Origin of the sequence: Allobosea spartocytisi (assembly GCF_014764685.1) — a bacterium.
Lineage (GTDB): Bacteria > Pseudomonadota > Alphaproteobacteria > Rhizobiales > Beijerinckiaceae > Allobosea > Allobosea spartocytisi.
Map to the genome: position 1 here is coordinate 1 of NZ_JACXWY010000007.1, position 225900 is coordinate 225900.

The 225900-nt window shown below is 67.5% G+C and carries 204 protein-coding genes and 1 tRNA gene (1 of these 205 only partly in view); 100 read left to right on the top strand and 105 right to left on the bottom strand.

Going from position 1 to position 225900, the window contains the following annotated elements:
• From IED13_RS12935 to IED13_RS12960, 6 genes are all read left to right on the top strand, one after another.
• A partial coding sequence (locus IED13_RS12935) for a DUF983 domain-containing protein (protein WP_191124408.1) occupies positions 1-347 on the top strand: 347 nt, incomplete at its 5' end.
• Complete coding sequence (locus IED13_RS12940; protein WP_191124409.1) at positions 344-1108, top strand: SURF1 family protein; 765 nt, start codon at positions 344-346, stop codon at positions 1106-1108. The genes IED13_RS12935 and IED13_RS12940, both read left to right, overlap by 4 nt.
• An 85-nt stretch (positions 1109-1193) precedes the next feature.
• The gene (thrC, locus tag IED13_RS12945; protein WP_191124410.1) at positions 1194-2609 is read left to right on the top strand and encodes a threonine synthase; all 1416 of its coding nucleotides are present in this window, start codon (positions 1194-1196) and stop codon (positions 2607-2609) included.
• Positions 2610-2641: 32 nt separating this feature from the next.
• Complete coding sequence (locus tag IED13_RS12950) at positions 2642-3946, top strand: M16 family metallopeptidase (RefSeq protein WP_038362286.1); 1305 nt, start codon at positions 2642-2644, stop codon at positions 3944-3946.
• A 6-nt stretch (positions 3947-3952) separates the two neighbouring features.
• The gene (locus tag IED13_RS12955) at positions 3953-4552 is read left to right on the top strand and encodes a GNAT family N-acetyltransferase (RefSeq protein WP_038360913.1); all 600 of its coding nucleotides are present in this window, start codon (positions 3953-3955) and stop codon (positions 4550-4552) included.
• Between the two features lie 116 nt (positions 4553-4668).
• Positions 4669-7569: an EAL domain-containing protein gene (locus IED13_RS12960; protein WP_038362283.1), complete on the top strand. Its 2901-nt coding sequence runs from the start codon at positions 4669-4671 to the stop codon at positions 7567-7569.
• A 195-nt stretch (positions 7570-7764) separates the two neighbouring features.
• Here the strand turns inward: IED13_RS12960 and IED13_RS12965 are convergent, their stop codons facing one another.
• Positions 7765-8376 carry a YqgE/AlgH family protein gene (locus tag IED13_RS12965; protein WP_191124411.1) on the bottom strand — a complete coding sequence of 204 codons (612 nt, stop codon included), beginning with the start codon at positions 8374-8376 and terminating at the stop codon, positions 7765-7767.
• A 174-nt stretch (positions 8377-8550) separates the two neighbouring features.
• Between IED13_RS12965 and IED13_RS12970 the strand changes: the two genes are divergently transcribed.
• On the top strand, positions 8551-9414 hold the full coding sequence (locus tag IED13_RS12970) for a protein-disulfide reductase DsbD domain-containing protein (protein ID WP_191124412.1): 864 nt from the start codon (positions 8551-8553) through the stop codon (positions 9412-9414).
• Between the two features lie 50 nt (positions 9415-9464).
• On the top strand, positions 9465-9950 hold the full coding sequence (locus tag IED13_RS12975; RefSeq protein ID WP_038360910.1) for a peroxiredoxin: 486 nt from the start codon (positions 9465-9467) through the stop codon (positions 9948-9950).
• A gap of 202 nt (positions 9951-10152) precedes the next feature.
• Here IED13_RS12975 and IED13_RS28550 read toward each other — a convergent pair whose 3' ends face one another.
• Positions 10153-10440: a hypothetical protein gene (locus IED13_RS28550; protein ID WP_210323606.1), complete on the bottom strand. Its 288-nt coding sequence runs from the start codon at positions 10438-10440 to the stop codon at positions 10153-10155.
• 115 nt (positions 10441-10555) lie between these two features.
• Here IED13_RS28550 and IED13_RS12985 point away from each other — a divergent pair, with 115 nt between their 5' ends.
• Together IED13_RS12985 and IED13_RS12990 are read left to right on the top strand one after the other, a co-directional pair.
• Positions 10556-11005 carry a GNAT family N-acetyltransferase gene (locus tag IED13_RS12985; protein ID WP_210323607.1) on the top strand — a complete coding sequence of 150 codons (450 nt, stop codon included), beginning with the start codon at positions 10556-10558 and terminating at the stop codon, positions 11003-11005.
• 195 nt (positions 11006-11200) lie between these two features.
• A complete protein-coding gene (locus tag IED13_RS12990; RefSeq protein WP_133562249.1) occupies positions 11201-12223 on the top strand; it encodes an LLM class flavin-dependent oxidoreductase in 1023 nt (340 codons plus the stop codon).
• A gap of 565 nt (positions 12224-12788) precedes the next feature.
• Here the strand turns inward: IED13_RS12990 and IED13_RS12995 are convergent.
• The 5 genes from IED13_RS12995 to psrA form a co-directional block, all read right to left on the bottom strand.
• Entirely contained in the window at positions 12789-13724 is a 936-nt protein-coding gene (locus tag IED13_RS12995) for a hypothetical protein (protein ID WP_191124414.1), read from the bottom strand.
• 707 nt (positions 13725-14431) lie between these two features.
• Positions 14432-15235, bottom strand: a complete 804-nt coding sequence (gene phnE / locus IED13_RS13000; protein WP_112762912.1) for a phosphonate ABC transporter, permease protein PhnE — start codon at positions 15233-15235, stop codon at positions 14432-14434.
• A gap of 15 nt (positions 15236-15250) precedes the next feature.
• Entirely contained in the window at positions 15251-16060 is an 810-nt protein-coding gene (phnC, locus tag IED13_RS13005; protein WP_112762913.1) for a phosphonate ABC transporter ATP-binding protein, read from the bottom strand.
• Positions 16061-16089: 29 nt separating this feature from the next.
• Positions 16090-16965, bottom strand: coding sequence for a phosphonate ABC transporter substrate-binding protein (phnD, locus tag IED13_RS13010; RefSeq protein ID WP_191124415.1), 876 nt, complete (start codon positions 16963-16965; stop codon positions 16090-16092).
• 78 nt (positions 16966-17043) lie between these two features.
• Entirely contained in the window at positions 17044-18132 is a 1089-nt protein-coding gene (gene psrA / locus IED13_RS13015; RefSeq protein WP_191124416.1) for an iron-containing alcohol dehydrogenase PsrA, read from the bottom strand.
• A gap of 108 nt (positions 18133-18240) precedes the next feature.
• Here psrA and IED13_RS13020 point away from each other — a divergent pair, with 108 nt between their 5' ends.
• Complete coding sequence (locus IED13_RS13020; RefSeq protein WP_191124417.1) at positions 18241-19134, top strand: LysR substrate-binding domain-containing protein; 894 nt, start codon at positions 18241-18243, stop codon at positions 19132-19134.
• A gap of 168 nt (positions 19135-19302) precedes the next feature.
• Here the strand turns inward: IED13_RS13020 and IED13_RS13025 are convergent, their stop codons facing one another.
• The 6 genes from IED13_RS13025 to ispH form a co-directional block, all read right to left on the bottom strand.
• On the bottom strand, positions 19303-22191 hold the full coding sequence (locus IED13_RS13025; protein ID WP_248312570.1) for an autotransporter family protein: 2889 nt from the start codon (positions 22189-22191) through the stop codon (positions 19303-19305).
• A 208-nt stretch (positions 22192-22399) separates the two neighbouring features.
• Positions 22400-23173 carry an SDR family oxidoreductase gene (locus IED13_RS13030; RefSeq protein WP_038360892.1) on the bottom strand — a complete coding sequence of 258 codons (774 nt, stop codon included), beginning with the start codon at positions 23171-23173 and terminating at the stop codon, positions 22400-22402.
• Between the two features lie 169 nt (positions 23174-23342).
• Complete coding sequence (locus tag IED13_RS13035) at positions 23343-24992, bottom strand: tetratricopeptide repeat protein (RefSeq protein ID WP_191124418.1); 1650 nt, start codon at positions 24990-24992, stop codon at positions 23343-23345.
• A 242-nt stretch (positions 24993-25234) separates the two neighbouring features.
• Positions 25235-25684, bottom strand: coding sequence for a ribonuclease HI (rnhA, locus tag IED13_RS13040; protein WP_142020139.1), 450 nt, complete (start codon positions 25682-25684; stop codon positions 25235-25237).
• Positions 25685-25793: 109 nt separating this feature from the next.
• Positions 25794-26759, bottom strand: a complete 966-nt coding sequence (locus tag IED13_RS13045) for a homoserine kinase (protein ID WP_191124419.1) — start codon at positions 26757-26759, stop codon at positions 25794-25796.
• A gap of 23 nt (positions 26760-26782) precedes the next feature.
• The gene (ispH, locus tag IED13_RS13050; protein ID WP_404801888.1) at positions 26783-27814 is read right to left on the bottom strand and encodes a 4-hydroxy-3-methylbut-2-enyl diphosphate reductase; all 1032 of its coding nucleotides are present in this window, start codon (positions 27812-27814) and stop codon (positions 26783-26785) included.
• A 208-nt stretch (positions 27815-28022) separates the two neighbouring features.
• Between ispH and IED13_RS13055 the strand changes: the two genes are divergently transcribed.
• The 3 genes from IED13_RS13055 to IED13_RS13065 all read left to right on the top strand — a co-directional run bounded on the left by IED13_RS13055 (position 28023) and on the right by IED13_RS13065 (position 31794).
• Positions 28023-28673: a glutathione S-transferase family protein gene (locus IED13_RS13055; RefSeq protein ID WP_191124420.1), complete on the top strand. Its 651-nt coding sequence runs from the start codon at positions 28023-28025 to the stop codon at positions 28671-28673.
• A gap of 121 nt (positions 28674-28794) precedes the next feature.
• The gene (locus IED13_RS13060; RefSeq protein ID WP_038360875.1) at positions 28795-30657 is read left to right on the top strand and encodes a monovalent cation:proton antiporter-2 (CPA2) family protein; all 1863 of its coding nucleotides are present in this window, start codon (positions 28795-28797) and stop codon (positions 30655-30657) included.
• Between the two features lie 216 nt (positions 30658-30873).
• Complete coding sequence (locus tag IED13_RS13065) at positions 30874-31794, top strand: DUF937 domain-containing protein (protein ID WP_191124421.1); 921 nt, start codon at positions 30874-30876, stop codon at positions 31792-31794.
• Between the two features lie 81 nt (positions 31795-31875).
• Here IED13_RS13065 and IED13_RS13070 read toward each other — a convergent pair whose 3' ends face one another.
• Together IED13_RS13070 and IED13_RS13075 are read right to left on the bottom strand one after the other, a co-directional pair.
• Positions 31876-33771, bottom strand: coding sequence for a methyl-accepting chemotaxis protein (locus IED13_RS13070; RefSeq protein WP_191124422.1), 1896 nt, complete (start codon positions 33769-33771; stop codon positions 31876-31878).
• 160 nt (positions 33772-33931) lie between these two features.
• A complete protein-coding gene (locus tag IED13_RS13075; RefSeq protein ID WP_133562269.1) occupies positions 33932-34306 on the bottom strand; it encodes a DUF1127 domain-containing protein in 375 nt (124 codons plus the stop codon).
• A 175-nt stretch (positions 34307-34481) separates the two neighbouring features.
• On the opposite strand from IED13_RS13075, the gene IED13_RS13080 reads away from it, so the two are divergent.
• Positions 34482-35363 (top strand): LysR substrate-binding domain-containing protein, encoded by an 882-nt coding sequence (locus IED13_RS13080; RefSeq protein WP_038360870.1) that lies wholly within the window; start codon positions 34482-34484, stop codon positions 35361-35363.
• Between the two features lie 106 nt (positions 35364-35469).
• On the opposite strand, the gene IED13_RS13085 is transcribed toward IED13_RS13080, so the two are convergent.
• From IED13_RS13085 to IED13_RS13095, 3 genes are all read right to left on the bottom strand, one after another.
• Positions 35470-35649 (bottom strand): Flp family type IVb pilin, encoded by a 180-nt coding sequence (locus IED13_RS13085; protein ID WP_113253969.1) that lies wholly within the window; start codon positions 35647-35649, stop codon positions 35470-35472.
• An 89-nt stretch (positions 35650-35738) separates the two neighbouring features.
• Positions 35739-37118 (bottom strand): glutamate--cysteine ligase, encoded by a 1380-nt coding sequence (locus IED13_RS13090; RefSeq protein ID WP_191124423.1) that lies wholly within the window; start codon positions 37116-37118, stop codon positions 35739-35741.
• Positions 37119-37290: 172 nt separating this feature from the next.
• Entirely contained in the window at positions 37291-38040 is a 750-nt protein-coding gene (locus tag IED13_RS13095; RefSeq protein WP_113253967.1) for a 16S rRNA (uracil(1498)-N(3))-methyltransferase, read from the bottom strand.
• A 191-nt stretch (positions 38041-38231) separates the two neighbouring features.
• Here IED13_RS13095 and IED13_RS13100 point away from each other — a divergent pair, with 191 nt between their 5' ends.
• Positions 38232-38711 (top strand): hypothetical protein, encoded by a 480-nt coding sequence (locus tag IED13_RS13100; protein WP_133562277.1) that lies wholly within the window; start codon positions 38232-38234, stop codon positions 38709-38711.
• A gap of 19 nt (positions 38712-38730) precedes the next feature.
• Positions 38731-39729 carry a 4-hydroxybenzoate octaprenyltransferase gene (ubiA, locus tag IED13_RS13105; RefSeq protein WP_191124424.1) on the top strand — a complete coding sequence of 333 codons (999 nt, stop codon included), beginning with the start codon at positions 38731-38733 and terminating at the stop codon, positions 39727-39729.
• On the opposite strand, the gene IED13_RS13110 is transcribed toward ubiA, so the two are convergent.
• Positions 39726-40247, bottom strand: a complete 522-nt coding sequence (locus tag IED13_RS13110; protein WP_112762929.1) for a DUF6101 family protein — start codon at positions 40245-40247, stop codon at positions 39726-39728. The genes ubiA and IED13_RS13110 overlap by 4 nt on opposite strands.
• 248 nt (positions 40248-40495) lie before the next feature.
• Here IED13_RS13110 and IED13_RS13115 point away from each other — a divergent pair, with 248 nt between their 5' ends.
• The 5 genes from IED13_RS13115 (at position 40496) to lpxK (ending at position 44862) form a co-directional block, all read left to right on the top strand.
• Entirely contained in the window at positions 40496-41320 is an 825-nt protein-coding gene (locus IED13_RS13115; protein WP_112762930.1) for a 3'(2'),5'-bisphosphate nucleotidase CysQ, read from the top strand.
• Positions 41321-41408: 88 nt separating this feature from the next.
• Positions 41409-41651 (top strand): DUF4170 domain-containing protein, encoded by a 243-nt coding sequence (locus IED13_RS13120; RefSeq protein ID WP_038360861.1) that lies wholly within the window; start codon positions 41409-41411, stop codon positions 41649-41651.
• Between the two features lie 81 nt (positions 41652-41732).
• The gene (locus tag IED13_RS13125; protein WP_191124425.1) at positions 41733-42485 is read left to right on the top strand and encodes a lysophospholipid acyltransferase family protein; all 753 of its coding nucleotides are present in this window, start codon (positions 41733-41735) and stop codon (positions 42483-42485) included.
• Positions 42482-43786, top strand: coding sequence for a 3-deoxy-D-manno-octulosonic acid transferase (locus IED13_RS13130; RefSeq protein WP_112762932.1), 1305 nt, complete (start codon positions 42482-42484; stop codon positions 43784-43786). The genes IED13_RS13125 and IED13_RS13130 overlap by 4 nt, the downstream gene beginning before the upstream one ends.
• Positions 43786-44862: a tetraacyldisaccharide 4'-kinase gene (gene lpxK / locus IED13_RS13135; protein ID WP_191124426.1), complete on the top strand. Its 1077-nt coding sequence runs from the start codon at positions 43786-43788 to the stop codon at positions 44860-44862. The genes IED13_RS13130 and lpxK overlap by 1 nt, the downstream gene beginning before the upstream one ends.
• Here the strand turns inward: lpxK and IED13_RS13140 are convergent.
• Positions 44833-45054 (bottom strand): DUF2093 domain-containing protein, encoded by a 222-nt coding sequence (locus tag IED13_RS13140; RefSeq protein WP_038360852.1) that lies wholly within the window; start codon positions 45052-45054, stop codon positions 44833-44835. The genes lpxK and IED13_RS13140 overlap by 30 nt on opposite strands.
• A 76-nt stretch (positions 45055-45130) precedes the next feature.
• On the opposite strand from IED13_RS13140, the gene IED13_RS13145 reads away from it, so the two are divergent.
• Entirely contained in the window at positions 45131-45976 is an 846-nt protein-coding gene (locus tag IED13_RS13145) for a dienelactone hydrolase family protein (protein WP_191124427.1), read from the top strand.
• 162 nt (positions 45977-46138) lie between these two features.
• Here the strand turns inward: IED13_RS13145 and xseA are convergent, their stop codons facing one another.
• The gene (xseA, locus tag IED13_RS13150) at positions 46139-47746 is read right to left on the bottom strand and encodes an exodeoxyribonuclease VII large subunit (protein WP_142020129.1); all 1608 of its coding nucleotides are present in this window, start codon (positions 47744-47746) and stop codon (positions 46139-46141) included.
• Between the two features lie 231 nt (positions 47747-47977).
• On the opposite strand from xseA, the gene purD reads away from it, so the two are divergent.
• The 3 genes from purD (at position 47978) to IED13_RS13165 (ending at position 51217) form a co-directional block, all read left to right on the top strand.
• Positions 47978-49255 (top strand): phosphoribosylamine--glycine ligase, encoded by a 1278-nt coding sequence (gene purD / locus IED13_RS13155; protein WP_191124428.1) that lies wholly within the window; start codon positions 47978-47980, stop codon positions 49253-49255.
• A gap of 144 nt (positions 49256-49399) precedes the next feature.
• Positions 49400-50314, top strand: coding sequence for an alpha/beta fold hydrolase (locus IED13_RS13160; protein WP_191124429.1), 915 nt, complete (start codon positions 49400-49402; stop codon positions 50312-50314).
• A 27-nt stretch (positions 50315-50341) separates the two neighbouring features.
• Positions 50342-51217, top strand: coding sequence for a patatin-like phospholipase family protein (locus IED13_RS13165; RefSeq protein WP_191124430.1), 876 nt, complete (start codon positions 50342-50344; stop codon positions 51215-51217).
• Here IED13_RS13165 and IED13_RS13170 read toward each other — a convergent pair.
• Positions 51177-51926, bottom strand: coding sequence for an ArsR/SmtB family transcription factor (locus tag IED13_RS13170; RefSeq protein ID WP_191124431.1), 750 nt, complete (start codon positions 51924-51926; stop codon positions 51177-51179). The two genes, IED13_RS13165 and IED13_RS13170, sit on opposite strands and share 41 nt — an antisense overlap.
• 105 nt (positions 51927-52031) lie before the next feature.
• On the opposite strand from IED13_RS13170, the gene IED13_RS13175 reads away from it, so the two are divergent.
• Complete coding sequence (locus IED13_RS13175; RefSeq protein WP_191124432.1) at positions 52032-52775, top strand: sulfite exporter TauE/SafE family protein; 744 nt, start codon at positions 52032-52034, stop codon at positions 52773-52775.
• A 105-nt stretch (positions 52776-52880) separates the two neighbouring features.
• Positions 52881-53132, top strand: coding sequence for a hypothetical protein (locus tag IED13_RS13180; RefSeq protein WP_038360843.1), 252 nt, complete (start codon positions 52881-52883; stop codon positions 53130-53132).
• Positions 53133-53261: 129 nt separating this feature from the next.
• Here IED13_RS13180 and IED13_RS13185 read toward each other — a convergent pair whose 3' ends face one another.
• Positions 53262-53690 carry a nucleoside deaminase gene (locus IED13_RS13185; RefSeq protein ID WP_191124558.1) on the bottom strand — a complete coding sequence of 143 codons (429 nt, stop codon included), beginning with the start codon at positions 53688-53690 and terminating at the stop codon, positions 53262-53264.
• 162 nt (positions 53691-53852) lie between these two features.
• On the opposite strand from IED13_RS13185, the gene IED13_RS13190 reads away from it, so the two are divergent.
• The 3 genes from IED13_RS13190 to IED13_RS13200 all read left to right on the top strand — a co-directional run bounded on the left by IED13_RS13190 (position 53853) and on the right by IED13_RS13200 (position 57821).
• The gene (locus tag IED13_RS13190) at positions 53853-56048 is read left to right on the top strand and encodes a pseudouridine synthase (RefSeq protein ID WP_191124433.1); all 2196 of its coding nucleotides are present in this window, start codon (positions 53853-53855) and stop codon (positions 56046-56048) included.
• Positions 56049-56051: 3 nt separating this feature from the next.
• Positions 56052-56612, top strand: coding sequence for a 16S rRNA (guanine(966)-N(2))-methyltransferase RsmD (gene rsmD / locus IED13_RS13195; protein ID WP_191124434.1), 561 nt, complete (start codon positions 56052-56054; stop codon positions 56610-56612).
• A gap of 834 nt (positions 56613-57446) precedes the next feature.
• Positions 57447-57821, top strand: coding sequence for a DUF2019 domain-containing protein (locus IED13_RS13200; RefSeq protein WP_191124435.1), 375 nt, complete (start codon positions 57447-57449; stop codon positions 57819-57821).
• 3 nt (positions 57822-57824) lie between these two features.
• Here IED13_RS13200 and IED13_RS13205 read toward each other — a convergent pair whose 3' ends face one another.
• From IED13_RS13205 to IED13_RS13245, 9 genes are all read right to left on the bottom strand, one after another.
• A complete protein-coding gene (locus IED13_RS13205) occupies positions 57825-58304 on the bottom strand; it encodes a VOC family protein (RefSeq protein WP_038360837.1) in 480 nt (159 codons plus the stop codon).
• Between the two features lie 148 nt (positions 58305-58452).
• A complete protein-coding gene (mutL, locus tag IED13_RS13210; protein WP_191124436.1) occupies positions 58453-60258 on the bottom strand; it encodes a DNA mismatch repair endonuclease MutL in 1806 nt (601 codons plus the stop codon).
• Between the two features lie 50 nt (positions 60259-60308).
• The gene (locus tag IED13_RS13215; RefSeq protein WP_038360835.1) at positions 60309-61604 is read right to left on the bottom strand and encodes a M16 family metallopeptidase; all 1296 of its coding nucleotides are present in this window, start codon (positions 61602-61604) and stop codon (positions 60309-60311) included.
• A 58-nt stretch (positions 61605-61662) separates the two neighbouring features.
• Entirely contained in the window at positions 61663-62952 is a 1290-nt protein-coding gene (locus IED13_RS13220; RefSeq protein WP_260368422.1) for a M16 family metallopeptidase, read from the bottom strand.
• A 118-nt stretch (positions 62953-63070) separates the two neighbouring features.
• Positions 63071-63733 (bottom strand): hypothetical protein, encoded by a 663-nt coding sequence (locus tag IED13_RS13225; RefSeq protein ID WP_038360834.1) that lies wholly within the window; start codon positions 63731-63733, stop codon positions 63071-63073.
• 74 nt (positions 63734-63807) lie between these two features.
• Positions 63808-64290: a signal peptidase II gene (gene lspA / locus IED13_RS13230; RefSeq protein WP_038360833.1), complete on the bottom strand. Its 483-nt coding sequence runs from the start codon at positions 64288-64290 to the stop codon at positions 63808-63810.
• Complete coding sequence (ileS, locus tag IED13_RS13235; protein ID WP_191124437.1) at positions 64290-67292, bottom strand: isoleucine--tRNA ligase; 3003 nt, start codon at positions 67290-67292, stop codon at positions 64290-64292. The genes lspA and ileS overlap by 1 nt, the downstream gene beginning before the upstream one ends.
• Before the next feature lie 208 nt (positions 67293-67500).
• Complete coding sequence (locus IED13_RS13240; protein ID WP_191124438.1) at positions 67501-68484, bottom strand: bifunctional riboflavin kinase/FAD synthetase; 984 nt, start codon at positions 68482-68484, stop codon at positions 67501-67503.
• Positions 68485-68632: 148 nt separating this feature from the next.
• Positions 68633-69088, bottom strand: coding sequence for a MaoC family dehydratase (locus tag IED13_RS13245; RefSeq protein WP_051987672.1), 456 nt, complete (start codon positions 69086-69088; stop codon positions 68633-68635).
• Positions 69089-69337: 249 nt separating this feature from the next.
• Between IED13_RS13245 and IED13_RS13250 the strand changes: the two genes are divergently transcribed.
• The gene (locus IED13_RS13250) at positions 69338-69724 is read left to right on the top strand and encodes a response regulator (protein WP_038360830.1); all 387 of its coding nucleotides are present in this window, start codon (positions 69338-69340) and stop codon (positions 69722-69724) included.
• An 81-nt stretch (positions 69725-69805) separates the two neighbouring features.
• Here IED13_RS13250 and IED13_RS13255 read toward each other — a convergent pair whose 3' ends face one another.
• The 3 genes from IED13_RS13255 to IED13_RS13265 all read right to left on the bottom strand — a co-directional run bounded on the left by IED13_RS13255 (position 69806) and on the right by IED13_RS13265 (position 74182).
• Entirely contained in the window at positions 69806-70669 is an 864-nt protein-coding gene (locus tag IED13_RS13255; RefSeq protein ID WP_112762948.1) for a TIGR01459 family HAD-type hydrolase, read from the bottom strand.
• A 111-nt stretch (positions 70670-70780) separates the two neighbouring features.
• A complete protein-coding gene (locus IED13_RS13260) occupies positions 70781-72253 on the bottom strand; it encodes an EAL domain-containing protein (protein ID WP_260368425.1) in 1473 nt (490 codons plus the stop codon).
• Between the two features lie 150 nt (positions 72254-72403).
• A complete protein-coding gene (locus IED13_RS13265) occupies positions 72404-74182 on the bottom strand; it encodes a tetratricopeptide repeat protein (RefSeq protein ID WP_191124440.1) in 1779 nt (592 codons plus the stop codon).
• Between the two features lie 178 nt (positions 74183-74360).
• Here IED13_RS13265 and aptA point away from each other — a divergent pair, with 178 nt between their 5' ends.
• A complete protein-coding gene (aptA, locus tag IED13_RS13270) occupies positions 74361-75701 on the top strand; it encodes an omega-aminotransferase AptA (RefSeq protein WP_191124441.1) in 1341 nt (446 codons plus the stop codon).
• A gap of 82 nt (positions 75702-75783) precedes the next feature.
• Here aptA and IED13_RS13275 read toward each other — a convergent pair whose 3' ends face one another.
• The 3 genes from IED13_RS13275 to IED13_RS13285 all read right to left on the bottom strand — a co-directional run bounded on the left by IED13_RS13275 (position 75784) and on the right by IED13_RS13285 (position 77566).
• A complete protein-coding gene (locus IED13_RS13275) occupies positions 75784-76050 on the bottom strand; it encodes a hypothetical protein (RefSeq protein ID WP_038360825.1) in 267 nt (88 codons plus the stop codon).
• Between the two features lie 95 nt (positions 76051-76145).
• On the bottom strand, positions 76146-76640 hold the full coding sequence (locus tag IED13_RS13280; protein WP_112762952.1) for a peptide deformylase: 495 nt from the start codon (positions 76638-76640) through the stop codon (positions 76146-76148).
• Between the two features lie 152 nt (positions 76641-76792).
• Positions 76793-77566: an SDR family oxidoreductase gene (locus IED13_RS13285; RefSeq protein ID WP_113253943.1), complete on the bottom strand. Its 774-nt coding sequence runs from the start codon at positions 77564-77566 to the stop codon at positions 76793-76795.
• Between the two features lie 115 nt (positions 77567-77681).
• Between IED13_RS13285 and IED13_RS13290 the strand changes: the two genes are divergently transcribed.
• Positions 77682-78584, top strand: coding sequence for a LysR family transcriptional regulator (locus tag IED13_RS13290; protein ID WP_191124442.1), 903 nt, complete (start codon positions 77682-77684; stop codon positions 78582-78584).
• Between the two features lie 10 nt (positions 78585-78594).
• Here IED13_RS13290 and IED13_RS13295 read toward each other — a convergent pair whose 3' ends face one another.
• From IED13_RS13295 to IED13_RS13310, 4 genes are all read right to left on the bottom strand, one after another.
• Positions 78595-80796 (bottom strand): FAD-dependent oxidoreductase, encoded by a 2202-nt coding sequence (locus IED13_RS13295; protein WP_191124443.1) that lies wholly within the window; start codon positions 80794-80796, stop codon positions 78595-78597.
• A gap of 23 nt (positions 80797-80819) precedes the next feature.
• Positions 80820-82028 (bottom strand): acetyl-CoA C-acetyltransferase, encoded by a 1209-nt coding sequence (locus IED13_RS13300; protein ID WP_191124444.1) that lies wholly within the window; start codon positions 82026-82028, stop codon positions 80820-80822.
• A gap of 137 nt (positions 82029-82165) precedes the next feature.
• Positions 82166-83953, bottom strand: coding sequence for an acyl-CoA dehydrogenase C-terminal domain-containing protein (locus tag IED13_RS13305; protein ID WP_191124445.1), 1788 nt, complete (start codon positions 83951-83953; stop codon positions 82166-82168).
• A gap of 258 nt (positions 83954-84211) precedes the next feature.
• Positions 84212-84649, bottom strand: coding sequence for a MerR family transcriptional regulator (locus IED13_RS13310; protein WP_038360818.1), 438 nt, complete (start codon positions 84647-84649; stop codon positions 84212-84214).
• 379 nt (positions 84650-85028) lie between these two features.
• Here IED13_RS13310 and IED13_RS13315 point away from each other — a divergent pair, with 379 nt between their 5' ends.
• The 3 genes from IED13_RS13315 (at position 85029) to IED13_RS13325 (ending at position 90284) form a co-directional block, all read left to right on the top strand.
• Positions 85029-88406, top strand: a complete 3378-nt coding sequence (locus tag IED13_RS13315; RefSeq protein WP_191124446.1) for an SEL1-like repeat protein — start codon at positions 85029-85031, stop codon at positions 88404-88406.
• 178 nt (positions 88407-88584) lie between these two features.
• Complete coding sequence (locus IED13_RS13320) at positions 88585-89514, top strand: sulfite exporter TauE/SafE family protein (protein ID WP_191124447.1); 930 nt, start codon at positions 88585-88587, stop codon at positions 89512-89514.
• Complete coding sequence (locus IED13_RS13325; RefSeq protein ID WP_191124448.1) at positions 89511-90284, top strand: TIGR02186 family protein; 774 nt, start codon at positions 89511-89513, stop codon at positions 90282-90284. Before IED13_RS13320 ends, IED13_RS13325 begins: the two co-directional genes overlap by 4 nt.
• A 44-nt stretch (positions 90285-90328) precedes the next feature.
• Here the strand turns inward: IED13_RS13325 and IED13_RS13330 are convergent, their stop codons facing one another.
• Positions 90329-91576: a molybdopterin molybdotransferase MoeA gene (locus IED13_RS13330; RefSeq protein WP_191124449.1), complete on the bottom strand. Its 1248-nt coding sequence runs from the start codon at positions 91574-91576 to the stop codon at positions 90329-90331.
• A 179-nt stretch (positions 91577-91755) separates the two neighbouring features.
• Here IED13_RS13330 and IED13_RS13335 point away from each other — a divergent pair, with 179 nt between their 5' ends.
• The 3 genes from IED13_RS13335 to IED13_RS13345 all read left to right on the top strand — a co-directional run bounded on the left by IED13_RS13335 (position 91756) and on the right by IED13_RS13345 (position 93677).
• Positions 91756-92016, top strand: a complete 261-nt coding sequence (locus tag IED13_RS13335; RefSeq protein ID WP_051987671.1) for a sulfurtransferase TusA family protein — start codon at positions 91756-91758, stop codon at positions 92014-92016.
• A gap of 30 nt (positions 92017-92046) precedes the next feature.
• Complete coding sequence (locus IED13_RS13340; RefSeq protein ID WP_191124450.1) at positions 92047-93165, top strand: Mrp/NBP35 family ATP-binding protein; 1119 nt, start codon at positions 92047-92049, stop codon at positions 93163-93165.
• Between the two features lie 101 nt (positions 93166-93266).
• Positions 93267-93677 (top strand): SRPBCC family protein, encoded by a 411-nt coding sequence (locus IED13_RS13345; protein ID WP_038360811.1) that lies wholly within the window; start codon positions 93267-93269, stop codon positions 93675-93677.
• A gap of 14 nt (positions 93678-93691) precedes the next feature.
• Here the strand turns inward: IED13_RS13345 and mobA are convergent, their stop codons facing one another.
• Together mobA and IED13_RS13355 are read right to left on the bottom strand one after the other, a co-directional pair.
• Positions 93692-94318 (bottom strand): molybdenum cofactor guanylyltransferase MobA, encoded by a 627-nt coding sequence (gene mobA / locus IED13_RS13350; protein WP_191124451.1) that lies wholly within the window; start codon positions 94316-94318, stop codon positions 93692-93694.
• A gap of 36 nt (positions 94319-94354) precedes the next feature.
• On the bottom strand, positions 94355-94870 hold the full coding sequence (locus tag IED13_RS13355; RefSeq protein ID WP_191124452.1) for a DUF2478 domain-containing protein: 516 nt from the start codon (positions 94868-94870) through the stop codon (positions 94355-94357).
• Positions 94871-95051: 181 nt separating this feature from the next.
• Between IED13_RS13355 and IED13_RS13360 the strand changes: the two genes are divergently transcribed.
• On the top strand, positions 95052-96314 hold the full coding sequence (locus IED13_RS13360) for a peptide ABC transporter permease (protein WP_191124453.1): 1263 nt from the start codon (positions 95052-95054) through the stop codon (positions 96312-96314).
• A gap of 32 nt (positions 96315-96346) precedes the next feature.
• Here IED13_RS13360 and IED13_RS13365 read toward each other — a convergent pair whose 3' ends face one another.
• Both IED13_RS13365 and argE read right to left on the bottom strand, forming a co-directional pair.
• Complete coding sequence (locus IED13_RS13365; RefSeq protein ID WP_191124454.1) at positions 96347-97936, bottom strand: ABC transporter substrate-binding protein; 1590 nt, start codon at positions 97934-97936, stop codon at positions 96347-96349.
• 145 nt (positions 97937-98081) lie between these two features.
• Positions 98082-99227: an acetylornithine deacetylase gene (argE, locus tag IED13_RS13370; RefSeq protein WP_191124560.1), complete on the bottom strand. Its 1146-nt coding sequence runs from the start codon at positions 99225-99227 to the stop codon at positions 98082-98084.
• A 314-nt stretch (positions 99228-99541) separates the two neighbouring features.
• Here argE and IED13_RS13375 point away from each other — a divergent pair, with 314 nt between their 5' ends.
• Together IED13_RS13375 and IED13_RS13380 are read left to right on the top strand one after the other, a co-directional pair.
• Entirely contained in the window at positions 99542-100510 is a 969-nt protein-coding gene (locus tag IED13_RS13375; RefSeq protein ID WP_191124455.1) for a threonine ammonia-lyase, read from the top strand.
• 33 nt (positions 100511-100543) lie between these two features.
• Positions 100544-101065 (top strand): GNAT family N-acetyltransferase, encoded by a 522-nt coding sequence (locus IED13_RS13380; protein ID WP_191124456.1) that lies wholly within the window; start codon positions 100544-100546, stop codon positions 101063-101065.
• A gap of 7 nt (positions 101066-101072) precedes the next feature.
• Here IED13_RS13380 and IED13_RS13385 read toward each other — a convergent pair whose 3' ends face one another.
• The gene (locus tag IED13_RS13385; protein WP_051987668.1) at positions 101073-101384 is read right to left on the bottom strand and encodes a peptidoglycan L,D-endopeptidase MepK; all 312 of its coding nucleotides are present in this window, start codon (positions 101382-101384) and stop codon (positions 101073-101075) included.
• Between the two features lie 451 nt (positions 101385-101835).
• Here IED13_RS13385 and IED13_RS13390 point away from each other — a divergent pair, with 451 nt between their 5' ends.
• Together IED13_RS13390 and IED13_RS13395 are read left to right on the top strand one after the other, a co-directional pair.
• Positions 101836-103008 (top strand): M20 aminoacylase family protein, encoded by a 1173-nt coding sequence (locus tag IED13_RS13390; RefSeq protein WP_142020065.1) that lies wholly within the window; start codon positions 101836-101838, stop codon positions 103006-103008.
• Positions 103009-103089: 81 nt separating this feature from the next.
• Positions 103090-104193, top strand: coding sequence for an NAD(P)/FAD-dependent oxidoreductase (locus tag IED13_RS13395; RefSeq protein ID WP_191124457.1), 1104 nt, complete (start codon positions 103090-103092; stop codon positions 104191-104193).
• Between the two features lie 152 nt (positions 104194-104345).
• On the opposite strand, the gene eda is transcribed toward IED13_RS13395, so the two are convergent.
• The 3 genes from eda to zwf are packed head-to-tail and all read right to left on the bottom strand — an operon-like array spanning position 104346 to position 107219.
• The gene (gene eda, locus IED13_RS13400) at positions 104346-104990 is read right to left on the bottom strand and encodes a bifunctional 4-hydroxy-2-oxoglutarate aldolase/2-dehydro-3-deoxy-phosphogluconate aldolase (RefSeq protein ID WP_038360804.1); all 645 of its coding nucleotides are present in this window, start codon (positions 104988-104990) and stop codon (positions 104346-104348) included.
• A gap of 40 nt (positions 104991-105030) precedes the next feature.
• Positions 105031-105717, bottom strand: a complete 687-nt coding sequence (gene pgl, locus IED13_RS13405; RefSeq protein WP_191124458.1) for a 6-phosphogluconolactonase — start codon at positions 105715-105717, stop codon at positions 105031-105033.
• Positions 105717-107219: a glucose-6-phosphate dehydrogenase gene (gene zwf, locus IED13_RS13410; protein ID WP_191124459.1), complete on the bottom strand. Its 1503-nt coding sequence runs from the start codon at positions 107217-107219 to the stop codon at positions 105717-105719. The genes pgl and zwf overlap by 1 nt, the downstream gene beginning before the upstream one ends.
• A gap of 259 nt (positions 107220-107478) precedes the next feature.
• On the opposite strand from zwf, the gene IED13_RS13415 reads away from it, so the two are divergent.
• From IED13_RS13415 to IED13_RS13425, 3 genes are all read left to right on the top strand, one after another.
• Positions 107479-110877: a transglutaminase family protein gene (locus tag IED13_RS13415; protein WP_191124460.1), complete on the top strand. Its 3399-nt coding sequence runs from the start codon at positions 107479-107481 to the stop codon at positions 110875-110877.
• A gap of 76 nt (positions 110878-110953) precedes the next feature.
• The gene (locus IED13_RS13420) at positions 110954-113467 is read left to right on the top strand and encodes a circularly permuted type 2 ATP-grasp protein (RefSeq protein WP_191124461.1); all 2514 of its coding nucleotides are present in this window, start codon (positions 110954-110956) and stop codon (positions 113465-113467) included.
• On the top strand, positions 113464-114342 hold the full coding sequence (locus IED13_RS13425) for a transglutaminase family protein (RefSeq protein ID WP_038360801.1): 879 nt from the start codon (positions 113464-113466) through the stop codon (positions 114340-114342). Before IED13_RS13420 ends, IED13_RS13425 begins: the two co-directional genes overlap by 4 nt.
• A gap of 7 nt (positions 114343-114349) precedes the next feature.
• Here the strand turns inward: IED13_RS13425 and IED13_RS13430 are convergent, their stop codons facing one another.
• Entirely contained in the window at positions 114350-114718 is a 369-nt protein-coding gene (locus IED13_RS13430) for a winged helix-turn-helix transcriptional regulator (RefSeq protein WP_038360799.1), read from the bottom strand.
• Positions 114719-114817: 99 nt separating this feature from the next.
• On the opposite strand from IED13_RS13430, the gene IED13_RS13435 reads away from it, so the two are divergent.
• Positions 114818-115831, top strand: a complete 1014-nt coding sequence (locus tag IED13_RS13435; protein WP_191124462.1) for a zinc-binding alcohol dehydrogenase family protein — start codon at positions 114818-114820, stop codon at positions 115829-115831.
• 113 nt (positions 115832-115944) lie between these two features.
• On the top strand, positions 115945-117168 hold the full coding sequence (locus tag IED13_RS13440; protein WP_191124463.1) for an MFS transporter: 1224 nt from the start codon (positions 115945-115947) through the stop codon (positions 117166-117168).
• Between the two features lie 52 nt (positions 117169-117220).
• Here IED13_RS13440 and IED13_RS13445 read toward each other — a convergent pair whose 3' ends face one another.
• Positions 117221-118666, bottom strand: a complete 1446-nt coding sequence (locus tag IED13_RS13445) for an aldehyde dehydrogenase family protein (RefSeq protein WP_191124464.1) — start codon at positions 118664-118666, stop codon at positions 117221-117223.
• 125 nt (positions 118667-118791) lie between these two features.
• The gene (locus tag IED13_RS13450; RefSeq protein WP_166652960.1) at positions 118792-118944 is read right to left on the bottom strand and encodes a hypothetical protein; all 153 of its coding nucleotides are present in this window, start codon (positions 118942-118944) and stop codon (positions 118792-118794) included.
• A gap of 149 nt (positions 118945-119093) precedes the next feature.
• On the opposite strand from IED13_RS13450, the gene IED13_RS13455 reads away from it, so the two are divergent.
• On the top strand, positions 119094-119582 hold the full coding sequence (locus tag IED13_RS13455) for a pyridoxamine 5'-phosphate oxidase family protein (protein WP_133562361.1): 489 nt from the start codon (positions 119094-119096) through the stop codon (positions 119580-119582).
• 32 nt (positions 119583-119614) lie between these two features.
• Here the strand turns inward: IED13_RS13455 and IED13_RS13460 are convergent, their stop codons facing one another.
• The 4 genes from IED13_RS13460 to IED13_RS13475 all read right to left on the bottom strand — a co-directional run bounded on the left by IED13_RS13460 (position 119615) and on the right by IED13_RS13475 (position 122832).
• Positions 119615-120298: a phosphatase PAP2 family protein gene (locus IED13_RS13460; protein WP_191124465.1), complete on the bottom strand. Its 684-nt coding sequence runs from the start codon at positions 120296-120298 to the stop codon at positions 119615-119617.
• Between the two features lie 50 nt (positions 120299-120348).
• Entirely contained in the window at positions 120349-121278 is a 930-nt protein-coding gene (locus tag IED13_RS13465) for a diacylglycerol/lipid kinase family protein (RefSeq protein ID WP_191124466.1), read from the bottom strand.
• A 61-nt stretch (positions 121279-121339) separates the two neighbouring features.
• On the bottom strand, positions 121340-122227 hold the full coding sequence (locus IED13_RS13470) for a transglutaminase-like domain-containing protein (protein ID WP_051987836.1): 888 nt from the start codon (positions 122225-122227) through the stop codon (positions 121340-121342).
• 227 nt (positions 122228-122454) lie between these two features.
• Positions 122455-122832 (bottom strand): PRC-barrel domain-containing protein, encoded by a 378-nt coding sequence (locus IED13_RS13475; protein ID WP_081925263.1) that lies wholly within the window; start codon positions 122830-122832, stop codon positions 122455-122457.
• Positions 122833-123128: 296 nt separating this feature from the next.
• On the opposite strand from IED13_RS13475, the gene IED13_RS13480 reads away from it, so the two are divergent.
• Positions 123129-123395: a glycine zipper domain-containing protein gene (locus IED13_RS13480; protein WP_038360784.1), complete on the top strand. Its 267-nt coding sequence runs from the start codon at positions 123129-123131 to the stop codon at positions 123393-123395.
• A 113-nt stretch (positions 123396-123508) separates the two neighbouring features.
• On the opposite strand, the gene IED13_RS13485 is transcribed toward IED13_RS13480, so the two are convergent.
• Together IED13_RS13485 and IED13_RS13490 are read right to left on the bottom strand one after the other, a co-directional pair.
• Positions 123509-124258 carry a UTRA domain-containing protein gene (locus IED13_RS13485; RefSeq protein WP_191124467.1) on the bottom strand — a complete coding sequence of 250 codons (750 nt, stop codon included), beginning with the start codon at positions 124256-124258 and terminating at the stop codon, positions 123509-123511.
• A gap of 8 nt (positions 124259-124266) precedes the next feature.
• Positions 124267-125634 (bottom strand): formimidoylglutamate deiminase, encoded by a 1368-nt coding sequence (locus IED13_RS13490; RefSeq protein ID WP_191124468.1) that lies wholly within the window; start codon positions 125632-125634, stop codon positions 124267-124269.
• Between the two features lie 169 nt (positions 125635-125803).
• On the opposite strand from IED13_RS13490, the gene hutI reads away from it, so the two are divergent.
• The 5 genes from hutI (at position 125804) to IED13_RS13515 (ending at position 131678) form a co-directional block, all read left to right on the top strand.
• Positions 125804-126970: an imidazolonepropionase gene (gene hutI / locus IED13_RS13495; protein WP_211200690.1), complete on the top strand. Its 1167-nt coding sequence runs from the start codon at positions 125804-125806 to the stop codon at positions 126968-126970.
• Positions 126967-128499, top strand: a complete 1533-nt coding sequence (gene hutH / locus IED13_RS13500) for a histidine ammonia-lyase (RefSeq protein ID WP_191124469.1) — start codon at positions 126967-126969, stop codon at positions 128497-128499. The genes hutI and hutH overlap by 4 nt, the downstream gene beginning before the upstream one ends.
• Positions 128496-129305: an N-formylglutamate deformylase gene (gene hutG / locus IED13_RS13505; RefSeq protein ID WP_260368421.1), complete on the top strand. Its 810-nt coding sequence runs from the start codon at positions 128496-128498 to the stop codon at positions 129303-129305. The genes hutH and hutG overlap by 4 nt, the downstream gene beginning before the upstream one ends.
• Positions 129302-130969 (top strand): urocanate hydratase, encoded by a 1668-nt coding sequence (gene hutU / locus IED13_RS13510; RefSeq protein WP_191124470.1) that lies wholly within the window; start codon positions 129302-129304, stop codon positions 130967-130969. The genes hutG and hutU overlap by 4 nt, the downstream gene beginning before the upstream one ends.
• Positions 130970-131117: 148 nt before the next feature.
• Positions 131118-131678, top strand: coding sequence for a HutD/Ves family protein (locus IED13_RS13515; RefSeq protein WP_191124471.1), 561 nt, complete (start codon positions 131118-131120; stop codon positions 131676-131678).
• 164 nt (positions 131679-131842) lie between these two features.
• Here IED13_RS13515 and IED13_RS13520 read toward each other — a convergent pair whose 3' ends face one another.
• A complete protein-coding gene (locus tag IED13_RS13520) occupies positions 131843-132922 on the bottom strand; it encodes a citrate synthase/methylcitrate synthase (protein WP_191124472.1) in 1080 nt (359 codons plus the stop codon).
• A 76-nt stretch (positions 132923-132998) separates the two neighbouring features.
• Between IED13_RS13520 and IED13_RS13525 the strand changes: the two genes are divergently transcribed.
• Entirely contained in the window at positions 132999-134150 is a 1152-nt protein-coding gene (locus tag IED13_RS13525; protein ID WP_248312571.1) for a citrate synthase family protein, read from the top strand.
• Here the strand turns inward: IED13_RS13525 and IED13_RS13530 are convergent.
• The 5 genes from IED13_RS13530 to IED13_RS13550 form a co-directional block, all read right to left on the bottom strand.
• A complete protein-coding gene (locus IED13_RS13530) occupies positions 134147-135388 on the bottom strand; it encodes a class I SAM-dependent methyltransferase (protein ID WP_248312572.1) in 1242 nt (413 codons plus the stop codon). The two genes, IED13_RS13525 and IED13_RS13530, sit on opposite strands and share 4 nt — an antisense overlap.
• 173 nt (positions 135389-135561) lie before the next feature.
• Entirely contained in the window at positions 135562-136341 is a 780-nt protein-coding gene (locus IED13_RS13535; protein ID WP_162737908.1) for an ABC transporter ATP-binding protein, read from the bottom strand.
• Positions 136338-137111: an ABC transporter permease gene (locus tag IED13_RS13540; protein ID WP_112762990.1), complete on the bottom strand. Its 774-nt coding sequence runs from the start codon at positions 137109-137111 to the stop codon at positions 136338-136340. Before IED13_RS13540 ends, IED13_RS13535 begins: the two co-directional genes overlap by 4 nt.
• Positions 137108-137626, bottom strand: a complete 519-nt coding sequence (locus tag IED13_RS13545) for a mismatch-specific DNA-glycosylase (RefSeq protein WP_191124474.1) — start codon at positions 137624-137626, stop codon at positions 137108-137110. The genes IED13_RS13540 and IED13_RS13545 overlap by 4 nt, the downstream gene beginning before the upstream one ends.
• A 115-nt stretch (positions 137627-137741) precedes the next feature.
• Positions 137742-138701, bottom strand: a complete 960-nt coding sequence (locus IED13_RS13550) for an ABC transporter substrate-binding protein (RefSeq protein ID WP_248311123.1) — start codon at positions 138699-138701, stop codon at positions 137742-137744.
• A gap of 239 nt (positions 138702-138940) precedes the next feature.
• On the opposite strand from IED13_RS13550, the gene IED13_RS13555 reads away from it, so the two are divergent.
• Together IED13_RS13555 and IED13_RS13560 are read left to right on the top strand one after the other, a co-directional pair.
• Positions 138941-140497: an acetolactate synthase large subunit gene (locus IED13_RS13555; RefSeq protein WP_191124475.1), complete on the top strand. Its 1557-nt coding sequence runs from the start codon at positions 138941-138943 to the stop codon at positions 140495-140497.
• Between the two features lie 166 nt (positions 140498-140663).
• Positions 140664-141410 carry an acetoacetate decarboxylase gene (locus tag IED13_RS13560; protein ID WP_191124476.1) on the top strand — a complete coding sequence of 249 codons (747 nt, stop codon included), beginning with the start codon at positions 140664-140666 and terminating at the stop codon, positions 141408-141410.
• A gap of 67 nt (positions 141411-141477) precedes the next feature.
• On the opposite strand, the gene IED13_RS13565 is transcribed toward IED13_RS13560, so the two are convergent.
• The 3 genes from IED13_RS13565 to IED13_RS13575 form a co-directional block, all read right to left on the bottom strand.
• Positions 141478-142524, bottom strand: a complete 1047-nt coding sequence (locus IED13_RS13565; protein ID WP_191124477.1) for a histone deacetylase family protein — start codon at positions 142522-142524, stop codon at positions 141478-141480.
• Positions 142525-142646: 122 nt separating this feature from the next.
• The gene (locus tag IED13_RS29215; protein ID WP_191124478.1) at positions 142647-143252 is read right to left on the bottom strand and encodes a TetR/AcrR family transcriptional regulator; all 606 of its coding nucleotides are present in this window, start codon (positions 143250-143252) and stop codon (positions 142647-142649) included.
• On the bottom strand, positions 143249-144427 hold the full coding sequence (locus tag IED13_RS13575; RefSeq protein WP_038360755.1) for an acyl-CoA dehydrogenase family protein: 1179 nt from the start codon (positions 144425-144427) through the stop codon (positions 143249-143251). Before IED13_RS13575 ends, IED13_RS29215 begins: the two co-directional genes overlap by 4 nt.
• A gap of 287 nt (positions 144428-144714) precedes the next feature.
• Between IED13_RS13575 and IED13_RS13580 the strand changes: the two genes are divergently transcribed.
• On the top strand, positions 144715-146241 hold the full coding sequence (locus IED13_RS13580) for an acyl-CoA carboxylase subunit beta (RefSeq protein WP_191124564.1): 1527 nt from the start codon (positions 144715-144717) through the stop codon (positions 146239-146241).
• Positions 146242-146249: 8 nt separating this feature from the next.
• Positions 146250-148238, top strand: coding sequence for an ATP-binding protein (locus IED13_RS13585; RefSeq protein WP_191124479.1), 1989 nt, complete (start codon positions 146250-146252; stop codon positions 148236-148238).
• Positions 148239-148285: 47 nt separating this feature from the next.
• Here IED13_RS13585 and IED13_RS13590 read toward each other — a convergent pair whose 3' ends face one another.
• A complete protein-coding gene (locus IED13_RS13590; RefSeq protein ID WP_191124480.1) occupies positions 148286-148573 on the bottom strand; it encodes a hypothetical protein in 288 nt (95 codons plus the stop codon).
• 259 nt (positions 148574-148832) lie between these two features.
• Between IED13_RS13590 and IED13_RS13595 the strand changes: the two genes are divergently transcribed.
• Positions 148833-150029, top strand: a complete 1197-nt coding sequence (locus tag IED13_RS13595; RefSeq protein ID WP_191124481.1) for a hypothetical protein — start codon at positions 148833-148835, stop codon at positions 150027-150029.
• 122 nt (positions 150030-150151) lie between these two features.
• The gene (locus IED13_RS13600) at positions 150152-150448 is read left to right on the top strand and encodes a hypothetical protein (protein WP_051987658.1); all 297 of its coding nucleotides are present in this window, start codon (positions 150152-150154) and stop codon (positions 150446-150448) included.
• Positions 150449-150463: 15 nt separating this feature from the next.
• On the opposite strand, the gene IED13_RS13605 is transcribed toward IED13_RS13600, so the two are convergent.
• The 6 genes from IED13_RS13605 to IED13_RS13630 all read right to left on the bottom strand — a co-directional run bounded on the left by IED13_RS13605 (position 150464) and on the right by IED13_RS13630 (position 156993).
• Complete coding sequence (locus tag IED13_RS13605; RefSeq protein WP_191124482.1) at positions 150464-151420, bottom strand: succinylglutamate desuccinylase/aspartoacylase family protein; 957 nt, start codon at positions 151418-151420, stop codon at positions 150464-150466.
• A 10-nt stretch (positions 151421-151430) separates the two neighbouring features.
• The gene (locus IED13_RS13610) at positions 151431-152252 is read right to left on the bottom strand and encodes an ABC transporter permease (RefSeq protein WP_112763000.1); all 822 of its coding nucleotides are present in this window, start codon (positions 152250-152252) and stop codon (positions 151431-151433) included.
• 9 nt (positions 152253-152261) lie between these two features.
• The gene (locus IED13_RS13615) at positions 152262-153197 is read right to left on the bottom strand and encodes an ABC transporter permease (protein ID WP_038360738.1); all 936 of its coding nucleotides are present in this window, start codon (positions 153195-153197) and stop codon (positions 152262-152264) included.
• Between the two features lie 244 nt (positions 153198-153441).
• Positions 153442-155025, bottom strand: a complete 1584-nt coding sequence (locus IED13_RS13620) for an ABC transporter substrate-binding protein (protein WP_210323617.1) — start codon at positions 155023-155025, stop codon at positions 153442-153444.
• A 118-nt stretch (positions 155026-155143) separates the two neighbouring features.
• Entirely contained in the window at positions 155144-156769 is a 1626-nt protein-coding gene (locus IED13_RS13625; RefSeq protein ID WP_191124484.1) for an amidohydrolase, read from the bottom strand.
• Positions 156770-156822: 53 nt separating this feature from the next.
• The gene (locus tag IED13_RS13630; protein ID WP_191124485.1) at positions 156823-156993 is read right to left on the bottom strand and encodes a hypothetical protein; all 171 of its coding nucleotides are present in this window, start codon (positions 156991-156993) and stop codon (positions 156823-156825) included.
• A gap of 383 nt (positions 156994-157376) precedes the next feature.
• Here IED13_RS13630 and IED13_RS13635 point away from each other — a divergent pair, with 383 nt between their 5' ends.
• On the top strand, positions 157377-157583 hold the full coding sequence (locus IED13_RS13635; RefSeq protein WP_038360733.1) for a hypothetical protein: 207 nt from the start codon (positions 157377-157379) through the stop codon (positions 157581-157583).
• Between the two features lie 112 nt (positions 157584-157695).
• On the opposite strand, the gene IED13_RS13640 is transcribed toward IED13_RS13635, so the two are convergent.
• Positions 157696-159126: an aminotransferase-like domain-containing protein gene (locus IED13_RS13640; protein ID WP_191124486.1), complete on the bottom strand. Its 1431-nt coding sequence runs from the start codon at positions 159124-159126 to the stop codon at positions 157696-157698.
• Positions 159127-159238: 112 nt separating this feature from the next.
• Here IED13_RS13640 and IED13_RS13645 point away from each other — a divergent pair, with 112 nt between their 5' ends.
• Positions 159239-160099, top strand: coding sequence for a DMT family transporter (locus tag IED13_RS13645; RefSeq protein WP_191124487.1), 861 nt, complete (start codon positions 159239-159241; stop codon positions 160097-160099).
• A 90-nt stretch (positions 160100-160189) separates the two neighbouring features.
• Entirely contained in the window at positions 160190-161779 is a 1590-nt protein-coding gene (locus tag IED13_RS13650) for an ABC transporter substrate-binding protein (protein ID WP_191124488.1), read from the top strand.
• Between the two features lie 31 nt (positions 161780-161810).
• Here IED13_RS13650 and IED13_RS13655 read toward each other — a convergent pair whose 3' ends face one another.
• Positions 161811-163004 carry a hypothetical protein gene (locus tag IED13_RS13655; protein WP_191124489.1) on the bottom strand — a complete coding sequence of 398 codons (1194 nt, stop codon included), beginning with the start codon at positions 163002-163004 and terminating at the stop codon, positions 161811-161813.
• Positions 163005-163443: 439 nt separating this feature from the next.
• Here IED13_RS13655 and IED13_RS13660 point away from each other — a divergent pair, with 439 nt between their 5' ends.
• The 10 genes from IED13_RS13660 (at position 163444) to IED13_RS13705 (ending at position 174189) form a co-directional block, all read left to right on the top strand.
• Positions 163444-164070 carry a GNAT family N-acetyltransferase gene (locus IED13_RS13660; protein WP_191124490.1) on the top strand — a complete coding sequence of 209 codons (627 nt, stop codon included), beginning with the start codon at positions 163444-163446 and terminating at the stop codon, positions 164068-164070.
• Complete coding sequence (locus tag IED13_RS13665) at positions 164070-165137, top strand: LLM class flavin-dependent oxidoreductase (RefSeq protein WP_191124491.1); 1068 nt, start codon at positions 164070-164072, stop codon at positions 165135-165137. Before IED13_RS13660 ends, IED13_RS13665 begins: the two co-directional genes overlap by 1 nt.
• 602 nt (positions 165138-165739) lie before the next feature.
• Positions 165740-166357, top strand: coding sequence for a flavin reductase family protein (locus tag IED13_RS13670; RefSeq protein ID WP_191124492.1), 618 nt, complete (start codon positions 165740-165742; stop codon positions 166355-166357).
• Between the two features lie 9 nt (positions 166358-166366).
• A complete protein-coding gene (locus IED13_RS13675) occupies positions 166367-167362 on the top strand; it encodes an LLM class flavin-dependent oxidoreductase (RefSeq protein WP_191124493.1) in 996 nt (331 codons plus the stop codon).
• Positions 167363-167384: 22 nt separating this feature from the next.
• Entirely contained in the window at positions 167385-168740 is a 1356-nt protein-coding gene (locus IED13_RS13680) for an LLM class flavin-dependent oxidoreductase (protein WP_191124494.1), read from the top strand.
• 35 nt (positions 168741-168775) lie between these two features.
• Positions 168776-169312, top strand: coding sequence for a GNAT family N-acetyltransferase (locus tag IED13_RS13685; RefSeq protein WP_038360707.1), 537 nt, complete (start codon positions 168776-168778; stop codon positions 169310-169312).
• Positions 169313-169353: 41 nt separating this feature from the next.
• Positions 169354-171147 (top strand): amino acid ABC transporter permease/ATP-binding protein, encoded by a 1794-nt coding sequence (locus tag IED13_RS29220; protein ID WP_191124495.1) that lies wholly within the window; start codon positions 169354-169356, stop codon positions 171145-171147.
• A gap of 31 nt (positions 171148-171178) precedes the next feature.
• Positions 171179-172111 (top strand): ABC transporter substrate-binding protein, encoded by a 933-nt coding sequence (locus IED13_RS13695; protein ID WP_112763013.1) that lies wholly within the window; start codon positions 171179-171181, stop codon positions 172109-172111.
• 44 nt (positions 172112-172155) lie between these two features.
• Positions 172156-173088: an ABC transporter substrate-binding protein gene (locus IED13_RS13700; protein ID WP_191124496.1), complete on the top strand. Its 933-nt coding sequence runs from the start codon at positions 172156-172158 to the stop codon at positions 173086-173088.
• 6 nt (positions 173089-173094) lie between these two features.
• Positions 173095-174189, top strand: coding sequence for an LLM class flavin-dependent oxidoreductase (locus IED13_RS13705; protein WP_191124497.1), 1095 nt, complete (start codon positions 173095-173097; stop codon positions 174187-174189).
• Positions 174190-174361: 172 nt separating this feature from the next.
• Here IED13_RS13705 and IED13_RS13710 read toward each other — a convergent pair.
• The 4 genes from IED13_RS13710 to IED13_RS13725 form a co-directional block, all read right to left on the bottom strand.
• A tRNA-Thr gene (locus IED13_RS13710) sits at positions 174362-174437 on the bottom strand.
• A gap of 104 nt (positions 174438-174541) precedes the next feature.
• Entirely contained in the window at positions 174542-175480 is a 939-nt protein-coding gene (locus IED13_RS13715) for a prephenate/arogenate dehydrogenase family protein (RefSeq protein ID WP_113254187.1), read from the bottom strand.
• Positions 175481-175485: 5 nt separating this feature from the next.
• Positions 175486-176589: a histidinol-phosphate transaminase gene (gene hisC / locus IED13_RS13720; RefSeq protein ID WP_133562436.1), complete on the bottom strand. Its 1104-nt coding sequence runs from the start codon at positions 176587-176589 to the stop codon at positions 175486-175488.
• Positions 176590-176746: 157 nt separating this feature from the next.
• Positions 176747-177583 carry a chorismate mutase gene (locus IED13_RS13725; RefSeq protein ID WP_191124498.1) on the bottom strand — a complete coding sequence of 279 codons (837 nt, stop codon included), beginning with the start codon at positions 177581-177583 and terminating at the stop codon, positions 176747-176749.
• 169 nt (positions 177584-177752) lie between these two features.
• On the opposite strand from IED13_RS13725, the gene metX reads away from it, so the two are divergent.
• Positions 177753-178922: a homoserine O-acetyltransferase MetX gene (gene metX, locus IED13_RS13730; protein ID WP_133562438.1), complete on the top strand. Its 1170-nt coding sequence runs from the start codon at positions 177753-177755 to the stop codon at positions 178920-178922.
• A gap of 2 nt (positions 178923-178924) precedes the next feature.
• Positions 178925-179548: a methionine biosynthesis protein MetW gene (gene metW, locus IED13_RS13735; RefSeq protein ID WP_038360688.1), complete on the top strand. Its 624-nt coding sequence runs from the start codon at positions 178925-178927 to the stop codon at positions 179546-179548.
• A gap of 159 nt (positions 179549-179707) precedes the next feature.
• On the opposite strand, the gene clpB is transcribed toward metW, so the two are convergent.
• A complete protein-coding gene (gene clpB, locus IED13_RS13740) occupies positions 179708-182326 on the bottom strand; it encodes an ATP-dependent chaperone ClpB (protein WP_133562440.1) in 2619 nt (872 codons plus the stop codon).
• A 174-nt stretch (positions 182327-182500) separates the two neighbouring features.
• Between clpB and IED13_RS13745 the strand changes: the two genes are divergently transcribed.
• Positions 182501-182818 carry a DUF2293 domain-containing protein gene (locus IED13_RS13745; protein WP_038360682.1) on the top strand — a complete coding sequence of 106 codons (318 nt, stop codon included), beginning with the start codon at positions 182501-182503 and terminating at the stop codon, positions 182816-182818.
• 80 nt (positions 182819-182898) lie between these two features.
• Positions 182899-183684, top strand: coding sequence for an MOSC domain-containing protein (locus IED13_RS13750; RefSeq protein WP_191124499.1), 786 nt, complete (start codon positions 182899-182901; stop codon positions 183682-183684).
• 79 nt (positions 183685-183763) lie between these two features.
• Here the strand turns inward: IED13_RS13750 and IED13_RS13755 are convergent, their stop codons facing one another.
• From IED13_RS13755 to IED13_RS13775, 6 genes are all read right to left on the bottom strand, one after another.
• Positions 183764-184750 (bottom strand): DUF4167 domain-containing protein, encoded by a 987-nt coding sequence (locus IED13_RS13755; RefSeq protein WP_248312573.1) that lies wholly within the window; start codon positions 184748-184750, stop codon positions 183764-183766.
• 406 nt (positions 184751-185156) lie between these two features.
• Positions 185157-185996, bottom strand: a complete 840-nt coding sequence (gene prmC / locus IED13_RS13760; protein WP_260368420.1) for a peptide chain release factor N(5)-glutamine methyltransferase — start codon at positions 185994-185996, stop codon at positions 185157-185159.
• A gap of 53 nt (positions 185997-186049) precedes the next feature.
• Positions 186050-186301, bottom strand: coding sequence for a hypothetical protein (locus IED13_RS28830; protein WP_038360676.1), 252 nt, complete (start codon positions 186299-186301; stop codon positions 186050-186052).
• Positions 186302-186370: 69 nt separating this feature from the next.
• On the bottom strand, positions 186371-187462 hold the full coding sequence (gene prfA / locus IED13_RS13765) for a peptide chain release factor 1 (protein WP_112763017.1): 1092 nt from the start codon (positions 187460-187462) through the stop codon (positions 186371-186373).
• 52 nt (positions 187463-187514) lie between these two features.
• The gene (gene ptsP, locus IED13_RS13770) at positions 187515-189782 is read right to left on the bottom strand and encodes a phosphoenolpyruvate--protein phosphotransferase (protein WP_038360671.1); all 2268 of its coding nucleotides are present in this window, start codon (positions 189780-189782) and stop codon (positions 187515-187517) included.
• Between the two features lie 185 nt (positions 189783-189967).
• A complete protein-coding gene (locus tag IED13_RS13775; protein ID WP_191124502.1) occupies positions 189968-191524 on the bottom strand; it encodes an alpha,alpha-trehalose-phosphate synthase (UDP-forming) in 1557 nt (518 codons plus the stop codon).
• 278 nt (positions 191525-191802) lie between these two features.
• Here IED13_RS13775 and otsB point away from each other — a divergent pair, with 278 nt between their 5' ends.
• Positions 191803-192603 carry a trehalose-phosphatase gene (otsB, locus tag IED13_RS13780; protein WP_191124503.1) on the top strand — a complete coding sequence of 267 codons (801 nt, stop codon included), beginning with the start codon at positions 191803-191805 and terminating at the stop codon, positions 192601-192603.
• A 132-nt stretch (positions 192604-192735) separates the two neighbouring features.
• Entirely contained in the window at positions 192736-194577 is a 1842-nt protein-coding gene (locus IED13_RS13785) for a glycoside hydrolase family 15 protein (protein WP_142019953.1), read from the top strand.
• Between the two features lie 21 nt (positions 194578-194598).
• Here IED13_RS13785 and IED13_RS13790 read toward each other — a convergent pair whose 3' ends face one another.
• Positions 194599-194820, bottom strand: coding sequence for a putative antibiotic biosynthesis monooxygenase (locus IED13_RS13790; protein ID WP_142019951.1), 222 nt, complete (start codon positions 194818-194820; stop codon positions 194599-194601).
• Positions 194821-194917: 97 nt separating this feature from the next.
• On the opposite strand from IED13_RS13790, the gene IED13_RS13795 reads away from it, so the two are divergent.
• Positions 194918-195499 carry a TetR/AcrR family transcriptional regulator gene (locus IED13_RS13795; RefSeq protein WP_113254198.1) on the top strand — a complete coding sequence of 194 codons (582 nt, stop codon included), beginning with the start codon at positions 194918-194920 and terminating at the stop codon, positions 195497-195499.
• Positions 195500-195502: 3 nt separating this feature from the next.
• On the opposite strand, the gene IED13_RS13800 is transcribed toward IED13_RS13795, so the two are convergent.
• From IED13_RS13800 to IED13_RS13820, 5 genes are all read right to left on the bottom strand, one after another.
• The gene (locus IED13_RS13800) at positions 195503-196711 is read right to left on the bottom strand and encodes a M20 family metallopeptidase (protein ID WP_191124504.1); all 1209 of its coding nucleotides are present in this window, start codon (positions 196709-196711) and stop codon (positions 195503-195505) included.
• A 127-nt stretch (positions 196712-196838) separates the two neighbouring features.
• Positions 196839-197765, bottom strand: coding sequence for a cation diffusion facilitator family transporter (locus IED13_RS13805; protein ID WP_038362191.1), 927 nt, complete (start codon positions 197763-197765; stop codon positions 196839-196841).
• 85 nt (positions 197766-197850) lie between these two features.
• The gene (locus IED13_RS13810) at positions 197851-198390 is read right to left on the bottom strand and encodes a chromate transporter (protein ID WP_191124505.1); all 540 of its coding nucleotides are present in this window, start codon (positions 198388-198390) and stop codon (positions 197851-197853) included.
• Entirely contained in the window at positions 198390-198953 is a 564-nt protein-coding gene (locus tag IED13_RS13815; RefSeq protein WP_191124506.1) for a chromate transporter, read from the bottom strand. The genes IED13_RS13810 and IED13_RS13815 overlap by 1 nt, the downstream gene beginning before the upstream one ends.
• A 10-nt stretch (positions 198954-198963) precedes the next feature.
• Positions 198964-199596 (bottom strand): LysE family translocator, encoded by a 633-nt coding sequence (locus IED13_RS13820; RefSeq protein ID WP_038360652.1) that lies wholly within the window; start codon positions 199594-199596, stop codon positions 198964-198966.
• Positions 199597-199765: 169 nt separating this feature from the next.
• Here IED13_RS13820 and IED13_RS13825 point away from each other — a divergent pair, with 169 nt between their 5' ends.
• The gene (locus IED13_RS13825) at positions 199766-200284 is read left to right on the top strand and encodes a hypothetical protein (protein ID WP_038360649.1); all 519 of its coding nucleotides are present in this window, start codon (positions 199766-199768) and stop codon (positions 200282-200284) included.
• Between the two features lie 92 nt (positions 200285-200376).
• On the opposite strand, the gene IED13_RS13830 is transcribed toward IED13_RS13825, so the two are convergent.
• The 3 genes from IED13_RS13830 to IED13_RS13840 form a co-directional block, all read right to left on the bottom strand.
• Positions 200377-200883: a DinB family protein gene (locus tag IED13_RS13830; protein ID WP_191124507.1), complete on the bottom strand. Its 507-nt coding sequence runs from the start codon at positions 200881-200883 to the stop codon at positions 200377-200379.
• A gap of 27 nt (positions 200884-200910) precedes the next feature.
• A complete protein-coding gene (locus IED13_RS13835; RefSeq protein ID WP_191124508.1) occupies positions 200911-202134 on the bottom strand; it encodes an NAD(P)/FAD-dependent oxidoreductase in 1224 nt (407 codons plus the stop codon).
• Between the two features lie 90 nt (positions 202135-202224).
• Positions 202225-203139, bottom strand: coding sequence for a LysR family transcriptional regulator (locus IED13_RS13840; RefSeq protein ID WP_038360641.1), 915 nt, complete (start codon positions 203137-203139; stop codon positions 202225-202227).
• 161 nt (positions 203140-203300) lie between these two features.
• On the opposite strand from IED13_RS13840, the gene amaB reads away from it, so the two are divergent.
• The 5 genes from amaB (at position 203301) to IED13_RS13865 (ending at position 209947) form a co-directional block, all read left to right on the top strand.
• Complete coding sequence (gene amaB / locus IED13_RS13845; RefSeq protein ID WP_191124509.1) at positions 203301-204821, top strand: L-piperidine-6-carboxylate dehydrogenase; 1521 nt, start codon at positions 203301-203303, stop codon at positions 204819-204821.
• Positions 204822-204962: 141 nt separating this feature from the next.
• Positions 204963-206159, top strand: a complete 1197-nt coding sequence (locus IED13_RS13850) for an acyl-CoA dehydrogenase (RefSeq protein WP_038360638.1) — start codon at positions 204963-204965, stop codon at positions 206157-206159.
• Between the two features lie 139 nt (positions 206160-206298).
• Positions 206299-207492, top strand: a complete 1194-nt coding sequence (locus tag IED13_RS13855; RefSeq protein ID WP_248312574.1) for a CaiB/BaiF CoA transferase family protein — start codon at positions 206299-206301, stop codon at positions 207490-207492.
• Positions 207485-209161: a thiamine pyrophosphate-binding protein gene (locus IED13_RS13860; RefSeq protein WP_113254202.1), complete on the top strand. Its 1677-nt coding sequence runs from the start codon at positions 207485-207487 to the stop codon at positions 209159-209161. Before IED13_RS13855 ends, IED13_RS13860 begins: the two co-directional genes overlap by 8 nt.
• Before the next feature lie 258 nt (positions 209162-209419).
• Positions 209420-209947, top strand: a complete 528-nt coding sequence (locus IED13_RS13865; protein WP_191124511.1) for a hypothetical protein — start codon at positions 209420-209422, stop codon at positions 209945-209947.
• A gap of 78 nt (positions 209948-210025) precedes the next feature.
• Here IED13_RS13865 and IED13_RS13870 read toward each other — a convergent pair whose 3' ends face one another.
• From IED13_RS13870 to tal, 4 genes are all read right to left on the bottom strand, one after another.
• A complete protein-coding gene (locus IED13_RS13870) occupies positions 210026-210619 on the bottom strand; it encodes a cytochrome b (RefSeq protein ID WP_191124512.1) in 594 nt (197 codons plus the stop codon).
• Between the two features lie 29 nt (positions 210620-210648).
• Entirely contained in the window at positions 210649-211212 is a 564-nt protein-coding gene (locus IED13_RS13875; protein WP_113254205.1) for a YceI family protein, read from the bottom strand.
• Between the two features lie 120 nt (positions 211213-211332).
• Positions 211333-211956 (bottom strand): HdeD family acid-resistance protein, encoded by a 624-nt coding sequence (locus IED13_RS13880; RefSeq protein ID WP_191124513.1) that lies wholly within the window; start codon positions 211954-211956, stop codon positions 211333-211335.
• A gap of 201 nt (positions 211957-212157) precedes the next feature.
• Positions 212158-213123, bottom strand: coding sequence for a transaldolase (gene tal / locus IED13_RS13885; protein ID WP_191124514.1), 966 nt, complete (start codon positions 213121-213123; stop codon positions 212158-212160).
• A gap of 207 nt (positions 213124-213330) precedes the next feature.
• Between tal and IED13_RS13890 the strand changes: the two genes are divergently transcribed.
• The 3 genes from IED13_RS13890 to IED13_RS13900 all read left to right on the top strand — a co-directional run bounded on the left by IED13_RS13890 (position 213331) and on the right by IED13_RS13900 (position 217495).
• Positions 213331-214320 carry an ABC transporter substrate-binding protein gene (locus IED13_RS13890; protein ID WP_142019930.1) on the top strand — a complete coding sequence of 330 codons (990 nt, stop codon included), beginning with the start codon at positions 213331-213333 and terminating at the stop codon, positions 214318-214320.
• A 118-nt stretch (positions 214321-214438) separates the two neighbouring features.
• Positions 214439-216100: an ABC transporter permease gene (locus IED13_RS13895; RefSeq protein WP_248312576.1), complete on the top strand. Its 1662-nt coding sequence runs from the start codon at positions 214439-214441 to the stop codon at positions 216098-216100.
• A gap of 84 nt (positions 216101-216184) precedes the next feature.
• Positions 216185-217495, top strand: a complete 1311-nt coding sequence (locus tag IED13_RS13900; RefSeq protein WP_051987655.1) for a GGDEF domain-containing response regulator — start codon at positions 216185-216187, stop codon at positions 217493-217495.
• Between the two features lie 21 nt (positions 217496-217516).
• Here the strand turns inward: IED13_RS13900 and IED13_RS13905 are convergent, their stop codons facing one another.
• Positions 217517-218446 (bottom strand): LysR family transcriptional regulator, encoded by a 930-nt coding sequence (locus tag IED13_RS13905; RefSeq protein WP_248312577.1) that lies wholly within the window; start codon positions 218444-218446, stop codon positions 217517-217519.
• Between the two features lie 123 nt (positions 218447-218569).
• On the opposite strand from IED13_RS13905, the gene IED13_RS13910 reads away from it, so the two are divergent.
• Both IED13_RS13910 and IED13_RS13915 read left to right on the top strand, forming a co-directional pair.
• Positions 218570-220066: a CoA-acylating methylmalonate-semialdehyde dehydrogenase gene (locus IED13_RS13910; protein ID WP_191124517.1), complete on the top strand. Its 1497-nt coding sequence runs from the start codon at positions 218570-218572 to the stop codon at positions 220064-220066.
• A 222-nt stretch (positions 220067-220288) separates the two neighbouring features.
• The gene (locus tag IED13_RS13915) at positions 220289-221443 is read left to right on the top strand and encodes an isobutyryl-CoA dehydrogenase (RefSeq protein WP_191124518.1); all 1155 of its coding nucleotides are present in this window, start codon (positions 220289-220291) and stop codon (positions 221441-221443) included.
• 3 nt (positions 221444-221446) lie between these two features.
• Here the strand turns inward: IED13_RS13915 and IED13_RS13920 are convergent, their stop codons facing one another.
• Together IED13_RS13920 and IED13_RS13925 are read right to left on the bottom strand one after the other, a co-directional pair.
• The gene (locus IED13_RS13920; RefSeq protein ID WP_260368419.1) at positions 221447-221731 is read right to left on the bottom strand and encodes a HigA family addiction module antitoxin; all 285 of its coding nucleotides are present in this window, start codon (positions 221729-221731) and stop codon (positions 221447-221449) included.
• A 34-nt stretch (positions 221732-221765) separates the two neighbouring features.
• Positions 221766-222044 carry a type II toxin-antitoxin system RelE/ParE family toxin gene (locus tag IED13_RS13925; protein WP_191124520.1) on the bottom strand — a complete coding sequence of 93 codons (279 nt, stop codon included), beginning with the start codon at positions 222042-222044 and terminating at the stop codon, positions 221766-221768.
• A 59-nt stretch (positions 222045-222103) separates the two neighbouring features.
• Between IED13_RS13925 and mmsB the strand changes: the two genes are divergently transcribed.
• From mmsB to IED13_RS13950, 5 genes are all read left to right on the top strand, one after another.
• Positions 222104-222991 (top strand): 3-hydroxyisobutyrate dehydrogenase, encoded by an 888-nt coding sequence (gene mmsB, locus IED13_RS13930; RefSeq protein ID WP_038360605.1) that lies wholly within the window; start codon positions 222104-222106, stop codon positions 222989-222991.
• Positions 222992-223034: 43 nt separating this feature from the next.
• On the top strand, positions 223035-223991 hold the full coding sequence (gene nudC / locus IED13_RS13935) for an NAD(+) diphosphatase (RefSeq protein ID WP_191124521.1): 957 nt from the start codon (positions 223035-223037) through the stop codon (positions 223989-223991).
• A gap of 42 nt (positions 223992-224033) precedes the next feature.
• Positions 224034-225212 (top strand): amidase, encoded by a 1179-nt coding sequence (locus tag IED13_RS13940; protein WP_191124522.1) that lies wholly within the window; start codon positions 224034-224036, stop codon positions 225210-225212.
• On the top strand, positions 225209-225610 hold the full coding sequence (gene hpxZ / locus IED13_RS13945) for an oxalurate catabolism protein HpxZ (RefSeq protein ID WP_260368418.1): 402 nt from the start codon (positions 225209-225211) through the stop codon (positions 225608-225610). The genes IED13_RS13940 and hpxZ overlap by 4 nt, the downstream gene beginning before the upstream one ends.
• 75 nt (positions 225611-225685) lie before the next feature.
• Positions 225686-225900 carry the beginning of a dienelactone hydrolase family protein gene (locus IED13_RS13950; protein WP_208112866.1) on the top strand. The gene runs 532 nt beyond the window's last position, so the window shows 215 of its 747 coding nt (coding positions 1-215); its start codon is at positions 225686-225688; its stop codon lies off the right edge, out of view.

Consider the following 225900-nt stretch of genomic DNA (forward strand, 5'->3'; position numbering starts at 1 on the left):
CCCCCTATGCGACGGGGCTCGCCGGGCGCTGCCCGCGCTGCGGCGAGGGCGCGCTTTTCGACGGCTTCCTCAAGCTGAAGCCGCGCTGCAGCGCCTGCGGGCTCGACTACAAATTTGCCGATTCCGCCGACGGGCCGGCCGTGTTCATCATGCTGATCGCAGGCTTCGTGGTGCTGGGGGCGGCGCTCTATGTCGAGATCGCCTATGAGCCGCCGATCTGGCTGCATCTCGCCATCTGGCTGCCGCTCGCGATCGCCATCTGCCTCGCGCTGCTGCGGCCGATGAAGGGCCTCGCGGTGGCGCTGCAATACGTCAACAAGGCCGAGGAAGGCAGGCGCGAGAAGTGACCTCTCCGTCAGCCAAGGCGAAGAGATCCGGCCTGCTGCTGCCGGGGCTCCTGACCGTTCTGGGCGCCGTAGTGCTTTGCGGGCTCGGCACCTGGCAGCTCGAGCGGATGCAGGAGAAGCGCGCCTATATCGACCGGCTCGAAACCCAGTCCGCGGGCGCCCCAGCGCCGATGCCGCCGAGCACCGACTGGGCGAAGCTCGACGCCGGTGCGCTCGACCTGACCCATGTGGTCGCCAAGGGCAGCTATGCCGACGAGCATGTCGCAGGCGTGCGCACCACGATCGCGGCGGGACCGCCGGGAACACGCCAGCTCTCCGGCTTCGGGCGCTGGATCTTTCAGGGCTTCAGGCTGGAGGATGGCGGCGTCATCCTCGTCAATCGCGGCTTCGTCCCCGAAAGCAAATTCGGGCAGATCCGTCCCGCTTCCGGCCCCGACACGATCCGCGGCTTCCTGCGCGCGCCCGAGACGCGCAATGCCTTCACGCCGGCGGACCTCCCGGCGATCCGCGAGTTCTACACCCGCGACCCCGCGGCCATCGCCGCCGCCCTCAACCTGCCGCCGGCGCCCTTCTATCTGGAGGCCGAGCGCGAGGGTGACGGGCTGACGCCGCCGGCCGGCGTCGATGTGCGCGAGCTGATCGGGCGCATTCCCGACAATCACCTGCAATATGCGCTGACCTGGTTCGCGCTCGCGCTGACGCTGGTCGGGGTGTTCGGAGCTTATGCCTGGCAGGGTCGGAAAGGCACCGGCTCGGCCTGAGACCGCAGGATCGACATCAAACGGTTTTGCCCAAAGCAGCAGACCGGCCTATAGCATCAGATATAGATCAAAGAGGCCCAAGACCGTGCTGCATGTCTCCACCCGGGGCGAAGCCCCGGCGCTCAGCTTTTCCGACGCGCTCCTGACCGGGCTCGCCCGCGACGGCGGGCTCTATCTGCCGCAGAGCTGGCCCACGCTCGACGCCGCCGAGATCGCCGGCTTTTCCGGCAAGCCCTATGCCGCCGTGGCGGAGCGGGTCATCGGCGCGCTGAGCGATGGGGATGTCGAGCCAAAGGCCCTCGGCCGGATGATCCACGACGCCTATGCCGGCTTCCGGCATCCGGCCGTCTGCCCGCTGACGCAGATCGGCGACAACCTCTTCGTGCTCGAACTCTTCCACGGCCCGACGCTCGCCTTCAAGGACGTGGCGATGCAGCTTCTCGGCCGGCTGATGGACCACACGCTCGGGCTGCGCGACCAGCGCGCCACCATCGTCGGCGCGACCTCCGGCGATACGGGCAGCGCAGCCATCGACGCCTTCAAGGGGCTGAAGAGCGTCGACGTCTTCATCCTCTATCCGCAGGGCCGTGTCTCGGACGTGCAGCGCCGGCAGATGACCACGGTCGATGCGGAGAACGTCCACGCCATCGCGGTCGAAGGCACCTTCGACGACTGCCAGAACCTGGTGAAGGCGATGTTCAACCATCACGCCTTCCGCGACGAGATCGGCCTGTCCGGCGTCAATTCGATCAACTGGGCGCGCATCGCCGCGCAGGTGGTCTATTACTTCACGGCGGCGGTTTCGCTCGGCGCGCCCGCCCGCAAGGTGTCCTTCGCAGTGCCGACCGGCAATTTCGGCGACATCCTCGCCGGCTGGGTCGCCAAGCGGATGGGCTTGCCCGTCGAGCGCCTGACGATCGCGACCAACAGCAACGACATCCTGCCCCGCACGCTGGCGAGCGGCGTCTACGAGATGCGTGGCGTCCAGGCGACGACCTCGCCTTCGATGGACATTCAGATCTCCTCCAATTTCGAGCGGCTGCTGTTCGAGGCGCATGGGCGCGACGGCGCCGCCGTGCGGCGGTTGATGCAATCGTTGCAGCAGTCCGGCCGCTTCGAGATCGGGCCCGAGCCGCTCGCCCGCATCCGCAGCGAGTTCGAGGCGACGGCGCTCAGCGAGAGCGAAATCGCCGCCGAGATCCGCCAGACCTGGACCGAGAGCGGCTACCTCGCCGATCCGCACACCGCCATCGGCATCGGCGCCGCCCGCCAGAAGCTCGCCCGCGACGCGGCAACGCCAACGATCGTGCTCGGCACCGCCCATCCGGCCAAGTTCCCGGCCGCCGTGAAAGCGGCCAGCGGCGTCGAGCCGGTGCTTCCGGCGCATCTCGCCGATCTGATGGAGCGCAAGGAGCGGGTTACGTTGCTGCCGAACGACCTCGCGGCGATCGAGACCTTCGTGCGCGAGCATGCCCGCGCCGTGCGGGGGGCCGCGGCGTGAGCGTGGCCGCGCCCGCCGAGCTGGCCGAGATCGTGGCTCCCGACGAAAGCCGCGGCGCGCATGATCCCGATGTCGGCCTGACCACCCTGCCCTCGGGGCTGCGGATCGTTTCGCAGCATATGGAGCATGCGGCGACCGTCTCGCTGGGCATCTGGATCGGGGCCGGCTCGCGCGACGAGCTGCCCCATGAGCATGGCCTTGCCCATCTTCTGGAGCATATGGCCTTCAAGGGCACGGCAAGGCGCAGCGCCTTGCAGATCGCCGAGGAAATCGAGAGCGTCGGCGGCGACCTCAACGCGGCGACCAGCGTGGAATACACCTGCTACACCGCCCGCGTGCTCGGCGCCGACCTTGCGCTCGCGGTCGACATCCTCGCCGACATCGTCACCGCGCCGGCCCTCACCGAGGAGGAGCTGAAGCGCGAGAAGGGCGTGATCCTGCAGGAGATCTCGGCGGTGCAGGATACGCCGGACGACCTCGTCTATGATCGCTTCCTGCAAGCCGCCTTCCCCGACCAGCCGATCGGCCGGCCGATCCTCGGCACGGCCAAGACGGTGAAGGGCTTCACGCCCGACGCCATCCGCGCCTATCTCGCCCGGAACTACCATGCCGGGAACATGGTGCTGGCGGCGTCCGGCGCCGTCGACCATGACGAGCTCGTCGCGCTCGCCCGCAAGCATCTCTCCGCCCTGCCCGCGCGGCCGGCGGTGCCGCTCATCCGCGAGCCCGGCGAGTATCGCGGCGGCGAGGCGCGGATCGGCAGCGACGAGGAGCAGGTGCATCTCGTGCTCGGCCTGCCCGGCCTGCCCTTCGCGCAAGGGGCGCATTATCCGCTGCAGATCTTCGCTTCCGTGCTCGGCGGCGGGCTGTCGTCGCGGCTGTTCCAGGAGGTGCGCGAACAGCGCGGCCTCGCTTATGCCATCGACGCCTTCCACTGGCCCTTCTCCGATTGCGGCGTCTTCGGCATCGGCGCCGGCACCGCGCCGGAGGATGCCAATGAGCTGATCGAGGTCGCGCTCGGCTGCCTGCGGCAGGCGGCGGAAGACGTGACCGAGGTCGAGGTCGCGCGCGCCCGCGCCCAGATGAAGGTCGGGCTGCTGGCTTCGCTCGAGAGCCCGGGCGGCAAGCTCGAGCAGATGGCGCGGCAGGTGCTGCTGTTCGGCCGGGCGATCCCGCGCGAGGAGCTTGCGGCACGGCTCGACGCGGTGACGCTGGCGGATGTGCGCAATGCCGGCCGCTCGCTGCTCGGCCACCAGCCGACCATCGCGGCGATCGGCCCCCTCCATGGATTGCCGCCGGCGAAGCGACTGCGCCAGGCGGCGCGAGCGGCGGACTGACCGGCGATGGCACTCTTCCGTTTCCCGAGCGAGCCGCAGAGCCGCCCGCTGATCCGGACGCCGAATCTCTACCTGCGCGCGCCATCCATCGACGACTTCGCCACCTGGGCGGTGCTGCGCATGGAAAGCCGCGAATTCCTGGCGCCCTGGGAGCCGACCTGGAACGAGGACGACCTCACCCGCAACGCCTTCCGGCTGCGCGCCAAGCGCGCCGCGCGCGAGATCTCCACGGACGAGGCCTATTCGCTCTTCATCTTCGAGAGCCATAGCGAAACCCTGCTCGGCGGGCTGACGCTGGGGTTGATCCGGCGCGGCGTCGCGCAGGCCTGTACGCTCGGCTACTGGATGGGCCAGCGCCATGCCGGCAAAGGGCACATGACCGAGGCCGTGCGCGGGGCGCTGCGCTTCGCCTTTTCTGAACTGGCGCTCCACCGCGTCGAGGCGGCCTGCCTGCCCAATAACGAGCCGTCGCGACGATTGCTGGAGCGTGTCGGCTTCCAGCCCGAAGGGCTGGCGCGGGCCTATCTCAAGATCAACGGCGTCTGGGCCGATCACCTGCTCTATGCCGCCCTTTCCAACGACCGCCTGCCGGGGGCAAGCCGTTGACCGCGGCAGTGGACGGCAGGCGCGCCCTGCCTTGCCCTCGCCACGAGCGGCCGATAGGACTTTTGCTTCAATATCGAACGATCATATCCCGCCTGGTAGCCGAGCGCAGCTTGTCCATCTCCGAGCGAATTCTCCGGATCGGCCTCGCCGTCGCCGGTCTGGCCTTGTGGTTCTGCTGCGCCGGCATCGGGCCGGCAAACGCCGTCGACGCCGTCCGCGTGCCGGTCGACGCGCCGGTCATCGACCTCACCCACATCGTCGAGCGCAACAAATCCGACGGCGACGTCATCCAGATCTCGACCGCGCCGGGGCCGGACGGCATCGTGCGCCGCATCGCGGTGAAGGCGCGCGAATCCGGCGCCAGGCCGGACTGGATCGTCTTCGCGCTGACCAATGATTCCGACGAGCAGATCGACCGGCTGCTGGTCGCGCCCTTCCACCGGCTGATCGGATCGGGCGTGGTCTGGCCCGATCTCGGCGACCGGCGCATCGAGGCGGTGACGGCGAGCCAGGGCCTCTCGCCCGACCGCGAGGCCAGCCCCGATGCCGATGTCTTCCTGATCACGCTCGATCCGGGAACGACCGTGACCTTCGTGGCCGAGCTGAAATCGCCCAACCTGCCGCAGCTCTATCTCTACGAGCCGGACGCCTATCGCCAGAAGACCAACGGGCTGACGCTCTACAAGGGCATCATCATCGGCATCGCCGGCCTGCTGGCGCTGTTCCTGACCATCATCTTCGTGGTCAAGGGCGCGGTGATCTTCCCGGCTGCGGCGGCGCTGGCCTGGGCGGTGCTGGCTTATGCCGGGCTCGATTTCGGCTTCTTCCAGCGGCTCTTCCCACTCACACCGGCCATCGAGCGAATCTATCGCGCCGGCGCCGAGGTGGTGCTGGCGGCGACGCTGCTCGTCTTCCTCTTCGCCTATCTCAACCTGTCGCGCTGGCATGTCCGCTACGGCCACGTCACCATCGTCTGGATTCTCGGCCTCGCCGGCCTCGTCGGGCTTGCCGTCTTCGACGCGCCGATGGCGGCCGGCATCGCCCGCATCTCGATCGCGGCCGTGGCTGCCGTCGGCTTCGTCCTCGTGGTGCATCTGGCGACCCATGGCTATGAGCGGGCGGTGATGCTGATCCCGACCTGGTTCCTGCTCGCCGTCTGGGTGACGGCGGCCGGCTTCACCGTGACCGGGCAGTTTCAACGCGATCTCGTCGCGCCCGCCTTGCTCGGCGGCCTCGTCCTGATCGTGCTGCTGATCGGCTTCACCGTGATCCAGCACGCCTTCGCCGGCGGCGCGATCTCGCACGGTCTGGTCTCCGACACCGAGCGGCGGGCGCTGGCGCTCTCGGGCTCGGGCGATCTCGTCTTCGACTGGGACGTCAGCGGCGACAAGATCTTCGTCTCGCCGCAGATCGAGGCCCTGCTCGGCCTGGCCAAGGGCTCGCTCGAAGGCTCAGCCGCCCGCTGGCTGGAACACATGCATGTCGCCGACCGCGACCGCTACCGCGTCACGCTCGACGCGGTGCTGGAACAGCGGCGCGGCAAGCTCAATCTCGACGTGCGCCTGCGCGCCGCGAACGGCACCTATCACTGGGTCAACATCAAGGCCCGTCCGGTGCTCGGCTCGGATGGCGAGGTCATCCGCGTCATCGGCACGCTGGCGGATGTCACCGACCAGCGCACGGCGCAGGAACGGATGCTGCACGACGCCGTGCACGACAACCTGACCGGCCTGCCCAACCGCAAGCTGTTCCAGGACCGGCTCGGGGCGATCTTCGGCTTCACCCGTGCCGACGACAATATCCGCCCGACCGTGCTGGTCATCGATGTCGATCGCTTCAAGCAGGTCAACGAATCGGTCGGCTTCTCGGCCGGCGACTCGATCCTGCTGACGCTGGCGCGCCGGCTCGGCCGGCTGCTCCGGGCGCAGGACACGCTGGCCCGCATCGGCGGCGACACCTTCGCGATGATCCTCGTCTCGGAGCGCGATCCCGAGCGCATCCTGGCGCTGGCCGAACTCGTGCGCCGCGCCGTCTCGACGCCGATCACCTATGCCGAGCGCGAGATCGTGCTGACGCCCTCGATCGGGCTCGCTTTGTTCGACGCCCCGTCCGCCGCGCGCAAGGACGACGCGCTGAAGAACGCCGAGCTCGCCATGGCCCATGCCAAGCGCCAGGGCGGCAACCGGATCGAGATCTTCGTCCCGGCGATGCGGACAGACCGCAACGACCGGCTCGCGCTCGAAAGCGACCTGCGCAAGGCGATCGAGCGCAACGAGATCCAGGTGATGTACCAGCCGATCGTCAGGCTGGAGGACCGGACCATCGCCGGCTTCGAGGCGCTGGTGCGCTGGGACCATCCGCGCGAAGGCCGGCTGATGCCGCAGGACTTCCTGGCCATCGCCGAGGAGACCGGGCTCATCGTCGATCTCGGCATCTACGTCATGGACAAGACCGCGCGCGAGCTCGAGGCCTGGCAGGCCGCGCTCGAGGTCGATCCGCCGATCTTCGCCAGCGTCAACGTGTCGAGCCGCCAGCTCCTGCGGCACGACCTGCTGCATGACGTGAAGACCGTGCTCGGGCGCCGGCGCGTGCTGCCCGGCACGCTCAAGCTCGAGATCACCGAGAGCCTCGTGATGGAGAACCCGGAATATGCGGCGCAGATGCTGCAGCGCATCCGCGATCTCGGCGCCGGCCTCTCGCTCGACGATTTCGGGACAGGCTATTCCTCGCTGTCCTATCTCCAGCGCTTCCCCTTCGACACGATCAAGATCGACCAGAGCTTCGTGCGGCAGATGGGCAATGGCCGCCCGCCCGTGATCCTGCGCTCGATCGTGCAGCTCGCCTCCGACCTCAACATGGATGTCGTCGCGGAAGGAGCCGAGAGCGAGTCCGACGCGATCGAGCTCTACCAGCTCGGCTGCCAGTATGCGCAGGGCTACATCTTCGGCCAGCCGATGACGGCGGCGGAAGCCCGCCGCCTGATGGGCGCGACGGCCGCAGCGACCGAAGCGGCGTAAAGCTGGAGCTGACGCCCCTCGGAAGAGACGACGAAGAAGCAGGGTCATCCCGGACGCAGCGAAGCGGAGATCCGGGATCCATGCCTGAGCATCAACCGGAAGAGTTCCGGCATGGATCTCGGGTCAAGCCCGGGATGGCTCCGTGGTTCCGTGGACAGCCAGGAGACGGTCAAGCCCGAGCATGACGCCGGACCTTCACGCGTGCCCGGCCTCGCGCGACAGGAAAGCCGGATCGATACCGATCTTGCCCAGCGCGCGCTGGTATTTCGTCTCGACGCTCTCATCGAAGAGCAGCGCGGGATCGGCCTCGCAATGCAGCCAGCCATTGGACTGGATCTCGGCCTCGAGCTGCCCGGCCGCCCAGCCGGCATAGCCCAGGGCGAGCACCGCGCTCTCCGGCCCGGTGCCGACGGCGATGGCTCTGAGGATGTCGAGCGTCGCGGTGAGGCAGATGCCGTCGTCGATCGGCAAGGTCGCCGATTCCAGGAAGAAATCGGCGGTGTGCAGGACGAAGCCGCGCTTGGTCTCGACCGGGCCGCCGCGCAGCACCTGCATCTTCTCCGCCCGGCTCGGCAGGCGGATGATTTCCTCCGACGGAATCACGTCGAGCTGGACGAGAAGGTCCGGGAATTTCGTATCCGCAGCCGGCTTGTTGACGATGATGCCCATCGCCCCGTCCTCGGAATGGGCGCAGACATAGACGACGCTGCGGCTGAAGCGCGTGTCCGTCATGCCGGGCATCGCGATCAGGCACTGCCCGTCGAGATAGCTGCGGCTGCCGAGGCGCGTTTGGGGGCCGATCTTCATGCCGCCATGCTAGATCACTTCCCGCGCACGGGAAACGCCGATCGGGCATAAAAAGCCGGCATCGCGATTGCGCCCCATTCTTCGACGAAGATCCGGCCCCGGTTTGTCGTCGCAATCATGTGAGAGGCAGAGGTTTTGTTCGCTTTTCGGCTTGGCACTGGTTAAGGCAAAGCTGTGATCCGGATCCTTCCCCTGCTGGCCCTCGCCCTTCTCGCCTTCGGCACGGTCGCCCAGGCGCAGGACGCCACGACCGAAGCCGCCACGTCGCCCTGGTCGACCGGCGAGCATGCGAGACTGCGTCTCATCGCCGGCCCGACCACGCCGACCGGCAAGCAGCGCGTCGGCGTCGAGATCGTGATGTCGCCGGGGTTCAAGACCTATTGGCGCACCCCCGGCGAGTTCGGCGTGCCGCCCGCCTTCGACTGGAGCGGGTCGACCAATATCGGCGGGCTCGACGTGCGCTGGCCGGTGCCGGAGCGCTTCCAGGACTCGGCCGGCTATTCGATCGGCTATGTCGGCGAGGTGGTGATCCCGATATCGGTCCAGCCGGTCGATCCGTCGCGGCCGGTCATGGTCGTGCTCAAGCTCGATTATGCGGTCTGCGAGAAGATCTGCATCCCCGCCAGGGGCGAGGCCAGCCTGTGGCTCGAACCGGGCGTGACGACCGTGACCTCGCCGCGCCTGGAGAGCTACGAGGCGCGCGTTCCCGTCCCGGTGAAGCCGGGGCCGCATAACGGCAAGCTCGCCCTCCTCGACGTCGGGCTCGACGACACCGTCGTCGATCCCGGCCTCAAGCTCGTGCTGCAGACGCCGCCCGGCGGCAAGGTCGAGGACATCTTCGTCGAGGGTCCCGGCATGTGGTCCTTCGGCAAAACCCATCTGACGCCGGAGGCCGACGGCACCGTCACGGCCAGGATCAGGATCAACGACCGGCCCAAGGGCGTCGCCGGGCCGATCCCGCTGATCTTCACCGTGCGCGGCTCGCCCAAGCCGGTGGAGACGCGGCTCGACCTCGACATCCCCGCCGCCAAGCCGTAAGCCCTGAACCGGGCGGCGTCGATGCCGCGGGCTTTCTGGAGAACAGGCGCATGACCATCAAGGTGGGTGACAAGCTTCCGCAGGCGACGTTCCGGATCATGACCGCAGACGGCCCCGCGGCCAGGACGACGGACGAGCTGTTCAAGGGCAAGAAGGTCGTTCTCTTCGCCGTGCCCGGCGCCTTCACCCCGACCTGCCATCGCAACCATCTGCCCGGCTATGTCGGCAAGGCGGCCGAAATCAAGGAGAAGGGCGTCGACGCCATCATGGTGACCTCGACCAACGACGTCTTCGTGATGGACGCCTGGTCGAAGGCCACTGGCGGCGCCGGCGTGATCGAGTTCCTCGCAGACGGCAACGCCGATTTCGCCAAGGAGATCGGCCTGTCGATGGACGGCTCGGGCTTCGGCCTCGGCACCCGCTCGCAGCGCTACTCGATGATCGTCGAGGACGGCGTGGTGAAGGCGCTCAATGTCGAGGAAGCCGCCGGCAAGGCCGAGGCCTCCGGCGCCGAGACGATGCTCGGCCAGCTCTGAGGCACTTCGCGACCGAAAATTATCGAGCCCGCACGATGCAATCGTGCGGGCTTTTTGTTGGGCGTCGGAGGTCAAGCCGTTCGGCACGGCGAATGCCTAGAGCGGGATGGATGGCCGGGTTTCATGGAGCGCCGCTCGGGGTATCGCCATCGCACCAGGAACGGACCTCGGCTTTGGGCCCAAGGCCTTGCCGTGAGCCCGACTAACGGAGCTTGGCGATCCCAATTCCATCGAGTTTGGCGCGGTCCTTGATGGATTCCTCGCTACGGGTCATCGCTTTCGAAATCGCCTTCAGTGCCATGCCCTTCTTGGCGAGCAACTTTAGCTTCTCAAGTTCCTCATGTGTCCAGGGTTGGCGATGCCGTTCAAATCGCTCGGTCACAATGTGCTCCTGCTCTGCCGGGACATCTTCGGCATTCGCGCCATCTATAGCAGCGATCGCGACGAATTTGGTCGCAGGGATAGATGGTGCCGAATCCAGTGCCGCCAAGTCTGCGCCTCGCTTTCCCACAGCCGCACACCCTTCCGTTGATCCTTCCGATCTCGGCTTGTCATGAGACAAGGCACCAGGCAGGCGCTAGCTTCCTCCTTGGAGGAAGATGCCGATGCCTGAGATCACGATCCGCCCGCTTGCTGCCACCGACCGCGCCGCCTGGACCCCGCTCTGGCATGGCTATCTGACCTTCTACAAATCGACGCTTCCCGCCGAGCTCGACGACGTCACCTTCGGGCGATTGACCGGCGGCACGGAGCCGATGGGCGGCTTCATCGCCTTCCAGGGCGACAAGGCGCTGGGCATGACAAACTGGGTGATCCACCGCACGACCTGGAGCGAACGGAACATCTGCTATCTGCAGGATCTCTTCACCGTTCCCGAGGCGCGCGGAACCGGCGTCGGCCGCAAGCTGATCGAGGCCGTGAACCAGATGGCCCGCGAGAAGAACTGCTTCCGCGTCTACTGGCAGACGCATGAAACCAATCTCCAGGCGCAGGAGCTCTACAACAAGGTCGCCGACAAATCGGGCTTCATCGTCTACCGGCAGCCGCTCGGCTGAGCCACGCCGCCGCTTGCAGGCGCGAGCATTTCGACTGCGCCGACGCAGAGCCATATTTGCGCCGGCGCAATCCCGATCTTCCACCGCTCGCCTATATGAGGGGCATGCTTTCCTGCGGCGCGTTGCGTAGCGTGTCGTCGGTCAATCCGCTCCCCGAACGCGGCATCGCCCGCGCTCCCTCAGAGGCGTGACGTCATGAAGAAGATCGGCTTCCTGTCCTTCGGCCACTGGACCCCCTCGCCCCAGTCGCAGACGCGCTCGGCCGGCGACACGCTGCTGCAATCGATCGATCTCGCCGTCGCAGCGGAGGAGCTCGGCGCGGACGGCGCCTATTTCCGCGTGCATCATTTCGCCCGGCAGCTCGCCTCCCCCTTCCCGCTGCTAGCGGCGGCCGGGGCGAAGACGAGCCGAATCGAGCTCGGCACCGCCGTGATCGACATGCGCTACGAGAACCCGCTCTACATGGCCGAGGATGCCGGCGCCGCCGATCTGATCGCCGGCGGGCGGCTCCAGCTCGGCATCAGCCGCGGCTCGCCCGAGCAGGTGATCGATGGCTTCCGCCATTTCGGCTACCAGCCCGCGGAAGGCCAGAGCGATGCCGATATGGGCCGCCGCCATGCCGAGGTCTTCCTCGACGTGCTGCGCGGCGAAGGCTTCGCTAAGCCCAATCCGCGCCCGATGTTCCCGAACCCGCCAGGGCTGCTCAGGCTCGAGCCGCATTCCGAGGGCTTGCGCGAGCGCATCTGGTGGGGCGCCGGTTCGAACGCCACCGCCATCTGGGCCGCCAAGCTCGGCATGAACCTGCAGAGCTCGACGCTGAAGAACGACGAGACCGGCGAGCCCTTCCACATCCAGCAGGCGAAGCAGATCCGCGCCTACCGCGAAGCCTGGAAGGAGGCCGGGCACAGCCGCACGCCGCGCGTCTCGGTGAGCCGCAGCATCTTCGCCCTGGTCGATGACCGCGACCGCGCCTATTTCGGCCGCGGCAATGAGGGCGACGATTCCATCGGCTTCATCGACGACACCACCCGCGCCATCTTCGGCCGCAGCTATGCGGCGGAGCCGGACAAGCTCGTCAAGGAGCTGGCACGGGACGAGGCGATCGCCGAGGCCGACACGCTGCTGCTCACCGTGCCGAACCAGCTCGGCGTCGATTACAACGCCCATGTGATCGAGGCGATCCTGAAGCATGTCGCGCCGCCGCTCGGCTGGCGCTGAGGCAAAAGCCACAGGCACCCCGCGCACGCACCTTCACCGCCCGCGTTGCCGCGTTCGGTGGTGGTGAGGGGCAGCGGAGCGCCGCGAGGCGCGGTTGGGTATCAGGCCGCTTCCATTGAGCCAGGATGCGGCGCGGAGGGATTGAGCCACCCTCCGCACGCCCCGTGGCGCTCCGCTTATCGGCGTTCTTAAATCTCCGGGCCGCGCTTATATGGCTTTGCGGGTCGGGAAAGGCGAACTCGGACGCCAGTTCCCCTCATCGGGTTGTCGCGTCGTCGCACCACCCATCCGTTGCCACCGAGCCTTCCAGCGAGCTCCTCGCACAGGGCCGTAGTACCCCCCAGGGCGGTGCCCCGAAGCCTCCCGAGTCTGGCGTGCAAAGCCAGCCGCAGGCGCCGACCTCATCCCGCCATACGACATGCCTCCGGATGGCTGCCCCTCGGGGATGAGGTGGGCCAAGGATAGGCGGGCGTTGGAAGGCGGGGATAAGTTTTCGACGGCGACCGCCCCGGCAGGGCCAGCGCCTCTCAAACAGCTCGGCTTTCGGCCCCTACCCGCCTTCCAATCAGAACGGGTTCCAAGGCGCGTCAATGGCGCTCACCTGTCCGTATAAAATGGGTTTGGCCGCTCTGAGCTTGTCCAGGTTAGGCTTCGCCAAATCCCAAAATTTGTCGAAGTCTTTGAATTTCGCTGGCATGGCTTGGAAGCCGACATGATCCTTTCTCAATGGCCGGCCTCTCATAGACGCGTACACGTTTGTCGCATTGACAGAGAAGAAATCAGTTCCACTATAGTTGAAAACTATTCCCGTTTCAGGATCTGTCAAAGGATCGTAACTTCGCAATACGCCATCCGCGATGTGGCAGAATTCATGGAAGAGGATCTCGTTCGGCTGAGCGCCGGGCGCCAAACTGCCAGAAAAATTTTTCGGCGAAAACTGAACGGTTGAATTGGCGTTTTGCTCCCCAGACAGGAACGGGAATATATTAACGTTCCCCGGCAAGAAATTAACAATCAGACGGCCCATCTGATTGGCAAGGATATATTTTATCACCTTTTCGATGCCGTTGACCCAATCTTGGCCCGTGGTTTTAAGATCTGCTTGTTCTGCGCCTGCAGGATTTAGGATCAACTTGGCAGAAGATACGCTTGGCCGAGGCGGCAAGTTGTTCGATGGACGGTCGGTGGAAGCAAACGTTATCGGCAGAGCTGCCGTTTGCGGCCTGCCGGACGCGTCATATGCAGCAATATTGTCTCCGGCCTTCAATCCGCGCAGCATGAAGTAGACGTGCAGATTGGCGTCTTTTTTGTACGGTGGCGGCGATTGAAAACGGCTGCTGGACATCGACACGAAAGCGTTGCCTGGCGCACACAGCCGGATCCTCCAATCCATACCGGCGGCCCAAACTGCGACGGCGGCGTTTCCTGAAGGATCTTTCAGGGCCAGGCTGCTTAAACCGGGGCTGTTCGCGGTCGCCGGAATACCGACAAAATGCGGCATATGCAGCTCCTTCGTTCAGAATGTTGCAGCCATTTTACGGAACGGCGTCATTCCGGCGCCCCGCGCCGCGCAGGCAAGAATGGCCGAGGTAGCCCGGTGCCGCTTCCTTCATATGGACGACGCGTTGCGAGCGTGCGCCTTGCTGGCCCCGCTTCGACTATTGGCGGACTCGGTGGATCAATGGTCCTGCCGGCCGCCGTCCTGAATGGCTTTGGATTTCCGGTGAATGGCTCCCTCATTCTTGTGGGAGGTCACATCCGGAGTCGGCGGCTTGGCTTGCCGATTGGCGCTCGGCACGCGACCTCGGCCTGTTGGAAGAGGTCCAGCCCATCGCAAAATCCTCACGCTGAAACGCCCGGAGTCCTCGTGAGGGCTCCAGGCGTTTCAGCGCTGTTCTGCTGAGGTCACGCGAACCAGGGCATGGACCATGTCTTGACGTTGGTGAAGGACTTCATGGCCTCGACGACGCCCTCCTTGTAGCCGAGGCCGGAATCCTTGATGCCGCCGAAGGGGACATCTTCATGATCCGGTCGAGGTTCGGCATCAGGCCCTTGGCGCTGGCAGCCTCGATATGGGCCGGTTCCGCACCGTCCATGCAGATCACCACCGTCGGACGCTACGGGCGCGCATAATTGCGACCGTTCGCAATGACGCCAGAACCAATCTTCGTGTGAAGCGTCATAATGCTTTCCTCGTGCGGGCGCCGATCAGCGGATCAGCGCCCTGACGCGGGACGAAACAAGGTCCGCCACCAGCACCATCGCCAGGATGACAAGGATGCAGGTCGCGGTGTCCTGGTACTTGAACAGCTTCATCGAGGAGACGAGCTCGAAGCCGATGCCGCCGGCACCGACCATGCCGAGGACCGTGGACTGCCGGACATTGGTCTCCAGCCGGTAGAAGATCGTCCCGAGCCAGGTCGGCAGGACCTGCGGCAGCACGCCGAAGAAGAAGGTCTTGAACGGGCCGACGCCGGCCGAGCGGAAAGCCTCCAGCGGCCCCTCGTCGATATCCTCCATCGCCTCGGCGAAGAACTTGCCGAGCATGCCGGCGCCGTGGATGGCGAGCGCCAGGACGCCGGCGAAGGGGCCGAGACCGATGGCGGCGACGAAGATCAGCGCCAGGATGATCTCGTTGATGCCACGCAGGCAATTCAGCAGTTGCCGCGTCGCGTGGAAGATCGCCGGGCTCGGGCTGAGATTGCGCGCGGCGAAGAAGCAGATCGGCAGGGAGATGACGACGCCAAGCAGCGTGCCCCAGACCGCGACCTGCAGGCTCTCCAGCGCCGGTTTCCACAAGCGTTCGAGGAATTCCGGGTTGGGCGGCACCATCCGGACGAGGAAATCCCACATATAGGGGATGCCGTTCCAGAGGTTGCTGGCGTTGATCTGGGAGCCGACCGCGGCCCACCACAGGAAGACGAGGATGGCGAGCGCGATCGCGCCGACGCCCCACCAGCCGAAGCGGTTCTGCGGCGGGCGAATGACGAGTTGCAGCGTTCCGAAGGACATGGGTCTAGCCTCCCGTCAGGCGATAGCAGGGGCGATGATCGGCGCCAGCACGGGCTGGCTCACCGGACGCGGCTTGAGCACGCGGCTGATGCCGGGATCTTCGAGGCCGGGATAGATCTGGTGGACGATCTCGGAGGTGAGGTGGTCGGGCGTATCGTCGAAGATCACCCGGCCTCCGCTCAGGCCGACGATGCGCTCGCCGAACTCGACGGCGTAATCGACCTGGTGGAGGTTGCAGATCACGGCGATCCCCTCCGCCTTGCAGATCGCCTTGAGGTAGCCGAGCACGATGCGCGAGGTCTTGGGATCGAGGCTCGCCACCGGTTCGTCGCAGAGGATCACGGCCGGCTGCTGCGCCAGCGCGCGGGCGATGCCGACGCGCTGCTGCTCGCCGCCGGAGAGCTGGTCGCCGCGCGCATTCGCCTTGTGGGCGAGCTCGACCCGCGCCAGGCAGTCCATCGCGATCGCGACGTCCTGCCGCGGGAAGAGCTGCAGCATGCTCAGGAAGGAGGACAGGCCGGCCATGCGGCCGACCAGCACGTTCTTCAGCACCGACAGGCGCTTCACCAGATTATGGTGCTGGAAGATCATCGCCACCCGGCGCTTGCCGGCTGCTCCGCGCTTGAGGTCGAGCACCTTGCCGTCGATGACGGTCCGCCCGGCATCGGGCTGCGCCAGCCCGTTGATGCAGCGCAGCAGGGTCGACTTGCCGGCACCGCTGGGGCCGAGCACGACGAGGAACTCGCCGGCTTTGACGCTGAGGTCGATGCCCTGTAGGACAGGGCGGCCGGCATAGGACTTCTTCAGGCCTTCGATCTTGATCATGTCGCGTTCTCCGCCGGTCGCGTCCGCGACTACTTCATCTTGGTGAGATCGAGCTTCAGCACCTTCGCCGTCTCGCGAATGATGTCGTAGGCCTGATCGTTGGTCTCGACGAAGCGGTTGAGCTTGCCCTGGTCGGCCCAGGTGATGTCCCGGATGTTCAGGAAGGCGGATTTGATCTGCGCCTTCAGATCCTCGGGCAGGTTCTTGCGCCAGCAGGTCGGCGATTCCGGGATCGGGTCGGACTGCCAGACGACCTGGATGTCGGCCGGATCGACCAGCTTCTTCTGCACGGCCGTATCGAAGATGCGGTCGGCGATCGTCGCCGCATCCACGCGCTTGTTGGCGACGGCGAGCGCGTTGGCGTCGTGCGAACCGGTGAAGAGGACACGGCCGAAATCCTTCTCGGGATCGAAGCCGAGCTTCATCAGGCCGGCCTTCGGGAAGAGATGCCCCGAGGTCGATGAGGGATCGACGAAGGCGAAGGTCCGGCCCTTGAGGTCCTTGACCTCCTTGATGCCGCTATCCTTCCGCGTGATGATCAGGCTGCGATAGTAGCTGCGGCTGGATTTGGCCGTCTCGGCGGTCGCGAAGGCCTCGATCGCGGCGACCGTGGTGCCGAGCACATAAGAGAACGGGCCGAGATAGGCGACGTCGACATGGTTCGAGCGCATCGCTTCGATCACGCCGTTATAGTCCGAGGCGACGAAGCCCTGGACAGGGATGCCGAGGTTCTTCTGGAGGGCGTCAAGGAGCTGCTGGCTCGATTCCAGCATCGCCCGCGAATCCTCGGACGGTATCAGCCCGACGCGGACCTGTTTCGTCTCTGCTCGAACCAGAGACGGAATCGCCAGCAGCGTGCCCCCGGCCAGCGAGCTCTTCAAAATCGTCCGACGCGTGATGGTCATGTCATCCTCCCAAGATGATCCGGCGATCTTTTGATCTGCCGGTGAACCGTTGCGGGCGCCGTTGCCCCTTGCTTGATCTCAGGCGGCCATGGCCGCCTGCCTTCCGATGAAGTTGCGACCGCGCTCGCCTTCGAGCGCCTTGCCGACGAGGCGGTTCCACTCGGGCGGCGAGACGCCGTAGGCGGTGGGGTCGGTCGAGACGCCGAGATTGCGCAGGAAGGCGCCGAGCCGCTCGGCGCCCGCTTCGAGGTCCGGGCCGAAGACGCGGCGCAGCGCGGCGTCGCATTGCGGCTCAGCGCCCATCGCCCAGCGCATCACGATCGGCAGCGAGAAGGAGCAGGCGATGCCATGGATCGTGCCGCTCTTCAGCGTGATGTCGTAGGAGATATTGTGAGCGAGCGCGGTCTTGGTGTTGGAGAAGGCGAGCCCCGCCAGCAGGCTCGCCCGCATCTGCCGCGTCCGGAGCTCGACATCGTCGAGGCGCTCCAGCAGGCGCGGCAAGGTGTCGATGATCTCCCTGGCAGCCTCGACCGCATAATTGGCGGAGACCGGATTGCCATTGACGTTCCAGATGCTTTCCAGCGCATGCGAGAGCGCATCGAGCCCGGTCGCGAGCGTGAGGCCGCGCGGCGCGCCGACCGTCAGGGTGGGGTCGAGAACCGCCGTCTCCGGATAAAGCCGGGGATGGGCGAGCGAGTACTTGCTGCCATTGGCGGCGTCCCAGACCGTCGCCCAGGACGTGACCTCGCTGCCGGTGCCCGCCGTCGTCGGCACGGCGATGATCGGAAGGATCGCGCTCTCGTCGAGCAGCTTCTTCTCGACGAGATGGCGGCGCACCGTCTCGAAATCGCCGCCGCTAGCCGCCAGCACCTTCGCGGCGTCGATCATCGAGCCGCCGCCGAGAGCAACGATCACCTCGGCCGGCTCGGCCGCGCCGAACTGCTGGCAAGACAGCGCGAGGTCGGCGCAGTCCGGGTTGGTCTCGATATTGGTGATCGACACGACAGGAGCACCGGCGACCGCCGTCAGGCGGGCGGAGAGTTCGCGGAAGATGGGCTGGTCATAGGTGACGAGGGCCCAGCGCCGGTTACCGATCAGGCTTGCGACCTCATCGAGCAGGCCGTTGCCGGACCGGATCTTCACGGGGTTCCAATACGCCCAGGTCATGCGTTTCCATCCTCGCGATGCGCCTTGCCGGCTTTGTTGCGAGGATGCTCTTCGAAGCCAGACCTTATGACAAATTGATTTTTTGATCAGATTGGATAGATTTTTGCTATGCGTTATACTCAGCTCAGATCATTCCATCTCGTGGCGGGCTCAGGCGGCTTCAACGCCGCCGCCGACGCCTTCCATATCAGCCAGCCGACCCTGACGGCGCAGGTCGGCGCGCTGGAGGAGGAGTTCGGCGTCGAGCTCTTCGTCAAGCGCGGCCGGCGGCGCGAGCTCAGCGATACCGGCCGGCAGCTTCTGGCCATCACCACCCGGCTTTTCGCCGAGGAAGCCGAGGTGCTCGCCTTCCTGACGGAAACGCGGGAATTGCGGACCGGGCGCCTTTCGATCAGCGCCGTCGGGCCGTTCCACGTCACGGAGATGCTGGCCGCCTTCAACCAGGCCTATCCGGAGATCGAGCTCGCCGTGAAGCTGGGGAACTCCGCCGAGGTCCTCGACGATCTCGCCAGTTACCGATGCGACGTGGCCGTCCTCGCCTATATCGACGAAGACGACCGCCTTCTGACCATGCCCTACAGGCGTCACCCCGTCGCCGTGTTCGTGCGCCGCGACCATCGTTTCGCCGAACGCGACACCATCCGGCTGACGGAGCTGGAGGGCGAGCCGATGATCGTGCGCGAGCAGGGTTCGACAACGCGACGCGCCTTCGAGGACGCGCTTTCAAGAACCGGCACGAAGCCGCGCTTGATGATGGAGATCGGCAGCCGCGAAGCCATTCGCGAGGCGGTGATCCATGGCCTCGGCATCAGCTATGTTTCCGAAGCCGAATTCGTGCCGGACGAGAACCTCAAACTGATCCGGATCGAAGGTGCCGAAGTCTACACTTACGCGCATGTGGTCGTGCTGAAACAGCGCGAGTCCAGCCGGGTCATCAAGGCGTTTCTCGATGTCGTGCAGCGCGCCCGCGACGCTTTCGACGCCGTAGCGGCCAAACAGTGATCATCGCGAAGGCGAAATGTTGGCTTCGGCTTCGTCGCATGAAGGACGGCCACGGAGACGCAGGCCCGCCCCAGGGCTTGCGAACCTCCGTTCTCGGCGCCTCGCGACCTGTGAACGTTCTCGGTCTCGAACGGCCACTTTGGGCCGAACGGGACATTGATGGATTTCCTACCAACTGACGCGCAGGCCGGCCCGCCCGGTGATGCTGTGGCTGTCGGCGAAATGAGCCAGGCTGGTCTGGGCCTCGACCTCACCATAGAGCGCATAGCGGCCCGTTTCGTATTTGGCGCCGAGGCCAAGCCCTCCCCAGAGCCGCTGCCCCCGGCTGGTCAACGGCGTACCGGCGACCGTTACCGTCGTCCCGTCGAGGAATTCGTAATGCAGGTTGGCGATGCCGTAGAGCGAGGCATTGACCTGCCGCCCAGCGCTGTCGCGCCAGCTCTGCCGGTAATCCGCGGAGATGCCGAGCCGCCCGCGCAGGCTGTCGCCGTCGCCGAGCGCGACGCGGGCGCCGAATGGGTCGACGAAGCTGTCCGCATCGACATGTGAGTAAGTCAGTTGCGCCTGTGGCGTCAGCGACCAGGCACCTGACAGCGCGATGCGCTGCCCAATTTCCAGCCCCAGCGCATAGCCGAAGCCGCCCTTGCCCTTGGCGAGCTGACGCCCGGCCGTCGTGGAGGACAGGTCGCTGTCGAACCAGTTCAGCTTGGTCTGCGCATCGGCATAGAAGCCTGACGCGCCGTACCAGGTCAGCGCCCCACCGAACCCGGTGCCGGAGGCCTTGATCTTGCCGCGCCCGAAGACCGACGAGATATCGGCCAGCGCTTCGCCATGATGCAACGTCACGCCTCCGACGAGCGTGCCGGCATCGCCAGCGAAAACCTGCCCGTCGGCGCCGGCCTGCAGGCGCCAGCTATCGATCGCGTAGCTCGTGCCGGTGGTCGAGAAGCCCGGCGTGACGCGGCTGTGGGCTGCATCGATGCGGGCCCAGATCGCCCGGCCTGCCGCATTCGCCGTGTCGTCAGGCCGGCCGTCGAAGCGCTCGCCGACGCGCTGACGCAGCGTCTGCAGCTCGTTCAGGCTCTGCAGGACCTGGCCATAGGCTTCGTAGATGGGGGCTCCGGGCTGGTAGATCGGGCCGATCTCGGTCGGGCCGGTCGACGGTGAGGTAGGAGGTGGTGAGGTGGGAGGCGGTGAGGTAGGAGGCGGCGTCAGATAGGCGGAGCGCAGATACCAATCGCCGTCGTTCGGCGTGCTGATGCCGTTCTTCTGCAGGGTGTAGGCGTAGGCGCCGGCGACGACGGCCGGCTGCCCCTGGAAGACATAGTTGCCCTGGAGCGTGAAGACGCCGTTCGAGGCCCCGCCGACATCGACGACCTTGATGCCCTCGATGGTCTGTGCGCCGGCACCACCCTGGTTCAGCACCGTGACGAGGGTCGAGCCTGCCGTGCTGCCGGTGATGACGAGGCGGTCGGACGGCGAGGCATCGCCGCCGAGCACGGTCTCGATCTCGAGCCGGCCGCCATTGCCCACGTAATTGCCGTTGATCGTCAGCGTGCCGATCGAATTGCCGGGCGCGATCGTGCCGCCCGGCTGGTTGATCGTGGAGCCGACCGTGCCGATGCCCTGCAGGCGGCCGCCGATGACCTCCATCGTCCCGCCGAGGACGCCGTTCACGGCGAGCGTGCCCGCCAAGACGCTGCCGGCGCCGGTGTAGGTCGCGCCGCTGTTGCCGGTCAGCTCCAGCTTGCCCAGGCCATCCTTGATCAGCGCGCCCGCGCCGGTGAAGGTCGGGGAGATGCCGATATCATGGCCATCCGTGTCGATGACGAGGCCATTCGCGCCGATGGCGATGGTGCGGGTGTCGAAATTGTTGAAGAAGGTGGAATTGTTTCGCGTCGCGCGCAGGAGGCCGCCATCGAAGGTGACGCTCGCGATCCCTGAGCCGCCCCGAATGCCGCCGGTTTCCAGAACGCCGCGATTGCTCGCCAAGCCCTGCACAAGCAGCGTCCCGCTGACTCCCGCGTTAACGCCGAGCAGAACACCGCCTTCGGCGCGAACCAGCCCGCCGTTCTCGACCGTCAGCGAACCGGCTCCGAAATTGCCGATGGTGAGGTTGAATGGCGACATCACCCATTTCGACCCCGCGCCTGTCACTGTGACCGTGCCGGTGTCGTTGGCGCCGATATAGCCCTGATTGCTGATGACACTCGCGCCGTCTTCGATGCGCAAGGTGCCTGGGCCGAAGCTGCCGACGGTGAACTGTCCGATGGTGGTCCAGGTCGTGCCCACGCCGGTCAATACAGCGTCGCCGCGTGTATCACTGCCGATGACGCCGTCCGCGCTCGAAATGGTCGCACCGCCCTCGGCGCGCAAAGTTCCTGTCGAACCTACTGTGCCGTACTGGCCGACGGCCAGCCGGCCAGTGTTCTGCCAGGACGAGCCAAGCCCGCTAATCAAGGCGCTGCTGCCGCCACCGACGTTGCCGGCGGCGTTTGAAACCCGGCCGCCAGCCAGAATATTCAACGTTCCGGAACCGGAGTATCCGACATAAAGATCGCTGGCATTGGTCCATGTCGAGGCCGTGCCGTTGCTGTTGACGCCCGAAACCGTGACCGTGCCCTGGCTGCCGGGATTGGCACCGATGTAGCCGGCTAGGTTGCTGACCGTGCCACCATTCAGGATGCTCAGCGTTCCGGCGCCGTCATATCCGACATAGAGATCAAAGGCGTTGGTCCATGTCGAGGCCGTGCCGTTGCTGCCGACACCCGAGACAGTCACCGAGCCGTCGCCGCCCGCGCCATCGCCGATGGTGCCGTAATCATTGGTCACGGCGCCGCCATTCATGATGCTCAGGGAGCCGACACTGGATTGGCCGACGACGAGGTCGCCAGTGATTGTCCAGCTCGGTGACGGGCCAAGGTTAGGATTCAGATCGTTGTTGCCCGTGACCATTTGTGCGCGTGCCGGAAGGCCGGTGGCGCAGACCAGTGCGACGAGCGCTGTCGACAGCAGCAGGGCCTGGCGACAATCGCGAGCGGCAGCCACGCTCTTCATCGCTCGTCTCGTCAATGTTCAGCCCCCACCCGATGATGTCGCCCTATTCGTCGATATTCCCCGCACAGGCACGTGTTCACGCGGAGAATCATGCCGAGAGCGAATCGCTACCGCCGGTTGCAAAAGGCTAGCATTCAATGGTTAATCATAGTGGTAGGACGCTGCCTCTCCGGGACGGTTTTCGGTTCCAGAGAGCAACCGAACGACCTCACTTGGTGGTATAGCCACCGTTGACGAGAATCGTCTGCCCGGTCATCCACCAGCCATCCGAAACCAGAAAGCGGATGAAGGGCACGATGTCCTCGATGTCGGTCAGGCCTGTCTTGGTAAACTTCGACAGAGCTGCCGCCGCCTTGTGATAGGCTTGAGCGTCGGCGGCTTCCGCCGGATAGAAGAACGGCGTGTCCATCGGGCCCGGGCCGATGGCGGTCACCGAGATGCCGCGCTCGCCGAACTCTTTCGAAGCTGCGCGGGTGAAGTGCTCGACCGGCGCCTTCGTGCCGGCATAGGCGGCATAGAAGGGGGTGTAGGCGCCGAGCAGCGAGGTCACGAGCGTGCAGATCTTGCCGTTGTCGTTGACGTGCTTGCCGGCCTCCTTGAGGAAGAAGAAGGCGGATTTCGAATTCACCGCAGTCATTTCGTCGTACTCGGCCTCGGTGATCTCGACGAAGGGCTTCTTCAGAACCTTGCCGACCGTATTGATGGCGATATCCGGTTTACCGATGGCGGCGACGGTGTCGGCGAAGAGCTTCTCGACCGCGCCGGCCGTAGTCAGGTCGGACTGAAGGGCGACGGCCTTTGCACCGGCGGCCTTGATGGCAGCAACCGTCTCATCCGCCGCGGGTTTGGTCGCGCTCGTGTTGTAGTGGATGGCCACGGCCTTCGCACCGTGCGCGGCAAGATCGCGGGCAAGCAGCCCGCCGAGGTTCTTCGCTCCCCCAGCAATGAGAACCGTCTTACCCTTGATGCCGTGATCGAGCATGTTCCGTCTCCACTGGTCGCAGCAGCCAAGGCGCGATCCTCGACGGAACTGAACGGGTTTTGGATACCTGACCAGAGCAGCGACAGTATCTGCTCCTGATGCCTCTTGACGGGATGCGTATTTTAAGCCGTGCGTCGGGCGCGGAAAGCTTCGCGGCTTTCCGGCTCTTTCAAGGATCGATGCGAGTATCGGTCACCGCGAACCCAGCCTTGTCCAAGCCCTCCGCGATATGAGCGATGTAATCTTCCTGGAATTTGCGCCCGCGCCAATCGATATAGAATTCAGTGGCGTAGTTGGGCCTCAAATGGCGCAGGATTTGAAGATGCATCTCCGCTTTGGCTGCGGCGCCGAGCTGCCCGCAGATGGCGGCAAGCATAACGTGCAGGAAATAATATTTCTCATCGATGCTGAAATTTGAGGCAAGCTTAAAAGCGCCTTCGTAATCGCGCTTGCGATACAATTCCAGGATCGGGACGCCATATGCCATTGCAGGATGGTAATATCCGTGCGCGTTGGCTTGCCGCACAAGTTCGGCTCCCTCTTCATAGCGACCCATGACATAGAGGCGATTGCCCAGCATCAATTGGTGTTCTCCGGATCCGGGATTCAAAGCTATGGCCTGCCGCCCCGCCCGCTCGAACTCCTCGAACTTCCCCATGGCGAACAGCACGGTCGAGCGCATGGTGTGCGCCAGAGCCGAGTGCGGTGCCGCGCGGATCGCTTGATCGGCCATGCCGAGAGCTTCTTGTAGTATCTTGCTGCTTTCAGTCAGTTTGGCGTAGAGCCCTCGAACCTCGTTCATGTGAATATAGGACAGCATCGCCCAAGCGTCCGAATAAAGCGGCTCTTTACTGACGGCGGACTCAAGACATTTGCGGATACTAATCTGCTCCGAATCCTCGAGCGTTGTCACATATGTAAAGGCGTGTACGACACAGCTATACGCATCCTGGTGCTTGTCGGGGTGGAGCTTGCGCTCATTCACATTGATGATGCCCCAGCGCTGCCCGATCTGCCTCGCGATGGCCTCGCCGACAGCCTTCTCCGCCGCCATCATCGAGGACGCTCCGGCGGATTCGATTTCCTCGCGCGACGCCAGAATGAGACCCGACCGGTGCTCGCTCAGCATCCAATGGCATCGCAGCACTCGATCCTCGACATCGGCGGCAATGTCGAGGACATAGAGGCTGCCCGCCCCGCTGGGGCGCAGCGACGTGACGAGCTCCTCAAACGATCTGTGAGGCTCAAGACCGGCGATGCGCAGGCCGTGATAGGGAACGAGAGCCGCAACGACCGAGCGGATCATGCGAGACGATGCCTCGCCGGGGCCGCCGCCGGCCGCGGCCCTGACCACGATGATCGGGATCTTGTGCTCGGGGCCGCGCCGGGCTTCTTCCGGCCGCGCTTCCGCGGACATCGGCCGAAGTCCCGTCCTGACCAGGGTCTCGTTGCGGCCCGAAGGCCCGGTCGCTTTCGCCTGGCGACGTTCGAAGCGCGGCACGTATCCGCCGACGGGCAGAAGAATCGCCACGCTCTCCGCGGCACCATCAACAGCGTAATAAAGGGCCAGCGCCGAGCGCAGGCGGGTTGCCTCGTTGCGAACGACGGCATCCTTGGCGGGGTCGAAATCGACGCCTCTGCCAAAGACGTCCACAGCGATCGTGTAGGCCTTCAGCTGGGCGCTTTTTCCCTCGATGGCCTTTTGGACGACATATCGGAGGAAGCGCGCGCCTCGTGCCGAAATCCGCGCGCCCGGCGCATTCAAGAGGTTGTCGAGCGCCGATGCGATTTCCCTCTCTTCAACGCCGTCGATGGGCATATCGCTGCTGGACCCACCCTGCCATGCACCCCGCGTGCGGGGAGCCGATTGCCACGGGGCGCAGTAATCTTTGCCTGACTGCGCGTTACTTCACTGCAGCATAGTGCTCCGCATTCAACAATTGTCCGCCCCTAAAATTTCCGAATATTTTGCTCAGGGTCCCAAATGCGCTCCAAATGGCGCGAGACCATTTCCGCCTGAAGGCATGCAGCCTTATGCCCCAAGCTGAAGACAGCTTAGGGCTATCTTCCACCCGGCTTGAACGGCGCCATGCCGGCGCGCGCCAGCGCGTCGGCGCGCTCGTTCATCTCGTCGCCGGCGTGGCCCTTGACCCATTTCCACTCGATCTTGTGGCGGCCCAACGCCGTTTCGAGGCGCTGCCAGAGCTCAGCGTTCTTGACCGGCTTGCGGTCGGCCGTCTTCCAGCCGTTCTTCTTCCAGCCATGAATCCAGCCGGTGATCCCCTGCCGCAGATACTGGCTGTCGGTGTGCAGCGCGACCGTGACCGGCCGCTTCAGCGCCTCCAGCGCAGCGATCGCCGCCATCAGCTCCATGCGGTTGTTGGTGGTCTGAGCCTCGCCGCCGGAGAGTTCCTTCTCGACGCCATTGAAGGTCAGGATCGCGCCCCAGCCGCCGGGGCCGGGATTGCCCGAGCAAGCGCCGTCCGTCCAGACTTCGACCGTATCGCTCATGGCAGGCCCCGCCGGTTTTTGGTCGCGCGAATGGGGCAAGCCCCAAGCGCGCCGGGGCCAGGGCTCCCGGAACAAGCGCCGTCCGTCCAGACTTCGACCGTATCGCCGCTCACCGCTTAAGCCCGTATTCGCGCGCGTCGAGCACGCGCTGGTGGAAGACGAGCTTGCGGTCGTATTCGAGCGGATCGAGCGGCTTCACCAACGCATCGGGCGGCACGTTCAGCCAGTCGACGAGGCGGGTCAGCAGGAAGCGCAGCGCCGAGCCCCGGCAGAGCTGCGGCAGCGCCTCGACCTCCGCCTGCTCGAGCGGGCGGACGCTTTCATAGCCCGCCAGCAAGGCCTGCCCCTTGGTGAGGTTGAAGGAGCTGTCGGCCTCGAAGCACCAGGAGTTCAGGCAGATGGCAAGGTCGTAGGCGAAGGCATCGGTGCAGGCGAAATAGAAATCGATCAGCCCCGAGAGCCTGTCGCTGAGGAAGAAGACGTTGTTGGGAAAGAGATCGGCATGGATGACACCGCGCGGCAGGCCTTGCGGCCAGCTCGCCTCATGCACCGCGATCTCGGCGGCGACGCGGCGCGCGAGGCCCGGCGAAACCTTGTCGGCCTCGGTGCCGGCCTGCTCGGCGAGCGGGCGCCAGCCCGGCACGGAAAGCGCATTGACGCGCTCCATGGCGAAGTCGGAGCCGGCGGCGTGGAGCTGCGCGAGACCCCGGCCGAGCTCGTGGCAATGCGCGGCGGTCGGGCGGCGCACCGACAACCCGTCGAGGAAGGTGACGATTGCCGCCGGGCGGCCAGCGAGACGCCCCAGCATCTCGCCGCGGCTGTCCTCGACCGGCTGCGGACAGATCAGTCCGCGCGCGGCGAGGTGCTGCATCAGCCCGAGGAAGAAGGGCAGATCGTCCGGGTTCACCCGCTTCTCGTAGAGGGTGAGGATATAGGCGCCTTGCGTGGTCCGGATCAGGTAGTTCGAGTTTTCGACGCCCTCGGCGATGCCCTTGGCGGACAACAGCTCGCCAATGCCGTAGCGCGCCACGAAGGCAGCCATCTCGTCATCGGGCACTTCGGTATAGACGGCCAAGATCGGTCGCTTTCTGGTTGGATTTATTCGGCCGCGGCCGGTGCCGCATCGCCGCGCAATTCGCGCGGCAGCGGGAAGAACACGTCCTCGCTGGCCGTCGAGACCGTCTCGACGCGGACGTCGTAGCGCTCGGCGAAGGCGTCGATGATCTCCTCGACCAGCACCTCGGGCGCGCTGGCGCCGGCGGTGATGCCGAGGCTGCGGATACTCCCGAAGGCGGACCAGTCGATCTCGTCGGTGCGCAGGACGAGGCGCGCCACCGGGCAGCCGGCGCGCTCGGCGACCTCGCGCAGGCGCTGCGAATTCGAGGAATTGGGCGAGCCGACGACGATCAGCCCCTCGACCAGCGGCGCCACGCGCTTCACCGCCTCCTGGCGATTGGTCGTGGCGTAGCAGATGTCTTCCTTGTGCGGCGCGATCAGCTCCGGGAAGCGGAGCTGCAAGGCCTCGACGATCTCGCGGGTGTCGTCGACGGAGAGCGTCGTCTGGGTGACATAGGCGAGCGGCTTGCCCGGCAGAGGCTCGAGCGCGGCGACATCGGCCAGCGTCTCGATCAGCGTGATCGCGCCCTCGGGGAGCTGGCCCATCGTGCCGATCACCTCCGGGTGGCCGGCATGGCCGACGAGCAGGATGTGGCGACCGCGCTTGTGATGGACTTCGGCCTCGCGATGGACCTTGGTCACCAGCGGACAGGTCGCGTCGATGGCGAAGAGGTTGCGTGCCTTCGCCGCCGCCGGCACCGCCTTGGCGACGCCATGGGCGGAGAAGATCACCGGCCTCGTCTCGTCCGGCACCTCGTCGAGCTCGGCGACGAAGACCGCGCCCTTCCGCTTCAACGACTCGACCACGTATTTGTTGTGCACGATCTCGTGGCGGACATAGACCGGCGCGCCATGCAGCGTCAGCGCCTTCTCGACCGCGTCGATGGCGCGCACGACGCCGGCGCAGAAGCCGCGCGGGGCACAGAGCAGAATGTCGAGCGGCGGCTTGGTCACGCGCTGGAAGATCTCCGGTCGGGTCAGCGTCTTCTTTCGGCGGGAAGACGGCGATGTCAAGGAAACGCGATGCAGGTTTGACATACAGGTTGATATAAACTTATTTTTCCGCACGCCCAACAGAAGCTCCTGCGAGGCGACCCGGCCTGCGCTGGCGATATCCGGCATCTGCCGGCGCAGCGCCCGATGTCGCACTCGTCCACGCTTCGACCAAGGGCAGCCGCCGCCCGGCAGGAATGGGCTGCAACGACGAACAGGAGAAAACGCCATGACGATCCATGTCTCCGCCTTCCGCTGGGTGCCGCCCTTCGCCCAGGGCCATGTCCGCGATCTCAGGGTGCGCTGGGCACTGGAAGAAGCCGGCCTGCCCTATCAGGCGGCGCTGATCGGCCCGGCCGACCAGACCTCCGAGACCTATCGCGCCTGGCAGCCCTTCGGGCAGGTGCCGGCCTTCCGCGACGGCGAGGTCGAGCTGTTCGAATCCGGGGCGATCGTGCTCTATCTCTCGCGCCAGTCGCCGGCGCTGGCGCCGAAGGACGAGGCCGGCCGCGCCCGGGTCGCGACCTGGATCCTCGCGGCGCTCAACTCGCTCGAGCCGCATATCGGCCAGCTTGCCCTCACCGACATCTTCCACAAGGGCGAGACCTGGACGGTCGAGCGCCGGCCGCAGATCGTCGCGATGATCGAGAAACGCCTGCAGCAACTCGAGGCATGGCTCGGCGGCAAGGACTATCTCGAAGGCCGCTTTACCGCCGGCGACCTCATGATGGCGAGCGTCCTGCGTGACGTGCCGGACGACATCCTGTCGCGTTTCCCGCGGCTTGAGGCCTACCGCGCCCGCTGCATCGCGCGGCCGGCCTTCGTGCGGGCGCTGGAGGCGCAGATGGCGCCCTTCCGCGAGAACGCTCCGGCCGCTTGAGGCCGCTACGCACGGAATGCATGGCGCGAGACAATTCCCCCTCGCGCTCTGCAAGGCGAGCGCCTAGATAGGGACAGTCGGCCCCCGGAGCCGGCTGTGCCCCCTACAGCGTGAGCCGCCCATGGCCGATGCCGTTTCCCATGCGAGCTACCTGCCGCCGATCCTGACCTTCTGCACCGGCGCGGTGATTGCCGTTCCGCTGTTCCGCAAGCTCGGATTGTCGGCGGTGCTCGGCTATCTGGCGGCCGGCGTCGTGATCGGCCCCTCGCTGCTCGGCGTCATCAAGGATCCCGACGCCATCCGCGGCACGGCCGAGATCGGCGTGGTGCTGCTGCTGTTCCTGGTCGGCCTCGAGCTGCAACCCTCCCGCCTCTACTCGATGCGGCGGGACATTCTCGGTTCGGGACTGGCGCAGATGGCCGTGAGCGCGACCGTCATCGGCCTGGTCGGCTGGCGGTTCGGGCTTTCGGTCGGGGGCGCGATCGCGGTCGGCGTTGCGCTGGCGCTCTCGGCGACCTCCATCGCCCTGCAATTGCTGGAGGAGCGCGGCGACAGCAACGAGACCTATGGCCGGCGCACCTTCTCGATCCTGCTCTTCCAGGACATCGCGATCGCGCCGGTGCTGGCGTTGCTGCCCTTGCTCGCCACCACCGGCGCGGAATCCGGCAGTGCGATGCGGGCGCTGGCGAGCTTCGGCATCGCGATCGCGGCCGTCGTCGCGATCGTCTTCGCCGGCCGCTACCTGCTCAACCCGTTCTTCCGCATCCTCGCCAATAGCGGCGCCAAGGAGGTGATGACCGCGGCCGCCCTGCTGATCGTGCTGGGGGCGGCGCTGCTGATGGAGCATGTCGGACTCTCCATGGCGATGGGCGCCTTCCTCGCCGGGCTGATGCTGGCCGACTCGCATTTCCGCCACGAGCTCGAAGCCGATATCGAACCGTTCCGCGGCGTGCTGCTCGGCCTGTTCTTCATGGCGGTCGGCATGTCGCTCGATCTCAAGCTGGTCGTCGAAAACGCATTGCTGCTCGCCATCGCGGTGCCGCTGCTCGTGCTGTTCAAGATTGCCGTCGTCGCCTCGATCCTGCGGGCGTCCTGCTCGTCGACGCTGGAAGCCATCCGGGCCGGCGCCCTGCTCTCGCCGGCCGGCGAATTCGCCTTCGTGCTCCTGCCGCTCGGCGTGGCGCATGGGCTGCTCAACCCGCAGCAAGCGGCCATCGTCACCGCGCTCGCCGCGATCAGCATGCTGCTCGGCCCGATCGTCGCGAAGCTGATCGACAACGTCCTGCTCGCGCGCATCACGCCCGAGACGATGGACGAGGATTTCGACGGCGTCGGCGACAGCCAGGTGATGGTGATCGGCTTCGGCCGGTTCGGGCAGGTGGTGACGCAGGCGCTGCTGCTCCAGCACGTCAACATCACCGTCATCGATTCCGATGTGGAGCAGATCCGCGCCGCCGCGCGCTTCGGCTTCAAGGTGTATTACGGCGACGGGATGCGGCTCGACGTGCTGCGCGCCGCCGGCGCGGGCAAGGCCCGCGTCATCTGCATCTGCGTCGACGACAAGAACGCCGCCCTGCGCATCCTCGAGATGGTGAAGTCGGAGTTCCCCAATGTGCGGGTGCATGCCCGGGCCTTCGACCGCATCCACGCCATCGACCTGATGAAGGCGGATGTCGACTACCAGATGCGCGAGACCTTCGAATCGGCGCTGGGCTTCGGCCGCGTCACGCTGGAGGCGGTCGGGCTGACCCGCGACGAGGCCGATCTCGTGATCGACCATGTCCGCGACCGCGACGCGCAACGCATGGAAATCCAGTTCAACGAGGGCATTGCGGCCGCCCTCAACCGGGTCCCGCGCGTGACGCCGGAGCCGCTGGTCAAGCCCAAGGGCAAGTCCAAGGCGCTCACGGCCGAGACGCAGGAGGTCATCGAAGATGGCGGGGCCGAGGTCGCTGTCGGCGGCGTCGGCGAACCGGAGCGCTGAGCGCCAGCCGGCGCCGCCGTCATGCTCGGGCTCGACCCGAGCATCTCAGGAAAGAAGGGCGCTTGCTCCTGTGAGAGGCGCCCATTTCTGCCAGAGATTCCCGGGTCTACGCTTCGCTGCGCCCGAGAATGACGCGCCTCGTTCCCAAGGCGACTTGCCGGGGCCCCGCGCGCTGCTATCGTCGCGACAGAGCCAGCAACGGCCCGGGAGGCGTCCATGATGAACCTGTTCGAGATCATGCAATCGGCCCAGAATGGCCAGGCAATGCAGAATCTCGCCCGGCAATACGGGCTGAGCCAGCAGCAGACCCAGGCCGCGCTCGATGCGCTGCTGCCGGCCTTCTCGATGGGGCTGCAGCGCCAGACGCAGAATCCCTATGCCTTCGGCTCGCTGGCGCAGATGATGACCGCCTCGCCCTATGCGCGCTTCTTCGAGACCTCGGGCGGCAGCATCCCGCAAGGCGCGCAGATGGCCGGCAACGATGTGCTGGGCCAGCTCTTCGGTTCGACCGAGGTGAGCCAGGCGATCGCGGCGCAGGCTGCGGCGACGAGCGGCGTCAGCCAGGCCATCCTCAAGCAGATGTTGCCGGTGATCGCCTCGATCCTGATGGGCGGCCTGTTCAAATCCACCAACAGCGAGGGGCTCGGCGGCATTCTCGGCCAGTTTGCCGAGATGATGCGCGGCCAGATGCCGGGCATGCAGCCGGCGCCGCAACCACAGGCCCAGCCGCAGATGCCGGCCAATCCGATGGATGCGATCCTGCGCGGCATGTTCGGCCAGGGCGCGGGGGCAGGCCAGCCTCAGCCACAGCCGCAAGGAAACCCCGGCGCCGCGGCCAACGACCCGTTCGGCGGCATGCTCGGCCAGATCCTCGGCGGCATGTTCGGCGGCGCGGCCGCGCCCGAACCCGCCCCGCAGCAGCCATCTCAGCCCCGCAGCGCGCCGCAGCGCCCCGCGCCTGCCCCGGAGCCCGCGCCGGACGAGTCCGCGCCCTCCGCCTCCGCACCCGGGCCCGGTTCGATCGGCCTCGACGCGCTGAACCAGATGTTCGAGCATGGCCGGCAGATTCAGGACGACCACCAGAGCGCGCTGAAATCGATCCTCGACGCCATGCTCGGCGGCGGTCAGCAGCGCTGAAACGACAGACCGGACGCAGCAGCGTCCGGTCCTGCATGTCCTGTCGACGGACTCAGACCAGCTTTCTCGGCTTGTGGCCGCTCAAGCAGGCCGGCGCTGCTGCCAGTTCTGGTCCGCCTGCACCATGGCCGCGGCCATGCCGCGCAGCTCGGCCGCATCGTCGCGGGTGCGGAAGCTGGCGACGAGATCGTTGAGGCGCTGGATCTGGTTGGCCAGGGCCGTCGCCGAGGCGGCGCTCTGCTCGGCGAGCGCAGCGTTCTGCTGGGTCATCTCGTCCATATGGGCGACGGCCTGGCTCATCTCGTCGATGCCGTTCGATTGCTCGGCCGCGGCCGAGGAGATGTCCGAGACCGTGGCGGACACCTTCTGCGAGGCTTCGACGATCCGCTCCAGGGCGGTGCCGGCCGAGCGCACGAGGCCGACGCCCTGCGCGACCTCCGCCCCGGATTCGGTGATGAGCGTGGTGATGCCCTTGGCGGCCTCGCTGGAGCGCTGGGCGAGCGTGCGCACTTCGGAGGCGACCACGGCGAAACCCCGGCCGGCATCGCCGGCACGCGCCGCCTCGACTGCCGCGTTGAGCGCCAGCAGATTGGTCTGGAAGGCGATCTCGTCGATGACGGTGGTGATGTCGGAGATCTTGCGCGAGGCCGTCTCGATCCGCGCCATGGCATCCACGGCATCCTTGACGATGGCACCGCCCTTGCGGGCGACCTCCATCGCCTCGTCGGCGAGCGCGACCGCCTGCATCGAAGCCTGGGCCGAGGCCTTGACGGACGCGGCGAGCTCCTCGGTGGTGGCGGCGGTCTCCTCCAGCGAGGAGGCCTGTTCCTCGGTGCGCTTGGAGAGATCGTCGGCGCCGGTATTGATCTCCTGGGCGGCGTTGCCGACATCGCCCGAGGTCGACTGGATGGTGCGGATCGTCTCCGCGAGATGGGCAACCGCCATGTTGAAATCGTCGCGCAGCTTCTCGTATTCGGCAGCGAGATCGGCCTCGATCCGGCAGGTGAGATCGCCGCGCGAAAGCCGGTCGAGCCCTTCGGCCAGCGCCTCCATCACCTTGGCCTGCTCGGCGGCGAGAAGCTCGTGCTCACGGGCGCGGGCGGCGCGCTCCTGCTCGGCGAGGCGGCGCTGCGCCTCCGTCGCGTCGCGGCTCTCGGCCGTCTCCGCCTCGAGACGCCGGACCGCCAGCCCGTTCTCCTTGAAGACCTGCACAGCCCGCGCCATGGCGCCGACCTCGTCGTGCCGGTTCTGGCCGTCGATCTCGACCGCATAGTCGCCGGTGGCGAGATCGTCCATGCGCGCCTTGAGGGTCTCGAGCGGCCTGGTGATGGACTGCCGCGCGAGCAGAAGCGCCCCGATCAGGCCGAGCAGGACCCCGGCGACGGAGAGCGCCAGCAGGATCAGGTTGAGCTGCTTCGCCTCCGCGTCAAGCGCCTGCCCGTCGGCTTGCGTCTGGCTCTTGATGTCGCCGTTGAGCTTGACCGCATCAGCGACGATGGCGCCGAAGGCGCGGTCCAGCTCCGACATCACCGACAGCGCCGCCAGATCCTCGTCGCGCGCGGCCTGGGCCAGCACGTCGTCGATCTTCGGCTTGAGCTCGGAAAGCGCCCGCGCGAGCTTGTCGAACTCGGCATGGCGCTCGGGAAAGCTGATCTTGGCGTTGACGAGCTGCTGGAGCGCGAGATCGTAATCCTTGCGGACATCCGCGATGCTCGTGGTGTTCTGCTTCATGTATTCGGGATAGGCGATCGCCTTATACAGGTCGCGCAGCACGTAGCTCGTCACGAGCGTCGACTGCGCCGAATCGAGGATCGCGGCGGAGCGCTGATCGATCAGATCGGAATAGCTCTTGTTGATGCGCTGATATTCGTGCCCGGCATAGATCGCAGTACCGATGCTGATCAGTCCGATCGCAATCAATGGAATGGCGATCTTGGTGCGAATCCTCAGATCCTTGAGGCGCAGAGAGAACTTCATGCCCGTGCCCACCCCGTCAGGCGGCCAGCCGGCCGCATCCGGCGGACACATTTCAGCCAAATGCATAAAATTGCGTTAGGACACGCCTCCGCTGCTCCGGCGCATAAAAAAAGGGCGGAAGCACGAAGCTTCCGCCCACAGAGACGCTGACGCCAAGGGGTCAGGCGCAGCGTGCAACCATGAAATCTGCGTTCTTCGCCAGCACCGGCTCCGGCACTGTCGGCTGGGTGCCGGCATGACGGACGGCCTGCTCGCGCCGCGCCTTGGCGATATCGGCATTGGAGCGTGACCGCGCGGCCAGCACCGCGGAGGGATCGTTGAGCCAGGACGTCGCCAGCGCGCCGGCGATATCGGAGCGGACGAGGCCGATATCCTTGAGGCCGCGCTCATCGAGCTCGGCGAGGCGCATCACCTCGCGTCGATGGATCAGGGCGCGCAGGAGGAATACGGGCTTTTGGATTCCAGCGGCGGCGATGCGCACGACACCGGCCGGAACCGATGACAGCGTCTTCGTGGCAATGGTCATGAGCAGCATGACGGCCTCCAATGGAATGCGAGAACGGATCGGCGTTCCCCTTCAGCCCGGACGCGCCAACTGGCTGAAATCCCGGAGAACGATTGAACGATAGCGAGACGCTGGCCATCAGCCAAACGAATGGTTATGATGCTTGACAGCACGGATATTGATGAACGCACGACGGGGGATCGCCATGGCCCATGTGCTCGACGCCGACCAGTTGAAGACCTTCGTCGCCATTGCCGACACCGGCTCCTTCACCCGCGCCGCGGAGATCGTGTTCAAGACGCAATCGGCCGTCTCGATGCAGATGAAGCGGCTGGAGGAGCGGGTCGGGCGGCCGCTCTTCGGGCGCGACGGACGCCACGCCAAGCTGACCGAGGATGGCGAGCGCCTGCTCGACTACGCCCGCCGGATCGTCAGGCTGAACCTGGAATGCGTCGCGACCTTCACCGATGCCGATCTGAAGGGGCGCATCCGGCTCGGCGTGCCCGACGATTATGCCGACCGCTACCTGCCCGAGATCCTCGCCCGCTTCGCGCGCTCGAACCCGCGCGCCGAGGTCACGGTCGTCTGCGAACCGACGCCGATGCTGGCCGAGCGGATCGCCACCGGCGATATCGACCTCGCCATCATCACCCATGTCGAGAGCCGCGGCCAGGGCGAGATCATCCGCATCGAGCCGCTGCTCTGGGTCACCTCCGCCCGCCATACCGTGCACGAGGAAGATCCGTTGCCACTGGCGCTGGGCCGACCGACCTGCAACTGGCGGCAGGCGGCGGTCGATGCCCTGGAGGCCAAGGGCCGCCGGTTCCGCGTGCTCTATGCGAGCTGGAACTCGACGGCGGTCGGCGCCGCGGTGGTCGCAGGGCTCGCCGTCTCGGTGCTGCCGGAGAGCGCGGTGAGGCCGGGCATGCGGATTCTGGGACCGTCGGAGGGCTTCGCGACCTTGCCGTCCTGTAAGATCGGCCTGCTGCGCACGCGCTTCGACCCGTCCGTGCTCTCGAATGCGCTGGCCGAGCACATCATCCAGAGCCTCGACAATCTGGCGAGCTTCAAGACCGCGGCGGAATGAGAGCCGCCTCCAGAGGCTGCCGGAGCCTGCCGATCGTTCACGGAAACGCGTGGCGATAATAGTCCGTCAGACCGCCGTCATCGCGTCCGCCACGACGCGCGGCGATCTACGGACCTTTGATGGCGTTTGCCGCAGCCGTCAGGAACGAATTCACCTGCGTCCCAAAATAGGTGATCGACGTCAGGATGGTGATGGAGACGATGCTCGCGACGAGGCCATACTCGATCGCGGTCACACCGCTCTCGTCGCGAAGAAAGGCGTCAAAACTGGCGCTGACTCGATTCATGCCGCAAGGTTAGGGCGCGAGCTCCGGCCAAATCGTTAATCCGGCCGCTGCAATGCGCCGAATATCGCTTTTTCCGGCGCGGATGAGCTTTACAGCGCCAGTTCCGTGAAGACCGGCTCGACCTTGCCACCCCATGGACCGCGATAGCGCGCTTCGAGGCGCTGCGCGAGCGTCTGCCCGCTGGCCAGGATCTCCTGCAAGGGAGCGAGGTAAATGCTCTCGTCATGGCCAGCCGCGTCGCGGCGGGCCCGGCGGGCGAGGCCGGCACGCGACAATTCCAGCACTTCGCTCGCGATCTCGCCAAGCTTGCGCCCGGCGATGGAGGCATCCAGACCCAGCTTGGGCGCCGCATCGCGCAATCCCTGCCGCTGCTCGGCGCTCCAGCCCTTGACCAGATCCCAGGCGGCGTCGAGCGCGCCGCGGTCATAGAGCAACCCGACCCAGAAGGCGGGCAGCGCCGCCAGCATGTCGGCGGGGCCGGCATCGGCGCCGCGCATCTCGAGGAAGCGCTTCAGCCGGACCTCCGGGAACAGGGTCCCGAGATGGTTGACCCAGTCCGACATCGTGGCGCATTCGCCCGGCAGCTGCTTCAGCTTGCCCGCCATGAGGTCCCGGAAAGAGGCGCCGGCGACGTCGTGATAGGTCTCGCCGCGCTTGACGAAATACATGGGAACGTCGAGCGCCCAATCGACATAGGCCTCGTAGGACATGCCCTCGTCGAAGGCGAAGGCGAGCATGCCGGAGCGGTTATTGTCGGTATCGCGCCAGATCTCCGAGCGCATCGACTGGAAGCCGTTCAGCTTGCGCTCCAGGAAGGGCGAGGAGGCGAACAGGGCCGTCGCGAATGGCTGCAGCGCAAGCGAGACGCGCAGCTTGCGCACCATGTCGGCCTCGCTGGCGAAATCGAGATTGACCTGCACCGTGCAGGTCCGGAACATCATGTCGAGACCCATCGTGCCGACCTTCGGCATATAGTTCGCCATGATCTTGTAGCGGCTCTTCGGCATCATCGGCGTCTGCGCCCGCGTCCAGAGCGGGGAGGCGCCGAGCGCGGCGAAGCCGATGCCGTGCGGTTCGGCGACCGCCTTGACGTCGGCGAGATGGGCAGCGAGCTCGGCCTGCGTCTGATGGATGGTCTCGAGCGGGGCGCCGGAGAGCTCGAACTGGCCGCCGGGCTCCAGCGAGATCGCCCCGCCCCCGTCGGGGCCGCCGAGACCGATGATGTTGCCGGCGTCGACGATCGGTTCCCAGCCGAGACGTTGCTGCATGCCCTCGAGCAAGGCGCGGATGCCGCCCGCCCCGGCACGGCCCTCATAAGGCACCGGAGCGAGGTCCTCCCGGTAGAACGGGAATTTCTCGTGCTCCGTCCCGATCCGGAAACGCGATTCCGGTTTCTCGCCGGCAGCGATCCAGGAAATCAGCTCCTCCTTGGAGCCGATCGGAGTCGAGTCGGACACATCGCGAGCCATGGGCGCTCCGGCAGAACAGGCAATAAAGCCAAGGCTCCCGGCGGCTGGGAGGCCGCGGGTTCAAGGCGTAGGGCGAACAGACATAGGCGAGAGCCGGACGCGCGACAACGACCCGGACCTTGCATTCGTGAAAGGGCGGCAAGCGCTGGCGGCAGGTCCGGCGCCGGAACGCTCAGCGCCGCCCCGCCCAATCGCCGAGCACCGCCTGCACGACGGCGAGCGCCGCAACGGCGGCGGTATCAGCCCGCAGGATGCGCGGGCCCAGCGAAATCGCCAGCGTCTGCGGGCGCGCGGCGATCAGCCGGCGCTCGGCCTCGTCGAAGCCGCCCTCCGGCCCGATCAGCACCGCGAGCGGGCCGGCGGCATGGGCCTGCAGCGCCGTGATCGGGCTGCCCTGCTCCAGCCCCTCGTCGCAGAAGATCAGCAGCCGGGCCGGGTCCAGCGCCGCGAGCGCGGCCTCGAGCGAGGTCTCGGCCTCGATGCGCGGCAGGCTGAGGATGCCACATTGCTCGGCGGCCTCGACGGCATTGGCCCGCATCCGGTCGAGATTGAGCCGCGAGACCTGGGTGCGGCGGGTGATGACGGGCTGGAGCAGGCCCGCGCCCATCTCGACCGCCTTCTGCGCCATATAATCGAGCCGCGCATGCTTCAGCGGCGCGAAGAGATAATGCAGGTCTGAGGGCGGCGGCTGATCCTTCACCCGGCGGTCGAGAATCAGCCGCGCCGCCTTGCGCCCCTCCGGCGCGACGCGGGCCAGCCACTCGCCGTCGCGCCCGTTGAAGACGAGGACCGCCCCATCGGCCTTGAGCCGCAAGACGTTGAGCAGATAATTCGACTGGTCCCGCTCCAGCGGCAGTTCACCGCCGGCAGCGAAAGCGGCATCGATGAAGAGCCGATGGCGTGCAAAATCGGGGATGGACATCGGCGAAGCCGCCTCCTGCATCTACAAATTTGTTGTGAGCAGCGCGAAAACCGCCACAATCCTCGCCTAACGGCAAGTGCTTCCTCCGAGATGGCAGATGGACTTGCAAGAGTCGTTGGCGTTAACAGCGCCTGCTGTTAAGGACATGTTCACAGATCGGCGCGACAGGCCGGCAAGCGGAGAAGGGAATCATGCGGCTCAGGACGGCTTCGGGATTGGCAGCGACATTGGGCCTCGCCATGGCATCGCTCGTGATCGCCTCCCCGGCCAGCGCGCAGGTTTCCGGCTGCGAGCCGCTGCAGAAGCTGCTGACGACGCGGCAGGCGATGGTGGCCAAGATCACGGCCGCGCAGAAAGCCAAGCGCAAGATGACGCCGCAGGAGGCATGCAGCACCTTCGGCTCGCTCGTGAACAACGGCAACGAGACGCTGAAATTCGCGTCCGCCAACCAGGACTGGTGCCAGATCCCGGCCACGTTCATCGAGGGGCTCAAGAACGACAACGCGCGAATCGGGACGTTTCGCGGCCAGGCCTGCAATGCGGTGAAGCAGCAGGCGGCGATGCAGCGGCGCGCCCAGCAGCAGGCCCAGAGCGCCAACCCCTTCGGCGGCGCGGATTCGATCACCAGCGGCGCCGGTGGCGGGCTGAAGGTCCCACAGGGCGCGCTCTAAGACGGAAGGCGGGCCGGCCATGGCGGACCCTGTCCACGCCGGCCCCACGCCGGGGCGCGACGCGCTCCGTTCCGGCGCCTCCTTGCCGGATGCCCCCCTCCCCGACGCGCTGAGCGGTCACTGGGTCGATACGCGCGCGCCGCGTGCGATCAGGCCCTATCTCAAGCTCGCGCGGATCGAACGGCCGATCGGCTGGTGGCTCATTCTGCTTCCGTGCTGGTGGGCGGCGGGGCTGGCCGCGATCGCGGCGGGCCAGCCATACCCCAATCCCTGGCACTGCCTGCTCTTCCTGATCGGCGCCGTGCTGATGCGCGGAGCGGGCTGCACCTTCAACGACATCATCGATCGCAAGCTCGATGCCGAAGTCGCGCGCACGCGCGGCCGCCCGCTGCCCTCCGGGCAGGTCACGGTCGCGGCAGCAGTGCTGTTCATGGTCGCGCAGGCGCTCGCCGCCCTGCCGGTGCTGCTGCAGTTCAACCGCTTCACGGTCCTGCTCGGCCTCGCCTCGCTCGCGATCGTGGCGATCTATCCGTTCATGAAGCGCATCACCAACATGCCGCAATTCGTGCTCGGCCTCGCCTTCTCCTGGGGCGCGCTGCTCGGCTGGAGCGCCGTGTTCGGCCGGCTCGACGCGCCGGCCTACCTCACCTACGCCGCCGCCATCGCCTGGACGGTCGGCTACGACACGATCTATGCGATGCAGGATATCGAGGACGACGCCATCGCCGGCATCAAATCAAGCGCGCGCTATTTCGGCGACCATACGCGCCAGGCCGTCGCGCTCTGCTTCGCCCTGACGGCTGTGCTCAGCGGCATCGCGATCTGGCTGGTCAATGGCGGTGTCTTCGCCTGGCTCGGCTTTGCCGCCTTCGTCGCCCATCTCGGCTGGCAGGTGACGCGGATCGAGGGGGCGAGCGCGGCGCAGGCGCTGATGCTGTTCCGCTCGAATCGGAATGCCGGGCTGCTGCTCGCCGCGGGGCTGGCGCTCGACGCGATCAGCCGGCACGCCTTCGCTTAATCGACCAAGCGCTCATTGGCGAGGACGACCGGCAGATCGGCCAGACGGCCGGGCTTGCGGCGCGTCAGGAAGCGCGGGCGACGCCCGTTCAGGAAGGCATGGCGGCGGCGGATCCGCACCGGCCCCAGCGCGACGCGGCCGATCTGCGGAAACGGCTCGCTCACCGTGCCGTCGACGGATTCGAGCAGCAGCGGCAAGCCGCTGCGGCGACCGCAATCGCGCCAGAGCGCAACCGCATCGGCCTGATCGACGCTGGCGATCACGATCGAGCGCCCGTCGCCGGCCGTCAAAGCGAGCTCGAAGCGCTCATCCTCGCCCGTCGGATTGGCGAGCCGCAGCGCGACCCCGCTCCACCCCGCCGAGGCGCGCAAAATCCGCACGGAGCCGACGCGCTCGATGCCCGGCGCCGATGGCTGGCGCGGCATCGGGTTGCGGGGGACGATCGCTGTGGTGAACGGCCCACCGGAGAGATGCGGCACAAAACCGCTCTCTCCGGCGACCGGCGTGACGCTGGCCATCGGTAATAACGCCTTTCCTAATCCCTGCTGCAACGGAGTCCTCTGTCGGATGCGGGACTCTCGTGCTTGCCGGGTGAGGATGTGCCGCAGGCGTGTCCGAGCGCTTAAGGGGTTGGGTTAAAGGAGCGTGATTTCCGCTCTATCGGGGCCAGGATGGCCCCTTTTCTGCATGATGCTTGACGGAATCTTTCAGCCCGATGGCGCATTTTCGGCTTGAAACCGCGGCATTCGCATTCGATAGGGAAGCCATGAGCGCATCCACGCTACCCATCGCCGCCGACCTCCTGAAGGCGGCGAGCGAGAGCTGCCTCGAAGCCGGAAGCCTCGCCCTCGATCTGTTCCGACCGGGAGAGCAGACCGCCGCGCGGACCTGGGCCAAGAGCGGCGGCTCGCCGGTGACGGAAGCCGATATCGGCGTCGACACCTTCCTGCGCGTGCGCCTCTCGGCGCTGCTGCCCGAAGCCGCCTGGCTCTCCGAGGAAACGGTGGACGACGCGCTGCGCCTGACGCGCCGCTTCGTCTGGGTGGTCGACCCGATCGACGGCACGCGCGCCTATATGAGCGGCTCGCCGGACTGGGCCGTCTGCGTGGCGCTGCTCGACGAGGGCGTGCCGATCCTCGGCGTCGTGCATGCTCCGGCCTGCGCCGCAACCTACACCGCCATCGCCGGGAGCGGCGCGAAGCGCAATGGCGAAGCCATCCGGGCTTCGTCGGGCCGGACGCTCGCCGGCGCCAGGATCGCCGGGCCGAAGCCGATGCTCGACGCGCTGGCGCGAGTGCAGCCTTTCGAGGCGGTCGGCAAGATCCCCTCCCTCGCCTTGCGGCTCACCCGCATCGCCGACGGCACGATTGATGCCGGGTTGATCTCGCCCGATGCGCGCGACTGGGACCTCGCCGCGGCCGACCTCGTGCTGCGCGAGGCCGGCGGCCGGCTGAGCGGCGGCGATGGCGGGCCGGTGACCTATAACCGCCCCGTGCCGGTTCACGGCATGCTGGTCGCCAGCTCCGATGCGCTCGCGGCGCCCTTGCTCAATGCTCTCGAGCAATTGCGCGGTCAGCCGCAGCCGAGCTGAACTTTTTCATCTAAGACGCGGCCACCCCGCTCGCGCCCGCGCGCGGGATGGCTTATGGGGGCGCGGACCAATCCTGCTGGAGAGAACGATGAGCGCGGAACCGGACCAGAAGCAGCTTCTCCATCTCGTCTTCGGCGGCGAGCTCGACTCGCTCGACGGCGTCACCTTCAAGGACCTGTCGAAGCTCGACATCGTCGGTATTTTCCCGAACTACGCCAGTGCCCATATGGCCTGGAAGGCCAAGGCGCAGCAAACGGTCGACCAGGCGCAGACACGTTATTTCGTGGTGCATCTGCACCGCCTGCTCGATCCCGACGCGACCAAGGCCTGAGGCCGAGATACCGATTCCCGATTCCGCATCGGGCCGAAAGCCGAAAGCGCTTTTCGGCCCGGTGCATGAGACAAGAGGCAGATGGGTTTTTCGATCCTCAAGACACGCGTGGCGCAGGAAGCGCTCGGCCGGCTTCTGGCCGGCTATCTGCGCCTGGTGCGGCGCACGAACCGGATCGTATTCGAGCCTGCCGACATCTATGACCATGTCCGGCCGGAGCTGCCGGTCATCTATGCGATGTGGCACGGCCAGCACATCATGATCCCCTTCGCGCGGCCGGATTGGATGCCGGCGGCCTCGCTGGTCTCGCGCCATGGCGATGGCGGCTTCAACGCCGTGGCGCTGCGCGAACTCGGCATCGGCTCGATCCGCGGCTCGGGCGCACGCGGCCGCCGGAAGGTGCGCGAGAAGGGCGGCGCCGGCGCCTTCCTCGCCATGGTGAAGCGGCTCGCAGCCGGCGTCTCGATGGTGCTGACGGCCGATATCCCGAAGCAGGCCCGCGTCGCGGGGCCTGGCATCGTGGCGCTGGCGCGCGCCTCCGGCCGGCCGATCCGCGCCGTCGCGGTGGTGACCAGCCGCCGCGTCGATTTCAACAGCTGGGACCGTGCCTCGATCGGCCTGCCCTTCGGGCGCTGCGCCATCGTGGTGGGCGAACCGATCACGATCGCGCGCGACGCCGACGAGGCAACGCAGGAGGCGACGCGGCTCGCCGTGCAGGCCAGCCTCGACGCCGTCCATGCCCGCGCCTATGCGCTCGTCGGCGGCCGGGATCCCGGCGCCGGCCTGCGCGACGAGCAGGAAGCCCGGCGAACTCTGGCCGAGACGCCGGCATGAGCGGCAAGGGCGCCCTGATCCGAAGCTACCGGCTGGCGACCGCCCTGCTCGAACCGGCGGCGGCCGGACTGCTGCAATGGCGCCGCCGCCAGGGCAAGGAGGATGCGGAAAGGCTCTCCGAGCGGCGTGGCTACGCCACCGTCAAGCGTCCGAACCGCCCGCTGGTCTGGCTGCACGGCGCCAGCGTCGGCGAAACCGTGACGCTGCTGCCGCTGATCGCCAGGCTCCAGAAGCGCGGGCTCGCCGTGCTCGTGACCTCCGGCACGGTGACCTCGGCGCGGCTGCTCGCGGCGCGCCTGCCGGCCGGCGCCATCCACCAATATCTCCCGCTCGACGTGCCACGCTACATGCGTCGCTTCCTCGATCACTGGCAGCCGGAACTCTGCCTGATCTGCGAATCCGAGATCTGGCCGAACCTGCTGATCGAGGCGCAGCGCCGCAGCGTCCCGGTCGTGATGGTCAACGGGCGGATGTCGGAACGCTCCTTCGCGCGCTGGTACAAGCGCCCGCGCGCGGCGCGCTTCCTGCTCTCCTGCTTCGAGGCGTGCCTGGCGCAGTCGCAGGCCGATGCGGAGCGGCTGGCGCAGCTCGGCGCGCCACGCGTCAGCGTCGCCGGCAACCTCAAATTCGACGTGCCCGCCCCGCCGGCCGACCCCGACACGCTCGCCATCCTCGACGGCATGACGACGGGGCGCCCGGTCTGGATTGCCGCCAGCACGCATCCGGGCGAGGACGAGCTCGTGCTCTCCGCCCATCTCGCGCTGAGATCCCACCTGCCGAAGCTGCTCACCATCGTCGCCCCGCGCCATCCGCAGCGCGGTGCCGAGATCGAGGCGCTGGCGCAGGCCAACGATGTCGGCGTCGCGCGCCGCGCCGCCGGCGAAAGCCCGGAACGCGATGTCGAATTCTACGTCGCCGATACGCTGAACGAGCTCGGCCTGCTCTACAGGCTGTCGCAGGTCGCCTTCCTCGGCGGCTCGCTGGTGGAAGGCATCGGCGGGCACAACCCGATCGAGCCGGCCAAGCTCGGCTGCGCGCTGCTGCACGGCCCTTACGTGCACAACAATGCCGAGATCTTCGCCGCCTTCGACAGCGACGGCGGTTCGCGCGAGGTCGCCGATGCGCAGGCGCTCGCCGGGGCCGTGCATCGCTGGCTGAGCGACCCGGCCAGCGCCCGGCAAGCGGCGCGCGCGGCGGCGCATACGGCAAGCGAGCTCGGCGGAGCGATCAACCGCACGCTGCAGGCCATCGAGCCGCTCCTGATGCGCGCCGCGCTCGGCCAGCGCGAGAGCGCGCCCTGATGTCTGGATCACAGGCGGGATCCAAGCGAAAAACCGGTTTCCACTTTTTCGCATCCCGCCTCAGTGCGCCGCGCTTCTGGTGGCGCGACCGGCCGGGGCTGCTGGCCCGACTCCTCTCCCCGCTCGGGCTGGTCTATGGCGCGATCACGCTGCGGCGCATGCGCAGGCCCGGCGCGGAAGCAGGCGTGCCGGTGGTCTGCGTCGGCAATTTCATCGCCGGCGGCGCCGGCAAGACGCCGACCGCGATCGCGCTGGCCGGGCTGCTGCGCGCGCGCGGCGAGACGCCCTTCGTACTGATGCGCGGCTATGGCGGGAGCTTGCCCGGCCCGGTCGAGGTCGATCCCGCGCGGCATGGCCCCACCGAGGTCGGCGACGAGGCCGTGCTGATGGCAGGCCATGCCCGCACGGTCATCGCCCGCGACCGCATCGCCGGCGCGGCGCTGGCCCGTACCCGCGGCGCGAGCGTGATCGTCATGGATGACGGCTTGCAGAACCCGGCGCTCGCCAAGCAGTTGCGGCTGGCGGTCGTCGACGGCGCGAGCGGCGTCGGCAACGGCCTCAGCCTGCCGGCGGGGCCGCTGCGGGCACCGCTGGCGGGCCAGCTCGATTGTACCGATGCGGTGATCGTGATCGGACCGGGAGCGGCAGGCGCGCGCGTCGCCGAGGCGGCCGCAAGGCAGGGCAAGGCGGTCATCGCGGCGCGGCTCGAACCCGACGGGCAGATCGCCGGGACGCTGCGCGGACGGAAGGTTCTGGCGCTCTCGGGCATCGGCCGGCCGGAGAAATTCCGTGCCACGCTGGAATCCATCGGCGCGACCGTCGCGGTCGAACGGGCCTTCGGCGACCACCATGCCTATTCGGCATCGGATGTCACCAGCATCATCGCGCAAGCGCGGTCAGGCGACCTGCTTGTCGCCACCACCGAAAAGGACATGACCAAGCTGGCGGCGCTCTGGCCGCAGAGCGAAAGGCAGCGGCTAAGCGTGCTGCCTGTCAGGCTGGTCTTCGACGCGCCGGAGCAGATCGCAAAGCTGCTGGAAACGCCCTCAGCCGCGGCCGGCGCGACGCAGCCTTAGCAGGGCGGCCTCGGGCGAGGCATAGGCTTCCTGCCACTCCACCGACCAGTAGCGCAGATCGTCCAGGCGGATCGGCGCGCCGGTGACGGCGCAGCGCACGAAGCCGCCCGGCTTGATCACGCGGAATTCGCCGTGACCGTAATCGACGACCGCTTCGGGAGCGGGAGTGGGAAGGCGCTCGCTGATATTCATCAAAATCGTATTAAATCATTGATTGCGAAACGGAAAGCCGGGATAATCACTGCGCGGTGTCATTTTCCGGTCGGCGATGTCCAGTGTCCTGCGCCTGCTGGCGCGTGTGGTGTGTCTCGTTCTGCTTGCAACCTCGGCGGTCCATGCCGGCGGCTATGAGCGTGTCTCCATCGCGATGGACGGCGGCCATCTCGACGGCGTTTTCTTCCGCCCGCCGGGGCCGGGGCCGTTTCCGGCGGTCGTCGCATTGCATGGTTGCGGCGGTCTGTGGCGCGAGCAAGGCAAGCTCTCGCTGCGCCATCTGGATTGGGGCGAACGGCTCTCCAATGCGGGCTTCGCCGTGCTGATGCCGGACAGCTATGGCTCGCGCGGGCTCGCCTCGCAATGCGGCGTGAAGGATCTCACCGTCCGGGCCGGGCGCGAGCGGGTCGCCGACACCATGGCCGCCCGCCTCTGGCTGCTGCAGCGCAACGACATCCGGCCCGGCCAGCTCTCCCTGATCGGCTGGTCCGGCGGCGGCTCGACGGTGCTTACCGCCATCCGCAAGGACAGGCAGCCGGCAGACCAGATGCCGGATTTCACAAGGGCGATCGCTTTCTATCCGGGTTGCCGCATCCAGTCGGAATCGCCGAGCTTTGCCGTGCGGATGCCGCTGCTGATCCTGATGGGCGAGGCCGATGACTGGACGCCGGCCGCCCCTTGCGGCTACCTCGCCAAGGCGGCGCAGGCGCGCGGCGAGAAGGTCGAATTCGTGACCTATCCCGGCGCGGTCCATGATTTCGATCATCCCCGCCTCGAGGTGAAGGAGCGCGAGAACGTCGCCTTTTCCGCCAATGGCACCGGCAAGGTGATGGTCGGCACCAACCCGGCCGCGCGGGAGGATGCGCTCAAGCGCGTCGACGCCTTCCTGAAGGCACCTTGATTCCCTTCATGCGGACCGCTCAGCCCTCATCCTGAGGAGCCATTTCGCCGGAAATGGCGCCTCGAAGGATATTTCAGGAAGCCCCGGAGCCATCTGGAGCATCCTTCGAGACGCCGCTGCGCGGCTCCTCGGGATGACAGCTCTAGGCTTTCCAACGGCCTGTCAGAACAAATCGCCCTGAGCGGATTTCGGCGGCTCCGATCGCGGCGCCTCCTTGCGCGCCGGACGGGGCTGCGGCCTCGGTGCGGTTCCGCCGCTCCCGGACACCACGGCGCCGAAGCGGCCGTCGCTGACCTCGACGGTCAAGGCCTGGCCCGCCTGCGCCTGGGTGACGCTGCGGATCAGCGCGCCGGCCTCGTCGCGGATCAGCGCATAGCCGCGGGCGAGCACCGCTTCGGGGCCGAGCGAACGGATCAGCGTCCAGAGCGAGTCGAGGCGGTCCTGCCGGCGATGCAGCCCCTGCGCGAAAGCGCGCGTGGCTCGGTCGGCGAGCAGGTTGCCGCGCTCGCGACGCTGGATCAGGCTCTGGCCGAAGGCGTTGCGCGCTCGCGCTTCGAGCGTCGCCAGCCGGTCGCGGGCATGGGCGATGCGGGTGCGCTCGCTCGTGATCGCGTTGCCGCGCGCGGCGGCCAGCACGCGCGCGAAACCGTCGAGCTGGGCGCGCAGCCGGGCGAGCGCGATGCGCGGCGAGCGGGCCTCGAGCCGGCGCGCCAGACCCTGCAGGGCCTGTTCATGGGCGCGGGCGTTGCGGGCGAGCGCGGGAGCGAGCCGCGTAGCCGCGAGGTCGAGCCGCTGGCGCGGAGCGGAGAGCACCGCCTCCGGCCCCGGAAGCGCGCGCGCCAGGGCGCGCAAATCGCTGCGACGCCGATCCGAGAGCCGGCGCATGGCGCCGCCATGCCGGCGGGCGAGGTCGGCGACCAGCGCCATCAATTCGGCGCGGACCGGCACGACCTTCTCGGCCGCGCCGGTCGGGGTGGGCGCACGCAGATCTGCGGCGAAATCGATCAGCGTCGTATCGGTCTCGTGACCAACGGCCGAGACCAGTGGGATCGTCGAGGCGGCGGCGGCGCGGACCACGGCCTCCTCGTTGAAGCCCATCAGGTCTTCGAGCGAGCCGCCACCGCGCGCGACGATGATGACGTCGGGGCGAGGGATGCGTCCGCCTTCGGGGAGAGCGTTGAAGCCGGTAATGGCGTTGGCGACCTCGGCGGCGCTGGTCTCGCCCTGCACGCGCACCGGCCAGACCAGGACATGGCGGGGAAAGCGATCCTCCAGCCGGTGCAGGATGTCGCGGATGACCGCGCCGGTCGGCGAGGTGACGACGCCGATGACGCGCGGCAGATAGGGGATGAGCTGCTTGCGTTCCTCGGCGAAGAGGCCCTCGGCAGCGAGCCGCTTGCGCCGCTCCTCCAGCAGCGCCATCAGCGCGCCGATGCCGGCCGGCTCCAGCGAATCGATGACGATCTGGTAGCTCGACTTGCCGGCGAAGGTGGTGATCTTGCCGGTGGCGATGACCTCCAGCCCATCCTGCGGACGCGTCTTCAGCCGGCCGAAGACGCCTTTCCAGATCACCGCGTCGATCTTGGCGTTGGTGTCCTTCAGCGAGAAATAGACATGGCCCGAGGCGACCGGGCCGCGATAGCCGGAAATCTCGCCGCGCACGCGCACGAAGCCGAAGGAATCCTCGATGGTGCGCTTCAGCGCGCCGGAGAGGTCCGAGACGGTCCATTCGGGCGCATTGCCTGTGGGAACGGTCGATTCGCTGTTCATGGCCGGACCATAGCGGGCGGACCCGACGAGCAGAAGCGTTGCCGTCGCCGCGCCGGGCAGGTATTGCGCAAGGATCCTTTCGGCCGACCTCAGCCCTCATCCTGAGGAGCCGCGTCAGCGGCGTCTCGAAGGATGGTCCAGGGGGCGCTGGAGCATCCTTCGAGACGCGTTCCTCCGGAACGCTCCTCAGGATGAGGGCTCACAAACCCGCCAATGCGGATGGGAGCCAGCATGAAGATTCTTCTGATCGGTTCGGGGGGCCGCGAACACGCGCTCGCCTGGGCGATATCGGCCTCGCCGCTCTGCGAGCGGCTCTTCATCGCGCCGGGCAATCCCGGCACCGCGCAATGCGGCGAGAACGTTGCGGTCGATATCGCCGATCATGCCGCGGTCGTCGCCTTCTGCCATCTTCAGGCCATCGGCCTTGTCGTCGTCGGCCCGGAAGGGCCGCTGGTCGCCGGCATCGCCGACGATCTCAGGGCCGCCGGCATCAAGGTGTTCGGCCCCTCGAAGGCCGCAGCCCAGCTCGAGGGCTCGAAGGGCTTCACCAAGGAGCTCTGCGCCCAGTTCAACATCCCGACCGCCGCTTTCGGCCGCTTCACCAGCGCCGACACCGCCAAGGCCTATGCCGCCCGCCAGGGCGCGCCGATCGTGGTCAAGGCCGATGGCCTCGCCGCCGGCAAGGGCGTGGTGATGGCCGAGACGCTCGACCAGGCCAATGAAGCGATCGACATGATGTTCTCGGGCGGTCTCGGCAGCGCCGGCGCCGAGGTCGTGATCGAGGAATGGATGATCGGCGAGGAGGCGAGCTTCTTCGCCATCTGCGACGGCACCAATGCGCTGGCGCTCGCCTCGGCGCAGGACCACAAGCGCGTCGGCGACGGCGACACCGGGCCGAATACCGGCGGCATGGGCGCCTATTCGCCCGCCCCCGTGATGACGCCCGCCATGGAAGAGCGCGTCATGGCCGAGATCATCCGGCCGACGCTCGTCGGCATGGCCAAGCGCGGCATGCCCTTCCAGGGCGTGCTCTTCGCCGGGCTGATGATCACCGCCGAGGGGCCGAAGCTGATCGAATACAATGTCCGCTTCGGAGACCCCGAATGCGAGGTGCTGATGCCGCGCCTCAAGAGCGACATCGTGCCGGCCCTGCTCGCGGCCTGCGACGGCGTGCTCGGCTCCTTCGACCTGCGCTGGGCGGAAGAGGCGGCGCTGACCGTCGTGCTCGCCGCGAAGGGCTATCCCGGCAAGCCGGAGACCGGCAGCGTCATCCGCGGCGTCGAGAAGGCGGATGCGCTGGACGACGTCCTCGTCTTCCATGCCGGCACGAAGCTCAGGGAGGGCGAGCTCGTCGCCCATGGCGGGCGCGTGCTCAACGTGGTCGGCCTGGGCAAGAGCGTGCGCGAGGCGCAGGCGAAAGCCTATCAGGCCGTCGACCTGATCGACTGGCCGGAGGGCTTCTGCCGCCGCGACATCGGCTGGCAGGCGGTGAAGCGCGAGCAAGCCTGACAAAACCGGGCACCCCGCACGCCTCAATCTCGGCGATTGCTTCTCCTACGCTCTTGCCAAATCCTTGAACGCTCCCCTGCTTTACAAGGGGGAGGATTTCGGCCGGACGGACATCGTCTCCGCCGCCACGGCAAGGGCGCAGCCATGAGCAACATCGACAGCCTGTTTCCCGGCTTCAAGGCCCATTGGGTCGACGGCCCGGTCGGCAAGATCTTCGCCCGCGTCGGCGGCGAAGGGCCGCCGCTCGTGCTGATCCACGGCTTTCCGCAGACCCATGCCGAATGGCACAAGATCACGCCGGAGCTGGCGAAGACGCATACCGTCGTCTGCCCTGACCTGCGCGGCTATGGCTGGTCGGCCGCGCCGCATGGCGATGGCGGGGCAGCGACCTACACGAAGCGCGGCATGGGCGAGGACATCGTCGCGGTGATGCAGGCGCTCGGCCATCTGCGCTTCGGCGTGATCGGGCATGATCGCGGCGCGCGTGTCGCCTATCGCCTCGCGCTCGACCATCCCGGCCGGGTCGAGCGGCTCGCGCTGCTCGACATCCTGCCGACCGTCTCGATGTGGGAGGGCATGGACGCGGCGCGTGCCATGCAGGTCTATCACTGGACCTTCCTCGCCCAGCCCGAGCCGACGCCTGAAAACCTGCTCAAGGCCGATCCGGTCGGCTGGCTCGACCACACCATCGCCAGCTGGAGCCGGGCGAAGAAGCTCGACCTCTTCGACCCGCTGGCGCTGCGCTCCTACGCCGAATCCTTCAGCGACCCGACACGCATCCACGCGTCCTGCGAGGATTACCGGGCCGGCGCCACCACCGATATCGCGCATGACAAGGCCGATCTCGCCGCAGGCAAGCACATCCTCTGCCCGACGCTGATCCTGTGGGGCGAGGCCGGCATCCCGGCCAAGGGCGCAAGCCCGCTTGAGATCTGGCACGAGACCTTCGCACCGCAGGCGCAAGGGCAAGCGATCGACAGCGGCCATTTCCTGCCGGAAGAGAATCCGCAGGCGACGCTCGCCGCGCTGAAGCCGTTCCTCGCGCAGCCGCTTGCCTGAGCGAACGGCAATGGCCAGATTCGGCTGATGTCGCCGCGCCACGCCGCCCACCGACCCGAAGCCGCGAAGCCTGCCGGCGAATTCGCGCTGGTGCTCGGCGCCGGTGGCGCGCGGGGCTTGAGCCAGATTCCGGTCCTCGAAGCGCTCGACGAGCTCGGCGTGAAGCCTTCGCTGATCGCCGGCTGCTCGATCGGCGCGATCATCGGTGCCGCTTATGCGGCCGGCATCCCGGGCTCCGCCTTGCGCGAGCATGTGCTCGGCAGCTTCCGCGACCGGGCCCGCGTGGTTGCGAAACTGCTCGACGCCCGCATCGGCAAGCTCGCCGATCTGGTGCGCGGCCTCGGCAATCCAGCCCTGATCGATGGCGAACGCCTGCTCGACCTGTTCTGGCCGGAGGCGGTTCCCGACCGTTTCGAGGAACTCGCCATCCCCTTCAGCGCGACGGCGGCCGATTACCACCGCCATGTCGAGGTGACGCTGTCGGAGGGGCCGCTGACGCCGGCGGTCGCCGCCTCGCTCGCCATTCCCGGGCTGGTGCGGCCGGTCGCGCTCGGGGGGCATGTGCTGATCGATGGCGGGGCGATCAATCCCCTGCCCTATGAGCGCCTGCTGGCGCCCGGCCGGATCGTGCTGGCGATCGATGTCAGCGCGCCGCCGCTTGCCACGAGCGACGGCCGCATTCCCGGTGCGATGGAGACGATCGTCGGCGCCTCGCAGATCCTGACCCGCACGCTGGTGCAGCGCATGGTCGAGCGGCAGCCGCCCGACATCCTGATCCGCAGCGGGCTCGACGGGATCGGCGGGCTCGACTTCTTCAAGGCGAAGGCGATCCTCGCCGCCGCCGAGCCGGTCAAGGACGAGGTCAAGCGAGCGCTGGAACGGGCTCTCGCCGCAGCGGGCTGACGGAAGGCTCGGGCGCATCGCAGCGGAAACCGGGCAAGGCGGTTTCGAGCATCGCGCGCCCCTCCTCCGTCAGCGTCACGGCGCGGCTGTCCTTGCGGCGGCGCGTCCAGCCCATCTCGAAGCAGCGGCAGGCGAGCGCGGCGGCAAGATGGCCGGCGAGATGCGGCCGGCGCTCGCTCCAGTCGAGGCAGGGGCGAAGCGCCGCGCGGCGGGTCTTGCCGCTCTGGCCGGGCTCGACGCCGAGCCGGGCGAAAATCGCCTTGCCCGACGAGGTCAGCGCATAGCCTCCCTCGCTGGCAGCGAGATGCCCCCCCGTCATCAGCGCATCGTGAATGCCGATGCCGAGCCGGCCGGCGAAATGGTCGTAGCAGGTGCGGGCGAAGCTCAGCTCGGCCCCGACGCGGGACGGCAGGCGACGCGTCGTTCCTTCCATATTCGCCAGCACCATCAGCCCTTCCAGCGCCGTCGCGACCTCCGGCCCGGCAAGGCGGTAATAGCGATGGCGCCCCTGCGCGGCGACGGCGAGCAAGCCGCCCTGCATCAGCTTGGCGAGATGGCCGCTCGCCGTCTGCGGCGCGACGCCGGCGAGCCAGGCGAGTTCCTTCGCCGTCAGCGCCCGGCCATCCATCAGCGCGTGCAGCATGTTGGCGCGGGCCGGATCGCCCATCAGATGGGCGATCTCCGCGAGATAGGGACCTTGTGCACTCATGGCACCATGATGCGCCGTTCGCGCGCCGCCGCAAGCCAGGACGCTACGGTCAGGGCCGTAGTATCGATCCGAGACAGACCTGCCCCGGAATGCCAGAAGCGGGACATGGACAACACGGCTCTCCTCCTCTTCGTCACCGCGACCTTCGTGCTCGCCGGCTTCGTCAAGGGCGTGATCGGGCTGGGATTGCCGACCATCGCGGTCGGCATCCTCGGCGTCGTCATGGCTCCGGCCCAGGCCGCCGCGCTGCTGGTCGTCCCCAATCTCGTCACCAATGGCTGGCAGATCGCGACCGGGCCGAAGCTCGTCGCGACATTGCGCCGGCTCTGGTCGATGCTCGCCACCATCTGCCTCGGCACCTGGGCCGGCGCCGGCCTGCTGCAGCAGCAGAAGGACGGCAGCGCGACGCTCTGGCTCGGCGCGGCGCTGATTCTCTACGCACTGGTCGGCCTCAAGGCGGCGAAGCTGCGCGTGCCGCCCGGCTGGGAGGTCTGGCTCGGGCCGGTCATCGGCTTCGTCACCGGCGTCGTCACGGCCGCGACCGGCGTCTTCGTTTTGCCGGCCGTGCCCTATCTGCAGGCCCTCGGCTTCGACAAGGACGAGCTGGTGCAGGCGCTCGGCATCTCCTTCATCGTCTCGACGCTGGCGCTCTCCTTCGGGCTGATCGGGGCCGGCGCGCTCAACATGACGGTGGCGTGGCAATCTCTGCTCGCGCTGATCCCCGCTCTCGTGGGAATGGGTGCCGGTCAGTTCGTCCGCAACCGCATCTCGCCCGCGACCTTCAAAATCTGTTTCTTCACAGGCTTGCTGGCGCTGGGCGCCTATCTCTGCTGGCGTGGTCTTGCCTGACGGCGCGTATCTTGCTTGGCTGTCCCTGCCGCTTCGCCTGCCGTTAACCGCTCGCTAACCCTATCAGCGCAGCCTCAACCCGAAGCGACAGGAGCATGCCCCGCTATGGATGCCTTCACCATGGTCATCATGGCCTGCGTCTCGGGAGAGCCGCACTGCACCACCTCACGCATCAGCGAGATGGACTTCACCACCGCGCAGGCCTGCGAGGCGCGCATCGACGACATCACGCGCACCATGACCAAGGAATTCGGCAAGCGCCCCGAGTTCAAGGGGCGGCAGGTGACCTATGACGTCTCCTGCATGGACCGCACCCAGCTCGCCCAGAAGTTCGGCATCACCTCGTCCGATACCTGAGCGGGAATTCGCGGGGCGTCATGCTCGGGCTTGCCCCGAGCATCTCGGAAACCAATGCCCTCTCGGCACGCGATTCTCGGGTCGTCGTTTCGCGCCGCCCGAGAATGACGGGAGGTTCTGGCGCATCGGCTATCGCCGCTCGCGGAAGAACTCCCGCAGCAGCGCCGCCGCCTCGCTCTCGCGCAGGCCACCATAGATTTCGGGCTGATGGTGGCAGGTCGGGCTCTCATAGAGCCTGACGCCGTTCTCGACGGCCCCGCCCTTGGGATCAGCCGCCCCGAAATAAAGCCGCCGGATGCGGGCAAACGAGATCGCCGCCGCGCACATCGGGCAAGGTTCGAGCGTGACGTAGAGATCGCAGCCGATCAGACGCTCGCTGCCGATCGCTTCGCAAGCCAGCCTGAGCGCCAGCATCTCGGCATGGGCGGTGGGATCCTTCAGCTCCAGCGTGCGGTTGCCGGCGCGGGCCAGCACCGCGCCGTCGCGCATCACCACCGCGCCGACCGGCACCTCGCCACGTGCGGCGGCCGCGCGCGCCTCGTCGAAGGCCTGCGTCATGGCATCGGTCACGGAAGGTGCTTGCGACAGAGACATCGAAAAACCCCAGCTTTGGCGCTCGCGGCGAGGAAAAGCCTCTGCTACAAGCGCCGGTCATAGCGAATAAGCGAGCCAGGCCCTTCCCGCAAAGCGGATGTGCAAAGGCCGGGCTCAGGAGCAGTCATGAAAGACGACGACAACAGCAGAGGCCGCGGCCCCCGCAAGGGCGGCGGAGCCGGCGGCCGTGGCGACGGCAAAGGTTTCGGTGGCAAAGGTTTCGGCGGCAAGAGCTTCGGTGGCAAGGGCCCGGGAAGCAGGAGCCCGGCTGGCCGCAGCGGCGAGGGTCGCGCGCCGGCCCGCGACGGCGCCGAGCGCAAGAGCTTTGGCGAAGCCGGCGAGCGCCGCTCGTTTCGCGGCCATTCGGAGGGGGCTGAGCGCCCTGCCCGCCGCTTCGACAAGCCGGCCGAAGGTCGCGCCCCGCGCGCCGAGCGCCCCGCAGGCGACAGGCCCGCGCGGTTCAGGCCCGAGGGTGGGGCCCGTCCCTTCCGCGAACGCACCGGCGAGGACCGCCCCCGTCGCAGCGAGCGCGACGGCGAACGTCACGCCGAACGCCCCTTCCGCGCGCGCGGCGAGGCGGGAGACCGGGCGGAGCGTCCGGCACGGGGCGGGTTCGGCCGCCCGCCGCGCCGCAACGAGACCGGCGACGGCGAAAGGCGCTTCGAGCGTCCGCGCCCGCAACGGGCAGAGCGCGAGCCCCATCGTGAGGACCGGCCACGCCGCCCGCGCGAGGAGGCGCCCACGGAAGGCAAGCTGATCGCAGCGCAGGAGCCGGAGCGGATCGCCAAGGTGATGGCGCGCGCCGGCGTCGCTTCGCGGCGCGACAGCGAAGCGATGATCGCCGAGGGCCGCGTCAGCGTGAACGGCACGGTGCTGGAAAGCCCCGCCCTCGACGTCAAGCCGACCGACGTCGTGCTGGTCGATGGCGAGCCGCTGCCGGCGCGCGAGCGCACCCGGCTCTGGCTCTACCACAAGCCGCGCGGCCTCGTGACCACCAACTTCGACCCGGAAGGCCGCCCGACCGTGTTCGAGGCGCTGCCGGAAGACCTGCCGCGCGTGCTCTCGATCGGCCGGCTCGACATCAACACCGAAGGGCTCCTGCTGCTCACCAATGATGGCGGGCTGGCGCGGGTGCTGGAGCTGCCCGAGACCGGCTGGCTCCGGCGCTATCGCGTGCGCGCCTTCGGCGAAGTCACGCAGGACAAGCTCGACACGGTTCGGGACGGCGTCGAGATCGACGGCATCCATTATGGGCCGGTGATCGCCCGCTTCGAGCGCCAGCAGGGCTTCAACACCTGGCTGACCGTCGATCTGCGCGAGGGCAAGAACCGCGAGGTCAAGACCGTGCTCGAACATCTCGGGCTCGCGGTGAACCGGCTGATCCGCATCTCCTTCGGGCCTTTCCAGCTCGGCGAGATCGCGGAAGGCGAGGTCGAGGAAATCCGCTCGCGCGTGCTGCAGGACCAGCTCGGGATCGAGCTCGCGGCCAAGGCCGGTGCCGATTTCGAGGCGCCGCGCCGCGACATGCTGCCGACCGCGCCGCCCCGCGCCCCGGCCGGGGACGATCGTCCGCGTCGACGTCGCGACGAAGCCCGCCGCGACGACGAGAGCCCACGCCAGCTCCCGCGCGGCGACAAGCCCTGGACCCGAACCGTCTGGCGCGACGCCGAGGCCGCGCCGCAGCGCGAGCGCAAGGCGCCGCCCCGGCGCGGCGCCGATCCGAAGCTGGAACGCGAGAGCCGCGAGGCGACCGGCACGGTCGCGCGCAAGCGCGACAAGGCGATCGCCGACCCCAAGGGCCGGCGCGTGCTGGTCGAGCGCATCAGCGCCGCGCCGCGCGAGGAAACCGCCCAACCGGAGAGCCGGCGCAGGCCGGACCGCAAGCCCCGCAACGAGCGCGGCAGCGAGGATCGCGCGCCGCGCTCCTTCGAGCGCAGCGGCGGCGACAGGCCGGCGCGGCGCCCACGCGAGGAGGCCGGCGGACGCGACCGCTCCGATGAGCGCCCCTGGCAGGACCGCGCGCCGCGCGGCGAACGCCCCGAGCGCGCGCCGCGTGACGGCGCCGAGCGCCCTGCCCGCCGCTTCAGCGAACGGCCGGCCGGCGACAAGCCGCGCGGCCGCAGCTTCGGCGACAGGCCCGGCGGCGGCGAGAAGAGCTTCGGCGCCCGCTCCTCCGAACGCCCGGCCGGGCGCAGCAGCGGCGAGCGCGGCGGCGGCAAGCCGTTCGGCGCGCGCCCGTTCGGCGGCAAGCCGGGCGGCGGCGGACGTCCTGGCGGCGGCAAGGGCCCGCGTCCCGGCGGCCCGCGAGGCAAGCGCGACTAAGCGATGCGGATCGTCGGCGGACGTCTCGGCGGCCGGCCATTGGCCGGCCCGAAACCGGGGATCGGCAGCATCAGGCCGACCTCGGACCGCCTGCGCGAATCCCTCTTCAACGTGCTCGTCCATGCCTATGACGAGGCGGTCGAGGGTGCGCGCGTGCTCGACCTCTTCGCCGGCACGGGCGCGCTTGGCTTCGAGGCGCTCTCGCGCGGGGCGGGCTTCGCGCTGCTGGTCGATGACGGCACCGAAGCGCGCGGCCTGATCCGCGAGAACCAGATGGCGCTGGGGCTGGCCGGCTTCAGTCGGATCTTCCGCCGCGATGCGACGAAGCTCGGGCCGATCACCGGCATGGCGCCCTTCGGCCTCGTCTTCTGCGACCCGCCCTATCGCAAGGGGCTGGGCGAGAAGGCGCTGGCGTCGGCCCGCGATGGCGGCTGGCTGGAAAAGGACGCGCTCGTCGTGCTGGAAGAGGCCGCGGATGCCGAGCTTGTCTTGCCGGAGGGTTTCGAAGAGCTCGAGCGGCGAGCCTATGGCGAGACGCAGGTGGTGATGCTCCGGGCCTTGTAACCCGCGCGAAGCGCTGAGCGGGGGTTGGCGGCGACTTTATCCCCGGCCCCGCTGACGTGCTTAAGCTCCGTATCCGTCGCGGAGATCACACGCACGGATGCCCCTTCTCTCATCGATACAAGACCGGGCGCGAGCCGCTCGGCTGCGCCAAAGCAGGATCGCCAGCAATCTCGCCGGTGAGCGCATGATGCGTGCGCTCGCGCGGCTGGGAACGCCCGTCGGAAAGGCGGGCTTCAACGAAAATCAGCCCCGCGTTCCCGGTGGCAATGGGCGCGACAGCGGACGATGGAGGTATGTCGAGGGCTACGCACAGAGCCGGTAGCCCGGCATCGGCGACAATGGCGGCCCGTCGCTGGATCCGCCCAAGGACCCATCGAAAGATCGGTCATCGAAGATCAAGGCCGCCAAGGCGCTGGCCAAGGCAATCGCGCGCCAGGCGCTGAGACGCGCCGGCCCGATCGGCGCCGTCGTCACGGCGATCGAAGCAGGGCACTGGCTCTATACGGAGTGGCCCTCGATCCGCTCCTACCAGGACCAGCCGAAATCGCTTGAAGAGCTCAAGGAACAGGCCGGTAAGAAGCGACCAGGCTATGACGACCATCATATCGTCGAGCAAGGCGCGGGCGGACGCGAAGGTTTTCCGCGCTCCGGCATCGACGGCGTCGACAACGTTGTCAGTATTCCGCGATACAAGCATCATGAGATCACAGGATGGTACAGTCGCCCCAATCTGGAATTCGGGATGCAAGCGCCGCGTGACTACCTTCTTGGTCGAGACTGGTCCGAGCATGTCCGGGTGGGTCACCAAGCGCTACGGCAGTTCAAGGTGCTGAAATGAGCCGAAAGCACGATCTCAAGTCGCTGTCGAATGCAGAAATCCTTCAACTCTTCGAGCAGCTCTGCATCGAGCAATATGACGCCATCGAAGGCAACGAGAACGCGCGAGCCAACCGCCTGATCACAAGTACTTTTGCCATGGAAAACGAGCTCAAGTCTCGCCCGGGTGACCAAAGGCGCATCCTCATGAAGCTGTTCGGCCACCCCAACATGCAGGTTCGCTTGGCTGCCGCACGTGCCAATCTCGCCGTGGATTACCTAGCCGCGCGACGTGAGCTTGAAGCCATCATCGACGAGCAATGGTTTCCGCAGGCCGGCGACGCCGGCATGACACTTTGGAATCTCGACCGCGGCTTCTACCGCCCGACCTGACCCTCACCCCCGCCTTGCCGCCTCGATCGCCGCCACGTCGATCTTGCGCATGTCCATCATCGCGGTGAAGGCGCGCTTGGCTTCCTCGCCGCCGGCCGCCATGGCCTCGGTCAGCACGCGCGGCGTGATCTGCCAGTTGACGCCCCATTTGTCCTTGCACCAGCCGCAGGCGCTTTCCTGGCCGCCATTGCCGACGATGGCGTTCCAGTAGCGGTCGGTTTCGGCCTGGTCGTCCGTCGCGATCTGGAAGGAGAAGGCCTCGCTCTGCTTGAAGGCCGGCCCGCCATTGAGCCCGATACAGGGGATGCCGGCGACGGTGAAATGGACGACCAGCACGTCGCCCGCCTTGCCGGAGGGGAAATCCGTCGGCGCGCGATGCACGGCCTGCACGGCGCTGTCGGGAAAGGTCTCGGCGTAGAAGCGCGCCGCGGCTTCGGCATCCTTCTCGTACCAGACGCAGATCGTGTTCTTGGCGATGGCCATGGTTCGTCCCTTCGCGTTCGATTCGGTTCCGGCCGTCCGCGGCCGGGGTGGCGTTCGGCCTCCCTCAGCATGCTCATGGAATGCGCAATCGCCCGCAGCGTTCCATCGAGAAGCACAAAAGGTTGATATCACCATATTTAAGACGGCGCTACCGCCGTCCGAACAGCCGCTCGATATCCGCCAGCTTGAGCTCGACATAGGTCGGCCGTCCGTGATTGCACTGGCCGGAATTGGGCGTGATTTCCATCTCGCGCAGCAGCGCGTCCATTTCCTCGGGGCGCATGCGCCGGCCGGCGCGGACGGAGTTGTGGCAGGCCATCGTCGCCAGCACATGGTCGAGCCGTCTTTCAAGCGAACCGGCCGTGCCGTGCTCGGCCAGCGCATCGGCGACATCGCGGACGAGGCGCTGGAGGTTGCCGCCGGCGAGCTGGCTGGGAGCCTCGCGGACCAGCACCGCGCCGGGGCCGAAGGGCTCGATGACGAGGCCGAGGCCTTCGAGCTCGCCAGCCGCCGTGTTGAGGCGGTCGGCATCGACCGGGTCGAGCTCGACCACCTCCGGCAGCAGCAGGGGCTGGCGGGCGATGCCGGAGCGGGCGCGCTCGGCCTTGAGCCGCTCATAGACCAGCCGCTCATGGGCCGCGTGCTGGTCGACGATGACGACGCCCTCGCGCGTCTGGGCGACGATATAGGTCTCGTGAAGCTGGGCCCGCGCCGCTCCGAGCGGCCGTTCGAGCGCATCCGCCGAGGGCTCGGCCAGATGGGCGCGGGCATCGGCCGAGGCCGCGGCGAAATCGGCGAAGCCGGCTTGCGGGGCTGAAAACGATGTCGGCTGCGGCGCGCTCCAGCCGGATGTCTCCGGGAAGGCCGGGCGCGGGATGGCGTTACCGCTGCCACCCATCGAGAGCACCGCGCGGAAAGCATCGAGCGTGCGGGCGCCGCCGGTCGTGGTGGCGCGGTGGCCGGCGGCGGCGAGCGCGGCCTTCAGCCCGGAAACGACGAGGCCGCGCACCAGAGCGGGATCGCGGAAGCGCACCTCGGTCTTGGCCGGGTGGACGTTGACGTCGACCGAGCGCGGATCGCAGCCGATATCGAGGAAGAGCACCGGGTGACGGTCGGCGGGGACGACGTCGGCATAGGCGCCGCGCACCGCCGAGAGCAGGAGCTTGTCGCGCACCGGCCGGCCGTTGACGGAGAGATGCACGCCGGCCGAGGTGCCGCGGTGGAAGGTCGGCAAGCCGGCGAAGCCGCTGATGCCGAAGCCTTCGCGCTCGGCTTCGATGCGCAAGGCGTTTTCCGGAAAGTCGCGGCCGAGCGCGCGGCCGAGGCGGCGCAGCAAACCCTCCTCGCCGATGGCTTCCGCCGGCCAGTCGAAATTCCCGGCATGCTCGCCTTCGAGCGAGAAGCGGATCTCGGGATGGGCGATGGCGAGGCGCCGCAGCATCTCGGAGACGGCCTGCGCCTCGGCCCGGTCGCTCTTCAGGAATTTGAGCCGTGCGGGTGTGAAGATGAAGAGGTCGCTGACCTCGATGCGCGTGCCGGGCGCGGCCGCGACGGGGCGAACCACGCCTTTCTCGCCGGCCTCGACGACGAGGCCCGAGCCTTGCGGGGCATCGTGGCGGCGGGTCGCGATGGAGAGCCGCGCGACCGAGCCGATCGAGGGCAAGGCCTCGCCCCGGAAGCCAAGCGAGCGAATCGCGAAGAGGTCGCCATCCGGCAGTTTCGAGGTGGCGTGGCGCTCGACGGCCAGCGCGAGGTCGTCGGGCGTCATGCCGGCGCCGTCATCGACGACGCGGATCAATTCGCGCCCGCCGCCAGCGATGGTGACGGCGACCGAGCGCGCGCCGGCGTCGATGGCGTTTTCGACCAGCTCCTTCACGGCCGCAGCCGGGCGCTCGATCACCTCGCCGGCGGCGATGCGGTCGACGAGAACAGGCTCGAGGCGGCGAACGGTCATGATTTGCAGGCGATTCCAGCTCTGCCGCAGTCTAGCGCCGAACGGACCGCTCAGGCGAGCCCGACCGGCCGCCCGACCGCCTGGACCAGCAGATCCGGATGGCCGAACAGGCGCTGCGCCACCCGCTTCACATCGGCGAGGGTGACGGCGGCGAAGCGCTCGTTGCGGGTCGCGAGGAATTCCGGCGTGTCGCCGCGCAGGGCCAGATTCAGCAACTCGCCGGCGATCTTGGGCGAGGTGTCGAAGCGCAGCGGATAGGAGCCGATGATGTAGCGCTTGGCCTCCTCGACCTCGTGCTCCGTCGGTCCTTCGGTCGCGAGCTTCAGCATCTCCTCGCGGATCACGGTCATCGACTCGGCCGCACGGTCGTTGCGGGTCGCGGTGCCGCCGACCAGCATGGCGCTCTCGCGCAGCGGCAGAAGGCTCGAGGAGACGCCATAGGCGAGGCCACGCTTCTCGCGCACCTCCATGAACAGGCGCGAGGTGAAGGCCGAGCCGCCGAGGATGTGGTTGAGCACGCTCGCGGGGACGAAGTCGGGATCGTGCCACATCAGGCCGGGTCCGACGAAGCGCAGCACGGTCTGCGGCACGTCGAGGTCGATGACATGGGTCTGGCCAAGGCCCTGGATCGGCAGCGGCTGCGCGATCTCCGGGCGCGGCTCGCCCTTCGGCAGCGCACCGAACAGCGCGTCGAGCCGCCCGGCAAGCTCATCGGCGCCGATATCGCCGACGACGACGATCCTGAGCCCGCTCCGGTCGAGCAGCGTCGGGGTCAGGGCATGCAGCGCCGGGGCCTCCAGCCGCGAGACGCTGTCGATGTCGCCCTTCTCCGGGCGGCCATAGGCATGGCCGGGGAAGGCCGCCGCATAGAGCGCGTTGCGGCAGAGCGATTCCGGATTCTGCGCCTGGCGCTGCAGGCCGGCGATGACCTGCGCCTTGACGCGAGCGACCGCGTCGGGATCGAAGCGTGGCTTGTTGAGCGCGAGGCCGAGCAGCTCGAAGGCGGTCTCGCGATGGCTGGAGAGCGTCTGGAGATAGCCGTGGAAATCGTCGCGGCGGGCGTCGAAGCCGAGATTGATCGCATGATCGGCCATACGGCCCTGGAAGGCCTCGGCATCGAGATCGCCGGCGCCCTCGTCGAGCAGGCCGGAGACCAGATAGGCGCCGCCAGCGGCATCGGCCGGATCGCGCGACGAGCCGCCGTCGAAGGCGAAATCGATGGCGATGAGCGGGAGGCTGTGCTCCTCGACCAGCCAGGCTTCGACGCCGCCGGGCGAGCGCACGGTCTTGACGTCGATGGCGGGGCCGGCGGTGTTGAGCTTCGGAGTCGGAATGGGCGCGTTCATGGCGTTTCCTGTCGGCAGGGCTCAAAGCCCCACCCTTCTCGGCATCGGAGGAGCGACGTCAGGCCGGTAGCAGCAGGCCGGTGACGCTGCGGTCGGGCCTGAGATAGCGGCGCGCCGCCTCGACCACCGCCTCGCGCGGCACCGCCTCGATGCGCTGCGGCCAGGCGAGCACATCGGCGACGGTCTCGCCGACCGCCAGCGCCGAGCCGAAGATCCGGGCGAGCGAAGCCTGGTTATCGCGGGCGAAGACCGTCTCGGCGACGAGGCGCGTGCGGGCGCGGGCAAGCTCCAGCTCGCTCGGGCCGTCGGCGAGGAAGGCCGCAAGCGCGGTGTCGAGCCCGGCCTCCAGCACCGCCATCGCGACGCCCGGGCGCGGGCTCACCGAGAGCTGGAAGGCGGCGCGGTCGACCATCGAGCCCATGAAATAGGCGCTGGCGCCGGCCGCCAGCTCCTCCTCGACGCAGAGCCTGCGATAGAGCCGCGAGGTGGTGCCCCCGCCCAGGATCTCGGCGACGAGCTCGAGCGCGAAGACCTCCTCGGCATTGCCGCTGGTATAGGTCGGCGTCAGCCAGCCGCGGCGCAGGGAGGGCTGCTGCACGCGCGGATCGTTGAGCTGGACGCGGCGCGAGGCGCGCGGATCGGGCTCGATCGGGCGCTCACGCACGGGGGCAGCGCCGCGCGCGGCGATCCTGCCATAGGTCTCCTCCGCGAGGCGGCGCACCTCGGCGGAGTCGGTATCGCCGGCGACGACGAGGATCGCGTTCTCGGGCGTATAGAAGCGCTGGTAATAGGCGAAGGCGTCGTCGCGGTTCAGCCGCTCGATCTCGTGCTCCCAGCCGATGATCGGCGTGCCATAGGGATGATGGAAGAAGAGCGAGGCCGAGAATTCCTCGCCGAGCTGGGCGGCCGGGTCGGAATCGACGCGCATGCGCCGCTCCTCCAGCACCACGTCGCGCTCGGGCGCCACCACGCTTTCGTCGAAGGAGAGGCCGGTCATGCGGTCGGCCTCGTAATCCATCATCGCGCGCAGATGCTCCTTCGGCACGCGCTGGAAATAGGCGGTGTAGTCGTAGGAGGTGAAGGCGTTCTCCTGGCCGCCGAAGCCGGCGACGATCTTGGAGAACTCGCCCGCCGGCCAGCGCTCAGTGCCCTTGAACATCAGATGCTCGAGGAAATGCGCGATGCCGGACTTGCCCGCCGGATCATCGGCCGAGCCGTTGCGGTACCAGACCATATGCGTGATCACCGGCGCGCGCCGATCCGTCACGACCACGACATCGAGACCGTTGCCGAGCCGGAAGGATTCGACGGGCTCGGCCAGCCCGGGCTGGCGCGCATGAATATTCACCGGATGCCGTCTCCCCACTCGGACAGAAAAGGGCGGGCACGATGCGCCCGCCCTGAAAGGAACTTGGTCAGGCGATGCGGTTTCGGCAAGGGGTCCCCTGCCGATCCCGCAACTCAGCCTATTCGGGCTGGATTTGCATCACCGGGCCCTGGCCGGTCACGAATTCGCGCTGGCCGACGGCCTGCTTGTCCTCGACCGGGCCACCGCGGCCGGGGCCGAGCACGGCGGTATCGGCAGGCCGGCGATACCCCATCGGCGGCTCGATGAGCGTGGTGCGCTGCGGCTCGCTGCCATAGGTGAGGTTGTCCTCGGCCGCCTGGTCGCGCCGCGCGGCAACCTCCTTGCCGACCCGGATCGGCTTGATCTGGTTGTCGTAGTTGCTGTTGTCCCCCTCACGGATCTCCGGCTGCTGCGGCCCGCGCGCCGAGGTGCGGCCCTTGCGCAGTTCTTCCTGCGACAGCATCGGGTTGTTGCGCGCCTTCTCGGTCAGCACATAGGGGGTGACGTTCTTCGCGTTCCTGCGGCGCTCGACATCGGGATCGGTCGGCCAGGCAGCGTTGCGGGCGCTCCCGGCGTCCTGCGGCCGCGGCAAGGCGGAGTTCGGCGGCACCACGAGCGGGGCGCGCTCGCGATAGTCGATGTCGTCGCCCGGCCCCTTGCCGCCGACGACACCTTCCAGCAGGTTCTTGAACAGCATGCCTTCCTGAGCGAGGGCAGGCTGGGCCGCAAGCACAAGCCCGCCGGCGAGCAGCAGATGCGTCACGCGGATGCGTTGCGCCATGTCATATCTCCCTTTGGACAATCTCACCTTCGCCTCAACCACAGACGAACGGCGAAAGGATGGCGAAATCGTCGTCAAGCCGTCTTTTCCCCAGCCGGCCGGAAGGACTCATACAGGAGACCCAGCACGCCGACAACGATCGCGACATCGGCGATGTTGAAGATATACCAGCTGAAATTGCCCCAGTGGAGATGGACGAAATCGACGACCGCCCCGTACCAGGCCCGGTCGAGCCCGTTGCCGAGCGCGCCGCCGATGATCAGCGCCAGGCTGAAGACGGTGAAGCGGCTTTCAGTCCGCCACATCCAGCGCCAGAGCCAGATCGCGGCGACGAAGGAGATCGCCACCAGGAGCCAGCGTCCGAGATCCGTGCCCTGCTGGAAGAGCCCGTAGGAGATGCCGCGGTTCCAGGCGAGCACGATCGTCAGGAACGGGGCGAGGTCGAACGGGCCGTTCTCCGCCAGCCCGACGCCGTAGAGCAGCCAGCATTTCAGGAGCTGATCCGAAATGAAGATGATCAGGACCGTGAGCAGGCCGAGGCGGCGGGCGGACGTCATCAGGCGCGCACCCCGAGTTCCTTGAGCGCCTTGGCGTCGCGCGGCGTCACCTCAGGATAGGCCGGATCGGCCGTCGCGGGATCGAAATACTTCCAGGAGCGGGCGCATTTGATGCCCTCGGCGCGATGCGGCACGACCGCGACGCCCGGCACCTCGGCGAGACGGAAGGCCTCCGCCGGCCCCTCCCCGCTCTCGATGCGGATGTCCGAGGTGATGCTGACTTCGGCGAGGTCGACGCCGGAGAGCGCCGCATAGAGATCGGCATCCGCAACGAAGACCTGAGGCGCGGCCTCGAGCGAGGAGCCGATGCGCTTGGCGGCGCGCTCCAGCTCCAGCGCGCCGGTGACGACGCGGCGGACGCGGCGGATCTTGGACCAGCGCTCGGCGAGCTCAGGATCGAGCCAGCCCGCCGGCGCCTCGGCGAAGAGCTCCAGATGCACCGAGCCGTCCTGCGCCTTGGTGTCGGGATAGCGCTCAAGCCAGGCTTCCTCGGCGGTGAAGACCAGGATCGGCGCGAGCCAGGTCGTCAGGCAGCGGAAAAGATGGTCGACCACGGTCAGCGCGCTGCGGCGGACATGGCTCGACCGGGGATCGCAGTAGAGCGCGTCCTTGCGCACGTCGAAATAGAAGGCCGAGAGCTCGGTGTTCATGAACTGCGAGAGCAGGAACACGACCTTCTTGTAGTCGTAGGTGCGATAGGCTTCCTCGACCTGCGGGCCGAGCTCGGCGAGCCTGTGCAGCATCAGCCGCTCCAGCTCCGGCATGGTCTGCGGCTCGACGACGCGGATCTCCTCGCTGAAATGGGCGAGCGTGCCGAGCATCCAGCGCATGGTGTTGCGCAGCTTGCGATAGGTCTCGACGAAGGTCTTGAGGATCTCCTTGCCGATGCGCAGATCGTCGGAATAATCGGCCGCCGCGACCCACAGGCGCAGGATGTCGGCGCCGGAGTCCTTGATGATGTCCTGCGGCGCGGTGACGTTGCCCTTCGACTTCGACATCTTCTCGCCCTTCTCGTCCAGGCAGAAGCCATGGGTGAGGACGATGTCGAAGGGCGCGCGGCCGCGCGTGCCGCAGCTTTCCAGCAGGCTCGAATGGAACCAGCCGCGATGCTGGTCGGAGCCTTCGAGATACATCACCCGGTCCTTGCCGCCATCGACGATGCGATGGGTCTTGAGGTCGGCGCGCTTCTCCAGGGTGAAGGCATGGGTCGAGCCGGAATCGAACCAGACGTCGAGCACGTCGGTGACGCGCTCGTATTTCGCCGGGTCATAGCCGAAGGGCTTGAGGAAGCGGGCGCCGTCCGTGTCGGTGAACCAGGCGTCGGCGCCCTCGGCCTCGAAGGCCTCGGCGATGGCGGCGTTGACGGCCGGATCGACAAGGATGTCCTTGCTCTCCTTCTCGACGAAGACGGTGATCGGCACGCCCCAGGCGCGCTGGCGCGAAACCACCCAGTCAGGCCGGTTGGCGATCATGCCGTTGATGCGGTTCTCGCCGGCGGCGGGCACCCATTCGGTCTGCTTGATCGCCTTCAGCGCGCGGTTGCGCAGCGTGTCGGCATTGCCGCCGGCAACCGGCTTCGGATCGGCCGCGTCCGGCGCGCCGGCCTCGCCGATCGGCTTGTCCATGGCGATGAACCATTGCGGCGTGTTGCGGAAGATGACCGGCTTCTTCGAGCGCCAGCTATGCGGATACTGATGCTTCAGGCGGCCGCGCGCGATGATGTTGCCGGCCTCGACCAGCGCCTTGATGACGACGTCGTTGGCGTTGCCCTTCTCGCCCTTGTCGGTGATGACCTGCGCGCCCTCGAAGCCCGGAGCCTCCTTGGTGAAACGGCCATCGGCGTCGACGGTGTAGGGGATGCGGGTCTCGATGCCGCGCTCGTGAAGCTGGCGGCCATTCGCGGTCCAGACGTCGAAGTCCTCGCGGCCATGGCCCGGCGCGGTGTGGACGAAGCCCGTGCCGGCGTCGTCGGTGACGTGGTCGCCATCCAGGAGCGGGACATCGAAATCATAGCCGTGACCGCGCAGGGGATGGGCGGCGGTCAGACCGGCAAGCTGCTCGGCCGGGACATCCGCGACCAGCTCGAACGCCTCGACCTTGGCCGCCTTGAAGACGCTCTCGGCCAGGTTCTTGGCGAGGATGTAGGTCGCGCCGACCTTCGCCCAATTGTTCTCGGCAGCCGCCGTGACCTTGTAGAGACCATAGGCGACCTTGTGGTGATAGGCGATCGCGCGGTTGCCGGGGATCGTCCAGGGCGTGGTCGTCCAGATGACAATCGCGGCGCCGGCAAGCGGCGCCGGCGCGTTCAGCACCGGAAAGGCCGCATAGACCGTATCGCTCGTATGCTCCTCATACTCGACCTCGGCCTCGGCGAGCGCGGTCTTCTCGACCACCGACCACATCACCGGCTTGGAGCCGCGATAGAGCTGGCCGGTCTCGGCGAATTTCATGATCTCGCGGGCGATCTGCGCCTCGGCCGGATAGGCCATCGTCAGATAGGGGTTGGCCCAGTCGCCCTCGACGCCGAGGCGCTTGAATTCCTCGCGCTGGATATCGACCCATTTCTCGGCGAAGGCACGGCATTCCTTGCGGAACTCGACGACATCAACGTCGTCCTTGTTCAGGCCCTTGGCGCGGTACTGCTCCTCGATCTTCCACTCGATCGGCAGGCCGTGGCAGTCCCAGCCCGGCACGTAGTTGGAATCGTGGCCGAGCATCTGCTGCGAGCGGGTGACGAGGTCCTTCAGGACCTTGTTGAGCACGTGCCCGATATGGATGTTGCCGTTGGCATAGGGCGGCCCGTCGTGGAGCACGAATCTGTCGCGCCCCTGCCCGGCTTCGCGCAGCTTGCGATAGAGATCGATCCTCGCCCAGCGGGAGAGCAGCTCCGGCTCGCGCTGCGGCAGGCCCGCACGCATCGGGAACTCGGTCTGGGGCAGGAACAGCGTCTGCGAATAATCGACGCTTGCGGCAGGCTGGGCGGTCTTCGTCTGTTCGGTCATGTTCCGGCTCGGGCCATCGGGACGGCGGGCCCTTCATCGGGCTCCGGCGCATCCTCGTTTGAAACGGGAAAAGCGGTCTTCAACCCGGACTGCGCAAGCGCCCGCGCCTTGGTTCAGCGCGAGGCGGCAGCCGGGCCCGTAATTCGCCGGGACAAATCGATCGACAGGGCGCGTTCAGCGAGCATGGGGGGCTTCTAGCAGGCGGGGCTTACGGAAGGAAGGGCGGCGTTTTCGCCAAGATGTCGCGTGCGCGGGCGCTGTCGGCGTCCATCTGCGCGATCAGGGCCTCGAGTGAGTCGAATTTCGCTTCGCCGCGCAGCCAGTCGACGAAGGCGACATCGACCTGGCGGCCGTAGAGATCGCCCGAGAAATCGAAGACGAAGGTCTCCAGCCGCGGCGCACCGTCGTCGAAGGTCGGGCGGCGGCCGAAGCTCGCGACGCCGTCATGCCAGATGCCGTCGATCCTCATCCGCACCGCGTAGATGCCGTGGCGGAGCTTGCAATCGCGGGCCAGATGCATGTTGGCGGTGGGGTAGCCGAGGTCGCGGCCGCGCTTGTCGCCATGGGAGACGAGGCCGCGCACGAACCAGGGATGGCCGAGGAATTCGGCGGCACGGGCGACATCGCCCTCCTCGAGCGCCACGCGGATCAGGGTCGAGGAGACGGGCTCGCCGTGCCAGGAATAGGGCGGGACGACCGTGACGGGGATGCCGGCGGCGAGTCCATGGGCCTGCAGCATCTCGGGCGAGCCGGTGCGGCCCTTGCCGAAATGGAAATCATAGCCGCAGACGAGGCCGGCAGCGCCGAGCCTGCCGACGAGCAGCTCATCGACGAAGCGCTCGGCCGGGATCGCCGCCGTCTCGAGATCGAAGGGCAGGACGAAGGTCCGGGGAAGGCCGATCGCGGCGAGCAACTCGACCTTGAGCTGCGGCGGCGTCAGGCGGAAGACCGGCTGGTCCGGCCGGAAGACGCTGCGCGGATGAGGCTCGAAGGTGAAGGCCGCCGGCCGCGTGCCAAGGCCGTGTGCCATCGCGGCGGCGGTGCGCCCGAGTTCGGCATGGCCGCGATGCACGCCGTCGAAATTGCCCAGCGCGAGCACGGCGCCACGCAGGCTGCCGGGGAGCTGCTTGTCGAGGTCGAGGACCAGAGCCGCCGGCTCGTCGCGCGGCGCCGCCTCGGTTTCAGTTGTCATCGATCGCAAAAATCCAGCACCCGGCCGTAGCCGCGTCGTCACCGTCTTTGCGGCCAAGCCCGGTGGGCGTCAAGCGCGCGAACGAGATGTCGCCATGCCGGCAAGTCGCCCCGCAGGTCGTCGCCGCAGCTGCCGGCCGCCGCTCCCGTCAGCGCCTCGGCGTCGGCGGCATGGCCACCCAGGCCTCGCCTTCCATGACGGGCTTGCCGTCGACGAGGCACTCGCAGAACAGCCGGGCCCGGCGGCGCTCGGAGACAAGCTCGACCACCTCGACGCGGGCGGTCACCACATCGCCGATCCGCACCGGAGACAGGAAGGTCAGGGTCTGGGACAGATAGACCGCGCCCGGCCCCGGCAGCCGGGTTCCGAGCAAGGCCGAGATCAGGCTCGCGGTCAGCATGCCATGGGCGATGCGCTGGCCGAATTTGGTGCTGGCGGCGAATTGCTCGCAGAGATGGATCGGGTTGGCGTCGCCGGAAAGCTCCGCGAACAGCGCGATGTCGCGCTCCATCACGGTCCGCATCAGGCTTTCGCTCTGGCCGACCGCCAAATCCTCGAAGGCATGGACGGTGTAGAGCCCGCCCGGCACCGGCTGTACTGTCATGAGCTTTGTGCGACGCGGCGCAATCGCCGCCCCTTTCCCTGTGCGAGTGCTAACCATCTCGCACTCGCAGCATTGCGGCAATTGGACTTTGGTGCCGGCTCCGCCGCCTCAAAAATGCCGGGTTGTCTGAGATCGGATTAACCGCTTCGCAACGCGCCCCGGCTATCACCGCTGAAACAGAGGCTGTCTTCCCAAGGCAGCGCGTCGCCGGTATGTCCCGGCACGAAACCACTGTGCCGGAGCATTGCAATGGCGCTCGACCCGTCCATGCCGATCCTGGTCGTCGACGATTATCAGACCATGATCCGTATCATCCGCAACCTGCTGAAGCAGCTCGGCTTCGAGAATGTCGACGACGCCTCGGACGGCTCGGCCGCCATCGCGAAGATGCGGGACAAGCAATACGGGCTCGTCATCTCGGACTGGAACATGGAGCCGATGGGCGGCTTCGAGCTGCTGCAGCGCGTGCGCGAGGAGGCGAAGCTGGCGGAGACGCCCTTCATCATCGTCACCGCCGAATCGAAGACCGAAAACGTCATCGCCGCCAAGAAGGCCGGCGTCAGCAACTACATCGTCAAGCCGTTCAACGCCCAGACGCTGAAGACGAAGATCGAGTCCGTCTGCTCGGCGGCCTGACCCCCCGGTCTCTCGCGGCCCAGGCACGATGCAGGGGCCGACCGCCCGAAGCTTCGCTTCGCCTGGGAATGACGGCCCGTTTCACCATACCAGGTGCGGAATGGCGTAGTCGGGCCGGTGCGTCTGCCGGCCGAACCAGCCGTGACGCTCCTCCCACGAAACCTGCATCAGATCCTGCGCATGGATGCCGGCCAGCACCATGATGCCGGCGGCGCCAAACGCGGCCGCTCCCGCGATATCGGTGCGGATCGCATCGCCGATGGCGCAGATCCGGTCGCGGGCGACGGCCCCGCCGCGCTTCTCCTCGGCGAGCCCGAGCGCGACCTCGTAGATCGGCCTATGCGGCTTGCCGGCATAGGTCACCGTGCCGCCGATCTCCTCATAGGCGAGCGCGACCGCGCCCGCGCAGGGGACGATATGGCCGCCGCGCTCGACGACCAGATCGGGATTGGCGCAGATCATGGGAAGATCGCGCGCCGCGAAACCCGCGAGCAGGTCGGCATAGGTCGCAGGCGTGTCGGCCTCGTCGTCGAAGAGGCCGGTGCAGAGCACATAGGAAGCCTGGTCGGGCCCGGTCTCCGGCGCATCGAGCCCCGCGATCAGCGGCAGGTCGCGGTCGGGCCCGAGCCGGAACATCGGCTGGCCGGCGCGCGCGCCGATCAGCGCGCGGCAGACATCGCCCGAGGTGACGATCGCATCCCAGGCGGCGCGCGGCACGCCGAAGCCGTCGAGCTGGCGGATGATCGCATCCCGCGGGCGCGGCGCATTGGTGATGAGGACGACGCTGGTGCCGCGTTCGCGCATCCGCGTCAGGGCCTCGATCGCGTCCGGAAAGGCGGCGACGCCGTTATGGACGACGCCCCAGACATCGCAGAAGCAGAGATCGAAACGATCGGCGATCTCGGAAAACCCCGAAAGGGCGGCAACCGGTTCGGAGCCCGTCATCGGCACAGTCATTCTCCTACGGATGAGGCGAGGTAGCGGCGCGCCACGCTCTAGACGGTATTCGCGCGAGGTGGAACCCTGCGTCCGCCATTCTTCGCGGTGCGTGGTGGCTCAGGCGCTGGCGCGGCGCAGCACGGCGCGGAAGGGCAGCCGCTCAGGCCGCCGCGGCGCGTCCTCGGCCGGTGCGGCGGCAGGCTGCGGATAGCCCAGCACCTCGGCGGAGGGCCGAGGCGGCGGCGGCGGCGCGGGTTCGGTCCGGGCAGCGGCTGCGGATTCGGGCGCAGGCTCGGCAAAGACCTCCGGCTTCACCGGGCGCGGCGGCGAAAAGGCATTGCCCTGCCCCATCGCGATGCCGAGCTCGATCATGTCCGCCGCCATCGGATTGTCCTCGACGGTTTCCGCGACCAGCGTGATCGAGGCACGGGCGAGCATGGCGGCGAGATCGCCGGCCGCGATGTCGCTCGCGACGCGCCCTTCGGCATGAGCCTGGAGGAGTGCCGCCCTGACCTTGATGAAACGCACGCCGCGATCGAACAGGGCCTGCGGATCGAAGCGCAGATCCGCGACCTGATCGAGCGCGAAGCGCACGCCGCTGGCCGACATCGCTCCGAGCAGGCCAAGGCTCGTCGGATCGAGCGCGCGGAAGACCGCCTGCGGCATCTCGATGACGAGGCGGCTGCTGTGCTCGCGATATTTGTCGAGGATGCGGGTCAACGCCGCAAGCGCCCGCGAAGCCCCCCAGGTCGCGGAGCTGAAGTTGCAGGTCACGAAGATGTCGCCGTCCCTCGAAGCGAGGTGACGGGCGATCGCCAGGGCTCGCGTGAGGACGAGCGCGTCCAGCGTCGGCCCGAAGCCGCGCTCCTCGACGATCTCCAGGAATTCATGCGGCAGCAGCAGCGTGTTCTCGTCGATGCGCAGGCCGACCACCGCCTCATAGCCACGGGTCCGGCGCTGCGGCAGCGAGACGATCGGCTGCAGATGCACCTCGATCCGCCCCTCGCGCAGGGCGGCGCTGATGATGCCCGCGCGCTCCGCCTCGGCCTCCTCCTGCGCGGCCCTGGCCGCCGCGGCACGCTCCGCTGCCAGCTTTTCGGCGTGCTCGCGCCGCGCGGCCTCGGGGTCGAGGCGGACCTCGGGCGCGGTGGACCTGGCCGGCGCCGGTGCCTGCACGGGCGCCGCCGGCAGCTTCGCGAGCTTGTCGTCATGGTCGGCGAGCGTCGTCGCGACCTGGTGAATGAGATCGCCGAGCAGGCCGACCTCGGCGGTCAGCTCGTTGATGGCAGCGCGGGCCGGTGCGGCATCGACGTCGCGCATGGGCATCTGCTCGACACGCTGGGACAGCGCATCGATCCGGATGGCGTTGGTCGCGAGCCGGACCTTGACCTCGCCGAGCCCGGCCAGAAGCAATTCGCGCTGGCCCAGATTGCGTCGTTCCAGGGCCCAGAGGCTCGTCGCCAGCCCCGCACCGGCTGCGATCAGGCCCAATGCCGGCCCCAATGCTCCCGGCATCAGGATGGCGACGATGGCGCCAGCCGAAACACCGGTCACGGCACCGGCGAGGGGATGCAGGGCTTTCAGGCGCACAGGAGCCAAGGCAGCGCTCGCGCGTCGAGGGGTTGATCGGGGGTGGAAACGAATCACAACGCTGCGCGGTAGAGTACCTTCCGACAGGCGGACACGCGAGCGATACCGCTCGATTCATCGCCTCTCGCCCGGATTTCGCTCGAAAATGCTCTAGCGCCCGGCGATGCCGAGATCGCCGACGATCCGCTGTGTCACGTCCTCGCTGAAGCCCCTGCGCGCCAGATAAAGGCGAGGATCGCTTCCGAAGAGCGGAGAGCGCCTCGCAAGTTCGCTCAGGGCGAAGTCGCGCCGCGTGGAATCGCCACTCATGCTCGCCTGCAAAGCCTGCCCCAGCAAGCTGAACGGTGTGCCATCCGCTTCCAGAACCGCCGAATAGGTTTCCGACAGGCGCCTGGCGCCGGTCAGATAGGCCGCCAGGAAAGCGTAGAAATCATACCAGGGGGGACGCCCGGCGCTGATCTCAATGGCGCGCTCCAACAAGGGCAGGCCCTCGGCGGGACGGTTGAGACGGACATAGAGCGAGCCGAGAGTGGCCATGATGTCGGGATCGTAGGGATTCCGGTTCACGGCCTCGCGGCCGGCCCTGATCGCGTCGGCGACACTGCCACGCAGGAACAGGATCTCCATCATCGCCTGCTGGGCACGGGCACCGGAGGGCGCCAGCCTGATCGCGGTCAGGGTCGCCGCCATCGCCCGGTCGAGCGAGGCACTCCGGCCGGCATCGGGCGCCGCGGCATATTCGCCGGCCATGAGCAGCGCGAACTGCGCCCAGGCGGGATAAAATCCGGGGTCCCGCTCGACCAGCTGCTCCAGGCAGGTGCGGGCCGCGACCCGCTTCTCAGGCGTCATGAAGCGGCGGTAATCGAAGGCCTGGAAGATGCACTGCATCGCCGGCGCGGATGAATTCTGCCGGAAATCGGCATGAATGACACCGAAAGGCTCGGCCAGCCGCGTTCCGACGCGCCGGGCGAGATCCACCAGATCCTGATCCTGCAACAATTCGCCGACAGGCCGGCTCGACGAGGCCGTCCAGACGATCCGGCCGTCCTTGGCGGCGCGCAGCCGGCCGAAGCCCTCCAGCGCTCCCTCGGTCGAGAGAATGCTGATCTCGAAGACGTAATCCACCCCTTCGGGCGGCGGCGCTCCGGGAGCCGGCGCCTTGATCACAAGGAGATCGTCGAAGCGCGCCGTCACGTCCACGAGCACTTCCGCGACACGGCGGACCGCCTCGGCGAGCTTGGGGTCGGTCGGCACGCGCGGGATGACGATCGCGACCGAGACGAGCTGGGCCGAGGGCGCGGTCGAACGGTCACGCGCCACCTCCGGCGGGGAGGTGTCCGCCGGGCGGCTGGTCTGCGTCACCAGATTGCTTTGCGGCGTCTCGCCGAACGGCTCCAGATACCAGACGAGAAGCGCGAGGAGCGCGCAGGCGAGCACCGCCAGGGCCACGAGGAGCCAGCGCCGGGCCGCCGCGTCCCGCTCAGCGATGTCCGCGCGCATATCCTGTCCGTCGACCGGGCCGCCCGGAGGAACGAACGGCTCCGGCCCGACGCGATCGCCCGGCTCGACAAAGGCGAAGACCGGGGCATAGCCGCCGACCGGCATGGTCATCCGCACCGGATCGTCCTGTCCCTCTCCGGCATAGTACTGAGTCAGGGCGCGGCGCAGACGGCCGGCCTCGACGCGCACGATCGGATCGGCCTGCGGATCGAAATCCGCCGGGCGACCGAGTGCCTCGACGGCAATGGTGTAGCCCTTCAGCTCGGCGCGCCGGCCTTCGACCGCCCGCTCGACGACGAAGCTCAGGAAAGCGGAGAGTTGCGGCGCGGCGCTGAAGACATCCGACGCAAGGATGCGGGCGAGGCCAGCGCGAATCGACGCGACGGCCTGCTCATCCAGCCGTTCGTTGTCCTCGACACTATCGCCCATCGGGGTCCGTTCAGTTCATGCCCCAGAGGGTAAGCTACGCTATCGACGACCTAACGTCATCCGACAAATCGGGCTGCGGCAGCCATGTCGCGGCCCGCACTCATGCCTCGCTCGGCGGCGATTTACACCCTGCATCGACCTGCTAGGTTGAACGAACGTTAATCCACAGGATGCCCCGATGACCGCTGCCTCGTCGCCGATCGCCACGCCGAACGATCTCGAAGCCTATTGGATGCCGTTCACGGCGAACCGGTCGTTCAAGAAGAACCCGCGCATGGTCTCCCGCGCCGAGGGCATGTTCTACTACACGCCGGAGAACAAGCCGGTCATGGACGGCACGGCGGGCCTGTGGTGCTGCAATGCCGGCCATGCGCGCGAGCCGATCATCCAGGCGATCCAGGCCCAGGCGCGCGACCTCGACTACGCTCCCTCCTTCCAGTACGGCCATCCCAAGGTCTTCGCCGCCGCCGCCCGTATCGCGGCGCTGGCGCCGGGCGATCTCGATCATGTCTTCTTCGCCGGCTCGGGCTCGGAGGCCGCGGATTCGGCGCTCAAGATCGCGCTGGCCTACTGGAACGTCTCGGGCAAGGCCGCCAAGACCCGCCTCATCGGCCGCGAGCGCGGCTATCACGGCGTCGGCTTCGGCGGCATCTCGGTCGGCGGCATGTCGAACAACCGCAAATTCTTCGGCTCGCTGCTCACCGGCGTCGACCATCTCGCCCATACCTACGACCGCGAGAAGCAGGCCTTCAGCAAGGGCGAGCCCGAATACGGCGCGCATTTCGCCGATGATCTTGAGCGCATCGTCGCGCTGCACGACGCCTCGACCATCGCTGCGGTGATCGTCGAGCCGATGGCGGGCTCGACGGGCGCGCTGCCGCCGCCGAAGGGCTATCTCAAGCGCCTGCGCGAGATCTGCGACAAGCACGGCATCCTCTTGATCTTCGACGAGGTCATCACGGGCTTCGGCCGCCTCGGCTTCGCCTTCGCGGCCGAGCGCTATGGCGTGATCCCCGACATGATCACCTTCGCCAAGGGCGTGACCTCCGGCACCGTGCCGATGGGCGGCGTGATCGTGCGCAAGCACATCTACGACGCCTTCATGAACGGCCCGGACAATGTCATCGAGCTGTTCCACGGCTACACCTATTCGGGCCATCCGCTGGCGGCGGCCGCGGCGCTCGCCTCGCTCGACATCTATCGCGACGAGGGGCTGTTCGAGCGCGCGCGCGCCATGGAAGGCGCCTGGGCCGATGCGGTGATGAGCCTGAAGGGTGAGCCGAACGTCGTCGACATCCGCACGCTCGGCATGGTCGGCGCCGTCGATCTCGCGCCACGGGCGGAGGGCGCCGGCAAGCGCGGCTACGAGGCGATCGAGCGCGGCTTCCACGAGGAAGGGCTGATGATCCGCACCGCCGCCGACACCATCGCCTTCTCGCCGCCGCTGATCATCACGGAGTCGCAGGTCGAGGAGCTGATCGGCAAGCTGCGCCGGGTGATCCGGTCGGTCGCGAACTGAAGCGGCGAGCACGCGCGCCAGTATTTCCAGCGGCATAACGCCAAGGGCCGCCTCCCCGGGGAGGCGGCCCTTCACGCATCTGTCAGCGCGCGACGCGCCAGGCGACCAGCAGAGCGAGCAAGGCCGGCACGGCGAAGACCAGGACAAGGATCGGCAATTCCGCGCGCACGGAGTAGCCCGCCTTGGCGACGCCGACCCACATGTTGAGCAACGCCACGGCAAGCCAGACCGGCACGAAAAGCTTGGCAGCGAGAGCATAATCCGGTTGGGCCCCGCCCCACAGCTTTCCGAAGAGCAGGAACAGGCCCAGCAACACCACGCCGCCGCCGATCACCATCGCCATATGCATATGCCTGCTCCTCACCGTCGAAAACAGATACAGATACTGCGAGCTTACGACGCCCGCACTCCAGCCGGGCGAAGGCAGGCAAAGCTCACCTGCGCTCAGCCGCGCCGCAGCTTGTTGTAGCGCGCAATCAGCCTGTCGCGCTTGAGCCGCGACAGGCGGTCGATCCAGAAGAGGCCATCGAGCTGGTCGATCTCGTGCTGATGGCAGACGGCGAGCAGCCCGTCCGCATCCTCGACATGTTCGACGCCGTCGAGATCGCGGTAGCGCACGCGGACATGAGCATGGCGCTCCAGCTCGTCGGTCACACCCGGCATCGAGACGCTGCCCTCGACATGGCGGATGGTCTCGCGCGAGACATTGTCCAGCACGGGATTGACGTAGGTCCGGACATCGCCCGGCACCAGCTCCAGCACCACCAGTCGCAAGAGCACGCCGACATGCGGCGCGGTGATGCCGATGCCGGGCGCCTCTCGCATCGTGTCGAGCAGGTCCGCCGCCAATTCCCGCAGGTCGGCATCGAAACGCGTGACGGACGCCGCCGCCACCCGCAGACGCGGGTCGGGAAAGTTCAGGATCGGCCTGGACGGCATATGCTCATTCCGACTTCTTGCGTGCAGCCGCGTTTCCGACCTTCCCGGAACCGGCGCCAACCGACAAACCGCTTCCCGATGTTATCGGGAAGCGCATCATGCGACCGAACGACGACAGCCGCTTCATCGGCCTGCGGCTGCATCAACGACACTCACTTCGTCGTGTAGCCGCCGTTCACCAGGATCGTCTGGCCGGTCATCCACCAGCCGTCCGAGACGAGGAAGCGCAGCCAGGGCACGATGTCCTGAATGTCGGTCAGCCCCGTCTTCGAGAAGGGCGAGAGCGCCGCCGCGCTCTTGTGATAGGCGACCGCATCGGCGCCTTCCGCGGGATAGAAGAACGGCGTGTCCATCGGGCCCGGCCCGATCGCGGTCACCGAGATGCCGCGCGCGCCGAATTCCTTGGAAGCCGCGCGGGTATAGTGCTCCACCGGCGCCTTGGTACCGGCATAGCTCGCATAGAACGGCGTGAAGGCGCCGAGCAGCGAGGTCACCAGCGTGCAGACCTTGCCGTTGTCGCTGACATGCTTGCCGGCTTCCTTGAGGAAGAAGAACGCCGTCTTCGAGTTGACCGCGCTCATCTCGTCGAACTCGGCCTCGCTGATCTCGACCATCGGCTTCTTCAGCACCTTGCCGACGGTATTCACGGCGATGTCGATCGCGCCCATCGCCGCCTTGGCGTCGGCAAAGAGCTTCTCCATCGCTGCCGCCGAGGTCAGGTCGGCCTGGAAAGCATAGGCTTGCGCGCCCGCAGCCTTGATCGCGGCCATCGTCTTCTCGGCTTCGGCCTTGGCCGGAGCGCTGTTGTAATGAATGGCGACCGCCTTTGCGCCCTGCGCCGCCAGGTCCTTCGCCAGCAGGCCGCCCAGATTCTTGGCGCCCCCGGCGATCAGAACCGTCTTACCCTTGATGCCGTGATCGGCCATCGCATGCTCCTGTTCGCTGCAATCGATGGCGACAAAATATCGTCCGAAAATCAGATATAAAGATTTGTATCAGGACATCACTGGTCAGAATTTCCGAACAATCTGGAGCGCCGATTTGGACCGCATCGACCTCTTCCGCATCTATGCCCGCGTCGTCGAGTGCGAGAGCTTCACCCAGGCGGCCAAGGCCCTCGGGCTACCGCGCTCCTCGGTCTCGGCGGCGGTCGCGGCACTGGAGCAACGGATCGGCACAAGGCTGCTCCAGCGCACGACGCGGCGCGTCTCCGCGACGCAGGACGGCGCGGCCTTCTACGAGCATTGCGCCCGGCTCGTCGCCGATGTCGAGGAAACCGAGGCGCTGTTCCGCCACAGCGCCGCGCGCCCTGCCGGGCGGCTCAGGATCGACGTGCCCGGCCGGATCGGGCGATTGATCATCGCGCCCGCCCTGCCGGATTTCCTCACCCGCTATCCCGAGATCGACATCGATCTCAGCGTCACCGACCGGGCGAGCAATCTGATCGAGGACGGCATCGATTGCGTGCTGCGCGTCGGCGCGTTGAGCGATTCAGGTTTGATCGCGCGCTCGGTCGGGGAGCTGCCGCTGATCAATGTCGCCAGCCCCGGCTATCTCGCGGCGCACGGCGTGCCCGGGCATCCCGGCGAACTCGATGGGCATAAGGCCGTCAACTACGCCTCGCCGTCGACGGGGCGGATCGAGCCTTGGGAATGGCTGGAGAATGGCACGCTGCACGACCGCCCCCTGCCCGGCCGCGTCACCGTCAACAGCGCGGAGGCCTATATCGCCTGCTGCCTCGCCGGGCTCGGCCTGATCCAGATCCCGGCTTATGATGTGGCCGAGCATCTCGCTGCGGGCGATCTCGTCGAGGTGATGCCCCGACACCGGGCTGCGCCGATGCCGATGACCCTGCTCTATCCCCACCGCCGGCACCTGTCGCGCCGGCTGCAGGTCTTCGCGGACTGGCTCGTGGCGCTGCTGCGCACGCGGCTGGCGAACTGAGCCCTAAGGCTCAGGCCGCCTTCGTCTCGGCCGTGCCGTAGAAGCTCTCGCCGGTCTTGGCCATGCGCTTCAGCAGGCGGTTCGGCTTGAAGCGCTCGCCATGGGTCTTGGCCAGCTTTTCGCAGAGCTTCACGAAGGCGGCGGCGCCCATATTGTCGATATAGGACAGCGTGCCGCCCGAGTAAGGCGCGAAGCCAAAGCCGATGATCGAGCCGACATCGGCCTCACGCGGATCGGTGACGACGCCTTCCTCATAGGTCTTGGCGGCTTCCAGCGCCTGCGTCACCAGGAGGCGGTGCTTCAGCTCCTCCATGTCGACGCTGTCGGGGTCGAGCCGCTTGCCGACGAGCTCGGCGAGCCCCGGCCAGAGCCGCTTCGGCCCGGCTTCCGGGTAGTCATAGAAGCCCTTGCGGTTCTTGCGGCCGAGACGGCCATGCTTCTCGACCATGTCGGCGAGCAGCTTCTCCTGCGCCGGATCGACCGCGCCCTCGCCGAGCTGGGCCTTGGTCGCCTTCAGCACCTTGTAGGCGAGATCGACCGCGACCTCGTCATTGAGCGAGAGCGGACCGACCGGCATGCCGGCCTGCTTGCCGGCGGCCTCGATCATGGCCGGCGGCACGCCTTCCATCAGCATCAGGTGGCCTTCGCGGATATAGTTGCCGACGCAGCGATTGGCGTAGAAGCCGCGGGTGTCGTTGACGACGATCGGCGTCTTCTTGATGGCGCGGACATAGTCCAACGCCATGGCGAGAGCCTTCTTGCCGGTCTTTTTGGCCATGATGACCTCGACCAGCAGCATCTTCTCGACCGGCGAGAAGAAATGGATGCCGATGAAGTTCTTCGGGCGCTGGCTGGTCTCGGCGAGGCCGGTGATCGGCAGGGTCGAGGTGTTGGAGCCGAAGATCGTGCGCGGTCCGACGACCGCCTCGACCTTGGCAATGACCTCGGCCTTGACCTTCGGGTCCTCGAAGACGGCCTCGACGATCAGGTCGCAGCCCTTGAGATCGGCATAGTCGGCCGAAGCCTTGATGCGGCCGAGCAGCGCATCGCGATCGGCGGTCTTGGCGCGGCCCTTCATGATCTGGTCGGAGACCAGCTTGTGCGAATAGGCCTTGCCCTTCTCCGCTGCCTCGACGTCCTTGTCGACCAGCACGACCTCGAGGCCGGCCTGCGCCGTGACATAGGCGATGCCGGCACCCATGAAGCCCGCGCCGATGACGCCGACCTTCTTGAGCTTCGACGGCGGCACATCGGCCGGGCGGCGGGCGCCCTTGTTGAGTTCCTGCATCGAGACGAAGAGCGAGCGGATCATCGACGCCGCCTCTTTCGTCCGGAGGATCTTGGCGAAGTAGCGGCTCTCAACCTTGAGGCCGAGATCGATCGGGAGCTGCAGCCCCTCATAGACCGCCGAGAGGATGGCCCGCGCCGCCGGGTAGTTGTCGTTGGTCTCGCGGCGATAGATCGCATTGGCCGGCGGCCAGATCTGCATGCCGGCCGGCGAATGCACCTTGTTGGAAGGCAGCTTGAAGCCCTTCTGGTCCCAGGGCTGGGTCGCCTGCGGATTGGCCTTGAGCCAGTCCTTGGCGTTCTGGACGATGTCGGCGCGGGCTGCGACCGCATGGACGAGGCCGGAATTGCGCGCCGGCAGCGCCTTCACCTGCTCGCCCTTGAACATCATCTGGAGCGCGTCGCCGGTCTGCATCAGGCGCGAAACGCGCTGGGTGCCACCAGCGCCCGGAAACAGTCCGACCTTGATTTCGGGCAGGCCGACCCGGGTCGAGGCATCGTCCGAAACGACGCGATACTGGCAGGAGAGCGAGAGCTCGAAGGCGCCGCCCAGGCAGACACCATGGATCGCGGCGGCGAAGGGTTTCCCGCAGGTCTCGAGCTTGCGATAGAGCAGCGAGAGCTTGCGGCTCTCGTCGAAGAAGCTCTGCATCGCGACCGCCTCGCCCTTTTCCTTGGCGAGCTTCACATAGAGGTCGCGCAGGCCCTGGAGCATGGTGAGATCGGCGCCGCCGGAGAAGCTCTCCTTGCCGGAGGTGATGACGCAGCCCTTGATGGCCTCGTCGCCCGCGACCTTGTCGACGATCTGGTTCAGCTCTTCCATCACCTCGGGGGTGATGACGTTCATCGAGCGGCCGGGCATGTCCCAGGTCGCGACAGCGATGCCGTCGGCGTCGGTCTCGAAGCGGAAATTGGTGAGGTTCATGATGTCTCTCCCTGCCCTTCCGCTCAGACGCGTTCGATGATGGTGGCGACGCCCATGCCGACGGCGACGCAGAGCGTCACCAGCGCGGTCTGCTTGTCCTGCCGCTCCAGCTCGTCGAGCACGGTGCCCAGCACCATCGCGCCGGTCGCGCCGAGCGGATGGCCCATGGCGATGGCGCCGCCATTGACGTTCAGGATGGCGTCGTCGATGTCGAGCGCCTGCTGGTAGCGCAGCACCACGGAGGAGAAAGCCTCGTTCAATTCGAAGAGGTCGATGTCCTTCATGGTCATGCCGGCCTTCTTCAGCACGAGCTGGGTCACGTCGATCGGACCGGTCAGCATCAGCGCGAGGTCGGAACCGACGGTCGCGAAGGCCTTGATGCGGGCGCGGGGCTTGAGGCCCGCCGCCTTGCCGGCCCGCTTCGAACCGACGAGCACAGCCGCCGCGCCATCGACGATGCCGGAGGAATTGCCGGCATGATGGACGTGGTTGATGAACTCGACATCGGGATGCGCGGCGGTCCCGACCGCATCGAAGCCGCCCATCTCGCCCATCTGGACGAAGGAGGCCTTCAGCGCGGCCAATGCCTGCATGTTGGCATCGGGGCGGATCGTCTCGTCATGGTCGAGGATGGTGAGGCCGTTGACGTCGGTGACGGGGATGACCGAGTTCTTGAAGCGGCCTTCCTTCCAGGCCTTGGCGGCGCGCTGGTGCGAGCGCACGGCAAAGGCGTCGACATCGTCGCGCGAGAAGCCGTATTTCGTCGCGATCAAATCGGCCGAGATGCCCTGCGGCATGAAATAGGTATCGATGGCGACGCTTGGATCGACCGCGATGCCGAAGCCGGAGGCGCCCATGCCGACGCGCGACATCGATTCGACGCCGCCGCCGATCGCCATCTCCTTCTGGCCGGACATCACCTGCGCGGCGGCGAGGTTCACCGCATCGAGGCCCGAGGCGCAGAAGCGGTTGATCTGCACGCCCGGCACTTCCTTGCCGTAGCCCGCCTTGAGCGCGACGGTGCGGGCGATGTCGGCCGCAGCCTCGCCGACCGGATCGACGCAACCCAAGACGACGTCCTCGACGAGGAGCGGATCGAGATCGTTGCGGTCCTTGATCGCGCGCAGCGCCTGGGTGCCGAGCTCGATCGCGGTCACTTCGTGAAGCGAGCCGTCGGCCTTGCCCTTGCCGCGCGGCGTGCGGACGTGGTCGTAGATGAATGCGTCTGCCATTTGGTGGCCTCCCGGGGCGCCGTCGGACGGCGCGTTCTGGTGCCGGACGTCATGGTCGGGCTTGACCCGACCATCTCGTCATCCAGCGGGTTCTGCAAGAGATGCACGGGTCAAGCCCGGGCATGACGGCGTTTTCGTCAGAACTGCTCGACGCTGAGCGCCATCGTCGTATCCGCTCCGGCGGTGATGCGCGCCAGATGGGCAGCGGTTTCCGGCAAGGTGCGCTCCATGAAGAAGCGGGCCGTGACGAGCTTGGCGCTCATCCGCTCGTCGGCACCGGCCTTGAGCTTCTCCTGCGCGGCCTTGGCCATCTTCACCCACATGTAGCCGAGCGAGACGAGGCCGAGCAGGTGCATGAAATCGCTGGCGCCGGCGCCGGCATTGTCCGGCTTGGCGAGTGCGTTGTTCATGAACCACATCGCCGCCTGCTGCAGATGGCCGAGCGAGAGCTGGAGCGGCCCGAGCAGGGGCTTCAGCGCCTCGTCCTCGGCATTCTCCTTCAGGAAGCCGCCGACCTCGTTGAAGAAGGCCATGATGCCGCGGCCGCCGTCGCGGCCGAGCTTGCGGCCGACGAGATCCATGGCCTGCACGCCGTTGGCGCCCTCGTAGATCATCGCGATGCGGGCATCGCGGACGAACTGCTCGACACCGGTCTCGGCGATGTAGCCGTGGCCGCCGAACATCTGCTGCGCCTTCACGGCGTTGTCGAAGCCGATATCGGTGAGCACGCCCTTGAGCACCGGGGTCATCAGGCCAAGCTGATCGTCGGCCGCCTGGCGTTCGGCCGCGTCGCCGGAGCGATGGGCGATGTCGGATTTCAGCGCGTTCCAGAGCACGAAAGCGCGGGCCGCCTCGTTGAAGGCCTTGATCGACATCAGCGTGCGGCGCACGTCCGGATGGACGATGATCGGGTCGGCCGGCTTGGCGGGCTCCTTGGCGCCGGTGAGCGCGCGGCCCTGCAGGCGCTCCTTGGCGTAGGCGACAGCGTTCTGATAGGCGACCTCGGACTGGGCGAGCCCCTGGATCGCGACGCCGAGGCGGGCCTCGTTCATCATCACGAACATGGCGTTGAGGCCGCGATTCTCGTCGCCGACCAGCCAGCCCTGCGCCCCGTCGTAGTTCATCACGCAGGTGGCGTTGCCGTGGATGCCCATCTTGTGCTCGATCGAGCCGCAGGACACGCCGTTATTGGCGCCGACCGAGCCGTCCGCTTCGAGCTTGTTGCGCGGTACGACGAAGAGCGAGATGCCCTTCACGCCGGCCGGGGCGCCCTCGATCCGGGCGAGCACGAGATGGATGATGTTCCCGGTGATGTCCTGCTCGCCGGCCGAGATGAAGATCTTGGTGCCGGAGATGGCGTAGGAGCCGTCGCCGTTCGGCACGGCCTTGGTCTTGAGCAGGCCGAGATCGGTGCCGCAATGCGGCTCGGTCAGGTTCATGGTGCCCGACCAGGTGCCGTCGATCATCTTCGGCAGATAGGTGCGCTTGATCTCGTCGGAGCCGTGGACATAGAGCGCGGCGATCGCGCCCATGGTCAGGCCCGGATACATGGCGAAGGCCATGTTCGCGGCCGAGGCATACTCGTTCATCACGGCGCCGAGCGTGTAGGGCAGGCCCTGGCCGCCATATTCCGGGTCCATGGCAAGGCCGATCCAGCCGCCGCCGGCATAGGCCTCATAAGCCTCCTTGAAGCCCTTCGGCGTGGTGACGCGGCCGTCTGGATGGCGGGTGCAGCCCTCCTGGTCGCCGGAATAGTTGATCGGCTGGAGCACTTCCTCGCAGAGCTTGGCGCCCTCGCCGAGTACGGCCTCGATCACGTCCGAGGACGCGTCGGCGAAGCCCGGCAGGTTGTTGTAGCGCTCGATATTGAAAACGTCGTTGAGCAGGAAAAGCGTATCGTCGACGGGCGCCTTGTAGACCGGCATCGTGGTCCTCCCTCACCTCGCGCGGCGGCGCTCATGGGTGCACCGCTTCAAGATAGTTCACATATAAACAATCTCACCCGGCATGCAATGGGTGTCCGGCGAATTTGTCCTCCCGCGCGTGACCGTTCGATGGCAAGGCAATAAAAAACCCCGGCAAAGCCGGGGTTCTGGGACAGAGCGTCGCGCATCCATCCTGAGACGGGAGGTGCCCCGCGCTTTTCGCCGGAAACCGGATTCGGCCCGCGACGCGATGCGATCTCAGGCGGCGCTGAGCCGGGTGAGCGAGCCCTCGAGCTCCTTGATGGCGTCCTCGATCTCGGCGCGCTGGCTGCGCAGCAGCTCGAGCTGCTCGACGATCTGATCGCGGCTGAGATGCAGGCCGCCGACCGAGGCCGACTTGCCCGCCGAGCCCGCCTTCTTCTCCTCATTGGCGAGCATGGCGCGAATCTCGACCAGGGTGAAGCCGAGCTGCTTGCCCTTGAGGATGAGCGCGAGCCGGGCACGATCACGCGCCGAATAGATGCGCGTCATGCCCGAGCGGGCCGGCGCAAGCAGGCCGCGGGATTCGTAGAAGCGCAGGGTTCGCAGCGTCACGCCGAAATCACGGGCGAGATCGCTGATGGTGAAGCCCCCGGCATCGGAATCCGCGACCGGGACATTGTCAGCGCGGGTCTCATGAATCGAGGAACCCGCCATAGCTGAGCTTTGGCGCGACATGAGCATTCATTCCTTGAAAGATGGACGGCGGCACCGGCACATACTGGCGGCATCGCCTTGCTGAGATGTCTTCTTACGGCACCCCCTCCCCTAGCGTCAGGTAATACGCCCCCGGGGTGGGGTAAGTTACGGTTATACGAACCCCGACAAGGCGGCAGAAAAGCGGCGCTTCGGAAAAAATTAACGGATCGGTCGGAATTCTTAACCCGCTGTTTACCATGCCGGCGAAATCTCAGGGGCGCGGACCGGCGTTGCGACTTCGTCAACGTTCTTTTCACGGATCGCCGGATCGAGCGGAAGCGGCGGCGTCAGGGAGCTGCGCCTTCGTTAACAACGGGCCCTGGAGGCGAGCACAATCATGGCGAACAGCTTGCCCTGGAGCGTCAAGGGGGTCGACCCGAGGACGCGCGATGCGGCTAAGGCGGCGGCTCGCCGCGCCGGCATGACCTTGGGCGAATGGCTCGATCACAAGATTCGCGACGAGAGCGAGGAGGCGCAGCCGGCCATGGCCGCCACGGCGCCGCCGGAGCAGCTCGATATCGCCGCCCTCTCGGAGCGGCTCGCGCGGCTCTCCCAGACGCAGACCGAAACCGCCGCGCGCGCACCGACCCCTCAGCCCTCGCGCAATGAGATCGACGTCCTGCTCCGCCAGGCGGCGGCGACCGAGAAGCTGACGCGCGAGACGAGCGCACGCACCGCCGGGGCGCTCGATTCGATCACGCGCTGGATCGAGAAGACCGAGGACCGCCTGTCCTCGGGCGAGCGGACGGCTGCCGAACGCCAGGAGCGGGCGACCAGCGTCATCGCCGAGGCCATCAAGTCGATCGGCGAGCGGATCGTCGAGATCGAGCGCCGCGCCGTCGAGCCCCGGCAGCAGGCCGGCGAGGATCGCTCTCCCCGGCTTGCGTTCAGTCGCGACGGACTCGCCGCCGCCGTCACCGATATCCGCACGCGCCAGCGCCTGCTCGATCGCGACGAGAGCGAGGCGCCTCGGCCGGCTCAAGCTTCGCAGGACCGCATCTCGGCGCTGCGCGAGGATCTGCGCGACCTCAGCGCACGCCTCTCGCCGGATGCGCGGCGCGCGGCCGCGCCGCAGCAGCGGCCCGCGGCCCCCTTCGGCGGCGATCTCGCCCATACGATCGAGACCAAGATCGCCGCTCTCGGCGAGCGCCTCGACAGGCTCGCCGGCCGCGATCATTTCGAACCGGTGCTGAAGCCGCTGGCCCGCCTCGAGGCGGAGGTTTCACGCCTGTCGCAGGATCGCTCGGGCGGTGGCTACCAGCATGTCCAGCGCGAGATCGCGCATCTGGCGAACAAGATCGACGCGCTCGCATCGGGTGGCGGCATCGATCCGACGCCGCTGGCGCGCGACATCGCCGAGCTGCGCGAGCTGGTCGCGCAGAACGGCAACGACCACCGGCTGGAAGAGCTCTCGCAACAGATCGCCTCGCTCGGCTTCGAGATCAGCCGGCTGCGCGAGATCGAACCCGACATGCGCGAGATGCGCAACCTGTCCTCGGCCATCGAGGATGTGCGCAGCGCCGTGCTTTCGGGCCGCCCGCGCGAGTTCGAGCTGGGGCCGCTCTCGGCGCTGGCAGGCCAGATCGACCGGCTGTCGCAGCGTTTCGACGAAATCGCCGAGCGTCGCCCCGATAACCAGATCGACCATCGCCTCGACCTGCTCCAGCAGCATGTCGAGCGGCTCGCCGAGAACAGCCCGGTCGCCGTCACGCGCCAGATCGAAGCCCTGGCCGGGCGCATCGAGAGCCTCGCGGCCTCGAGCGAGCTTGTCCGCATGACCGAGGGCGCGGACGGGCGCGTGCCGGCTGCTCTCAAGCCGATCGAAGACATGCTGCGCCACCTCGCCGAGAAGATCGACGAAGCTGGCGCGCCTGAAGCGAATTCGGAGTCCTTCGACGCGCTCGAGCAGCAGATCTCGGGGATCGCCGCCCGGCTCGACGAGGCGGCCGCGACCCGCCACGCCGAGAGCGGCATCGAGCGGACGCTGCAGGATCTGGTCGTGCATCTGCGCTCGATGCGGGAGGAAACGGCAGCCGAGCGCGCCGCGCTCGTGCAGGCCACCAGCGCGGTGACGCCGGGCAAGGGCATCGTCGAGCTCTCCGGCCTGGTTTCCGGCATGCGGGACACCCAGATCTCCTCGGAACGGCAGACGCATGACGCGCTCGGCGCCCTCAACCAGACGCTCGAAGCGATCATGGGCCGCCTGTCGAACCTCGAAGGCGAATTGCTGGCGGAGCGCCATGGCGCTTCCGGCCGGCCAGCCGCGCCGCGGGCCCAGGAGCCGGCGACGCGCCAGGAGCCGACCAGGCGCTTCTCGACGTCTCGCGAGCCGCTCGTCGCGGCTCCCGCCGCTCAGGACCGGCCGGTTGCCGGCGAGGCGCCCCAGCGCACCGAGCCGACCCTCGCCATGCCGAGCGCGGCCTTCGACCTGCCGCTCGAGCCGGGCTCCGGTCGCCCCCGCCCCGAGGCGACCGCCAATGCCGGCCAGGATGCGCAATCGGTTCGCCAGAGCCTGATCGCCGCCGCGCGCCGCTCGGCCAAGGCCGCCAGCGAAGCCGCCGCGACCGCGCCCACCACGGCGGCCGAACCCGCCGCGAAAAGCCCGGGCCGGCTGCGCGAGATCATGGAGAAGCGCAAGCGCCCCCTCCTGCTCGGCCTCGCCGCCGTGATCCTCGCGCTGGGAACCGCCCAGGTCGTCACCAGCTCGCTGGGCGGCAAGGATACGAAGACGGCCAGCAACGAGAGCCAGAACCTGCTCGCTCCCCCGGCCGCCCTGCCGGAAACAGCGGCGGCATTGTCGCCGCCAGCGCCGGCGGAACAGGCTCCCTCCAAGGACCAGTCCTCGCTCGCTCTCTCATCTCCCGCCGCGAATGCGGGCGGCGCCATCAACGCGGATGCGGGCAATGCCCCCGCCGCCCCGGCTCCGGCCGCCGTTTCCGCTGCCACGGAATCGGCGCAGGCCGCGCCGGAAACGGCCAGCGCTTCGTTGCCCGCCTCCGAGCCGGTGCAGGCCGTGACCGGCCTCGGCGATCTGCCGACCGGGCTGGGCAGCGCCGGGCTGCGCAAGGCCGCGCTCGATGGCGACGCACGCGCCGTCTACGAACTGGCGACACGCGCCGCCGACGGCCCCACCGGCTCGCGCGACCCCAAGCTCGCCCTGCGCCTGTTCGAGCGGGCGGCCGTCGCGGGGCTCGCGCCGGCACAGTTCCGCCTCGGCAACATGTTCGAGAAGGGCGTGGGAGCTCCGCGCGACCTGCCCCTCGCCCGGATCTGGTATCAGCGCGCCGCCGAGCGCGGCAACGCCAAGGCGATGCACAACCTCGCGGTGCTCTATGCCGAGGGTGCCGCCGGCAAGCCGGATTATGCCACCGCGAACACCTGGTTTGCGAAAGCGGCCGAGCTCGGCGTGCGCGACAGCCAGTACAATCTCGCCGTGCTGCTCGGCCGCGGGCTCGGCGCGCCGGCCGACCTGGCGCAGTCCTATGTCTGGTTCGCGATCGCGGCCGTGCAGGGCGACGAGGACGCCGCCCGCAAGCGCGACGAAGTCGCCCAACGCCTGAAGCCGGAAGAGCTCGCCGCCGCCAAGGCCCGGGCGACGGGCTGGAAGCCGAAAGTGCTCGACACCGCCGCCAACGAAGTCACCCCGCCGCCGAAGGGCTGGGATGCCGGCCCGACGGCCTCGATGGCGAAGCCCGGCAAGCCGAGCCGGAGCTGAAAACCCTGAAACACGTCATGCTTACGACGTGTTGACGCGGCAGGAAGAATGACCGTCTCTGGGACGGGCCGATAGGGGCCCGTCCTTCGTTATTTCGACAATTTGCCTTAACCCGGACCGCGTAGCCTGGGATCATCGGCGCAAGCGACTGCTCAAGCGCCGTCCATGAGGGGTAGAAGTGCAGATTTACCTGCCGATCGCCGAGCTTCCGATCAGCGTGCTGATGGTGCTGGGCTTGAGCGGTGCGGTCGGCTTCATCTCCGGGCTGTTCGGCGTGGGCGGCGGCTTCCTGCTGACGCCGCTGCTGATCTTCCTCGACATTCCGCCGGCGGTCGCGGTGGCGACGGTGGCGGCGCAGGTCGCCGGCTCCTCGATGACCGGCGTCCTGACCTATTTCCGGCGCAAAGCGCTCGATCTCAAGCTCGGCGGCGTCCTGGTCTCCGGCGGCATCGTCGGCACCGTGCTGGGCGTGGCGTTCTTCAACGCGATGCGCCGCCTCGGCCAGCTCGAGCTGGTCATCACCCTGTCCTACGTCACGCTGTTCTCGATCATCGGCGGGCTGATGCTCTACGACGCCGTGCGCGCGATGCTGCGCGTCAGGGCCGGCAAGCCGGCGCGGCGCAAGCGGCGCGGCGGCTTGCACCCCTGGTGGATGGGGCTGCCGTTCCGCCAGCGCTTCTACCGCTCCGGCCTGTATTGCAGCATCATCCCGATCGCGCTGCTCGCGGTCGTGATCGGCTTCATCGGCGCGGTGCTCGGCGTCGGCGGCGGCTTCATCCTCGTGCCGGCGCTGATCTATTTCTTCCGCATCCCGCCCTCCGTCGTGGTCGGCACCTCGCTCTTCCAGATCCTGGTGACGATGACCGGCGCGACATTGCTGCACGCCATTACCAACCAGTCGGTCGACATCATCCTCGCCGCCCTGCTGCTGGTCGGCGGCGTCGTCGGCGCCCAGTTCGGCGGCCGCGCCGCGCGCAACCTCAACGTCGAATCCTTCCGGCTGCTGCTCGCCCTGCTGATCCTCTCGGTGGGGCTGCGTTTCGCGATCGAGCTGTTCATTCCGCCGAGCGAGCCCTTCTCGGTCGTCGTGCCGGAGAGCGCGCGATGAGAGGGGCCTGCCTCCACGCCCTCGCCTTGCTGGCCGCCCTGCTGGCCCTCGCCATGCCGGCGCGGGCCGAGACGCTGATCGCGGCGATGTCGAGCCACCAGATCCAGATCACCTCGAACTATACCGGCAGCCAGCTCACCGTCTTCGGTCTCGTCGAGCGCGACGGGCGCAGCGTCGCCCGCGGCGACCCGCACGACATCATCATCACCGTGCGCGGGCCGCGCCGCATGCTGCTGGTGCGCCAGAAGGAGCGGTTCGGGCCGATCTGGATCAACCGCACGCAGCGGCGCTTCCCCGAGAGCCCGGTCTTCCTGCTGGTCGCGACCAACCGGCCGATCAGCGAGATGATGAGCGCGGAAACGGCGAGGCGCGACCGGGTTGGCCTCGCCAATGCCGAACGCCCGGCGCAGAACTGGTTCGACGACAGCAGCGTGGCGACGTTCCGCGACAGCCTCGTGCGCATCATGCAGGGCAAGGAGCTCTATGCCTATCAGCAACGGGGCGTGACCTTTCTCTCGAACTCCCTGTTCAGCGCGCCGATCGACGTCCCCGCGACGGCGCCGACGGGCTCCTATACCGTCGATGTCGTGCTCTATGCCGGCGGCGTGCCGCTGGCGCGGCAGCAGACGAATTTCGAGGTGATCAAGACCGGCGCCGAGCAGCGCCTCGCCTCCGGCGCCTATGACTGGCCGTGGCTCTACGGGCTCGCCACCATCCTGCTCGCGCTGTTCCTCGGCTGGGGCGCCAGCGTCGTCTTCCGGCGGGATTGAGGCTCTCTTTTTCGATCCGTCGCGGCCTTGAACCGGCTGGCCCCTCAGCCGAGAAGCGCGGAATAGGGCAGGAAGGGCTGGATGCTGCCTTCCTCGGCCAGCGCCGGATCCTCGGCCAGCTCGACGAGCCCGTCGGACTGGGTCAGCGAGGCCAGCGAGCCCGCCCCCTCGCCCGGATGCCTGCGTGCCAGCGGAATGGCATCCGCCCCGGGCTCGACCGAGACGCGCAGGAATTCGCGCCGCCCCGGCTTGCCCCGATGCGAAAAGCCGAGCCGCACCGGCAGACGCAGAAGCGGGTCGCACGCCGTGCCGGCCAGCCGCGCGATCATCGGCCGCGCGACGAAGGCGAAGGTGACGAAGACCGCGACCGGATTGCCGGGCAGGCCGAGGAAAGGCGTCTCCGCGATCGTGCCGACGGCGACCGGCTTGCCGGGCTTGATCGCGATCTGCCAGAAATCGAGCGAGCCGAGCGTGGCCAGCGCCGCCCTGACGTGATCCTCCTCCCCGACCGAGACCCCGCCCGAGGTGATGACGAGGTCGCAATCGCGCGCGGCTTCCTTCAGCCGCGCCGCCAGGCCGTCGCGGTCGTCGCGCAGGATGCCGAGATCGACAGGCTCCGCGCCGGCGCGCGCCAGCAGGGCGCGCAGCATGGGCCGGTTGGCGTCGTAGATCGCGGCCGGAGGCAGTTTCCCGCCGGGCTCGGTCAATTCGTCGCCGGTCGAGAACAGCGCGACGCGCGGGCGGCGCCGGAGCGTGAGGCGCTCCAGCCCGAGCGCCGCCAGCAGGCCGAGATCCTGCGGGCGCAAACGGCGCCCGGCCTCGAATGCGCGAGCGCCCCGGGCGACATCCTCGCCGGCCGGCCGCAGATTGGCGCCGCGCCTCAGCCCCGGCGGCAGCAGGACCGCGTCGCCCTCGCGCCTCACATCCTCCTGCATGACGATCGTATCGGCACCTGGCGGGATAGGGGCGCCGGTGAAGATGCGCAGCGCACCGCGCCCGAGCTCCGCTGGCGCCATCTCGCCCGCAGCGACGCGACCGAACACCGGCAGGCGGGTTTCGGCACCGGGCGCGAGATCGTCGAAACGCAGCGCGTAGCCATCGACGGCCGAATTGGCGAAGGGCGGCAGGGGCAAGCCGGCGAAGACATCCTGCGCCAGGACGCGGCCATCGGCTTGCGACAAAGGCAGCGCCTGCGTGCCGGCGACCGGAGCGACCAGGGAAACCGCCCGCGCGCCAGCCTCGGCGAGCGTCATCGGCGCATGGCCCGGCCCGATGCCCTTCAGGCGCGCCATGGCCGTTCCCGCCGCTCGCGGCCACCCGCTTCCATCGGTATCCGCCTCTCCCCGGCTTCGCGGCATCGTCCGGGACGTTGCCGCGTTATCCCTCCCCCTTCTCCCTTGCCATGCGGGGATGGGTCAAGCGCATGGCTGCGGCGCAGGTTGCCCCTGCCCGAAAAGCCATCATATGAGACATGACGACGACAACGACCCGGGCGGGCGCGACCATGGACACCATTGCGCTCGATCTGCGCGGCCTGAAATGCCCCCTGCCCGTGCTGCACGTGCGCAAGGCGCTCGATGCGGCGGTGGCCGGCAGCCTCCTCGTCGTGCAGTGCACCGATCCGATGGCGGCGATCGACCTGCCGAACCTGGCGCGCGAGACGGGCGATGCGATCGAGCGGCAGGATGGCGCGGGGCGCATCCTCGTCTTCCATATCCGCAAGGCAAGCTGAAGCCCCAAGCAAGGAACGGAGACTTCCGACGTGAGCCTTTCCCAAGCCGACATCCTGCGGGCGCTGGAACTGGTGAAACTGCCGGCGAGCGGGCAATCGCTCGCAGCGTCCGGCCGGGTCGCGGACATCCTGATCGACGGCGGCAAGGTGATCTTCGCCATCGGCATCGACGCGACCGAAGCCGCCGCCATGGAGCCGGTGCGCAAGGCGGCGGAAAGCGCCGTTGGCGGCCTGCCCGGCGTGACGCAGGTGCTGGTGGGGCTGACCGCCGACAAGGCCGCGCCTTCCGCCGGGATGCAGGCCCGCCAGCAGGCGCACCGCCCCGCGCCCGGCGGCCCGCCGCCGAAGCCGGCCGGCGTGCCCGGCGTGAAGCAGATCATCGCGGTGGCGAGCGGCAAGGGCGGCGTCGGCAAGTCGACCACCGCCGCCAATCTCGCCGTGGCGCTTTCGACCCTGGGGCTCAAGGTCGGCGTGCTCGATTCCGACATTTACGGCCCCTCGATGCCGAAGCTCTTCGGCATCACCGGCAAGCCGCAGATCGTCTCCGGCCGCACGCTCGGCCCCATGGAGGCCTATGGGCTGAAGGTGATGTCGATCGGCTTCCTCGTCGACGAGGAGACGCCGATGATCTGGCGCGGGCCGATGGTGATCTCGGCGATCACGCAGATGCTGCGCGAGGTCGCCTGGGGCGAGCTCGACGTGCTCGTCGTCGACATGCCGCCCGGCACCGGCGACGCCCAGCTCACCATGGCCCAGCAGGTGCCGCTGGCGGGGGCGGTCATCGTCTCGACGCCGCAGGACCTCGCCCTGCTCGACGCAAGGCGCGGCGTGGCGATGTTCAGGAAGGTCGCCGTGCCGATCCTCGGACTCGTCGAGAACATGAGCTATTTCATCTGCCCGGAATGCGGACACCGCTCCGACATCTTCGCCCATGGCGGCGCGCGGCACGAGGCGGAACGGCTCGGCATCCCCTTCCTCGGCGAAATCCCGCTCGCCATGCCGATCCGCGAAACCTCGGATGGCGGGCGTCCGATCGTCGCCAGTGACCCTTCGAGCGCCCATGCCAAGGCCTATATCGCCCTGGCGCGGCAGGTCCAGGCGGCCTTGGGTGGCGCGACACGGGCGGCACCGCGCATCGTCATCGAATAGAGCCCAGGCTCCGGCCGCAGGACGCGGCTTGCATGGACGCCGCTTGACATGGCGACGATCTTGTTCTTCTTTTGTTCCTAATCGAACGAAGGAGGCATGTGATGGCCATCCATCGCGCCCGGCATATCGGCATCGGCGTCGCGCGCCCGGCCGAGGAGGTCTATGCCTTCCTCGCCGATCCCGTGAATTTTCCGCGATGGGCCGAAGGGCTCGGCCACAGCTTCGTCCATGTCGAGGGCATGACCTGGCGGGCGGAGACGCCGATGGGGCCGATGCGCATCCTGTTCAGCGAGCCGAACCAGCACGGCGTGCTCGACCATGCCGTCATCCCCGATCACGGCGCCGCCATGCACAATCCGATGCGGGTCGTGCCCAATGGCGACGGCGCCGAGGTGGTGTTCACCCTGTTCCAGCGCGACGGCATGTCCGACGACGACATGGCGGCCGATGCGGGCATGATCGCGCGCGACCTCGCCGCGCTGAAGGCGCTGCTGGAGCGCGGAGGAGCCTGAGGCGCCATTACGAGCTAACCCAGGCGCCGGAAGATGTCTTGCGCCTCGGCCAGATCGTTCGGCGTGTTGATGTTGAAGAAGGGATCGACCGGCTCCGCCTGCCATTCGGCGACGGCGACCCCATGCTTCGCCGTCCAGTGGCCGAGCCGGCGTTCGCCGGCCGCCAGCGCTGCCCGCAAATCCTCTCGCAGCGCCACCGGCCAGAGCCCGATGGCGTGGTGCTGCCGGCCGGCCGATGCGGCACAGGCGAGCGGCGTTCCGGCGGCTGCGCGCGCCGCATGCAGGCGGGCGACCAGATCGGCCGGAATGAAGGGGGTATCGGCCGCGACGCTGACGAGCCAGCCATCGTTCGGCCGATGCGCGACAAGCCAGTCCAGCCCGGCGAGGATGCCCGCAAGGGGGCCGGCGAAATCGGGCACGGAATCGGCCACCACCGGCAGGCCATGGGCGGCGAAGCGGGCGGGATCGCCATTGGCGTTGAGCAGCAGGCCGTCGCACTGGCCGCGCAAGCGCTCGACGACATGGTCGAGCACGGGCCTCCCGGCCAGGAGCCTCAGCGGCTTGTCGCCGCCGCCCATGCGCCGGGCGAGGCCGCCGGCAAGGATAAGCCCGAGGGGAGGCGCAGGCGGGGCGCTGCTCATGACGGTGCGCGCGAGGACGCCATCAGCCCGCGCCGATCAGGCCGCAAGCCGCATCGCATCCACCACCCAGCGCTCGATCTGCTCCTCATCGACCGCCAATTCGATCCAATCATCACCGACGAAAGCGCGCCAGGCCGGCAGGACATCATGGCGCACGGCGAGCAGGACGGGCAGGCCGGCCATGACCGCCTTCGCGATCTCGTCGCGCAGCCCCCCGCCCAGCGCCTCCTGCTTGCCGAACTTGTTGACGACGACGAGATCGGCCCGCTCCGTCAGCGCGCCCGAAAACGCCGCCGCGGCGGCGGCCAGCCCGGCCGCGTCGAGCCGGCAGCCCTCGGCGGAAGGTCCGAGATCCTGGCTGATCGGAAAGCGGGTGCCGTTGGCAAGGTCCTCGAGCGACATCGCCATGCAGCGGTCTTCGCAGTCCTCGTCATTATGCTGGATGACGCCGCCGAGCCGCAGGCCGCGGCGCCTCAGCCGCGCGACGACGCCCTGCATGAAGCCGTCGATTCCGACATTGCTTGCATAGGGGATGGCGGCCAGCCGGATCATGGCCGATTCATCTCACGAAGCCCCCTGTCGCGCCAGTGGTTCGCGGTGGCCGGCGGACTCGCAAGATGCCGGCGCAGTGTTGCGCCGCACCTACAGTCGCGCGCGCCCTCTCTCGCTAGGGTAGCGACGGCTCAATCCGGGCGGCCGGGCTGACCGAAGGCCTGTCATCGATCCGGGACGCATGAACCGACCTCCTCCCAAGGCCCAGCTCGACCCCGCTACCGACGCAGCGAGACTGCTGCGACGCATCGGCTTCGCGACGCTCGCACTCGTGCTGCCGCTGGCCGCGCTGGTTTCGCGCCGCGCCGCGGTGGTGCTGGTGCCGATCGGCATCGCGCTGCTGATCATCGCCGCGCTCGTGGAGGAGCCACGCCATTTCCTCGGCGGGCTGAAGGCGGCGCTGCTCAGCCGCCCCGGGCTCATCCTGCTCGGGCTGATCGCCTGGGCGGCGCTGTCGCTGATCTGGAGCCCCTATCCCGGCACCGCCGCCGAGAAGGCCGGCAACCTGGCGCTCGCCGTCGCGCTCGGCTTCGTCGGCCTGTCGGCGCTGCCCGAGCGAATGCGGGCCTCCAACCTCAATCTCGTGGCGCTCGGCACCAGCGTCGCCGGCGTCTTCGCGCTGGGCCTCATCATCGTCGCGGCGCTGCGCCATGCGGCGGCGCCGCCCGGCGCGGTCGAGCGCGGCGTCTCGATCATCCTGATCATGGCCTGGCCGGCACTGGCCTGGCTCTTGTCGCGCGAGCGCGGCATGACCGCGCTCGGGCTCGCGCTCATCGTCGGCCTGCTGGCGCTGACCCGCTTCGAGGATGGCGAGACGGTGGCGATGATCTTCGGCGCCGTCGCCTTCGGCGCGGTCACCGCCAGCCGCGAAGGCGCGACCAAGGTCATCGCCGCGATCATCGCGGGGCTGATGCTGTTCGCGCCGCTCCTGCCCTTCCTGCTCGCGCCGCTCGTCTCGGCCCTGCCGGACAGCAGCAGCGACTTCGCCCAGATGCTGTCGATCTGGGCCGACGTCATCCGGCAATCGCCGGTGGAGCTGATCACGGGCCACGGCCTCGACACCGTGCTGCGCGGCCAGATGACCGGCGTCCTGCCGCAGCCGGCGCCGGTGACCCTGCTGTTCGAGACCTGGTACGAGCTCGGGCTGGTGGGGGCCGCCACGGCCGCCGCCTGCCTCTATTTCGCGATCCGCGCCGCGGGGCGCATGTCCGGCGCCCTCTCGGCGGGCGGCGTCGCGGCCTTCACCACCGCCTTCGCGCTTGGCACCTTCGGATTCGCGCCGCTGCTGCCCTGGTGGCTGATGACGCTGACCGCCGTCGTGCTGATGTTCGGCGCGATCGCGCGCGGCCAGTACCGCACGGACCGCCCGGCCGTACCGCTGCCGATGCGCGCCACGAACCATACGCGGCCGAAGGCTGGAGAGCCGCCGGCGTCCGCGACTTAAGATCACCACAGAGGCAAGCTCCGCGGCGCGGCTCACTGCCCGCGGGCAGCGACCAGCTTCAGCTTCGGCGTGTTGGCGACGTCGACGGGTATCTCATACGCCTCCTTCGTCGCGTAGCTGAGCATCTGGTGGAACAGCGGCAGGTAGATCGTCTGGTTGCGCAGCTTCTGCCAGAGTTGCGCGACGAGCCCGGCGCGCCGGCTCCGGTCGATTTCCCCGGAGATCCTGTCGATCAGCGCATCGGTTTCCGCATCGCTGTACCCCGTGGCGTTGTAGGTGCCGCGTTGCCCGTCGCGGCTGTGATAGAGCGACGAGAAAAGGTATTCGCTGTCATAGGTCAGCGTCCCCCAGCCGGCGAGGAAGACATCGGGACCGGGTGTGCGCCGCAGCGCCTGGGACTGCGCCGCCTGCGGCTGGGCGACGAGCGTGACCCGGATTCCGATCCGGGCCAGCATCGGAACCAAAGCGCGACAGGTCTCCTCGTCGTAGACGTAGCGATCGTTCGGGCAGTAGAGCGTGGTCGAGAAGCCCTCGGAATAACCGGCTTCGGCCAGAAGCTGTCGGGCCTCCGGGAGCGAGAAAGGCGGCGGCATGTCGAGCTCGCGCGTCCAGCCATCGACGAATGGCGGGATGATGATGCCGCTCGGCAGCGCCTCGCCGCGCATGACGGCACGCCGGATATAGTCGCGATCGATGGCGAGGTTCATCGCGCGCCGGACGCGCAGATCGGCGAAGGGGTTGCGGCCGCCAGCCTCGGTTCCGTGCGGCGCCGGCGAGGCGACGTCGAAGCCGAGGAAGATCGTCCGGTTCTCGACACCCGTCGTGACGGTGAGGCCGGGCCGGGCGCGCAGGCGCGGCAGATCCTGAATCGGCACGTCCTGCAGGAAATCGACCGTACCGGCGAGCAGGGCCGCGACGCGCGCGCTCGCCTGCGGCACCGGCAGATAGGTCAATTCCGCGATGCCAAGCGGGACGCCGCCGCGATTCCAGTAAGCCTCGTTGCGCTTCAGCACGGTCCTGACGAGCGGCTGCCGCGACACCAGCACGAAGGCACCGGTGCCGTTGGCATGGGCATTGGCGAAATTGGCGTCGGAGATCGGGCTGTCCGGAATAGTGGCTGTCCCGTGCCGCTCCGCCCAGGCCTTGCTCATGATCAGGATCGCCGGCGTATTGGCGATGAAAACCGGATTGGGCCTGCGCGTCCTGATCCGGACCGTGGTGTCGTCGACCTTCTCGATATCGGCAACCGAAGCGAGATGGTCGCGAAAACCGGAATTCGGCTGCAGCGCGCGCCGATAGGAGAAGACGACATCATCCGCCGAGAAGCGGCTGCCATCCTGGAAAACCACGCCTTGGCGCAGCTTGAACTCCCAGATCGTCGGGTCCTCCGGCAGCATCCGCCAGGACACCGCCAGAAGCGGGCCGAGGCGCCCTGTCCGATCGCGCTCGGTGAGACCTTCATAGATGTTCTGGACGAGAGCCGTGGTCGGCCCCTCATTGGCGACATGGGGGTCGAGCGTCAGCGCATCGCTCGAGCGCGCCCAGACAAAGGCCTGCGCAGCGGCCGGCAGCAGCAAAGCCAGCAGCGCGAACAGAAGAGCAGCGGCACGGCTGCGCGACATCCCTCCCCCCTCAGGGTCCCGACCCTCATCCCGCCGCGCCTGGCATCCTGCGGCGAGGCCTCTTCTTGGCGATCCGGGCATCGGCACACGCCGATTGCCCGAAAACCGCTTGCTCGCGAGCCGCCTCCTGCGGCCCACCCGATCCTCAGCGCGACAGATCCGCGATCAAGCCCCGGACGAAGCGCTCCCCCGCCTCGAGCTGCTCCACCGCGATGAACTCGTCCGGCTGATGCGCCTGCGCGATATCGCCCGGACCGCACACCACCGTCGACCAGCCGGCGCCCTGGAAGAGCCCGCCCTCCGTACCATAGGCGACGACATGCCGGCCATTGTCACCGGTCAGGCGCCGGCAGAGTGCCTCCGCCGCCCCATCCGTCTCCGGCCCCATGGCCGGCGTGCTGGAGGTGATCTCGAGAGCGATGCCGGTCTCCGGAGCCACCGCCTTCATCCCGGCCTCGACCTCGGCGAGCTTTGCCCTGTAGCGCTCGGCATAGGCCTCCTGCAATTCGCCGGGAATGCAGCGCACCTCATGGGCGAACGTGCAATGCTCAGCGGCAATGTTGACCGCCGTCCCGCCCTGCACGACGCCGACATGCAGCGTCGAATAGGGCGGCTCGAAGCCGTTTCCGGCCGGGGTGCGCGCCTTGTTCTCGGCCATCGTGGTGTTGTGCCAATGGATCAGCTCGCCCGCCACCATCACCGCCGAGACGCCGACATCGATGCGGCTGGAATGCACCGCATGGCCGCGAATCGCCGTGCGCATACGCAGGCCGCCCTTGTGGCCGGTCACGACCTTCATCATCGAAGGCTCGCCGACGATCACGGCCGAGGGCTTCAGCCCCTCCTGCTGCATCGACGCGATCATGACGCGCGCGCCGAGGCAGCCGACCTCCTCGTCATAGGACAGCGCGATGTGGATCGGCCGCTCGAGCGGCGCGGCCAGCATCTCCGGCACCAGGGCCAGCGCGAGCGCGTCGAACCCCTTCATGTCGCAGGCGCCGCGGCCATAGAGCTTGCCGTCGCGCTCGGTCAGCGTCCAGGGATCTGAGGTCCAGTCCTGCCCCGCGACCGGCACGACATCGGTGTGGCCGGAGAGAACGATACCGCCGTCGCGCCTGGGGCCGATGGTCGCGTAAAGATTGGCCTTCTGCCCGTCCGGGCTCGGCGCGAGCCGGCTCTCGACGCCGAGCGAGGCGAGGTAGTCCCGGCAGAAATGGATCAGGTCGAGATTGCTGCGTTGCGATTCCGTGTTGAACGAAACCAGCTTCGCCAGCATCTCTTTCGGCGTCATCGTCACGAAGGCTTCTCCCAAAATCCCGCCAGACGCAGGTTCCATGCCGACAGGCTAAAGCGGTTTTCGATCCGAGTGAAACCCGAACCCGCCATTGCGAGGAGCGAAGCCACGACGCAACGCAGGAGCGGTGGCGTTCGACGCCCTGGATGGCTTCGCTACAGCCGCAATGACGGTTCAGCCGGGTCGAAAATCGCTCCGGAGCTCACTGTGATTCCGGACAAGCCGCGGCACTGACCATGCTTGACGCAGGATGCCGCGACGGGCTCTCGTGTCGCCCTGACCCGACGAAGCAGCACAGGATTGCCGCCATCATGGATTTCGATGTCACCCTCGCCGATGTGCAGGCGGCCGCGACGCGCATTGCCGGCAAGGTGCGCCGCACGCCGACCTATCACAGCGCCGGGCTTTCGGCCCGGCTCGGCGTCGAGACCTGGGTGAAGGTGGAGAGCCTGCAGCTCGGCGGCTCCTTCAAGGTGCGTGGCTGCTACAACCGGTTGATGGGGTTGAGCGAGGCGGAGCTGAAGCACGGGGTCGTCACAGTCTCGGGCGGCAACCATGCCATCGCGGTTTCGCTGGTCGCCCATGCCATGGGTGCGCGTGCGCTCGTCCTGATGCCGAAGGCGACGCCGGAGCTCAACATCGCGCTGACGCGGCAGGCCGGAGGCGAGGTCGAGCTCTGCGAGGATTCGGTCGCAGCCTTCGCCAAGGCCGAGGACTACGCCGCGCAGGGCATGGTCCATGTCCATTCCTATGACGATCCGGCCATCATCGCCGGGCACGGCACGCTCGGCCTCGAACTCGCCAGCGACGCCGGCGGCCGGCTCGACCATGTCTTCATCTCGGTCGGTGGCGGCGGCTTCTCGGCCGGTGTCGGCGCGGCACTGAAAGGCCTCGACCCGGCCGTCAGGCTGCACGGCGTCGAGACCGAGGGCGCGACGACGATGACCCAGGCGCTGGAAGCCGGCAAACCGGTGCCTATCCGCCCGACCTCGATCGCACGCACGCTCGGCGCGCCCTTCGCGACCGAGCGGACCATGGCCGCCGCCCGGCAGTTCCTCGAGGAGATCGTGACGGTGTCCGACGCCGAGGCGGTGCGCGAGCTCATCTGGGTGCTCCAGAACGGGCGCGTGCTGCTGGAACCGGCGGCCGCCTGCGTGGTCGCCGCGGCACTGGCCCGCAAGGACAGCTTCAGGCCGGGGGAACGCATCTGCCTCGTGCTCTGCGGCTCCAACGTCGCGCTGGAGGACATCGCCCGCTGGCGGACCGAATTCGCGGTCTAGCCTGCGAGGCGGCGCGGCTCTAGAAGCCGCCCCATGAGCCAGCCCCTTGTTCCGACATTGCAGACGCAGCGCCTCACGCTGCGCCCCATGACCGAGGCGGATTTTCCTGCCTATGCAGCGTTTCTGGCGTCGCCCCGCTCCAGGTGGATGGGCGGCCCGCTGACGACGCGAGAGGCCTGGGGCATGTTCTGCCACGACATCGCCTGCTGGCCGCTGTTCGGGCATGGCGCGCTGATGATCGCGCTGAGCGCGAACGGGGCCTGTATCGGGCAGGTCGGCATCAATGCCGGCCCGCTCTTCCCCGAGAAGGAGCTCGGCTGGCTGCTCTATGACGGCCATGAAGGGCAGGGTTACGCCACGGAGGCCGCGCGTGCCATGCTGGACTGGGCGGCACGAACCCTCCGGCTCTCAAGCCTCGTAAGCTATGTCGACCCCGGCAACGCCGCCTCGATCGCCGTCGCCGAACGGCTCGGGGCGGTCCGCGATGCGCGCGCCGAAAGGCCCGACCCGGAGGATCTGGTCTATCGGCACGCGCTGAGCTCTCTATCCGGCTGAACGCCGATCAGCCGCCGTTGCGGGCGAGCCTCGCATAGCGACCGCGCTTGGCGGCGGAGGCATAGCGGCTGCGCTTGTGACCGTACCAGGACGCCTCGCGCTGGCCGACATCAGCGTGGACGAGACCATTCGAATACGTGCCGACGCCACCGACGCTTGCCAGCGAACGGGCGGCGGCGGCCGCCTTGCGCGACGAGACCGCCAGCGGACGGAAGTCGATGGCGCGGCCGAGATAGTGCTGGGAATGCCGGGCGTGGCGTCCGCCGCAGGTCGAGGTGATCTGGATGGGGCCGATCTTGTCGACGAGCGCCGTGATCATGGACCGGGTTTCCGGCTTCAGGCAGCCCAGGCCTTTGACCTGCGGCTGGAAGGATATTTTCTGGATCGGCTCATCAGCCAGAGCGACAGCAGGCAAGAACGCGGACACGCACGCAAGCAACATCAATCGACGCATAATCAACCAAACATGAAGGGGGATGTGAGCCAATTCAGATCGGCAAATGCAAACGATCTGAGCGGAGATGATGGCTCACTATTGCCTGTAAAAGGCGAAATCATGGCTGGTGTGATTTTCTTCTATTGATCGTTTCATTCGCAATCGATGAACGGCCCCTCGGACCACAAGGGCACCCCTTCCAGCCGGCCGCCGCCATGCCATCCGTGCCCACCGCCTGCGCGCCCGCCGGCTTGGACAGGCACCGGGCGACTGGTCTAGCTTGCGCACGGCACCCGCTTTCTGCGTGGTTGCTCAATTCATCTCAGAGGATACGATGCCCAAGACCGACATCATCGCGACGCTGACCCCCGAAATCACCGCGATCCGCCGCGACATCCATCGCCATCCCGAGCTGATGTACGACGTTCACAGGACCGCCGGTCTCGTCGCCGACAAGCTGAAGGAATGGGGCGTCGACGAGGTCGTGACCGGTATCGGCCAGACCGGCGTCGTCGGCGTGATCAAGGGCAAGGGCCAGGGCTCGGGCAAGGTCATCGCCATGCGCGCCGACATGGATGCGCTGCCGATCCATGAGGAGACCAATCTCGAGCACCGCTCGACCGTGCCGGGCAAGATGCACGCCTGCGGCCATGACGGCCACACCGCGATGCTGCTCGGCGCCGCCAAATACCTGACGCAGACCCGCGATTTCGACGGGACCGCCGTGCTGATCTTCCAGCCGGCCGAGGAAGGTGGTGCCGGCGCCAAGGCGATGATCGACGACGGGTTGATCACTCGTTTCGGCATTCAGGAAGTCTACGGCATGCACAACAAGCCGGGCGTCCCGGTCGGCAAGTTCGAGATCACCAAGGGCCCGGCCATGGCCGCGGCCGACCGCATCCACATCAAGATCGAAGGCCTGGGCGGGCACGCCGCCGCGCCGCATCGCGTCAACGACCCGATCGTCGCTTCCTGCGCCCTGGTCAGCGCGCTGCAGACCGTCGCCTCGCGCAATGCCGACCCGCTCGAGTCGATCGTCGTCTCGGTGACCGCACTCAATGCCGGCGAGGCCTTCAACGTCATCCCGCAGACGGCGGAGATCAAGGGCTCGGTGCGGACGCTGACGCCGCAGACCCGTGAGCTCGCGCAGAAGCGCATCACCGAGATCGTCGACGGCGTGATGAAGGCCTTCGGCATGAAATACGATCTCGAATACCATCTCGGCTATCCCGTCACCTTCAACCATCACGGCCAGACCGACTTCGTGACCAGCGTGACCAAGGAAGCCTTCGGCTCCGACGCGATCACCACCGACGTCCCGCCGACGATGGGCTCGGAAGACTTCTCCTTCATGCTGGAGGAACGGCCGGGCGCCTTCATCAATATCGGCAACGGGGACTCGGCCGGGCTGCATCACCCCGCCTACGAATTCAACGACAAGGCGATCCCTGTCGGCGTGAACTACTGGGCGAGCCTGATCGAAATCTCGATGCCGCAGCGCAGCTGAGCGCAGCGAAGTCGGCTTTCGCCGATTTCGGCACCCAAAACTGCCCATCTCGGACGCGCCGAGATGGGCCGGAGAAGCGGTATGAGCGATATCGATTGCCTGGTTGTCGGGGCCGGCGTCGTCGGCCTCGCGGTGGCCCGCGAGCTTGCGCTCGGCGGTCGCGAGGTCGTCATCGCCGAGGCGGCCGAGGGCATCGGCACCCAGACCTCGGCGCGCAATTCCGAGGTCATCCATGCCGGGATCTATTATCCGCCCGGCTCGCTGAAGGCCCGCGTCTGCGTGGAAGGCCGCAAGAAGCTCTACGCCTATCTCGAAGGGCGCGGCCTGCCGCACAAGGCCTGCGGCAAGCTCATCGTCGCGACCTCGGAAAGCCAGAAGCCGGCGCTGGAGACGATCATGGCGCGCGCGAAGGCCTCGGGCGTCGACACGCTGCGCTGGCTCACCGGCTCGGAGGCGAAGGCGCTGGAACCGGAGGTGCGTTGCGAGATCGCCCTGCTCTCGCCGGAGACCGGCGTCGTCGACAGCCATGCGCTGATGCTGTCGCTGCTCGGCGAATGCGAGGCGGCCGGCGGTTCGCTCGCGCTCAACACGCCGATCACCGGCTGGCGGCGCGAAGCGGACGGCTTCAGCGTCGATTTCGGCGGGGCGGAGCCTGCGACCTATACGGTGCGAACCGTGATCAACTCGGCCGGCCACGGCGCGCCGAAGCTCATCGGCATGCTCGCGGGCTTTCCGGCCGAGCATGTGCCGGTGCAGCACTATGCCAAGGGCAACTACTTCGCCCTGACCGGCAAGCAGCCCTTCACGCATCTGGTCTATCCGGTGCCGGAAGCAGCGGGCCTGGGCATCCACGCCACCATCGACATGGGCGGACGGGTGAAGTTCGGCCCCGATGTCGAATGGGTCGAAAGCGACCAGGACCTGGTCGTCGATCCCGGTCGCGGAGATAAGTTCTACGCGGCGATCCGGACCTATTGGCCGGGGCTGGCGGACGGAGCGCTGGTCGCGGATTACGCCGGCATCCGGCCGAAGCTGCACGGGCCGACCGAACCGATGCCGGATTTCCGCATCGACGGGCCGGAGGTGCATGGCGTAGCGGAGCTGGTCAATCTGCTCGGCATCGAGAGCCCGGGGCTGACGAGCTCGCTCGCGATTGCGGAGATCGTGCGGGAGAAGCTGCGGTAACCTCGTCCCCCGCGTCCTTCTCCCCTCGGGGGGAGCAGGTGGCAGCGCGAAGCGCTGACGGATGAGGGAATGCAGGCGCCGAACCGCCCTCATCCGCCTGCCGGCACCTTCTCCCCCAAGGGGAGAAGGGCGCAGGGGAACGCGGGCGCGCCCTATCCCCTGAACTTGAGGAACGCTTCCTTCGCCTCGCGCGCCAGCGTCGTGATGCGGTTCCAGTCGCCGCTGGCGATGGCATCGGCCGGGACGAGCCAGGAGCCGCCGACGCAGATGACCTGCGGCAAGGCCAGATAATCGCCGAGGTTCTTCAGGCCGACACCGCCGGTGGGGCAGAAGCTCATCTGCGGGAAGGGGCCCGAGAGCGCCTTCAGGGCCGGCGGGCCGCCGGCCTGCTCGGCCGGAAAGAACTTCGCGGTGGTGCGGCCGGCCGCGACGGCGCGCATGCAGTCGGAGGCCGTGGCGACGCCCGGCAGCCAGGGCAAGCCGGCCTTGCGCAAGGCTTCGTCGACGCTCTCGCTGAAGCCGGGGCTGACCACGGCCTGCGCGCCGGCATCCTTCACCTGCGAAACCTGGGCGGGGGTCACGACCGTGCCGGCGACGGCAAGCGCCTTCGGCACCGATCTGGCGATGGCGGCGAGCGCCTCGATCGCCGCGGGACGGCGCAGCGTGACCTCGACGACATCGATGCCGCCGGCGACCAGCGCATGGGCGAGATCGACGGCGCGCCCCGCATCCTCGATCACGACGACGGGGATGACCCCGCAGCTCTTCAGCCGGGCAATCGCGGCAGCTTCGTCCATGGTCTCATCTTTCAATCGATTTGGAGGCGGCGGATGGGCTCTACTCCTTCGCCCAATAGACGTCGAGCCCTTGCGGGCGGCCGAGCAGCATGTCCACCGGCAGCGGCGCGGCGCGGGCGCCGGCATCCTTCAGCACCGCCTCCTTGGCGGCGCCGGAGACGAGCAGGCTCACCCAGCCGGCCTCGATCAGGCGCTTGGGCGAGAGCGAGAGCCGCGGCGGCAGGCCGGGCGGCCGCGCCACGACGATGCCGCTGTCGGGCACGGCATTGAAGACCGCCTCCCCGCCCGGGAAGAGCGAGGCGATGTGGCCGTCCGGCCCCATGCCGCTGACGACGAGATCGAGCGGCGGCAATTCGGCGAGCTCGGCGCAGAGCAACGCCGCGGCGGCCTCGATGTCGCTGCCATGGCCGTGAAAGGACAGGAAGCGGACGCGGCCCTGCGTGAGCGGAGCGAATTGCTCGCGCAGCATCCGTTCGTTGGAAGCCGCGTCGTCAGCCGCGACGAAGCGCTCGTCGGTCGGCAGCAGCGTGACCTTCTCCCATGGCAGATCCTGCCGGCCGAGCGCCGCGAGAAAGCGCGCCGGCGTAGTGCCGCCGGGCACGACCAGCGAGGCATGCTCCTTCCCGGCGAGCAATTCCTTCAGCCGGATCGCGACCGCCTCCGCCAGCGCCTCGGAGGCGTCGGCCAAGGCGGCGAAGCGATGCCAGGCGACGGGCCCCGCCGCCATCAGACGAGATCCGGATCGGCCCAGGAACGGCCATCGCGCTCGATCAGCCCGATCGCCTGCGACGGCCCCCAGGAGCCGGCGGCATAGCGGTGCGGATGCGGGCTGTAGTCCTGCCAGCCGGCGATGATCGGATCGACCCAGCTCCAGGCCTGCTCGACCTCGTCGCGATGCATGAACAAGGTCTGGTCGCCGCGGATGACATCGGTCAGCAGGCGCTCATAGGCATCGGGCGTGCGCTCGTCGAAGGCGGTGGAGTAGCGCAGGTCGAGCTGGCGCGGCACGATCTTGAGCCGACCGGAACCCGGCACCTTCATCATGAGCTGGAGCTGGACGCCGTCATTCGGCTGCAGGCGGATGAACAGGCGGTTGGCGTCGAGCCGGTCGCAAGTGCCGTTGCCGAAGATCGAATGCGGCACCGGCTTGAAGGTGACGGCGATCTCGGAATAGCGCTGTGCCATGCGCTTGCCTGTGCGCAGATAGATCGGCACGCCGGCCCAGCGCCAGTTGTCGACCTCGCAGCGGATGGCGACGAAGGTTTCGGTGTTGGAGGCGTGGCCGAGTTCCTCGGCATAGCCCCTGACGCGCTGGCCGTCGATCTGGCCCGGCCCGTACTGGCCGCGCACCGTGAAGCGCTGGACGTCGGGGCCGACGATGGGCCTGAGCGCCTTCAGCACCTTGATCTTCTCGTCGCGGACCGCGCCGGCCTCGAGCATGTTCGGCGGCTCGATGGCGAAGAGGGTCAGCAACTGCATGAGATGGTTCTGCACCATGTCGCGCATATGCCCGGCCTTGTCGTAATAGCCGGCGCGGCTTTCGAGACCGACGGTCTCGGCCACGGTGATCTGGACATGGTCGATGTCGCGGCTCGACCATGACCGCTCGAACAGGGTGTTGGCAAAGCGCAGGACGAGCAGGTTCTGCACCGTCTCCTTGCCGAGATAATGGTCGATCCGGTAGGTCCGGCTTTCCGGCAGGATGCGCGCGACGGCGTCGTTGATCTGGCGGGCCGAGGCGAGGTCGCGGCCGAGCGGCTTCTCCAGGATGACGCGCGAGGTCGGCGTCAGGATATGGGCCTTGGCGAGGTTCTCGCAGATCGGGATGAAGAGGTCCGGCGGCGTCGAGAGATAGAAGGAGCGCACGCGCTCGCTGTCGCCCAGCGCGTTCTTCAGCGCCTTGTAGGTCTCCGGCTTCAGCGCATCGAGCAGCACCATGGTGAGCCTGCGCAGGAAGGTCGCGACCTGATCCTTCGGAAGGCCTTCCTCATGGAGCCGCTGGGCGATCTGCTTGGGCAGGCCCTCGACGTCCTCTTCCTTGCGGACGACGGCGAGGATGCGGCTGTCCTCCGGCAGCACGCCTTCGCGATTGCGCTGGGCCAGCGCCGGAAAGAGCTTGCGCAGCGCCAGATCGCCGCCGGCACCGAAGATCACCAGATCGAAGGGCGGAACCGGCGTGCGCTCGGGAATGGTCTCGGGGCGAAGCCCCTGATCGGCAATGGCGTCCATGACACTCGAAACTCCGTACGGCTCACCAGATTCGATTAGCCGATCGCTGCGACCAGAGTGAGACGGTTCGGAGCGCTTGCAAAGGGGAAACAGCGGGCAGCGGCCATGCCATGCCGCCGGCCTGCAACAGCCCAAGCCTTGGGCAACCGCTCGCCGCCCTGCCGTTTCCGCGGGCAGGATGGCGCTTTGCGCTGGGAACAAGCGCCGTTAACCTGAATCTGCGGCGGTCTGTCCGCGGACGACTAGCAGGTGCCGAGCCTTGGCCATCATCGCCGCGCTGAACCACGTCACCCATTACAGCTATGATCGCCCGGTCACGCTCGGGCCGCAGATCATCCGGCTGAGACCGGCGCCGCATTGCCGGGCGGCGATCAAGAGCTATTCGCTCAAGGTGACGCCGGCGCAGCATTTCGTGAACTGGCAGCAGGACCCGGCCGGCAACTGGCTGGCGCGCTTCGTCTTTCCGGAGCCGGTCAGCGAATTCCGCATCGAGGTCGACGTCGTCACCGAGCTTTCGGTGATCAATCCCTTCGACTTCTTCGTCGAGGCCGAGGCCGAGACCTTTCCGTTCTCCTATGCGCCGGAGCTGCGCGACGAGCTCGCGCCCTATCTGGCGACGGAGCCCGCCGGCCCGCTTCTGGAAGCTTTCCTTGCCGCGCTGCCGAGGGAACCTACCAACACCGTCAATTTCGTCGTCGATCTCAATGCGCGGCTGCAGGGGATGATCACCTACGGCATCCGCATGGAGCCGGGCGTGCAGGAGCCCGAGCATACGCTGTCGATCGGCTCCGGCTCCTGCCGCGACACGAGCTGGCTCTTGGTCCAGGCATTGCGGCATCTCGGCCTCGCAGCGCGCTTCGTCTCCGGCTACCTGATCCAGATGAAGGCCGATATCGACCCGCTGGAAGGGCCGCGCGGCACCGACAAGGACTTCACCGACCTGCATGCCTGGGCCGAGGTCTATATTCCCGGCGCGGGCTGGATCGGGCTCGACCCGACCTCGGGCCTGCTCACCGGCGAGGGCCATCTGCCGCTGGCGGCGACCGCGCATTACCGCTCGGCCGCGCCGGTCTCCGGCGTGGCGAGCTATGCCGAGACCACCTTCGACTTCCAGATGAGCGTGGCGCGGGTGCACGAGGTGCCGCGCATCACCCTGCCCTTCTCGGACGAATCCTGGCAGGCGCTCGATGCCCTCGGCGAGACCGTCGAGGCCGATCTCAAGGCGCAGGATGTGCGGCTCACCATGGGCGGCGAGCCGACCTTCGTCTCGATCGACGACCAGACCGGGGCGGAATGGAACATCGCGGCGGTCGGGCCGACCAAGCGCGAGCGTGCCGATGTCTTGATCCGCCGCTTGCGCGAACGCTTCGCGCCGGGCGGGATGCTGCATTACGGGCAGGGCAAATGGTATCCGGGCGAGAGCCTGCCGCGCTGGGCCTTCGCGCTCTACTGGCGCCGGGACGGCGAGCCGATCTGGCGCAATGCCGAGCTGATCGCTCGCGAGCCCGGTGCCAAGACCGGCGGCGATCGCGAGCTGGAGGCGGGCGCGACGATCCAGGACGCAGAGTCGCTGGCGCGCGGATTGTCCGAAAAGCTCGGCCTCGGAGCCGATTACGTCCTCCCCGCCTATGAGGATACCGGCCACTGGCTGCTCAAGGAGGCGCAGCTTCCCGACAATGTCGACCCGCTCGATTCCCGCCTCGCCGACCCGGAGGAGCGGGCGCGGATGGCGCAGGTTTTCCAGCTAGGCCTCGGCCATCCCCGCGGCTTCGTCATCCCGGTTCAGCGCTGGCAGGCGGCGGCGAATGACCGGCGCTGGCGCTCGGAGAAATGGCGGCTGCGGCGCGGCAAGCTCTTTCTCGTGCCCGGCGATTCGCCGGTCGGCTACCGGCTGCCGCTCGGCTCCCTGCCCGACATCCCCAAGGCCGAATATCCGCATATTCATCCGCAGGACCCGATGGAGCCGCGCGGTCCGCTGCCGCCGGCGGGCAGCTCGCAGGCCGCTCCGGCGCCCGGCGCCGGAACTCCGCCATCGCCGGCGGCTCCGACCAGCTTCGGCGCACCTCCCCCGCAATTGGCGGTTTCCGCCGATCCAGGCGGCACGAGCACGGCCCAGCAGCGTACCGAGCAGGAGATTGGCGGCGAGCATGTGCGCACCGCGCTCAGCCTCGAGATCCGCGACAATGTGCTCTGCGTCTTCCTGCCGCCGGTCGAGCGGCTGGAAGATTATCTTGACCTCGTCGCCTCGGTGGAGGCCACGGCCGAGGAAACCGGCCTGCCCGTGCATATCGAAGGCTACGCGCCCCCCTTCGACCCCCGCCTCGACGTCATCAAGGTCACGCCCGATCCCGGCGTGATCGAGGTCAACATCCATCCGGCGACGGACTGGCGCGAGGCGGTGGCGATCACGCAGGGCGTCTATGAGGAGGCGCGGCTGTCGCGGCTCTGCGCCGAGAAGTTCATGGTCGACGGGCGCCATACCGGCACCGGCGGCGGCAACCATGTCGTGCTCGGCGGCGTGACGCCGGCCGATTCACCCTTCCTGCGCCGGCCGGACCTGCTCAAGAGCATCGTGCTCTACTGGAACCGGCACCCGTCCCTCTCCTATCTGTTCTCCGGCCTGTTCATCGGCCCGACCAGCCAGGCGCCCCGCATCGACGAAGCCCGGCAGGACCAGCTCTACGAGCTGGAGATCGCCATGGCGCAGGTGCCGAAGCCCGGCGAGGCGCCGATCCCGCTCTGGCTGGTCGACCGGCTGTTCCGCAACCTGCTGGTCGACGTCTCCGGCAACACGCACCGCACCGAGATCTGCATCGACAAGCTCTATTCGCCGGATGGCCCGACCGGGCGGCTCGGCCTGCTGGAGTTCCGCGGCTTCGAGATGCCGCCGGATTCGCGGATGTCGCTGGCGCAGCAATTGCTGCTGAGGGCCCTGATCGCCTGGTTCTGGCGCGAGCCGCAAGGCGGCAAGCTGGTGCGCTGGGGCACCGCGCTGCATGACCGCTTCATGCTGCCGGAGCTGGTCTGGCAGGATTTTCGCGATGTGCTCGCCGATCTCGACCGCGCCGGCTACCCCTTCGATCCCGTCTGGTTCGAGGCGCAGGCCGAGTTCCGCTTTCCCTTCTTCGGCAAGGTCGAGCATGGCGGCGTCGAGATCGAGATCCGGCAGGCGCTGGAGCCCTGGCATGTGCTCGGCGAGGAGGGCGCGGCCGGCGGCACGGTGCGCTATGTCGACTCGTCGGTCGAGCGGCTGCAGGTCAAGGCGAAGGGCTTCGTGTCCGGGCGGCATCTCGTCACCTGCAATGGAAGGCGCCTGCCGATGACGGAGACGGGAACCTCCGGCGAGGCGATCGCGGCGGTGCGGTTCAAGGCGTGGCAACCGGCCTCCGGCCTGCATCCGGCGCTTCCCGTGAATGCGCCGCTGACCTTCGACATCGTCGACACCTGGGTCGGGCGCTCGCTCGGGGGCTGCGTCTACCATGTCGCTCATCCCGGCGGTCGCAATTACGAGACACCGCCTGTGAATTCCTACGAGGCGGAGGCAAGACGGCTCGCGCGTTTCGAGGCGATCGGTCATAGTCCCGGCACTCTGGCGATTCCGCCGGAGGAACGCAGCGCCGAATTTCCGCTCACGCTGGATCTGAGGCGCCCGCTTTGATTTGCGCGGTTTCTCTTCGTTCGGCTGAGTCCGGCCGAGCGAATGGCGCGCCGGCAGGGGTCTAGAGCTTTTGGCAGTGCAGGGCCGCATCCGGTCTGGACGCACCAAGGCGGAGCGGCGCGCGGCGCTGCTCGCCGGCTATCGCCCCCTGCCCGGCGCCCGTGACGAGTTCGTCGACGCCGAGGGCGCCGTCCGGCCGCATTGGGAACCCTTCCTGCAGGAATGGTGCGCGTTGTCGCAGGACGAGCTGCTGCAACGCTTCGGCCTGGCCGACCGGCATGTCCACGACACCGGCGTCTCCTATCGCGTCCATGGCGACATCGACGAACGCGACCCGAGCGCGGGCGAGCGCCCCTGGCCGCTGAGCCATGTGCCACTCGTCATCCCCGGCGCGGAATGGCAGACGATCGCCGCCGGCGTGGCACAGCGGGCGCAACTGCTCTCGACCCTGCTCGACGACATCTACGGGCCGGGCGAGATCGTCGCGAAGGATCTGCTGCCGGCCGCGGTGGTCAGCGGCAGCCCCGATTATCTGCGCCCCCTGCACGGCGCGCCGGGCGGCGGCACGCTGCAGCTCTACGCCGCCGATCTCGGCCGGGGCCCGGACGGGCGCTGGTGGGTGCTGCAGGATCGCGCCCAGGCGCCTTCGGGCACGGGCTATGCGCTGGAAAACCGGCTGGCGCTGACGCGCGCCTTTCCGGACATGTTCCGCAGCATGAACATCGAGCGGCTGGCGGCTTTCTTCCAGAGCTTCCGCGCCGGGCTGGTCGCGCGCTCGAAGCGGATCGAGCCGCGCATCTGCCTGCTGACGCCAGGCCCGCTCAACGAGAGCTATTTCGAACAGGCCTATCTCGCGCGCTATCTCGGCTTCCTCCTGGTGGAGGGCGGCGACCTGCTGATGCGGGAAGGGCGCGTGCATGTGCGCACCATCGCGGGCTTGAAGCGCGCCGACGTGATCTGGCGGCGCATCGACGGCGACTTCGCCGATCCGCTCGAGCTCAACGCGCAATCGGCGCTCGGCGTCGCCGGCCTCGTCGAGGCGGTGCGGGAGGGCAATGTCCATATCGCCAACGGCCTCGGCTCGGGCGTCGTCGAGGCGCGCGCGCTGATGGGTTTCCTGCCAGCGGTGGCCCGCCAGCTCCTCGGCGAGGAGCTGATCCTGCCCAATATCGCGACCTGGTGGTGCGGCCAGCGGCGCGAGCGCGAGGCCGTGCTCGACCGCCTCGACGAGATGAGCATCGCGCCGGCCTTCCGCAGCGCCGGGGGCGGGCTCGACACCGGCCCCGTGCTCGCAGGCGATCTGCCGGCAGCGGAGCGCGAGGCGCTGCGCGCCCGCATCGCCGCACGCGGCATGGATTATGTCGGGCAGGAGATCGTCCGGCTCTCGACCATGCCGGTGTTCCAGAACGGCCGGCTCGAACCGCACCCGATGACGCTGCGCGTCTTCGCCGCCGCGACGCCGGACGGCTGGAAGGTGATGCCCGGCGGCTTCTGCCGGATCTCGGACGAGCCGGATGCGCGCGCCGTCAGCCTGCGCAACGGCGTACGCTCCAGCGATGTCTGGGTGACGGCCGATGCGCCGGTCGAGCCTCTCACGCTGCTGCCGACGCCGGACCGCATCGCCATCCGCCGCATCACCGGCACCTTGCCGAGCCGCGCGGCGGACAATCTGTTCTGGCTCGGACGTTACCTGGAGCGCTGCGAGGCGACCTTGCGCCTCGTGCGCGCACTGCTCGGCCGGCTGATCGATTCCGATCCCGCTCCGGGACGCAGCGGGACCGTGCGCCGGCTGGGCGATCTGCTCGTGGCCTGGGGCTCGGCCCAGCGCGGCCGCAGCCAGAGCCCGGCGACGCAAGCCTATTCGGCGCTCTACAGCCTCGACGATTACGGCTCCGCCGCAGCCTCGGTGCGCGAGGCCCGGCGCACCGCCTCCGTGATCCGCGAGCGCCTCTCGGTCGATGCCTGGCGGCTGTTCGGCGATCTGCAGAGCCAGCTCACACCGAAGGAAGGGCGCAAGCCCTCGGAGGGCGAGGCCTACGAGATCGCAGACCGCGCCCTGAAGACGCTCGCGGCCTTCTCCGGTCTCAGCCAGGAGAACATGGTGCGCGGAGCGGGCTGGCGCTTCCTCGATATCGGCCGGCGGCTGGAACGCGGCGTCGGCACCTGCCGCTTCGCCCGGCAATTCGCCGAGAACGACGCGTCGGTCGACTCGCTCGACGCCTTGCTCGACCTGACGGATTCGCAGATCACCTACCGCTCGCGCTATCTGCTCGGCGCAAGCCTCCAGCCCGTGCTCGATCTGGTGATGCTCGATCCCTACAATCCGCGCTCGGTCGCCTTCCAGATCGAGCGGCTCGAGGCCGAGATCGCGGATCTGCCCTCCCTGACGGAGGACGGCATGCTGGAGGCGCCGCGCCGGCTCATCCTGCGGCTCGCCGCCGATTGCCGCACCGCCGAGGCCAGCCGGCTCGACCGCACCAGCATCCTGCTGTTCGAGCAGTTGCTGATGGGGATATCCAGCGCCATCGCCGACCGCTACTTCCTCCAGAACAGCGGCCCCGAAGGGTCGCGACTGACAGGCATCGCGTGATCTACGACGTCCGCCACGTCACCACCTACGGCTACAGCCGGCAGGTGCCCTTCGCGCGCTGCATCATGCGGCTGCTGCCGCGCGACGGCTCCGGCCAGAGCGTGCAGAAGAGCGAGCTCTCGGTCATGCCGCGCCCGGCCGAACGCAGCGACGCGGCCTGCTTCTTCGGCAACCGGATGACGACGGTGACGATCACCAAGCCGCATCGCGAGCTGAAGGTCGAGATGCGGGCGCGCCTCTCCGTCGAGCGCTCTGCCCCGCCGCATCCCGGGCTGACGCGCGGCTGGGAGGAGGTCGCAGCGCTGGCGCTCGCCTCCGACAGTCTCGCGCCGGCTTCGCCGACGCATCACATCTATCCCAGCCGGCTGGTGCCCGAGGTCGGCGCCGTCGTCGCCTATGCGCGTACGAGCTTCGGCAAGGGACGGCCGGTGCTGGAAGCGGCGAGCGAATTGATGGCGCGGATCCGACACGACTTCACCTACGACCCCGCCGCAACGGAGGTCTCGACCCCGTTGGCGGAGGCTTTCGCCCAGCGCCACGGCGTCTGCCAGGATTTCGCGCATATCATGATCGCCGGGCTCAGGGGCCTGGGCCTGCCCGCGGCCTATGTCAGCGGCTATATCCGCACCATTCCGCCGCCGGGCCAGAAGCGGCTGGAAGGCGCCGATGCCAGCCATGCCTGGGCGCTGCTCTGGTGCGGCCCCGAGACGGGCTGGGTGGGGCTGGACCCGACCAACGACCTGATCGTCGCCGACGACCACATCGTCACCGCCATCGGCCGCGACTATGCTGATGTCGCACCGCTCGACGGGGTGCTGATCGGGCCGGGCTCGCAGAAGATCGGCGTCGCGGTGGACGTGATCCCGGTCGGCTGAAGAGCGCTCAGGCCGCTTCCTCGGACGGGTGAGCCGGCGCCGGCATCCGCGCATGCGCCTCGCCCCAGGCCTTCAGCGCCATGATGACCGGCTCGAGCGTGCGGCCCTTGGCCGAGAGGCTGTATTCGACGCGCGGCGGCACTTGCGGATAGACCACGCGGACGATCAGCCCGTCCGCCTCCAGCTCGCGCAACTGATTGGTCAGCATGCGCTGCGTCGCACCCGGCATGCGGCGGCGGATTTCGTTGAAGCGCAAGGTGCCGGCCGTGAGCAGGTGATAGAGCGCGATGCCCTTCCACTTGCCGCCGATGAAGCCGAGCGCCGCCTCGACGGGGCAGCCCGGCGAACAGTAAGGCTCCTGGAAACGCGGCGGCATGACGGTATCCTTTTCGACACTATGGGCTGAATTTGTGCGTTCTTGCGCTATCTGCAGGTTAAGCTCATCTGGCCTCCATCGCAACGCAGGAGAGACGCCATGCGCGCCGTCGGATACCGCCAGTCACTGCCCATCACCGCGGAAGACAGCCTGATCGACCTCGACCTGCCGAAGCCGGCCGCCGGGGCGCGCGACCTGCTCGTCGCGGTCAAGGCCATCTCGGTCAACCCGGTCGATACCAAGGTGCGGATGCGCAGCCAGCCTGCGGCGGGCGAAAGCGCCGTGCTCGGCTGGGACGCGGCGGGGATCGTCGAGGCGGTCGGCTCCGACGTCACCGGGTTCAAGCCGGGAGATGCCGTGTTCTATGCCGGCGCGATCAATCGTCCCGGCAGCAACGCCGAATTCCACCTCGTCGACGCGCGCATCGCCGGGCCGAAGCCTGCCTCGCTCGGCTTCGCGGAAGCCGCCGCGCTGCCGCTGACCGCGATCACCGCCTGGGAGATGCTTTTCGACCGGCTGAAGATCCGCGATGCGGTGCCGGGCGCCGCGAACGCGCTTGGGATCGTCGGCGGCGCCGGCGGCGTCGGCTCGATCGCGATCCAGCTCGCGCGCCGGCTGACCGACGTCACGGTGATCGCCACCGCCTCCCGCCCCGAGACGCAAGCCTGGGCCAGGGAGCTCGGCGCCCATCATGTCGTCGACCACACCAAGGCGCTGCCGGAGCAGATCGCCGCGCTCGGCCTCGGCGCGCCGGCCTTCGTCTTCTCGACGACGCATACCGACACCCATCTCGCCGGCATCGTCGAGCTGCTGGCGCCGCAGGGGCGGCTCGGCCTGATCGATGATCCCAAGACGCTCGACGTCACCCTGCTGAAGCGCAAGAGCCTCTCGCTGCATTGGGAGTTCATGTTCACCCGCCCTGTGTTCCAGACGGCCGATATCGCAGAGCAAGGCAAGCTGCTGGCGGAGGTCTCGCGTCTCGTCGACGCCGGCACGATCCGCACGACGCTCGGCGAGCATTTCGGCGCGATCAACGCGGCCAATCTGAAACGCGCTCACGCGCTGATCGAGAGCAACCGCGCGAAGGGCAAGATCGTGCTGGAAGGCTTCTGACGACGCCCTTATCCGACGCCCGGCACATCACCTGCGGTTTCCGAAGTCTCGCGACTGGAGTCGCGCGGCAGGGAATGCTAGCGAGCCCCGGTCACGCCGGGGCCCGCTCGTTCATGTTCATCCTGAAACCGCTGGGCGACAAGCGCATCGGCCTGCTCTGGTCTTCGCAGCTCCTCTCCGCCACCGGTGCGGAATTCTACATGGTGGCGGTGATCTGGATCGCCTCCGCGCTGATCGGCCGCGACGCCGGCTATGTCTCGGCACTGCAATCGGGCGCCCTGCTTTTCGGCAGCCTGTTCGCCGGAGCCCTCACCGATCGCTGGCGGCATGCGACGACGATGGTCGGCGTCAGCCTGTTCCGGGCGGCGCTTCTCCTGCTGCTGGCGGCGGCGAGCGCCTTCGGCTTCATGAGCCTGCCCCTGCTCGCAGTGACCGCGGGCGCCGTCGCGCTCGCCACCTCCGTCTATGACCCCGCCTTGCAGGCGACGCTGCCGATCCTGGCGCCCGGCACCTCGATCCGCCACGCCGTCAACGGGCTGTTCGACGCGACGCGGCGCATGGCGCGTATCCTCGGCCCCAGCCTGATCGCCCTCGTCAACGGCCTCGTGCCGATCGGCCAGTTCTTCGCCATCACGGCCGGCGGGTTCCTGCTCTCGGCGCTCGGCGTCCGGGCCGCCCTGAAGGGGGCGCCGTTGCCCGCGCCACCCGAGACGCGCCGCGGCCTGTCATCGGTGCTCGACGCGATCATGGGCGGGGCGCGTGCCGTGCGGCATCACCGCCTGATGCATTTCGGCCTCATCGCCGACTTCGTCGGCAACGTCACCTGGTCGATGGGCGTTCTGCTCGGCATGGCGCTTTATCTGCGCATGACGAGCGCCGAGCCGCTGACCGCCTACAGCCTGATGATGACCGCCTATGGCGCCGGCAATCTCGCCGCGAACCTCGTCCTGGCCGGGATCACGCCGAAGCGGCCGCTGCTGTGGCTGGTGATGTCGAAGCTCACCTTCGGGCTGGGCGTGCTGCTGATGCCCTTCGCGCCGAATACGGCGGCCTTGATGGCCTGCGCGGCGCTGGCCGCAGTCAATGGCCCGTTCGAGAACCTCGCTCTGCTGCACATCATCCAGCACGATTTCCCGCCGCAGCGGATCGCACAAGTCTACCGCCTGCAGATGTGCGCCGTGTTCGGCGGTTCGCTGATCGGCTATCTCGCCGCGCCGAGCCTGTTCGCCGCCTTCGGCCTCGCGCCCATGATCGCCACGCTCGGCGCCGTCACGCTGGCAACGGGGCTGGTCGGGCTGGCGCTGTCGCGCCTGCTGCACGGGCCCAGGCCGATATGAAAACGGCCCCGTCCGAAGACGGGGCCGTATCGTTCCTGCCTGACGCAGCCGGTCAGGCCAGCGTGTAGGCCGTCTTGACGGTGGTGTAGAACTCCTTGGCGTAGGCGCCCTGCTCGCGCGGGCCGTAGCTGGAGCCCTTCCGGCCGCCGAACGGCACATGATAGTCGACGCCCGCGGTCGGCAGGTTGACCATCACCATGCCGGCTTCGCTGTTGCGCTTGAAATGCGTCGCATACTTCAACGAGGTCGTGCAGATGCCCGAGGAGAGGCCGAACTCGGTGTCGTTGGCGACGGCCAGCGCCTCGTCATAGTCCTTGACGCGGACGATGTTGGCGACCGGTCCGAAGACCTCCTCGCGCGAGATGCGCATGGCGTTGGTGGTCTCGGTGAACAGCGCCGGCTGAAGGTAGAAGCCGGGGGTGTCGCGCTTCAAGAGCTCGCCGCCGAAGGCGAGCTTGCCGCCCTCGTCCTTGGCGATCTGGATGTATTTCAGGTTCTGGTCGAGCTGGCTCTGGTCGACCACCGGGCCGATATGCGTGCCGGCCTTGAGCGCGTCGTCGACACTGAGCCCCTTCAGCCGCTCGATGCAGGCCTCGACGAACCTGTCGTGGATGCCGGCCTGGACGATCAGGCGCGAGGACGCGGTGCAGCGCTGGCCGGTGGAGAAGAAGGCGCCGTTCACGGCGACCTCGACGGCGACCTTCAGGTCGGCGTCGTCGAGCACGACGAGCGGGTTCTTGCCACCCATCTCGAGCTGGACCTTCTTCATCGGGTTGCCTGCGATGCAGGCGGCCGCGACCTTGCGGCCGGTCGCGACCGAGCCGGTGAAGGAGATGGCGGTGACGTCCTTGTGCTCGAGCAGCGCCTGACCGACGACCGAGCCGCGGCCCATGACGAGGTTGAGCACGCCCTTGGGCAGGCCGGCGCGCTGGATGATGTCGACCAGCGCCCAGGCCGAGCCCGGCACCAGATCGGCCGGCTTGATGACGACGCAATTGCCCCAGGCGAGCGCCGGCGCGATCTTCCAGGCCGGGATCGCGATCGGGAAGTTCCAGGGCGTGATCATGCCGACGATGCCGAGCGGGTCGCGGGTGATCTCGACGCCGACGCCGGGGCGCACCGACGGGACCATCTCGCCGGAGAGGCGCAGGCACTCACCGGCGAAGAAGGCGAAGACCTGGCCGGCACGGCCGGCCTCGCCGATGCCCTCGGCCAGCGTCTTGCCCTCCTCCCGCGAGAGCAGCCGGCCGAGTTCGTCCTTGCGGGCGAGGATCTCGTCGGAGGCCTTCTTCAGGATGTCGTAGCGCTCCTGCGGCGTGGTGCGGCTCCAGGCCGGGAAAGCGGCCTTGGCGGCGGCGACGGCATTGTTCAGATCCTCGACGGTCCCCTGCGCGTACTCGCCGACGACGTCGTTGGTGTTCGAGGGGTTGATGTTGCGCGAGGCGTTGACGCCGCCAGCCCATTCGCCGGCGATCAGGTTCTTGAAGGGCGCGTTCATCTGCATCTCTCCCGGGGCAATGAATCCTCGCGGGCGGTGTTAGCGCCTTTGCCCCCGGAAGGCCAATGCCCCCGCGACTGCCTGCCACCCGCCTGCCGCAAGGCGATCGAAAACGGCGCGCCTGCCTACTTCTTCTCGATCGAGAGACCGTTCTTTCCGAGATTGATCTCGACCCCTTCGGGCCGCTTCTTTTCCTGGTAGAGCGAATAGCCGGTCACCGCGAGGGCAGCGACGAGAACGACGACGAGAATGGCGAGCAGATTGCGCGATGCGGGCATATGTTTTCCTGAAACGGGCGGCGGAGGCCGCGGCGCAGGGCAAACCCATATTGCGGCGCAAAGGTTCCCTCGCGATGGAACGTCGCCCTCCTCCGGGCGTTTCCATCGGCCGCGCAGCATGAGATAGTCGCGTGGTGCAGGAGCGAGCGATGCCGGACACGGAATTGCAGGAGCGGATCTGGGCGGCGCTCGACGCGCACCCGGTCTATATGGTGTCGCTGATCGCCGAGGACGGGCTGAGGACGCGGCCGATGTCGGGGCATCTCGACCGGGAGCATCACCGCCTGCTGTTCATCACGCATCGCCATACCGGGATCATCGGCGAGGCGCTGCGATCGCCTTCGGTCTCGATCGCGATCAGCCATGAGGATCGCAACTTCTACGCGGCCATCGCCTGCACGGCCTCCGAGCTGCCGAGCCGCGATCTGCTGCGGCAGATCTGGACGCCGATGGCGAGCGCATGGTTCCCAAACGGCCCGGACGATCCGGACGCCACCCTGCTGGCGTTGACGCCGGTCTCGGCCGAGATCTGGGAGGGGCCGTCCAGCGGCGTGCTGGTGGCCTTCAAGCTCGCCACCGCCAAGATCCTGGGCCGGACACCCGATCTCGGCGTCAATGCCACCATCGACATGCGCTGAACGGAGCTGCCGGACGATCCCGCCGGCGATAGTCAGCCCGGATCGGAGGCCGCCGCCCAGCGGCCGATCCAGGCCGTGGCGACGCTCGACCAGACGACGCCGAGAGACCAGCCGCCGAGCACGTCGGTCGGCCAGTGGACGCCGAGATAGATGCGGCTGAGGCCGATCAGCAGGATCATCACCCAGGCGAGGACAAGGCATAGCAGGGCGATGTCATCGCGCCGCGAGGCGATGCCGACACAACCGGCGATGCTCAGCATCGTCGCGGCCGAGAGGAAGGCATGGCCGCTGGGGAAGCTCGCCGTGAAGGTCAGCGCGGTGTGGGCGACGATGTCGGGCCTCTCCCGGCCAATCGCGATCTTCAGGCCGTTGCTGACCAGGAGCGCCGTCAACACGCTCAGGACCAGCCCGGCCGCGAGACGGCGATAACCGCAGAGCCACAGCGCCAGCGCCGCAGCCGTCGTGATGAAGAAGAGCCCGACGAAGCTGCCGAACGCCGTCATGTCCCGCACCGCCTCCTGGAACCAGGCCGGGCCGAGCGGCTGGGCTGGATTGCCCGGCTCGCGAAACAGCAGGATCAGGCTCCGGTCGAAAGCGAAGCCGTGGCCGGACGCGATGAAGCCGGCCAGCGCGACGAAGACCAGGCCGGCGAGGACGGGAACGACCAGCCGCGGACGTAGCGGAGAAGGAATCTGGCCGGGTACGGGGCGGGACATCGGGGCGTCGATTCTCATAAACTCAGGACCGTTGCCTCGTCGCATTGCCTTCACGCGAGCCGGTTGCCCGCCTCGCTCGACAAGGCTCTCGAGGAGCGAGCGGCAATGACGCGAAAGGCCCGCGGCAGCAAGCGGTATGTCAGGGAGCCGGATCTGCGCTCGACCTCGCCATCGAAGGTGACGTGGCCACGGCGCTTGTCGCGCCGCCGCAGCACCACCTCGTCCCCGGTGAAGGAGGTGAGGTTCCGTGAGGAGCGCCAACGACCGGAGACGACCGAGAGCGCCGCCTTGCTGCGGGAATAGAGACCGCCAGCATTCAGCACATGGACCTCGAAGATGCCGGCGTCGAGCCGCTCGCGGCGCCATTCCGCGCCGTCGAAGCGGTTGACGGTGACCAGTACCGCATCCGCATCGACGACGAGATGCTCGCTGCCGATGCGGATATCGACCGAGATCGGCCGGGTGAACAGGATCGAGCGCGTCGCCGCGACGCCGAAGGCAGCGACGCGGCTGAAGGGAAAGCGCCGGCGCGCATATTCGCGCTCGCGCGCCATCAGGCTGAAGAAGCCCAGGCCGGAGATCGAATGAAACAGCCTGTCATTGACCCGGCCGACATCCATCTCGACCGGCTCACCCTCGCACAGCGCCGCGACCTGCTGCTCCAGCGGGCCCAACAATCCGAGATCGCGCCCCAGCACATTGACCGTCCCCATCGGCAGGATGCCGACGGGGCAGGCCGCCTGGATCAGCACCGGCAGGACGCGGTTGATCGTGCCGTCGCCCCCGGCGATGACCGGAACGGCGTCGCTGGTTTGGACCGCGAGCGCCAGGGCGTCGTCCAATTCGCGTGGCGCGACGAGCTTGACTTCGGCGGTCGAGCCATGCGCCGCGAAGGCGGCTGTCAGCCGCTCGGAAAAAGCGTGGGCTCCGACTTCGAGGACGGTGCCCGCGCGGGCGTTGACAATCACCGTATAACGCATCGCCCGGTCGAGATGGGGCGCCCGGAGCCGTTCGCAAGGCGCCTCGGACGGGAGCGATGCCTCAGGCCGCGGCAGGGCGGGCATCGAACTGCGGCGGCATCGCCGGCGCGAGCGGCATGGGCAGTTCTTCGATTTCCTCGGTGACGACCTCGAAGCGCTGCACCGTATGCGTGCCGAAGGAGCTGATCATCGCCACATCCGTCGCGTCCCGGCCGCGCGCGATCACGATGCGGCCGATGCGCGGCTCATTGTGACGGGCGTCGAAAGTATGCCAGCGACCGCCGAGGAAGACCTCGAACCAGGCATTGAAATCCATCGGCGCCGGATTCGCCGGCACGCCGATATCGCCGAGATAGCCGTTGCAGTAGCGCGCCGGGATGTTCATGCAGCGGCACAGGGCGACCGCCAGATGGGCGAAGTCGCGGCAAACCCCGACCCGCTCCTCGAAAGCCTCGGCAGCGGTGCGGGTGCTGCGCGCGAAATCGTAGCCGAAGGTCAGGTGGTTGTGGACGAAATCGGTGATCGCCTGCACCCGGGCCCAGCCTGGAGGGACCTGGCCGAACAGGCGCCAGGCCTGATCGCAGAGCCTGTCGGTCTCGCAGTAGCGGCTGCCCAGCAGGTAGACGAGCGCCTCGTCCGGCAGCCGCGCCGGCGGCGTCTCCTGCACCGAGGGGCTCTGACGGTCGGGCTCGCCGGAATCATGGATGACGCCCTCCGACTCGAGCCGGATGCCACCGGCCGGCGCAACCAGCCGCCGGCAGATGTTTCCGAAGGCGTCCCGATGCTGGCTGACAGCGATCTCGACGGACGGATCGCGCAAGGCCGTCGCCCGCATCTCATCGGGTCGCATCAGGTCATGGCGGCGGGAAGGATGGACATCGAGCAGCGTCATCAGTGGCATGTCGTGCTCGCAGACAAGTTCTATCCGATACCCGTAACGGATCTGCATATCGCTCTCCCGATTGAAGGGCGGCCTGTTGCGGGCCATGCACCGCTGCGGCTCTGCTGACTGAACCCTCTCTGATCAGACGCGGAGCGGGGGTGCCTGGTTCCGGGCCCGGCCGGAAAAATACGGTCCCCAAAAAAGGAAGATGCGGGCCTTTCGGCCCGCATCCCGCCGCCACGGCGGTTCGGCTGGGGGGATAGCAACCGCCGCGACCTGCGCCTGGGCTGCCTCTACATCATCCAGTAGGGCATCGTGCCGTAGTAATCATGGACACGCTTGCCGTAAGCCTTGTCCTCCCAGTCGGGCTCGCCCTCGCTGTCATACATCGGGGCGGCCTCGAGCTTTTCCTTGGTCAGAGGCACGACATAGCCGCCACGCTGGGGGTCGTAATCGAGAACGCTCCACGGGATGGGGTGGTACTTCTCGCCGAGCCCCAGAAAGCCGCCGAACGACATGATGGCGTAGGCGACCTTGCCGGTCTGCTTGTCCAGCATGATGTCGTAGATCTCGCCCAGATGATCGCCCGACGTGTTGTAGACATCCGTCCCGGCGACGCGGGCTCCGGCGATCAGCGGATTCGAGCTGGCAGAAACATGGGTCATGGTCATTGTTCACTCCATCCGGTTAGGCCGCACCGCCTGCATTGAAGCGGGGCACGGCTCTCAAGCTCGTTGGGTCAACTCGTCTCCGGGATGAAGGTTCCGCCGATTCCGGCCTCTCCGCGATCGCCTTGCGCGGCCGGCTCGCGGGCACGGGGGCGTTCCTGAAACGGTCTTATTTTGCGCGCCTTTCTCGTGCCGTCTCCCGGTCGATGCCACCAGCGCCGGAACATTTGCGATGCCGGGCCGTTGGGGCTGCGAGCGACAAGCGAACTCGACAATGGGACTCGAGAGGAGGGACTCGAATGAAAAAGCTGATATTGATCGTCGCAATGGGCGCCGCCATTGGAGCGGGCGCCTGCACGCCCCGTGAGCAGAATGCCGGCACGGGCGCGCTGATCGGCGCCGGGGCCGGCGCCATCATCGGCGGCGCGGCGACGGGTCGTGCGGGCGGTGCTCTGGCGGGCGCGGCGATCGGCGGCGCGAGCGGCGCCATCATCGGCGGCGCCGCGACTCCGCAACGCTGCTATGGCCGTGACGAGTGGGGCCGGCGCGTGGTCTACGACTGCTGATTTCGGTCCATCCCGGGACGGATACCCGTCTCATGAGACAAGGCCCGCCAGCCATGGCGGGCCTTTTTTATGACCGATGGCATCGACAGGGCCGCAGCGAATTCAGCGCGTCCCTAAACTTGGCCATAGGGGCCGAAACGCCCGATGAATCGGTGCCTCGGCCCGGGATAGAGCAGGCGTACCGCCGTCACTGGCCGGTCCTGGTTCCAGGTCCGGCGCTCGACGAGCAGGCAGGGCTCGCCGACCGCGATCTCGAGCAGGACGGCCTCGTCGCCCTGCGCGCCAACGGCGCTGATCGCATGCTCGGCCTGCGACCAGAGGCTGTGCTTGAGCAGCCAGTCGCCCGGCGGCGTCTGCGCGAAATCCTCCTCCGCCAGCCCGGCCACGGAAGCCACGTGGATGACGCGCTCCTCCAGCACATGCGGCTTGCCGCCGGCACGATGCAGCACCACGAGATGGCTGACCTTGTCCGACCGCTTCAGGCCGAAACGCTCGGCGACTTCGGGGGCGGGCCGGCCATCGCTGCGCGAAAGAACGTCATGGGCATAGGCCTGTCCAAGCTGCTCCACCTCCTCCGGGATCGAGAGGATGTCGAGCATGGCGTGGCTGGCGGGCGGGCTCGCGACGACGGTGCCCGAGCGGCGCCGGCGGATGATCAGACCCTCGCGGGCGAGCTGCACGAGCGCGCGGTGCACCGTCATCCGCGAGGCGCCGAGCTGTTCCATCAGGGCGTGCTCCGGCGGCACGCCGGTGCCCGGCGGCCATTCGCCACTGACCACCAGATCGCGGATCGCGCGCCGGATCTGATCGTAGACCGGCCCGGTGCCGTCCAGCTTCACCGCATCGAGCCGGGTCTCCGTCATCCTGTCCCCTATGCGGCTGCGAGCAGGCGCCGCATCACGCCGGCAAAGCGCACGCGCACCGAATCGCGGGCGATGTGCCGCCCCTCGGCGACGACACTCCTGCCACCGACGACGACATCGCGCAAAGGCAGTGCGTTGGCCGCGAAGATCGCGCTGTCGACCGCCTCCGCGCCTGCCCGGCCGACAAGCGCCGGATGATCGGTGTCGAGCGTGATGAAATCGGCGCGATGTCCGGGCGCGATCCGCCCGATGGCCCGGCCGCAGGCTTGAGCCCCTCCGGCGCAGGCCGCCTGCCAGAGCGCAAGGCCCGTCGAAGCCTCCTCCTCCGCGAACAGCGCACGGCGGCGATCGCGCAGGCGCTGCGAATATTCGAGCTGGCGCAATTCGGCCCCGGCATCGATCTGGATGTTGGAATCGCTGCCGACGCCATAGGCGCCACCGGCTTGCGCGTAGCGGATGCCGTCGAAAATGCCGTCGCCGAGGCTGGATTCGGTGATCGGGCACAGGCCGGCCACCGCGCCGCTCAGGGCAATGCCGTCACGCTCGGCGTCGCTCAGATGCGTCGCATGGATCAGGCACCAGCGCTGGTCGAGCGGGACCGTGTCCATCAGCAATTCGACCGGGCGCCTGCCGGTGATCTTCAGGCTGGCCTCGACCTCGGGCACCTGCTCGGCGACATGGATATGGACGGGATCGTTCGGGCGCAGCGACGACACCCAGCCGAGATCGTCGAGCGCGACCGCGCGCAGCGAATGCGGGGCGACGCCGAGCCGCGCGTCCGGCAAATCACGGATCGCGGCAGCGCTGCCTTCCAGCAGGCGCTGATAGGCGTCGCGCTCGTTGACGAAGCGGCGCTGGCCATGGACCGCGGGCGCCTGCCCGAAATTGCCGAAACGATAGAGCACCGGGAGAAGCGTGAGGCCGAGCCCGGTTTCCGCCGCGGCTGAGGCAATCGCCTGCCCCATCGCCGCGATATTCGCATAGGGGCGGCCGTCCTTGTCGTGGTGCAGGTAGTGGAATTCCGCGAGCGCGGTGAAGCCGCCCTCCAGCATCTCGACGAAGGCCTGCGCCGCGATGGCCTGCACGTCATCGGGATCGAGACGGTCGAGGAAGCGATACATCACCTCGCGCCAGGTCCAGAAGGAATCCTCCGGCGCGCCGCGCCGCTCGGAGAGACCCGCCATGCCGCGCTGGAAGGCGTGGCTGTGCAGGTTCGGCATGCCCGGCAGCGCGATGCCGCGGAAATTCCGGCCGCCCGGCTCCGCCGCCGCCCCGGCCTCGACAGCCGTGATCACGCCCTGCTCCAGTGTCAATTTCACATGGCTGGCAAAGCCTTCAGGCAAAAGAGCCTCGGCCAGATGCAGGGTCTCGGTCACCGCTTCGCTCCATCGATCATTTGCATATGCAATTACACACTTGCCATTTGCATATGCAATTAGATAGCATACTCGCAGCCAAAGGATAGCGGGAGGACGCGACGTGGCGAAGGCGCCGGGCGAAACGCTGGCTTGCGACAAGCTCTGGACGAATGTGCGGCTGGCGACGATGTCGCTCAAGGTCGGCACACCCTACGGCGCCATCGAGGATGGCGTGATCGCGGCCCGCGACGGGCGCATCGTCTACGTCGGGCCGCGGAGCGAGGCACCGGTTTTCGATGCCGCCGTTTCGATCGATTGCGCGGGTCGCTGGATCACGCCGGGCCTGATCGATTGCCACACCCATCTCGTCTATGGCGGCGACCGGGCGCATGAGTTCGAGCTTCGCCTGCAAGGCGCGACCTATGAGGAGATCGCGCGGGCCGGCGGCGGCATCCTCTCCACCGTCAAGGCGACGCGCGAGGCGAGCGAGGACACGCTCCTCGCCTCTGCCGATAAGCGCCTCGCCGCGCTGATGGCCGAGGGCGTCACCACCGTCGAGATCAAGTCCGGCTACGGGCTGGAGCAGCAGGCGGAGCTGAAGCAGCTCCGCGTTGCACGCCGGATCGGCCGCGAACGGCCGGTCACCGTGCGCACCACCTTCCTCGGCGCTCATGCCGTGCCGCCGGAATATAAGGGCCGCTCGGGCGACTATGCCGCGCTCGTCGCAGGTCCCATGCTCGATGCCGTTGCGGCGGAAGGGCTGGCCGACGCCGTCGACGTCTTCTGCGAGGGCATCGCCTTCTCGCCGGCTGAGACGAAAGCGGTTTTCGAAGCCGCCAAGGCCAAGGGCCTGGCGATCAAGATCCACGCCGAGCAGCTCTCGAACCTGCATGGCGCGAAGCTTGCCGCCGAGATGGGCGCGCTCTCCGCCGACCATCTCGAATATCTCGACGAGGACGGCGTCATCGCCATGGCCAAGGCCGGCACGGTCGCCGTCGTGCTGCCCGGCGCCTTCTACTTCCTGCGCGAAACGCAGAAGCCGCCGATCGAACTGATGCGTAAGCATGGTGCGGCGATCGCACTCGCGACGGACGCCAATCCCGGCTCCTCGCCACTGACCTCGCCGCTGCTGGTGCTCAACATGGCCTGCACGCTCTTCCGGATGACGCCGGAGGAGGCGTTGGCCGGCCTCACCCGAAATGCCGCGACCGCGCTCGGACTTCAGGACGAAATCGGCACGCTCGAAGCCGGCAAACGCTGCGACCTCGCGATCTGGGACATCGAACGCCCGGCCGAGCTCGCCTATCGGATCGGCTTCAACCCGCTTCACACCCGCATCTGGAACGGACAATGACCACGGTTTCGCTGAACCCGGGCGCAGCCCGCCTCACCGACTGGCGCGCCGTCCTCGACGGCGCCACGGCCGGCCTCGCCGGCGACAGCGCCAGCTCCATCGCGTCGGGGCAGAAGATCGTCGAGGAGATCGTCGCCGCCGGCACGGTGACCTATGGCGTCAACACCGGCTTCGGCAAGCTCGCCAGCGTCCGCATCGCCGATGCCGACCTCGCCAAGCTGCAGAGCAACCTGATCCTCTCCCATGCGGTCGGCACCGGCCCCGCCCTGCCCGACGGCGTCGTCCGCCTGCTGCTGGCGATGAAGGCGGCAAGCCTGGCGCGCGGCGCCTCCGGCGTGCGGCCGGTGGTGATCGCGGCGCTGACCGGCGCGCTCAAGGCCGACGCCATGCCCATCATCCCGGCCAAGGGTTCGGTCGGCGCCTCAGGCGACCTCGCCCCGCTCGCCCATATGACCGCGGCCCTGATGGGCTTCGGCGAGATCCGCCTGAAGGGCGAGACCCTGCCGGCGGCCGAGGCGCTGAAGCGCATCGGCCAGGCCCCGCTCGCGCTCGGCGCCAAGGAGGGCCTCGCGCTGATCAACGGCACGCAGGTCTCGACCACGCTCGCCATGACCGGCCTTGCGGCCATCGCCCGCGTCTTCGACGCAGCGCTCGTCGCCGGCGCGCTCTCGGTCGATGCGCTGAAGGGCTCCGACACGCCGTTCGACCCGCGCATCCAGACCCTGCGCGGGCAGCCCGGCCAGATCCGCGTCGCCAGAATCCTGCTCGAGCTGATCGCCGGCAGCGCGATCCGCGAGAGCCATCGCCATGGCGACAGCAAGGTGCAGGACCCGTATTCGCTGCGCTGCCAGCCGCAGGTGATGGGCGCGGTGCACGGCCTGCTCGGCAGCGTCGCGGCGACGCTCGGCATCGAGGCCAACGCCGTCACCGACAACCCGCTGGTGCTGGGGCCGGGCGAGATCGTCTCGGGCGGCAATTTCCACGCCGAGCCCGTCGCCTTCGCCGCCGACATGCTGGCGATGGGCGTCTGCGAGATCGGCAACCTCTCCGAGCGGCGCATGGCGCTGCTGGTCGACCCCGTCATGAGCGGGCTGCCGCCCTTCCTCGCCCGCGACGCCGGGCTGAACTCCGGTTTCATGATCGCGCAGGTGACGGCCGCGGCGCTCGCCTCCGAGAACAAGCAGAAGGCCTATCCCGCTTCGGTCGACACCATCCCCACCTCCGCCAACCAGGAGGACCATGTCTCGATGGCGACGCATGGTGCCTTCCGCCTGCTCGATATGGCCCGCAACGCCGCCAGCATCATCGGCGTCGAGTTGATGGCGGCGGCGGAAGCGATCGAGCATCATCGCCCGCTCAAGACCAGCGCGCGGCTGGAGCCGGTGCTCGCCCTGCTCCGCGACAAGATCGCGCCGCTGACCGAGGACCGTTACCTCGCTCCCGATCTCGCGGCAGCGACCGAGCTCGTGCTCTCAGGCGCCATCGGCAAGGCCGCCGGCCTCGACAGCTTTGCGGAGTTCGAGGCGTGACCACCGACATCGTCACCGTCACGCGGGGTTCCTCCCCGCTCATCCTCTCGATGCCGCATCCCGGGACCGCCCTGCCGCCGGAAATCGCGGCGACGCTCAACGAACGTGGCCGGCTGGTCGAGGATACCGACTGGCATATGCGCCGGCTCTACGGCTTCGCCGCGCCCTTCCAGCCCACCATCGTCGAGGCGCAGCTCTCGCGCTTCGTCATCGACCTCAACCGCGACCCGGCCGGCGTCTCGCTCTATCCGGGCCAGGCGACGACCGAACTCGTGCCGAGCACGACCTTCGACGGCGCGCCGATCTGGCAGAATGCTCCGGACGCCACCGGGATCGAGCGGCGCAAGGCGGCCTATTTCCAGCCCTATCACACGGCGCTGGCAACCGAGATCGCACGGGTGAAGGCCGAGCACGGCTATTGCCTGCTCTGGGACTGCCACTCGATCAAATCGAAGATCCCGCGGCTGTTCGAAGGCACGCTGCCGACGCTGAATCTCGGCACGAATTCCGGCGAAAGCTGCGCACCCGGTGTCGAGCGGGCGGCCGTCGCCGCCATGGCCGGCCAGCCCTTCACGCAGATCCTCAACGGCCGCTTCAAGGGCGGCTGGATCACCCGCCATTACGGACGCCCCTTCGCGGGCGTCCATGCGCTGCAGATGGAGATCGCGCTCTCCGCCTATCTGGCTGAAGAAGCCGCGCCCTGGGCCTTCGACGCGACGAAGGCCGCGAGCCTGCAGACAGCCTTGTCCGCCATCATCGAAGCCGCCCTCGGCGCGGCCGCTGCCCTCGAACGGAGCCGCTCATGACCCGCCTCGACAACACCCGCACCATCCGCGCCGCGACCGGCACCGAGCTCACCGCCAAGAGCTGGCTGACCGAGGCGCCTTTGCGCATGCTGATGAACAATCTCGACCCGGACGTCGCCGAAAACCCGCATGAGCTGGTCGTCTATGGCGGCATCGGCCGGGCCGCCCGCTCCTGGGAGGATTTCGACCGCATCGTCGCGGCGCTGCGCCAGCTCGAAGCCGACGAGACCCTGCTCGTCCAGTCCGGCAAGCCGGTCGGTGTGTTCCGCACCCACAAGGATGCGCCGCGCGTGCTGATCGCGAACTCGAACCTCGTGCCGCATTGGGCGACCTGGGACCATTTCAACGAGCTCGATAAGAAGGGGCTCGCGATGTACGGCCAGATGACGGCCGGCTCCTGGATCTATATCGGCACGCAAGGGATCGTGCAGGGCACCTACGAGACCTTCGTCGAGGCCGGGCGTCAGCACTATGGCGGCAACCTCAAGGGCAAATGGGTGCTGACCGGCGGCCTCGGCGGCATGGGCGGCGCGCAGCCGCTCGCCGCGGTGATGGCCGGCGCCTCCTGCCTTGCCGTCGAGTGCAACCCGGACTCGATCGATTTCCGCCTGCGCACCCGCTATCTCGACGAGAAGGCCGAGACGCTCGACGAGGCGCTGGAGATGATCGCCCGCTGGACCAGGAACGGCGAGGCGAAGTCGGTCGGCCTGCTCGGCAACTGCGCCGAGATCCTGCCCGAGATGGTCCGCCGCGGCATCCGCCCGGACATGATCACCGACCAGACCTCGGCCCACGACCCGGTCAATGGCTACCTGCCGAAGGGCTGGACCATGGGCCAGTGGAAGCAGGCGCGCGAAGCCAATCCGAAATCCGTCGAGAAAGCGGCGCGCGCCTCGATGCGCGAGCATGTCGAGGCGATGATCGCCTTCCAGGAGATGGGCTTGCCCGTCTTCGACTACGGCAACAACATCCGCCAGGTCGCCAAGGATGAGGGGCTGGAGAACGCCTTCGCCTTCCCGGGCTTCGTGCCGGCCTATATCCGCCCGCTGTTCTGCCGTGGCATCGGCCCGTTCCGCTGGGCCGCCCTCTCGGGCGATCCGGAAGATATCTACAAGACCGACGCCAAGGTGAAGGAGCTGACGCCCGGCAACACGCATCTGCATCACTGGCTCGACATGGCGCGCGAGCGCATCGCCTTCCAGGGCGTGCCGGCGCGCATCTGCTGGGTCGGCCTCGGCGACCGCCACCGGCTCGGCCTCGCCTTCAACGAGATGGTCAAGAACGGTGAACTGAAGGCGCCGGTCGTGATCGGCCGCGACCATCTCGATTCCGGCTCGGTCGCCTCGCCGAACCGCGAGACCGAGGCGATGAAGGACGGCTCGGACGCGGTTTCCGACTGGCCGCTGCTCAACGCCCTGCTCAACACGGCCTCCGGCGCGACCTGGGTCTCGCTGCACCATGGCGGCGGCGTCGGCATGGGCTTCTCGCAACATGCGGGCGTCGTGATCTGCGCGGATGGCACCGACGACGCGGCCGCCCGCCTCTCGCGCGTGCTCTGGAACGACCCGGCGACCGGCGTAATGCGCCATGCCGATGCCGGCTACGACATCGCGCTGGACTGCGCCCGCGAGAAGGGGCTCAATCTGCCGGGGATTCTGGGCTGAGGCGGTCTTCCGCCGCGACGGTGTTATCGCGGGCGACCGGAGGGAGACCCGGGATCCATTCCGGAACGGTTCAGGCATGGATTCCGGATCGGCGCCGCTTCGCGGCTTGTCCGGGATGACTGCATTTTCTGGTTGAGGGACAGAGCCCATGCGCATCATCCGCGCTGCCGATTGCAAGGTCATGCCGTGGAAGAACGGGGGGGGCACCACGACCGAGATCGCGGTGGCGCCGGAAGGCGCCTCGCTTGGCGATTTCGACTGGCGGATATCGATGGCCCATGTGGGCGCAGACGGGCCGTTCTCGTCCTTCCCCGGCATCGATCGGACCTTGTGCGTGCTGAGCGGCAACGGCATCCGGCTGGCTTTCGGCGACGGCGAGACGGTTTCACTCGACCGCACCACCCCGCCGTTCTTCTTCGCCGCCGACCGGGCGGTGGACGGGGTTCTAGTGAACGGGGCGATCGACGATCTCAATGTGATGAGCCGGCGCGGCCGCTGGCGGCACCGGGTCGAGCGCTTGTCGGGAGAAGGCTCGCTCCCCGCGAGCGAGGGCCTGCTGGTGCTGCTCGCCCGCAAGGGCGACTGGCTGGTGAACCGCGTGAGCTTGGCAGCCGGCGACAGCGCGATCCTTGACGCGCTGAGGCATGTCGAACTTGGGGTGAGCGGCAGCGAGGCAGAACTCTACGCCGTGTGGCTGACCGCATCATAGATAAGCGCGGGATCCCCTCTCCCGGATGGGAGAGGGTAGGGGTGAGGGACCGCCGCTCATTATCGGAAGGCAACGGTACCGCTGCGGTTTTGTCCGGCAAGGGCAGGCCCTCATCCCTGCCCTTCTCCCACACGGGAGAAGGGTTCCCCGCGCCCTACCTGAACCTACGCCGCCTGACGCGGCTGCGGGCCGACATAGACCGATTGCGGACGGATCAGCCGGCCGCCGGCGATCTGCTCCTTGGCATGGGCGAGCCAGCCCGTCGTCCGTCCCAGCGCGAAGACGCAGGTGAAGGAATCCGGCGTGAAGCCGAGCGCCTCCAGCAGGAGCGCGGTGTAGAACTCGACATTGGTCTCCAGCGTGCGGTTGGGCTTGCGCTCGCGCAGGATGGCGAGCGCCGCCTGCTCGACCGCCTCGGCCAGCGCAAGGCGGCCGCTATCGGCGCCGAGCCGGCGGATCGCGCCCTTCAGCGCATCGGCGCGCGGATCGCGGACGCGGTAGATCCGGTGGCCGAAGCCCATCAGCCGGTCGCCGCGGTCGAGCGCGGATTCCAGCCAGGTGCGGGCATTGGCGGGCGTGCCGATCGCATCGAGCATCTCGATGACCGGGCCAGGCGCGCCGCCATGGAGCGGGCCTTTGAGCGCGCCGATGCCGGCGAGCACGGCCGAGACCAGCCCGGCGCGGGTCGAGGCGACGACGCGCGACGCGAAGGTCGAGGCGTTGAGGCCGTGATCGGCGACCGTGACGAGATAGGTATCGAGCGCCGCCGCCTGCTGCTTGGTCGGCGCCTTGCCGGTCAGCATGCGCAGTGTGTCTGCGGCCTGCGACAGCGCCGGATCGGGTGCGACCGGCGCGAGCCCTTGCCGCAGACGCAGCGAGGCGGCCGTGAACACGGCCGGCGCCGCCAGCAGCCGCAGGACCGTGCCGGCGTCCTCACCATCGGGGATCAGCGCCGTCATCGCCCGGATCATCTCTACCGGTCCGAGCGTCACTGGGACGGCTGCCTTCTGAACGACCGTCTCGAACAAGTCCTGACGCGCCGCGCCGAGCGCCGCCGGCAGCTCCTTCATGGCGGGCAGGTCCGGCACGAAGCCGTCGAGCATCAGCGCGGCCATCTCCTCGAAGGAGGTATGGCCCGCGAGCTCATCGAGACTATGGCCGCGCATCACCAGCCGGCCCGCCGCTCCATCGACTTCCGAGAGCACGGTATGGGCGGCAACGACATCTTCAAGGCCATCGGACATGGCAGTTCTCCTCAACATCTGAGGCCTTGAAGATTGATAGCTTCACCAGTAGAATCAATCTTGAACAATATAATCAATGTATTTTTCGATGACCGACTGGCTGACGGCGCAACAGGTGATGCAGCGGCTCGGGCTGAAGCCGCAGACGCTCTACGCCTATGTCAGCCGCGGATTGATCGAGGCGCGCGGCGATGCGGGCGATTCCCGGCGGCGGCTCTACCGGGCCGAGGATGTGGCGCGGCTGGAGCATCGCAAGGCGCGCGGGCGGAAACCGGCCGCCATCGCCGAAGATGCGATCGCCTTCGGCGAGCCGATCCTGGCCTCGGGCATCGCCACGATCCAGCGCGGCAAGCTCTGGTATCGCGGGCAGGATGCGGAAAAGCTGGCCGAGACGGCGAAGCTGGAGGATGTCGCGCGGCTGCTCTGGGATTGCGGCTCGCAGCGCTTTCCGCCGCTGTTCACGATCGTGCCGGAGGCGCCGGCCCGGCAGCGCATGTTCGCGGTGATCGCCGCCCGCGCCGCCAGCGACCCGGCCATGGCCGGCCGCACGAAGAAGGCGCTCTATCTGGAAGCCGCTTCCGTGATCGACTCGCTCGTCGACGCCATCGCCGGGCGGCCGGGACAGGGGCCGATCCATCACCGGCTGGCGCTGGCCTGGGGCTGCGACGAACGCGGCGCCGACCTCATCCGCCGCGCGCTGGTGCTGCTGGCAGATCATGAGCTCAACGCCTCGACCTTCGCGGTCCGGGTCGCGGCCTCGACGCGCGCCTCGCTCGCCGCCTGCATCCTGGCCGGGCTCGCGACGCTGTCGGGACCGCTGCATGGCGGGATGACCCCGCGGGTGCTCGGGCTGATGCGCGAGATCGCCAGCGAAGGCGTGGAAATGGCGGTCTCCGCCCGGCTGGCGACCGGCATGCCCCTGCCCGGCTTCGGCCATCCTCTTTACCCCGATGGCGATGCGCGGGCGCGGGCGCTGCTCACGGCCTTCTCGCTACCACCGGCCTATGAGGAGACGCGCCGGGCCGTCACGGCGCTGACCGGCGAGGAGCCGAATATCGATTTCGTGCTGACGGCGATCGCGAGCGAACTCGGCCTCGCCCCGGATGTATCCTTCCAGATCTTCGCCGCTGCGCGCTGCGCCGGCTGGATCGCGCATGCTCTGGAACAGGGCGAGACCGGACGATTGATCCGGCCTCGCGCCCGCTATGTCGGACCGGAGCCGGCCTAGGCCGGCTCGGCAATCTTCGCCTGCGCAGGCTTGCGCCCAAGCTCGCCCTCGCGCTCTTCGATATAGCCGCGCGTGATCGGCAGGCCGTCGAGCTTTTTCGCGAGCTGGAACTGGAACACCACCAGATCGTCGTGCCGGAAGCTCGCCTCGGAGGCGGCGAGATAGAATTCCCACATCCGGGCGAAGCGCTCGTCATACATCGCCACCGCCTCCTCGCGCCGGGCGAGGAAGTTCTCGCGCCAAGCCTTTAGCGTCTCGGCATAATGGATGCGCAGGACCTCGACATCGGTGATGACGAGACCCTCCTTCTCGATCGCGGCCGCCACCTCCGACATCGCGGGAATATAGCCGCCCGGGAAGATGTATTTGGCGATGAAGGGGTTGGTCGCGCCCGGCGGCGAGCTGCGGCCGATCGTGTGGATCAGCGCGACACCATCATCGGTCAGCAATTCGCGGACCTTGCGGAAATAGTCGCGGTAATAGCCGACGCCGACATGCTCGAACATGCCGACCGAAACGATGCGGTCGAAGCTCTCGGTCAGGTGACGATAGTCCTGCAAGCGGAACTCGACCGGCAGGCCGGATTCTGCGCCGCGATGCTTCGCGATGGCGAGCTGCTCCTCCGAGAGCGTGATGCCGGTGACGGAGGCGCCGGTTTCGCCGGCGATCGAGAGCGCCATGCCGCCCCAGCCGCAACCGATATCGAGCACGCGCTGGCCCGGCTGCAGATCGAGCTTGCCCATGATGTGGCGCTTCTTGGCAAGCTGCGCCTCGGCAAGCGTCATCTCCGGCCGCGCGAAATAGGCGCAGGAGTACTGCATGTCCGGATCGAGGAAGAGCTTGAAGAAATCGCTCTTCAGATCGTAGTGGTGCGCGACATTCCGCTTCGCCAATGTCGGCGTATTGTGCTGGTGGAAGCGGCGCACTGCCGTCCGCAGGCCGTCGAGCGTCTTGCCCCAGCCTTGCGGGCGCGCCTTGTGCACCGCGGTCACCAGCGCATCGAGCAGATCGTAGAGCGAGCCCTGCTCGACGACGACGCGCCCGTCCATCACCGCCTCGCCCAAGGCGAGCTCGGGATTGAGCGCGAGCTTGAGTTCCGTAGGCGTGTCAACAATCCGCATCCGCAATCGCGGTGCGCAACCTCGTCCGACGGATTGCAACGTTCCATCGGGGAAAACCACATCGATCCGCGGCTCGATCGCCAGCCGCGACAGCATTCTTGCAACCAGTGAACGCATTGGCCCCACCATTGGCAGTGCCCCCTTGTTGTTCAAAAGATGGCAAGGGAAATTGTCGCCGTAACTCCATTTGCGCGCAAGGCTGCCCCTCGCCTGCGTCATGACAGCGCAGGCAAAGCACACACATCACGCAAGGAAAGCATAGCCACCTCAACCGCTGGTAGTGCTCTCGCTCAGGGATCGGCCGCGATGACCTCGGCCCGGATCTCCTCGACGAGTCGCTCCTTCAGGGCGACGAATTCCGGCGTCGTCTTGATGGTGTACGGCCGTGGATGCGGCAGATCGATGGCGATATCGGCCTTGATCCGCCCTGGCCGCGCGCTCATCACCACGACGCGCGAGCCGACGAAGATCGCCTCCTCGATGTCGTGGGTGACGAAGAGCACCGTCTTCCGCTCGCGCTCCCAGATGCCGAGCAGCATTTCCTGCATCAGGGCGCGGGTCTGGTTGTCGAGCGCGCCGAAGGGCTCGTCGAGCAGGAGAATTTTCGGATCGTTGGCGAGCGCGCGGGCAATCGCCGTGCGCTGCTGCATGCCGCCCGAGAGCTGCTTCGGGAAGTGGTCCACGAAACTGGAAAGCCCGACGCGCACCGCCCAGTCGCGCGCGATCTTCATGCGCTCCGCGACCGGCACGCCCTTCTCGCGCAGGCCGAAGGCGATGTTCTGCTGCACCGTCAGCCAGGGGAAGAGCGTGTAACTCTGGAAGACGAAGCCGCGATCGGCACCCGGTCCTGCGACGGGCGCGCCATCGAGCAGGATGCGGCCCTCGCTCGCCGTCTCCAGCCCGCCGATGATGCGCAGCAAGGTCGACTTGCCGCAGCCGGAGGGGCCGAGGATGGTGATGAAGTCATTGTCGGCCACATTGAGCGAGGTGGGCATCAGCGCCCGCGTCGGCTCGCCTCCGCGCTGCGCGGGGAAGACCTTGCCGACCTTGTCGATGACGAGCTTGCTCACAGCTTGGCCCACGGAAACAGGCGCTGGTTGACCGCCTTGAACAGGAAATCCGAGATCAGGCCGATCAGCCCGATGACGATGATGCCGAAGATGATTTGCCCGGTGTTGAGCAGCGCCTGGCTGTCGGTGATCATGTGGCCGATGCCGGAGGACGAGCCGATCAATTCGGCGACGATGACATAGGTCCAGGCCCAGCCAAGAACGAGGCGGAAGATCTCGGCGATCTGCGGCGCCGCGTTCGGCAGCAGCACGCGGCGCACCACCGAGCGGTCGCTGGCGCCGAGCGTATAGGCGGCATCGACCAGATCGCGCCGGACCCCGCCGACCGCCACCGCGATCATCAGGATGAGCTGGAAGACCGAGCCGAGGAAGATGACGAGCAGCTTCTGCGTCTCTCCGATGCCGGCCCAGAGGATGAGCAGCGGAATGAAGGCCGAGGCCGGCAGATAGCGCGCGAAGGAGACGAAGGGTTCGAGGAACGCCTCGATCGGCTTGTAGGCGCCCATCAGGATGCCGAGCGGCAGCGCCACCACCGCCGCGATGACGAAGCCACCGACGACGCGCCAGATCGTCATCATGATGTCGAAGCTGAAGCCGTAGCGCACCATTAGATTATAGCCTTCGCCAACCATGGTCAGCGGATCGGCCAGGAAGAGGCGCTGGACATAGCCGCCGAAGGTCGCGACCGACCAGAGTGCGACGAAGAGCGCGAAGAAGGCGAGGCCGTAGCCGACGCGCGCGCCGCCTGAGACGGGTCTGAGCGGTTTCATGGGGATTCGGTTCCGGTCATGGCGCGCGCCAGGTCTTTCCAGGGTTCGATCGACCAGAAGCCGGCAGCCGCGCCGGAGGTCGAGGGCAGGATGAAAACGCCCGAACCGGCGAAGGTGCCGGGCTGCAGGCCATAGGCAATTGAACCGGCAGCCGCTCCCAGCGCCGCCTGCGCCGCACGCTTTCCGTTGAAGGCGACATAACGCGGGCGATGGGCAGCGATCCGCGCACGCAGCCCTTCTGCATCGAAATGGGCGCCGCGCAAGGCCGAATCCGGCCCCGATGTCAGCTTGGCGACATCGGTGAGGCCGATGCCGTAGCGCGGCAGCTCCCGGAAACGCTCCGGGGCGAGCCGTTCCGGAATCAGCCCGATCTCGTGGATGACGCTCCAGAACTTGTTGCCCGGCCCGGCATAGTAGGCACCGCGCGCCGCCGAGACGGCGCCGGCCTGCGTGCCGCAGAAGACGACGCGCAAGCCGGGCTCCAGAACATCCGGCAGGACTGCCGCTGTCGTCATGGTCGGGCTTGTCCCGACCATCCACGTCTTCGCTGGTCGAGCGTTGTTGCGTTCAAGACGTGGATGCTCGCCAGAAGGGCGAGCATGACGGCGGGCACAGGCCTGGAATATCGCCTCACTTGCCTTCGACGAACTTCGTATCGACCAGCGTGGCCAGATCGGGCTTGGCCTTGATCAGGCCGATCTCCAACAGCAGATCTGCGGCCTTGGCGTTGAAGGCCTGCCAGTCGCCGGCGAAGAACTTCCGGTTCCCCTCGGCATCCGACCAGCGCAGATAGGCTGCCGATTTGCCGAACTGCTCGCCGGTCTGCTTCACATCCGCGCCCATGATCTCATAGGCCTTGGCCTGATCGCTCTTGATCATCGCCACAGCCTCGAAATAGCTCTTGGTCAACGCAGCCGCAGCCTTCTCGTCGGCGAGGAAGGCCGGGGTGCAGCCGAAGGTGTCCATCACCATCGGATAGTCGAGGGTGGTGGCGATGATCTTGCCGGCATCGGGCTTGTCGCGCACGGCCGAGAGATAGGGCTCATAGGTCAGCGCCGCGTCGTTCTGGCCGGCGATGAAGGCCTGCGCCGCCGGACCCGGCTCCATGTTGACGACATTCACGTCCTTCACGGAGAGGCCGTTCTCCTTGAGCATCCAGGCCAGGGCGAAATAGGGCGAGGTACCCGGCGCCGAGGCCGCGACCGTCTTGCCCTTCAGATCCTTGATCGAGGCCGTGGTGTTGCGCGTCACCATGCCATCGGCGCCGTAGCTCTTGTCGAGCTGGAAGATCTGCTTCGTCTTGATGCCGGCGGCGTCCCACACCAGCCAGGTCTCGACGGTGGTCGCGGCGCATTGGATGTCGCCGGAGGCGATGGCGAGGTGGCGGTCCTTCTGCGGGATCTTCTTGATGGTCACGTCGAGGCCGTTCTTGGCGAAGATGCCGGCCTCCTTGGCGAGCACCAGCGGCGCGAAGCCGGTCCAACCGGAAATGCCGATCGCGACCTTCGTCTGCGCCTGAGCCGCGCCCGCCGCCAGGAGAGCCGCGAGGCCGAAGCCGAGGCCGGCACTGACGCGCTTGAAGACTGCCATGATGGAAACCCTTCCCCTGCTTTTTGACTGACCCGTCATCCACGACGCCAGAGCTCGCGGCCGGATGCAACCTTCGTTCCAAATCAGGTTAAATGCCTATGCAAAACCGTCAAGCCGCCGATCACAGCCGCTTGGGGAAGCCATGACATTCTCTCGTTTGACACAGGCTGCGCAATTTCCTCCCCTCACCGTCCGAGGCACATCGCCTCTGTTCTCTTCCAGCCTTCGAGGTTTCCGGGATGAATGGCGCCGACCGCCTTTGCGACACGCTGCTGGTCAACGATGTCGATGTCTGTTTCGCCAATCCCGGCACCTCGGAGATGCATTTCGTGGCGGCGCTCGACCGCAAGCCGCAGATGCGCTGCGTGCTCGGCCTGTTCGAGGGCGTGGTGACCGGCGCCGCCGACGGCTATGCCCGCATGGCCGACAAGCCGGCCGCCACCTTGCTGCATTGTGGGCCGGGCATGGCGAACGCGCTCGCCAACATGCACAATGCCAGGCGCGCCCGCACGCCGATGATCAACGTCGTCGGCGATCACGCCACCTACCACCTCGTCCATGATGCGCCGCTGACCAGCGACATCGAATCGCTGGCGCATCCGATGTCGCATTTCGTGCGCCGCATCGCTTCGTCCGAGGATGTCGGCCCGGCGATCGAGGAAGCCTATGTCGCCTCGCTGACGCTGCCGGGCGTCACCACGGTCATCCTGCCGGCCGATTGCGCCTGGAACAGCGTCGAGCCCGCCGCGCTGAAGCCGGTGAAGCTGCCGGCGCTGAAGAGCGTCGATGCCGCCACGATCCGCGAGGTCGCGGCCAGCCTGCGCCAGCATGGCGCGCGCGCCGCGATCATGCTGACGGGCCTCGCCTTGCGCGAGAAGCCGATGGAAATGGCCGCACGCATCTGCGCCGCGACGGGTGCGCAGATCTTCGCCCAGATGTCGAACGGGCGCATCCAGCGCGGCGCCGGCCGCGTCGCGATCCCCAAGATCCATTATCCCATCGACAAGGCGCTCGAGCAGCTCAAGGACGTCGATTATCTCGTACTGGTCGGCGCGCAGACTCCCGTCGGCTTCTTCGCCTATCCAGGCAAGCCGGGCCGGCTCGTCCATGACGGTTGCGAAGTCACGGCGCTGGCGCAGCCCGGCGACGATCTGCCTGCCGCGATCACCGCTCTCGCCGAGGAGATGGGCGCGACGAAGACGGCGCCGGCCTTCATCGCGCCGCCGCGCAAGGAGCAGCCGGGCCTGCCGACCGGCCCGCTCGATGCCGACAAGGTCTGCAGCATCGTTTCGACGCTGTTGCCGGAGAACAGCATCATCTGCGACGAGTCGGTGTCCTCCGGCCGGATGTTCTATTTCGACTGCCACAGCGCGCCGCAGCACGACTATATCCAGCTCACCGGCGGGGCGATCGGCGAAGGCATCCCGCTCGCCGTCGGCGCGGCGGTGGCCTGCCCCGACCGCAAGGTCATCGGCATGCAGGCCGACGGCTCCGGCATGTACACGGTGCAGGGGCTGTGGACGCAGGCCCGCGAGAATCTCGACATCGTCACCGTGGTCTTCGCCAACCGGACCTACCAGATCCTGCATGGCGAGATGCGCGCCGTCGGCGTCAATGATTTCGGCCGCAACGCCACGCAGATGCTCAATATCGACGAGCCCGCGCTGGACTGGGTGTCGATGGCCAAGGGCATGGGCGTGGAAGCCGCCCGCGCCACCACGGCCGAGGAGTTCACCAGCCTGTTCAAGGCCGCGCTGGCCAAGAAGGGGCCGTTCCTGATCGAAGCCGCGATCTGAGCGGCCGTTCGAGAAACACGCCCTTCACCCCGGGGAACAGGTCTCGGGGTGAAGGGCCATCTTTGCGCGAGCCGTGAGGAGGGGCTTCCCGTTTCGTCCGGTCACCATCAATCTGTCGCAGTGCCCCTGCCAGAGTTGCGGCTGATTTCGAGAAGGAGCGACCAGCATGAACCGGGACGAGATCCTCAAAGCGCCGTCGATGCCGGTCTTCAGCCCGAGCTACCCGCATCCGCCGAACCGCTTCATCAAGCGCGAATACCTGATCATCACCTATGAAACCGACCCGGAGGTGATCCGCGCGGCGCTACCCGAGCCGCTCGAGCCCGCGCCCGGCAACCTCGTCTTCTACGAGTGGATGAAAATGCCGGATTCGTCCGGTTTCGGCGATTACGAGGAAAGCGGCACCGGCATCCGAGCGCTCTACAAGGACGAGCCCTGCAACTTCTCCGTCCAGATGTATCTCGACGACGAGCCGCCCATCACCGGCGGACGCGAGATCTGGGGCTTTCCCAAGAAATACGGCGTGCCGCGGCTCAAGGTCATGAAGGACACGCTGACCGGCACGCTGCACTATGATGGCGAGCGCGTGGCCATGGGCACGATGACCTACAAGCACCGCAGCCTCGAGAACCAGCTCGACAAGGTTCGCGACGGCATCGCCGGCCTGAACGTCAACCTGAAGCTGCTTCCCGATGTCGACGGCTCGCCGAAAATCGCGCAGCTCGTCGGCTATAACCTCACCGACATCACCGTGCATGGTGCCTGGGAGGGCGAGGCAAGGCTACACCTCATCCCTCACGTCAATTGCCGGGTCGCCGATTTTCCGGTGCGCCGGGTCGTGAGCGCCCGCCACCAGGTCGTCGACTTCACGCTGCCTTTCGGCCGAGTGCTGCACGACTACCTGGCGACGTGACGCCGGCGCTTGGTCCGAAGGCATCGGCTTTTCCCGAAAACCGCATGCCACTTTTCGGGCCGATGCTCTAGCGAGCGAACTCGCCCAGGAACGCGTCGAGGCAATCGCCGATCGCCTCGATGGCGTAGCCGCCCTCCTGCACGACCAGCGTCGGCAGGCCGAAGCCCTTCACCTGCCGGCCAATCGTGCCGAAATCGCTCGCTTCCAGCTTCAGCACGCCGATCGGGTCGTCCTTATGGGCGTCGTAGCCGAGCGCCACGACCAGCACCTCAGCCCCGAAATCGCGGATCGCCTTGCCGGCGCGGTCGACCGCCGCCTGCATCTCCGCCCCGCCCGCGCCATGCGCCAGCGGCAGGTTGAGGTTGAAGCCCTCGCCCGGCCCGTTGCCGCGCTCATCGTCATAGCCGGTGTAGAAGGGGTAGTAATTCGCCGGGTCGGCATGGACCGAGATCGTCAGCACATCGTCGCGGCGATAGAAGATCTGCTGCGTGCCGTCGCCGTGATGGGCATCGACATCGAGGATCGCGACCTTGCCGAATGTCGAGCGCAGGCGCTGGGCGGCAATCGCCGTGTTGTTGACGTAGCAGAAGCCCGAGGCGCGATCGGCGCGGGCATGATGGCCGGACGGACGGCACAGCGAATAAACCGCGCGCTCGCCGGCAAGGATCGCGTCGGCGCCGGACACGGCGGTCTCGGACGAGCGCAAGGTCGAATGCCAACAATGCTCGCCGATCGGCACGGAGAGATCGCCGAGATACCAGCCGAGCTGGCCGATGAAGCCGGTCGGGCGGCAAGGCGGGCGGACATCTTCGTCCGGACGCCCGCTCCAATAAGGGAAGGTGTTCGGCCAGACCTCCGGACCGCGCTCCGACGGAAGCTCCTGCCAGCGCCGCCAGGCACTCTGCAGGAAATCGACGAAGCCCTCGTCATGGATCTTCAGGATCGGCTCGACGCCATGCTCCGCCGGCCGCTCCGGCGTGATGCCATGCTTCGCCAGTGCGCCGAGCAGCTTTTCCGTCCGTTCCGGCAGGTCCTTGGGCGCGACGACCTTGCCGAAGCGCATATATTGCTGGGGATCATGGAGCGCCTGGTCGGGGTGGTAGAAGGCACGCATCGGCTGGCAAATCCTCTAGGCTGAGCCGCCTCGACAGCGGCGGTCACGCCGCCATCGTAGCAAGCTGCCCGGGCATCGCCAGTCGTTCCGCGCCGGCCGCCCCTGCGTTGGGGACGAAACGCTCAAGCGCCCGCAGGCGAGATCAGTGCCGCGAATTCGCGCGCCAGCGTCGCGATGTCGTGGCGCTCCGGCCGGTACCAATCCGTCGAGCCGTTGAGGGCGCCGAGCAGGAAATTGCGCAGCACATCCGGCGCACGTTCCGCCGGCAAGGCGCCGGCCTGTTGCAGTTCGGCGATCAGGCGCCGCCAGACCTCCTCATAGGCGCGGCGCACGGCGCGCACGCTCTCCGGCGCAGGCGCGGCGCCGAAATTGAAGACCTTGATGCTGGCGCTGGTGTAATCGCCATGGCCATGCAGCGCCGCCAGATGCCCGCGGATCGCCGCCTCCAGCCGCACTCTGGGAGCCGCACCTTCCGTCTCAGCCAATGCGGCGACGACACCCTCATGCACAAAGCGGACGCCGTCATTCACCACCGCCTCGACGATCTCCTCCTTCGAGGCGAAGTGGTAGTAGAGGCTCGCCTTGCGGATGCCGACGGCCTCGGCGATCTCGCGCAAGGTCGTCTGGTGGTAGCCGCCATTGCGCAGCAGCCGCGCGGCGTGGTCGAGGATGTGGCGGCGCGAGCCGCCCTCGGCCCGGGTCGCGTCCTTGTCCGCCGCGACACTCACAGCCGCTTCGCGACCTCTTCGAGCATCACCTCGGTGGCGCCGCCGCCGATGGACTGGACGCGGGCGTCGCGGGTCATGCGCTCGATCGCGCTTTCGCGCATATAGCCCATCCCACCGTGGAACTGCAGGCAGTCATACATGACCTCGTTGACCAGCTCGCCGCAGTAGGCCTTGACCATCGAGACTTCGCGGGTGGCGTCGAAGCCCTGCGCATCCAGCCAGGCGGCGTGGTAGACGAGCTGGCGCCCGGCCTCGACCTTGCCGGCGAGCTCGGCGAGGCGCTGGCGGATCGCCTGCTTCTCCCAAAGCGGCGCGCCAAACGCTTTTCGCGTCTTCACATAGTCCAGCGTCAGGTCGATCGCAGCCTGCGACTCGCCGATCGCCATGGCGCCGATGACCGTGCGCTCGTTCTGGAAGTTGCTCATGATCGCGTAGAAGCCGCGCCCCTCCTGCCCGAGCAGGTTTTCGGCCGGCACGCGGCAATCGACGAAGGAGAGCTCGGCGGTATCCGAGGAGCGCCAGCCATGCTTGTCGAGCGCACGCGAGACCGTGAAGCCGGGCGTGCCTTTCTCGACGAGGAAGATGGAGACCGATTGCGAGGGCTTAGCCGCCGGGTCGGTCTTGGCTGCAACGCAGTAGAGATCGGCATGGACGCCGTTGGTGATGAACATCTTGGCGCCGTTGAGGATGTATTGATCGCCCTCGCGCCGCGCGGTGGTGCGGATGCCCTTCACGTCGGAGCCGGCGTCCGGCTCGGTGACGGCGACCGCGACGATCTTCTCGCCGGCGATGATGGCCGGGAGGTACTTGTCCCGCTGCGCCTTCGAGCCGGCATTGGCGATATGGACCGAGGCCATGTCGGTGTGAACCAGCGCGGTAATGGCGACACCCGAGAAAGTCGAGCGTCCCAGCTCCTCCGCCAGCACCACCGTCGCGAGCGTGTCCATCTCCGAGCCGCCATACTCCGCCGGGTAGCGGATGCCGAAGAAGCCGAGCGCGCCCATCTTTCTGAGCACCTCGCGCGGGACGAAGCCGTCCTCTTCCCATTTCAGCGCATGCGGCTTGATCTCGGCCTCGACGAAGCGGCGGACCTGATCGCGCAGCGCCTCGTGCTCCTCGGTGAAATAGGGCGAACGACGGGCGCCTTCGCCTGCAAGTTTCTCGACGGCCGACATGGCTTCCTCCCTGCTTGACCGCAGCGCCGCGATCTGACTACCTACCGGACGGTAGGTGAATATCGCAGCGAGATCAAGCTGCGGCATTCACCTTGGATCGACGGCCCCGTCATTCCGGACAAGCCGCGACAGCGGCGCCGATCCGGAATCCATCGTAGCGCACAATGCCCTTCGATGGATTCCGGGCCTCCGCTTCGCTGCGCCCGGAATGACGGCGACCTTGGAGGAGTGCGCCTGTGCCTGAAACAGCATCGCAAACCGCGACGCCCCCTCCCCCGCTCTCAGCCATGCTGGAGACGTTGCGCCAGCGTCACGGCCTCGTCGCGCAGGGGGGCGGCGAAAAGTTGCGCGCGCGGCATGAATCCCGCGGCAAGATCATGGTGCGCGAGCGCATCGACCTCTTGCTCGACCCGCAGACGCCCTTCCTCGAACTCTCGCCGCTCGCCGCCTACGGGCTCTATGGCAACGAGGTGCCGGGCGCCGGCATCGTCACCGGCATCGGCATCGTCGCGGGACGGGCCTGTGTGCTGATCGCCAATGACGCGACGGTGAAGGGCGGCTCCTTCTTCGCCGAGACGGTGCGGAAGCACCTCCGAGCACAGGAGATCGCCGGAGAGCATCGCCTGCCCTGCCTCTATCTCGTCGATTGCGGCGGCGCCTTCCTGCCGGAGCAGGACCGCGTTTTCCCGGATCGCGACCATTTCGGCGGCTCCTTCTACAACCAGTGCCGGATGTCGGCGGCGGGCATCCCGCAGATCTCGATCGTCTTTGGCGGCGCGACGGCTGGCGGCGCCTATATTCCGGCACTCTCCGACCAGGTCATCATGGTCAAGGGCACCGGCCGCATCCATCTCGGCGGCCCGCCGATCGTGAAGGCGGCGATCCACGAGGTCGTCGATGGCGAGACGCTGGGCGGAGCCGAGATGCACACGCTGGTCTCCGGCGTCAGCGACCACCTCGTCCAGACCGAGATGGAGGGGTTGGCGAAGCTGCGCGAGCTCGTTGGGGCGCTGGGCGAGATCGGCAAGGTCACGCCGCCGCCGCAGGCTCCCGCTGCACCGAAGCTCGACGCGGCTGAACTCACCGACATCGTGCCGACCGATCTGCGCCGGCCCTATGACGTCCGCGAGGTGATCGCGCGCATGGTCGACGACAGCGCCTTCAGCGCCTTCAAGCCCGATTACGGCGCGACGCTCGTCACCGGCTTCGCTCATATCCACGGCTATCCAGTCGGCATCCTCGCCAATAACGGCGTGCTGTTCTCGGAAAGCGCGATCAAGGGCGCCCACTTCATCGAACTCTGCGACCAGCGCCAGATCCCGCTCCTGTTCCTGCAGAACATCACCGGCTTCATGGTCGGCACCGAGGCCGAGCGCGGCGGCATCGCCAAGCATTCGGCCAAGCTGGTCTATGCGGTCTCGAATGCGCGGGTGCCGAAATACACCGTGCTGATCGGCGGTTCGTATGGTGCCGGCAATTACGGCATGTGCGGTCGCGGCTTCAGGCCGCGCTTCCTGTTCTCCTGGCCCAATGCCCGCATCGCGACGATGAGCCCGGAGGTCGCAGCAACCGTGGTGACGGAGCTGCGCCGGCAATCGCTCAAGGGCGCCGCGGACGAGGCGGCCATCGCCGAACTCGACAGGCGCACCCGCGCCCAGTTCGAGGAGCAGAGCGATCCCTATTACGCCACCGCCCGGCTCTGGGACGACGGCATCATCGAGCCCCAGCAGACGCGCGACGTGCTCGGCTTGTGCCTTGCCCTCTCGGCGGGCGAGGCGCGCGATACCGGCCCGCGGCCAGTCTACCGGATGTGAGCGGCGCCATGTTCGACACAATCCTCATCGCCAATCGCGGCGAGATCGCCTGCCGCATCATCCGCACCTGCCGCAAGCTCGGCATCCGCACCGTCGCGGTCTATTCCGACGCCGACAAAGACGCGCTGCATGTCCGGCTCGCCGACACGGCCGTCCCGATCGGCCCGGCCCCGGCGCGTGATTCCTATCTGCGCGCCGACCGCATCATCGATGCCGCGCTCAAGACGGGCGCGCAGGCGATCCATCCGGGCTACGGCTTCCTGTCGGAGCGGCTCGACCTGATCGCCGCCTGCGAGGCGAACGGCATCGCCTTCATCGGCCCCTCCGCCGGTGCCATCGCGGCGATGGGCGACAAGATCCGCTCCAAGCAGATCGCGCGCGACGCCGGCGTGCCGGGCGTGCCCGGCTATGACGGCGCCGAACAATCGCCCGAGACATTGAAGCGCGAGGCGCTGCGCATCGGCCTGCCCGTCATGGTCAAGGCCTCGGCCGGCGGCGGCGGCAAGGGCATCCGCAAGGTCGAGGCGGAGGCCGATCTCGACGCTGCCATCGCGACCGCGAGCCGCGAAGCGGAGTCCGCCTTCGGCGATGGGCGTTTGCTGATCGAGAAATTCGTGACACGGCCGCGCCATGTCGAGGTGCAGGTCGCCGGCGACAGGCGCGGCAACATCGTCCATCTCTTCGAGCGCGACTGCTCGGTGCAGCGCTCGAACCAGAAGCTGCTGGAAGAGGCGCCGGCCCCCAATCTCAAGCCGGAAGCCCGCGCGGCGCTGCACGGTCACGCCCTGAAGCTTGCCCGCGCTATTTCCTATGACAATCTCGGCACCGTGGAGTTTCTCGTCGATGCTGTGACGCAGGAGGTGTTCTTCCTCGAGATGAACACCCGGCTTCAGGTCGAGCATCCCGTGACCGAGGCGATCACAGGGCTCGATCTGGTCGAATGGCAGATCTGGATCGCCGCCGGCGAAACACTGCCACGCCGGCAGGACGAGATCACCTGCACCGGCCACGCCATCGAGGCGCGGCTGACGGCAGAGCGGGCCGAGGAAGGCTTCCGTCCCGACACCGGGACGATCGCGCTGTGGCGGGAGCCCGAGGGCGTGCGCATCGACAGCGGTGTCGAGACCGGCAGCACGGTCTCGCCCTTCTACGATTCGATGCTCGCCAAAATCATCGCCCATGGCCCGGATCGCGATGCGGCGCGGCGCCGCCTTGCCGACAGCCTCGACCATATGACGGTGCTCGGCCCGGCGACGATCCGCCCCTTCCTGGTCGATGCGCTGCGCCATCCGGTCTTCGCGCGGGGCGAGGCGACGACATTGTTCATTGGCGAGTCTTGGCCGGGCGGCTGGCGACCGGGCGCCGAAGACAGGCCGTCGCGCGACGCGCTGGCTGCCGCGATCTGGCTCGCCGGTTTCAAACCGACAATGGCAGGCCCCTGGGGAGCGCTGGCCGATTTCCGATTGCTCGGAACGGCCGGAAAGCCCGGCGCGAGCCATCTCGCGCTAACCCATGGCGAGCACAGCAAGCGGATCAAGATCGAGAGCCTGGGCGACGTCTTCCGCGTCGTCACTCAAGATGGGGCCACGGAGGTCTCGGTCGCGGTCGGCGCCGATCCGACCCGATGGAGGGTGACGCTCGACGGCCAGCGCCTGACGGTCGATGCGGTCCGGGACGAGGCCGGCGTTTCCTTGCGCTGGGGGGCGTTCGAGGGGCGTATCGGCATCGCGCTCGCAGTCGCCGCGGAGGCGGCAGCGCGCGAGGCTTCCGGCGGCGCCGGCGACGCAGTGCGCGCGACCATGCCGGGAACCGTCGCCGCGATTCATGTCCGCGAGGGTGACAGCGTCGCGGCGGGACAGGTCGTCGCCGTGCTCGAATCGATGAAGCTCTTCATGGATCTCAAGAGCCCGGCGGCAGGGATCGTGGCGCGGGTCGCGGCCAAGCCGGGCATGACGGCGGCGGCGGGCGAGCTTTTGATCGCGCTTACGCCGGGCTGACGCCGCGAATGGAGGAGGGACGGATCTCCCTCCTCCCGAAGCGCGGCTCAGTTGCAGCCGCAGCCATGGCCGAGCCCACCGAGCAGGCCGCCGACGATGCCGTTCTTGCTGACGATCGCCTTGACCGGCGCGATGATGCCGACCTTGTTGCCGCTGGCGATCGGACTGCCGCTCAGCACGCTGACATTGTTCAGCGCATTGACCTGAATGCCGGAGACGGCCGCCGTCACAGGGGCCAGGACGCCACCCAGCAAGGAGCCACCGCCGCGGCCACCGGCCATGGCAGGCGAGATGCCGAAAGCTGCAACCGTAGCGAGTACAAGCGCGTACTTCATATCACTCTCCCAGTTGTCGCTCCGGGGATCGAAGCGATGAAGCACGTATAAGTTGCATTTTATCGGAGCGGCAACCTTATCCATTCATTAACCATACTTGCTAGCGTTAACATTGCGCCACGCAGCGATGTCGTGAATACAATAAATACTAATTTCTTTCACAAGGCCCACTTCATACGCCGATCAGTACGTATAAATTCACTCATATACACTTTATTAAGCATAATCATCTATCTATACGTCGAAAATTGAGGGCGATATGAAAAATATTGCGCTGTTTTCGATGATAGCCCTGCACCTATCGGGCGCAGGAGCGGCCCTTAGCGCAGAGAACACTGTCCAAAGCGCGGAGAGTTCGGTCGCGATCGTCGGACTGCGCGGCGGTTTCGACAGCAATCCCTCCGGCGTCGAAGGCGAGAAGGGCAGCCCCGTCGCCACCGTCTTTGCAACCTGGGATTATCTCAACGGCACGATCCAGGACGGCTACGGCCTCAACCTGGCGTTGGTGGAGACGCAGTACGACCCACGCAACCTCGCCGCGGCGCGCAGCCACTCCCTGACCCTGAAGCACGGCATCACCCTCGGCGAAGCCACGGTGATCCAGTCCTCGCTGGCCGCCAGCGCGGAGCAGAGCTGGTCACGCCGCAAGAGCAGCCTCGCCTGGCGCGAGCGCATCGACCACGCACTCGGCCCCTTCCGCCTCTTCGCCAGCGGCGAGGCCCGCGTCACGGCGCTGAACGAGCGCAACGTGTTCAATCTCGGCGATTTCCTGCCCTCGGACGAGAACTTCACGACGCTGTCGGGGACGACCGGCATCGCCTGGAAAGCCGGGCAGACCGAGATCGGCGTCTCGTTCAGCGCGGCGCAGGTCCGTTATGTCAACGGCATGGATTATATCGGCTTCCGTCGCGACCATAACCGGCTGCAGCCGAACCTGTTCTTCTCGACCATGATCGGCGAGGCGTCGCTGGAGGGTTCGGTGTCGCCGTTCCGCGCGAGCTTCCCGGACAAGGATTTCGAGACGGTCGACAGCCTGCTCTATACCGCCAAGCTCCGGCTGCCCTGGCAGCGCTTCACCCTCGAGCTCGGCTCCAGCCGCAGTGTCGAGGACACGACGCTGCCCTTCACGGTCATCGACCTGGTGACGGCGCATGAGGCGAAGCTGACCGCGAGGATCGACGAGCACAATGCGGTGAGCCTGGTCGCCCGCCGCAAGACCGACGACTATGTCGGCCTCGACGCCCGCTCGGACCAGAAGGGCATCGGCCTCGAATATCAACGCGCCCTGGGCGAGGGCCTGATCGCGACCGCCTCAGGCGGCTGGCGCCGGACGAAGGAGACGGGGCTGACCCCGGTCGATTCCTTCAACCTGCTGCTCGGGCTGCAGAAGCAGATCGACCTGAGCCGGAGCACACCCCTCGCCAAGCCCGACCAGCCGACGAAGGCGGGAAGCTGACAGGCAATGGCGCCGCTTTTCCGCCGCCTTCCGATCAGCCCCTGTTCACCTCGACGCTGCTAGAACCGCCCACAGGACTTCGCCCACGCGTCTCGTGCGTGAAGCAGCGGAAAGGAAGCGCCATGTCGCGTCACAAGCTCGCCCTCTCGGTTTTGCTCGGTGCCGTGTTGCTCTCCGCCATTCCGGTCCGGGCACAGTATTACGAGCCCTACCGCCCGGCGCCGCCATCCTATGACGATGAGGATGAGGCGCCGGTCCGGCCCTATGGCTACGGCTATGGCCGGCGCTATTATCGCCCGGCCTATGGCAATCTCTGCGTCACCGGCCGCGGCGAATGCCCGACGCCGCCGCTGCCTTACGGGTCGAGCTGCGGCTGCTATATCCCCGGCTTCGGCAACAAGCGCGGCATCGTCCAGTAAACGGCGCCGCCGCCGTCAGGCCTTGCGGCGGCTCTCGCTGCCAAGATAGCAGATGCCCTCGCCCGGCTTCGCCTTCGGGTTCGGGAAGATGATGAAGCCGTCGCGCGGCATGGTGACGACGGTGCCGTCGGCGCGGCGTGCGATCGGCGTGCCCTGGGCCACGCGGTCGCCTGTCTTCCAGGTGCCCTCCACGCGGTCGCCCTCGGCCTCGCAGATGACGAGATCGTCCATATGGACGACGGTGCGCCTCGCGGGGGCGGGCGCCGCCTCGTCGGTCAGCCCGAGATGGGCGAGCACGCTGCGGATCGCCCTGTAGCCGACCTCGACGGACGCCGGATCCTCGTGCCGGCCGCATTCCAGCGTCACGCCGTAGCCGCCCGCGAAACGCATGAACTCCGTCGTGCCGAAGCCTTCGGTCACGGCGAGGCGCGGCAGGTTCAATCGCTCGCGCGCCGCGATCAGCCGGACATAGATGTCGAGCCAGCCATGGATCATCAGATCGACGCCGAGGCTGGCGGCGAAAGCCATTTCGGCAGCCGCATGGCGGAAGGGTTCGAGCGCGCCGCGATTATCCTCCGGCCCGAAGAAGACGAAGGGCACGCCCTCGCCGCTGAAGGAATGCACGTCGAGCAGCATGTCGTGCTGGCGCAGGATGCCGGAGAGCCGGTTGCCGATCCGATCCTCGTTGTCGCCGGGCTGCGGCCGCTCGCGCAGGTCGCGATTGAGGTTGCGGTCTCCTTCCCGCGTGTTCTGGCGATAGGCCTTGGGATTGGCGACGGGCAGGAAGGTGACCTCGCCGCGCTGGATCGCGACACGGCCGGCGCGGCAATCCTCGATCACCCGGGCGATGGCGTTCGGCCCGCAGGTCTCGTTGCCATGGACGGCGCCGAGGACGAGGAGCTTCGGCCCCGCCTTCAGGCCATGGAAGCGGATGGTCTCGAGCGGCGGGTCGATGAGGTCTTGAGCGGTCATAGGTCTATCGTCAGGCTTTGCGAAGTTGTGAGTGCGGATCGAGGATGTCGCGCAGGCCGTCGCCTAGCAGGTTAAGGCCGAGCACGGTCAGAAAAATCGCGAGACCCGGAAAGATCGAGATCCAGGGCGCCGTCGAGATCTGGTCGCGCGCGTCTGAGAGCATCGAGCCCCAGCTCGGGAAGGGCGGGCGGATGCCCAGGCCCAGGAAGGAGAGCGAGGCTTCCGCCAGCACCGCGCCGCCCATGCCGAGCGTGCCGATGACGATGATCGGCCCCGCCACGTTTGGCAGGATCTGCGTCAGCATGATCCGGAAGGTGCCGTAGCCGAGGGAGCGCGCCGCCTCGATATAACCGAGCGACTTGACCGAGAGCGTCGCGGCACGGGTCAGCCGGCAGGTGAAGGACCAGTTGGTCAGGCCCAGCGCGATCAGCAGGCTGGTGAGGCCGGGGCTCAGGATCGCCATGATCGCCAGCGCGAAGACGAGCGAGGGGATGGCGAGCATCATATTGGTCAGGCCGTTGACGAAATCGTCCCACCAGCCGCCCCAGTAGCCGGCCGTCAGCCCGAAGGCGACGCCGATCATGGTGTTGATGAGCTGCGAGACGATGCCGACGGTCAGCGAGATGCGGGCGCCATAGAGCACGCGGCTGTAGATATCCCGGCCCTGCGCATCGGTGCCGAACCAGAACTCCGACCCCGGCGGGATTTCGGCGTTCATCAGATTGGCGTCCATCACCGGGTCGGTATGGGCGAACCAGGGGGCGAGGACGCCGCCGATGACCACGGCTGCGAAGCAGGCGCCGCCGATCCAGAGATTGGCACGGAACTTCATGCGGGCCGCCTAGCTGTATTTGATGCGTGGATCGACGACCGCGCAGAGCACGTCGACGGCGATGTTCACGACGAGGAAGAACAGGACGATCGTCAGGATGCAGCCCTGCACCACCGGGATATCGCGCCAGGTGACGCTGTCGACCAGCAGCGAGCCGAGGCCCGGCCAGGCGAAGAGCTTCTCGACCACCACCGCCTGCCCCAGGACGGAGCCGAATTGCAGACCGAGCGTGGTCAGCACGATGACGAGCGCGTTGCGCGCGACGTGCCAGCGCAGGACGCGATAGGAGCCCGCGCCCTTGGCACGGGCCGTGCGGACGAAATCGGCATGCATCACCTCCAGCACCGCGGCACGGGCGGTGCGCGCCAGCAGGGCCAGCGGCGCGACGCCGAGCGCGATCGCCGGCAGCACGATGTAGCGCGGATTGCCGTCGCCATAGCCGAAGCTCGGAAACCAGCCGAGCGTCAGCGCGAAGGCATACATCAGCAGCAGGCCGAGCCAGAACAGCGGCAACGACAACCCGGAGACGGCGAAGACCATCGAGAGCGTGTCGAGCCAGCTTCCGGGCTTGAGCGCCGCCAGGAAGCCGAGCGGCACGCCGATCAGGACGGCGAAGAGCATGGCCGCAAGCGCGAGCTGCAGGCTCGGCCAGAGCCGCTCGCCGATGACGCCGGTCACGGGCTGGCGGGTGCGGAAGGAATCGCCGAGATCGAAGACCGCGAGCCCTCCGACATATTTCGCGAAGCGCAGCGGCAGCGGGTCGTTGAGCCCGAACTGCTCGTTCATGCGCGCAATGGTCTCGGCATCGACATTGCTGCGCCCGTCAGCCATCTGGCTGGTGGCGAAGTTGCCGGGAATGACGCTGAACAGCACGAAGATCAGCGCCGCGACCGCAAGCAGGATGGGGATGGCCTGCAGCAGCCGGCGGAAGACATAGGGCAACATGAGGGACTCCTGACCGCCGCAGCACGAAACCGGCCGAACCACTCCAACCGAAGCCGGTCGATGATCAAACCCGGCCAGTGTGCTGCCGACCGCGAAAACCAGATCGTCATTCCGGGCTTGACCCGGAATCCATCATCGAGCGCAGCGCCTAAGGATGGATTCCGGATCGGCGTCGCTTCGCGGCTTGTCCGGAATGACGGAGGTATTCCGCCACCCGGCCCATGGACCGGGTGGCGAGGCTCGCTTACTTCGCCGCCGGCGAGGAGGCGTCGACCCAGAGATCCTCATAGCGCTGGAGCGCGAGCTCCGTCGCATTGGGCTGGAGCCCGTGCAGCCAGGGCTGATAGGCCAGCACCGCCTTGTTGTAGTTGAAGAACCAGACCGGCGCCTCATCCTGCAGCATGGCGTTCGCCTTCTTCAGGATATCGAGCTGCTTGGCCGCGTCGGTCTCGGCGGAAGCCTCATCGATCAGCTTGTCATAGGCCGGGTTCTTGAAGGCGGTGTAGTTACAGGAGGAGCGCGGCGTCGCCGAATAGAAGCATTTGAGCTGGGTCAGCGCGTCCGGACCCGAGGTGTTCGACCAGATATAGGCCTGGAAGTCGCCCTTCGCGACCACGCCGCCGAGCGCCGAGGTCTCGACCGGCTTGACCTTCACCTTGATGCCGATCTTGGCGAGCATCGGGATCGTCGCCTCGACGATCGGAATGCCCCAGCTCTCGTTGGGCGTCGCGGTCCATTCGAACTCGAAACCGTCGGGATAGCCGGCCTCGACGAGCAGCTTCTTGGCCTTTTCGGGATCGTAGGCGTAGGGCTTGGCGTCCTTGTCGAAAGCCGGCACGGAGAGCGGCAGCCAGCTCACGGCGCGATAGGCCTTGTCGCGGACCAGCCGCTTGATGATGAGATCGCTGTCGATTGCGTAGTTGATCGCCTGGCGCACCCGCTTGTCGGAGAAGGGCTTGAACTCGGGGTTCATGCCCATGTTGCGGGTGAAGACCTCGGCGACCTCGAGCAGCCCCTTGGACAGGTTGGCATCGGCCTTGTAGGCGACGTATTGCGACGAGCCGAGGATCGAGACGTCGATCTCCTTGTTGCGGAAGGCGACGTCACGCGCGGCCGCCTCGCCCATCGGGACGATCACCAGCTTGTCGGCATAGGGCCGGCCGGTCTTGTAGTACTTCTCCCACTTCTCGAAGGCCATGCGCGAGCCGGGAACGTGCTCGACGAATTTGAAGGGCCCGAGCCCGATCGGCTTGTTGAAGAAGTTCGGGTCCTGCGCCTCCTTGGCGGGCAGGATCGCGGTGTTGGCGCTGTAGAACAGAAAGCCCGGATCGGTCTTGTCCGTCAGCGTCATCTCCAGGGTGAAGTCGTCGATCTTCTTCAGCCCCGAGATTTCCTTGGCTTCGCCCTTCTGAACCGCGGTCGCGCCCTTGATGCGGGCGACATAGCGGGCGCCGGGGTAGTTCTTCGAGCCGTCCATGATCCGGTTGTAGGACCAGATGATGTCGTCCGCCGTCATCTTGCGGCCGTTGTGGAAGAGCGCGTCGTCACGCAGCTTGAAGGTGTAGACCAGCCCGTCCGGCGAGACCGAGACGCTCTTGGCGAGCTCCAGCGCCGGCTTGCCCGCGCTCGCGTCCCAGCGATAGAGCATGCCGTGCAGGGCATAGCCGTAGATCTCGTCCTGGATCTGGTTCGAGACATGGCTGTCATTGCTGACGAAGGAGGCTCCGTAAGGCGCCGTGAAGCGGATCGTTCCGCCATGGCGCGGCTCCTGGGCCTGCGCCGCAAAGGCGGCAAGCGTCAGCGCGGTCGCGAAGGCAAATCTCTTCAACACCGAAAATCCTCCCGTTTTTGTGTTTATGCGCTCCGGCTCAAACCGAAGTCGTTGCTTCCAGATGGAACCTTAACGGCTCTGCGCCGCTTGTCTGCCCAAAAATTCAGCCGTCCCTTCACTGCCCCGCGCGCTCATAGACAATGCGGCCCTCGAGGATGGTGAGGTCGCAGCGCGTTTCGCCGAGGATGTCGCCCGGGCTCGCCGTCAGCAGGTCGCGCGAGAACACCGCGACATCGGCGAGGTAGCCCGGCGAGAGGCGGCCCTTCACATTCTCCTGCTTCTGCGAGAAGGCGCCATATTCGGTATAGGCCTGCAGCGCCTCCTCGATCGAGACGCGCTGACGCTCATCCATCACCGTGCCCTTCCAGGTCTGGCGGGTGAGCATGGTGTGGAAATTCGGGAAGGGGTTGGGATCGCAGACCGGCCCGTCACTGCCGGTGGCGGGCTTCAGGCCGAGGTCGAACCAGGTGCGGAACGGGTAGCTCGGCAGCGCCCGCTCCGGCCCGAGCACCTTGATATAGGCGTCGCCGAAATCATGGATGAAGACCTGCTGCGGGCAGGGATAGATGCCGGCCTTGACCATGCGCTCGTGCTGGGCCGGGGTCGAGAAGCCGCAATGCTCGATGCGGTGGCGGCGGTCCGGATCGGGATGGGCGGCAAGCGCCTTCTCATAGGCGGTGATGAGCTGCTCGATCGCGGCATCGCCAATGGCGTGGCAGGCGAGCTGATAGCCCTTCACATGCGCGTCGAGCACCATGCGCTCCAGCTCGTCATCGCTCCACATCCAGACGCCGGTGGTCTTGTCCTCGCCGAGATAGGGCTCGCTCATCCAGGCGGTACGCCCGCCGGCCGAGCCATCGAGGAAGAGCTTGACGGCGCCGACCATCAGCATCTCGTCGCCGGTGCCGGAGATCAGCCCGGCGTCGTAGCATTGCGGCACGATCGAGCGGCCATCGTCGCCGAGCAGGGTCAACCAGGTCCGGACCGGCAGGCGCCCGTCGCGCTTGGCCCGATGATAGGCCGCGATCTCGCCGAAGCCGCCCTTCTGGCCGACGGCGGCATCCATGCAGCTGGTGATGCCGAGCGAGAGCAGATATTGCCCGCCGCGCTCGATCGCCGCGACCAGCTCCTCCTCGGTCGGCGCCGGGATCGCCGCCTGCACCGGGGCGCGGGCATTCTCGGCGAGCAAGCCGGTGAGACGGCCGTTTTGCTGCTCGATCAGCCCGCCCTGCGGCGTCGGCGAGTTTTCGTCGATGCCGCCGAGCCTCAGCGCCTCTGAATTGCAGATCGCGATATGGCCGCAGGTGCGCACCAGCATGACCGGATTGTTCGGCGCGGCCCGGTCGAGCTCCTCGCGCCAGGGATGGCGTCCGGTGTCGAGCTTGGTCTGGTCGTAGCCGCGCGACAGGATCCATTCACCGGGCTTCGCCGTCGCGGCACGGGCCGCGATCGCACCGAGCAGGGCGTCCAGCGTCGGCGCGGCCTCGGGCTTGGAATTGACCCAGCCCATGGTCATGCCGAGCGAGATCAGGTGCAGATGGGAATCGTTGAGACCCGGGGTCGCCAGCCGCCCTTTCAGGTCGATGACCTGCGTCTTCGGTCCCACCAGCGGCGCGATCTCGTCGTTGCGGCCCGCAGCCAGCACCCTGCCCTGCCAAATCGCCAGCGCCTCGACCACGCCCTCCTCGCGACCGCACCAAATCGGCCCGTTGCGTAATACAATATCGGCCTGAACAGCCATGATGTCCTCCTGTTGTCCCCCGGCCTTGCCGCCTTCGCGGCGCGCGCCGAGCATCAGATGTCGTCGAGCGGGAAGATCGGCCGGCATGCCGTGCGGGAGGGCCGCTCCTCGACATTGCGGATCGAGCGCGCGCTGGCGTCGCCTCCCGGCACTTCGCGGGTGATGGAAGCACCGAAGGTGCTCCTCTCATACATGCCTTCGGCAATCAGCCCGCGCCGCGTCATCGGCCTTCCGCTCCCTGCTCAATTTTTTTGACAGTTTTGGCGAGTTGCCGCGTCATCGCCACTGATTTGCGCGCATGCACGCCCTTGGGCGCAGCCGCTTGTTCCCCAGCGGTGAATATGCTGAACTTGACGGAATTATCTCGGGTGCCGATCGCAATATTTGGCGGCGGACACCCCCGAGCTCACCCGGCATTTCCCTGACGACGAGCCGGCCGCGGACCTGCGCTGCGGCAGGAAAAGGCTTGACAGCCTCGACGCCGGAAATCCGAACTAATTTCGCCTAAATATTTGAATATAATCATAAATTTATTTTTCGACTTTTGTGGAACCCATCTCCCTGATTCGACGTTCCCGCCTCTGAACCTTCACGGCGGAGAGGGAGTATGGACGAAGACAGAATCAAGCGGATCGCCCGCGCGATGTGCCGGGCGGCCCGGATCGACCCCGACAAGCCTGCCGGCAACAAGGGTCCTTTCACCATGTCGATGCAGGCGCCGGGGCATGAGAGCCCCCAGCCGGCCTGGATGCTGTTCCGACAGGAGGCGGCGCGCTTCGCGGCACGCAACCGCGATATCGCGCAGACGCTCTGACCCAACCATAGCGGCCACTCGCAGGCATGCGGCGGTGGTCATACGAAGGCCCGGCACTCCCGACGGAGGCCGGGCCTTCTCTTTTGGACGCGGCGCAGATGCGCCACACCGTTCACGGCGCAGGCCGTGCACCAACTGCAGGGCGGTCCGACCGTCGCGATGCCAGGAGGGATCGCTCCAGCGCCTCATAGACGCGGGGCTCGCGCATCTGCGCGACATTGAAGCGCATGAAATCGCCGGCCGTCTGCGCCACGCTGAAGACGTTGCCTGGAGCCAGCACCACGCCATCCGCCAGCGCCAGGCGCGACAGCTCGGCCGAATCCACCCCTTCCGGCAGCCGGCACCAGAGATAGAATCCGCCACGCGGCATGAGCCAGGGCCGGATGCCCAGCGCCTCGAGCCGGGGCGCCACAGCGCGCCTCGCCTGCGCGAGCCGGCGCCTGATCTCCTCCATATGCTTGCGGTAGCCGCCGCCGGCCAGGACATCGGCGATCAGGCCGCCGGCCAGCGGGCTCGGACCGCCGAAGCTCGTGGCGATCTGCAGATCGACGAGCCCCTCGACCCAGTCAGGGCGCGCCGCGATATAGCCGGAGCGGACCGAGGCCGAGAGCGTCTTGGAGAAGCTGCCGATCCGGATGACCCGGTCGAGACCGTCGAGAACGGCGAGGCGTGGTGACGGATCGGGCTCGAAATCGGCGAAGATCTCATCCTCGACGATCGCCATGTCCTGCGCGGCCGCGATGCTGAGAACGCGATAGGCAGCCTGCGGCGACAGGCTCGCGCCCGTCGGATTATGGAGCGCCGCGTTGGTGATGTAGAGGCGCGGCCGTTCGGCCGCCACGATCGCCTCGAAAGCCTGGATATCGGGACCGGTCGGCGTGAAGGGAACGCTCAGGAGGCGCAGGCGATGCGCGCGCAGGAGCGCCCTGAAGTTGAAATAGCAGGGGTCGTCCACCAGCACGGTGTCGCCCGGCTGGAGCAGGAAGCGGCAGACGAGATCGACGGCCTGCGTCCCCGAACCGGTCAGCAGGAGTTGTTCCGGCGAGAGCTGCAGCCCCTCCTCCGCGAGGCGCCCGAGCAGCAGCCGGCGCAAGGGCAGCGATCCGCGCGTGCTGCCATACTCGGCGAGCATCTCGTCGCCGCCCCGCGCCAAACTCCGCAGGCCGCGCCGCAGCGCCTCGTTCGGCATCCAGTCCGGCGGCAGCCAGCCACAGCCCGGCTTGAGCGTATCGGGCCCGGCATCGAGCGACTGGCGCGAGACCCAGAACGGATCGACCGCCCGCGGCGTCGCCGGCTGCGCCAGGCTGAGCGGCGGCAGGCCGTGGCCGGTGAGATAGAAGCCGGAGCCGGGGCGGGCGCGGATCAGCCCTTCGGCGGCGAGCCGGTCATAGGCCTCGACCACGGTCGAAGGCGAAACCTTCATCGCCGCCGCGCAGCGGCGGATCGAGGGCAGCCGGTCGCCCGGCGCGAGTTGCCGCGCAGCAGCCCTGGCCTTGATCGCGGCCATGACCTCTTCCGTGCGCGTCTGCTGACGATTGTCCATCCCGCTCTTCCCGTATGGCTTTCAATACCAATACAGTTTTCGCAAATCGTATTGAACCGTTTCTGTCACGGAGCCGGCGGATTGTCTAAGCCTGCTGCGAAAGCGAGGCGGGATGAGTTTTGCAGGCAAGGGCTGGGGCAGCGGGCTCCTGGGTGTGCTGATCTTCAGCGGTTCGCTGCCTGCGACGCGCGTCGCCGTGGCCGGATTCTCGCCGTTGTTCCTGACCTCGGCGCGCGCCGTCATCGCCGCGCTGCTCGGCGGGATGTTTCTCTCCCTGCTGCGCCAGAAGCCGCCGGCGCGCAGCGATCTGCTCCCCCTCCTCATCGTCGCGCTCGGCGTCGTCGTCGGCTTCCCGCTGCTGACGGCGCTGGCGCTGCAGCACATCACGGCGGCACGGTCGATCGTCTTCATCGGGCTTCTGCCGCTGGCCACGGCTATCTTCGGCGTGCTGCGCGGCGGCGAGCGCCCCAAGCCGGCTTTCTGGCTGTTCTCGATCCTCGGCAGCGCGACCGTGGCGGGCTTCGCGCTGATCCATAGCGATGGCGGCTCGCTGGCGGGCGATCTGCTGATGATCGCCGCGATCCTGCTCTGCGGGCTCGGCTATGCCGAGGGCGCGACACTCTCGCGTCGTCTCGGCGGCTGGCAGGTGATCTCCTGGGCCCTGCTTCTGTCCCTGCCGGCGATGGCGCTCGTCGCGCTCCTCTATTGGCCGACCTCATGGAACGGCATCGGCATGCCCGCCTGGCTCGGGCTCGGCTATGTCTCGGTGTTCAGCATGCTGATCGGCTTCGTGTTCTGGTATCGCGGGCTGGCGCTGGGCGGCATTGCCGGCGTCGGCCAGCTCCAGCTGCTTCAGCCGTTTTTCGGGTTGCTCCTGGCCGGTCTTCTGCTGCACGAACCCGTCGCCTGGAGCATGGTCGCGGCGACCGGCATCGTGGTGCTCTCGGTCGCAGGGGCAAAGCGCTTCGCCTGAAAACCGAAGTACCGGCATGTCGCTTGCTTGGAGGCGATGCTACTCTGCCGCCCGCTAGGACGTGCAGAACCTCTCGCCCGGGAGACCGCCATGCCGACACGCCGTTCCTTCCTCGCAGGTGCCGCCGCGAGCTTGACCCTCTCTGCCCCCAATATCGGCCGAGGCGCCGACCGGAGCGTGATCAAATTCGTGCCGCAGGGCGATCTCGCCGTCGTCGACCCGATCTGGACCACGGCGACCGTCACGCGCAACCACGCCTTCCTGGTCTACGACACGCTCTTCGGGCAGGACGAAAGCTACAAGGCCCAGCCGCAGATGGCCGAGGGAGCGCTTGCCGAGGCCGACGGCAAGACATGGACCATCAAGCTGCGGGAGGGGCTGACATTCCACGACGGCAGCGCGGTTCTGGCGCGCGACTGCGTGGCCAGCCTGAACCGCTGGGGCAAGCGCGACTCCTTCGGGCAGACGCTGATGGCGCTGACCGACGAACTCGCGGCGACGGACGATCGCACCCTGCGCTTCAGGCTGAAAAGGCCCTTTCCGCTGCTGCCCGACGCCCTGGCCAAGATGACTGCCTTCGTCCCGGCGATCATGCCGGAGCGGCTGGCCGTCACGGACGCCTTCACCCAGATCACCGAGGTGGTCGGCAGCGGCCCCTTCCGCTTCGTCGCCTCGGAGCGGCAGTCGGGCCATCTCGCCGTCTACGAGAAATTCGCCGATTACCGGCCGCGCGGCGACGGCAGGCCCGGCCGGACGGCCGGCCCGAAGATCGTCCATGTCGACCGGGTCGAGTGGCACACGCTGGCCGATCCGGCGACGGCGGGAGCCGCGCTCCAGAGCGGCGAGATCGACTGGGTGGAACAGCCCCTGCCTGACCTCCTGCCCCTGCTCTCGGAGAATCCGCGGCTCGAGGTCGCGATCAAGGAGACCACGGGCGCGATCGCGATCATGCGGATGAACCATCTGCACCCGCCCTTCGACAATCCGGCAATCCGCCGCGCCATGCTGCTGGCGATCGACCAGAAGGAATTCATGGAAGCGGTCGGCGGCTCGGATACGAAGCTCTGGCGCACCGGCGTCGGGGTGTTTCCGCCGGACACGCCCTTCGCGAACGATGCGGGCATGGAGGTGCTGAACGGGCCGCGCGACATCGGCAAGGTCAAGCAGGCGCTGGCGGCGGCCGGCTACAACGGCGAGAAGGTCGTGCTGCTCGGCGTCTCCGATCTCGCCAACCTGAAGGCGGAATGCGAGGTCGCCGGTGAAATGCTCAAGCGCATCGGCATGAATGTCGACTACCAGGTGATGGACTGGGGCACGGTGGTGACCCGGCGCGCCAAGAAGGAACCACCGTCGCAGGGCGGCTGGAACTGCTTCTTCACCGGCTGGAACGGCATCGACATCCTCGACCCCGTCGGCCATGTCTCGCTGCGCGGCAATGGCGCTGCCGCCTGGCCGGGCTGGCCCACCGCGCCGAAGATCGAGGCGTTGCGCGACGCCTGGATCGATGCGCCGGACACCGAGACGAAGAAGCGCCTCGCCGCCGAGATCCAGTTGCAGGTCTTCGAGGACGTGCCCTATGCACCGCTCGGCCAGTATTTCCAGCCGACGGCGTTCAGCCGCAAGCTGGAAGGCGTTCTGGCGAGCTTCCCGACCTTCTGGAACGTCAGGCGAGCCAGCTAGGCCAGAATCCCTGCGTTTTTCGCCCCTTGGCTCAGGGGATGACGCTCAGCATCATCATGGTCTGGAACATCATCGTGCCGATCTGGCTATGCGTGTCGCCGCGCATGGTGTGCACGTTGCGGAAAGCGGACTGCGGCAGGTAGAGCCAGCCGATGCGCTTGCCCCAAGGCGGCGGCGACTGGGTCACCATCCAGTTCACCGCGCCGGGCAAGCTCGGCGCGAGCTTGTGCGCATTTCTCATGAAGGCGCTGTCGAAATCGATCTGCTCGCGGATCAGCCCGCTCCCGCCGAGCATCTCGGCGAAGCGAGCGAGATGGTTGACGCCGGAGCTGAAGCTCGAGGTCCCGACCTGCTGGACCGAGCCGCGCGGCGTCGTCTGGCCGAGCGTGATCTGGATCGCGGCGAGAATGTCGTCGAGCGTTTCGACGCCGCGATCGGCGAAGAGATTGGTGCGGGGCTGGTTCGAGCGCGAGGCGTTCGTCATGAAGGGCACGATCAGCGGCATCGTCTTCATCGCGGCCATCTGCAGCCCCTGCCCGGCGACATAACGCTTCACCGTCGGCCAGCGGCCCGTGAACGTCGGATAGCCGGCATCGTCGCTCGCCGAGATCGTGTCGGGATGGAAATAGATGTAGGCCCGCGAGAAATCGATCGTGCCGGCCGGGATGCAGGCACCGACCCAGAAGATCGCGCCGTTCTTCTCGATCTTGAACAGGAATTCGGAGATCGTCCCCTCGGCACTGCCCTCGACCAGCGCCGCCTCGCGGGCGACCGGCGCGAAGAGGAACGGCATCACGCTGCTCGGCACGATCGCGGGAATGCTGAAGGAACCCGGCACGGTCGGCAGCGTCTGCTGGAAGCGCAGGACCTTGAGGTCGATGAAGCCGGGCTGGTCTGGTTTCGGCGGGGTCGGGGCCGGCGGCCCGGCCGCTGCGAGGGCATCAAGCTTGCGCAGGCTGCGACCACCCGGATCGACGACGCCATCGGCCAGGTTAAGCTCGCCGCGCTCCACCCAGAACGTCTGGAAGGCCAGGATCGCCGCGGCGAGTGTCGTGTTGCAGCGCTTGAAGGCTCCTGCCGGGGGTGGCGGCGACACGCCCTTCATGCCGGCGTTGCCGGGATCGATGCCCCAGAGCAGCCGGATTATCTTCTGCTGGTCGACGGGCGCATTGGCGACTTGCGTCACGCCGTCGCGCACGCCCACCGGCCCCGACAGGATCGTCATGGCTCCCCTCCCCAGCATCGCCGGGACAGTCACGCAAACCACCAGCACAAGTCCGGAACGGCCCACTGGCAGACCAGTCATCGGGCACCAAACCGGCTGGCGGAATCGTCATCCAATTTGATGAGGAGAGCGCCGATTTCGCGCGCCGCAGCGCCCCGGTTCTCTGAGACAGCCCGGGTCTCGGCGGCGTGGGCGCTTCGGCCTGCCGATCCCCCAACTTGAGCCGCTTCGTCGGCGAAGCCCTCCCGGAAGAGGCTTTGCTGTTCGACCGCACAGTAGGCGGACTTGCTCGCAGAAGGAGAGATCGGGAAATATATCTACAGAAAACCACTACGCCGGAGGACCATTTTCTTATTTTTATGACGATATTGATCGCCTGAAATTCCCGAATACCATCGGTCCGGTCGATTTATCTCACGAACAACATGGAGACTAGGCCATGGCCGATGCGATCGTGCGTTCATCGCCGCTCGACGTTCAGGCGGAAGCTTTGCTGGAAGGGCTCATCGCCGAATATGACGGCCGCTATGGCGCCAACAGCCGGCCAGGCGGAGCACGGTCCGAGATCCTGCGCTATCCGCCGGAGGCTTTCGCTCCGCCGCTGGGCGAGTTCCTGCTTCTGCGCCGGGACGGCGAGACCATCGCCGGGGGCGCATTCATGAGCCATGATGACGAAACCGTCGAACTGAAGCGCATCTGGACGCGGGACGATCTGCGACGGCAGGGCTTGGCGCGTCGCATCGTGCAGGCGCTGGAAGAGGCGGCTGCGGATCTCGGCTACACGAGAGCCTATCTCACGACGGGCTTTCGCCAGCCCGAAGCGACGAATCTCTATTTGTCGCTGGGTTACCGACCGCTCTTCGACGTGGCGGTCGACCCGGCACTGTATCGCTCCCTGCCGTTCGAGAAGCATATCGGCGCCAAGGCAGGTACGGCCGGGCAGACGCCCGTCCATCCGCCTGCGGCATCCCTGGAAGAGGCGACAGCCCGCGTCGCTGTGGTCAAGGCCCAGCAGGAGGCGCGCATCGCGGCCCGGTTGGCGGCGCATCGGGCTGTTGCGGCGTGATGCCGAGCCAGCGCCCGCAGTTTCTCTGGTACATCCCCAACGACGTGAAGTCCGGTCATCGCGGCGATACCGTCAGCCAGGACCATAACAGCCTCGACACATTGACGGCGCACGCCAAGGCCCTCGAAGAGCATGGCTGGGCCGGCGCCCTGATCGGCACGGGCTGGGGCCGGCCCGACACCTTCACGCTCGCCACGGCGCTGGCGGCGCGAACCGAGCGTTTCGAGCCGCTGGTCGCGATCCGCCCGGGTTACTGGCGCCCGGCCCAGTTCGCGACCGCTGCCGCGACGCTCGACCATCTGTCGAATGGTCGCCTGCGCGTGAACATCGTGTCCGGCCTCGACGATCTCGCAGCCTATGGCGACAGCGAAGGAGATCAGGCCGGACGTTATGCCCGCACCAAGGAGTTCATGCGCCTGGTCCGTCGGCTCTGGACCGAGGACAAAGTGAGCCATGCCGGAGAGCATTTCCAGCTCGCCAACTCCACGGTGATGCCGCGGATCACGCCGCGTGAAGGCCGTCCCCATCCGCCGCTCTATTTCGGTGGCGCGTCCGCTGCAGCCGAGCATGTGGCGGCAAGCGAGGCGGATGTTCAGCTCTTTTGGGGCGAGCCGCGCGAGGCGCTGGCGGAACGCATCGAGCGTCTCAGGCGTCTGAGCCAGACCCTCGACCGAGACCTGCCGCCTCTGCAGTTCGGGCTGCGCATCACCACGCTGATCCGGGATACATCCGAGCAGGCCTGGGCCGATGCCGAGGCAAGGGTCGCAGCCATGGCTGCGGGCCAAAGCGGCTCCTGGCAGGATCATCGCCGCGCCGTCGCCGTGGGCCAGAAACGGCTCTTCGATCTGCACCTGCGCGGCGAGGTGCTCGACGACAACCTCTATACCGCGCCGGGACGTGTGGGCGGAGGCGGAGCCGGTACGACCTGGCTCGTCGGCTCGCCAATCGAGGTGGCCCGCTCGCTGAGCCAGTACCGCGATCTCGGCATCACCCATTTCATCCTGTCCGACACGCCCTACCTCAGCGAGATCGCGCGGCAGGGCAGCCAGTTGCTCCCGCTGTTATGACAACCGGATCGATCGTCGTTCTCGCGTCCGTTCGGACGCGCGATGATCGAGGCGTTTCGGTGGCTGGAGGGTTTTGAGAGGTCCAGTCGAAAAAACTGCTCGTCAGCCATCGTCCTTTGGCGGATTGGCCTCCGCGAGCCGCCATCTTTGGAATGCGGTTTCATTGACGGAAACGGTTCCGAAGGGAAAGATGACAGTATTGATCGCGCTTCGGTTCGGTCATTCGCGGGATTTGCTGGAGCAGCTTGCACCGCGTCAACAATGCTAAAAGCACCACGAGACGATCGTGGGCTCCGCAACGGAGTCTGACCCATGTCTGCCATCGCTGAACGATGCGGAATATCTCGTCGATCGCGCCGATGTCTGGCGTAAGAGCGTCTCGCCGCCAGCACTGATCCATCGAACACCATAGACAGATTGCAGCGCCGGCTCCCCGGCGAAGGGGGATTCATGTTCCCAGCGACGCCGATACGGGCCTGCGACAAGACCGCTGAGCCCCTCCTCTTCCCCGCCATCGCCGAGCCCGCATCTGCCCTTTCCGGCTCTGCTCGTTGGCCGACGTCGCCTGGCCCGGCCAGGGCGCAATCTTCTCGGAGTCCATTATGACGGTCGTCTCGCTTGTGCCGAAGGCCCCCGGCCCGAAGGATCTTCCGAGGGCAATCGCCTCCTCCACCGCGCCGGCGCACCCGGCCCCGGCTGATCTCCAGCTTTTCCGCCAGGCGCTTCGCCAGCTCGCCGGCGGCGTCAGCGTCATCACGACGGGCCGGGGCGCCGCGCGGACCGGCCTGGTGGCGACCTCCGTCTCGTCGCTGTCGGCCGAGCCGCCGACAGTGATGTTCGGGCTCAACCTGGCATCGTCCAGCTTTCCGGTGCTGCGGGCGCATGGCGCCTTTGCCGTGAATCTTCTCGCCGCCGACCAGAAGCCCATCGCCGACCGGTTTGCCGGCCGCGGCGGCGAGAAGGGCCTCGCCCGCTATGCCGAGGCAAGCTGGACGGAGGGCGCATCGGGTTCTGCCCTGCTCGACGGCGCGCTCGCCAATCTCGACTGCGAGATCGAGGAGCTGATCGAGCGGCACTCCCACGCCATCGTCATCGGCCGGATTCGCGAGATCAGGATCGGCGGCGAGTCGGCAGCGCTCCTCTATTGGCGTGGCGCCTATGAGCGCCTCGGCTGGCTGCCCGACGAGGCTGCAAGTGCACTCGGCCTGCGAGCCTATTGAGGAACGACGATGAGCTACCGCCTGAGCCTCCTCGACAAGAGCCCGATCCCGGAAGGCGAGAACGCCGCCGTTGCGCTGCAACGGACGGTCGCGCTGGCACAGACGGCCGAACGGCTCGGATACACGCGCTTCTGGGTCGCCGAGCATCACGGTTTTCCCGGTCTGGCGAGCTCCGCTCCCGAGGTGCTGATCGCCTATCTCGCCGCGCGCACGCGCAGCATCCGGATCGGCTCCGGCGGTGTCCTCTTGCCGCATTACAGCCCCTACAAGGTCGCGGAGATCTTCAATGTCCTGGCGTCGCTTGCTCCGGGACGCGTCGATCTCGGCATCGGGCGCGCGCCCGGCGGGTTGCCGGCGTCGACACGGGCGCTGCGCGTCCTCCACGCATCCGGTCCCGCCCACGACTTCAGCGCACAGTTGAGCGAGCTCGATACGTTCCTGAGCGTCCACACCGCGGAGGAAGGGGCAGCGCGCGCTCTGCCGCAGCCGCCCGTTTCACCCGAACGCTTCCTGCTGGGCGGCAGCCCGGACAGCGCCAGGCTGGCCGGGGAGCGCGGCTGGAATTTCGTTTTCGCCGGCCAGCATAATGGCGACGAGAAGACGATAGAGGCGAGCTTCGAAGCCTATGCCGGCGCGGGCGGCAAAGGACCGGTCCTGCTGGCCGTGACGGCTCTCGCCGCGCCGTCGCCGGACGAGGCGCGCAGCCTCACCGATGCGCTGAAGATCGTGCGCGTGACGCTCGACGATGGCCATAGCGTCAATCTCGGCTCGGAAGAGCAGGCGGCGGAATATGCCCGGCAGGCCGGCGCCGTCGCCTACCACACCGAAATCCGCAAGCCGCAGATCGTTTCCGGCACGGCCGAGCAGGTTCGCCGCGAGCTGGAGCGGCTGCAGGCACGCTTCGGCGTCCGTGAATTCATCATCGATACACCGCCCGCCGCCGCCGAGAAGCGGCTCGCGTCCGTGATGCTGCTGGCCGGCGAAGCGCCGGCGCTCGCAGCCTGATCATTCGGAAAGGACGAGATCCATGGCCAAGAGCACCGCGACTCCCCGCCTGACCTTCGGCGTGATGCTGCAGGGCGCCGGCAGCCACATGAATGCGTGGCGTCATCCGAGCAATCCGCCGGATGCCAGCGTCAACCTGGACTTCTTCATCCGCAATGCCCGGAAAGCGGAGGAGAACGGCATCGCCTTCGCCTTCATCGCCGACGGGCTCTACATCAACGAGAAGTCGATCCCGCATTTCCTCAACCGCTTCGAGCCACTGACGATTCTCTCGGCGCTGGCGGTCGCGACCCGGAAACTCGGCCTCGTCGGAACGGTCTCGACCTCCTATAGCGACCCGTTCACGATCGCCCGGCAATTCGCCTCGCTCGATCTGATCAGCGGTGGACGCGCTGGTTGGAACGCCGTGACATCCCCGTTGGAAGGATCGGGCCGCAACTACAGCCGGCCCCATCCCGAACATGCTTTGCGCTACGAGATCGCGCATGAATATCTCGATATCGCCAAGGGCCTGTGGGATTCCTGGGATGACGACGCCTTCCCGCGCGACCGCGAGACCGGCCGCTTCTTCGACCGCGAGAAGCTGCATACGCTCGGCTACAAGGGCCGCTTCTTCCAGGTCGAGGGGCCGCTGAACATCCAGCGCTCGCCGCAGGGGCAGCCCGTGCTGTTCCAGGCCGGTGCCTCCGAAGCGGGCATCGGACTGGCGGGCAAGCATGCAGATGCGGTCTTCGCCAACCATGTCCCGCTGGAGGAGGCCCAGGCGCTGTATCGCGCCATCAAGACGAGTGCGGTGGCGCAGGGCCGCAGCGCCGACGAGGTGAAGCTGTTTCCGGGCGCGGGTCCGATCGTCGGCCGCACCCCGGCCGAAGCCGAGGAGAAATATCGCGCGATCCGGGCGCTGATCTCGATCGAGGACGCGCTCGCCTATCTCGGCCGCTTCTTCGACCATCATGATTTCAGCGCCTATCCGCTGGACGCGCCCTTCCCCGAGCTCGGCGATATCGGCAAGAACAGCTTCCGCTCGACGACCGACCGCATCAAGCGCAACGCGATTCTGAAGCGCCAGACCCTGCGCGAAGCGGCGCTCGAAGCAGCGACCCCGCGCACGGACCTGATCGGCTCGGCAGAGGAGGTTGCCGGCCGCCTCATCGAGCGCGTCGAGAAGCGGGCGGCCGACGGCTTCGTGCTCGGCTTCCCGGTCCTCGGCCAGGGCCTCGACGATTTCGTCGAGCTGGTGATCCCCGTGCTGGAAGAGCGCGGCGTCTATGACCGCAGCCTGCCGGGCCAGACCTTGCGCGATCATCTCGGCCTGCCGCGTCGCGAGAGCCGCCATGCGCGCAATGCCCCCGCGCAAACCGTGCGCAGAGCGGGCTGAGATCGCCGCCACCGCTTGTGAGAAAGGCTCCGGAGATGGCCGATCAGTTCGTCTACACCACCCCGCTCGACCCGCGCGCGCAGCCGCTCGTCGAGCAGCTGACCTGGGAATACGCAACCCGCTACGGCAGCTATTTCGGCGACCCGCCCGGCGCCGAAATGAGCCGCTATCCCGCCGCGCTTTTCGCTCCGCCGGACGGTAATTTCGTGCTGCTCCTGCGGGATGGCCGGGCGGTCGCCGGCGGCGCCTTCAAGCGCTACGACTCCCATACCGCCGAGCTCAAGCGGGTCTGGACCGATGCCGCGCTGCGCCGCCAGGGGTTGGCGCGCCGCATCGTCGAAGAGCTGGAACAGCAGGCGGTCCGCCAGGGCTACGACAAGATCTATCTGACCACCGGCTTCCGCCAACCCGAGGCCAAGGCGCTTTATCTGGGCGCCGGCTATACGGCCTTGTTCGACCTGACCGTCGACCCCGAGACCTATGGCATCCTGCCATTCGAGAAGGCGCTTTCGGTCACGCCGTCGAGACGGGCCCCGCCATCGGAAAGCCACCGATCGCTCGACGCGGCCTGACGGCCGCACCAACGCACCGCCTTCAGCCCGAAAGATCCAACATGACCCTCGCCAGCGACTTCGCGGGCCTGCCCTCGCACGCCCATCAGCCAGCGCCCGGGCGCGACTTCAGCCGCTACCGGATCGTGCCGGCCCGCTATCCCGGGCGGATCATCGGCACGGTCTTCGCAGGCGTCGTGATCTTCGCGATCCTGAATTCGGTGCTGTCGAATCCTCGCTGGGGCTGGGACGTCTTCGCCGAGTGGTTCTTTGCCGAGCCGGTGCTGGTCGGCCTCGGACGCACACTCCTGCTGACGCTGCTCGGCACGGTATTCGGCTTCCTGCTCGGGACGCTGCTGGCGCTGGCGCGGGTCTCGGGTTCGCCGCTGCTGGCGTCCCTGTCCTGGGGCTATGTCTGGCTCTTCCGCTCGATCCCGCTGATCGTGCTGCTGCTGATCCTGAACAATCTCGGCTATCTCTACAGCACGATCTGGCTGGGCATCCCCTTCACCGATATCAGCTTCGGCTCCTGGCAGACGACGCAGCTCATCACGCCGTTCCTCGCCGCCGTGCTGGGGCTCACGCTCAACGCCGCCGCCTTCTCATCCGAGATCGTGCGCGGCGGCATCCTGTCCGTCGATCAGGGCCAGCACGAGGCCGCCGCCGCGCTCGGCCTGCCGAGACGCCGCCAGATCTCGCGCATCGTGCTGCCGCAGGCGATGCGCTCGATCCTGCCTACGGCCTTCAACGAGATCATCAGCCTCGCGAAGGGGACCAGCCAGGTCTACATCCTCGCCCTGCCAGAGCTGTTCTACACCATCCAGGTCATCTACCGGCGCAATCTCGAGGTGATCCCGCTGCTGATGGTGGCGACGGTCTGGTATCTCGTCATCCTCAGCGTCCTCTCCTTCTTCCAGCGCCATATCGAGCGCCACTACGCCCGCGGCGCGCTGCGCAATCCGCCGCCGTCAGCGATCGATGGCGCCCTGCGCTGGCTCGGCCGCGGTCGAGACAACACGAGCACCGCCTTCGCCGCGCCGGCACCGGTCGCCAGCCGGCAGGACGCGGCCTCGCTCGCGACGCTGTCGCCGCGTCGCGGCGGTGAGATCCGCATCAGCCACGTCTCGAAGAGTTTCGGCCCGCTCAAGGTGCTCGACGATGTCGGCCTCGCGCTGAAGCCGGGCAGCGTCACCGCGATCATCGGCCAGTCCGGCTCGGGCAAATCGACGCTGCTGCGCGCGATCAACCATCTGGAGCGGGTCGACGAAGGCTTCATCGCCATCGACGGCGAATTGATCGGCTACCGGCAGGACGGCGAGACGCTCTACGAACTGAAGGAGAAGGACATCCTGAAGCGCCGCATCGACGTCGGCATGGTCTTCCAGAACTTCAACCTCTTCCCCCATCTCACCGCGATCGAGAACATCGCCGAGGCGCCGGTGACGGTGCGTGGCCTCTCCCGCGAACAGGCGCTGGCCGAGGCGCGGGAGCTGCTTGCCCGCGTCGGCCTCGCCGACAAGGTCGATGCCTATCCGCGCCAGCTCTCCGGCGGCCAGCAGCAGCGCGTCGCCATCGCCCGCGCGCTCGCCTTGAAACCCAAGGTCCTGCTCTTCGACGAGCCGACCTCGGCGCTGGACCCCGAGCTCGTCGGCGAGGTGCTCGACGTCATCAAGGAACTCTCCCGCTCCGGCACGACGCTCGTCATCGTCACCCATGAGATCGGCTTCGCCCGCGAGGTCGCCGATCAGGTCGTCTTCATGGAGGCCGGTCGCATCCTCGAGACCGGCGCGCCGGCGAAGGTGCTGGGCGAGCCCGACCATCCCCGCACCCGCGAATTCCTCGCCAAGGTGCTCTGACGCTCAAAGTTTTCGGACAAGGAACACGATCATGCTGACCAGACGCGCTTCGCTCGCCCTTTTCGCCGGTGCGGCTTCTTCCGCGCTCATCCCCGCCGGGGCCTTCGCCCAGCAGGCGGTCGACCTCTCGCCCGAACAGCCGGGCCGTCCCCGCGCCCAGCGCGACGAGGAGGCGATCAGGCTCATCGCCGGGGATGCCAAATTCGCCAAGGACGGCGTCTTCACCGTCGGCAACAATACCGGGCGCTTTCCCTTCAGCGGTTTCGCGACCGACAACAGGACGGTCATCGGCGCGGAGGCGGAGATCGCCCAGCTTGTTGCCGACGCCCTCGGCCGCAAGCTCGAGATCGTCACCACGGCCTGGGCCGACTGGCCGCTCGGCGTGGTCTCGGGCAAGTTCGACGCGGTCATCTCCAACGTCACGGTCACCGAGCAGCGCAAGGAGAAGTTCGACTTCTCGACCTACCGCAAGGACCTGCTCGGCTTCTATGTGAAGAAGGGCAACGAGATCGTCATCCGCGAGCCGCGTGACGTGGCGGGGCTGAAGGTCATCGTCTCCTCCGGCACCAACCAGGAGCAGATCCTGCTCCGCTGGAACGAGGCCAACATCAAGGCCGGGCTGAAGCCGGTCGATATCCAGTATTACGACGACGACGTCGTTCTCTATCTCGCGCTCGAATCCGGCCGCGCCGACGCCTATCTCGGCCCGAACGCCCTGCTGAGCTTCAAGGCCGCGCAGGAGGGCAAGACGCGACTCGCCGGCAATTTCAGCGGCGGCTGGCCGGAACTGGCCGAGATCGCCGTCACGACGCGCAAGGGCGCCGGCCTCGCCGACGCGATCACCCATGCGCTCAACACCCAGATCGGGAACGGCAACTACGCCAAGGTGCTCGCGCGCTGGAACCTGACGGCCGAAGCGATCGCTCAGTCGCGCACCAATCCGCCCGGCCTGCCGAAGGCTTGAGCCGCGGCCAGCACCCCATCGATCTTTCAGGACTGGAGACCATCATGATTCCGCGACGGACACTCCTGTCGCTTCTCGTCGGCGCGCTCAGCACCACGAGCCTGGCCGCCTTCGCCCAGCAGGCGCCCTTCGATCTCGGCCCGGAGCAGACCGGTCGTATCCGTGCCGAGAAGGACCCGGCGGCCGTCGCGCGCATCCCGAGCAACTATGCCTTCGCCGAGCCCGGTGTGCTCACCGTCGGGATCAGCCCCGGCGGGCCCCCGCTCGCGACCTATGCCACCGATGCGAAGACGGTGATCGGAGCCGATCCCGACTTCGCGCTGCTCATCGCCGGCAGCCTCGGCCTGAAGCTGAACCTCGTGCCCGTGGCCTGGGCCGACTGGCCGCTCGGCCTCGCCTCCGGGAAATACGACGCCGTCATCTCCAATGTCGGCGTCACCGAGCAGCGCAAGGAGAAGTTCGACTTCTCGACCTACCGGCAAGGGCTGCACGGCTTCTTCGTCAAGGCCGACAGCAGGATCGCCGGCATTAGGGAGCCGAAAGACGCCGCCGGTCTCACCATCGCCGTCGGCGGCGGCACCAATCAGGAGCGCATCCTCGTCGAGTGGAGCAAGCAGAACGTCGCAGCCGGCCTGAAGCCGATCGAGCTCCAGCTTTTCGACGACGAGGCAGCGCGTCTCGTCTCGCTGCGCTCCGGCAGGTCGGACGTCATCGTCCAGCCCCATGCGCAACTCGTCTTCATCGCCGCGCGCGACAAGGACATCAGGCGCATCGGCACCTTGAGCGCCGGCTGGCCGCTGAAATCCGACGTCGCGATCGCAACCCGCAAGGGCAGCGGGCTTGTCGACGCGCTGACGCTCGCGACCAACAACCTGATCGCGAACGGCAAGTACGGGCAGGCGCTCGCCCGCTGGGGGCTGGAGGAGGAAGCCCTGCCGCGTTCCGAGACCAACCCGCCCGGCCTGCCGAAATACTGAAAAGCCATGACGCAGCTCTCGATCCGCAACATCGCCTTCCTGACGCCCGGCAACTACGACGACGCCGATCCGCGCACCGGCCTGGAGGAGACGCTCTCGCTGTTCGAATATGGCGAGGCGCTCGGTTTCGAGAGCGCCTGGGTGCGCCAGCGCCATCTCGAACCGGGTGTCTCCTCGGCGGCGACCTTTCTCGCCGCCGCGACCCAGCGCACCCGGCGCATCGGCCTCGGCAGCGCCGTCATCCAGATGGGCTACGAGAACCCGTTCCGGCTGGCGGAGGATCTGTCACTGGTCGATGTGCTCTCCGGCGGGCGGCTGAACATCGGCCTGAGCGCCGGGGCGCCGCCCTTCGGCAAGCTGCTGGGGGAACGCCTCTTCGACGGCGATCCTGCGGCCATCGACTTCTCCCATGCCCGCGTCGCGCGGCTGGCGGCCAATATCGCGGGCGACTGGCTGGGCGAGCCGCAGGCGCGCATCACCTCGGCAGCCGGCGAGCACCGCCCCCGGCTGCGGCCGCACGCGCAGGGCTTGCGCCAGCGGCTCTGGTATGGCGGCGGCTCGCTGCGCTCCGCCCGCTGGGCGTCCGAGAACGGCTTTCATCTCCTCCTCGGCAACATCAACACCGGCGAGGAGACCGACGATTTCTTCGAGACACAGCGGCGCCATGTCGAGACCTTCCGCACGCATTGGCGCGGACCGGCCGAGCCGCGCATCGCCATCGGCCGGGTGATCGTGCCGCTCGACGGCGCCGATGCCGGGACGCGGCAGCGCTATCGCGACTATGCCGCCAGCCGCCAGGCGCGCACGCTGGCGCCGCAGGGCGAGCGGCGGACGCTGATCGCGCCGGACATCGTCGGGCCGGCCGCGGACATCGTCGAAAGACTGGAAGCCGATCCGGTGCTGCGTCTGGTCGACACGCTGCGGCTGGAACTGCCGTATAATTTCAGTCTCGCCGACCATCGCCAGATCCTGACGGATTTCGTCGAGCTGGTCGCACCGCGACTTGGTTGGCGCGGGCAACGACCATCCGCAGCCGAGCGCGCGCCCGCGGGAAGCGCCCACCTATCAGACGCCGCCATCGCGTATCATCGCTCGGCGTGAGAGCTGAAAACCCTTTCCGTGCGGCAGCCTCACCGTCTTTCCGGAGGGGCTGGCATTTCGAAGCGCAGGGTCGGTCGGGGCCATCTGTTGGCCTCGAATGTCGTCCGCGAACGCCAAACACGAAAAGACCGACCGGTTGGGTCGGTTCGTAAACGTCAGCGAATGAGGAAAATGGTGCCGCTTGAGGGATTCGAACCCCCGACCCCCTCATTACGAATGAGGTGCTCTACCAGCTGAGCTAAAGCGGCAACGGGTGGCGCTGTACCAGCAGGGGGGCTGCTTGGCAAGCCGCAAGCGGCGCCATGCACAGCACCGAAGCCCCGGCGATTCTCCGGCGCGATCCCGCCTCCCTTCAATCCTTGCGCAGCTTCTCCGTCTCCGGCTTCTCCTGGCCGAGCGCCACGATGCCGCGGCGGATGGCACGGGTGCGGGTGAAGTGCTTGTGCAAAGTCTCGCCGTCGCCATAGCGGATCGCGCGGGTGAGCAAAGCGAGGTCTTCGTTGAAGCGGCCGAGCATCTCCAGCACCGCTTCCTTGTTGTGCAGGAAGACGTCGCGCCACATCGTCGGGTCGGAGGCGGCGATGCGGGTGAAATCGCGGAAGCCGCCAGCCGAGAACTTGATCACCTCGGACTGCGTCACCGCCTCCAGATCCTCGGCCGTGCCGACGATGTTGTAGGCGATGAGGTGCGGCAGATGGCTGGTGACGGCGAGGACGAGGTCATGGTGCTGCGCGCTCATCACCTCGACCAGCGCGCCCATCCCTTCCCAGAACTGGCGGGTTTTGGCGATGGCTGCCGCATCCGTGCCTTCCGGCGGCGTCAGGATGCACCAGCGATTGAGGAAGAGGCTGGGGAAGCCGGCATCGGGGCCGGAATTCTCGGTGCCCGCCACCGGATGGGCCGGAACGAAGGAAACACCCTCCGGCAGATGCGGCAGGACCGCATCGACCACCGAGCCCTTGACCGAGCCGACATCGGAGAGGATGGCGCCCGCTTTGAGCGAAGGCGCGATTTCGGCCGCCACCGAACCGCAGGCGCCGACCGGCACGCAGAGGATGATGTGATCGGCGCCATCAGCCGCCTCGGCCGCCGTATCAGCGACGGCATGGCCGAGATCGAGCTCGCGCGCCCGCTGGCGCACGGCCGCGTCCTGGTCGGCCAGCACGATCGTGCCGGCGAGGTTCAGCTCCTTCGCCGCCCGCGCGATCGAGGAGCCGATCAGCCCGATGCCGATGATGGCGAGGCGGGTGAAGACCGGTGTGGCGCGGCGCGGCGCGAAGCTCTCCGCCATCGGCGTCAGGCCTTGCCCGCGAGGAAGTCTGCGAGCGCGGCGACGACGAGGCGGTTCGCCTCCTCGGAGCCGATGGTCATGCGCAGCGCATCCGGCAAGCCATAGCCGCCGACGGCGCGCAGGATGAGACCGCGCCGGGTCAGGAAGGCGTCGGCCTCCTTGGCGGTCTTGCCCGGCGTCTTCGGGAAATGGATCAGGATGAAGTTGCCGACCGAGGGCGTGACCGCGAGGCCGAGCTTCTCGATCTCGGCGGTCGCCCAGGCGAGCCATTTGTCGTTGTGCTCGATCGCGGCCGCGACATGGGCCTCGTCGGCGACGGCGGCGGCACCGGCCTCGATGGCGGCTCCGTTGACGTTGAAGGGGCCGCGGATGCGCTCCAGCGCGTCGATGACATGGGCAGGCCCGTAGAGCCAGCCGATGCGCAGATTGGCGAGGCCGTAGATCTTCGAGAAGGTTCGCGTCATCACGACGTTCTCGCTCTCGGCGACAAGCTCGAGGCCCGACGCGTAGTCGTTGCGCCGGACATATTCGGCATAGGCCGCGTCGAGCACCAGCAGGACATGCGGCGGCAGGCCGGCCTGCAGGCGCTTCACCTGATCGAAGGGCAGATAGGTGCCGGTCGGATTGTTGGGATTGGCGAGGAAGACGATCTTCGTCTTCGGCGTCACCGCCGCGAGGATGGCGTCGACATCGGCCGTATAGTTCTTCTCGGACACGACGACCGGCTTGCCGCCGGCGGCCAGGATGGCGATGCGATAGACCAGGAAGCCGTACTGGCTGTAGATGCCCTCATCGCCCTCGCCCAGATAGGCCTTGGTGACGAGTTCGAGCAGTTCGTCGGAGCCATTGCCGCAGATGATCCGCTGGGGATCGAGACCGTAGCGGCCGGCGATCGCCTGCTTGAGCCGGCTCGACGAGCCATCGGGGTAGAGCTCCAGCTTGCCGGCGAGGCCCTCGAAGGCGGCGATCGCCTTCGGGCTCGGACCCAGCGGGGTTTCGTTGGAGGAGAGCTTGTGCAGCTTCACGCCGGCGGGCGCGGCGGATTTGCCGGGGACATAGGCCTCGATCTCGAGGACGCCGGGACGGGGCACGGGGCGAGAGGCGGTCATCTATCGGTCTTTCGGTTCGATCCTTCCCCGTCATTCCGGGCGACCGGAGGGAGACCCGGAATCCATCGGAGGGCGATGCACTCTACGATGGATCCCGGGTCTGCGCTGCGCTTGCCCGGGATGACGACGGCGGATCAGAGGCGATACGTGAGAGTGTTCACGAACGGGCGGATTTGACGGCGAAACGGGCGGCGTGGCTGCCGATCTCCGAGAAGTCGCTGAGACCGGCGGGTGCGAGCGCAGCCCGGATCGCCGCCTGATCGACCTCGCCGGAGGCGGCGACCAGCAGCGACAGATGCGAGCCGTCGGCAGCCGAGGCCGAGACCTCGGCCAGATGCTCGGCAAGACCGTGGCGCAGCGCCTCCGACCAGCGCTCGACACGGGCGGCATAGAGCACGATCTCGCGCACCGCGGCGTCCGCCAGCGGCTTGGCGATGCAGTAGACCGGCGTGCCGGCCGGATGGTCCGGGCGCTCGACGAAGGGCAGACGCGCGATGATCTTCGGCGCATCCGGCCCGATCAGGTCGCGCCACCAGATGCCGGCGCTGGCGCCTTGATCCATGCGAAAGATGCCGAGATCGCCGGCGGATTCGGCGACGGCGCGGATCACGGCGCGGGCGTCCTCATGCGGGACGAAAGGCACCGTGAAGCCGAAATGGAAGCGGGCGGAATCGCGCATCGCCGGGTCGCCGCCCGAAACATCGGCATGGACCGAATAAGGCGCCTGCACATAGGTGAAGGTGGCGATGATGATGCGCCAGACGCTCTCGACGGTGTCGAGCGGCAGGAGGCCCTTATGGCTGAGCGCGAGCCGCTTCATGATGTCGGCCTCGCGGCCGGGGCGGAAGGCGGAACCGGAGGCTTGCGTCTTCTTGATCGAGATCAGCGTCTCGATGATCTGCGAACGCTCCATCAGCAGCGCATGCATCGTGCTGTCGATGCGGTCGATTTCGCTGCGCAGATCGGCAAGGGTGGTCGGGGCGGCTTCGGTCATGGCAACGCGCTTTCCGGCAAGGCCACGCTCCTTAGCGCTCCCGCCGCGCCTTGGCAAAGCCGGCTGCACAATCCCGCGTTGACAGCAGCGCCGTGGCAGGTCATCGCTAGAGTTCGATTTTCCGAACGCTTGGACCGGCAAGACAAATAACACTGCCGAAACGGACGATATGAGCGATCTCTCCCCCAGCCTCGCCGACCCGCTGAAGGAAGCCAACGAGCCTTCGAGCCCGGTCGCGCGCTTCGGGCCGGAAGCGCCGCTATTGATGGATTGCGGCGTCGTGCTCGACCACTGGCAGATCGCCTATCAGACCTACGGCACGCTGAACGCCGACAAGTCGAACGCGGTGCTGGTCTGCCACGCCCTGACCGGCGACCAGTATGTCGCGAGCCGCAACCCGATCACCGGCAAGGGCGGCTGGTGGACCGCGATGATCGGGCCGGGCAAGCCGATCGATACCGACCGCTTCTTCGTGATCTGCGCCAATGTCGTTGGCGGCTGCACGGGCACGACCGGCCCGGCCTCGACCAATCCGGCGACGGGCAAGCCCTGGGGCCTGTCCTTCCCGGTCGTCACCATCCGCGACATGGTGCGGGCGCAGGCGGCATTGATCGACTCGCTCGGCATCGAGACGCTGTTCTGCGTCGCCGGCGGCTCGATGGGCGGCATGCAGGTGCTGCAATGGGCGGCGAGCTATCCGGGCCGGGTGTTCTCGGCGCTGCCGCTGGCGACGGGAGCCAAGCATTCGGCGCAGAACATCGCCTTCCACGAGGTCGGACGGCAGGCGGTGATGGCCGATCCGGACTGGCGCCAGGGACGCTATCTCGAAGAAGGCACCCGGCCTTCCAAGGGACTTTCGGTCGCCCGGATGGGCGCGCATATCACCTATCTCTCCGAGCAGGCGCTGCACCGCAAATTCGGCCGCAAGCTGCAGGACAGGGAGGCGCCGACCTTCTCCTTCGACGCCGACTTTCAGGTCGAGAGCTATCTGCGCCATCAGGGCCTGAGCTTCGTCGAGCGCTTCGACGCCAATTCCTATCTCTACGTCACGCGGGCGATGGATTATTTCGACCTCGCCGCCGACCATGACGGCGTGCTGGCGCGCGCCTTCGCAGGCACGAAGACGCGCTTCTGCGTGGCCTCCTTCACCTCGGACTGGCTGTTCCCCACGGCGGATTCCCGCGCCATCGTGCATGCGCTCAACGCAGCCGGCGCTTCGGTCTCCTTCGTCGAGCTGGAGAGCGACAAGGGCCACGACGCCTTCCTTCTGGAAGAGCCCAACCTCTTCGCCACGACGCGCGGCTTCATCGGCGCGGCGGCACGGGCGCGGGGACTCTGAGCATGACCCTCCCGGACAACCAGACGAACCGCATCGACCTAAAGCTCGTCGCCGAGATGGTGCAGCCCGGCACGCGCGTGCTCGATGTCGGCTGCGGCGACGGGGCGCTGCTGGCACTGCTCGCGGAGACCCGCAATGTCGATGCGCGCGGGATCGAGCTCTCGCGCGAGGGCGTGGCCGATTGCGTGGCGCGCGGGCTCTCGGTGATCCAGGGCGACGCCGACACCGATCTCGCCGACTACCCCGACGACTCGTTCGACTATGTCATCCTGTCCCAGACGATTCAGGCGACGCGCAATCCGCGCCTCGTGCTGGAGCAGATGCTCAGGATCGGCCGTCGCGCCATCGTTTCCTTCCCGAATTTCGGGCATTGGCGGATGCGCTCGCAGGTGTTCTTCCAGGGGCATATGCCGGTGACCGAGGCCCTGCCCTATAGCTGGTGGGACACGCCCAACATCCATTTCTGCACGATCCGCGATTTCGTCGCGCTCTGCGACCTGATCGGCGCGGAGAAGGAACGCGCGGTGGCGCTCGACGCCGCCGGCGGCAAGGTCGGCGTCAAGGCGCCGTGGTGGTTCTGGAACCTGTTCGGCGCGCAGGCGGTGTTCCTGCTGAAGCGGGGGTGAATCCTTCTCCTTCTCCCCTCAGGGGAGAAGATGGCAGCGCAGCGCTGACGGATGAGGGCGACGCGACAGGCAAAGAAAAGGGCCGCTTACGCGACCCTTCCCTCACCCGTCTGCTCCGCAGACACCTTCTCCCTCGAGAGGAGAAGGGCGCTCGCGATTTCAGTTCAGCGCCACACCCACGGGCCGCTTCTCCTTCACGGCCGCGACATGGCCCAGCATCAGCGAGCCCGGACCGACGGTGATCGGCACCGTCTCGCCATCGACGATCTCGCCGGCCAGGATGGCTTCCGCCAGCGGATCCTGAACGAACTTCTGGATCACGCGCTTCAGCGGGCGCGCGCCATAGGCGGGGTCATAACCCTTGTCGGCCAGCCACTCGCGCGCCTCCTTCGAAAGCTCGAGCGTGATCTTGCGATCGGTCAGCAGCTTCTGCAGCCGGGCCATCTGGATATCGACGATGGCGTCCATGTCCTTCCGCCGCAGGCGATGGAACAGGATGATGTCGTCGATCCGGTTCAGGAACTCGGGCCTGAAGGCGTGACGGACCACGCCCATGACCTCGTCGCGCACCGCATCGCTGTCCTGCCCCTCGGGCTGGTTCACCAGATACTCCGAACCGAGGTTCGAGGTCATGATGATCAGCACGTTGCGGAAATCGACCGTGCGGCCCTGGCCGTCGGTGAGGCGGCCATCGTCGAGAACCTGCAGCAGGACGTTGAACACGTCCGGATGCGCCTTCTCGATCTCGTCGAAGAGCACGACCTGATAGGGCCGGCGGCGCACCGCTTCCGTCAGCGCACCGCCCTCCTCATAGCCGACATAGCCGGGAGGCGCGCCGATCAGCCGGGCGACCGAGTGCTTCTCCATGTACTCCGACATGTCGATGCGCAGGAGCGCGGTATCGTCGTCGAACAGGAACGAGGCCAGAGCCTTGGTCAGTTCGGTCTTGCCGACGCCGGTGGGGCCGAGGAACATGAAGGAGCCGATCGGACGGTTGGGATCCTGCAGGCCGGCCCGCGCACGACGGACCGCGGTCGAGACCGCCTCCACCGCCTCGCGCTGCCCGACGACGCGGGAGCCCAGAACCTCCTCCATGCGGAGCAGCTTCTCCCTCTCGCCTTCGAGCATGCGATCGACCGGCACGCCGGTCCAGCGGCTGACGACCTGCGCGACATGGTCCGGCGTCACCGCCTCCTCGACCATGCCGGCGCCCTCGCCCTTCTCCTCGACCTCGGCGAGCTGCTTCTCGAGCCCGGGGATCTCGCCATAGGCAAGCTCGCCCGCCCGCTGATACTCGCCCTTGCGCTGCGCCTGGGCGAGTTCGTTGCGGGCGTTGTCGAGCTTGGTTTTCAGCTCGGCGGCGTGGCCGAGCTTGTCCTTCTCGGCTTTCCACTTGGCCGTGATGGTGTCGGAGCGCGACTCCAGATCGGCCAGCTCGGATTCGAGCCGCTTCAGCCGCTCCTTCGAGCCGGCGTCGTTCTCCTTCTTGAGCGCCTCCTGCTCGATCTTGAGACGGACGATCTCGCGGTCGATCGAATCCAGCTCCTCGGGCTTGGAATCGACCTGCATGCGCAGGCGCGCCGAGGCCTCGTCGACGAGGTCGATCGCCTTGTCCGGCAGGAAGCGGTCGGTGATGTAGCGATTCGACAGGGTCGCCGCCGAGACCAGCGCCGAATCCGTGATGCGGACGCGGTGATGCTGCTCGTATTTCTCCTTCAGGCCGCGCAGGATCGAGATGGTGTCCTCGACCGTCGGCTCGTCGACGAAGACCGGCTGGAAGCGCCGCGCCAGCGCCGCATCCTTCTCGACATATTTGCGATACTCGTCGAGCGTGGTCGCGCCGATGCAGTGCAGTTCGCCGCGCGCGAGCGCCGGCTTCAGCAGGTTCGACGCATCCATCGCGCCGTCGGTCTTGCCGGCGCCGACGAGGGTGTGCATCTCGTCGATGAACAGGATGATGCCGCCATCCGAGGACGAAACCTCGGTCAGCACCGCCTTCAGCCGCTCCTCGAACTCGCCGCGATATTTCGCGCCGGCGATGAGCGAGCCCATGTCGAGGGCGAGCAGTTCCTTGTCCTTCAGGCTCTCCGGCACGTCGCCATTGACGATGCGCAAGGCGAGGCCTTCGGCGATGGCGGTCTTGCCGACGCCGGGCTCGCCGATCAGGACGGGATTGTTCTTGGTCCGGCGCGACAGCACCTGGATGGTGCGGCGGATCTCCTCGTCGCGGCCGATCACCGGGTCGAGCTTGCCCTCGCGCGCCGCGGCGGTGAGGTCACGGGCATATTTCTTCAGCGCGTCATAGGCCTGCTCGGCCGAAGCGGAATCGGCAGTGCGGCCCTTGCGGATCGCCTCGATCGCGGCATTCAGCGCCTGCGGGGTGACGCCCGCCTTCGACAGCGCCTTGCCGGCCTCTGTGTCCTTCTCGATCGCGAGCGCGAGCAAAAGCCGCTCGACCGTGACGAAACTGTCGCCGGCCTTCTCGGCCGCTTTCTCGGCGGTGTCGAAGACGCGGGCGAGACCCGGCGTCAGGTTGAGGCCGCCCGAGCCGCCCGAGACCTTCGGCAGCTTCGCCAGCGCCTGGTCGACAAGCTGCAGCGCGAGGCGCGACTGGCCGCCGGCCCGGTCGATGAGACCTGCCGCCATGCCTTCGTTGTCGTCGAGCAACGCCTTGAGCAGATGCTCGGGGGTGAATTGCTGGTTGCCCTCGCGCAGCGCGATCGTCTGCGCCGCCTGGAGGAAGCCCTTCGCCCGGTCAGTATATTTTTCAATGTTCATTCAGATCACTCCGCCCGCAGGCCGCGCCCCGTAGCGACGCAAGACCCGCTGCCTTTCATCAGGATAGGGCGCCGCGATGGGCCGCCCTTCGCCTCCCAAGATAGTGTGACATTGGCGCAACGGAAGAGGGGGCGATGCAATTGACCTCAGCGTCGCGCCAGGCGCAGATCGGGCATGGCCGGGACCAAGCGACAGCAGGCGATTCGTCGGGCGTTGAGAGCGCTCGCGCCAGGCATCCCGCTTTCCGACGCAGAGGCGGTGATCACCCTGGCGGAGCGGCGCCACATGAAGGATCTGCCGCCTTCGACGGCACTGTGGCTCGCGCTCGGCAGCCATGTCCGCCACGTCCATACCGATTACGAGCGTCTGCTGGGCGAGGGTTATGACCGCGATGCCGCCCGCTTCTTCGTCGCCGACGAGACCGATGCGGTGCTGGCCGGCTGGGGCTGCCAGCGTTCGGTCGCGGATGGAGAAGACGATGCGGACGCTTGATCGAAACGGATACAGAATTTGATCTGTCAGGGCGCCGGAAGGCGGCTATCGTCCGGCAGATTGCAACGGCCGGACAGATCATGCGCATCGAGACACTGTACCGCTATCCCGTGAAGGGCCTTTCGCCGGAGCGCCTGTCGCAGGCCAGCCTGCCGGCGGGCGGCTATTTTCCGGGCGATCGGCTCTTCGCCATCGAGAACGGCCCTTCGGGTTTCGACCCGGCCGAGCCGGTGCATCAGCCGAAGATCAAATACCTCATGCTGATGCGCAACGAATCGCTGGCGCGGCTGCGCACGCGCTACGACGATGCCAGCGGCGATCTCGTCATCCGGCACGAGGGCAAGGAGGCTTTGCGTGCCCCCATGGCCACCGAAGAGGGCCACGCCGCGCTCGCCCGCTTCTTCGAGAGTTTCATGCCGGATGAGCTGCGCGGGGAGCCGAAACTGCTGACAGCGCCCTCAACCTATCGCTTCACCGATTCCCGCTCCGGCTTCGTCTCGATCATCAACCTCGCCAGCGTCGCCGATCTCGAAGGGCGGCTCGGACGGCCGGTCGATCCGCTGCGCTTCCGCGGCAACCTGATGGTGAGCGGGCTTTCGGCCTGGGGGGAAAACGACCTCGTCGGCCGCGACATCGACGGGCCGGACGGCCTGAAGCTACAGGTCATCAAGCGGATCGAGCGTTGCGCCGCGACCAATGTCGACCCGGATACCGGCGCCCGCGACATGCAGATCCCGAAGGCGCTGATGAAGAATTACGGCCATGTCGATTGCGGCATCTATTGCCGCATCATTGCCGGCGGAACGCTGCGGGAAGGCGACGCCCTCATGCCGTCCGAGGCGCCCGCGGAACTCGGCATCGCCTGACCATCCCGGAGAGCACCGCAGACAAGAAAAAGGGCCCTTGCGGGCCCTTTTTTATCTCTGATGGTCCGATGCTCCGAACTTACTCGGCAGAACCGTCCGTCTCGGAACCCAGCGCGTCCATGACCTCGCGCGGCGACCGGCGACGGCGCACCCGCTTGGCCGGAGCGGCCTCCTCGGCGGTATCGCCGACCGGGGCGGGCTCAGCAGGTTCCGCAGCCACCGGCTCGACCGGCGCCACGGTGCGGACCGGGTTCGTCAGGAAGGACGGCAGCGCGCTGGCGACATCTTCCCCCTCGGGCTCGGGCTGCCGCTCGCGACGCGGGCGGCGCTCGGCGCGCTGCGGACGCTCGAAGGAGCGCTCGGCCTGCGGCTGCTCGGCAGCGACGGGCGCCACCGGCTCCCCGACATTGCCAACCGGAATGTCGGAACGCGGTGCGTCGGGACGCGGCGTGTAACCGCCCTGCCCGGCTTCGCCGTTGCGATCGAAGCGGCGTTCGCCACGATCCTGCCGGTCGAAGCGACGCTCGTTGTTATTGTTGTTGTTGTTATTGTTGTTGTTGTTGTTGAAGCGCTCGCGGCGGTTCTGACGGTCGAAGCGCTGGCCGCCACCTTGCGACTGGCCGTCGCCGGCTTCGCCCTCGGCGCGCTGGCCACCATGCCCGTTATAGCCGTTGCCGTTCATCTGGCCGTTCTGACCACGGAAATCCGGCTGCGGGCCCGTGCCCGGCTGGAAGGAGCCGTCGTCGTCCCCCTCCTCCTCCATGTCGTCCTCGACATCGACGAAGGCGCGATTGGGCGGGAAGGTATGGCCGAATTGCTGCGTCATCTGCTCCTGCGCTGCGAGCAGGATGCGATAATAGTGTTCGGCGTGCTGGAAGTAGCCCTCGGCAGCAACGGTATCGCCCGAAGATTGCGCATCGCGAGCGAGCTGCAAATACTTCTCGGCGACGTGCTGAGCCGTGCCGCGGACCTTTACGTCCGGCCCGTTCGACTCGTAGCTACGCTGCAAAGGGTTGGGAGATTTACGATTGCCGTTATTGTTGCCGTTATTGCTACGGCCGCGCATACGCCGGTTCTGACCTGGTCTCATTCGCGTCTGTCTCGCGCTTCTTTGTTCAAAGCAACCGTGGCGTCGTCATGCGCGTTTCGACACACAGCGGGTTGCGACGCCGTGTCGGGCTGAGTGGACCTGAAGGGGCCTTGCGCCGTTTCTGGTCTTCACGCGCTCTTATTCCAAAAGGGGATCCATCCCCATAGGCCGAGGGGCGCCGCAGCGCCTTCGGAGTCCAATCTGGCAGGTCAGTTACATCGCTTCAGGAACACGCCCGTAAACAATGCTGATCTTGAGCAAGGCCTGCCGATGAAAGGGGCCGCCCAAGGCTCCGGCTCTGACGCCGCCAGCTTCGGCTGAAAGCTGCATAACCGCTTTTGGCTGCTTCTCCAAGCGAAATCGACCAAAAGCCTGTGCATGATCAGGCGGGCGCAAAGATCAGGGCCCGCTCATGCCCTCCGAGATCGTAACGACTCGCCTGCAATTCAAGGCCGCCGCCTGCCATGATCGAAGCGATATCCTGCTTCTGGCCGGCGCCGATTTCGAGAACGATAAAGCCTCCGGGCGCCAGAAGGGCCGGCAGGCTGCGGGCGAAGCATCGGTAAGGATCGAGCCCATCAGGCCCGCCATCGAGGGCGAGGCGCGGATCGTGCTCGCGCACCTCGACCGCCAGCGTCGCGATGTCGGAGGACGGGATATAGGGCGGGTTCGAGACGATCAGGTCGAAAGGGCCACTCAGCCCTTCGGTCCAACGGCCCTGGCGGAAGGAAACCCGCCCGGCGACGCCGTTCCGTGCGGCGTTGCCGGCGGCGGTTTCGCAGGCTTCCGCTGAGAGATCGATGCCGAGCCCCGTCGCGTTCCGGCACTCGCTGAGCAGGGCGACGAGAAGGCAGCCCGTGCCGGTGCCCAGATCCAGGATCGACAGCGTCTCGTCCCGGCGTCCGCCCAACCGGTCCAATGCCGCCTCGACGATGGTCTCGCTATCCGGCCGCGGCTCCAGCGTCGCCGGCGAGAGGCGGAAGGTAAGCCCCCAGAATTCACGCTCGCCGAGGACCCGCCAGACCGGTTCACCGACGATCCGCCGATGCAGGAAACCGGCGAGCACCGCGGCGGTGGCGGGGTCGAGCGAACGATCCGGGTCGAGATGGCGCGTCTCCAGCGCCCCTTCGAGCAGAAGGCGCGCTTCGAGCCCGGCCGGCTCGATGCCGGCCTGACGCAGGGCCCGGACGACAAGACGCCGCGCCTCCCTCACGGTCGGCACGGCGCCCTCCCCTAACCCCTCGACGGCCGCTCGGGCCGCTCGGTCAGTCGGGTTCAGCTGTTGCCCTGCATCTTCTGGTCGACGCACAGCTTCATCTTGGTGCGGAGCGAGGCCTTGCTCTCGCGAGCGCCCCTCATCTCCGTCTGGCAGGCCTTGCGGGCTTGAGCCTGGGTCATCGCTCCCTGAAGGGCCGCCGGCTTGCCGGACGTCACCTTGCGCATGGTCTGCTCCTGCGCCTGTGAAGCGCCGGACATGGCCAGAGCCATCAACCCGGCCATCGCGATCGTCGATACGGTCTTCATCATGGGAGGTTCCCCCGTTTGCTGGTGTCGATGCATCAGCAACGCGAGAAGGAGAATTTGGTTTCATCGCCGTCATTTTCCGGCGATTCCTTCTTCCAGAAGCAGCTTCGCCTGATGCTCGGCCGTCAGCGCATCGATGATCTCGTCGAGCACGAGCCCCTGCATCATCTCGTCGAGCTTGTAGAGGGTCAGGTTGATGCGGTGGTCGGTGACGCGCCCCTGCGGGAAGTTGTAGGTGCGGATGCGCTCGGAGCGGTCGCCGGAGCCGACCTGCGAACGTCGATCGGCCGACCGTTCGGCATCGATCCGCATCCGCTCCATGTCGTAGAGCTTGGCCCGCAGCAATTCATAGGCGCGCGCCTTGTTCTTGTGCTGGGAGCGCTCATCCTGGACCAGGACCACCGTGTTCGTCGGGATATGGGTCAGGCGGACGGCGGATTCGGTCTTGTTGACGTGCTGGCCGCCGGCGCCGCCCGAGCGCAAGGTGTCGATGCGGATATCGGCCTCGTTGAGCGCGATGTCGACCTCGCTCGCCAGCGGCAGCGTGGCGACGGTCGCGGCGGAGGTGTGGATGCGCCCGCTCCCCTCGGTATCGGGCACGCGCTGCACGCGGTGGACGCCGGATTCGAATTTCAGCCGGGCATAGACGCCGCGGCCGTTGATCTCGGCGATGACCTCCTTGTAGCCCCCCATCGTGCCTTCGCTCTCCGACAGGATCTCGACGCTCCAGCCCTTCTGCGCGGCGTGGCGCTGGTACATGCGCAGCAGGTCGCCGGCGAAGAGCGAGGCTTCGTCGCCGCCGGTCCCGGCGCGGATCTCGATGATGACGCCACGCTCGTCGGCCGCGTCCTTTGGCAGCAGCGCGATCAGGATCTCGCGGGAGCGCGTCTCGATCTCGGCGCGGGCGGCATCGCGCTCCTCATAGGCGAGCTCGCGAAACTCGGGATCGGTCGCGGGGTCGGCGATCAGAGCCTCGGCCTCGGCCAGCGTCTCCTGAGCCTGGCGCCACGAGGCGATGGCGGCCACGACGGGATCGAGTTCCGACAGCTCCTTGGCAAGCTCGACCGTGCGCACCGGATCGGTGGCATGGTTGATCTCCTCGGTTGCGGCGGCGTGGCGAGCCACGATGCCGTCGAGACGATCCTGCGGAAGCTGTACGGACATGAGGGAACTCTGAAAACGATCTGAAAAGCGGGTCTCGCGGCGGGAAGCGACGCTAGACCGGCACCTTGAACTCGGAGGCGAAGGCCGCCAGCTGCGGGCGCAGATTGACCGCGCCTTCGGGTGAGGCGAGCATCCATTCGAGCCGCTCCCGGAGCTTGCCGGCATCGAGCCCGCGCAGCATCGCCTTGACCGGGCCGACCGAGGCCGCCGACATCGAGAAGGCGCGATAGCCCAGCCCGATCAACGCCATGGTCTCCAGCGGCTTGCCGCCCATCTCCCCGCAGACCGTGACCGGGCAACGCGCCTCGCTCGCCGCATCGACGATGCTCCGCAGGGCGCGCAGGGCGCCCACGCTGAGCGGGTCGAAGCGGTCGGCGACGCGCTTGTTCTCGCGGTCGGCGGCGAAGAGGAACTGCATCAGGTCGTTGGTGCCGATCGAGAGAAAATCCGCCTCGCGGGCGATCTCGGGCAATTCGAACAGCAGCGACGGCACCTCGACCATCACGCCAACGCGCAGATCACGCGGCGGCGCGACGCCCTGCTTCTCCAGCATGGCCTGCTCGCGGTGCAGGATCATGCGGGCCCGCCGGAATTCCTCGGTCGTCGCGACCATGGGCAGCATGATCTTGAGATCGCGGCCGGCGCCGGCCCGCAACATCGCGCGCAACTGCGCCCGCAGCAGCCGCGGCTTGTCGAGGCCGATGCGGATCGCGCGCCAGCCCAGCGCCGGGTTCTCCTCCTCGATCCGCTCCATATAGGGCAGCACCTTGTCGCCGCCGATATCGAGAGTGCGGAAGGTGACCGGGCGATGCTCGGCCGCATCGAGCACCGCGGCATAGAGCGCCTGCTGCTCGGCGGTGGTCGGCATGTGCTGCGCCACCATGAACTGCAATTCGGTGCGGAACAGCCCGATGCCGGAGGCGGCCGTCGCCGTGATGTTCGGCATGTCGACGATCAGCCCGGCATTGATCTGCAAGGTGATGCCGAGACCGTCCCTGGTGACGGCCGGCATCTCCTTCAGCTTCTCGTATTGCTTCTGCTTGCGCGCCCTCAGCCGAGCCTTGTCCTTGTAGGCGTTCTCGACATCGGGCTGCGGGCGGATCTGCACCTCGCCGGCCTGGCCGTCGACGATGATGGCATCGCCGGCCTGGACCAGCGCCGTGGCGTTGACGACCTCGCCGACGGCGGGGATGCCGAGCGCGCGGGCGACGATGGCGATGTGGCTGGTCGGCCCGCCCTCCTCCAGCAGGAGCCCGCGCAGACGGGAGCGGTCATAGTCGAGCAGGGCCGCCGGCCCCATCGAGCGCGCCACGAGGATGGCGTTCTCCGGCAGGTCCTCGCGCGCGACGCCGTTGGCCTTGCCCGTCAATGTCCGCAGCAGGCGGTTGGCCAGATCGTCGAGATCGTGCAGGCGCTCGCGCAGATAGGGGTCGGTCTGGCGCAGCATCTTGGCGCGGGTGTCGGACTGGACGCGCTCGACCGCCGCCTCGGCGGTGAGGCCGGTCAGCACCACCTCGCGCATGCGGCGCAGCCAGCCCTGGTCATGGGCGAACATGCGGAAGGTTTCGAGCACGTCGCGATGCTCGCCGGTATGGGCGACGTCGCCGCGCTCGATCAATTCGTCGATCGAGGCCCGCATCTCGCCGATCGCCGCCTCCAGCCGCGTCACCTCGGCGGCAGGGTTCTCGGCGATGAGGTTGCTGATCGCGACGCGCGGCTCGTGCATCACGGCATGGCCGAGGCCGACGCCATCCGCCAGCGAGACACCGACGCCATGGATCGGCCGGTCGAGGCCAATCGAGGCGCCGGGCGCGGCCAGCGACTTCAGCCCGCCGGCCGCGATCATCTCCGCCATGATCATGGCGGTGGTCTGCAGCGTCTCGATCTCCTCCTCGGAATAGATCCGAGAGGCGCGATTCTGGATGACAAGCACGCCCATCACGGCGCCGCCACGCAGGATCGGCACACCCAGGAAGGAGCGATAGACTTCTTCGCCCGTCTCGGGGCGGTAGGAGAAGGCCGGATGCGCCTGCGCATCCGACAGGGCCAGCGCTTCGGCCTCGCTCGCGATCAGGCCGACAAGACCTTCGCCGGCCCGCATCGTGGTGAGGTGGACCGCCTCGCGATTGAGGCCTTCGGTGGCATAGAGCTCGAGGGAGCCGTCCTCGCGCAGGACGTAGACCGAGCAGACTTCGGCGACGAGATTGCCGGCGATCAGGACGACGAGCCTGTCCAGCCGCTCCTGCGGGCTGATCGACGCCGCCATGACCTCGCGGAGGCGGCGCAAAAGGACGCCCGGTCCTCCGAGAGCGCCTCGCATCGATCTCAGCCCTCCGCCGCCTCCTCAGCCATCGACGATACGATGCCTGTCCAGACCCTGAGTCGCCCACCCGGATCACTGCGCCTTCTAGCGACCAAAGGCCGCCTTCGGCAAGGGCCGGTTGCGCCGGGCGCGGCACGATCGGCGATTCAGGCCAGATTTTCGCGATCGGCCCGGCAGGCAAGTCAGCGGACGGGCGTGGAATGCCCCGCATCGCCCGGATGCGGGCTCGCCTTGTGCCCGGCGGCGACCGCCCGACTCTTCGTATCCGTACGCCCGGGAACAGCGGCCCCCTTGGCGCGGCTCGCGCGCCTCGTCGCCGAATCGCCCTTGGTCCTGGTCCCGGTCTTCCGGGGCGGCTCGACGGCGCCGGTGGACAGGGGCACGCCGGTGAGCGCTTCCAGATAGCGCCGCCGCCACCAGTCGATGTCGGTCGTCTCGATGACATGGTAGAGCTGCTCGAAGCGGCGGATGCGCTCGCTTTTCGGCATCGCCAACGCGGTGCGGATCGCCTCCGCCACCTCATGGGTGTCGTAGGGGTTGACGATCAGCGCCTCACCCATCTGCTGCGCGGCCCCGGCAAAGCGCGACAGCACCAGAACACCGGGATCCGCCGGGTCCTGCGCCGCGACATATTCCTTCGCGACGAGGTTCATGCCATCCCGCATCGGCGTGACCAGCCCGACCTGCGCGCGGCGATAGAAGCCGGCGAGCGCGGTGCGGGAATAGGCCTTCTTCACCACGCGGATCGGCGTCCAGTCGAATTCGCCGAGCTGGGCGTTGAGCCGCCCCGCCACCTCGTCGGACATCCGGTCGAGCTCGGCATATTCCGGCACGTCGCTGCGCGACGGCGGGGCGATCTGCAGCAGGCTGACATTGCCACGCTGCTCCGGATGGCTGAGCAGGAACTGGCCGAAGGCCTCCAGGCGCTGGACGATGCCCTTCGAGTAGTCGAGCCGGTCGACGCCGATCACCAGCTTGCGTTCGCCGAGCGATTCCCGCGTGGCCCTGAGCGGCGTCACCGCCCGGCGCACCGAGGCCGCGGCCAGGCGCCGGAACGCCTCGACATCGATGCCGATCGGGAAGGCCTGCATCAGGGTCTCGCGCGCGCCGAGGCGCACACGCCGCCCTTCCTGGCGAGCGCCGCACAAATCGACGAGGCCGCCGATCAGATTGCGGACGTCGAGCTCGGTCTGCATGCCGATGAGATCGTAGGCGGCGAGCGTCCGGACCAGCGTGGCGCTGAACGGCAGGGCGCCGAGCACATCGGCGGAAGGCCAGGGGATGTGATGGAAATAGCCGATCCGGTTGGTGACGCCGCGCCGGCGCAGCTCCGCCGCCAGCGGAATCAGGTGGTAGTCGTGAATCCAGATGACGTCGTCCGGCTGGATCAGCCCGGCCAGTGCCCGGGCGAAGCGGCGGTTGACGCCGAGATAGCCCATATAGTCGCTGCGCTGGAACTCGGTCAGCCCGAGCCGGTAATGCATGATCGGCCAGAGCGCGCGGTTGGAGAAGCCGAGATAATAGCTTTGGCGTTCGGCCTCGGTCAGGTCGGTGACCGCGTAGGTCACGTTGCCGCGCTGGACCTGGCGGGTGTCCTCGCCGACTGCGCCGCTCCAGCCGAACCAGAGGCCGCCATATTTTTCGAGCGCCTCCCTCAGCGCGACCGCCAAGCCGCCCGCCGTCGCTTTTTCATAACGATCGGGGATGGTGACGCGGTTGGAAACGACGACAAGACGCATGGGCGACGAGTTCTCCGAGGAAGGCCGCCCGATTTTTGCCATGGGCGGCAGGAACAGAACGCCGCGAAAGGCGTAATGTTTCCGAGGTGCAGGGCCGGCTGCGTGACGAAGCGATGGCGGCCTTGCGGTGAAATCGTGTCCTGCATGTTAAGCATCCAGTACAGCGGCACAACCCCAAGGACGATTTTTCGGCGGCGGCGCTCCGCAAATTGTGAAAGAAAGGATTAGCGGATCGACTGGCCGTTCTTCTGCCTCCTTCTCCGCTCAGATACAGAACGATGACGACCTTGATCGAACCCGAATCTATCCATGAAATCCGCGACATCGCTCAGACCGAGCAGCAGATCGCACTCTTTCTGGATTTCGACGGCACGCTCGTCGAGATCGCGCCTTCGCCGGAGGACGTGAAGCTCGACCGTCGCGTCGCGCCCGCGCTCGAGACGCTGCGCCTCAAACTCGGCGGCGCGCTGGCGCTGGTCTCCGGGCGCCCGATCGCGTTCCTCGACGAGATGCTGACTCCCTATCAGTTCGACATCGCCGGGTTGCATGGCGCCCAGATCCGGATGGGCGGCGCGCTTCGGGCGCAATCGGACGCGCCGGACAGCCTGCATGAAGCGCTGCGCGAGCTTGTCCGCTTCGCCAACAGCCATGTCGGCATCATCGTCGAGGACAAGCGGATCTCGGTGGCGCTGCACTGGCGGCTCGCCCCCACGCTCAAGGACGAGGCGCTCGACCTGATGCGCCGCACCGCCGCGAAGATGGGGCCGGGCGTGCGCCTGCAGGAAGGCAAATCGGTCGCCGAGATCGTCCCTGCGAATGCCAGCAAGGGCGGCGCCATCGCATGGCTGATGGCGACGCCGACCTATGCCGCGCGCCTGCCGGTCTTCATCGGCGACGACATCACCGATGAGGACGGCTTCAAGACGGTGAACGCGATGGGTGGCCTGTCGGTGCGGATCGGCGCCGACCGCGAAAGCCGTGCCATGCATCGCCTCGCCTCGCCGACGGCCTTGCACCGCATCCTTCTCGAAGCCGCCGAGAACGGCCACCTTTCCGCCGCCAGCTTCACCCAGGGCTGATCGGAGAATGTCCGCGTGTCCGAAGCGCGGACATTCTCCAGCTCTTCATTTCATTGCATTTTCTTCATGCGAACCGGTATCCGCGTCGCTTGAAAATGCTCTTGGACCGACCTGACGAGGACCGACCTGACCATGACCGTCACGACCACGGCCGCGGGGCAACACTCCGCCTCGCTCGACCTCGGTGTCATCGGCAACTGCTCGATCGCCGCGCTCATCGACCGGCGCGCCCGCATCGTCTGGGGCTGCTTCCCGCGCTTCGACCGCGATCCGGTCTTCTGCTCCCTGATCGACAACGAGGCGGACGATGGCGACGCGGAGCCGAAGAAGGGCTTCTTCGGCATCGAGCTCGTCGGCATGACGCGGTGCGAGCAGAGCTATCTCGACAACACCGCGATCCTCTCCTCCGTGCTGTCCGACGACCTGGGCAACGCCATCGAAATCCTCGATTTCGCGCCGCGCTTCGTGCGCTATGAGCGCTTCTTCCGGCCGCCGCAGATCGTGCGGCGGGTGCGGCGGGTGTCGGGACGGCCGCGCATCCGCGTGATGGTGAAGCCTTGCCTCGGCCTCGGCGAGCAGCCGGACGAGATCACGCGCGGTTCCAACCATGTCCGTTTCGTCGGCGCCGACCAGACCATCCGGCTGACGACGAACGCCCCGCTCTCCTATGTCGTGGAAGGCACGCCCTTCGCCGTCGACCAAGCCTATTCCTTCTTCATCGGCTCTGACGAGGCGCTGCGCGCCGAGATCGAGACCACGTCGCGCGAATTCCTCGACAAGACCACCGACTACTGGCGCGACTGGGTGCGCTCGCTCTCGATCCCCTTCGAGTACCAGCGCGAAGTGATCCGGGCCGCGATCACGCTGAAGCTCTGCGCTTTTGAGGAAACCGGCGCCATCGTCGCGGCGCTGACGACCTCGATTCCCGAGGCCCCCGGCACCCAGCGCAACTGGGATTACCGCTATTGCTGGCTGCGCGACGCCTATTTCGTCGTGCATGCGCTGAACCGCCTCGGCACGACGCGCACGATGGAGGACTATCTCGGCTTCATCACCAACATCGTCGACTCGTTCTCGGAGAGCGGCGCGGAGCACCTGCCGCCGCTCTATCCGATCACGCGCGGCGGGACGCTGACGGAGTTCGAGGCAACCAGCCTCTCCGGCTATCGCGGACACCGGCCGGTGCGCTTCGGCAATGGCGCGGCCGGGCAGATCCAGAACGACGGCTACGGCGCCGTGGTGCTGGCCGCGACGCATTCCTTCTTCGACCGGCGCCTGATCCAGCCCGGCAAGGACACGCTGTTCGAACAGCTCGAACGCATGGGAGCGCTGGCACTTGCCGTCTTCGACAAGCCCGATGCCGGCCCCTGGGAGTTGCGCGAGAAGGAAGCGGTGCACTCCTTCTCCAGCGTGATGTGCTGGGCGGCCTGCGACCGGCTGGCCCGCATCGCCGGCACGCTCGGCCGGGCCGACCGCAAGGAATACTGGAAGGGCGAGGCCAAGCGGCTCAAGAGCTTCATCGCCGAGCGGATCTGGAACGAGCAGAAGGGCCATTTCGTCTCGACCTTCGATGGCGAGGAGCTCGACGCGACACTGCTGCTCCTGGCCGAGCTCGGCTTCGTCAAGCCAGACGACGCCCGCTTCGTCGCCACCGTCGAAGCGATCGGACGCGATCTCACGCGCGGCGATCTCCTGCTGCGCTACGCCACGCAGGACGATTTCGGCTACATGCATACCGGCTTCCTGATCTGCGCCTTCTGGTATGTCGACGCGCTGAACGCGATCGGACGCAGCGAGGAAGCCAAGGCGCTGTTCGAGCGCATCCTGCAGCGGCGCAACAGCTTCGGCCTGCTCTCCGAGGATGCCGACCTCAAGACCGGCGAGCTCTGGGGCAATTTCCCGCAGACCTATTCGATGGTCGGCATGATCAACTCGGCGATGCGGCTCAGCCGCAACTGGGAAGAGGCGTTCTGAGACGGCCCGCTCCCGGGACGGTCAGCGCGGCGCGCCGAAGCGAAAGGCGACCGGGATCACCCCATAGACCATCGCCAGCACCATGGGCGGCACGGCCAGCGCCGTGATGCCCAATGTGGGCCAGCCGGCGGTGAAGGGCGCCAGCACCGCCAGCACCAGATTGATGGCGGCATAGGCGCCGACGGTCGCGACGAGCAGGAAGCGCAGGCGCGAGGCAAGGCGGGACGCGAAGGATGCGGTCATCGGCTTCTCCACATAACGGAACGTTCCGTTTCTATTGACCTTGAATTAAACGGGCCGTTTCGTTATGTCAAGAGGCCAAGCAGACGAGGTCAGACAGATGGAACCGAAGCCGAAGCGCCGTGCCTCGATCGGCGCCCGGCGTAGCCCGGAGACGGAAGCTGCCGTCAAGGCGGCTGCACGGGAACTGCTGGCGGAAAAGGGCTATGCCGGCTTCTCGATCGAGGAGGTCGCGCGCCGCGCCGGCGCCGGCAAGCCGACGATCTATCGCTGGTGGCCGAACAAGGCCGAGCTGTTCATCGCGATCTACGGTGTCGAGAAGGACGCCGCCATCCCGGTGCCGGATACCGGGTCGCTGCGCGAGGACCTGCTGCGCTACACCAGGGATCTCTGGCGCTTCTGGCGCGAGGATGCGGCAGGGCGCGTCTTCCGCGGGCTGATCGCCGAAGCACAGACCAGCGAGACGGCACTCGCCGCACTGCGCTTCAAGTTCATGCCGGAACGCCTCGCCTCGCCGCGCAGGATGTTCGTGCGCGCGGCAGAGCGGGGGGATATCGCAGCCGACGAAATCGACGACCGGCTCGAACTCTGGGTCGGCTTCAACTGGCTGCACGTGCTGACCGACCGGCTGAGCGAGGAGGAGCCCTCGCTCAGCCGTAAGATCAATCTGCTCTGCCGCTGAGCCTCACTCCACCTTCGCCGCTGCGCGCATCACCGCGAGCGCCAGCACCTGCGCCGCCGGCACGAGGCTTTCGATCTCGAGGAACTCGTCCGGCGTATGCGCCATGCCGCCGATCGGCCCGACGCTGCACAGCGTCGGCGTGCCCTGCGCGGCTGTGAAGCCGGAATCGGCGCAGCCGCCGGTGAATTCCGCGGTGACGCCGATGCCGAAGGCCGCCGCCGCGTCGCGATAGGTGTCGTAGAGCGCAGCCGATTCCGAGGAGCGCTCCAACGGCAGGAATTCGCCCTTGATCGACAGCACGGCGCTGGTGCCGGCGACCTCGGGCGTCTCGATGATCGCCTTGATCTTGCCGACCATCTCGTCGCGCTGGGCGGCGGTGACATAGCGCAGGTCGATCTCGCACCAGGCGCTGGGCGCGATGGTGTTGACGGTCTGGCCGCCGCCGATCAGCCCGACATTGACGGTGATGCCCTTCTCCAGGTCGGTGAGGCCCTGGAGCTTCGGGATCTTGTGGCCGAGATCGACGATGGCCGAGGCGCCCTTCTCGTAATTCGCGCCGGAATGGGCGGGCTTGCCGGTGAATTCGGCCCGCATGAAGACGCCGCCCTTGCGGCCGCTGGTGACCGACTGCTTGTGGTCCCTGGCGAAATCGGTACCGGCCGGCAGGCGGCTGGGCTCGGCATTGAAGACGCAGCGCGACTCGCGTGCGGCAGCCTCGATCACCGGCCGCGAGGACGGCGAGCCGATCTCCTCGTCGCTGGTCGTCAGCATCAGCAGAGGCGCGGCGAGCCCGCCCAATTCGGCGAAGGCGGCAGCCACGAAGGCCTCGATGACGAGGCCGCCCTTCATGTCGGCGACGCCCGGCCCATAGGCGCGCGCGCCCTTGATGGTGAAGGGGCGGCGCGTCGGCTCGCCCTGCGGAAAGACGGTGTCGCGATGGCCGAGCAGCAGGACGGGGCGCTGGTCATTGGCCGTCGGGTTGGGCAGGCGCGCCTTGACGGCATCGCCGAAGCGGCTGTCCGGCACGATCTCGACATCGAGCCCGTTGGCCTGATGGAAGCGGGCGATCACCTGCCCGGCCCGGTCGACGCCGGCCTTGTCGTAGGAGCCAGAGTCGGTGTCGACGAGCTCGCGCAACAGCGCGACCATGCCTTCCTTGCGGCTCGCCAGCCACTCAGTGACCTTCTTCTCTTCGGGGCTCAAGACGCTCATCGACTCACTCGCAATCGTTCCGAACGGGACAATGCCGGCAGCTTATCGGCTGAGCCGCCCGCGGCAACGGCAAACCGCGGTGGAGAGCCCCTTCATGCGGCGCATGCCGGGACCGCCGGGCCGCCGATCAATCGGCCCATTCGGGGTCGGTCGTGAAGGCGATGGTGAGCCAGCGGTCGGGCGTGTCGTCGCCGATCGCCTCGCCGACCTCGTCGCGAATGCGATCCCACTCCTCCAGCTTCTGCGCCGCTCCGCCCTTCGGCACGATGAAGAAGAGCTCGATCTGCCTGCCCCTGCCGACGCGCGCGACATAGGAGCGGTAGGAGGCGAAGCCATAACGGCGGACGAAATCCTCCGCGACGGCATCGACATGCTGCTTCAGGTCGGACGGGGTCACGAGCAGGATGTCGGCGAAAGCCTGCTTGATCGTGCCGATCGGAACGGGAATCACCGCGATGCAGACCAGAGCCAGCGCCACCGGATCGACATAGGGCAGCATCCAGGCAAGCTTCGTGCCCTGGATCGCATAGCCGAAGCCGAAGGCGACGAGCAGCGCGCCGCTCAAGGCACCGGACATCAGCCAGGCCTTGGCGTCGAGCGCGACGAAATTCGACTGAAGGGTGCGGTTGGCCCGCGCGCCATAGATCGCCATGGCGAAGGCGATCAGCATCGTCAGCGCCGCATAGATGATGGCGTAGTCGAAGGCGAGAAGCCGACCGCCGGCCATGATGCTGCCGATGGCATTGATCAGGGCGTAGATCGCCGCCCCGGTCAGCAGGACGCCATTGAGGCCGAGCACCATCGGCTCCAGATGCCAGAAGCCCATGGTGAAATGCTTGACCAGCTTGCTGCCGGCGGCTCCGTCCGCCGTCGAGGAGACGATCAGGGTCGAGACCAGCAGCGCGACGATCGTCATGATCGCGTCGGTCAGGGCGTAGACGCCGTCGAAGACGATCGCGAAGGAACCGGAGAGAAGGCCGAAGACGATGCCTGCGGCCGCCAGCAGGAAGGTGACGGCGATCGAGAGGCGCAGAACGCTTTGCTCGGTCTTCACGACAAGCCCCTTCTCCCGGCCCATCTGTACCACGCCCAGGCCGCCGCACGCCATTTGGCGCCCTGGCGGCAATCGGCCTGCCCGATCAGACGAAGCCGAGCGTCCAGGCGGTAGCGTAGACGACCGTGCCCGCCGCCATCGGGACGAGCGGGTTCACCTTGGACCGGTAGGTGACGATCGCGGTCGCGGCGGTGACCGCATAACCGAAGACACCGGCATCGGCCGCGATTGCCGCGACAAGGCCGCTCGCCAGCATGAGGCCGAGCGCAATCGGCACCAGCGCCAGCGTGACGATCCTGACGATGCGATTGTCGCGATAGCGCTGCAGGCCGCGGCTGCAGACGAAGGTCAACACGGACGATGGCAGCAGGATCGCAAGGGTCGCGACGAGCAGGCCCGTCGTCCCGGCCATGTGCCAGCCGACGACGCTCGCCAGCATGACGTTCGGCCCCGGCGCCGCCTGCGCGATGGCGAAGAGCCGGGCGAAGGTCGGCGCATCCATCCAGGCGAGGACATCGACGAGCTGGCGGTGGATCTCCGGCACCACCGCATTGGCGCCGCCGATCGCCATCAGCGAGATCGCGCCGAAGGTGATGGCGAGCTGGCCGAGGACACCGCGCTCCATCAGACCCGCCTCGCGCTCAACGATGCCGCGACCAGGCCGAGCGGCACCAGCACCAGCAGGGCCGGCAGCATCGGCAGCCTGAGAATACCGACGGCGAGAAAGGCGGCAGCGGCCATGATCCAGGCCCAGCGGGCAAGCCCGGCGCGGGTGAGGAGCCGGGCGGCGGTGCCGAGGATGAGCCCGGCCGCGCTTGCCGCCGCCCCGGTCAGGGCGATCTGCGCCAGCGGATGGTTCGAAACCGCGTCGTAGATGTTCGCGATGGCGACGAGCACCAGCAGCGGCATGGCCATCAGGGCGACGAGGCAGGTCAGGGCGCCGATCGGTCCCCGGAAGCGATCCCCCAGCATCACGGCCACGTTGACCGTGTTCGCGCCTGGAAGCGCCTGGCAGATGCCCATCAACTCGGCATAGCCGCGATCGTCGAGCCAGCCGCGTTCGGCGACGATGATATGGCGCGCGATGGGGCCGACGCCGCCGAAGCCCATCAGCCCGATCTTGAGGAAGCCCGTGAAGAGCGCCGGCAATCGCGGCCGTAGAGCGGACGTGGACGCGCTTGCGGACATGCAGCCCTCGTCAGCGGCGCGCTTCCATCGCCATGCGCAGGGCGAAACCGGCCAGCACCGTGCCCATCAGCCAGCGCTGCACCAGCGACCAGAAGGGCCGCGTCCGCAGGAACAGCGCGATGCTGCCCGCCGCCGTCGCGATCAGGGCGTTGACGCTGCCGCTGATGGCGATCTGGATGAAACCGAGCACCATGGACTGGCCGAGGACATCGCCCGCGGCCGGGTCGATGAATTGCGGCAGCAGCGCGAGATAGAACATCGCGATCTTCGGATTGAGCAGGCTGGTCAGGAAGCCCATCGCGAAGAGCTTGCGCGGCCCGTCATGCGGCAGGTCGCGGACATGGAAGGGCGAGCGGCCACCGGGGCGCACCGCCTGCCAGGCAAGCCAGAGCAGATAGGCGGCGCCGCCGAGCCTCAGCGCGTCATAGGCATAGGGTACGGCGAAGAGCAGGGCCGTGATGCCGAAGGCCGCGCAGAACATGTAGACGAAGAAGCCGAGGATGACGCCGCCGAGCGAAATCAGCCCGGCCGCCCTGCCCTGCGCGATCGAGCGCGAGATCAGGTAGATCATGTTGGGGCCGGGGGTCAGCACCATGCCGAGCGCGATCAGGGCGAAGGTGAGGAGTGTGGTCGTCTCGGGCATGGGCGCGCGCTCCGGCGGGGTCCAGCGCTTGGAGCATGGATCGCGAGAGCCAGCAATCGCCGCGGCTGCCGGAGCGGCCATGCACGCTTTCGATACCCCGGAAGCTCCCCGCGACGGAACCGGCGGGGCTTGCCACCCGTTGTCGCCCGCAAGCGGATTGGGGGAAGACATGACGCTGTTCAGCCGGCTGCTCTACACCATCATCGCCTTCGCGCTGCTCGGCGCCGCGATTATCCTGATCGGCGTCGCCGTCTGGCGCACCGCGCATGGCTTCTGGACCGGCGATGGCGGTCTCGACACGATGCTCGACGCGATCGGTCTCATCATCATCGCGGTCGCCGTCTCCGATGTCGGCAAGTTCCTGTTCGAGGAGGAGGTGGTGGCCGACCGCGAGATGCGCCACCCTGCCGAGGCGCGGGGATCGCTGACCAAGTTCATGTCGATCATCATCGTGGCGCTGGCGCTGGAAGCGCTGGTGCTGATCGCCAAGACCACCCGCGAGACGCTGAGCGAGATCGTCTATCCCGGCCTTGTGATGCTGCTCGCGATCTTCGCGCTGGTCGGCCTCGGCCTGTTCCAGAAACTCAGCCAGCATGCGACGGCTTCGGTTCCGCCCGATCATGAGGAGCGGGACGAGCGGTCGAAGCAGCGTGCAATGACGCCCCTTTCGGCGGAGAAAGCCGGCTGAGACCAAGGCGGATGGCCGGGCCCAAAAGTGCGCACCGTGCTTAAGCGATAGGGGCACCGCACAAGCGCCTCCCCTCATCGACGTGTCGCCGCCTAGCGTGCTTCGTCGACCAGAAGGAGATCGGTGTCCTCCGGCCGGGCTCCGGCGGCCGTCAGCATCGCATGGATCTGGCCGCGATGGTGGGTCTGGTGGTTGAACATATGGGCGATGACGAAGGCACGCGGCTTGCCGATCTCACGGCCCGCGCGGCCGAAGTACCAGATCAGCGTGCCGCGCAGCCAATCGGCCTCGACCGCATCCGCCCAGGCGAGGATGGCAGCGTCCCGTTCGCGGCGCCGGGCGCAGAATGCGCTCCAGTCATCGACATAGATCACGGAGTCGCGGCCGCTGACCGGCGGCTTGGCGGAACCTGTCAGGCGGCTGAGCCAGGTCTCATCGCCCCAGAGGAGATGATTGAAGGTGCCGTGGATCGACTTGAAGAAGGCGCCGCGGTCTAGCCGGCGCTCCGCGTCGGTCAACCCATCGGCAGCGGCCATCAGGCTCTCGTTCTGCCAGGCGTTGTAGCGGGCCATGGTCCGGACGAAGGCGGGATCGACCATCGCGGCCTCCTTCTCAGGCGATCTTGCTCAGATGATGTTGGCCTCGGCGAGGGGCCTGCCGGCAACGATGCGCTCATGGCCGAGATCGGCAAGATCGAGCGAGCGATAACGGCCATGCGCGATGTGCTCGGCGATGCCGCGCCCCACGGCCGGGGATTGCTGCAGGCCATGGCCGGAGAAGCCATTGGCGAGATAGAGGTTCGGCAGGCCGACCGCCGGGCCGACAATGGCGTTATGGTCGAGCCCGCACATGTCGTAGGGGCCGGCCCAGGCACGGCCGGGCTTGATCTGCTCGAAGGCTGGGATGCGATGGGCCAGCGGCGCCCAGACCGCCTCCTCGAAGAAGGGCCAGTCGACATCCTCCACGCCCGGATCGGTTTCGACCCATTCGACATCCTGCTCGGGCGTCAGCGGCGAGCAGCTGCCGATGAAGAGTTGCCCTTCGGCCGTGCGCTGACCTTCCGGCCGGCACCAGGCGCCGTTCGTGTCGATCAGGAGCGGACAATTCCCGACATCGCCCTTGCAGGTGAAGGTGAAGACATAGCGCTTCATCGACTTGACGGGGATCGCGATGCCTGCCGTCGCCGCCAGCCTGGCGCCATGGGTGCCGCTGGCATTGACGACCGCGCCGCAGGCGATGCGGCTGCCATCGGCGAGCTCGACGCCGGTGACGCGGCCGCCCTCCGTGAGATAGCTGATGACCTCGCCCTGGCGATATTCGATGCCGAGGCTGCGAGCCTTCTTGCGAAAGGCTTGCAGCAAGGCCCAGCCGTCGAACCAGCCCTCGCCGCTGACGCCATAGGTGCCGCAGGCGAGGTCGGAGGTGTTCAGCCAGGGGAATTTGCTGCGCAGCATTTCTGCAGCATAAAGCGCGATATCGGCGCCTTCCTTCTGCTGAAGCCTTTGATTGGCTTCGAGAATCCCTTTCCCCTCCTCGCCGGCGAGGTAGAGGTATCCGCCCTCGTGGAGATCGATCGCCGGCACCTCGCCATCGACCGAGAGATGGGTGCCGATGCTGCGCAAAAACGCGATGCCGTAGAGCGAGACGCGGATGTTCACCGCGCTCGAGAATTGCTGGCGGATCGAGGCTGCCGAGAGCGCCGAGGCGGAGTAGCGGTAGGTCGGGTCCTTCTCGACGACAACGACCTTGCCGGAGAAGCCGGGATCGGCCGCAAGATGATAGGCGACTGAGGAGCCGATCGCGGCACCGCCGCAAATCACGACATCGGCGGTCTCGGAGACGGACGGCATGGCGGGCCTCGCGCGACGACTCCGCAGGGAGCCGGGTTGGTGAATTCCGCGCATGAATGACGTGGCTGGGAGCGCTTGTCGAGAGGGGCGCTATCCCACAGGCGCGCACTCCGCCAACAGCCAGTCGCGGAAAGCGGTGACGGCCGGCAGGTTCGCCTTCTCCTCGGGATAGACCAGATAATAGCCTTCCTGCCCGATCAGCGAACGGTCGATCGGGATGACGAGCGCGCCCGAGCGCAACTCCTCCTCGACGAGGAAGCGCGGCACGATGGCGAGGCCGAGCCCCGCGACCGCCGCCTGCGAGACCATGGCGAACTGCTCGAAGCGCGGTCCCACCAGCGCGCGCTGGGGCGGCAGGCCCTGCTGCTCCAGCCAGTTGGCCCAGGCACGCGGCCGCGTCGATTGCTGCAGCAGCGGCGCCTTCAGCATGTCGGCCGGCTCGGCGATCCCGAAGCGGGCGACGAGAGCGGGCGACGCCACCGGCACGATCTCCTCCCCCATCAACCGGTGCAGCCGCGCCCCCGGCCAGACCGGGTCGCCGAAATGGACGGCGGCGTCGAGCGGCTCGCGGCTGAAATCGAAGGGCACGAGCTTGGTGGCGAAGTTGATGGTGATGCCGGGATGGGCTTCGGTGAAGCGCGGCAGGCGCGGGATCAGCCAGCGCGTGCCGAAAGTCGGCAGAATGGCGAGGTTGAGCACACCGGCCGCGCCCCTGAAGGCCATGGCGGATACGGTGGCGGCGGCGAGCCGCGACAGCCCTTCGCGGACCTCCGCGGCATAGGCCGCGCCGGCGGCGGTGAGGCTGACACGCTTCTTGACGCGCTCGAACAGGCTGACGCCGAGAGCCCCTTCGAGCTGAGCCACCTGCCGGCTGACGGCGCCCTGCGTCAGGCTCAGCTCCTCGGCGGCACGGGTGAAGCTGCCATGCCGGGCCGCCGCCTCGAAGGCAGCGAGCGCCGAGAGCGAGGGCACCGACAGACGGCCGGGAATGAGGACATCATCCATGACTAGAACTCACCAAGTGGTGAGAACATATCGATTGCCCCAAGGATAAGAAAGAGGGCATTCTCCCGGCCTCAAGCGCGGCGCCTTCGGTTTCCGCGCCCCTCTGCCATGCGCCCCGGGGCCTCTCCCCTGCGGCGCTGCGACCGTTTTGGAAGACAAAGATGGCCACATCCCTGCCGAAAGACACGCTCGCCCTGCTCAAGCGCCTCGGCGTCTCCGAGAGCGCCTATGCGGATGCCGGCCTGTCGGCGCGCTCGCCAATCACCGGCGAGACCGTCGTGACCCTGCGCGAGACCTCCCCGGCCGAGGCCGAGGCCGCGATCGGCCGGGCCCAGTCCGCCTATCTCGCCTGGCGCAAGGTGCCGGCGCCGCGCCGCGGCGAGTTCGTGCGCCTGCTCGGCGAGGAATTGCGCGCCGCCAAGACCGATCTCGGCCTGCTGGTGACGCTCGAAGCCGGCAAGGTCACCTCCGAGGGCCTCGGCGAGGTCCAGGAGATGATCGACATCTGCGACTTCGCCGTCGGCCTCTCGCGCCAGCTCTACGGCCTGACCATCGCGACCGAGCGCCCGAACCATCGCATGATGGAGACCTGGCATCCGATCGGCGTCGTCGGCGTCATCTCGGCCTTCAACTTCCCGGTGGCGGTCTGGTCCTGGAACGCGGCGCTCGCCTTCGTCTGCGGCGACAGCGTCGTCTGGAAGCCCTCCGAGAAGACCCCGCTGACCGCGCTCGCCGTGCAGGCCATCGTCGAGAAGACGATGAAGCGCTTCGGCCCCGAGGCTCCGATCGGCCTGTCGGAAATCCTGATTGGCGGCCGCGAGCTCGGCGACATCCTGGTCCAGGATCACCGCGTTCCGGTCGTCTCGGCCACCGGCTCGACCCGCATGGGCAAGGAAGTCGGCCAGAAGCTTGCCGCGCGCTTCGCCCGCGCCATCCTCGAACTCGGCGGCAACAACGCCGCGATCGTCGCGCCCTCGGCCGATCTCGACATCGCGCTGCGCGGCATCGCCTTCGCGGCGATGGGCACCGCCGGCCAGCGCTGCACCACTTTGCGCCGCCTGATCGTGCATGAAAGCGTCTATGACGCGCTCGTGCCGAAGCTCGCCAAGGTCTATGCCAGCGTGAAGATCGGCGATCCCCGCGAGGCTGGCGTGCTGGTCGGGCCGCTGGTCGATGAGGCAGCCTATCAGGGCATGCAGAAGGCGCTCTCCGAGGCCAAGGCCGAGGGCGGCAAGGTCCATGGCGGCGAGAAGGTCGACGTTGGCAATGGGGGCTTCTATGTCCGTCCGGCGCTGGTCGAGATGCCCAGGCAGTGCGGCCCGGTCGAGCGCGAGACCTTCGCCCCGATCCTCTACGTGATGAAGTACAAGTCCATCGACGAGGCGATCGCGATCCAGAACGCGGTCGGCGCCGGCCTGTCCTCCTCGATCTTCACGCTGAACATGCGCGAGGCCGAGCTCTTCGTCTCGGACGAGGGTTCCGATTGCGGCATCGCCAACGTCAATATCGGCCCCTCGGGCGCCGAGATCGGCGGGGCGTTCGGCGGCGAGAAGGAGACTGGCGGCGGCCGCGAGGCGGGCTCCGACGCCTGGAAGGCCTATATGCGCCGCGCCACCAACACGCTGAACTACGGCACCACCTTGCCGCTGGCACAGGGCGTCAGCTTCGACGTGGATGCGTGATCGGTAGAACTGAACAGCAACCGTCATTGCGAGCGTAGCGAAGCAATCCAGGAGCGGCAGCGCTCTACGTCCCCCTGGATTGCTTCGTCGCTCCGCTCCTCGCAATGACGGTTATTGAGAACAAGACGGGAGACGAACACCATGGCCGGCAGCCACAAGCTCGCGAAGTTCACCTGGGACGATGCCTATCTGCTCGACGAGCAGCTGAACGAGGACGAGCGGCTGATCCGCGACACGGCCCGCGCCTATGCGCAGGAGAAGCTCCAGCCGCGCGTGAACGAAGCCTATCTCGACGAGAAGACCGACCGCTCGATCTTCAACGAAATGGGCGAGCTCGGCCTGCTCGGCGTCACCGTCCCCGAGGAATATGGCTGCGCCGGCGCCAACTACGTCTCCTACGGGCTCGTCGCCCGCGAGGTCGAGCGCATCGACTCCGGCTATCGCTCGATGATGTCGGTGCAGTCCTCGCTGGTGATGTACCCGATCTATGCCTATGGCAGCGAGGAGCAGCGCAAGAAGTACCTGCCGAAGCTGGGCTCGGGCGAATGGGTCGGCTGCTTCGGCCTGACCGAGCCGGATGCCGGCTCCGATCCCGGCGGCATGAAGACCCGCGCCGAGAAGGTCGCCGACGGCTACAAGCTGACGGGATCGAAGATGTGGATCTCGAACTCGCCGATCGCCGACGTCTTCGTCGTCTGGGCGAAGTCATCAGCCCATGACAACCAGATCCGCGGCTTCATCCTCGAAAAGGGCATGAAGGGCCTCTCGGCGCCGAAGATCGGCGGCAAGCTTTCGCTCCGCGCCTCGATCACCGGCGAGGTCGTCATGGACGGCGTCATCGTTCCCGAGGAGAACCTGCTGCCGAACGTCTCGGGCCTGTCGGGCCCGTTCGGCTGCCTCAACCGCGCCCGCTACGGCATCTCCTGGGGTGTGATGGGCGCCGCCGAGGATTGCTTCCACCGCGCCCGGCAATACGGGCTCGACCGCAAGCAGTTCAACAAGCCCCTCGCCCAGACGCAGCTCTACCAGAAGAAGCTCGCCGACATGCTGACCGAGATCACGCTCGGCCTGCAGGGCTCGCTCCGCGTCGGGCGCCTGCTCGATGAGGGCAAGATGGCCCCGGAGATGATCTCGCTGGTGAAGCGCAACAATTGCGGCAAGGCGCTCGACATCGCCCGCCAGGCCCGCGACATGCATGGCGGCAACGGCATCCAGATCGAGTATCAGGTGATGCGCCACGCGGCGAACCTCGAGACGGTGAACACCTATGAGGGCACGCATGACGTCCACGCGCTGATCCTTGGCCGGGCGATCACCGGCCTGCAGGCGTTCTTCTGAGCCCTTCCGCCCCCCTCCGCGTCATCCCGGGCGACCGCAGGTCGACCCGGGATCCATTCCGGAACATCGCCGATCGGCGGTCAGGCATGGATCCCGGCTCTGCGCTTCGCTCCGGCCGGGATGACGGCGCGGACATACGATGATGTCTCAATCCCCTCCCCTCGCCGGCCTGCGCGTCCTCGAACTGGCGCGCATCCTCGCAGGTCCCTGGATCGGCCAGTTGTTGGCCGATCTCGGCGCCGATGTCGTCAAGGTCGAGGCGCCGGAAGGCGACGACACCCGCAAATGGGGCCCGCCCTTCGTCGAGGGTGCCGAGGGCGAGAACCTCTCGGCCGCCTATTTCCACTCCGCCAATCGCGGCAAGCGCTCGATCACGGCCGATTTCCGCACGGCGGAAGGGCAGGCGCTGGTCAAGCGGCTCGCCGCCCATGCCGATGTGGTGGTCGAGAACTTCAAGGTCGGCGGCCTCGAGAAATACGGGCTCGACGCGGCTTCGCTGCGCCGGGAATTCCCTCGCCTCGTTTATTGCTCTGTCACCGGCTTCGGGCAGGACGGCCCTTATGCGCCGCGCGCCGGCTACGACTTCCTCGTCCAGGGCATGGGCGGGCCGATGTCGGTGACCGGCGAACCGGCCGGCGCTCCGATGAAGGCGGGCTATGCCGTCGCCGACATCTTCACCGGCCTCTATGCCTCCAACGGCATCCTCGCGGCGCTCCGCCGTCGCGACCTCACCGGCGAGGGTGCGACGCTCGACATGGCGCTGCTCGACACGCAGATCGCCGTGCTCGGCAACCAGGCGATGAACTATCTGGTCGGCGGCCAGCCTCCGGCGCGGCTCGGCAACGCGCATCCCAACATCGTGCCCTATGACGTGTTTCCGGTCGCGGACGGCCACATCATCATCGCCACCGGCAATGACGGCCAATGGCGCAAGCTCTGCGAGGTGCTGGGCGAACCGACGCTGGCCGAGGAGCCCGACTACATCGACAACCGCTCGCGGGTGAAGAACCGCGTCGCTCTGACCGAGCGTTTGCACAGGCTTTGCCAGCGTTATGCCAAGCTCGACCTGCTGGCGGCGCTGGAGAAGGTCGGCGTCCCGGCCGGACCTATCAACGACATCCGCGAAGTCTTCGCCGATCCACAAGTGATCGCGCGCGGCGTCAAGGTCGATCTGCCGAGCGCAGCCGCGAAGGCGGGCCATATTCCAACCGTCGCCTCGCCCATCGTCATGGATGGCGTGCGGCAAGTGGCTGAGCGCACGAGCCCACGGCTCGGCGAGCATGCCGACGAGATTCTGAACGATCCGGCCTGGGGAGGGCCGCAGCATGGCTAATCGTACTGGCGGGCAGATCCTCGTCGACCAGCTCATCCTCCACGGCGCCACCGACGCCTTCTGCGTGCCGGGCGAGAGCTATCTCGCCGTGCTCGACGCGCTGCACGACGCCTCGATGAAGGTCACGATCTGCCGGGCCGAGGGCGGCGCCTGCATGATGGCGGAGGCCGCCGGCAAGCTCACCGGCAAGCCCGGCATCTGCTTCGTCACGCGGGGCCCCGGCGCCACCAACGCCTCGCCCGGCGTCCATATCGCCGATCAGGATTCGACGCCGCTCATCCTCTTCGTCGGCCAGATCGACCAGAGCATGCGCGAGCGCGAGGCCTTCCAGGAGCTCGACTACCGCGCCGTCTTCGGCACCATGACGAAATGGGCGACCGAGATCGACGATGCCGCGCGCATCCCCGAGATCATCAGCCGCGCCTTCCATATCGCGACCTCGGGCCGCCCCGGCCCGGTGGTGATCGCCTTGCCCGAGAACATGCTGACCGACATCGCCGATGTCGCCGACGCCGAGCCCTATCAGGTCACGGAAACGCACCCCTCCTTGACCCAGACCATCGAATTGCAGAAGCGGCTCTGGGCGGCGAAGAAGCCGATCGCGATTCTCGGCGGCTCGCGCTGGAATCCGCAGGCGATCGAGCGCTTCCAGCGCTTCGCCGAACGCTTCGACCTGCCCGTCGCGGTCTCCTTCCGCCGGCAGATGCTGTTCCCGGCCGATCATCCGAACTTCGCCGGCGATCTCGGCATCGGCCCGAACCCGAAGCTGCTCGCCCGCATCAAGGAGAGCGACCTCGTCCTGCTGGTCGGCGGCCGGCTCTCGGAGATGCCGAGCCAGTCCTATACGCTGTTCGGCATTCCCAATCCCGGACGCCCGCTCGTCCATGTCCATCCGGACCCGGAGGAGCTCGGCCGCGTCTACCGGCCGACGCAGGCGATCAACGCCACGCCGACCGCCTTCTGCGCGGCGCTCGAGACCGTGCATCCGCCGCAGACGATCCCCTGGGCCGGCGCGGCTGCCGAAGCGCATGAGGCCTATCTCGCCTGGAGCGAGCAGCCGGCACCCGTCGCGGGCGCCTTCCATCCCGGCGAGATGGTGCGCTGGCTGCGGAGCCGCCTGCCCGACGACGCGATCCTGTGCAACGGCGCCGGCAACTATGCGACCTGGGTGCACCGCTTCCATCGCTTCAACAAGTTCGCGACGCAGCTCGCCCCGACTTCGGGCTCGATGGGCTATGGCGTCCCGGCGGCGATCGGCGCCAAGCGGATCTTCCCGGAGCGGACCGTCGTCGCCTTCGCCGGCGATGGCTGCTTCCTGATGAACGGGCAGGATTTCGCCACCGCCGTGCAATACGACCTGCCCGTCATCGTCGTGGTGGTCGATAACGGCATGTACGGCACGATCCGCATGCATCAGGAACGGGAATATCCCGGCCGCGTCTCCGCGACCACGCTGAAGAACCCCGATTTCGCCGCCTATGCCAAGGCCTTCGGCGGCCATGGCGAGCGCGTCGAGAAAACCGAGGACTTCGCCGCCGCCTTCGAGCGCGCCGTCGCCTCGGGCAAGCCCGCGATCATCCACTGCCTGCTCGACCCCGAGGCGATCACCCCGGCGAAGTCGCTCTCGACCATCCGGGCGGAAGCGCTGGCAGCGCAGGGCAAGGCCTGAGATGAAACGGCGGCATCGTGACGATGCCGCTGTTCCTCCGGATCCGCAGGCCGCGGCCCGCCACGCGATGCGGGCCGCTCCTGGCGGCAATGCCCGGGCAAGTTGAACCGGCGCGGAGCACGCAACCGCGGCCGGGAGAGATTCAAGGCGACAGGATCAGGTAACCTCCGCTTAAGCGCGCGTGTGCCGCGCATCAGCCATGTCATTGAATTTTCGCGTAGATGGGCTAACTTCCTCTCGGGGGAAAGGCTACCGCTCATGGCGTTTCGCGCGATCTCGCTTGCCGGCCTGGCTACGATTCTGAGTATCACCGCCTTGCCGGCCCATGCCGCCGGGTTTTTCGACGATCTCGCGCGAGCCTTTTTGGGAGCCCCTCCACGGCCCCAGGCCGTGGAGCCGTACAACCCGCTCAGCGTCACAGTGAAGCCGCGGCGGCAGAAGAGCGCTCGCGCCAAGGCAGCACCGGTCGAGGCTCGGTCGACACCGAAACCACCGGTGGTGCAGCTCGATCCCTCGAGCGACCCGTACTGGTATCTCAAGGATCCCACGATGCGGCGCGGCGATATCGTGGTGACCGATCGCGGCGTGCTCGTCTTCCAGGGCCGGAATGCGGATACCATGCGCCGGGCCGATTTCAGCGCTCTCGGCGGCAGCGATCCCAAAGGCTGGAAACGGAAGCTGCAAGCCGCCGCCGCCGGAGCGCGCACCATGTTCAGCCCCGGAGCGACCAAAGTAAGAACCATGACGGCGGAAACCGTCGAGGAACTCAAGATCGTCGAACCCTAGACATCATACAGATCTGGAAGCTGTCGGGCATGCCGATCAGGGAGAAGCAACCTGATCGGCAACGGGTCCCAGGCGCCGTTACGACCAGCGCCGGCCGAACCACATCCGGCCGAGCAGGCCGTCGCGCCAGAGCACCATATGGACGGCAACCGCCGCCACATGCACGACGCCGAGCCCGATGAGGATATTGCCGAACTGGTCGTGCAGCCACAGCATCCGCCGGTAGACGGCCGGGTCGGGTCCGATCGGATGCGGCACCGGAAACAGCCCGAAATAGAGCGTGGGTATCTGGATCGGCGCCGCCGCCGCCATCAGCAGGCCGGTGACCGGCAAGGCGATGATGCAGAGGTAGAGCGCAGCATGGACGAGCGATGCGGCGCCGCGCAGCCAGGGATTGTCGTTCTCCGGGCCGGGCTGGCGCAGGGCGACGCGCAGGACGAGCCGCAGCAGGACGAAGGCCGCGACCGTCAGCCCGACCGATTTATGGAGCTGGTAGAGCTCGAAGCGCGAGAGAAGGTCGCGCTTCTCGTCCAGCATGGGGCCGGAAACCCAGAACTGAAACAGGATCAGCAGGAAGGTCAGCCAGTGCAAGGCGACGCTGGCCGGATGCCAGCGCGCCGGCTCGCCCGGTGCTCCCTTTGCCGCGTTGTCTCCACGCGAACCTGTATCCACCTCGCTCGAAAATGCTTCGGGCTTCGCATTCATCGCGCCAGCCGGCCCTGGATCTCGATATCGATCTGGTCGTCGACGATGTTGACGTCCCGGCCGATATCGTAGGTCGGCCGCAGGAAGCTGCCGCTGGCCCGGAAGGGCAAGGCTTCGCCGCGCCGGGCCTTGCCGATATCGCCGTTTATCATGGCGCGCACGGTGAAGGGATGCGTCATGCCCTTGATGGTGAGCCGGCCCCGAATTTCGAGGTCGTGCTCGCCCGTCCGCGTCACGCTGTCCGAGACGAAGGTCGCGGTGGGGTAAGCCGCGCTGTCCAGCATGCTCGCCCCGGCAATGAAGCCGTCGACCAGCGGCGAGCCCGCCTTGATCGAACCCGTTTCCAGCGTGACCCGGATGCGGCTTTTCTCGGGATGGTCGAAATCGATCGAGAAGGTGCCGTCATAGCGCTCGAAGCGGCCATTGGTGACGACCGTGCCGAAGCGGTGGCCGATGAAGCTGATCTGCGTCGCCGCGCGGTCGAAATTCCAGCTCGACTGGGCCTGGGCCGGCAGGCCGAACAGGAGGGCGCCGAAGGCGAGGACAGCTGGCTTGATCATGACGGACCGGAGGCGGCTTGCGAGAATCGCGCAGTATCGTCTTTTCCATGGAAAAAACGTGGCGAAGCGCGCCGCAACACGCAAAGGTGAAGCGGCGCCGCAATTCGCGACCGGCACCGCTCAAGCGCGTTTGGTGATGACCCCGTCGAAGGTGGAGCGGATGGCGCGGGCAAGCGCGATCGCAGCCCAGCCCTGGAAGATCAGCTCGATGGCGAGGAAGGTGCCGAGCACCCAGAGGCTCGAGGCCGGCCATTGCATCAGGATCATGCCGCCGAGGATCAAGGACAGCAGCCCCGAGAGCGCAACCCAGGTCCAATAGGGCAATTCCCGGTTCTGGAAAGCGACGATGAGGCGCAGCACGCCCGTGGCGACCAGGGCCGCGCCGGCCAGAAGGGTCAGCGACGCGGTCGCGAGCAACGGATTGACGAAGGTCATTACGCCGACGGCGACATAGAGCACGCCGATCAGGACATGCAGCAGGCGGCTCTTCCAGCCCTGATGGCGGAAGGCGTCGATCAGCACGATGATGCCGCCGACGAAGATCATCGCCCCGAACCAGATCGCGCTGGCGACGCTGAGCAGCGCGACCGCGCCGAGCCCGAGCACGCCGAGGACGATCAGGGCGATGCCCGCCGCCATCAGCCAGCGCCAGTTGCGCCTGAGCGGAATGAGATGCGTGCCGAGCGATGGCGGGCGATGCGGGGAGGTTTCGGACGGCGTGCTGATTTCAGAGGGATTGCTCATGGCGACCGGCTCCGTTTGCGGCAGGCGCCGAAGACCGGAACCGCCTGTCAGACGAAAGCCATGAGAAACCCGACGGGCCGGCGCGTCAATCGCAGCCGGCTCCATCCTCCAAAGATCGCGCCCGCCGGAGAGGCCGAGCACCGGCCCGGCCAAGCGCCGCAGCGCTCATCGAGCGCGCGGAGCCACCGGGCTGCACATGTCTCAGCCGAGCTTTTCGGCTACAAGCTTGCGCAGGCTGCGCAGGTCCTTGACGAAGCCGCGGATGCCCTCCGCCAGCTTCTCCGTCGCCATCGCATCCTCGTTCATGGCGAAACGGAAGGCCTTCTCGTCGAGGACGATGTGCTTCGCCATCTCCGAGGAAGTCTGCGGCGAGGCGGCAGGCGACAACCGGCGCGGCAGATCGCCGGTCGCGGCGGCGAGCTCGTCGAGCAGGCTAGGCCCGATGGTCAGCCGGTCGCAGCCGGCCAGCGCCTCGATCTCGCCGGTGTTGCGGAAGGAGGCGCCCATCACCACCGTCTTGATGCCGAAGGTCTTGTAATAGGCATAGATGCTCTTCACCGAGACGACGCCGGGGTCGGTCTCGGCCGTGTAGGGGCCGCCGCCGGCCTTGACGTGCCAGTCGAGGATGCGCCCGACGAAGGGCGAGATCAGGAAGGCGTTCGCATCGGCGGCCGCGACCGCCTGCGGCAAGGCGAAGAGCAGCGTCAGGTTGCAATCGATGCCCTCGCCCTGCAGCACCTTGGCGGCCTGCAGACCCTCCCAGGTCGAGGCGATCTTGATCAGGATGCGCTCGCGCGCGACGCCGCGCTCCTTGTAGGCGGCGATGATGGCGCGTGCCTTGTCGATCGTGGCCTTGCCGTCGAAGGAGAGATCGGCATCGACCTCGGTCGAGACGCGGCCGGGCACGATCTTCGTGAGTTCCGTGCCGAAGCTGACGGCGAGGCGGTCGCAAACCGCCTGGACCGCCTTCTCGCCGCCGCCCTGTTTCTTGCCCCAGGTAATCGCCTCCTCGACGAGATGGGCATAGGCCGGCGTCTCCGCCGCCTTGAACAGCAGCGTCGGATTGGTAGTGCAGTCGACGGGCTTGAGCCGGCGCACCGCTTCGATATCGCCGGTGTCGGCGACGACGGTGGTCATCTCGCGGAGCTGGTCGAGCTTGGAAGCCATGATCTGTTCCCGGTGTCCTGATCCTTGGGCGGTCACCCGCAATGTGGCGCCTCTGCCCTGCCATTGCGAGCCCGCCATGGCAATCCGACCATGCGCGCGGGTGACACGCAACCACCGGCCATTTACGACACGGTCTTCACGGAACTGTCACGCGCAGGGTCTACCGGCAGCGCCATCCCGCGGTTGCGGCCAGAGATGGAGAGTTACATGCAGCGCAAGGCATTGAGCGCGTTCACCATTGCCGCCGGCCTGATCGTCTCGGCGCTGGGCGCGCAGGCGCAGGGCGTGGAAGGCAAGCTGGTGCTCTATACGAGCCAGCCGAACACCGACGCTCAGCAGACCGTCGATGCCTTCAAGGCGAAGTACCCGAAGGTCGACATCTCCTTCGTCCGCGACGGCACGCCGCGCGTCCTGGCGAAGCTCAGGGCCGAGTTCGAGGCAGGCAGCCCGCAGGCCGACGTGCTGCTGATCGCCGATTCCGTGACCATGGAAGGGCTGAAGAAGGAGGGCCGGCTTGAGGCGTACGACAAGGCCGACGTCTCGGCCTATCCGGCTGGGATCCACGACCCGGCCAAGTTCTGGTTCGCGACCAAGCTGATCACCACCGGCATCGTCTACAACACCAAGGCCACGATGAAGCCGACGAGCTGGCTCGACCTCACCAGGCCGGAGGCGAAGAACCAGATCGCCATGCCGAGCCCGCTGAACTCGGGCGCGGCGCTGATCCACACGATCACGCTGACCGGCAATCTCAAGGATGGCTGGAAATACTACGAGGCACTGAAGGAGAACGGCACGCTGGCCGCCGGCGCCAATGGCGACATCCTGCGCCAGGTCGCGACGGGCGAGAAGCTCTACGGCATGATCGTCGACTTCATGCCGATCCGCGAGAAGGCCAAGGGCGCGCCGGTCGAGTTCGTCTTCCCGAGCGAGGGCGTCTCCTCGGTCAGCGAACCGGTCGCCATCCTCAAGGGCACGAAGAACGAAGCCGCGGCCCGTGCCTTCATCGACTTCGCCCTGTCGAAGGAGGGGCAGCAAGTCGCACTGAAGCAGGGCTATGTCCCGGCGCGTCCCGATGTCGCGCTGCCGGCCGGCTACCCGGCCCGCGACGCCATCAAGCTGATGCCCTTCGACGCCGGCAAGGCGCTGGCCGAGTCGGACGCCGCCCGCAAGCGCTTCGGCGCCATCTTCGAGTGAGCGCGGTTTCGCCTCACGGACATACGGCGCGATGACGCTGGTCCTGCGCCCATCACGCAAGCGGGAGCCCGTTCCGGCGCTCCCGCTTCCGCCTTTGCGCCTGCCTGCCGAGCTAGGGTTGCCGGCGCTCATTATCCTGATTGCGCTGCTGCTCGGCGGCCTGCCCTTCCTGCGGCTCGTGCTGGCGGCCTTCGCGCCGGGCTGGCAGTTCGCGCCGGAGACCGCCTTTGCCGCGATGACGGGCCGCTCGGCCATCACGGCCACGCTGCATACGCTCGACACCTCCTTCTTCTCGGCGCTGGGCGCGCTCGCGATCGGCACCGTCGTCGCACTGGCGCTCGGCGTCACCGATGTCCGCGGCAAGCGCCCGCTGGCCTTCGCCTTCGTCTTCTCGATGATGATCGCGCCGCAGGTGGCGGCGCTCGCCTTCCTCAGCCTGCTCGCACCGAACTCGCAGGTGCTGATGCTGCTCGGATTGACGCCGGCGCCGGGCACGGCGAACCCGCTGCTCGGACGCGGCGGCATCATCCTGGTCATGGCGCTGCATCATGCGCCGCTGGTCGCGATCACCCTCTGGACCGGCTTGCGCAGCATTCCGCATTCGCTGGTCGAAGCGGCGCAGATGGAAGGCGCGGGGCCGGCGACCATCACCTCGCGGATCATCGTGCCGGTGCTGCGGCCGCAATTCATCGCGGCCGGGCTGATCGCCTTCGTTGCCGGCGTCGGCAATTTCGGCATCCCGGCCCTGCTCGGCCTGCCGGTGAACTATCTCACCTTGCCGACACTGATCTATCGACGATTGTCGAGCTTCGGCCCGGAAAGCCTGCCGGAGACGGCTGCGCTCGCCCTGCTCGTCGGCGCCGTTGCGGCGCTCGGCATCCTCGCCGGCATGGCCGTCGCGCGCCGCCAGGGCGGCAAGGTCGAGATCGAACGGCCGCTGGAGCCATTCTGGCTGCTCGGGCCGGCACGCCCCTTCGTCGCGGCAGGCCTGTGGCTGCTGCTGCTCGTCAAGCTTGGCCTGCCCTTCTTCGCCCTGCTGAGCGAGGCATTGACGCCCGCGCTCGGCGTGCCGCTCTCCTGGCAGACGCTGACCTTCGACAAATTCGCCGAGGTGCTGTTCCGCCAGGCCGTGACCATCCGCGCCTTCTGGAATTCCTTCTGGTTCGCGGCGGTCGCGGCGATCCTGCTGTCGCTCACCTCGATCGCCTTCGCCTACGGGCTCGAGCGGCGGATCGGCAGGCTCCGGCGGCCGGTGGAGCTCATCGTCGAATTGCCCTATGCGCTGCCGGGCGTGGTGCTCGCCATCGCCTGCATCCTGATCTTCCTGAGGCCGCTGCCGCTGATCGGCGTCAGCATCTACGGCACGCCCTTCATCATCCTCTTCGCCTATCTCGCGCGCTTCCTGCCGCTGGCGCTGAAGGCGCCGCTGGCGGCGATGGCGCAGATCGAGGCGCATCATGAAGAGGCGGCGAAGCTCGACGGCGCCGGGCTCTGGCAGATGCTGCGCTTCATCGTCGCGCCGATCCTGGCGCCGGCCGCCGCCGTCTCCGCCCTGATGGTCTTCCTCGTCGCCTTCAACGAACTCACCGTCTCGGCGCTGCTCTGGTCGTCAGGCACCGAGACGCTCGGCGTCGTGCTGTTCAGCCTGAAGGAAGCCGGGCTCGCGGGCGAGGCCGCCGCGATCGCCATCAGCGCCTCCGCGGTGATCCTCGCCGCCATGCTGCTGCTCGACCTCCTCGGCCGGCATCTGCCGCGCAACGTGCTGCCCTGGAGAATCTGAAGCGCGACATCAACGTCACGACCGACCTGAGACCGCGGGCGGAACGTCACGGAAAATTAAGCCTGACAGCGCCGTAGATGGAGCATGAATGCTCCATCTACGGCGGCTCTTGCCGATGATAAACCCGGGAAAGACGAGCGCGGCATCCTCGTCATCGAAGATTCGCGGACATTCGCGATCGCCTTGCGTCAGTTCCTCGAGGCGGAGACCGGGCTGCCCGTCACGACCTGCGCCTCGCTCAAGGACCTCAGCGAGCTGATCGTCGCGGCACCCGGCGCCTATGCGATCGCGGTGGTCGACCTCAACCTGCCGGACGCGCCGCGCGGCGAAGCGCTCGACTGGACCGTCGCCCACGGCATCCCGACCGTCGTCTTCACCGCGACCTTCGATCTCGCCACGCGCGGACGGATCATGGAGCGGGAGGTCATCGACTACGTTCTGAAGGACAACGAGTTCGCCCTTCCGAACCTCGTCGGCACGGTGAAACGCGCGCTCGACAACCGCAACACGCGCATCCTCGTCGTGGACGACACCCGCACCACCCGCAAGGTGCTCGCCCGCATGCTGTCGATCCAGCAATATGTCGTGGTCGAGGCCGGCTCGGGCGCGGAAGCGCTCGCCCTGCTCGACGCCCATCCTGACCTGGAGCTCGTCGTCAGCGACTATTACATGCCGGACATGGACGGCTTCGAGCTGGCTCGCAAAATCCGGCGGAGCCATCCCAATGTCCGCCTCATCGGGATCTCCTCCTCGACCGACCGGAAGACCTCCGCCGGCTTCCTCAAGGCCGGAGCGCATGACTTCGTCGCGCGCCCCTTCGTCCTGGAAGAGCTGCAATGCCGCATCGCCTCGAATGTCGAGACGCTGACGCAGCTCAAGCGGCTGCAGGAGCTGGCCGCACGGGACTATCTCACCAACCTGTTCAACCGGCGCCATTTCTTCGAGCAGGGGCCGGCTCTGGTCGAGACGGCCCGGCAGGCCGGGTTGCCGGCCTCGATCGCGCTGCTCGACATCGACCATTTCAAGCAGCTGAACGACCGCCACGGCCATGACGGCGGCGACAGGGTGCTCGATGCGGTTGCGCGGAATCTCAGCCGTCTGGCCGAGGGCGGCACCAATCTGCTGGCGCGCGTCGGCGGCGAGGAATTCGCGATCCTGTTCCGGGGCGCGGATCTTGCGGAAGCCCTGCGGCTCTCGGAAACGATCCGCGAGGAGATCGCCCGCGAAGCGCTGCTGCTGGGAGGCGAGACCTTGGCGCTCACCGTCTCGATCGGCGTCACCGAGATCGGCGCCTCCGAGCGTCTCGATGCCAGCCTCGGCCGGGCCGACCAGGCGCTCTATACGGCCAAGCAGGCCGGCCGGAACCGGGTCTGCGCCGCCGCTCAAAGAAGCTAGGGCAGGCTCGCGCGCAGCCGGCTACTCCGCCGCCGCGCGCGGCTCCTGTCTCGGCTCGCCCATCAGAAGCGCGCGCGACGCCTTGGCTTCGCGCACGACGAAGTCGACGATGGCGCGGACACGGGCGACGTCCTTGAGATCGGCATGGACGAGCAGCCAGAAGGAGCGGGTGATCTGCACCGTCTCGGGCAGCACCGGCACGAGCCGCGGGTCGTTCTCCGCCATGAAATGATGGATGATGCCGATGCCGGCACCGGCGACGACCGCGTTCATCTGGGCGATGACGCTCGAGCTCTGGACATGGGCGCGCAGGCCCTTGGCGACCTCGTCGAGATAGTCGAGCTCAGGCGAGAAGATCAGGTCGTCGATATAGCCGATGATACGGTGCTCGAAGAGGTCGTCCGGCTTCGTCACCGAGGGCATATCTCTGAGATAACCCGGCGCGGCGTAGAGACCGAGGCGATAATCGGCGAGCTTGCGCGCCACCACCTTGCCCTCCTTCGGCGGGGCGAGCGTGATCGCGACATCGGCCTCGCGCTTCGACAGCGAGAGCAGGCGGGGCATGGCGATGAGCTGGATCTCCAGCCCCGGATAGGATTTCGCGAAGGCCGCGAGGCGCGGCGCCAGGAAGGCGGTGCCGAAGCCGTCCGGCGCGCCGATCCTGACCGTGCCGGACAAGGCCATGTCGGCGCCGCCGATATCGCTCTGGATGGCGAGCGCCTCGGTCTCCATCGTCTCCGCCTTGGCGAGCAGCCGCTCGCCATGCGCCGTCAGCGTGTAGCCCTGCGGACGACGCTCGAAGAGCTTCGCCTTCAGCGCCTCCTCCAGCGAGGTGATGCGGCGCGAGACGGTGGCATGGTCGGCGCCGAGCCGGCGCGCGGCGGCGGTCAGCCGGCCGGAGCGGGCCACCGCCAGAAAGAAGCGGAGATCGTCCCAGTCGAAGCGCTCCAAGCCTCCCTCCTCATATTTGTGTTTTTGCACGACAGGCGTTCCATGCTCGCTATAGCCGTGCGCAAACGAGAATGGTAGTGAGTTGTCACGATCACCACACCACCAATTCGTAGGGAGGGCGCCATGCGTCAGGTCGGACATTTCATCGGCGGCAAGCAGGTCGCCGGCACCTCGGGACGGTCCTCCGACATCTTCCAGCCGATGGACGGCAGCGTGATCGGCAAGGTCGCGCTCGCCTCCGCGGCCGAACTCGACGCGGCCGTCAGGAACGCAGCCGAAGCGCAGCCGAAATGGGCGGCGACCAATCCGCAGCGCCGCGCCCGCGTGCTGATGAAGTTCCTCGACCTGATCGCCCAGAACAACGACGAGCTGGCCGAACTGCTCGCCCGCGAGCATGGCAAGACCATTCCCGACGCCAAGGGCGACATCCAGCGCGGCGTCGAGGTCGTGGAATTCTCGCTCGGCGCGCCCAACCTGATGAAGGGCGAGTTCACCGACGGTGCCGGCCCCGGCATCGACATCTATTCGCTGCGCCAGCCGCTCGGCGTGGTCGCCGGCATCACCCCGTTCAACTTCCCGGCGATGATCCCGCTCTGGAAGCTCGGCCCCGCGATCGCCTGCGGCAACGCCTTCATCCTGAAGCCCTCGGAGCGCGATCCCGGCGTGCCGATGCGCCTCGCCGAACTCTTCATCGAGGCCGGCGGCCCTCCCGGCATCCTCAATGTCGTCAATGGTGACAAGGAAGCGGTCGACGCCATCCTCGACCATCCCGAGATCAAAGCCGTCGGCTTCGTCGGCTCGACCCCGATCGCGGAGTACATCTACGCCCGGGGCTGCGCGAACGGTAAGCGCGTGCAGTGCTTCGGCGGCGCCAAGAACCACATGGTCATCATGCCCGACGCCGATATGGACCAGGCCGTCGACGCGCTGATCGGCGCCGGCTACGGCTCGGCCGGCGAGCGCTGCATGGCGATCTCGGTCGCGGTGCCCGTCGGCAAGGCCACAGCCGACGAGCTGGTCAAGCGCCTGATCCCGCGCGTCGAGAGCCTCAAGGTCGGCCCCTCGACCGATGTCACCGCCGATTACGGCCCGGTCGTCACCAAGGCGGCGATGGAGAAGATCAAGAACTATGTCGATATCGGCGTCGAGGAAGGCGCCAAGCTCGTCGTCGACGGCCGCGGCTTCAAGATGCAGGGCTACGAGAACGGCTTCTATGTCGGCGGCTGCCTGTTCGACAACGTCACCAAGGACATGCGCATCTACAAGGAAGAGATCTTCGGGCCGGTGCTCGCGGTCGTCCGGGCCGACAGCTATGACGAGGCACTGAAGCTCACCAACGACCACGAATACGGCAACGGCACCGCGATCTTCACCCGCGACGGCGACGCCGCGCGCGACTTCGCCTCGAAGGTGCAGGTCGGCATGATCGGCATCAACGTGCCGATCCCGGTGCCGCTGGCCTATTACACCTTCGGCGGCTGGAAGCGCTCGGCCTTCGGCGACCTCAACCAGCACGGCCCGGATTCGATCCGCTTCTACACCAAGACCAAGACGGTGACGGCGCGCTGGCCGAGCGGCATCAAGGACGGTGCGAGCTTCGTCATTCCGACGATGAACTGAGGTAGCGCCGACGGAGGGGGCCATGGAGCGAACGCTGCGGACCCTCGTAACGTCGCTTCCGGCCTCCGCTGGCGCGGCTCGACCTGCCATGAATGCTGCCGGCGCATCGCGATCTGCCGGCCGCCCTTCCCCATCCCGATCCGACGCGAACAGGCCCGGCCTTTCGTCGCGATTGCGCGCGCCTGCGCCGCGGGACTATCTCACTGATCAGGAGGGCCAGCCATGAACGCCTTCGCTCTCACCGAAGACCAGATCGCCATCCGCGACATGGCGCAGGAATTCGCCGCCGAGACACTCGCCCCCCACGCCATGCGCTGGGACGAGGAGAAGCATTTCCCGGTCGAGGAGATGCGCGCCGCCGCCGCGCTCGGCATGGGCGGCATCTACATCCAGGACGATGTCGGCGGCTCCGGCCTGACCCGGCTCGATGCGGCGCTGATCTTCGAGGCGCTCTCGACCGGCTGCCCGACGGTCGCGGCCTATATCTCGATCCACAACATGTGCGCCTGGATGATCGACCGCTACGGCTCCGACGAGCAGCGCCGGCGCCTCCTGCCGAAGCTCTGCACGATGGAGCATCTGGCGAGCTATTGCCTGACCGAGCCCGGCGCCGGCTCGGACGCGGCCGCTCTGAAGACCAAGGCGGTGCTCGACGGCGACCATTACGTGCTCGACGGACAGAAGCAGTTCATCTCCGGCGCCGGGGTTTCCGACATCTATGTCGTGATGGCCCGCACCGGCGAGGCCGGCCCCGGGGGCATCTCGACCATCGTGGTCGAGAAGGGCACACCCGGCCTCTCCTTCGGCGCCAATGAGAAGAAGATGGGCTGGAACGCCCAGCCGACACGGGCGGTGATCTTCGAGAACTGCCGCGTGCCGGTAGCGAACCGGCTCGGCCCGGAAGGCATCGGCTTCAAGATCGCCATGGCCGGCCTCGATGGCGGGCGGCTCAATATCGGCGCCTGCTCGATCGGCGGCGCGCAAGGAGCGCTCGACAAGGCCATCGCCTATGCCAAGGAGCGCAAGGCCTTCGGCTCGGCCATCGCCGATTTCCAGGCGCTGCAGTTCAAGCTCGCCGACATGGCAACCGAGCTGGAGGCAGCGCGCACCCTGCTCTGGCGTGCCGCCGCGGCGCTCGATGCCAAGACGCCGGATGCGACGAAGCTCTGCGCCATGGCCAAGCGCATCGCCACCGATACCGGTTTCGAGGTCGCCAATGACGCGCTGCAGATCCATGGCGGCTACGGTTATCTGGCCGATTACGGCATCGAGAAGATCGTCCGCGACCTGCGCGTCCACCAGATCCTCGAAGGCACCAACGAGGTGATGCGGATGATCGTCGCGCGCGGGCTGGTGGGACGCGCGAAGGGGAATTGACGCCTATGCGGCGAGCGGTCTCACGCGCTTCTCGATCTCGCGGCCGGCAGCTTGCCGGGCGAGGCGCAGATCGTAGTCGCTCTGCAGCGTCAGCCACATCTCCGGCGATGTTCCGAAAAACTGCGCAAGACGCAACGCGGTGTCAGCCGTGATCGCCCGCCCGCCCTTGACGATGCCGGCGATGCGGCTCACCGGCGCGTCGATGTCACGCGCGAGCCGGTTCTGGCTGACGCCGAGCGGCTTCATGAACTCCTCCAGCAGGATTTCCCCGGGAGGAACCGCAGCCAACGGGCTCTCATCGGAAGCCTCGCCGACTCGTGGATCAATGGCAGTCGACGATCTCGACATCATGCGCCTCCCCATCCCTCCAGACAAAGCAGACCCGCCACTGATCGTTCACCCGGATCGAGTGCTGTCCCGCGCGATCTCCGCGAAGAGCTTCCAGCCTGTTACCCGGCGGAACACGCAAATCGTCCAGCTTCGCAGCGGCGTGGAGCATCAAAAGCTTCCGGCGGATGATGCGTTCAATTGCCGCGAAACGCTTGACCGGCCTGTCGTTGAACAGAAGCTCGGCTTCGCGCTGCGCGAACGATCGGATCATGAGACAACAGACTATTCCGCGATAAGTATTCCGTCAACAGGAATGGGAGGAAACGCGACATGACCAGCATCGCCTTCATCGGCCTCGGCAATATGGGCGGCCCGATGGCCGGCAACCTCGTCAAGGCCGGGCACAGCGTCAAAGCCTTCGATCTCGTCGAGGCATCGCGCCATGCGGCCGCCGAGCTCGGCGTCGGTATCGCAGCCTCCGCCAAGGAGGCCGTCGCGGATGCCGAGATCGTCGTCACCATGCTGCCGGCCGGCAAGCATGTGCTCTCGGTCTGGGCGGACATCCTGCCGGCGGTTAAGCCCGGTACACTGCTGATCGATTCCTCGACCATCGACGTCGACAGCGCCCGCAAGGCGCATGCGCTGGCGGCCGAGCGCGGTTGCCTCTCGCTCGATGCCCCGGTCTCGGGCGGCACGGGCGGCGCCAAGGGCGCGACGCTGACCTTCATGGTCGGCGGCACGGCGGAAGCGTTCGACAAGGGCGAGCCCATCCTCGCCAAGATGGGCCGCAAGATCGTGCATTGCGGCGGCGCCGGAAACGGGCAGGCCGCGAAGATCTGCAACAACATGATCCTCGGCATCTCGATGATCGGCGTCTCCGAGGCTTTCGTGCTGGCCGAGAAGCTCGGGCTTTCGCATCAGGCACTGTTCGACGTCGCCTCGACCTCGTCCGGCCAGTGCTGGTCGCTCACGACCTATTGTCCGGTGCCGGGGCCGGTGCCGACCTCGCCCGCCAACAACGACTACAAGCCCGGCTTCGCCTCGGCGCTGATGCTGAAAGACCTGAAATTGTCGCAGGAAGCGGCACAGGCGGTGGGCGCTTCGACCCCGCTGGGCGCGGCGGCGGCGCAGCTCTTCGGCCTGCACAATGCCTGGGGCGAAGGCGGCACGGATTTCTCCGGGATCATCCATCTTTTGCGCGGTCGCGGAGAGGCGTGAGAGACGCTTGCGCGGCAGGGTGTCGCGGGTCTAGGACGGACCCATGAACGACACGCCCCTCCGCCGCGAACGCTCCTCTCTCACCGGCTTCGCGGTCAACCGGCTCGACCGGCGCGAGGATTTGCGGAACAAGCCGGATGCGGTGACCGCGCTGCGCCACCGTTCGGACACGCTGATCGCCGCCGTGGCGGGCGAGACGCCGATCCTCAACCGAATCGAGGGCGAGACGCTCTCGGTCTGGTTCAGCCATGGCGAGACCGAAATGCTCGGCCCGGCGCAGGAGGAGATCTTCCTCGGCATGGCCGAGGACGGCTCGCCGCGCTTCGGGCGGCTGCTTGATCGGGCCCTGGCCGAGACCCTGAAGGAGCGCCCCGAGCTCGTCGTGACGGATCTGCGCTCGGTCGCGTTAAAGCGGCTCGTTCCCGAGGACGAGGTCGGGCCGCTCGGCGAGGCCAAGGCCGTGCTCGACTGGCATGCGCGCCACCGCTTCTGCGCGCAGTGCGGCGGGCCAACCAAGGCGGCGGCGTCCGGCTGGCGGCGCGAATGCAGCGTCTGCGGGGCGATGCATTTCCCGCGCACCGACCCGGTCGTGATCATGCTGGTGACGCGTGGCGACAAATGCCTGCTGGCACGTCAGGCGCGCTTCGCGCCGGGCATGTATTCCTGCATCGCGGGCTTCGTCGAGCCGGGCGAAACGATGGAAGACGCGGTGCGCCGCGAGAGCTGGGAGGAAGCGGGACTAAGGGTCGGCCCGGTCCGCTACCTCGCCTCGCAGCCCTGGCCCTTCCCGTCCTCGATCATGCTCGGCTGCATCGCCGAGGCGTTGGGCGACGAGATCACCCTCGACATGACCGAGCTCGAGGAAGGCCGCTGGTTCCCGCGCGAGGAGGTGCTGCAGATGCTGAACGGCACCCATCCGAACGGCCTCGCCTGCCCGCAGCATATCGCCATCGCCAACACGCTGCTCCGGGCCTGGGCCCTGGAGGGCGAGCGGGTCTAGGGCCTAGCGTCGCGACGAACGAACAGCCTTTTCGGAGCCTTGATGTCGACGGACCCCGTCAACGCCTTCGTACCGGGCCCGCGAGCCCGGATTCCCGGCAAGCCGGGCCTGCCGCTCTCGGGCCTGACCTTCGCGGCCAAGGATCTGTTCGATGTCGCGGGGATACCGACCGGCGGCGGCAATCACGACTGGGCCCGGGCCAACCCCGTGCCCGAACGCCATGCCTGGGCCGTGCAGAGGCTGCTCGACGCCGGCGCCGAACTGGTCGGCAAGACGATCACCGACGAGGTGTCGCTCGGCATCCTCGGCGAGAGCGCCTTCGACGGGACGCCGCTCAACAGCGCCGCACCCGAGCGCGTGCCGGGCGGCTCCTCCTCCGGCTCGGCCGCCGCCGTCGCCGCCGGCCTGTGCGATACCGCTCTCGGAACCGATACGGGCGGCTCGATGCGCGTGCCGGCGAGCTTCTGCGGCCTCTACGGCATCCGGCCGACGCATGGCCGGCTCGACCTCGCCGGGCTGATGCCGCAGGCGCCGAGCTCCGACACCGCCGGATGGTTCGCACGCGACGCGGCGACCTTCGCGCGCGTCGGCAAAGTGATGCTGGGCGAGGAACCAGGTCGTTTGCCGACGAAGCTCCTCATCGCCGTGGACGCCTTCGGCTTCGCCGACCCGGAGGTCGCCGCCGCCTTGCAGCCCATGGTCGAGCGGCTGGCGCGGATCGTCGGTTCGCCGCCGCGTGAAGAGATCATGGCGCCGCAGGGGCTCTCGGTCTGGGCGCGGGCCCAGCGCAGCTTGCAACCGGCCGAAGCCTGGCAGACCTTCAAGCCCTGGATAGAGCAGCACAATCCGCGCATGGCCTTCAGCGTCGCCGCCGGACTGATCGCCGGCTCGCAGATTCCGGCGAGCGAGCGCAACTGGGCCGCGCTGATGCGCGAGGAGGCGCGGGCGCGGCTGCGCTATCTCCTGCCGGCCGGAACGATCCTCTGCCTGCCGACGACGCCGTTCCCCGCGCCGTTGCGCGGCCTGTCCCTGCCGGAGCTTCAACCGCTGCGCGACCGCATCACCTGCCTCTGCGCACAAGGCGGCCTGGCGGGCCATCCGCAGGTCAGCCTGCCGGGTGCCACCGTCGACGGGGCGCCTGTCGGCCTGTCCATCATCGGCGCGCGCGACAGCGATGCCAGCCTGATCGCCGTCGCCAAAGCCATGGAGAATGCGGCGTGACCGACCTGACCCCGAACCTGCCCGACGTGGTCGCCGAGATCAGCGCGCTCTTCGAGGCCTATGAACAGGCGCTGATCGATAAGAACGTGGACATTCTCGACGCGACCTTCTGGGACAGCCCGCACACCATCCGCTACGCTCTCGGCGAGAACGGCTATGGCTTTTCCGAGATCCACGCGCACCGCGTCGCCCGCCCGCCGGGACCGGGCATCAAGGAGAAGCGGATCAGGCTGGAAATCCTGACGCTCGGCCGCGACCTCGCCACCGTGAACCTGGAGTTCAAGGTCCGGGGCCGCGACGTCATCGGGCGCCAGAGCCAGAGCTGGGTGCGCTTTCCCGATCTGGGCTGGAAGGTCGTCTCCGCCCATGTCTCGACGATGGAGCCGCGCCCCTGGTGAGACGCATGGCGGCGTCATGAAGATGGCTTGAAGACCGCGTTTCCTGTGCCGATCGGAACTGCTGGAGGATCACCGATGTCATTCTACCGGGGCATGACCTGCACGAACATCACCATCGGCGGAGACAAGGGCGATCCGATCACCGCCTATGTCGCGAAGCCCGAGGGGCCGGGACCCTTTCCGGCCGTGGTGCTGATCCATCATCTGCCGGGCTGGAGCGAAATCTATATCGAGACGACGCGGCGCTTCGCGCATCACGGCTACATCGCGATCTGTGCCAATCTCTACGA

Bases quoted from the DNA above. Each gene is read 5' to 3' on its own strand.
- IED13_RS12955 (WP_038360913.1), top strand. From the start codon at position 3,953: ATGGCACTCTTCCGTTTCCCGAGCGAGCCGCAGAGCCGCCCGCTGATC.
- IED13_RS12965 (WP_191124411.1), bottom strand. From the start codon at position 8,376: ATGAAGATCGGCCCCCAAACGCGCCTCGGCAGCCGCAGCTATCTCGAC.
- IED13_RS12975 (WP_038360910.1), top strand. From the start codon at position 9,465: ATGACCATCAAGGTGGGTGACAAGCTTCCGCAGGCGACGTTCCGGATC.
- IED13_RS12985 (WP_210323607.1), top strand. From the start codon at position 10,556: ATGCCTGAGATCACGATCCGCCCGCTTGCTGCCACCGACCGCGCCGCC.
- IED13_RS12990 (WP_133562249.1), top strand. From the start codon at position 11,201: ATGAAGAAGATCGGCTTCCTGTCCTTCGGCCACTGGACCCCCTCGCCC.
- IED13_RS12995 (WP_191124414.1), bottom strand. From the start codon at position 13,724: ATGCCGCATTTTGTCGGTATTCCGGCGACCGCGAACAGCCCCGGTTTA.
- phnE (WP_112762912.1), bottom strand. From the start codon at position 15,235: ATGTCCTTCGGAACGCTGCAACTCGTCATTCGCCCGCCGCAGAACCGC.
- phnC (WP_112762913.1), bottom strand. From the start codon at position 16,060: ATGATCAAGATCGAAGGCCTGAAGAAGTCCTATGCCGGCCGCCCTGTC.
- phnD (WP_191124415.1), bottom strand. From the start codon at position 16,965: ATGACCATCACGCGTCGGACGATTTTGAAGAGCTCGCTGGCCGGGGGC.
- psrA (WP_191124416.1), bottom strand. From the start codon at position 18,132: ATGACCTGGGCGTATTGGAACCCCGTGAAGATCCGGTCCGGCAACGGC.
- IED13_RS13020 (WP_191124417.1), top strand. From the start codon at position 18,241: ATGCGTTATACTCAGCTCAGATCATTCCATCTCGTGGCGGGCTCAGGC.
- IED13_RS13025 (WP_248312570.1), bottom strand. From the start codon at position 22,191: ATGAAGAGCGTGGCTGCCGCTCGCGATTGTCGCCAGGCCCTGCTGCTG.
- IED13_RS13030 (WP_038360892.1), bottom strand. From the start codon at position 23,173: ATGCTCGATCACGGCATCAAGGGTAAGACGGTTCTCATTGCTGGGGGA.
- IED13_RS13035 (WP_191124418.1), bottom strand. From the start codon at position 24,992: ATGCCCATCGACGGCGTTGAAGAGAGGGAAATCGCATCGGCGCTCGAC.
- rnhA (WP_142020139.1), bottom strand. From the start codon at position 25,684: ATGAGCGATACGGTCGAAGTCTGGACGGACGGCGCTTGCTCGGGCAAT.
- IED13_RS13055 (WP_191124420.1), top strand. From the start codon at position 28,023: ATGACGATCCATGTCTCCGCCTTCCGCTGGGTGCCGCCCTTCGCCCAG.
- IED13_RS13060 (WP_038360875.1), top strand. From the start codon at position 28,795: ATGGCCGATGCCGTTTCCCATGCGAGCTACCTGCCGCCGATCCTGACC.
- IED13_RS13065 (WP_191124421.1), top strand. From the start codon at position 30,874: ATGATGAACCTGTTCGAGATCATGCAATCGGCCCAGAATGGCCAGGCA.
- IED13_RS13070 (WP_191124422.1), bottom strand. From the start codon at position 33,771: ATGAAGTTCTCTCTGCGCCTCAAGGATCTGAGGATTCGCACCAAGATC.
- IED13_RS13075 (WP_133562269.1), bottom strand. From the start codon at position 34,306: ATGCTGCTCATGACCATTGCCACGAAGACGCTGTCATCGGTTCCGGCC.
- IED13_RS13080 (WP_038360870.1), top strand. From the start codon at position 34,482: ATGGCCCATGTGCTCGACGCCGACCAGTTGAAGACCTTCGTCGCCATT.
- IED13_RS13085 (WP_113253969.1), bottom strand. From the start codon at position 35,649: ATGAATCGAGTCAGCGCCAGTTTTGACGCCTTTCTTCGCGACGAGAGC.
- IED13_RS13090 (WP_191124423.1), bottom strand. From the start codon at position 37,118: ATGGCTCGCGATGTGTCCGACTCGACTCCGATCGGCTCCAAGGAGGAG.
- IED13_RS13095 (WP_113253967.1), bottom strand. From the start codon at position 38,040: ATGTCCATCCCCGATTTTGCACGCCATCGGCTCTTCATCGATGCCGCT.
- IED13_RS13100 (WP_133562277.1), top strand. From the start codon at position 38,232: ATGCGGCTCAGGACGGCTTCGGGATTGGCAGCGACATTGGGCCTCGCC.
- ubiA (WP_191124424.1), top strand. From the start codon at position 38,731: ATGGCGGACCCTGTCCACGCCGGCCCCACGCCGGGGCGCGACGCGCTC.
- IED13_RS13110 (WP_112762929.1), bottom strand. From the start codon at position 40,247: ATGGCCAGCGTCACGCCGGTCGCCGGAGAGAGCGGTTTTGTGCCGCAT.
- IED13_RS13115 (WP_112762930.1), top strand. From the start codon at position 40,496: ATGAGCGCATCCACGCTACCCATCGCCGCCGACCTCCTGAAGGCGGCG.
- IED13_RS13120 (WP_038360861.1), top strand. From the start codon at position 41,409: ATGAGCGCGGAACCGGACCAGAAGCAGCTTCTCCATCTCGTCTTCGGC.
- IED13_RS13125 (WP_191124425.1), top strand. From the start codon at position 41,733: ATGGGTTTTTCGATCCTCAAGACACGCGTGGCGCAGGAAGCGCTCGGC.
- IED13_RS13130 (WP_112762932.1), top strand. From the start codon at position 42,482: ATGAGCGGCAAGGGCGCCCTGATCCGAAGCTACCGGCTGGCGACCGCC.
- lpxK (WP_191124426.1), top strand. From the start codon at position 43,786: ATGTCTGGATCACAGGCGGGATCCAAGCGAAAAACCGGTTTCCACTTT.
- IED13_RS13140 (WP_038360852.1), bottom strand. From the start codon at position 45,054: ATGAATATCAGCGAGCGCCTTCCCACTCCCGCTCCCGAAGCGGTCGTC.
- IED13_RS13145 (WP_191124427.1), top strand. From the start codon at position 45,131: ATGTCCAGTGTCCTGCGCCTGCTGGCGCGTGTGGTGTGTCTCGTTCTG.
- xseA (WP_142020129.1), bottom strand. From the start codon at position 47,746: ATGAACAGCGAATCGACCGTTCCCACAGGCAATGCGCCCGAATGGACC.
- purD (WP_191124428.1), top strand. From the start codon at position 47,978: ATGAAGATTCTTCTGATCGGTTCGGGGGGCCGCGAACACGCGCTCGCC.
- IED13_RS13160 (WP_191124429.1), top strand. From the start codon at position 49,400: ATGAGCAACATCGACAGCCTGTTTCCCGGCTTCAAGGCCCATTGGGTC.
- IED13_RS13165 (WP_191124430.1), top strand. From the start codon at position 50,342: ATGTCGCCGCGCCACGCCGCCCACCGACCCGAAGCCGCGAAGCCTGCC.
- IED13_RS13170 (WP_191124431.1), bottom strand. From the start codon at position 51,926: ATGAGTGCACAAGGTCCCTATCTCGCGGAGATCGCCCATCTGATGGGC.
- IED13_RS13175 (WP_191124432.1), top strand. From the start codon at position 52,032: ATGGACAACACGGCTCTCCTCCTCTTCGTCACCGCGACCTTCGTGCTC.
- IED13_RS13180 (WP_038360843.1), top strand. From the start codon at position 52,881: ATGGATGCCTTCACCATGGTCATCATGGCCTGCGTCTCGGGAGAGCCG.
- IED13_RS13185 (WP_191124558.1), bottom strand. From the start codon at position 53,690: ATGACGCAGGCCTTCGACGAGGCGCGCGCGGCCGCCGCACGTGGCGAG.
- IED13_RS13190 (WP_191124433.1), top strand. From the start codon at position 53,853: ATGAAAGACGACGACAACAGCAGAGGCCGCGGCCCCCGCAAGGGCGGC.
- rsmD (WP_191124434.1), top strand. From the start codon at position 56,052: ATGCGGATCGTCGGCGGACGTCTCGGCGGCCGGCCATTGGCCGGCCCG.
- IED13_RS13200 (WP_191124435.1), top strand. From the start codon at position 57,447: ATGAGCCGAAAGCACGATCTCAAGTCGCTGTCGAATGCAGAAATCCTT.
- IED13_RS13205 (WP_038360837.1), bottom strand. From the start codon at position 58,304: ATGGCCATCGCCAAGAACACGATCTGCGTCTGGTACGAGAAGGATGCC.
- mutL (WP_191124436.1), bottom strand. From the start codon at position 60,258: ATGACCGTTCGCCGCCTCGAGCCTGTTCTCGTCGACCGCATCGCCGCC.
- IED13_RS13215 (WP_038360835.1), bottom strand. From the start codon at position 61,604: ATGAACGCGCCCATTCCGACTCCGAAGCTCAACACCGCCGGCCCCGCC.
- IED13_RS13225 (WP_038360834.1), bottom strand. From the start codon at position 63,733: ATGGCGCAACGCATCCGCGTGACGCATCTGCTGCTCGCCGGCGGGCTT.
- lspA (WP_038360833.1), bottom strand. From the start codon at position 64,290: ATGACGTCCGCCCGCCGCCTCGGCCTGCTCACGGTCCTGATCATCTTC.
- ileS (WP_191124437.1), bottom strand. From the start codon at position 67,292: ATGACCGAACAGACGAAGACCGCCCAGCCTGCCGCAAGCGTCGATTAT.
- IED13_RS13240 (WP_191124438.1), bottom strand. From the start codon at position 68,484: ATGACAACTGAAACCGAGGCGGCGCCGCGCGACGAGCCGGCGGCTCTG.
- IED13_RS13245 (WP_051987672.1), bottom strand. From the start codon at position 69,088: ATGACAGTACAGCCGGTGCCGGGCGGGCTCTACACCGTCCATGCCTTC.
- IED13_RS13250 (WP_038360830.1), top strand. From the start codon at position 69,338: ATGGCGCTCGACCCGTCCATGCCGATCCTGGTCGTCGACGATTATCAG.
- IED13_RS13255 (WP_112762948.1), bottom strand. From the start codon at position 70,669: ATGACGGGCTCCGAACCGGTTGCCGCCCTTTCGGGGTTTTCCGAGATC.
- IED13_RS13265 (WP_191124440.1), bottom strand. From the start codon at position 74,182: ATGGGCGATAGTGTCGAGGACAACGAACGGCTGGATGAGCAGGCCGTC.
- aptA (WP_191124441.1), top strand. From the start codon at position 74,361: ATGACCGCTGCCTCGTCGCCGATCGCCACGCCGAACGATCTCGAAGCC.
- IED13_RS13275 (WP_038360825.1), bottom strand. From the start codon at position 76,050: ATGCATATGGCGATGGTGATCGGCGGCGGCGTGGTGTTGCTGGGCCTG.
- IED13_RS13280 (WP_112762952.1), bottom strand. From the start codon at position 76,640: ATGCCGTCCAGGCCGATCCTGAACTTTCCCGACCCGCGTCTGCGGGTG.
- IED13_RS13285 (WP_113253943.1), bottom strand. From the start codon at position 77,566: ATGGCCGATCACGGCATCAAGGGTAAGACGGTTCTGATCGCCGGGGGC.
- IED13_RS13295 (WP_191124443.1), bottom strand. From the start codon at position 80,796: ATGAACCTCACCAATTTCCGCTTCGAGACCGACGCCGACGGCATCGCT.
- IED13_RS13300 (WP_191124444.1), bottom strand. From the start codon at position 82,028: ATGGCAGACGCATTCATCTACGACCACGTCCGCACGCCGCGCGGCAAG.
- IED13_RS13305 (WP_191124445.1), bottom strand. From the start codon at position 83,953: ATGCCGGTCTACAAGGCGCCCGTCGACGATACGCTTTTCCTGCTCAAC.
- IED13_RS13310 (WP_038360818.1), bottom strand. From the start codon at position 84,649: ATGGCGGGTTCCTCGATTCATGAGACCCGCGCTGACAATGTCCCGGTC.
- IED13_RS13315 (WP_191124446.1), top strand. From the start codon at position 85,029: ATGGCGAACAGCTTGCCCTGGAGCGTCAAGGGGGTCGACCCGAGGACG.
- IED13_RS13325 (WP_191124448.1), top strand. From the start codon at position 89,511: ATGAGAGGGGCCTGCCTCCACGCCCTCGCCTTGCTGGCCGCCCTGCTG.
- IED13_RS13330 (WP_191124449.1), bottom strand. From the start codon at position 91,576: ATGGCGCGCCTGAAGGGCATCGGGCCGGGCCATGCGCCGATGACGCTC.
- IED13_RS13335 (WP_051987671.1), top strand. From the start codon at position 91,756: ATGACGACGACAACGACCCGGGCGGGCGCGACCATGGACACCATTGCG.
- IED13_RS13345 (WP_038360811.1), top strand. From the start codon at position 93,267: ATGGCCATCCATCGCGCCCGGCATATCGGCATCGGCGTCGCGCGCCCG.
- mobA (WP_191124451.1), bottom strand. From the start codon at position 94,318: ATGAGCAGCGCCCCGCCTGCGCCTCCCCTCGGGCTTATCCTTGCCGGC.
- IED13_RS13355 (WP_191124452.1), bottom strand. From the start codon at position 94,870: ATGATCCGGCTGGCCGCCATCCCCTATGCAAGCAATGTCGGAATCGAC.
- IED13_RS13360 (WP_191124453.1), top strand. From the start codon at position 95,052: ATGAACCGACCTCCTCCCAAGGCCCAGCTCGACCCCGCTACCGACGCA.
- IED13_RS13365 (WP_191124454.1), bottom strand. From the start codon at position 97,936: ATGTCGCGCAGCCGTGCCGCTGCTCTTCTGTTCGCGCTGCTGGCTTTG.
- argE (WP_191124560.1), bottom strand. From the start codon at position 99,227: ATGACGCCGAAAGAGATGCTGGCGAAGCTGGTTTCGTTCAACACGGAA.
- IED13_RS13375 (WP_191124455.1), top strand. From the start codon at position 99,542: ATGGATTTCGATGTCACCCTCGCCGATGTGCAGGCGGCCGCGACGCGC.
- IED13_RS13380 (WP_191124456.1), top strand. From the start codon at position 100,544: ATGAGCCAGCCCCTTGTTCCGACATTGCAGACGCAGCGCCTCACGCTG.
- IED13_RS13385 (WP_051987668.1), bottom strand. From the start codon at position 101,384: ATGATCACGGCGCTCGTCGACAAGATCGGCCCCATCCAGATCACCTCG.
- IED13_RS13390 (WP_142020065.1), top strand. From the start codon at position 101,836: ATGCCCAAGACCGACATCATCGCGACGCTGACCCCCGAAATCACCGCG.
- IED13_RS13395 (WP_191124457.1), top strand. From the start codon at position 103,090: ATGAGCGATATCGATTGCCTGGTTGTCGGGGCCGGCGTCGTCGGCCTC.
- eda (WP_038360804.1), bottom strand. From the start codon at position 104,990: ATGGACGAAGCTGCCGCGATTGCCCGGCTGAAGAGCTGCGGGGTCATC.
- pgl (WP_191124458.1), bottom strand. From the start codon at position 105,717: ATGGCGGCGGGGCCCGTCGCCTGGCATCGCTTCGCCGCCTTGGCCGAC.
- zwf (WP_191124459.1), bottom strand. From the start codon at position 107,219: ATGGACGCCATTGCCGATCAGGGGCTTCGCCCCGAGACCATTCCCGAG.
- IED13_RS13430 (WP_038360799.1), bottom strand. From the start codon at position 114,718: ATGCCGCCGCGTTTCCAGGAGCCTTACTGTTCGCCGGGCTGCCCCGTC.
- IED13_RS13435 (WP_191124462.1), top strand. From the start codon at position 114,818: ATGCGCGCCGTCGGATACCGCCAGTCACTGCCCATCACCGCGGAAGAC.
- IED13_RS13440 (WP_191124463.1), top strand. From the start codon at position 115,945: ATGTTCATCCTGAAACCGCTGGGCGACAAGCGCATCGGCCTGCTCTGG.
- IED13_RS13445 (WP_191124464.1), bottom strand. From the start codon at position 118,666: ATGAACGCGCCCTTCAAGAACCTGATCGCCGGCGAATGGGCTGGCGGC.
- IED13_RS13450 (WP_166652960.1), bottom strand. From the start codon at position 118,944: ATGCCCGCATCGCGCAATCTGCTCGCCATTCTCGTCGTCGTTCTCGTC.
- IED13_RS13455 (WP_133562361.1), top strand. From the start codon at position 119,094: ATGCCGGACACGGAATTGCAGGAGCGGATCTGGGCGGCGCTCGACGCG.
- IED13_RS13460 (WP_191124465.1), bottom strand. From the start codon at position 120,298: ATGTCCCGCCCCGTACCCGGCCAGATTCCTTCTCCGCTACGTCCGCGG.
- IED13_RS13465 (WP_191124466.1), bottom strand. From the start codon at position 121,278: ATGCGTTATACGGTGATTGTCAACGCCCGCGCGGGCACCGTCCTCGAA.
- IED13_RS13470 (WP_051987836.1), bottom strand. From the start codon at position 122,227: ATGCAGATCCGTTACGGGTATCGGATAGAACTTGTCTGCGAGCACGAC.
- IED13_RS13475 (WP_081925263.1), bottom strand. From the start codon at position 122,832: ATGACCATGACCCATGTTTCTGCCAGCTCGAATCCGCTGATCGCCGGA.
- IED13_RS13480 (WP_038360784.1), top strand. From the start codon at position 123,129: ATGAAAAAGCTGATATTGATCGTCGCAATGGGCGCCGCCATTGGAGCG.
- IED13_RS13485 (WP_191124467.1), bottom strand. From the start codon at position 124,258: ATGACGGAGACCCGGCTCGATGCGGTGAAGCTGGACGGCACCGGGCCG.
- hutI (WP_211200690.1), top strand. From the start codon at position 125,804: ATGTCGCTCAAGGTCGGCACACCCTACGGCGCCATCGAGGATGGCGTG.
- hutH (WP_191124469.1), top strand. From the start codon at position 126,967: ATGACCACGGTTTCGCTGAACCCGGGCGCAGCCCGCCTCACCGACTGG.
- hutU (WP_191124470.1), top strand. From the start codon at position 129,302: ATGACCCGCCTCGACAACACCCGCACCATCCGCGCCGCGACCGGCACC.
- IED13_RS13515 (WP_191124471.1), top strand. From the start codon at position 131,118: ATGCGCATCATCCGCGCTGCCGATTGCAAGGTCATGCCGTGGAAGAAC.
- IED13_RS13520 (WP_191124472.1), bottom strand. From the start codon at position 132,922: ATGTCCGATGGCCTTGAAGATGTCGTTGCCGCCCATACCGTGCTCTCG.
- IED13_RS13525 (WP_248312571.1), top strand. From the start codon at position 132,999: ATGTATTTTTCGATGACCGACTGGCTGACGGCGCAACAGGTGATGCAG.
- IED13_RS13530 (WP_248312572.1), bottom strand. From the start codon at position 135,388: ATGCGTTCACTGGTTGCAAGAATGCTGTCGCGGCTGGCGATCGAGCCG.
- IED13_RS13540 (WP_112762990.1), bottom strand. From the start codon at position 137,111: ATGAAACCGCTCAGACCCGTCTCAGGCGGCGCGCGCGTCGGCTACGGC.
- IED13_RS13545 (WP_191124474.1), bottom strand. From the start codon at position 137,626: ATGACGACAGCGGCAGTCCTGCCGGATGTTCTGGAGCCCGGCTTGCGC.
- IED13_RS13550 (WP_248311123.1), bottom strand. From the start codon at position 138,701: ATGGCAGTCTTCAAGCGCGTCAGTGCCGGCCTCGGCTTCGGCCTCGCG.
- IED13_RS13555 (WP_191124475.1), top strand. From the start codon at position 138,941: ATGAATGGCGCCGACCGCCTTTGCGACACGCTGCTGGTCAACGATGTC.
- IED13_RS13560 (WP_191124476.1), top strand. From the start codon at position 140,664: ATGAACCGGGACGAGATCCTCAAAGCGCCGTCGATGCCGGTCTTCAGC.
- IED13_RS13565 (WP_191124477.1), bottom strand. From the start codon at position 142,524: ATGCGTGCCTTCTACCACCCCGACCAGGCGCTCCATGATCCCCAGCAA.
- IED13_RS13575 (WP_038360755.1), bottom strand. From the start codon at position 144,427: ATGTCGGCCGTCGAGAAACTTGCAGGCGAAGGCGCCCGTCGTTCGCCC.
- IED13_RS13580 (WP_191124564.1), top strand. From the start codon at position 144,715: ATGCTGGAGACGTTGCGCCAGCGTCACGGCCTCGTCGCGCAGGGGGGC.
- IED13_RS13585 (WP_191124479.1), top strand. From the start codon at position 146,250: ATGTTCGACACAATCCTCATCGCCAATCGCGGCGAGATCGCCTGCCGC.
- IED13_RS13590 (WP_191124480.1), bottom strand. From the start codon at position 148,573: ATGAAGTACGCGCTTGTACTCGCTACGGTTGCAGCTTTCGGCATCTCG.
- IED13_RS13595 (WP_191124481.1), top strand. From the start codon at position 148,833: ATGAAAAATATTGCGCTGTTTTCGATGATAGCCCTGCACCTATCGGGC.
- IED13_RS13600 (WP_051987658.1), top strand. From the start codon at position 150,152: ATGTCGCGTCACAAGCTCGCCCTCTCGGTTTTGCTCGGTGCCGTGTTG.
- IED13_RS13605 (WP_191124482.1), bottom strand. From the start codon at position 151,420: ATGACCGCTCAAGACCTCATCGACCCGCCGCTCGAGACCATCCGCTTC.
- IED13_RS13610 (WP_112763000.1), bottom strand. From the start codon at position 152,252: ATGAAGTTCCGTGCCAATCTCTGGATCGGCGGCGCCTGCTTCGCAGCC.
- IED13_RS13615 (WP_038360738.1), bottom strand. From the start codon at position 153,197: ATGTTGCCCTATGTCTTCCGCCGGCTGCTGCAGGCCATCCCCATCCTG.
- IED13_RS13625 (WP_191124484.1), bottom strand. From the start codon at position 156,769: ATGGCTGTTCAGGCCGATATTGTATTACGCAACGGGCCGATTTGGTGC.
- IED13_RS13630 (WP_191124485.1), bottom strand. From the start codon at position 156,993: ATGACGCGGCGCGGGCTGATTGCCGAAGGCATGTATGAGAGGAGCACC.
- IED13_RS13635 (WP_038360733.1), top strand. From the start codon at position 157,377: ATGGACGAAGACAGAATCAAGCGGATCGCCCGCGCGATGTGCCGGGCG.
- IED13_RS13640 (WP_191124486.1), bottom strand. From the start codon at position 159,126: ATGGACAATCGTCAGCAGACGCGCACGGAAGAGGTCATGGCCGCGATC.
- IED13_RS13645 (WP_191124487.1), top strand. From the start codon at position 159,239: ATGAGTTTTGCAGGCAAGGGCTGGGGCAGCGGGCTCCTGGGTGTGCTG.
- IED13_RS13650 (WP_191124488.1), top strand. From the start codon at position 160,190: ATGCCGACACGCCGTTCCTTCCTCGCAGGTGCCGCCGCGAGCTTGACC.
- IED13_RS13655 (WP_191124489.1), bottom strand. From the start codon at position 163,004: ATGACGATCCTGTCGGGGCCGGTGGGCGTGCGCGACGGCGTGACGCAA.
- IED13_RS13660 (WP_191124490.1), top strand. From the start codon at position 163,444: ATGGCCGATGCGATCGTGCGTTCATCGCCGCTCGACGTTCAGGCGGAA.
- IED13_RS13665 (WP_191124491.1), top strand. From the start codon at position 164,070: ATGCCGAGCCAGCGCCCGCAGTTTCTCTGGTACATCCCCAACGACGTG.
- IED13_RS13670 (WP_191124492.1), top strand. From the start codon at position 165,740: ATGACGGTCGTCTCGCTTGTGCCGAAGGCCCCCGGCCCGAAGGATCTT.
- IED13_RS13675 (WP_191124493.1), top strand. From the start codon at position 166,367: ATGAGCTACCGCCTGAGCCTCCTCGACAAGAGCCCGATCCCGGAAGGC.
- IED13_RS13680 (WP_191124494.1), top strand. From the start codon at position 167,385: ATGGCCAAGAGCACCGCGACTCCCCGCCTGACCTTCGGCGTGATGCTG.
- IED13_RS13685 (WP_038360707.1), top strand. From the start codon at position 168,776: ATGGCCGATCAGTTCGTCTACACCACCCCGCTCGACCCGCGCGCGCAG.
- IED13_RS29220 (WP_191124495.1), top strand. From the start codon at position 169,354: ATGACCCTCGCCAGCGACTTCGCGGGCCTGCCCTCGCACGCCCATCAG.
- IED13_RS13695 (WP_112763013.1), top strand. From the start codon at position 171,179: ATGCTGACCAGACGCGCTTCGCTCGCCCTTTTCGCCGGTGCGGCTTCT.
- IED13_RS13700 (WP_191124496.1), top strand. From the start codon at position 172,156: ATGATTCCGCGACGGACACTCCTGTCGCTTCTCGTCGGCGCGCTCAGC.
- IED13_RS13705 (WP_191124497.1), top strand. From the start codon at position 173,095: ATGACGCAGCTCTCGATCCGCAACATCGCCTTCCTGACGCCCGGCAAC.
- IED13_RS13715 (WP_113254187.1), bottom strand. From the start codon at position 175,480: ATGGCGGAGAGCTTCGCGCCGCGCCGCGCCACACCGGTCTTCACCCGC.
- hisC (WP_133562436.1), bottom strand. From the start codon at position 176,589: ATGACCGCCTCTCGCCCCGTGCCCCGTCCCGGCGTCCTCGAGATCGAG.
- IED13_RS13725 (WP_191124498.1), bottom strand. From the start codon at position 177,583: ATGACCGAAGCCGCCCCGACCACCCTTGCCGATCTGCGCAGCGAAATC.
- metX (WP_133562438.1), top strand. From the start codon at position 177,753: ATGAGCGATCTCTCCCCCAGCCTCGCCGACCCGCTGAAGGAAGCCAAC.
- metW (WP_038360688.1), top strand. From the start codon at position 178,925: ATGACCCTCCCGGACAACCAGACGAACCGCATCGACCTAAAGCTCGTC.
- clpB (WP_133562440.1), bottom strand. From the start codon at position 182,326: ATGAACATTGAAAAATATACTGACCGGGCGAAGGGCTTCCTCCAGGCG.
- IED13_RS13745 (WP_038360682.1), top strand. From the start codon at position 182,501: ATGGCCGGGACCAAGCGACAGCAGGCGATTCGTCGGGCGTTGAGAGCG.
- IED13_RS13750 (WP_191124499.1), top strand. From the start codon at position 182,899: ATGCGCATCGAGACACTGTACCGCTATCCCGTGAAGGGCCTTTCGCCG.
- IED13_RS13755 (WP_248312573.1), bottom strand. From the start codon at position 184,750: ATGCGCGGCCGTAGCAATAACGGCAACAATAACGGCAATCGTAAATCT.
- IED13_RS28830 (WP_038360676.1), bottom strand. From the start codon at position 186,301: ATGATGAAGACCGTATCGACGATCGCGATGGCCGGGTTGATGGCTCTG.
- prfA (WP_112763017.1), bottom strand. From the start codon at position 187,462: ATGTCCGTACAGCTTCCGCAGGATCGTCTCGACGGCATCGTGGCTCGC.
- ptsP (WP_038360671.1), bottom strand. From the start codon at position 189,782: ATGCGAGGCGCTCTCGGAGGACCGGGCGTCCTTTTGCGCCGCCTCCGC.
- IED13_RS13775 (WP_191124502.1), bottom strand. From the start codon at position 191,524: ATGCGTCTTGTCGTCGTTTCCAACCGCGTCACCATCCCCGATCGTTAT.
- otsB (WP_191124503.1), top strand. From the start codon at position 191,803: ATGACGACCTTGATCGAACCCGAATCTATCCATGAAATCCGCGACATC.
- IED13_RS13785 (WP_142019953.1), top strand. From the start codon at position 192,736: ATGACCGTCACGACCACGGCCGCGGGGCAACACTCCGCCTCGCTCGAC.
- IED13_RS13790 (WP_142019951.1), bottom strand. From the start codon at position 194,820: ATGACCGCATCCTTCGCGTCCCGCCTTGCCTCGCGCCTGCGCTTCCTG.
- IED13_RS13795 (WP_113254198.1), top strand. From the start codon at position 194,918: ATGGAACCGAAGCCGAAGCGCCGTGCCTCGATCGGCGCCCGGCGTAGC.
- IED13_RS13800 (WP_191124504.1), bottom strand. From the start codon at position 196,711: ATGAGCGTCTTGAGCCCCGAAGAGAAGAAGGTCACTGAGTGGCTGGCG.
- IED13_RS13810 (WP_191124505.1), bottom strand. From the start codon at position 198,390: ATGGAGCGCGGTGTCCTCGGCCAGCTCGCCATCACCTTCGGCGCGATC.
- IED13_RS13815 (WP_191124506.1), bottom strand. From the start codon at position 198,953: ATGTCCGCAAGCGCGTCCACGTCCGCTCTACGGCCGCGATTGCCGGCG.
- IED13_RS13820 (WP_038360652.1), bottom strand. From the start codon at position 199,596: ATGCCCGAGACGACCACACTCCTCACCTTCGCCCTGATCGCGCTCGGC.
- IED13_RS13825 (WP_038360649.1), top strand. From the start codon at position 199,766: ATGACGCTGTTCAGCCGGCTGCTCTACACCATCATCGCCTTCGCGCTG.
- IED13_RS13830 (WP_191124507.1), bottom strand. From the start codon at position 200,883: ATGGTCGATCCCGCCTTCGTCCGGACCATGGCCCGCTACAACGCCTGG.
- IED13_RS13835 (WP_191124508.1), bottom strand. From the start codon at position 202,134: ATGCCGTCCGTCTCCGAGACCGCCGATGTCGTGATTTGCGGCGGTGCC.
- IED13_RS13840 (WP_038360641.1), bottom strand. From the start codon at position 203,139: ATGGATGATGTCCTCATTCCCGGCCGTCTGTCGGTGCCCTCGCTCTCG.
- amaB (WP_191124509.1), top strand. From the start codon at position 203,301: ATGGCCACATCCCTGCCGAAAGACACGCTCGCCCTGCTCAAGCGCCTC.
- IED13_RS13850 (WP_038360638.1), top strand. From the start codon at position 204,963: ATGGCCGGCAGCCACAAGCTCGCGAAGTTCACCTGGGACGATGCCTAT.
- IED13_RS13855 (WP_248312574.1), top strand. From the start codon at position 206,299: ATGATGTCTCAATCCCCTCCCCTCGCCGGCCTGCGCGTCCTCGAACTG.
- IED13_RS13860 (WP_113254202.1), top strand. From the start codon at position 207,485: ATGGCTAATCGTACTGGCGGGCAGATCCTCGTCGACCAGCTCATCCTC.
- IED13_RS13865 (WP_191124511.1), top strand. From the start codon at position 209,420: ATGGCGTTTCGCGCGATCTCGCTTGCCGGCCTGGCTACGATTCTGAGT.
- IED13_RS13875 (WP_113254205.1), bottom strand. From the start codon at position 211,212: ATGATCAAGCCAGCTGTCCTCGCCTTCGGCGCCCTCCTGTTCGGCCTG.
- IED13_RS13880 (WP_191124513.1), bottom strand. From the start codon at position 211,956: ATGAGCAATCCCTCTGAAATCAGCACGCCGTCCGAAACCTCCCCGCAT.
- tal (WP_191124514.1), bottom strand. From the start codon at position 213,123: ATGGCTTCCAAGCTCGACCAGCTCCGCGAGATGACCACCGTCGTCGCC.
- IED13_RS13890 (WP_142019930.1), top strand. From the start codon at position 213,331: ATGCAGCGCAAGGCATTGAGCGCGTTCACCATTGCCGCCGGCCTGATC.
- IED13_RS13900 (WP_051987655.1), top strand. From the start codon at position 216,185: ATGAATGCTCCATCTACGGCGGCTCTTGCCGATGATAAACCCGGGAAA.
- IED13_RS13910 (WP_191124517.1), top strand. From the start codon at position 218,570: ATGCGTCAGGTCGGACATTTCATCGGCGGCAAGCAGGTCGCCGGCACC.
- IED13_RS13915 (WP_191124518.1), top strand. From the start codon at position 220,289: ATGAACGCCTTCGCTCTCACCGAAGACCAGATCGCCATCCGCGACATG.
- IED13_RS13925 (WP_191124520.1), bottom strand. From the start codon at position 222,044: ATGATCCGATCGTTCGCGCAGCGCGAAGCCGAGCTTCTGTTCAACGAC.
- mmsB (WP_038360605.1), top strand. From the start codon at position 222,104: ATGACCAGCATCGCCTTCATCGGCCTCGGCAATATGGGCGGCCCGATG.
- nudC (WP_191124521.1), top strand. From the start codon at position 223,035: ATGAACGACACGCCCCTCCGCCGCGAACGCTCCTCTCTCACCGGCTTC.
- IED13_RS13940 (WP_191124522.1), top strand. From the start codon at position 224,034: ATGTCGACGGACCCCGTCAACGCCTTCGTACCGGGCCCGCGAGCCCGG.